Raw genomic sequence first — 225,323 nt, 5'->3', positions numbered from 1 at the left:
CGTGACTGTCGCACGCCTGCCGGCGCGTCATGCGCATGCCCATAAAGGCGACTTCGGCCATGTGCTGGTCGTCGGTGGCGACTTGGGCACCGGCGGCGCCGTGCTGCTCAGTGCCGAGGCTGCGCTGCGCTGCGGTGCCGGACTGGTCAGCGTGGCGACGCGCCCGGAGCATGTCATGGCCGGGCTGGCGCGCATGCCAGAAACCATGTGCCTGGGGGTCGAGTCGGCCAATCAGTTGGTTGCAGTGCTGGAGCGTGCCTCGGTGCTGGTGGTGGGGCCCGGGCTGGGTCAGGCTGCCTGGGGCCGTAGCCTGCTGTCAGCGGTGGCCAACGCCGAGCGGCCGCAGGTGTGGGATGCCGACGCCCTGAACCTGCTGGCTCGCACGCCACTGGCGCTACCCAGTGGCAGCATCCTCACCCCGCACCCGGGGGAGGCGGCGCGGCTGCTGGGCATATCCACCGAGGCTGTGCAGGCCGATCGCCCCGGGGCGGCGCGCAAGTTGGCACGCCGCTATGCCAGTGTCTGCGTGCTCAAGGGGGCCGGCACCCTGGTGGCAGACCCCGCCGGCCAGCTGGCGCTGTGCAATCGAGGGCATCCGGCAATGGCCGGCGCAGGGCTGGGCGACGTGCTGACCGGCGTGCTGGCGGCGTTGCTGGCCCAGGGGCTGGATGCCTGGAGCGCGGCTGGCCTGGGGGTATGGCTGCACGCCTGTGCAGGAGAGCGCCTGGGCGTCAAAGGTAGAGGCCTGGCAGCCAGTGATCTGGCGCCGGTCATTCGTGAATTGTTGGAGGAGCATTCTGCGTGTCTGGCTTAACCCTGTTTCTGGCCGATGAAGCGGCCACGGTCGATTTCGGCGCAAAAATGGCCGAGGTGACCGGCGGTCGTGGCGTTATTTTCCTGGAAGGCGACCTGGGGGCGGGCAAGACCACGCTCTCGCGTGGCCTGATCCGTGGGCTGGGCCATACTGGTGCAGTGAAAAGTCCGACTTTCACCGTGGTAGAACCCTACGAAATCGGTGAAGTACGCGCCTTCCATTTCGACCTGTATCGCCTGGTCGACCCGGAAGAGCTGGAGTTCATGGGCATTCGTGACTATTTCGAGGGCGATCCGCTGTGCCTGTTCGAATGGCCACAAAAGGGTGCGGGCGTTTTGCCAAAGCCCGACCTGACCATTACCATAAGCCCTCAAGCGGGCGGCCGCTCGCTTGACCTTACGCCGCAGGGGGCTCGCGGCGAGGCCTGGTGCACTGCACTGGCCGAACACTATAAACAGTAAGTGGGGTAGGTATGCGCATACGCGCACTGGTCGCTGTCGTTGGATTGCTGCTGACAGCGGTGACCGTTGACGCTCTGGCCGTCACTCAAGTCAAGAGCGTGCGCCTGTGGCGCGCGCCGGACAACACGCGGTTGGTCTTCGATCTGTCCGGCCCCGTGCAGCATAGCGTCTTCACCCTCAGTGCACCCGATCGCCTGGTGATCGACATCAATGGCGCGACCTTGGCCGCGCCGCTGAACGTGTCGACCGCGAATACGCCGATCAGCAGCGTGCGCTCGGCCCAACGTACGCCCACCGATCTGCGTGTGGTGGTCGACCTGAAGAAGTCGGTCACGCCCAAGAGCTTCACCCTGGCGCCCAATGCCCAGTACGGCAACCGCCTGGTGGTCGACCTGTACGACCAGGAAGCCGACGCCATAGCCGCCACGGCGCCGACCCCGCCGCCAACCCCGGTGCAGACACCGGCAACCACGCCAGCGGTACCGGTGACCCCGGCTCAACCGGCAATCAAACTGCCGCCAGTGCCGAGTGGCAAGCGCGACATCGTGGTTGCCATCGATGCCGGTCATGGCGGTGAAGACCCGGGCGCATCCGGCTCGCGCGGCCAGCACGAGAAAGACATCGTGCTGCAGATCGCCAAGGAGTTGCAGCGCCAGATCAACACCGAGAAGGGTTACCGCGCCGAGCTGACCCGTACCGGTGATTACTTCATCCCGTTGCGCAAACGCACCGAGATTGCCCGCAAGAAGGGTGCCGACCTGTTCATCTCGATCCACGCCGACGCCGCACCGTCGCGCGCCGCCTTTGGCGCCTCGGTGTTCGCCCTGTCCGACCGTGGCGCCACTTCCGAGACCGCGCGCTGGCTGGCCGACACGGAAAACCGTTCCGACCTGATCGGCGGTGCCGGCAACGTCAGCCTCGATGACAAGGACCGCATGCTCGCGGGCGTGCTGCTCGACCTGTCGATGACCGCCACGCTGAGTTCCAGCCTGAACGTCGGGCAAAAAGTGCTGGGCAACATGGGGCGCGTCACCTCGCTGCACAAGCAGCGGGTGGAACAGGCAGGCTTCATGGTACTGAAGTCGCCAGATATCCCGTCGATCCTCGTTGAAACCGGGTTCATCTCGAACAACAACGAGGCGGCCAAGCTGGCCACCGCCAGTCATCAGCAGGCGTTGGCGCGCTCGATTCATACCGGCGTGCGCCAGTACTTCCAGCAGAACCCGCCGCCTGGCACCTACATTGCCTGGCTGCGTGACAGCGGCAAGATTGCCCAGGGGCCGCGTGAGCACACCGTGCGGCCGGGCGAAACCCTGGCGATGCTCGCCGTGCGCTATCAGGTCAGCGTGAGCAGCCTGCGCAGCACCAACAGCCTCAAGACCGATGAGCTGAAGGTCGGCCAGCACCTCGATATCCCCGCTACCACGCTGGCCTCGCAATGAGTGGTGGTTCGCGCATCCAGCTGCTCAGCCCGCGGCTGGCCAACCAGATTGCCGCGGGTGAGGTGGTCGAGCGCCCGGCTTCGGTAGCCAAGGAGCTGTTGGAAAACAGCCTGGACTCCGGTGCCCGGCGCATTGATGTGGAAGTCGAGCAGGGCGGTGTGAAGCTGCTGCGGGTGCGTGACGATGGCAGCGGCATTTCCGCCGACGACCTGCCGCTGGCCCTGGCCCGTCACGCCACCAGCAAGATTCGCGAGCTGGAAGACCTTGAGGGCGTACTGAGCCTGGGCTTCCGGGGTGAGGCGCTGGCGTCGATCAGCTCGGTGGCGCGCCTGACTCTGACTTCGCGTACCGCCAGTGCTGGCGAAGCTTGGCAGGTCGAGACCGAAGGCCGTGACATGACCCCGCGCGTGCAGCCCGCTGCGCATCCGGTCGGCACTTCGGTGGAAGTACGCGACCTGTTCTTCAATACCCCGGCCCGGCGCAAGTTCCTCAAGGCCGAAAAGACCGAATTCGATCACCTGCAGGAAGTCATTCGCCGTCTGGCCCTGGCCCGCTTCGATGTCGGCTTTCACCTGCGCCACAACGGCAAGAGCATCCTCAGCCTGCATGAGGCACATGACGAAACTGCCCGTGCCCGACGGGTTGGCGCCATCTGCGGCCCAGGCTTCATGGAGCAGGCGCTGCCGATCGACGTCGAGCGCAATGGCCTGAGGCTGTGGGGCTGGGTCGGCCTGCCGACGTTCTCGCGCAGCCAGGCCGATTTGCAGTACTTCTTCGTCAACGGCCGTGCGGTGCGCGACAAGCTCGTCGCCCATGCCGTGCGCCAGGCCTATCGCGACGTGCTGTTCAACGGCCGGCACCCGACCTTCGTGCTGTTCCTCGAACTCGAGCCGAATGGCGTCGACGTCAACGTGCACCCGACCAAGCACGAAGTGCGCTTCCGCGAAGGCCGCTCGGTGCATGACTTCCTCTATGGCACGCTACACCGTGCCCTGGCTGACGTGCGCCCGGAGGATCAACTGGCTGCGCCTGCCGCCGTGCCTGAAGTGCTTCGCCCGACCGGGCAGCAGGTCGGTGAGTTCGGCCCTCAGGGTGAAATGCGCCTGGCCTCGCCAGTGCTCGAACAGCCACAGCATTCCATTTCCAATGGCGGCAGTGGCGCCGGTTACCAGTATCAGTACACGCCGCGCCCTTCGCAGCCGTTGCCGGCTGCCGAGTCCCAGGCGGTCTATCGCGAGTTCTACAAGCCACTGAACAGCGAGGGCGCACCAGCCGCTTCGGCACTGCCGGAAAGCCAGGGTGACATCCCGCCGCTGGGTTATGCCCTGGCCCAGCTCAAGGGCATCTACATCCTCGCCGAGAATGCCGTTGGCCTGGTGCTTGTGGACATGCACGCGGCCCACGAGCGCATCATGTACGAGCGCCTCAAGGTAGCCATGGCCAGCGAAGGCCTCAGCGGCCAGCCGCTGCTGGTGCCGGAAACCCTGGCGCTAAGCCAGCGCGAGGCCGATTGTGCCGAAGAGCATGGCCAGTGGTTCCAGCGCCTGGGCTTCGAGCTGCAGCGCCTGGGCCCCGAGACACTGGCGGTCCGCCAGATCCCGGCGCTGCTCAAGCAGGCCGAGGCCAATCGCCTGGTTCAGGATGTGCTCGCCGACCTGATGGAATACGGCACCAGCGACCGCATCCAGGCGCACCTCAACGAACTGCTCGGCACCATGGCCTGCCACGGCGCCGTGCGCGCCAACCGACGGCTGGCCATCCCCGAGATGAACGCCCTGCTGCGCGACATGGAAAACACCGAGCGCAGCGGCCAGTGCAACCACGGCCGTCCGACCTGGACCCAGATGGGCCTGGACGACCTGGACAAACTATTCCTGCGCGGTCGATGACATGAGCGGCAAACCCCCTGCAATTTTCCTCATGGGCCCGACGGCGGCCGGCAAGACCGACCTCGCCATCGAACTGACCAAGGTCCTGCCCTGCGAGCTGATCAGTGTCGACTCGGCGCTGGTCTATCGTGGCCTGGACATTGGTTCGGCCAAGCCTTCCAAAGAGATTCTGGCGGCCTACCCGCACCGGCTCATCGATATCCGCGACCCGGCTGAAAGCTACTCGGCCGCGCAATTTCGTGCCGACGCCCTGGAAGCGATGGCCGATATCACCGCGCGCGGCAAGATTCCGCTGCTGGTCGGCGGCACCATGCTTTATTACAAGGCGCTGATCGAAGGCCTGGCAGACATGCCGGCGGCCGATGCCGCCGTGCGCGCAGAGCTCGAGGCCCAGGCCGAGGCGCTGGGCCTGGCTGAGTTGCACCGGCAACTCGCAGAAGTCGACCCGGAGTCGGCGGCGCGTATTCACCCCAACGACCCACAGCGGCTGATCCGCGCGCTGGAAGTTTACCGGGTGAGCGGCGAGAGCATGACAGCTCATCGCCAGCGTCAATTCGCGGAAAGTAGCGGCGCAGACGCAGGCGCTAGCGGGCATTTGCCCTATACTGTCGCGAGTTTGGCGATTGCGCCTGCGGATCGTCACATTCTGCATAAGCGAATTGCGTTACGATTTTCACAGATGCTGGAACAGGGCTTCGTCGACGAGGTCCGATCGCTGCGAGCCAGAAGTGACTTGCACGCCGGACTGCCGTCTATACGGGCAGTGGGCTATCGACAGGTCTGGGACTACCTCGACGGCAAGCTGACTGAGAATGAGATGCGCGAACGCGGTATCATTGCCACTCGACAGCTGGCCAAGCGGCAGTTCACCTGGTTGCGTGGCTGGCCTGACGTGCATTGGCTTGACAGCCTGGCCTGCGACAATCTGTCCCGCACCTTGAAATACCTTGGGGCCGTCTCCATATTGAGCTGAGTCCCTGCTGATAGCCGTCTATTCTTGCGAAGGGGCGGCCTGACTTATCAATTTTTCTGATTTTCTATTTATTTATCCTTACAGGAGTGCGGCATATGTCAAAAGGGCATTCGCTACAAGACCCTTACTTGAATCAACTGAGAAAGGAAAAGGTCCCGGTATCGATCTATCTGGTCAACGGGATCAAGCTGCAGGGCTCGATCGAATCCTTCGACCAGTTCGTGGTACTGCTGAAGAACACCGTCAGCCAGATGGTCTACAAGCACGCCATTTCGACCGTAGTTCCGGCCCGTCCGGTCCGCCTGCCAAGCCCGACCGACGGCGAGCACGGCGACAGCGAGCCAGGCAACGCCTGATAGGAGCCTGCATTGTTCTTTGAGCGCCACGGTGGTGGTGAGCGGGCGTTGCTCGTTCACTTGGAAGGTCAGAACCCTGAGGCGCGCGAAGACCCGCAGGAGTTTCAGGAACTGGCACTGTCGGCCGGAGCCGACATCGTCTCGTTGGCCACGGTAGCCAGGCATCAGCCTACGGCCAAATACCTGATTGGCAGCGGCAAGGTCGAGGAATTGCGCGACCTGGTCAAAGCCGAACAGGTAGACCTGGTGATTTTCAATCACACCCTCACGCCCAGTCAGGAACGCAACCTCGAGCGCGTCTTCGAGTGTCGCGTGCTTGACCGTACCGGGCTGATTCTCGACATCTTCGCCCAGCGGGCGCGTACCCATGAAGGCAAGCTGCAGGTCGAACTGGCCCAGCTCGACCACATGAGCACGCGGCTGGTGCGCGGTTGGACCCACCTTGAGCGGCAGAAGGGTGGTATCGGCCTGCGTGGCCCGGGTGAAACCCAGCTGGAAACCGACCGCCGTCTGCTGCGGGTACGCATCCGCCAGATCAAGGGGCGCCTGGAGAAGGTGCGCAGCCAGCGCGAGCAGGCCCGTCGTGGCCGCAAGCGCGCGGATATCCCTTCGGTTTCTTTGGTTGGCTACACCAACGCCGGCAAGTCCACACTGTTTAATGCCCTGACCGAATCCGAGGTGTACGCGGCCGATCAGCTGTTCGCCACGCTCGACCCGACCTTGCGCCGGCTCGAACTGGCCGACCTGGGGCCGATCGTGCTGGCGGACACCGTGGGCTTCATTCGCCACCTGCCGCACAAGCTGGTCGAGGCATTTCGGGCTACGCTCGAAGAGTCGAGCAACTCGGACCTGCTGCTGCATGTGATCGACGCCCATGAGCCAGAGCGCATGGAGCAGATCGAGCAAGTGCTGGCCGTGTTGGGAGAGATCGGTGCCGAAGGCTTGCCGATCCTCGAGGTCTATAACAAACTCGACCTGCTCGAAGATGTCGAGCCGCAGATCCAGCGCGATGCCGATGGCAAGCCGCAGCGGGTCTGGGTGTCGGCACGAGATGGACGTGGCCTGGAGCTGGTCGGCCAGGCGATTGCCGAGTTGCTGGGGGATGATCTGTTTGTCGGTACCCTTTGCCTGGAGCAGCGTTTTGCCCGCTTGCGCGCGCAATTCTTTGCCCTGGGTGCCGTGCGAAGTGAAGAGCATGACGAAGAAGGGCGCAGCCTGCTGAGTGTTCGGCTGCCCAGGGTCGAGTTGAATCGCCTGGTCAGTCGTGAAGGCATGGAGCCGCAAGTGTTTGTCGAGCAACACACTTTGCAATAAATGCCCGGTGAGGTCGCCGGGCAGCAGTGGCAGGCATTCTGTAGCATTGGACGGCGCGCCGTGGGCGCGTCTTTGCTTTATCAGATGGAGAGCGCTATGGCTTGGAACGAGCCGGGTGGCAACTCGAACAATCAGGATCCCTGGGGCGGCCGTCGCGGTGGCGGCGGTGGTGGCGACAAGAAGGGTCCGCCGGATCTGGACGAGGCCTTCCGCAAGCTGCAGGACAGCCTGAACGGCATGTTCGGCAGTGGCAAGAAACGTGGCGGCGGTGACCGCAATGTCGGCAAGGGTGGCGGCTATGGTCTGCTGGGCATTGGCCTGGCGGTGCTTGCTGCAATCTGGCTGTACAGCGCCGTGTACGTGGTCGACGAACAGGAGCAGGCCGTGGTGCTGCGCTTCGGCAAGTACTATGAGACGGTCGGTCCCGGCCTGAACATCTACTTCCCGCCAATCGATCGCAAGTACATGGAAAACGTCACGCGCGAGCGTGCCTACACCAAGCAGGGGCAGATGCTCACCGAAGACGAGAACATCGTCGAGGTGCCGCTGACCGTCCAGTACAAGATCAGCAACCTGCAGGACTTCGTGCTTAACGTCGACCAGCCTGAGGTCAGCCTGCAGCATGCGACCGACAGCGCCCTGCGCCACGTGGTGGGTTCCACCTCGATGGACCAGGTGTTGACCGAGGGCCGTGAGCAGATGGCCGTGGATATCCGCGAGCGCCTGCAGCGCTTCCTCGACAACTACCGCACCGGTATCACCGTCACCCAGGTCAACGTACAGAGCGCGGCAGCCCCGCGTGAAGTGCAGGAAGCCTTCGACGACGTGATTCGCGCCCGCGAAGACGAGCAGCGTGCCCGCAACCAGGCCGAGTCCTACGCCAATGGCGTGGTGCCGGAAGCCCGCGGTCAGGCCCAGCGCATCATCGAGGACGCCAACGGTTACCGCGACGAAGTCATCGCCCGCGCCAAGGGTGAGGCTGATCGCTTCACCAAGCTGGTCGCCGAGTACCGCAAGGCCCCTGACGTGACCCGTCAGCGCCTGTACCTGGAGACCATGCAAGAGGTCTACAGCAATACCAGCAAGGTTCTGGTCACGGCCAAGGACGGGCAGAACAACCTGCTCTACCTGCCGCTGGACAAGATGGTCGAAGGCAGCCGCAACGCGTCCGCGCCAAGCACCAGCGTCAGCCCGTCGGTCAACGATGCGGCCGCGCGTGCCGCGCAGGACTTGCAACAGCAACAGCAGCCACTGCGCACTAGGGAGAGCCGCTGATGAGCAACCGATCGCTGATCGCCCTGATCGCCGCCGTGGTTCTGGCCATTGTGGCCTGGAACAGCTTCTACATCGTGTCCCAGACCGAGCGTGCGGTACTGCTGCGCTTCGGTAAGGTGGTCCAGGCGGATGTCCAGCCGGGCCTGCACGTGAAGATTCCGTACGTGAACCAGGTACGCAAGTTCGACGCACGTCTGATGACCCTCGACGCCCCGACCCAGCGGTTCCTGACCCTGGAGAAGAAGGCGGTGATGGTCGACGCCTATGCCAAGTGGCGCGTCAAGGATGCCGAGCGCTTCTACACCGCCACTTCCGGCATGAAGCAGATCGCCGACGAGCGTCTGTCGCGTCGTCTGGAAAGCGGCCTGCGTGACCAGTTCGGTAAGCGCACCCTGCACGAGGTGGTTTCCGGTGAACGTGACGCGCTGATGGCTGACATCACCGCATCGCTGAACCGCATGGCCAGCAAGGAGCTGGGTATCGAGGTGGTCGACGTGCGCGTCAAGGCCATCGACCTGCCGAAGGAAGTCAACCGCAGCGTGTTCGACCGCATGAGCACCGAGCGTGAGCGTGAAGCCCGCGAGCACCGCGCCAAAGGTAACGAGTTGGCCGAAGGTATTCGCGCCGATGCCGACCGTCAGCGCCGTGTACTGCTGGCTGAAGCCTACCGCGAAGCGGAAGAGACTCGCGGTGACGGCGACGCTCAGTCGGCCGCCATCTACGCCAAGGCCTACACCCAGGACGCCGATTTCTATGCGTTCTACCGTAGCCTTCAGGCGTACCGCGACAGCTTCTCGAGCAAGAGCGACGTGCTGGTGCTGGACGCGAAGAACGAGTTCTTCCGCTTCCTGGACAAGAGCAAGCCGTGATGCTCAGGCCCTGATTTTCATGCAGCGCCGCCCCGCCTGGCAGCTAAAACACCAGGCGGGGTGCATCCTGAATGAAAAGGGGTGTATGATGAGGCAGCCGGGAAATTTCCCGGCTTTTTTGCGTCTGCAAGGTTGATTGGCAAATCGCCAGTTGACGGTTTGGTCAGGTCGCAAGGCAATTCGAGGGTATCGGGTACGGTGGCTGCGCTGGGATCAGTGCTGCCCGCTGCTGTGCGCGATACCGGCTTTACTGACGGCTCGCCAGCTGGCAAGCCGCCCGGACCAGAGGGGAAATGGCGTAATGGCAACGGTAGACCGCTGGCTGCTGCCAGATGGCATCGAGGAAGTACTGCCACCTGAGGCTGCGCGCATCGAGATCGCGCGCCGCCAGGTGTTGGACCTGTTCCAGAGTTGGGGCTACGAGCTGGTCGTCACCCCGCATATCGAGTACCTGGAGTCGCTGCTCACCGGCGCCGGCCAGGACCTGGATCAGCGCACCTTCAAGGTTGTCGACCCGCAGTCGGGCCGCCTGATGGGCTTCCGCGCCGACTTCACCCCGCAGGTGGCGCGCATCGACGCCCACACTCTGCGCCGTGAAGGCCCGAGCCGCCTGTGCTACGCCGGCAGCGTGCTGCACGCCCAGCCGCGTGCCCTGTCCACCTCGCGCAGCCCGATTCAGCTGGGTGCCGAGCTGTACGGCGACGCCAGCCCGACCAGCGATGTCGAAGTCATCAGCCTGATGCTCGCCACGCTGCAGCTGACCGACGTTGCCGATGTGCACATGGATCTTGGTCACGTCGGCATCTACCGCGGCCTGGCCCGTGCCGCCGGCCTGTCGGGCGCGGTCGAGCAGCAGCTGTTCGACGCCCTGCAGCGCAAGTCGGTCGATGAAGTGCAGGCACTGACTGCCGACCTGCCGAAGGACCTGGGCAACATGCTGCGCGCCCTGGTCGAACTGTGCGGCGGCCGTGAAGTGCTGGCCGAGGCCCGCGTGCGCCTGGGCCGTGCCCCGGCCAGCGTTCTGGCGGCGCTCGACGACCTGCTGGCGATCGCTGATCGCCTGGCGTCGCGCTTCCCGGACCTGCCGCTGTACTTCGACCTCGGTGAGCTGCGCGGTTACAACTACCACACCGGCGTGGTGTTCGCCGTGTTCGTCCCGGGCGAAGGTCAATCGATCGCCCAGGGCGGCCGCTATGACGACATCGGCGCCGACTTTGGCCGGGCACGCCCGGCCACCGGTTTCTCCACGGATTTGAAGACCCTGGTCACACTGGGGCGAGCGGAGGTCGTATTGCCAACTGGCGGCATCTGGATGCCGGACAGTGGCGACGCGGCCCTCTGGCAGCAGGTCTGCCAGTTGCGCAACGAGGGCCAGCGTGTGGTCCAGGCTCTGCCTGGCCAGCCGTTGAGTGCTGCTCTCGAGGCGGATTGTGATCGGCAATTGATTCAGCAAGACGGGCGCTGGCAGGTTCTGCCGCTGGCCCAGTGAGTTTCTGCGTCGGCAAAGGCCGGCAACCAAGTTTGCGTGAATGAGGACCAATGTAATGGGTAAGAATGTCGTCGTCCTGGGCACCCAGTGGGGTGATGAGGGCAAAGGCAAGATCGTCGATCTGCTGACCGAACATGCTGCCGCCGTAGTGCGCTACCAAGGTGGCCACAACGCGGGCCACACCCTGGTGATCAACGGTGAGAAAACCGTTCTGCACCTGATTCCCTCGGGCATCCTGCGTGAAGGCGTACAGTGCCTGATCGGCAACGGCGTGGTCGTTGCGCCGGACGCCCTGATGCGTGAAATCACCAAGCTGGAAGAGAAGGGCGTACCGGTGCGCGAACGCCTGCGCATCTCCCCGGCGGCGCCGCTGATCCTGTCGTACCACGTGGCCCTGGACCAGGCCCGTGAAAAAGCCCGTGGCGAAGCCAAGATCGGCACCACCGGCCGTGGCATCGGCCCAGCCTACGAAGACAAGGTTGCACGCCGCGGCCTGCGCGTCGGCGACCTGTTCCACCGCGAGCGTTTCGCTGCCAAGCTGGGTGAGCTGCTGGACTACCACAACTTCCAGCTGGTGAACTACTACAAAGAGCCGGCCATCGACTTCCAGCAGACCCTGGACGAGTGCATGGCCTACGCCGAGCAGCTCAAGCCGATGATGCTCGATGTCACCGCCGAGCTGCACAACCTGCGTCGCGCTGGCAAGGACATCATGTTCGAAGGTGCCCAGGGCTCGCTGCTGGACATCGACCACGGTACCTACCCGTACGTCACCAGCTCCAACACCACCGCTGGCGGCATCTCCACCGGTTCCGGCGTTGGCCCGATGTACCTGGACTACATCCTGGGCATCACCAAGGCCTACACCACTCGCGTTGGTTCCGGTCCGTTCCCGACCGAACTGTTCGACGAGACCGGCGCCACCCTGGCCAAGCGTGGTCACGAATTCGGTTCGACCACTGGCCGTGCCCGTCGTTGCGGCTGGTTCGATGCCGTCATCCTGCGTCGCGCCATCGACGTCAACAGCATCTCGGGCATCTGCCTGACCAAGCTGGACGTGCTGGACGGCCTGGAAACCATCAACATCTGCGTTGGCTACAAGAACGAGAACGGTGCCGTCATCGACGCGCCTTCCGATGCCGACAGCTACATCGGCCTGGAGCCGGTGTACGAAGAGATGCCAGGCTGGAGCGAATCGACCCTGGGCGTGAAAACCCTGGAAGAGCTGCCACAAGCTGCGCGTAACTACATCAAGCGCATCGAAGAGCTGGTAGGCGCGCCGATCGACATCATTTCGACCGGCCCGGACCGCAACGAGACCATCGTCCTGCGTCATCCGTTCGCCTGATCTGCCCTCCAGGCTGATCTGACGCCGCGGTCCTGAAAAAGGACCGCGGCGTTTTCATTTGTGGCGCAGGCCTGGCGCATTGCTAGACCTTGGCGTTTATCCCTGCTGTGTACGGCACAACCCTTGCTGTAAGAAGTTTCTGTAGATGCCATCAAAATAGTGGCGCCAGAAAACACGAGGGTTACACCGTGTCTGCCATCCTTTCACTGTTACGAAGCCGCCTCTTGCGGCCTGTGTTTGTTGCCCTTGGTATCGCCCTTTTGGTGCAGGTGCTGGTTGCCGTTGCGCTGACCCGCAGCACCGTGACGGCCTTGGAGGCCGACTTGGGCGAGCGCCTGGGCAAAGACAGCCGCCAGCTCGCCGGCGAGCTGGAGCAGGCCGGCCAGGACGTGCGCGGGGGGCTCGAGAGCCTTTCCAGCAGCACTCGCCAGCGCCTGAGCGCAGGCCTATCCGCGCGGTTGCAGGACGAACAGCAGCAGCTGCGCGCCACCCTGGAGAAAAACCTCAAGGACTCGGCCAACGACATGGCCGAGCTGCTGGCCTCGGTTGCCCCGCGGGCGATCTGGGATAACGATGTGCCGATGCTCTCCGACTTCGCCCGTCGCGCCCAGCGCAACCCCAACGTGCTGTTTGTGATCTATGACGATGCGCAGGGCCAGCACTTGACCCGCTATTTGAACCGGCAGAACCCGATCAACCAGGCTTTGATCGAGAAGGGCCAGGGCGAGCGAGCGCTGGACAAGGTGCTCGAAGCCGCGCGTCGCGATCCTTCGGTGTATTTCGTCGAAGCTTCGATCAACCCCAATGGTGCCGAGATCGGCAAAGTCCTGATGGGTGTTTCCACCGCCGGCGTCGACCAGGAACTCAAAGCCCTCGACCAGCGCTTCAGTGCCCTGATCGCCAGCGGCGAGCAACTGGTTGGCGATAGCTTGGGTGCTGCGGCCGCCGACAGTGGCAAGGCCCTGCGTGAACGCCTGGAAGCCGCGCAGGCCAGCGCTACCGCGATGCAGGCCAATACTGCGCAGACTGTGCGCGATGCGGCTGCCGAGCTGCGTTGGCGGATTGGCCTGGGCCTGGTGGTGGTTGGCCTGGGTGTGCTGCTGGTGGTGGCCGTGGTGCTAGGCCGTCGCGTGCTCAGCAAACTACGCCTGCTGATCGCTGCGCTCAATGACCTGGCTGCAGGCGAAGGCGACCTGACCAAGCGCGTGACCCTCGACAGCCGCGACGAGATCGGCGACATGGCTTCGGCGGTCAACCGCTTCGTCGACAAGCTGCAGCCCATCGTCCGCGAGGCCGGCGAGGTGGCCCAGCGCACCGGCGTCGAGATCGGCACCATGGCCCAGCGCAATGCCGGTGCCGATGCGGCGGCGGCGTTGCAGCGCGACGAAGTGGCCGCCAGTCTGCGCGACCTGTCGAGCATGGCTGACGAGGCCCAGGCTGAAAGCCATGCCATGCAGGCGGCGTTGCAGCAGGTAGTGGACATTCGCCAGGCAACCGACGAGAACAGCCGTTCCTCGACGCAACTGGCGAGCCTGATCGAGAACCTTGCCGGGCAGGTGGAGACCGGCTCGCAGGTGATCGAACGCCTGGCCAAGCAGAGCGAACAGATCGAAGTGGTGCTGACTGTCATCCATGGCATCGCCGAGCAGACCAACCTGCTGGCCCTCAACGCCGCAATCGAAGCCGCACGCGCTGGCGAAACGGGCCGCGGGTTTGCCGTAGTGGCCGATGAAGTACGCGCCCTGGCGAGCAAGACCCAAAGCTCTACCGGCGACATTCAGGCGCACATCGCCGCCCTGCAGAAAGGTGCCAAGGAGGCAGTGGCGACCATCAGCCAGGCCGGGCTCAAGGCCAGCGAAGGGCTGTTGGTGTTGCGTGACAACGAGCGGCGCCAGCAGTCGGTGCAGGCCGCCGTGGAGCAGGTGCACGCGGCCATCGGCCTGGCGACCCGCGCTGCTGAGCAGCAGGCCAGCGGCGCGCAGGCAGTGCGCGGGCGGGTGGAGAACATTCATGCCCAAGCCGAACGCTCGGCCGAAGTGGTGATGCAGACCACCGCCAGCAGCAAGGTGCTGGATGACTTGGCGGCCCAATTGCGCGCCAGTCTTGGGCAGTTCAGGGCTTGATCCTTGCTTCGTTTCTAAAAAACGGCGCGATCCTATGGGAGCCGCGCTTGCCGGCGATGGGCCGCTAAGCGGCCCCATGATTTCAAGGTTGCTGCATAAATTGCCGGGGCCGCTTCGCGCCCCATCGCCGGCAAGCGCGGCTCCCACAAGGATCGCGCCAGCTTGAACAAATCAAGCAAGAAAGAATCTCCCGCAGCGAGTCATGTTGCTAAGCTGTCAGCGTCACATGACAAAGGGAGTTGCTCATGTCCACCCAGCTGGTCGCCGCCCAGGCCGACCTCGATTTTCTCCATAGTGCCAGCGTACAGCTCACTGCCCCGATGAGCGCCCTGCAAGCCTACTGCGCCATGACCTCGGATGTGCCAGGCTGGCTGGCCAGGGCCTTCCGCATTCGTGACTTCATCTCGCGTCGTTTCAATGTCGCCGATATCCATGGCTTCTCTCCCCGCGATCCAGGGCATGTGCCGGCTGTAGGTGAGTATCTGGACTTCTTCACCGTCGAGGCCATCAGCGATCTGCAACTGGTGCTGACTTCGCGTGATACGCACCTGGCGGTGATGGTCTGTATGGAGGTGGATGGGCTGCGCTTGAAAGTGACCACGTCGGTGCGGTGTTTCAACGCCTTTGGCCGGCTATACATGCTGCCGGTTGGCCAGGTGCATGGCTTCATCGTGCGTCGGATGCTGGCGAATTTGTAGGCAGCGCTGAATGTGAGGGTGAAACATTCATTTACTTGATCAAGCCTGCATCTTCGTCAAAATTGTAGGAAATTTCCCAAATAGGTCCCGCTAGAATGTTTTCTGTTGCAGCGCTAGACACAGGGAGCTAGTGTCGATCGGGCCTGAAGGCACTCGGCAAACTTCGCCGCTTTCTTCAGGAACAACCTCAGGACGGCGATGTCGGGGCATCGTCGTTATCAGCCCAATCTTTACCAAGGAGAGGTAAACATGGCTTTCGATGCTTATATTCAAATCGCGGAAATCACTGGCGAAGCGCTGGACGAGCAGTACGCCAACTGGATCGAAATCATCGGCTACAAGTTCGGTGCAAACCAGAGTACCTCTGCCACCGCAAGCTCAGCGGGCGGCGCATCATCAGGCCGCACCACGCTCACCAACTTTACCTTCACCAAATACCTGGACAGTGCTAGCTGCAAGCTGCTGGAGGCTAGCTGTGCCGGGCAGCACCTGAAGGAGGTGAAGCTCGTGCTGTGTCGTGCTGGTGGCGATAAGCTCAAGTACTACGAAGTCGTCCTCGAGGAAGTGATCATCGCCGACTATGCCCAGAGCGCCAGCGCTGGGGTGCCAGTGGAAGTCGTGCAGCTTAACTACGGGCGCATCAAGACGACCTACACGCGGCAGAAACGCCTTGACGGCAGTGCCGGCGGCAACGTCACGGGTGGTTGGGACCGCATCAACAACAAGAAGTATGCGTGAGGTACGACCATGTCCGAGGCGCGCAGCTTCATTAATCCGCAAGCGCAGTCGTATGAGTCGCTGAAGGCCGATACGCCCATGAACGCGAATCAGCGGGCCAAGTTTGATGTGTTGAATGCGCATGTCGTCAACACTGTTGTTTTCCCTGGGGAGCTGATAATCATGGGTGACCCAAGCACGCCGTCCTGTACTGCTCATGAGGCATTTCTCATGGGTAAGGCGTTAGGTATACACCTCGACATCGAATTGAGCGGCGGTGGCTTTGACGGGTTCCTTCTGGAGAATTTTGAGTTGCTGCAGAGCTTGCTGTCTCGTGCTTCCATCGGCGCTGGTACAGCTAGTGACGCTTGGAGCAAGCATCTTGAAGCTATCAAGAAAACGTTAGAGGAAATAGAACAGCTACACCGGAATTACTTGCATCAAGGCACGTTGAAAGCTCGTAATGAATTCTACTCGAAGCGTACAGCGCTGTTTTTGAAGTTGGAGGCGCAGCTAGATAGTATGGCTGCGTATGGGTCAGGGTTACGCAATCGGGGCAAAATCAAGCATGCGCTGGATATATCTACCAAAAGATTTCTTCACGGTGGTGAGATTAAAGGCTATGCAGCAAAAATATCTGGCGTGGCTAAGGCGGCTAATTGGGTAAAAAAAGGTACATATTTAGGCATGGCACTTGATGTGGCGTCAACCGAACTGTCAATTCGTAACGCGTGCGTGCTTGGGCGGGAGGAGGAGTGTAGAGAGGCCAACTATGTGGAGAGGAGTTCGCTCGTTGGTGGCTTGGGGCTGGGAGGAGTTGGTGGATATGTCGGGGGAGTCTTGGGGCCAATCGCATGTGTTGCTGTAGGTATACCCACCGGTGGAACGGCAACTTTCGCATGTGCGGTATTGGGGGGAGCGGCTGGAGGTATTGCTGGTGGTGGGTTTGGTGAGACTTTGGGAGAAAGAGTGGGGGAGATTTTGTATGAGGCAGTGCGATGAGTAACTTGCACCTCGCAGTGCTTGGTGTGTTTGTAATTATTTCGCCTTTTCTGATGTTTGGTGTGTGGATATTCGTTGCGCATCGATATCTGGATCGTATCGAATCAATCCTGTCAAATAGCCGAATGGTGGCTGTGAACAGAGAAATATATTCTCATGCTGGGCTGCTAGGGAAAGTCATGCGGCTAGGGTCAATTTCCGCAATGCTATCTATGAAATATTTTAGCGTTCGGAAGGGGCTATTGGATAGCAATGATATTGCAAAGGCACCCGCCGACCTGCAGAGGCTGTTAGTGCGTTTGTGGGCTGTACAAATTTTGCTGATTGCACTGATTGTTCTGTTTTTTGTTTGGATAGAGTACTTGCGGTGAGCTCGTGTGTGTCGTTCGAAAGTCCAGGCTGCTCGCCAGCCTGGATTTGGTCTCAAGCCTTGTTCAAATACATCCGCGTAGTCAGCAAATACACCGGCAACCCCGACACCACAATCAACAGCGCCGCATAAGGCGCCGCCGCTGCAAACTCGACGTTGGCGGTATGCGCCCAGACCTCGGTGGCCAGAGTGGTCATGCCCGTCGGGCTGAGCAGCAGGGTAGCGGTCAGCTCCTTCATGGCATCAAGGAACACCAGCGCAAACGCCGCCGCCAGCGCCGGGAAGATGATCGGCAGGGTCACCCGGCAGAACGCCGCAAAACTGCTGGCGCCCAAGGTGCGGGCTGCTTCTTCGAGTGTCGGCGAGGCCTTGTTCAACGCGGTACGCACCGGCGCCTGGGCCAGCGGCAGGAACAGCAGCGCATAGGCCAGCAGCAACAGTGCGGTGGTCTGGTACAGCGCCGGCACGTAGTGCAGCGAGAACACCACCAGCGTCAGCGCGATCACCAGGCCGGGCAGGGCGTGCAACAGGTACGGCAGGCGCTCGGCCCAGATCGCCAGGCGGCCTTTGTAGCGCACCACCAGGAAGCTGACCGGCAGGGCCAGCAGCACGCAGAAACCTGCGCCACCCAGCGACACCGACAGCGAAGTCAGCAATGCTTTACTGATCGCCGCCACCGGGAAGGCCGCCGACGAACCCACGCTCAGCCAGTAACCCAGCATCGCCAGCGGAATGCCGCTGCCGAGAATCGCCAGGCCCAGGCAGAACAGCTGCGCCAACGGCATCCAGCCACGCAGGCGCACCGGCTGGCCGCGACGCGCCACGCCCTGGCCGATACGCACATGGCGAGCCTTGCCGCGCACGCGCAGTTCCAGCCACAGCATCAGCAGGCACAGCGCCAGCAGCACGGCCGAGAGCATCGCCGCGTTGGCGTTGCTGAACTCCAGTTCGAATTGCTGGTAGATCGCCGTGGTGAAGGTCTGCAGGCCGAGGATCGACAGCGCGCCGAACTCGACCAGCATGTGCAGGGCGATCAGCAGTGCGCCGCCCAGCATCGACGGCCACAGCAGCGGCAGGGTGATCTTGCGGAAGACGCCCCAGCGGCTGTAACCCAGGGTGCGTGCCGACTCTTCAAGTGAGGTGTCGAGGTTGCGCAGAGTCGCCGCCACCGGCAGGAACACCAGTGGGTACTTGGACAGTGCCATGACCAGGATCGCCCCGCCGAGGCCTTCGAAGTCCGAGCTCAGTGACACCCAGGTGAAGCTGCTGACGAATGACGGCACCGCGAACGGCAGGCACAGCACCACGCCCCATAGCCGGCGGCCGGGCAGGTTGCTGCGCTCGAGCAGCCAGGCCAGGGCCAGGCCGACCACCATGCATGCCAGCGTCACCCCGGCCATCAGCATCAGGGTGTTCTTCATCAACCCCCAGACGAACGGGCGCCAGAGCAGGTGCAGGGCTTCGCGCCAGCCAGCCTCCCAGGCTTTCATGGCGACGTACAGCAGCGGCAGCAAGCTCATCGCCACCAGGAACAGCACAGGCAGCAGCACCCAGATCGAGGGGCGCTTGCGGCGCGGCACGAAACGTACCTGCGCCGGCTCGGACAGGGCGGCGGTCATCAGAGCAGGCCGACCTCGCGTTCAAGCTCCAGCGCTTCCTCGGCATTGCCCAGGTCGGCTGGCGAGATCTTCGGCGGGCGCAAGTCTTCGAACGGCTTCAGGCCACGGTCGGAGACCATGCCCTTGTGCAGCGGGTATTCGGCGGTGGTCTGGGTGATCACGCGCTGGCCTTCTTCGCTGGCCATCCAGTTGAGCAGGGCCTGGGATTCTTTCGGGTGCTTGCTGGCCTTGACCACGGCGGCGCCGGAGATGGTGACCAGATTGCCGGCATCGCCATCGGCCAGGTAATAGAGCTTGGTGTCGAGCTTGCCGCGCTCACGCTGCAGCGCATACCAGTAGTAGTTGTTCACCAGTACCGCAGCGACTTCACCTTTTTCCACGGCCTTGAGGGCGACCATGTTGTTGGTGTAGGTCTTGCCGAAGGCCTTCAGGCCGGTCAGCCATTCTTCGGTGGCTTCACGCCCGTGCATCTTCAGGATGGCCACGGCCTGTTCCTGGAAGGCGCCGCTGGTCGGTACATAGCCGACGCGCCCTTCCCACTCCGGGTTGGCGAAATCCATGACCGTGGTCGGCAGATCTTTCTCGTCGACCTTCTTCGGGTTGAACACCACGATGCGGGTGCGGGCGGTGATGCCCATCCAGGTACCGTTGGCGCCTACGTACTCCGGGGGCACCATGCTCGCGGTGGCATCGTCGATCTTCGCCAGCAGACCCAGCTCACCCAGGTTGTTCAGCGGTGGAGACTCTTCGGTATAGATGATGTCGGCTGGCGAGCGGTCGCCTTCCTCGATGATCTGGCTGGCCAGCTGGTTGCTGCTGCCCTTGCGGATATTGATGTGGATACCGGTCTTGGCCTCGTAGGCCTTGGCGATGGCTTCGCCGATTTCCTTGTGCTGGCCGTTGTACATGGTCAGCGTGACCGGTTCGTCTGCCAGGGCGGCCGGAGCGCCGATCACCAGGCTCAGAACTGCGGCAGCCAGGGTGCGCATCAGCGGTTGCGGGCGGATCGTCATGCGGGTACTTCCTCGCTTACGGCTACATATTCGGAAACAATGGTAAACGAAATCGTTTCTCAAGTGGCCGGGTGACGAGAAATTCATCGGCAGACAAACGTGTAATGCCGGGGCTGCGAGGGGAGTAGGGAGGGGGATACAAAAAACGCAGGCAAGAAAAAACCCACTAGCAAGCTAGTGGGTTTTTGTATGGTGCCCAGGAGAAGACTCGAACTTCCACGACCTTGCGGTCACTGATACCTGAAACCAGCGCGTCTACCAATTCCGCCACCTGGGCAAAGCTTTACATCATCTGGAGAAGGCGACTATCGTTCGCTTTCACACAGTAGTAACAGATCCTTGGTCATCTGTTACTTGAAAATATTTGGTGCCCAGGAGAAGACTCGAACTTCCACGACCTTGCGGTCACTGATACCTGAAACCAGCGCGTCTACCAATTCCGCCACCTGGGCACACATTCGAGATAAAAGATGCTTTACAGCGCCGCTCATCTCTACTACAACTTCGGGCTTGTCCGTCGTTGTGGTGCGCACTATACGGACGGTCCGGAGGGCTGTAAACCCCCCAAGCGAAAAAAATTTCAAAAAATTCAACTTGTTGATTCCGAAGGCCTATTGCCCCTCTCTATACACAGCAGCGGGGGCTGTCCAAGGCTGACATTTCCGGTTTCAATACGCACATGCCAGAATTCCTATCTATATACCCCAAGGTGAACCCCTTCTGATGGCCGATTGGCAATCCCTCGATCCCGAGGCCGCTCGCGAAGCGGAAAAATACGACAACCCCATTCCCAGCCGTGAGCTGATCCTGCAGCGCCTCGCCGACCGTGGCGAACCGGCCGCGCGCGAGGAGCTGGCGGCAGAGTTCGGTCTCTATGAAGAAGACCAGATCGAAGCCCTGCGTCGCCGCCTGCGGGCCATGGAGCGTGACGGCCAGCTTATCTATACCCGGCGCGGCACTTATGCCCCGGTAGACAAACTGGACCTGATCTGTGGCCGTGTCTCCGGCCACCGTGACGGCTTTGGCTTCCTTATCCCCGATGACGGCAGCGACGACCTGTTCCTCAGCCCGTCGCAGATGCGCCTGGTGTTCGACGGCGACCGCGGCCTGGCCCGCGTCTCGGGCGTCGACCGCCGTGGCCGTCGCGAAGGCGTGCTGGTCGAAGTCATCTCCCGCGCCCATGAAAGCGTGGTCGGCCGCTACTTCGAAGAAGGCGGCATCGGCTACGTGACCCCGGATAACCCGAAGATCCAGCAGGAAGTGCTGGTGACCGCCGGGCGTAACGGTGGTGCCAAGATCGGCCAGTTCGTCGAGATCAAGATCACCCACTGGCCTACCCCGCGCTTCCAGCCGCAGGGCGATGTGGTCGAGGTGATCGGCAACTACATGGCGCCGGGCATGGAAATCGACGTTGCCCTGCGCAGCTACGACATTCCCCATGTCTGGCCCAACGATGTGGTCAAGGAGGCGCGCAAGTTCCGCTCCGAAGTCGAAGAGAAGGACAAAGAGAAGCGCATCGACCTGCGTCACCTGCCGTTCGTCACCATCGACGGCGAGGATGCCCGCGACTTCGATGACGCCGTCTACTGCGAACCGCTGGGCAAGCTGCGCATGTTCTCTGGCGGCTGGCGCCTGTATGTGGCCATCGCCGACGTCTCCAGCTACGTACGCCTGGGCTCGGCCCTGGACAACGAAGCCCAGCAGCGCGGCAACTCGGTGTACTTCCCCGAGCGCGTGGTGCCGATGCTCCCCGAAGAGCTGTCCAACGGCCTGTGCTCGCTGAACCCGCATGTCGATCGCCTGGCCATGGTCTGTGAAATGACCATGAACAAAGCCGGCCAGATGGTCGACTATCAGTTCTACGAAGGCGTTATCCACTCCCACGCCCGCCTGACCTACAACAAGGTCAGCAGCATGCTCGAACATGCCCGTACCCGTGAGGGCAAGGCGCTGCGCGAGGAGTACAAGGAGGTCCTGCCGGACCTGAAGAACCTGTACAACCTGTACAAGGTGCTGCTGGATGCCCGTCACGCCCGGGGTGCCATCGACTTCGAGACCCAGGAAACCCGCATCATCTTCGGTGACGAGCGCAAGATCGCGGAAATCCGCCCGACCGTGCGCAACGATGCCCACAAGCTGATCGAAGAATGCATGCTGGCGGCCAACGTCGCTACCGCTGCGTTCCTGCAGAAGCACGAAGTGCCAGCCCTGTATCGCGTGCACGACGGCCCGCCGCCGGAGCGCCTGGAAAAACTGCGTGCCTTCCTCGGCGAGCTGGGCCTGAGCCTGCACAAGGGCAAGGACCCGTCGCCGAAGGACTACCAGGCCCTGCTGGCGAGCATCGCCGGGCGCCCGGACTTCCACCTGATCCAGACCGTGATGCTGCGCTCGCTGAGCCAGGCGGTGTACAGCACCGACAACAACGGCCACTTCGGCTTGAACTACGAGGCGTACACCCACTTCACCTCGCCGATCCGCCGTTACCCGGACCTGCTGGTGCACCGCGCCATCCGCAGCATCATCCGTTCCAAGGTCGACACCCCGCACGTCAAACGTGCTGGCGCCATGAGCATCCCCAAGGCGCGTATCTACCCGTACGACGTGAACGCCCTCGACCAGCTCGGCGAGCAGTGCTCGATGACCGAGCGCCGCGCCGACGAAGCCACCCGTGACGTAGTCAACTGGCTCAAGTGCGAGTTCATGAAGGATCGCGTGGGCGAAACCTTCCCGGGTGTGATCACCGCGGTCACGGGTTTCGGCCTGTTCGTCGAACTGACCGACATCTATGTGGAAGGCCTGGTGCACGTCAGTGCGCTGCCGGGCGATTACTACCACTTCGACCCGGTGCACCACCGCCTGTCGGGCGAGCGTACCGGACGCAGCTTCCGCCTGGGCGACACCATCGAGGTCAAGGTCATGCGCGTCGACCTCGACGAGCGCAAGATCGACTTCGAAGTCTCCGAGCAGCAGCTCAATGCGCCGATTGGCCGCAAGGGGCGTGGTGCTGCCGCGCCAGCTGCCGAGAAGTCCGAAAAGTCCGAGCCAGCGGTCGAAGCCAAGGCCACGCCTAAGCCGCGCAGCCGCAAGAGCGAGACTGCCGAGGCGTACTTCCCGAAAGACGCCGTGCAGCGCAACGCCGAAGTGCGCAAGAGCCGTGAAATGAAAAAGGCGCTGATGAGCGAGGCGCGCACCAGCGGCCACGCCAGCAGCAAGTCGGACAAGGGCGGCAAACCGTCCGGCAAGCCGACCAAGCACCGTAAAGGCCCGCCGAAATCCGGCGCGCCACGCAAGAGCAAGAACAAGTCATGAGTCAGCTGGAAAAGATCTACGGCGTGCACGCCGTGCAGGCACTGCTGCAGCACCATCCGAAGCGGGTCAAGCAGATCTGGCTGTCGGAAGGGCGCAGCGAGCCGCGCATCCAGGCGCTGCTGGAGCTGGCCGCAGAAAACCGCGTGCCGGTCGGCCAGGCCGAGCGCCGTGAGCTGGATGCCTGGGTCGAAGGCGTGCACCAGGGCGTGGTTGCCGAGGTGAGCCCGAGCCAGGTGTGGGGCGAGTTGATGCTCGAGGAGCTGCTCGAGCGCAGTGAAACCCCACCGCTGATCCTGGTGCTGGATGGCGTGACCGACCCGCACAACCTTGGCGCTTGCCTGCGCACCGCCGATGCGGCCGGCGCCACGGCGGTGATCGTGCCCAAGGACAAGTCGGCCACCCTGACGCCGGTAGTGCGCAAGGTGGCCTGCGGTGCGGCGGAGGTGATTCCGCTGGTCGCCGTGACCAACCTGGCGCGCACGCTGGAGAAACTGCAGCAGCGTGGCCTGTGGGTGGTGGGTACCGCTGGCGAGGCTGAGCAGGAGATCTACCAGCAGGACCTGACCGGCCCGCTGGTGATGATCATGGGCGCGGAAGGCAAGGGCATGCGCCGGCTGACCCGCGAGCATTGCGACTTCCTGGTGAAGTTGCCGATGAGCGGTAGCGTGAGCAGCCTGAACGTGTCGGTGGCGACGGGCGTCTGCCTGTTCGAGGCCGTGCGCCAGCGTCAGGCCAAGCGCTGATGGCATAAACCTGTTCCGGCCTCTTCGTGGGCTTGCCCGCGAAGAGGCCAGTACAGGAATAAAGTGTTTCCGGCTGTTCAAATAATCACCAATCGTCTTGCTTGTACGCCCCGCCTTCTCTACAATTGCGCCCCTTGCCGAGCTGGCAGGCGCCTATGTGCCTCCCCTCCGTGCAAGACATACAGTGTCATTCACTCCTTGTCTGACCAGATACGCTGGCAGACTACTAACCCGTAAGGAGCATTCATGCGTCATTACGAAATCATCTTCCTGGTTCACCCGGACCAGAGCGAGCAAGTCGGCGGCATGGTTGAGCGTTACACCAAGCTGATCGAAGAAGATGGCGGCAAGATCCACCGCCTGGAAGACTGGGGCCGTCGTCAACTGGCCTACGCAATCAACAATGTTCACAAGGCTCACTACGTGATGCTGAACGTTGAGTGCACCGGCAAGGCCCTGGCCGAGCTGGAAGACAACTTCCGCTACAACGATGCCGTTATCCGTAACCTCGTCATCCGTCGCGACGAAGCCGTAACCGGCCAGTCCGAGATGCTGAAGGCTGAAGAAAACCGCAGCGAGCGCCGTGAGCGTCGTGAGCGTCCTGAGCATGCTGAGTCCGCCGACGGCGACGACAGCAATGACAGCGACTCCAGCGATAACGCTGACGAGTAATCCACGGACCTTTAGAGGAGCCTATTAAATGGCACGTTTCTTCCGTCGTCGTAAATTCTGCCGCTTCACTGCTGAAGACGTGAAAGAGATCGACTTCAAAGATCTCAACACCCTGAAAGCTTACGTATCCGAAACCGGCAAGATCGTTCCAAGCCGTATCACCGGTACCAAAGCTCGTTATCAGCGTCAGCTGGCTACCGCTATCAAGCGCGCCCGCTTCCTGGCCCTGCTGCCCTACACCGACAGCCACGGCCGCTGAGACCGGGTCGTCGACAAGCAGTAAGGGATTAGCATGCGAGCGTTAGCAAGTTTCATCATGCGCGGTCGTGTGCAGGCCACCCTGGTGGTGGTCATCAGCGCGGTACTGCCGCTGCTGTTCTGGTTGAGTGCCGCTGCCGGCAGCCTTGTGCTGCTGCGGCGTGGGTTCAAGGATGCTTCAACGGTCATCGCCGGCGGCCTGCTGGCCGGGCTGGCCGTGTGGTTCATGGGCGATCCGATCACCTTCCTGGTGATTGCCGGTGCCCTGGGCCTGGCCGCGCTGTTGCGCGCCGAGCATCCCTGGAGCCGTGTGCTGGTCGCCAGTGCCGTGTTTGCCGTGGTTTTCAGCCTCGTGCTCGACATGGCCCTGGCGCAGACCTTCGATGTGCTGGCCAAGGCGTTTGCCGAAGCCATGCCGAAAATCGAAGGCGAGCCGGTGCTCTCCGGTGAGCTGATCCGCCCTGTGCTGGTCGCTTCCACAGCAGTGACGGTGCAATTGTTCAGCGTGTTGGCCCTGGTGCTGGCGCGTTATTGGCAGGCAGCGTTGTACAACCCTGGAGGCTTCGGTCGCGAGTTTCGCGAACTGAAGTTGCCGAAACAGACCATGGCGGTCTTGGTGGCAGTGATGGTGGTGGCTCCGTTTATCGGGTCGCAGTTCATCATCCTGGCATCGGCGTCGAGCCTGGTACTGGTGCTGGCTGGCATCGCCTTGATGCACGGCCTTGTGGCGCAGGGGCGACTGGCCGGTTTCTGGCTGGTGGGCATGTACGTGACGTTGCCGCTGATCATGCAGCTGATCTACCCGTTGCTGATGGTCCTGGCCATTGTCGACAGCCTGATTGATTTTCGCGGTCGCAAGTCCCCTCCGGGGAAAGACTCCGCGAACGGTGAAGGTTAAAAGTTAAGAGGTTTTACCAAATGGAACTGATCCTGCTGGAAAAAGTCGCTAACCTGGGCAACCTGGGCGACAAAGTTAAAGTTAAGGCTGGTTACGGCCGTAACTTCCTGCTGCCATTCGGCAAGGCCACCGTTGCCAACGCCGCCAACCTGGCTGCGTTCGAAGAGCGTCGCGCCGAGCTGGAAAAAGCAGCTGCTGACCGTAAAGCTTCGGCTGAAAGCCGTGCTGCCCAACTGGCCGAGCTGGAAGTGACCATCACTGCCACCGCTGGCGACGAAGGCAAGCTGTTCGGTTCGATCGGCACCCACGACATCGCTGACGCCCTGACCGCCTCCGGCGTTGAAGTGGCCAAAGCTGAAGTTCGTCTGCCGAACGGCACCATCCGTCAGGTTGGCGAATACGACGTAGCCGTGCACCTGCACAGCGACGTTGAAGCCACCGTACGTGTGGTCGTCGTAGCTGCCTAAGCTGCGCTGACTGGTGGTCCCTCACGGGATAGCCGGTTAACATCGGGCACGGTCCTGTTCATTCAGGCCGTGCCCTTTGTCTTTTTCATCCTCCAGAATTCTTTCGTGGCCATGAACGAGATCACCAACTCCGAACAGCTCGACCTGCAAACCGCTGCCCTGAAGGTGCCGCCGCATTCCATCGAGGCCGAACAGGCCGTGCTCGGTGGCCTGATGCTGGACAACAATGCCTGGGAGCGGGTGCTGGACCAGGTGTCGGATGGCGATTTCTACCGGCATGACCACCGCCTGATCTTCCGTGCCGTGCACAAGTTGGCCGACGCCAACCAGCCATTCGACGTGGTGACCCTGCACGAGCAGCTGGACAAGGAAGGCGTCTCTTCCCAGGTCGGCGGCCTGGCGTACCTGGCCGAATTGGCCAAGAACACCCCGTCGGTGGCCAACATCAAGGCCTACGCCGCGATCATCCGCGAGCGGGCCACGCTGCGCCAGCTGATCAGCATCAGCACCGACATCGCCGACAACGCCTTCAACCCGCAAGGGCGGGGCGCTGCAGAAATCCTCGACGATGCCGAACGGCAGATTTTCCAGATCGCCGAGGCGCGGCCGAAAACCGGCGGCCCGGTGGGCGTCAACGAACTGTTGACCATGGCCATCGACCGCATCGACACGCTGTTCAACTCCGACAGCGACATCACCGGCGTGTCCACCGGCTTCACCGACCTGGACGAGAAGACCAGCGGCCTGCAGGCAGCCGACCTGATCATCGTCGCCGGCCGTCCGTCGATGGGTAAGACCACCTTCGCCATGAACCTGGTGGAGAACGCCGTGCTGCGTAGCGAAAAGGCGGTGCTGGTGTTTTCTCTCGAGATGCCAGGTGAATCGCTGATCATGCGTATGCTTTCGTCGCTTGGGCGCATCGACCAGACCAAGGTGCGTTCCGGTCAGCTGGATGACGACGACTGGCCGCGCCTGACCTCGGCAGTCAACCTGCTCAACGACCGCAAGCTGTTCATCGACGACACCGCCGGCATCAGCCCTTCGGAAATGCGTGCGCGTACCCGTCGTCTGGCCCGTGAGCACGGTGAAATCGGCATGATCATGGTCGACTACCTGCAGCTGATGCAGATTCCAGGGTCGGCCGGTGACAACCGCACCAACGAGATTTCCGAGATCTCCCGATCCCTCAAGGCCCTGGCCAAGGAATTCAACTGCCCGGTAATCGCCCTGTCGCAGCTGAACCGCTCCCTGGAACAGCGGCCGAACAAACGCCCGGTCAACTCCGACTTGCGTGAATCCGGTGCAATCGAGCAGGACGCCGACGTGATCATGTTCGTGTACCGCGACGAGGTGTACCACCCCGAGACCGAGCACAAGGGCGTGGCCGAAATCATCATCGGTAAACAGCGGAACGGCCCTATCGGCTTCGTGCGCCTGGCGTTCATCGGCAAGTACACCCGCTTCGAGAACCTCGCGCCGGGCATGTACAACTTCGACGACGACGAATAAGCCACTGGCCTCACATGAATCCGACAACCACCGTCGGATTTGGTCAAAATTTGTGCTATATTCCGCGCCCGCGATTTCCCTGCACACCAGAACCGGTCACTGACATGCAAGCAGCCAAACCACTCTACGACTATCCCAAGTACTGGGCCGAATGCTTCGGGCCAGCACCGTTCCTGCCGATGAGCAGGGAGGAGATGGATCAGCTCGGCTGGGATTCCTGCGACATCATCATCGTGACCGGGGATGCCTACGTCGACCACGCGTCGTTCGGCATGGCCATCATCGGCCGCCTGCTGGAAGCCCAGGGCTTCCGCGTGGGCATCATTGCGCAGCCAAACTGGCAGTCCAAAGACGACTTCATGAAGCTCGGCGAGCCAAACCTCTTCTTTGGCGTAGCCGCCGGCAACATGGACTCGATGATCAACCGCTATACCGCGGACAAGAAGATCCGTTCCGACGACGCCTATACCCCGGGTGGCCTGGCGGGCAAGCGCCCTGACCGTGCCAGTCTGGTGTACAGCCAGCGCTGCAAGGAAGCCTACAAGCATGTCCCCATCGTATTGGGCGGCATCGAGGCCTCGCTGCGTCGTATCGCGCATTATGACTACTGGCAGGACAAGGTCCGCCATTCGATCCTGATCGACGCCAGCGCCGACATCTTGCTGTACGGCAACGCCGAACGGGCCATCGTTGAAGTGGCCCAGCGCCTGTCGCAGGGTGAGAGCATCGAGCAGATCACCGACGTGCGCGGCACCGCGTTCGTGCGCCGTGACACGCCGCAGGGCTGGTACGAGATCGACTCTACCCGTATCGACCGCCCAGGCCGCGTCGACAAGATCATCAACCCGTACGTGAACACCCAGGACACCCAGGCTTGCGCCATCGAGCAGGCCAAGGGGGACCAGGAAGACCCGAACGAAGCCAAGGTCGTACAAATCCTCGACAGCCCGAGCGTGACCCGGGAAAAGTCGGTGATCCGCCTGCCGTCGTTCGAAAAGGTGCGTAACGATCCGGTGCTCTATGCCCACGCCAACCGCGTGCTGCACCTGGAGACCAACCCCGGTAATGCCCGCGCCCTGGTGCAGAAGCACGGTGAAGTGGATGTGTGGTTCAACCCGCCACCCATTCCCATGACCACCGAGGAAATGGACTACGTGTTCGGCATGCCCTACGCGCGTATTCCGCACCCGGCCTACGGCAAGGAGCGCATCCCGGCCTACGAGATGATCCGTTTCTCGGTGAACATCATGCGTGGCTGCTTCGGTGGCTGCACCTTCTGCTCGATCACCGAGCACGAAGGCCGCATCATCCAGAACCGCTCCCACGAGTCGATCCTGCACGAAATCGAGGAGATGCGTGACAAGGTGCCGGGCTTCACTGGCGTGGTCTCCGACCTTGGCGGCCCGACTGCCAACATGTACCGCATCGCCTGCAAGAGCCACGACATCGAGAAGCACTGCCGCAAGCCGTCGTGCGTGTTCCCGGGCATCTGCGAGAACCTCAACACCGACCACAGTTCGCTGATCGAGCTGTACCGCAAGGCCCGTGCATTGCCGGGCGTGAAGAAGATCCTGATCGCCTCGGGCCTGCGCTACGACCTGGCAGTGGAATCGCCGGAGTACGTCAAGGAGCTGGTCACCCACCACGTTGGCGGCTACCTGAAGATTGCCCCGGAGCACACCGAGCGTGGCCCGCTGGACAAGATGATGAAACCGGGCATCGGTACCTACGACCGCTTCAAGCGCATGTTCGAGAAGTTCTCGAAAGAGGCGGGCAAGGAGCAGTACCTGATCCCGTACTTCATCGCCGCGCACCCGGGCACCACCGACGAAGACATGATGAACCTGGCCCTGTGGCTCAAGGGCAACGGCTTCCGCGCCGACCAGGTGCAGGCTTTCTACCCGTCGCCAATGGCATCGGCCACGGCCATGTACCACTCGGGCAAGAACCCGCTGCGCAAGGTCACGTACAAGAGCGAAGGGGTGGAGATCGTCAAGAGCGAGGAGCAGCGCCGCCTGCACAAGGCGTTCCTGCGCTATCACGATCCGAAGGGCTGGCCGATGCTGCGTGAAGCCCTTCAGCGCATGGGCCGTGCCGATCTGATCGGACCGGGCAAGCACCAGCTGATCCCGCTGCACCAGCCGCAGACCGACACGTACCAGAGCGCGCGCCGCAAGAACTCGACCCCGGCCGGCAGCCACAAGGTGGGCAAGGACCAGAAGATCCTGACCCAGCACACCGGCCTGCCGCCGCGTGGCAGCGATGGCAGCAAGCCGTGGGACAAGCGCGAGAAGGCCAAGGCCGAGGCGTTTGCCCGCAACCAGCAGGCGGCCAAGGAGCGCAAGGAAGCCGCCAAGGGTGGTGGCGGCAAGGGCAAGAAGCCGCGCCAGCCAGTGATCCCGCGCTAACTGCCCCCTTTTGGGACCGCTTTGCGGTCCTTTCGCGACACAAGGCCGCTCCCACATTGATCGGCGTACGCAGTGCTTTGTGGGAGCGGCCTTGTGTCGCGAAAGGGCTGCAAAGCAGCCCCAACATCTCGGATCAGTCTGGCTTCTTGTCGACCCACTTGGGGAGTACTGGCGACTCGAACCGCTCCATCCCGTCCAGCAGCTCATCTGCCTGCTGCGCCAGCAGCAACATGGCCCGATGCTGCGGCCGTACGAAGCCTTCTTCGACGATATGGTCGAGGAACCCGCCGAGCTTTTCATAGAAGCCATTTACATCAAGCAGCCCCAGCGGCTTGGCGTGATAGCCCAATTGCCCCCAGGTCCACACCTCGAACAGCTCCTCCAGCGTACCCAGACCGCCCGGCAGGGCAATGAAGGCATCGCTCAGCTCGGCCATGCGCGCCTTGCGCGCATGCATGCCGTCGACCACTTCCAGACGGCTCAGGCCTTTATGGCCGATCTCGGCATTGATCAGGCTTTGCGGAATGATCCCGATCACTTCGCCACCGGCCGCCATGACCGCATCGGCGACGGTGCCCATCAGGCCGACCGCACCTCCGCCATAAACCAGGGTCAGGCCGCGGCGGGCAATGGCCTGGCCAAGCGCAACGGCCGCTTCACGGTAGGCGGGGTTGGCGCCGATACTGGCGCCACAGAACACACAAACGGAACGTACAGACATCGTGCTTCTCCAGTCATATCGCTGACAGGGTAAAGCGAATAGTCTGACGTCTCCAACGCCGGTTTTACTCCGGACGGGAGAATTCGCAGCTGGCACCCGTGGCCCCGTGGGCGTAGGCGGCGAGCAGGCTGTTCATGAAACTTGCGAGGGACATTGCGGTTGCTCCTAAATGAGAGGTTGTCCCATCGTCTATTAAAAGGGCATGATGTGCCCTTAGATTGGTTGTATACAATCCATTGAACAATTCAACTGGCTGGCCACTTGACACCCCCTTGACCCATATCAGCAGGGGGCAGAACGGTTTCAGGCAGTCTCGCAATTGATAAAACCCTGCCAAGGAGATTCATGATGTTTGCGAAAGCTGTAGCGGTATCCCTGCTGACCCTCGCCAGCGCCTCTGTCTTCGCAGCCGAGTGCTCGGTGACCGTCGACTCGACCGACCAGATGTCCTACACCAGCAAGGAATTCACCGTCGACAAGAGCTGCAAGGAATTCACCGTCAAACTGACCCACTCCGGCAGCCTGCCGAAGAACGTGATGGGCCATAACCTGGTGATCAGCAAGACTGCAGACATGCAGGGCATTGCTACCGAAGGTATGAGCAAAGGCCTGGAGAACGACTACATCAATGCCGCCAACGCCGGGATCATCGCCCACACCAAGATGATCGGCGCGCCGGAAAAAGAAACCGAAGTGAAGTTCGACACTTCCAAGCTGGAAGCCGGTGGTGACTACAGCTTCTTCTGCACCTTCCCGGGCCACATCTCGATGATGAAGGGCAAGGTCGTCGTCAAGTAATGAAAGTTGTGTAGGCCTCTCGGGCCTGTTCGCGGGGCAAGCCCGCTCCTACAGGGGATACTGGTTCCCTTGTAGGAGCGGGCTTGCCCCGCGAAGCTTTTATGGGGCGAACGGCAGTTCGCGCTTGTGCTGGGTCTTGCGGTAGGTGGCGACGATGATGTCGAAGGCAGCCTGATCCACCGGCAGCCCATGCAGGAAGGCATCGATCTGCTTGTAGGTCACGCCGTGCGAAGCCTCGTCCGGCTTGCCCGGCTCCAGGTCTTCCAGGTCCGCCGTCGGTACCTTCTCCACCAGCGATTCCGGCGCACCAAAGCTGCGCGCAATCGCCCGCACCTGGTTCTTCACCAGCCCGCTCAGCGGCGCCAGGTCGCAGGCACCATCACCGAACTTGGTAAAGAAGCCCATCACCGCCTCGGCGGCGTGGTCGGTACCGATCACCAGGCCCGCGCGGGCACCGGCAATGGTGTACTGGGCAACCATGCGGGTGCGTGCCTTGACGTTGCCGACGACGAAGTCCACCAAGGTCGGCGAGCCATTTTTCAGCTCTACCACTTCCGCTGCCAGTGCGCGCACGGCCGGGGCGATGTCGACGGTGTGCACCTCATCGGCCTTGATCACCTCCAGGCAAGCCTGGGCGTCGTGCTCGTCATGCTGCACCTGGTACGGCAGGCGCACGGCGATGAAGGTGTAGGCCTTGTCGCCGGTTTCGGCGCGCAGCTCGTTGACGGCGCGCTGGGCGAGCAGGGCGGCGGTCAGCGAATCGACGCCGCCGCTGATGCCCAGCACCAGGGTCTTGAGCCGGGCATTGGCCAGGCAGTCCTTGATGAACGCCACGCGCCGGGCGACTTCGGCCTCGAGCGCAGCGGCGTCGGCGAACGGCGGCTGTACCTTTAGCGCCTGGGCAATCTCTTGCTGAACCGCTTGCATGGGTTACTCCTTGCTGGGGACTTTGAATACGTGACGCATGTAGGCGACGAAGTTCTCATCGCGGCACTGGGTCTTGGCGGCTTCGTCGGAGATCTTGGCCACCGGCGAGCCGTTGCAGTCGGTCATTTTAAGCACGATGTTCATCGGCGCCACACCGGGGATGTCGCAGGTGAGGTTGGTGCCGATGCCGAAACTGACGTTGATGCGACCGCGCAGGGCACGGAAGATCTCCAGCGAACGGGTCAGGTTGAGGCCATCGGAAAACACCAGGGTCTTGGTCATCGGGTCGATGCCCAGCTTCTGGTAATGGGCGATGGCCTTTTCCGCCCAGGCCACCGGCTCGCCCGAGTCATGGCGCAGGCCGTCGAACAGCTTGGCAAAGTACAAGTCGAAATCGTTGAGGAAGGCATCCATGGTGATGCAGTCGGTCAGGGCGATGCCGAGCAGGCCGCGGTACTCGCGAACCCAGCAGTCCAGCGCGGCGATCTGGCTGTCGATCAGGCGCGGGCCGAGCTGCTGGTGGGCCATGATCCATTCGTGGGCCATGGTGCCCAGTGGCTTGATATCCAGTTTCCATGCCAGGTCGACGTTGCTGGTGCCGACGAAGCGGCCCGGGAAGTCGTCGCGCAGTACACGCACCACGTCTTCCTGCACGCGGCTGGAAAAGCGCCGGCGGGTGCCGAAGTCGGCTACCTGCAGTTCGGCCAGTTCGTCGTCGCTGGCGTGGGCGCGCAGCCAGTCGAACTTGCGATACAGCTGATCACGGGCTTCGGCCAGGCGCATGCGCGGGTGCAGGTGGCGATTGCGCACTTCGCTGATGATGGCCAGCAGCGGCACTTCGAACAGGATCACGTGCAGCCAGGGGCCTTTCAGGCGCAGGAACAGCTGGTCGTTCTCGATGCCGATGCGCACATAGCGCAGGTTGAAGCGGAACAGGCGCAGAAAGCGCAGGAAGTCGGGCTTGAGGAAAGTGATGCGTTCGAGAAAGGCCGGCTGGCCATCATCCAGGGTCAGGTCGGCGAGCAGTTCGAGCTGATGGCGAATCTCGCCAAGGTAGGGGCGCAGGTCCTCGCCATTGCGGCAGCGGAATTCCCATTCGACGTCGGCGTCTGGGTAGTTGTGTAGCACGCCCTGCATCATGGTGAGCTTGTAGAAGTCTGTGTCGAGCAGGTTGTGCACGATGCGCTCGGCGAATGCGCTCTCGCTCATCAAAAGGGGCTCCAGAAGCGGCGAATGGGGGACATTGTGCCAGTCTTTTGAGTCTTGTTGTGTCTAAGCCGGCCTCTTCGCGGGCAAGCCCGCTCCCACAGAGGCCGCGTAATAGCCAAATCAGGTGTTTTTCCGTGCACCAGCTAGCCTTGAAACAGTGCTGCCTGTAGCAGTCGCGCACCAGCGGTGTGCACTTCGGTGACGTCCACTGTTACAGGGCGGTTGCACGTAAACACTTGCCAGGGTTGCAATGATGGCACTCGACGGTTGCTCCTTGTCTGTACGTGTGGTGGCGCCTGCCGCGTGGCAGACGGTTGCACGCTCAATAAAGAAAAGGCCGTCGGTCGCCAGGGGGCGATCTTTGCAGTGTGTTTTCCCGGAAGACAAAACCGATGGCACGGCCCTTGCTCTGAGCACAGGGCTGAGTAGTTGTAGTGCCACACTAAAAAAACTCTAGGAGCACCACCTCATGTCGCAGACGTTTTACAAGAAAGGTTTCCTGGCTCTTGCCGTAGCTACGGCACTGGGTGTTTCTTCGTATGTTCAGGCCGACGTCAAGATCGGCGTCGCGGGCCCCATGACCGGGGCCAACGCAGCGTTTGGCGAGCAGTACATGAAAGGTGCGCAGGCAGCGGCCGACAAGATCAACGCCGCCGGCGGCGTGAATGGCGAGAAGATCGTCCTGGTGAAAGGCGATGACGCCTGCGAGCCGAAGCAGGCCGTGGCCGTGGCCAACCGCCTGGTCGACCAGGACAAGGTGATCGGCGTGGTCGGTCACTTCTGTTCCTCCAACACCATCCCGGCCTCCGAGGTATATGACGAAGCCGGCGTGATCGCCATCACCCCAGGCTCCACCAACCCACAGGTCACCGAGCGCGGCCTTTCTGCCATGTTCCGCATGTGCGGCCGTGACGACCAGCAGGGTATCGTCGCCGGGGACTACATCGTCGACGTGCTCAAGGGCAAGAAGGTCGCGGTGCTGCACGACAAGGACACCTACGGCCAGGGCCTGGCCGATGCGACCAAGGCGCAGTTGGAGAAGCGCGGCGTCAAGCCGGTGCTTTATGAAGGCCTGACCCGAGGCGAGAAAGACTTCAGCGCCGTGGTCACCAAGATCCGCGCTGCCGGTGCCGACGTGGTCTACTTCGGTGGCCTGCACCCGGAGGCCGGCCCGCTTGTGCGCCAGCTGCGTGAGCAGGGCCTGAAGGACGTCAAGTTCATGTCCGATGACGGCATCGTCACCGACGAACTGGTGTCTACCGCAGGCGGTGCGCAGTATGTCGATGGCGTGTACATGACATTCGGCGCCGACCCTCGCCTGCTGCCAGACAGCAAGGCGGTGGTGGAAGAGTTCCGCAAGGCCGGTACCGAGCCTGAAGGCTACACCCTGTACGCCTACGCCTCGCTGCAGGCCCTGGCCGCTGCGTTCAACGGTGCCAAGTCGAACAAGGGCGAAGATGCCGCCAAGTGGCTCAAGGCCAACCCGGTCAAGACCGTCATGGGTGAGAAGAAGTGGGACAGCAAGGGTGACCTGACCGTGTCCGACTACGTGGTCTACCAGTGGGACAAGGACGGCAAGTACCACCAGCTGGAAAAACAAAAATAATAACGGCAGCTGGCCCGGACGCCCGTCCGGGCCATTGCCCCTGCGGTACCTGTCCTTATTCGGAGACGTGCACGGTTCTGCGCTGCCAGGCCCGCTTTATCCGTGGCTTGTGGTCGTCAGCACTGGTGCAGTCTCGCTCAGGTGAGATTGCGTTATGGATGGTATTTTCCTGCAGCAACTGGTCAATGGCCTGACCCTTGGGTCGGTCTATGGCCTGATCGCCATCGGCTACACAATGGTCTATGGCATCATCGGCATGATCAACTTCGCGCACGGCGAGGTGTACATGATCTCCGCGTACCTCGCGGCGATCAGCCTGGCATTGCTGGCTTATTTCGGTATCGAGTCGTTCCCCCTGTTGATGCTGGGCACGCTGTTGTTCACCATCGTCGTCACGGGCGTGTATGGCTTCACCATCGAACGCATCGCCTACAAACCCCTGCGTAACTCCACCCGCCTGGCACCGCTGATCAGTGCCATCGGCATCTCGCTGATCCTGCAGAACTATGCACAGATCAGCCAGGGCGCCCGCCAGCAAGGCGTGCCGACCCTGCTCGAAGGCGCCATGCGCATCGAAGTCGGCACCGGCTTCGTGCAACTGACATACACCAAGATCTTTATCCTGGTGGCGGCATTCCTCGGCATGGGTCTGCTCACCTATGTGATCAAGTACACCAAGCTCGGCCGCATGTGCCGCGCTACCCAGCAAGACCGCAAGATGGCCTCGATCCTTGGCATCAACACCGACCGGGTGATTTCCTACGTGTTCGTCATTGGTGCGGTGATGGCCGCTCTGGCCGGCGTGCTGATCACCCTCAACTACGGCACCTTCGACTTCTACGCCGGCTTCATCATCGGTATCAAGGCGTTCACCGCCGCGGTACTGGGTGGCATCGGTTCGCTGCCAGGCGCCATGCTCGGCGGGATCATCCTGGGGATTTCCGAGTCGTTGTTCTCTGGCCTGATCAACTCCGACTACAAGGACGTGTTCAGCTTCTCGCTGCTGGTGATGATCCTTATCTTCCGCCCACAAGGCCTGCTGGGTCGCCCGCTCGTGGCTAAGGTGTGAACATGTCGATTGCCAAGATTGCCTCTGCCTCTGAAACCAAAGGTTTCGATATCAAGCGCAGCCTGCTCGAGACCATCGTCGCCGGCCTGCTGGCGCTCATCGTGTTCGGCCCGATCGTCGGTGTGGTACTCGACGGCTACACCTTCAACGCCGAACCACGCCGGGTGGCGTGGCTGGTCGGCGGGGTGATGCTCGGGCGCTTCCTGCTCAGCCTGTACGTGCAGACCGCCGCCGGGCGGCGCATGCTCGAAGGCTTCGACAGCGGCGGGTCGGGTGTGCACGTCAACGCGCCGGACTACAAGTCGCGGTTGCGCTACATCATCCCGGCGCTGGTGGTGATCGCCATCATCTTCCCGGTATTCGCCAACAAGTACCTGCTGACCGTGGTCATCCTCGGCCTGATCTACGTTCTGCTGGGCCTGGGCCTGAATATCGTGGTCGGCCTCGCCGGCTTGCTCGACCTGGGCTATGTGGCGTTCTACGCCATCGGCGCCTATGGCCTGGCGCTGGGCTACCAGTACCTCGGCCTGGGCTTCTGGAGTGTGTTGCCGCTGGCGGCCATCGCCGCAGCGTTGGCGGGGTGCATCCTCGGCTTCCCGGTCTTGCGAATGCACGGTGACTACCTGGCGATCGTGACCTTGGGCTTCGGTGAGATCATCCGCCTGGTGCTGAACAACTGGCTGTCGTTCACTGGCGGCCCGAACGGCATGCCGGCGCCGTCGCCGACCTTCTTCGGCCTGGAATTCGGCCGCCGGGCCAAGGACGGCGGGGTGCCGATCCATGAGTTCCTCGGCATCGACTACAACGCCAACCTCAAGTTCGTGTTCATCTACGCCGTGCTGTTCATCGTCGTGCTGGCGGTGCTGTACATCAAGCACCGGCTGACCCGCATGCCGGTCGGCCGCGCCTGGGAAGCCCTGCGCGAAGACGAGATCGCCTGCCGCTCGATGGGCCTGAACCACGTACTGGTCAAGCTCTCGGCCTTCACCCTCGGTGCTTCCACCGCAGGCCTGGCGGGGGTGTTCTTTGCCACCTACCAGGGCTTCGTCAACCCATCCTCGTTCACCTTCTTCGAGTCGGCGCTGATCCTCGCCATCGTCGTGCTCGGTGGCATGGGCTCGACCGTTGGCGTGGTGATCGCGGCGTTCGTGCTGACCGTGGCACCAGAGCTGCTGCGCAGCTTCTCGGAATACCGCGTGCTGCTGTTCGGTGTGCTGATGGTGCTGATGATGATCTGGCGACCGCGTGGGCTGATCCGCATCAGCCGTACCGGTGTGACCCCGCGTAAAGGAGTGGCGCCATGAGCGACGAAATCATTCTCTCGGTCGACAACCTGATGATGCAGTTTGGCGGCATCAAGGCGCTCAGCGACGTCAGCCTGAAGGTCAAGCGCAATCAGATCTTCGCCCTGATCGGCCCCAACGGCGCCGGCAAGACTACCGTGTTCAACTGCCTGACCGGTTTCTACAAGGCCAGTGGCGGGCGCATCGAGCTGAACGTGCGCGGCAGCCACACCAATGTCATCCAGCTGCTTGGCGAGCGCTTCCAGGCGGCGGATTTCGTGTCGCCTGCGCGCTTTGCCAACCGTCTGTACTACAAGATGTTCGGCGGTACCCACCTGGTCAACCGCGCAGGTCTGGCGCGGACTTTCCAGAACATCCGCCTGTTCAAGGAAATGTCGGTGGTGGAAAACCTGCTGGTGGCCCAGCACATGTGGGTCAACCGCAACTTGCTGGCCGGGGTGCTCAACACCAAGGCCTACCGCAAGGCCGAGAGCGACGCCCTGGACCACGCGTTCTACTGGCTGGAAGTGGTCGACCTGGTCGATTGCGCCAACCGCCTGGCGGGTGAACTGTCCTACGGCCAGCAGCGGCGCCTGGAAATCGCCCGGGCCATGTGCACGCGGCCGAAGATCATCTGCCTGGACGAGCCGGCTGCCGGCCTCAATCCGCAGGAGACCGAGGCCCTGAGCCGCATGATCCGCGTGCTGCGTGACGAGCACGACATCACCGTGGTGCTGATCGAACACGACATGGGCATGGTCATGAGCATTTCCGACCATATCGTCGTGCTCGACCACGGCAACGTGATCGCCGAAGGCGCGCCGCAGGAAATCCGCCACAACCCGACGGTGATCGCCGCCTACCTGGGTGCCGACGAAGAGGAACTGGTATGACTGCACCCATTCTCGAACTGAAGGAACTGGACGTGTTCTACGGGCCGATCCAGGCGCTGAAAAAGGTGTCGATGCACATCAACGAAGGTGAAACGGTGAGCCTTATCGGTGCCAACGGCGCTGGCAAGTCAACGCTGCTGATGTCGATCTTCGGCCAGCCGCGAGCGGCGTCTGGGCATATCGTCTACCGGGGCACCGACATCACCCGCAAGTCGTCGCACTACATCGCCTCCAACGGCATCGCCCAGTCGCCGGAAGGCCGCCGGGTGTTCCCCGACATGACCGTCGAGGAAAACCTGATGATGGGGACCATCCCCATCGGCGACAAATACGCCACTGAAGACATGCAGCGCATGTTCGAGCTGTTCCCGCGCCTGAAGGAGCGGCGTAACCAGCGGGCCATGACCATGTCCGGTGGCGAGCAGCAGATGCTGGCCATTGCCCGGGCGCTGATGAGCCGGCCGAAACTGTTGCTGCTTGACGAGCCATCGCTGGGGCTGGCGCCGATCGTGGTCAAGCAGATCTTCGCGACCCTGCGCGAACTGGCCAAGAGCGGGATGACCATCTTCCTGGTGGAGCAGAACGCCAACCATGCGCTGAAGTTGTCGGACCGGGCTTATGTGATGGTCAACGGGCAGATCCGCATGAGCGGGACGGGGCAGGAGCTGCTGGTCAATGAAGAGGTGCGCAACGCCTACCTTGGCGGGCATTGAGTTGCATTCGGGGGTTGCCAGGCAGCCCCCGGTTCAAATGTGGACAACTTGGCGCATATCTTTCTCGACCCACTCGACAATCCCCTCGCAAGCCCTTGTTTCTACGGGTTGAATCTTTTCCACGATTAATGTGGAACCGCCTGTGGAAAACATGGTGGCATCTCGCTCTATCCCTTTGTCTGCAAGGCCTGCAAGGCTCTGCTCATAAAATGATCAGATGCTCTTTGTGCATGATTTCACGCGCATTTTTTGCACAGGCCAAGCCCCGCGAAAAGTGCTTCAATGCCTGTGGATAAGTCTGTGGGAAAGCCTTGGACAGACCGCTGCAGGCGGCATGCTTGAAAGCGTTGCGCCATCACCGAAAAGATATCCACTGACCACGACAGGCTGAAAGGGTTCCGCGCCGTGGACAAGTTGCCCCCAATCCGTGGGGAAAGCCTTGTGGATAACATGCGCATAGCTGGCGGCGAGCCCTCTGCTACAAGGGTTTGGCGCATATGAACAAAAAATGAACAGCGGCCTGGGCGGCTTGCTGTCAACGCCCGGCGCGGGCATGCTGCAAAGCTGTCGATGACAACCTACCGTGAGGAACAGAGCATGACATCCACCGTATTCATCACCGGCGCAACTTCCGGTTTTGGCGAGGCCACCGCCCGCCGCTTCGCCGAAGCCGGCTGGAAGCTGGTACTCACCGGCCGTCGCAAGGATCGCCTGGATGCCCTGTGTGCCGAACTGTCAGCCAAGACCGAAGTGCACGGCCTGGCCGTCGACGTGCGTGATCGCAAGGCCATGGAGCAGGCCATCGCCAGCCTGCCGGCCGGTTTCGACAAACTGCGCGGCCTGGTCAACAATGCCGGCCTGGCGCTGGGTGTGGACGCGGCGCAGAACTGCAGCCTGGACGACTGGGAAACCATGGTCGACACCAACATCAAGGGCCTGATGTACACCACCCATCTGCTGTTGCCACGCCTGATCGCCTATGGTCGCGGCGCTTCGATCCTCAATGTCGGTTCCGTGGCGGGGAACTACCCATACCCGGGCAGTAACGTGTATGGCGGCACCAAGGCCTTCGTCGGCCAGTTCTCGCTGAGCCTGCGCTGCGACCTGCGCGGCACTGGCGTGCGGGTGAGCAACATCGAGCCGGGCCTGTGCGAGAGTGAGTTCTCGCTGGTGCGCAACAGCGGTGACCAGGCCAAGTACGATGCCACCTACGCGGGCGCGGAGCCTATCCAGCCGCAGGACATCGCCGAAACTATCTTCTGGATCCTCAATCAGCCGGCGCACATCAACATCAACAGCCTCGAGCTGATGCCGGTGCGCCAGGACTTTGCGGGGCTGTCGATCGACCGTTCCACCAGGGACTGATCTGATGGCCTCTTCGCGGGCTCGCCCGCGAAGAGGTCAGCTCAGGCGCTGCAAACGTTCCAGGCAGGTCGCCAGGTGATAAGGCGTAGTCGAAGGCATGTCATGCCGGCTCACCGCCCCTTCACCATCCCGGCACTCATACCAGCCACCGGCATGCAGGAACTGCTGCTCCATCGCTCTCAACTGGACCAGCAGCTTCGCTTCATTCCCCGAGCGCAACACCAGTGCCCGCAGGTATTCCGCCTGTGCCCAGATCCGCTGGGTCGCATCGAGCACGTTGCCTTCCACATCGAGCATGGCCAGCACTGCCGCATTATTGACCCCGCACAGCTCGGCATAGCCGAAGGCCCGCTCGATGGAGGCATGCAGCGCGGTCCCGCGCAGCAGCGGCGAGGTTTCCAGCAGGTAGAACCATTCGAACTGATGCCCCGGCTCGAACCAGTTATCCACAGTGCCTCGTGGCTTCTCCAGCATCAGCCCGTGCTGCGGCTCGATGAAGTGTTCCTGCAGGGCTGTGCACAACTGCAGCAGCGACTGCTGCACGTGCTCGTCCTCGCGGACCGCCAGCACTTGCAGGAAGGCCTCGGCCAAGTGCATCTGCGGGTTCTGCAGCGGGCCGCTGCCAAGGTCGGCCCAGTCTTCGCCAAGGCTGGCTTCATACAGACCGTCATCCCGGGCGAACTGCTCGTCGACTACTTCCAGTGCAGCATTGAGGGTGGCTTCCACCAGGTTTTCGCCAACCTTGCCCCAGTAGTGCGCGCACGCGAACACGATGAAGGCGTGGGTGTACAGGTCCTTGCGCCGGTCCAGCGGCTTGCCCTCGGCGTCGATGCTGTAGAACCAGCCGCCATGCTCGGCATCGTGGAAGTGCTTCTGCAACGAACGGAACAGCGCCGCCGCCCGCTCGGCTGCGCCCGGTTGCTCGATGCGGCTGCTGAACAGGTAAAGCTGGCGAGCACAGGCCATGGCCCGGTAGCGCTGCACCGGCAACGGGCGGTGCTGGGCGTCCAGGGCCTCGTAGGGCAAGGCCATGTCGGCGTTCCAGCCCGGCCCTTGCCACAGTGGCACGATGCGTTCGGCGAAGTGCTGATTGAAGCGGGCCAGTTCGGGCAGGGTGGGGTGGGGGTTGGGCATATTGGCGCTCGTCGCTTTCGGGCAGGGCGCCATGGTAGCAGAACTAGGGTTGTGGGTTGCCCAGGCCTTGCCAGTGGCGCGCGCCGACGAAGATGAAGCGCAGTTGCTGGGTGATCTTTTCCTGGGCGCTCAACACCTGTGGATAACCCGGCTCCGGGCTGTCGATCAGTTCCGGCAGGGTGGCGAACACGGTCTTCACCACCAGGTCGGCCATCACCGCCAGCGCGGCGTTGTCCAGGTGCTGCCAACGCTTCATCCGCGCAAGGTCGGTGGCCAGGTCGTCGCTGATGTCCTGGCGCAGGCGGGCGATGGCCTGGCGCACGGCTTGCGAACCGCCGTACTGCTCGCGGGCGAGGAACAGGAACTGAGCGCGGTGGGCGGCGACCACGTCGAGGAAGATGCGCACCGAAGCATCAGTGATGCCGCCGAGTTCGAATTCGTTGTGACGCACCAAGCGGATGGTCTGGCGGAACGTGGCGTCGACTTCAGCCACCAGCGCAAGGCCCAAGGCGTCCATGTCGGAAAAATGCCGATAGAAGCCGGTCGGCACGATGCCTGCCGCCTTTGCCACTTCGCGCAGGCTCACGCTGCCAAAGCCACGGCCGCTCTCCATGAGCTGGCAGGCGGCATCCAGCAGGGCCTGGCGGGTCTGTAGCTTCTGTTCGGCGCGCGGCAGCATGGGGGGGCTTCTGTGACGTTGAGGCTGGGCACTCTAGATAAAAAAACGAAGCCCGGTCAATGGACCGGGCTGGGAGGGGAGCAAGCCGTGTGACAGAGGTTGTTCTTTTCGGCCATGGCGATCAGCTCACGTGGCTGATTGCAACCAGGCGATCCGAACCACCTTCAGCTACGCGGCCACTGCGTTCGATCAGGCGGTCCGAGCCACCCTCGGCAACGCGGCCCGAGCGTTCAATCAAGCGATCCGAGCCACCTTCGGCAACACGGCCCGAGCGTTCGATCAAGCGGTCCGAGCCACCTTCGGCAACGCGGCCAGAGCGTTCGATCAGGCGGTCCGAACCACCTTCGGCAACACGGCCAGAGCGTTCGATCAGGCGGTCCGAACCACCTTCGGCAACACGGCCAGAGCGTTCGATCAGGCGGTCCGAACCACCTTCGGCAACACGGCCAGAGCGTTCGATCAGGCGGTCCGAACCACCTTCGGCAACACGGCCAGAACGTTCGATCAGACGATCCGAACCACCTTCGGCAACAGTTTTCAGCGTTTGGGCCATTTCAGCAGTGCTGGAGCGAGCTTCGGCGGTCAGGTGCTGGTCGGCAGCTGGCAGGGCGAAGGCGTTGGCAGCAAGGATCGACAGGGTCAGGGTCAGCAGGGTGCGTTTCATGATTCGGTGCTCCTCTCGGGGGCTGGAAAGTGGGTACGAAGCCAATGCTACGCCCGGTGACGCCAGAGAGAAGTTCATACGGGTAATGGTAACAATCGACGGTATTGATAGCGTCGCAGGAAGGCTCTATTCCAGCTGTTTTGGCATGGTGTGCGGCTTTTTGCCAGTAATGCTTGTCGGTAACACCAGTGTCGCTGCAAGGCCGATAGCCAGGCAGGAAACCTGAAAAAACTCGCTATCATGGCCGTCTCCGATAAAACCCAGCGGGTTTTCATCAGTCCGAGATATTGAATGCCATCGTTACGCCTGCTTTGTGCCATGGCGTCAGGAGAACCACGCAATGACGCGTCCCGCCAGAATCCTCGTCTGGACCTTAACCACCCTGCTGACCCTGCTGGCGATCCTGGTGGTGATCATCGCCACTTTCGACTGGAACCGCGTCAAGCCGCTGCTCAACGAGAAGGTTTCCGAGGCGTTGCACCGGCCGTTCGCGATCAATGGCAACCTCGCCGTGCACTGGCGCACCGAGCCGGAAGAAGGCGGTTGGCGCGCGTGGGTGCCGTGGCCGCATTTCATTGCCGAAAACCTGACCTTGGGCAACCCTGACTGGCTCAAGGAACCGCAGATGGTCGGCCTGGAGCGCGTGGAGTTCCGCCTGGCGCCGCTGCCGTTGCTGTTCCAGCAGATCAGCATCCCGCGCATCGACCTGACCAAACCCACCGCCAGCCTCACGCGCCTGGCCGATGGCCGCGCCAACTGGAACTTCGACTTCGGGCCCAAGGACGAGAACGAGGAACCCTCCAAGTGGCAGCTGGACATCGGTGCCATCGGCTTCGACCAAGGCAATGTCAGCTTCGATGACCAGACTTTGAAAACCAGCATGAAACTGCAGATCGACCCGCTAGGCAAACCGATCCCCTTCAGTGAAATTGTTGGCAAGGCCGGCGCCGAAAAGGTTGGAGGCGCCCAGGATTATGCGTTCGGGCTCAAGGCCCAGGGCCGCTACAAGGGCCAGCCGGTGTCCGGTACCGGCAAGATCGGCGGCCTGCTGGCGCTGCAGGACGCCAACCAGCCGTTCCCGTTGCAGGCAGACGTGCGCATTGCCGATACCCATGTGGTCCTCGCCGGTACCCTGACCGACCCACGTAACCTCGGCGCGCTGGACCTGCGCCTGCGCCTGTCCGGTGCCAGCCTGGGCAACCTCTACCCGCTGACCGGCGTGACGCTGCCTGACACCCCGGCCTATTCCACCGATGGCCGGCTCCGCGCCAACCTGCATGCAGCAGAAGGCGCGACCTTCAATTACCAAGGCTTCAACGGCAAGATCGGCGACAGCGACATCCATGGCGACCTGGCCTTCGTCGCCAGCCAGCCACGGCCCAAGCTCTCCGGCAACCTGGTATCCAACCAACTGCTGTTCAAGGACCTGGCCCCGCTGATCGGCGCCGACTCCAATGCCGAGCAGAAAGCCCGCGGCGGCGCGAGCAAGCAGCCGGCCAACAAGGTGCTGCCGGTGGAAGAGTTCCGCACCGAGCGCTGGCGGGCGATGGACGCCGACGTCACTTTTGCCGGCAAGCGCATCGTCCACAGCGAAAAGCTGCCCTTCAACGACCTTTCTGCCCACGTGATCCTCGACGATGGCTTGTTGCGCCTGGAACCGCTGCGATTTGGCGTGGCCGGTGGCAGCCTGGCCTCAAATATCCGCCTGGACGGCCGCAACATACCGCTGCAGGGACGCGCCCAGCTGACGGCGCGTGGCTTCAAGCTCAAGCAGCTGTTCCCACCTTTGCACCGATGCAGACCAGCTTCGGCGAGCTCAACGGCGATGCCGACATCAGTGGCCGTGGCAACTCGGTGGCGGCGTTGCTGGGCACGGCCAATGGCAACCTGCGCATGCTGATCAATGATGGCGCCATCAGCCGCAGCCTGATGGAGATTGCCGGGCTCAATGTCGGTAACTACGTGGTTGGCAAGCTGTTCGGCGATGAAGATGTGAAGATCAACTGTGCGGCAGCGGACATCGGTATCAAAGACGGGCTGGCGACCACGCGCTTGTTCATCTTCGATACCGAGAACGCGATTATTTACATCAACGGCACGGCCAACTTTGCCAGTGAGCAACTGGACTTGAAAGTCACCCCTGAGTCCAAGGGGCTGAGGTTGTTCTCGCTGCGCTCGCCGCTGTATGTGCGCGGGCCGTTTGCCAAGCCGAGTGCCGGGGTGCAGGCGGTGCCGCTGGCGTTGCGCGGGGCGGGAATGGTTGCGTTGGGCGTGGTAGCCGGGCCGGCTGCCGGGTTGCTGGCGCTGGTGGCGCCCAGCAGCGGTGATGAGCCCAACCAGTGCACGCCGTTGCTGCAGCAGATGAAAGCCGGCAAGGCGCCGGCTGCGGTGAAAAAGTAGAAGTAGCCGGGGCCGCGTAGCGGCCCCCGCAATTACAGCCCCTGAAGCAGATCGGACATGTCGTCCGCGTGCTCTTCTTCCTGGGCCAGGATGTCCTCGAAGATCCGTCGCGTAGTCGGGTCTTTATCGCCGATGTACTGAATGATCTCGCGATAGCTGTCGATCGCAATCCGCTCCGCCACCAGGTCCTCCAGCACCATCTCCTTCAGCGAGCTACCCGCCACATACTGCGCATGGGAATTCTTGGTGAGGTTGTCCGGATTGAAGTCCGGCTCCCCGCCCAACTGCACGATACGCTCGGCCAGCTTGTCGGCATGCTCGGCTTCCTGGTTCGCATGTTCGAGGAACTCGCTGGCCGCCACACTGGCCTTGATGCCGCTGGCCATGAAGTAATGGCGCTTGTAGCGCAACACGCAGACCAGCTCGGTGGCCAGCGACTCGTTGAGCAGCCGCAGGATTTCCTTGCGGTCGGCGTGGTAACCCTCGGTCACCGCGCCTTGCTCGACGTGCTGGCGGGCACGCTCGCGCAGGGTTTGCACATCGGTCAGTTCAACGTTGCTCATGATTGTCTCCAAACAGATCAGGACGGTGGGTCAAAGGTGGACGGGAGGCTCAGGCGCCGTGGGCGGCTTTGCTGTCCTCTTCTCGTTGCTTGCAGGTCTTGAAGCCCTTGGCATCGACATGGCCGGTGGCGTCGAAGCGCACGTAGTACGGCTGCTGGTGGCCGTCACGGTTGAGGATGTAGTCGTTGCAGGTGCCCCCGTGCGGCAGGTCGATCACGTTCGACGGGCTGCCGCCGATGGCGATGACCTTCTGCATGGTCATGCCGTTCTCCACCTGCTTGACCAGCGGCTCGTCGCGGTAGGTGACGTGGTCCACCGGGTTTTCCGGGTGGCTGCTGCAGGCGGCCAAGGCGGCGCTAGCCAAAAGGACTGCCAGGGTCTGCTTGTACATGGTCCCGCTCCTTGCAAAGGGTCTGTTCTGCGTTGGAACCACACGTCGCGTCGGGAGTTCGATTGCGATAGTCATCGAAGCGACGCTAGTGTTGGCCGATCGTCCACGGAAAGGGGTTAAAGCCATGCAGCAGGAGTTGGCCACGCGATACCCGTTGGTGCTGGTGCCCGGCATGCTCGGCTTTGTCCGGGTGCTGCTCTATCCGTACTGGTTCGGCATCGTGCCGGCGTTGCGCAAGGGCGGCGCCCAGGTGTTCCCGGTGCAGGTCTCGCCGCTGCATTCCAACGAGGTGCGCGGTGAGCAGTTGCTGGCGATTATCGAAGACATCTGCCAGCGCACCGGCGCGGCAAAGGTCAACCTCATCGGCCACAGCCAGGGGGCGCTGAACGCACGTTATGCGGCAGCCAAACGTCCGGATCGGGTGGCCTCGGTCACTTCGGTGGCGGGGCCCAATCATGGCTCGGAGCTGGCCGATCATCTTGAGCGCACGGCGCCGGGTGATTCACCCCAGGGGCGCATGCTCAAGGCCATCCTGCATGGCCTGGCGGTGTTGCTGGTATGGCTGGAAACCGGCTGGCGGCGCGACCCGCTGCCGGTCGACGTGCATGCTTCGCACCAGGCACTGACCAGCGCCGGGGTGGCCCTGTTCAACCAGGCTTATCCACAAGGGCTGCCAGATACCTGGGGCGGGGAGGGGGCGTATGAGGTGAACGGCGTGCACTACTACTCCTGGTCCGGCACCTTGCAGCCGGGGTTGACCGACCAGGGGCGCAACCGCTTCGACGGCAGCAACCGCTTCTGCCGGCTGTTCGCGCGCAGTTTCGTCAGGGAAAAGGGCCATTGCGATGGCATGGTCGGGCGTTTCAGCTCGCACCTGGGGCAGGTGATCGGCGATGACTACCCGCTCGATCACCTGGACATCGTCAACCAGTCGCTGGGCGCCGTGGGCAAAGGGGCCGAGCCGCTGCGACTGTTCACCGAACATGCGGCACGGCTCAAGGCCGCCGGCCTCTAGCGGCGTACCGGCGTGGTCCAGCGCTCGGCCAGAATGACGCCGACCAAGGTCAGCAAACCACCGATCAGGTGATAGCTGGCCAGTCGTTCGTCGAGGACTACTGCGGCGATCAGCGCGGTCACCAACGGCAGCAGGTTGAAAAACAACGTGGTACGGCTTGGCCCCAGGCGATGCACGGCCTGCATCCACACCAGCGGCGCGATCATCGAGGCGAGCACGCAGGCATACAGCACCAGGCCGATGTTGTGGCCATTCAGGCCGGTCTTGTCCGAAAGCAGGAACAGCGGCAGCAACACCAGAATGGCTACCAGCACTTGCAGGTACAGCAGCTGCAACGGTGGCAGGCGCAATTGCCATTTCTTCAGCAGGAAGCTGTACAGCGCGTAGGCCAGGGTTGCTACCAGCATCAGCAGGTCGCCGCTGTTCAGGCCTTGTTCCAGCAAGATGCCGGGCTGGCCGGCGGAGACCACTTCGAGCACACCGACGAACGACACCACCGCACCTGCGAGGGCCCCGTAGCTCAGGCGCTGGCCCAGCCAGGCGATGGACAGGGCCAGTGACATCAGTGGCATCAGCGAGAGGATGATGCCCATGTTGGTGGCGCTGGTGATGCCAGCGGCGAAATATGCCAGGCTCTGGTACACGGCCATGCCCAGCACGCCGAGGATGGCCACCTTGCCCAGGTGCGGGCGAATGGCCGCACGGTTGCGCCACACGGCGGGCAACAGGAACGGCGTGAACAGCGCGCCGGCCAGCAGCCAGCGATAGAAGCCGATTTCGGCAGGGTAGATGGCGCCGGCCGACATCTTGGTGACCACGGTATTACCGGCCCAGATGAGGATGGCGAAAAGGGGGAACGCGTAATTCATGCAGCAACAGACTCTTTCGTTTGGCAGTGACGCCTTGGCTGGACATTATGAAGGCCCATGGTCGGGTTAAATGTAAAAAATATTGTCTACACTCAGGCGCAGGTCCGTGCATCGGGCGCGGAGCCAAGGAGACCACTCCATGAAGATGTTGCACGTGCCACTGCTGGCGCTGGCTGTGCTGTTCAGCGCGCAAGGATTCGCCGCCAACACGGCACAACAGGAAAAGATGAAAACCTGTAACGCCGACGCCACGACCAAGGCCCTCAAGGGCGATGAACGCAAGGCGTTCATGAGTACTTGCCTGAAAAAGGACGTGCCGCAGTCTCAGCAGGACAAGATGAAGACCTGCAACGCCGACGCCACCACCAAGGCGCTCAAGGGAGACGAGCGCAAGGCGTACATGAGTGACTGCCTGAAGAAGAAGTGACCTGCGCCTATGCCTGTGCCCCGAAGGCTGGCAGACTGCGGGCATTCCCGCCGTCTGCCGTCGAGGCTGTATGACTTTCACCCCCCGCCAGATCACCCTGGCCAGCCTGATCATCGTCATGGCCGGGCTGCTGCTGGCTTTGCCCCTGAAATTGCTGCCCAGCCTGCTGGCCGGGCTGCTGGTGTTCGAGCTGGTGAACATGCTCACCCCGCGCTTGCAGCCGCTGATCGCCGGGCAGCGTGCGCGCTGGTTGGCGGTGGCGCTGCTGGGTGTGCTGGTGGTGAGCGTGCTGACCCTGCTGATAGCCGGTGCCTTCAGCTTCCTGCTGCACGAAGCCGAGAACCCCGGTGCCTCGCTGGACAAGTTCATGACCTTGGTCGAGCGTGCTCGCAGCCAGCTGCCGCCGTTCATCGAAGCCTACCTGCCGGCCAGCGCGGCGGAGTTCAAGGTGGCCATCGGTGACTGGATCAAGAGCCACCTGAGCGACCTGCAGCTGGTGGGCAAGGGCATGGCGCACATGTTCGTGACCCTGCTGATCGGCATGATCCTCGGTGCCATCATCGCCCTGCAGCGCATCCCCGACGTTTCCCGGCGCAAACCCCTGGCTGCGGCCCTGTTCGAGCGGCTGAACCTGCTGGTGCAGGCGTTTCGCAACATCGTCTTCGCGCAGATCAAGATCTCGATGCTCAACACCGCGTTCACCGGCATTTTCCTCGCCGTGGTGATGCCGTTGTTCGGCGTGCACCTGCCGTTGACCAAGACGCTGATCGTGCTGACCTTCCTGCTCGGGCTGCTGCCGGTGATCGGCAACCTGATGTCCAACACCCTGATCACCATCGTCGGCATGTCGCTGTCGATCTGGGTGGCGGCGGCGGCGCTGGGTTACCTGATCGTGATCCACAAGGTCGAGTACTTCCTCAACGCCAAGATCGTCGGTGGGCAGATCAGTGCCAAGGCCTGGGAGCTGTTGCTGGCGATGCTGGTGTTCGAGGCGGCGTTCGGCTTGCCGGGGGTGGTGGCGGGGCCGGTCTATTACGCCTACCTGAAGAGTGAGCTGCGGCGGGCGGAGCTGGTCTGATCTCCTGTGCCGGCCCTTTCGCGGGGCAAGCCCGCTCCTACAGGATTACCTATTGCTCAGAGGCAATGGTGATCTTGTAGGAGCGGGCTTGTCCCGCGAATAGGCCGGTGCAGGTAATAAAGGGTTGTCAGGCCGCGCCGTAGCGCTTGCGCGCCTCGATAGCCAGGCCGCTACCGATGCTGCCAAAGATGTTGCCTTCCACATGTCGCGCATTCGGCAGCATCGCCGACACGCTGTTGCGCAGTGCCGGAATCCCGCTCGAACCACCGGTGAAGAACACCGTATCGACCTGGCCAGCGCTCACGCCAGCCTTGGTCAGCAACTCGGTGACACTGCCGCGCACCCGCTCCAGCAGCCCTTCGATGGCCTCCTCGAACAGCACCCGGGTCAGGTCCACACCCAGCTCGCGCTCTACCCGGCTGAGGTCGACGCGGCGGCTGACCTGCTCGGTCAGCTCGATCTTGCTGGCTTCCACTTCCATCGCCAGCCAGTGCCCGGCGCGTTCTTCGATCAGCTTGAACAGGCGATCGATGCCCAGCGTGTCTTCGATGTCGTAGCGCATGCTGCCCAGCGCCAGCTGCGACTTCTGCGAGTACAGGGCATTGATGGTGTGCCAGGTCGCCAGGTTCAGATGGTAGCTGGTCGGCATCAGCGCGCCGCTCTTCATCCGGCTGCCGTAGCCGAACAGTGGCATCACGCCCTGCAGGCTCAGCTGCTTGTCGAAGTCGGTACCGCCGATGTGCACGCCACCGGTGGCGAGGATGTCGCTCTGGCGCTCGGCCACCAGGTGGCGCTCGGGCGACAGGCGGATCAGGGTAAAGTCCGACGTACCACCGCCGATATCGACGATGAGCACCAGCTCTTCACGGCTGATGCCCGACTCGTAGTCGAACGCCGCGGCAATCGGCTCGTACTGGAACGACACGTCCTTGAAGCCGATCTTGCGCGCTACCTCGGCCAGGGTGTCCTCGGCCTCCTGGTCGGCGGCAGGGTCTTCGTCGACGAAGAATACCGGGCGGCCCAGCACCACCTGGTCGAATTCACGACCGGCGGCAGCCTCGGCACGCTTTTTCAGCTCGCCGATGAACATGCCCAGCAGGTCCTTGAACGGTAGGGCGCTGCCCAGCACGCTGGTGTCGTGCTTGATCAGCTTGGAGCCCAGCAGGCTCTTCAGCGAGCGCATCAGGCGGCCTTCGTAGCCTTCCAGGTATTCGTGCAGCGCCAGGCGGCCATATACCGGGCGACGCTCTTCGATGTTGAAGAACACCACCGACGGTAGGGTGATCTTGCCGTCTTCCAGGGCGATCAACGATTCGACGCCCGGGCGGTGCCAGCCGACCGTGGAGTTGGAGGTGCCAAAGTCGATGCCCAGGGCGCGGGCCGGCGATACGTCAGACATGGGAAAAAGCTTCCGGAGGCAAAACGGCCGCGCAGTTTATGCCAGTTGGCTACAGAATCAAGACCGATCGTCTGCCTTGAGGCAACCCCAAGCGAACCTTGAAAGGCTATGCTTGACCCCTATCTTCAGATGCAACACGAAAATTCACATTGGTGATCCAAAGATGGACTTCAAAGACTATTACAAGATACTCGGCGTAGAGCCCACGGCGGACGAGAAGGCGATCAAGGCCGCGTACCGCAAGCTGGCGCGCAAGTATCATCCTGACGTCAGCAAGGAGCGCGACGCCGAGGACAAGTTCAAGGAGGCCAATGAGGCCTACGAGGTGCTCGGTGACGCGCAGAAACGCGCCGAGTTCGACGAAATCCGCAAGTACGGCGGCCAGCATGGCCGGCCGTTCCAGGCACCACCAGGCTGGCAGAGCCGTGGCGGCGCGGGTGGCGCTGGCGGTGGCTTCGAGGGCGGCGACTTCTCCGACTTCTTCAGCTCGATCTTCGGTGCCCGTGGCGGTAACCCGTTCGGTGGTGGCGGCCGGCAACAACAACGCAGTGCCGGCAGGCGAGGGCAGGACGTGGAACTGGAACTGGCGATCTTCCTGGAAGAAACCCTGAGCAAGGAATCCAAGCAGATCAGCTTCCAGGTGCCGCAGACCAACGCGGCCGGCCAGCGCACCGGGTTCACCACCAAGACCCTGAACGTGAAGATCCCTGCCGGGGTCACCGATGGCGAGCGCATCCGCCTCAAGGGCCAGGGCGCCCCAGGCGTTGGCGGTGGTGCCAACGGCGACCTGTTCCTGACCGTGCGCATGGCACCGCACCCGCTGTTCGATGTCGAAGGTCATGACCTGATCATCACCGTGCCGCTGGCGCCGTGGGAGGCTGCCCTGGGCACCAAGGTGGCGGTGCCGACCCTGACCGGCAAGATCAACTTGACCATCCGCCCCGACAGCCAGAGCGGCCAGCGCCTGCGCGTGCCGGGCATGGGCCTGGCGAACAAGAACGGCGAGCGCGGCAACCTCTACGCGCAGCTGAAAGTGGTGATGCCGCCGGCCTCTGACGCTGCTACCCGTGAACTGTGGACCCAGCTTTCCGAGAAAGCGGCGTTCGACCCGAGGACACAATGGAGTAAGTGATCATGAGCAGCACCCTGATCGTTCAACTGGACATGCGTACCCTGTGTCAGGAAGCCGATATCACGGCTGACTACGTGATCGAAATCGTCGAGCACGGCATTGTCGAACCTTCGGGGCGAACGCCGGAGGACTGGTTGTTCGACGATCAGGCGCCGCTTTTGGCCAAGCGCGCGGCGAAACTGCATCAAGAGCTGGAACTGGAGTGGGAAGGGGTAGCGTTGGCGCTGGAGCTGCTGCAGGAAGTGCAGCAGTTGCGCAGCGAGAACAGCATGTTGCGCCAGCGGTTGGGCAGGTTTACCCAGATGTAAGCCGCCCTGATTGGCCCGATGTGGGAGCGACACAAGGCCGCTCCCACAAGAGATCGCATTTCAGGTTGGTTCAGCACCCGGGTTCAGCACAAGCTGCATGAAGGTCAAATCCAGCCAGCGGCCAAACTTCACCCCCACCTGCGGCATCTGCCCGGTTACCACGAAGCCCAGCCGCTCATGCAGGCGCACCGATGCAGCATTGCCGCTCTCGATGGCCGCGACCATCACATGCTTGCCGCACCCCCGCGCCCGCTCGATCAGCGCTGCCATCAGCACTGGCCCCAGGCCCTTGCCACGCTGGTCGCCACGCACATACACCGAGTGTTCCACGGTCAGGCGAAAACCTTCGAACGGCCGCCAGTCGCCAAACGATGCATAACCCAGCACACCGGTCTCATCCACAGCCACCAGGATCGGATAGCCCTGCTGCGCCCGTGCTTCGAACCAGGCCTGGCGGTTGGCCAGCTCCACCGGGGTTTCGTTCCAGATCGCGGTGGTATTGCGCACGGCGTCGTTGTAGATGTCGAGGATGCCCGGCACATCGGTGGGCAGGGCGTCGCGGATTTCGTAACTCATGACAGCGTCTCGCAGGGTCGTTGATGGCAGATTAAATGGTTACCAGCCCGCGCACACCTTCGGCTTGCATGTTTGCACCGCGGCCACGCTGGATGATCTCGCCACGGGCCATGACCAGATAGTGGTCGGCCAACGCCTCGGCGAAGTCGTAGAACTGTTCCACCAACAGGATCGCCATGTCGCCACGCTCGGCCAGGCGCCGGATCACCGTACCGATCTCCTTGATCACCGAGGGCTGGATGCCTTCGGTCGGCTCGTCGAGGATCAGCAAGCGCGGGCGGCTGGCCAAGGCGCGGCCGATGGCCAGCTGTTGCTGCTGGCCGCCGGACAGGTCGCCGCCACGGCGTTGTTTCATCTGTTCCAGCACCGGGAACAGTTCGTAGATGAACGCGGGCACTTCACGTGCCTCGCGGGCAGGGAAGCGCGACAGGCCCATCAGCAGGTTTTCCTCGACAGTCAGGCGCGGGAAGATTTCACGGCCCTGGGGCACGTAGGCGATCCCGGCGTGGACCCGCTGCTGGGGCTTGAGTGTGGTGATCGGTTTGCCTTCCCACTCGATATTGCCCTCGCGGGCAGGCACCAGGCCCATCAGGCAGCGCAGCAGGGTGGTCTTGCCCACCCCGTTGCGGCCCAACAGGCAGGTGACTTCGCCGACCTTGGCTTCGAAGGACAGGCCCCGGAGGATGTGGCTGCCGCCGTAGTACTGGTGCAGGGTGTCGATTTTCAGCATGTGTTGTCCTTGGTATTGATCAGCGACCCAGGTAAACCTCGACCACCCGTTCATCCGCCTGCACCTGTTCCAGCGAACCTTCCGCCAGCACGCTGCCCTGGTGCAGCACGGTCACATGGTCGGCGATGCTGCCGACGAAGCCCATGTCATGTTCCACCACCATCAGCGAGTGCTTGCCGGCCAGGCCCTTGAACAGCTCGGCGGTGAACTCGGTCTCGGCATCGGTCATGCCCGCCACCGGCTCGTCGAGCAACAACAGCTGTGGCTCCTGCACCAGCAGCATGCCGATCTCGAGGAACTGCTTCTGCCCGTGCGACAGCAGGCCGGCCTGGCGCTGGGCCAGGGGCAGCAGGCGCAAGGTGGTCAGTACTTCCTCGATGCGCTGGCGCTGTTCGCCGCTCAGGCGTGCCGCCAGGCTGGCCCACACTGATTTGTCGGTCTTCAACGCCAGCTCCAGGTTCTCGAACACGGACAGTGCCTCGAACACCGTCGGCTTCTGGAACTTGCGGCCGATGCCGGCCTGGGCGATCTGGTACTCGCTCATGCGGGTCAGGTCGAGGGTGTCACCGAAGAAGGCGCTGCCCGTATCGGGGCGGGTCTTGCCGGTGATCACGTCCATCATCGTGGTCTTGCCGGCGCCGTTGGGGCCGATGATGCAGCGCAGTTCGCCGACGCCGATGTACAGGTTCAGTGCGTTGAGCGCCTTGAAGCCGTCGAAGCTGACGCTGATGCCCTCAAGGCTCAGCACCGTGCCGTGGCGGGTGTCGAGGCCGGCCTTGCGGCTGTGGCCCAGGCCGATTGCCTCGCGGCCGCTGCCGAGGGTATCGAACACGGGTTCCAGCATGAATTCCGGGTGGACCGGGGGCACGCCTCTCATGGCTGGCTCCTTTTTTTCAACAGGCCGACCACGCCCTTGGGCAGGTACAGGGTCACGAGGATGAACAGCGCACCGAGGAAGAACAGCCAGAACTCCGGGAAGGCCACGGTGAACCAGCTCTTCATGCCATTGACCAGGCCGGCACCGAGCAGCGGGCCGATCAGCGTGCCACGCCCGCCGAGGGCCACCCACACGGCGGCTTCGATGGAGTTGGTCGGCGACATTTCGCTGGGGTTGATGATGCCCACCTGCGGCACGTACAGCGCACCGGCCAGGCCGCACAGCACGGCGCTGAGCACCCATACCAGCAGCTTGAAGCCGCGTGGGTCGTAGCCGCAGAACATCAGGCGGTTCTCGGCGTCGCGCACGGCGGTGAGCAGGCGGCCGAACTTGCTCTGGGTCAGGCGCCAGCACAGGTACAGGCTGGCCAGCAGCAGGCCGACAGTCAGCAGGAACAGCACCGCGCGGGTGCCCTGCGCGGCGATGTCGAAGCCGAGGATGGTGCGGAAGCTGGTGAAGCCGTTGTTGCCGCCGAAGCCCGTTTCGTTACGGAAGAACAGCAACATGCCGGCGAAGGTCAGCGCCTGGGTCATGATCGAGAAGTACACGCCCTTGATCCGCGAGCGGAAGGCGAACCAGCCGAACACCAGCGCCAGCAGCCCGGGCGCCAGCACCACCAGGCACAGGGCCCAGGCGAAGTGCTGGGTGCCGGCCCAGTACCACGGCAGTTCGCTCCACGACAGGAAAGTCATGAACCCGGGCAGGCCGTCGCCGGCCGCCTGGCGCATCAGGTACATGCCCATGGCGTAGCCGCCGAGGGCGAAGAACAGGCCGTGACCCAGCGACAGCAACCCGGCATAGCCCCAGACCAGGTCCAGGGCCAGGGCGACGATGGCGTAGCAGAGGATCTTGCCGACCAGGGTGAGGGTGTAGGCCGAGACCTGCAGGGCGTGATCCGCCGGTAGCAGCGACAGCAGCGGCAGGGCCACCAGCAGCAGGACGACGACCGCGCCGATGGCCAGCGACAGCCGTGGCCCGGCCTTTTGCGTAGCGGTGACAAGCAGTGGCTGGTTCATCAGTCGATTACCCGTCCCTTGAGGGCGAACAGGCCTTGCGGGCGCTTCTGGATGAACAGAATGATCAACGCAAGGATGAGGATTTTGCCGAGCACCGCACCGATCTGCGGCTCCAGCAGCTTGTTGGCGATACCAAGGCCGAACGCTGCCCACAGGCTGCCGGCCAGTTGCCCGACGCCGCCGAGCACCACCACCAGGAACGAGTCGATGATGTAGCTCTGGCCCAGGTCCGGGCCGACGTTGCCGACCTGGCTCAGGGCCACGCCGCCCAGGCCGGCGATGCCGGAGCCGAGGCCGAAGGCGAGCATGTCGACGCGCCCGGTGGAGACGCCGCAGCAGGCCGCCATGTTGCGGTTCTGGGTGACAGCGCGCACGTTCAGGCCCAGGCGTGTGCGGTTGAGCAGCAGCCAGGTGAGCAGGACCACGGCGAGCGCGAAGCCGATGATCACCAGGCGGTTGTACGGCAGCACCAGGTTGGGCAGCAGCTGGATGCCGCCAGAAAGCCAGGCCGGGTTGCTGACTTCGACGTTCTGCGCGCCGAACAGCAGGCGGATGGCCTGGATCAGGATCAGGCTGATGCCCCAGGTGGCCAGCAGGGTTTCCAGCGGGCGCCCGTAGAGGTGGCGGATCACCGTGCGTTCCAGGGCCATGCCGACCCCGGCACTGACCGCGAACGCCACCGGCAGGGCGATCAGCGGGTAGAACTCGATGGCACCGGGGGCGTAGCGTTGCAGCAGCACCTGGACCATGTAGGTGCTGTAGGCGCCGAGCATGAGCATCTCGCCATGGGCCATGTTGATCACCCCGAGCAGGCCGAAGGTGATCGCCAGGCCCAGCGCGGCCAGCAGCAGGATCGAGCCCAGTGACAGGCCGCTGAAGGCCTGGCCAAGCAGTTCGCCGACCAGTAGCTTGCGCTTGACCTGGGCCAGGCTGGTTTCGGCGGCGGTGCGCACGCCTGGGTCGCTTTCCGCGCCAGGTTGCAGCAGCGCTTCGAGGCGGGTGCGAGCCAGCGGGTCGCCGGTTTCGCCGAGCAGGCGTACCGCAGCCAGGCGCACGGCCGGCTCGCTGGCGCCCAGTTGCAGGTTGGCCAGGGCCAGGCCGAGGGCGGCGTGCACGGCGGCATCTGGCTCGCTGGCGAAGCGCCGGTCGAGGAAGGCCATCTGTGCCGGCTGCGCGCTCTTTTGCAGTTGTTGGGCGGCGGCCAGGCGGGTGGCGTTGTCGTCGCTGAGCAGCTGGTGGCTGGCCAGCGCGTTGTCGATCAGGCCGCGCAGGCGGTTGTTCAGGCGTACCTTGCGCGTGTCATCGGCGGCGATGCGGCCCTGGCGCAGGTTGTCCAGCAGCGGCACGCGCGCGGCATCGGGTTGTGCCGCCCAGCTTTCGAGCAGTCGGGCCTGCTCGGCGGGCTTGGCGGTGAGGAAGAATTCGCCCTCGCTGGCTTGGGTTGCCAGAGGGATTAGCAGGAGCAGTGTGAGCAGGAATCTGAGCATGCGGGCAATCCTGGAAATCGGCGGTGGATTCATCGCGGATAAATCCGCTCCTACAAGGTCGGCGCAGAACCTGTAGGAGCGGATTTATCCGCGATAGGGCTGCAAAGCAGCCCCAATGCACTCATTTACCTTTCACCGCGTAATCAGGGCGCTTGTCGTTACCCGGAATGAACGGGCTCCAAGGCTGCGCGCGCAATGGCTGCTCAGTCTCCCACACCACGCTGAACTGCCCGTCATCCTGAATCTCGCCGATCATCACCGGCTTGTGCAGGTGGTGGTTGGTCTTGTCCATGGTCAGGGTGAAGCCCGACGGTGCCTTGAAGGTCTGCCCGGCCAGCGCCTCACGGACCTTGTCGACGTCGGTGGACTTGGCCTTCTCGGCGGCCTGGGCCCACATGTGGATGCCCACGTAGGTGGCCTCCATCGGGTCGTTGGTCACCGCTTTGTCGGCCCCCGGCAGGCCCTTGGCCTTGGCATAGGCCTTCCAGTCGGCGACGAACTTCTGGTTGACCGGGTTATCCACCGACTCGAAGTAATTCCACGCCGCCAGGTGGCCCACCAGCGGCTTGGTGTCGATGCCGCGCAGCTCTTCTTCGCCCACCGAGAAGGCCACCACCGGTACGTCGGTGGCCTTCAGGCCCTGGTTGGCCAGTTCCTTGTAGAACGGCACATTGGAGTCGCCGTTGACGGTGGAGATGACCGCGGTCTTGCCGCCAGCGGAGAACTTCTTGATGTTGGCGACGATGGTCTGGTAATCGGCGTGGCCGAACGGGGTGTACACCTCTTCGATGTCTTTGTCGGCCACGCCCTTGCTGTGCAAGAAGGCGCGCAGGATCTTGTTGGTGGTGCGCGGGTAGACGTAATCGGTGCCCAGCAGGAAGAAGCGCTTGGCGCTGCCGCCATCTTCGCTCATCAGGTATTCCACGGCCGGGATGGCTTGCTGGTTGGGCGCAGCACCGGTGTAGAACACGTTCGGCGACATCTCTTCACCTTCGTACTGCACCGGGTAGAACAGCAGGCCGTTGAGTTCCTCGAACACCGGCAGCACGGATTTGCGTGATACCGAGGTCCAGCAGCCGAACACCACCGCGACCTTGTCCTGGGTCAGAAGCTGACGGCTCTTCTCGGCAAACAGCGGCCAGTTGGAGGCTGGGTCGACCACCACCGGTTCAAGCAGCTTGCCGTTCACACCGCCCTTGGCGTTGATCTCGTCGATGGTCATCAGCGCCATGTCCTTGAGCGAGGTCTCGGAAATCGCCATGGTCCCGGACAGCGAATGCAGGATGCCGACCTTGATGGTCTCGGCGGCCTGGATACTCCAGCTCAGGCCCATCGCCGCAAGCGATGCACTGAGGGTAAAGGCCTTGATCAGACTGCGACGCTTCATGTGCTCTCTCCGCTGAGATTTTTTATGGTGTTGGCCAAGCGGGGAGGAGCGTTGCAAGGGGTGTGCCTAGTGGCGAAAGCACCGGGGTAGAGGGGTTATGCGAGGTATTAGGGCGTTTCTCAGGTCCAGGTTGGTGCCTGGGAGATTTGTGTGCACAGGATTGGGGCTGCAAAGCAGCCCCAGCAGAATCAGCCGTTACGCACAGCCGAGCGCGGATGACGACGGCTACGCACGAACTGGTAGGTCACCGCCAGCAGCAGGAACCAGATCGGGGTGACTACCAGCGCCGAGCGGGTGTCCGCCTCAAGGCTCAGCAGCACCAGAATGAAGGCAAAGAACGCCAGGCACACGTAGCACATGAAGCGCCCGCCAGGCATCTTGTAGGTCGACGCCTGGTGCAGCGCATCGCGGTGCTTGCGGTACTTCAGGTACGACAGCAGGATCAGCGTCCAGACGAACATGAACAGCACCGCCGACACCGTGGTCACCAGGGTGAACGCCTCAACCACGTTCGGTACCAGATAGATCAGCACCGCACCCAGCAGCAGGCAGGCGCAGGAGAAGAACAGGCCGTTGGCCGGCACCGAGCGGCTCGACAGTTTCTCGAACGCCTTCGGTGCATCGCCTTCCTGGGACAGGCCGTAAAGCATGCGGCTGGTGGAGAACACGCCGCTGTTGGCCGACGAGGCCGCCGAAGTCAGCACCACGAAGTTGATGATGCTCGCCGCCGCCGGCAGGCCGGCCAGCACGAACAGTTCTACGAACGGGCTCTTGCCTGGTATCACGTCGCGCCATGGGGTCACCGCCATGATCGCGATCAGTGCCAGCACGTAGAATACGATGATCCGTACCGGGATCGAGTTGATCGCCCGCGGCAGGGTGCGCTCGGGGTTCTTCGCTTCAGCCGCCGTGGTGCCCACCAGCTCGATACCGACGAACGCGAACACGGCGATCTGGAAACCGGCGAAAAAGCCCATCACGCCGTTGGGGAACATGCCGCCGTCGTTCCACAGGTTGGCCAGTTGCGCGGTGCGACCGCTCGGCGAAGTGAAGCCGGTGAGGACCATGTACAGGCCGGTGGCGACCAGGCCGAGAATGGCGACGATCTTGATCAGGGCGAACCAGAACTCCAGCTCGCCGAACATCTTCACTGTCACCAGGTTCAGCGACAGCAGCACCGCCACGCAGGTCAGCGCTGGTATCCACTGCGGCAGGTCGGGGAACCAGAACTGCGTGTAGGCAGCAATGGCGACCACGTCGGCGATGCCGGTGACCACCCAGCAGAACCAATAGGTCCAGCCGGTGAAGTAGCCGGCCCAGGGGCCGAGCAGGTCGGCGGAGAAGTCGATGAAGGACTTGTAGTTGAGGTTCGACAGCAGCAGTTCGCCCATGGCGCGCATGACGAAGAACAGCATGAAGCCGATGATCATGTAGACGAAGATGATCGACGGCCCCGCCAGGCTGATGGTCTTGCCCGAGCCCATGAACAGGCCGGTGCCGATGGCCCCGCCGATGGCGATCAGCTGGATGTGGCGGTTGGTCAGGTTGCGCTGCAGATGTTGTTCATCTGGCGTGTTGGGAGAAGTTTGCGTCATCAAGCTGCATTCCCTTGGAAGGTCGGTCTTCTTGTCGGAGGTAGCCGGTTAGGCTAACACGCTCGTGCCAGATCGGGGCGCGACAGATCGACTCGACTTTTGGGTAGCAGCCGGGGGCGCAAAGCGCCCCCCGGCGATCTCAAGCGTTGGCCAGCACCCGGCGGCGTCTTACCACCAGGCTATCCACCACCCACATCACCACCATCGACACTCCCACCAGCGGGAACATCACGCCCAGCACCAGCATCACCCCCACAGCCGTCTTCCAGCGCGGCAGGTCATGGCGCAGCGGCGGCACGCCCAGGCCACCCTCGGGCCGGCGCTTCCACCACATCACCAGACCGCTTACCGAACCCAGCAGGATCATCAGGCACACCAGCAGGATGATGATCTGGTTCAGCGGTCCGAACATCTTGCCCTCGTGCAGCATCACGCCCAGCTCGGTAGCGCGGGCCACCGGGCTGTAGTCCTGCCAGCGCACATCGGCCAGCACCTTGCCGGTGTACTGGTCGACATGCAGGGTTGCGTCGTTGCGCGGGTCGTCGGCGAACACGGCGATGGTGTAAACACCTTCGGCAGTGGTCGGCGCGGTGATGCTGTAGCCCGGCTCGACCTGGCGCGCCGTGGCGATGTCTTCAACCTGCTGCAGGCTCACCTGAGGCGCAGCCGGTGCACTGTCCATCATGTGATGCCCAGCATGTTCGGCATGCGCGCCGGATTGCGGCATCGGTGTGTTCTCCATCGCCCACGGCACGGTCTGACGGTGCGCGCTGTTCAGTTCGCGAGCTTCCTGGTCCGACTTGGGCACGTCATTCCACATGGCCGCCGGGAACCGGTTCCACAGATCGGCGTACTGCTTGCCCCACATACCGGTCCAGGTCATGCCGCTGACCAGCATCAGCAACAGCAGGGCGGAACCCCAGAACCCGGTCACCGCGTGAAGGTCGCGCCAGAACAACCGCCCTTTCGCCGCGAACCGTGGCCACAGCACGCCGGCACCGTTACGCCCGCGTGGCCACCAGAGGTACAGCCCGGACACCACCAGCACGATGCCCCAGCCGGCGGCCAACTCAACCAGGCGGTCACCGACCGTACCGACCATCAGCTCGCCGTGCAGGGCGCGGGCGATGGCCTGCAGGTTCTGCTTGCCGTCCTGCTCTCCAAGGATCTTGCCGCTGTACGGGTCGACGAACACGTTCAGCTCGCGGCCACCGTCATGCACCACGAACTGCGCGCTGCGCTCGGCATTGATCGGCGGCAGGTACTGGCCGACATGGCCTTTCGGGTAGGCCTGGCGCACTTCGGCCAGCAGCGTGTCGGCGCCCTGTCGATGATGGCCGGCTTCGACCACCATCAGATCACGGTACAGCAGCGGGTCGAGCTGCGGCTTGAACAGGTAGATGATCCCGGTGATCGCCAGCAGGATCATGAACGGGGCCACGAACAGCCCCGCATAGAAGTGCCAACGCCAGGCCAGGTTATAGAAGTTGATGCGTGTTCCTCTCATGGGAACCTCCTGTTTGACCAGCTGATGGGCGCGCCCGAAGCCGCGCCCGTTGTTGTTGTCAGAAGCTGAAATCGACCTTGGTCCAGAAGGTCCTGCCTGGCTCGTTCACCGGCTGTGGGTCATTGGCCGGGTAGCCGAACCCGGCATTCCCGGCCAGGTTCAGGTGCTCGGCGTAGGCCTTGTCGAACAGGTTGTCGACCCCTGCGCTGAGCTTGAGGTTGTGGTTCACCTTGTAGGCGCCGTTGAGCGAGAACACGCCGAAACCGGCGCTCTTGTCGTAGTCCTTGCCGACCACGTTGCCCTGGTTCTCGGCGATGCGGTTCTGCGCCGCCACCAGGCGCCACAGGGCACCGGCGCTCCAGCTGTCGCGGCTGTAGGTCAGGCCCAGGCGGCTTTCCAGCGGCGGCATCTGTGGCAGTGCCTTGCCGTCGCTGCTGTTCTTGCCCCAGGCGGAGGCCAGGGTGGCATCGGCCTTCCAGCGCTCGGTGAGCTTGTAGGCCGCGCCCAGTTCGCCGCCCATGATGCGGGCATCGATGTTCTGTGCCTGGGAGGTGCTCATGCCCATCATCCCGGTGCGGTAGTCGAACAGAATGTAGTCACGGATCTGCCCGACATAGCCCGAGGCCCAGGCCTCCAGGCGCTCGTCGCGGTACTGGATGCCGAAGTCGAGTTGGGTGGTCTTCTCCGGCTTGATGCCGTCGAACGCGTTGGCCGCGCCGGGTGGCGCCAGCTTGGGCGAGAACAGCTCCCAGTAGTCCGGGAAGCGCTCGGCGTGGCCGAGGCCGATGTAGGTGGTGGCGGGGACTGCCGCCAGGTCATGCTCGTAACGCACGAAGCCACTGGGCAGCGTGTCGGCGCGGGTGTCGCCCTGAGTGGCGCTGCCCTGGCGGAAGTCCCGGGCCGAGGCACGGTCCAGGCGGGCACCGGTGATCAGCCGGTCTTCGCCGGTGGCGTACCAGGTGAGCTCGCCGAAAGCACCATAGTTGTGGAAGTCTGCGTCCTTGGTCCAAGGCTGGCCCTTGTGCGCATCGACGCCCATGCCGCCGCGCTGGCGGTGTTCGTTGGTCTGCGCGTCGATGCCGCCAATCAGTTGCACGTCGGCCCAGCGCCAGGTGGCCTTGAGGCGAGCGCCCAGCGTGCGGCGGTCGACGTTGCTGACCATGGGCATGCCCATCATGCCGGAGCCTGATGGTGTGCGCAGGCTGTAGTTGTCCATCACGTGGTCGGCGTAGTTGTAATAGACCTGCGCCTCGACCTTGTCGAGCACCTCGCCGAGGTTGGACTTTTCAAAGCGCAGGCCCAGGCTCTCGCGCTTGAACTGCGAGCCGTCCATGCCACGGCCGGCGTAGCGCGCCTCGCCGTCACCCTTGCCGGCGGTGAGTTCTAGCAGTGTGTCCTGGTCGGGCGTCCAGCCCAGGGCCACGTCGCCGTTCCATTTCTCCCAGCGCGAAGGCACTGTGTCGCCGTTGCCATCCTCGTAATCGTCCGAGTGCGACTGGTTGCCGACGAAGCGGGCATAGCCCTGGCTGTTGCCGGCCGCAGCATCGAGCACCTTGTCGAAGCGGCCGTTGGAGCCGGCCAGCAGGCTGGCGTTGACCCGGCTGCCGAGGGTGCCGAACTTTTCCGGCTCACGTTCGAAGAGGATGGTACCCGCCGAGCCGCCTGGCCCCCAGATCACGCTTTGCGGGCCTTTGATCACGGTCAGGCGGTCGTAGGTTTCCGGTGCGATGTAGGAGGTCGGGGCATCCATGCGGTTGGGGCAGGCGCCGAGCATCACGCCGCCGTTGGTGAGAATGTTCAGGCGCGAGCCGAACATGCCGCGCAGCACTGGGTCGCCATTGGTGCCGCCGGCGCGGATGGCGGAAAAGCCAGGGATGGTCTTCAGGTAGTCGGCCCCATCGCTGGCGGGCACGGGTTGGCGCGGGTCCTTGGGGTTGGTGACCACGGTCAGTGGCGAACTCGGCGCAAGCGCGGTGATCACCGTTGGGCTCAGCTCGGCCTCAGGGCCTTCATGGCCAGGTTCGGCAGCCAGGGCCATGGGCGCGAGCAGCGAGCCGCACAGCGCGGCGAATGTCCCTCGCAGGGAAGAAGCTAAAACAGGGGGGCAGCCGGACATAGGGATTCCAGTCGATCAGTCATGAGTGTGCGCGAAGCCTCCTGGCTCCGTGCGATAACAGTGGTGTCAGACGCTGATCGAAAGGGGCGGCGCGCGGCTGCGCGCACCGGGGAACACGGCCTGCCGGGCGTGGCCCTGGCGCGTAGGTGCCGGGATGAGGGTGGGGGGAGCTGTGCTGGCGACGCTGAGTGGGCTGAGGGTTTGCGGCAAGGCCGGGCAATTGAACAGCAGGCTGCAGTAGCCGCACTTTTCCCACATCACATGCAGCTGGCCATCGTTGCCGTGGCCGTGATGGGCATCACTGCCATGGGCCTGATGGGTCTCGCTGCCCACTGGCATGGACATCGACGCGTCCATGGGCATGCTCATGCCGGCGTGGTGGTCCATCGGCATCGACTGGGAAACCAGCGGGCCGATGAAGATCATCCACATGGCGAACAGGCTCAGCCAGCCGCCACCGACGCGCCTGCGTTCAGGGCGGGTGGTGCGGCTGAGGCTGTTGCGCGGCAGGCTCATGTTGGCGAGCGCCTGTCAGCGGGCGTCAGTGCGCGTGTTCGTGAGCCTGGTCCGATGGCGCCTGCTTCTGTACGGCCACGTCGACCTTGATGTCGCCGGCCTTCTCGAAGTGCAGGGTCATCGGGAAGCGCTTGCCGTCGGTGAGGAGGCTGCGGTCCTTGGGCTGCATCAACATCACGTGGTAGGCGTTGGGTGCGAAGGTCAGGTCCTTGCCCGCGGGCACCACCACGCTCTGCACCTGCTGCATTTTCATGGCGCCACTGGCGCTCATGGTGTGCTCATGCAACTGCGCGTCATCGCTGATCGGGCTGTCGACGCTGAGCAGGCGGTCATCGGCCTTGCCGTTGTTGTGCACGACGAAATAGGCGGCGACGTTAGGGGCGTTGGGCGGTAGTTGCAGCGACCACGGGTGAGCGATGTGCAGGTCGCCCACGGTGTATTCATGGGCATTGGCGTAGGCGCCGGGCAGCAGCAGGGCAGCCAGTACAAGAGCTTGCTTGAGCATGGTGAGTCTCCGATCTGTTCAGGTTCAGGCAGACAGCGTGATGAACTCAGGCCAGCGGAGAGGCACGGGGATTGAGCGCGGGCCATAGCTGGCGCGGCGTGGGTTGGTAGTCGATTAACGGTGGAGCATCCCCGGCCAGCAGCGTGGGCGGGTTGTGCAGTTGCGGCGGATAACCCGGCAGGGCCAGCAGCGGTGCAGCTCCCGAGCAGCACCAGCAGTGCTGCATGTTGGAGTGCTGGTCGCTTTGGGTGCCGAGGTCGATCTTGGCCAGGGCCTGGACATCGGCCTTGGCCTTGCCGGCCAGGCTGGAACAGAAAGCCCCCCACAGCAGCTGCTCAGCCGGGCCTTTGGGCGCGGCAGAAGACAGCGGCATGGCCAGCAGGTTGAACAGCACTGCTAGGCAGGCTATCCAGGCAATGTGCCGACGTGGGGGCATGGAGAGATCCGGTCAGGAATCGTGGGCGGTATTGTAAGGCGGAGTATAGGTAAAAATGGTGGGGTGCGGTGAAGTGACGCAGGTGCCAGGCATTGGGGCTGCACAGCAGCCCCCGGCAGGCTCAGGCCTTGTTGCGACCCATCAGCCCACGCACGGTCTCCTGCAGGTCTGCTGGCAGCACCACAACCTTGGCATTGTTGCTGCTGGCCAGGTTCTCCATGGCGCCCACATAACGCTCACCCAGCAGGTACATGGCTGGCACGGTCTCGTTACCCACGGCCTCCTTGACCAGCGAGATTGCCCGCGCCGAGGCCTCGGCCAGGTTGATCTGTGCTTCGGCATCCAGCTTGGCCGACTGCAGGCGCGCTTCGGCTTCGAGGATCGCCGCCTGTTTGGCGCCTTCGGCGCGGGTCACGTCGGCCTTGCGCTCACGCTCGGCGGCCGCCTGGCGTTCCATGGCCAGCTGCATGTTCTCCGACGGCTTGATGTCCTGGATCTCGACCGAGCGCACGGTCACGCCCCAGTCTTCGGTCTGCTCGGACATCGCCTCACGCAGGCGCGCCTTGATCTGTTCGCGGCTCGACAGCGCCTCGTCCAGGTCCATTGCACCGACGATGGCGCGCAGCGAGGTCATGGTCAGGCTGGTGACGGCGAACGAGAAGTTCTGCACGCCATAGGAGGCCTTCTGTGGGTCGACCACCTTGGCGAAGCACAAGGCGTTGGCCACGATCACCGCGTTGTCCTTGGTGATGATTTCCTGCTCCTGCACGTCGAGGATGATGTCCTTGGTCGGCAGGCGATAGGCGACCACGTCCATGTACGGGATGACGATGTTCAGGCCCGGTTTGAGGGTGTTGTGGTAGCGGCCCAGACGCTCGACGATCCATTCCTCGCCCTGGGGCACGATGCGCACCCCCTTGAACACGGTGATCAGGACGAACAGGGCGAGGGCGCCGACGACGATGAGACTGGTCATGATCAAACTTCCTTTTAAATGCCAATTCAGGCCCGGACGACCCGGGCGGTATTGCCTTCGATGGCGACGAGCCGCACACGCTCGCCTGCCGGGATGTCGCCGTCGGCGATGCAGGTCCATTCCTCGTTGCCGAGCAGTGGCTTCTGGAAGCGCACGCGGCCTTTCTGGAATGGCGAGACGCTGCTGGTCAGCAGCCCGACTTCACCGATCACGCTGTCGGCGGTCCAGCGCACGTCTGGCTGCTTGCGCTTGAACAGCTTGAACCAGAGGAACGTGGTCACCGAGGAGAACAGCACCCACAGCAGCACCTGCATGTCCAGTTGCAGGGCGGGGGCGGCCAGGGCGATGAGCGAGACCAGCACGGCACCAATGCCGAACCAGATGATGAAGAACGTGGGCAGGACCAGTTCGAGCAGGATCAGGCCGATACCGAAGACCAGCCAGATCCACCATTGCATTTCCATATGAGCGACGCCTTCCGGAGGGGAGGCCAAAGTTTAAGGCAGTGGAGCGGCACTAGGCCACTTCACGGACGGCCGGAAAAGTCTGAAAGTGCTGTAGTCAACTGAGCTGAAGATGTGAACTCCCGATCCACCACAGGTAACACAGGGCGTTTTAGTATCAGCACCGGCACCCCGCGTTCCCGTGCCACGTCGAGCTTTGGTTCGGTCGCCACGCTGCCGCTGTTCTTGCTCACCAGCACATCGATGCGGCGCCGCTCGAACAATACCCGCTCGTCTTCGATCTGAAACGGCCCACGTGCGCCGATTACTTCACATCGCTCGTTGCCCGTGCAGGCTTCCAGCGCCCGCAAGGTCCAGAACTGCTCCGGCGGAATCTCCTCAAGATGTTGCAGTGGCTCGCGACCGAGGGTGAACAGCGGCCGCCTGAACGGCTTGAGCGCTTCGATCAGGCCATCCCAGTCTTCCACTTCGCGCCAGTCGTCCCCCGGCTGCCCTTGCCAGGCCGGGCGACGCAAAGCCCAGCAGGGGATACCGGCAACCTTTGCGGCGCTGGCAGCGTTGCGGCTGATCTGTGCGGCATAGGGGTGGGTGGCATCGATCAGCAGGGTGATGCCGGCCTCACGCAGATAAGCGGCCAGGCCTTCCGCGCCACCATAGCCACCGACCCGTATCTGGCACGTAAGGTCCTGCGGCACGCGGCCGATGCCGGCCAGGCTGTAGACGTGCTCAGGGCCGAGCTGGCGGGCGATGGCCAAGGCTTCGGTGACGCCGCCGAGCAGCAGGATACGGTGGCTCATTGCACACCTGCCTTGCCGACGATGCCGCCCTGGCGGTCGATGGCAAACACTTCGACCTGCACCTGGGCTGGCACCACGCTACGGGCGAAGGCCAGGGCATGGGCGCACACCGCGTCGCCCAGGGCGACGCCGGCGGCATGTGCCAGGGCCAGGGCCTGCTGGCTGGTGTTGGCGGCAATGATGGCCGCTTGCAGCTCGGCGTCGGCGCCGATGTCCGCTGCCCAGCCAGCCAACTGTGGCAGGTCGATGCTCGAGTGACGGCTGTGCAGGTCCATGTGCCCGGCAGCCAGCTTGCTGATCTTGCCGAAGCCGCCGCACAGGGTCAGGCGTGGCACCGGCACCTTGCGCACGTGCTTGAGTACTGCGCCGACGAAGTCGCCCATTTCGATCAAGGCGATCTCGGGCAGGTTGTAGACCCGGCGCATGGTGTCCTCACTGGCGTTGCCAGTGCACGCAGCGATGTGGGTGTAGCCATTGGTGTGGGCAACGTCGATGCCCTGGTGGATCGAGGCGATGTACGCCGAGCAGGAGAAGGGCCGGACGATGCCGCTGGTGCCGAGGATCGACAGCCCGCCGAGGATGCCCAGGCGCGGGTTCATGGTCTTCAGCGCCAGCGCCTCACCGCCTTGCACATTGACCGTGACCTCGAAGCCGCCCGGATAGCCGCAATCGTCGGCCAGCTGCAGCAAGTGCTCGCTGATCATCCGCCGTGGCACCGGATTGATCGCCGGCTCACCCACTGCCAGCACCAGGCCGGGGCGGGTGACGGTACCGACGCCAGAGCCTGCGACGAAGCGTATGCCAGGTTGCACCTGCAGGCGGATCTGGCTGTAGAGCAGAGCGCCGTGGGTGACGTCAGGATCGTCGCCGGCATCCTTGAGCGTGCCCGCTTCGGCGCGTTCGCCGACCAGGCGGCAGAATTCCAGGCGCATCTGCACTACCTTGCCCTTGGGCAGGGTGATGTTCACCGCGTCATCGCACTGTCCGGTCAGCAGCAACTTGGCGGCGGCAAGGCTGGTGGCGGTGGCGCAGCTGCCGGTGGTCAGGCCGCTGCGCAGGGGCGCGGGTTGCTCGCGGGTTTCTTCACGCATCGAGGGGTTTCACCACGTCAAGCAAGGTGATCGGCAACGCCTGGCGCCAGGTGTCGAAGGCGCCCAGCGGCTGAGCCTGGGCGACGTGGATGCGGGTCAGTTCGCCACCGTGCTGTTCACGGAAGTGCGCCAGGGCCAGTTCGCTTTGCAGGGTCACTGCATTGGCCACCAGCCGCCCACCGGGGCGCAAGCGTTCCCAGCACAGTGGCAACACGCCTTCGCGGGTGACACCGCCACCAATGAAAATGGCGTCCGGGCGTTCCAGTTCGGCCAGGGCGTCGGGTGCCTTGCCGCGAACCAGCTGAAGGCCCGGCACGCCGAGGGCATCGCGGTTGTAGTCGATGAAACCCTGCCGACCTTCGTCGGCTTCGATGGCCAGGGTGCGGCAGGCCGGGTGAGCGCGCATCCATTCGATACCGATCGAACCGCAACCGGCGCCGACATCCCACAGCAACTCGCCGGGTTGCGGCGCCAGGCGCGCCAGGGTAATGGCGCGCACGTCGCGCTTGGTCAGCTGGCCGTCATGGCGGAAGACGCTGTCTGGCAGCCCGGGTACACGCGACAGAGGCATGGCATCCGGGCTGATCAGGCACTCGATGGCGACCAGGTTGAGGGCGGCGACTTCGCGGTACGGCCAGTCATCAGCTGTGCCACAGAGGTGCTGCTCGGCCGCACCACCGAGGTGCTCCAGCACATGCAGGCGGCTGGGCCCGAAGCCGCGTTCGCGCAGCAGTGCGGCGATGGCTGCAGGGCTATCGCCGTCGTTGCTCAGCACTAGCAGGCGCTGGCCGCCGTACAGGTGGGCATTGAGCGCCGCCAAGGGGCGTGCGACCACCGATACCACCTGCACGTCCTGCAGTGGCCAGCCCAGGCGGGCGGCGGCCAGGGCACAGGAGGAGGGCATCGACAGCACCTGCATTTCTTCGGCCGCCACCTGCCGCGCCAGGCTGGCGCCGACGCCAAAGAACATCGGGTCGCCGCTGGCCAGTACGCAGGTCGGCTCACCGCGCAGTGCCAACACCGGGGCGAGGGAAAACGGGGACGGCCAGTCTTGCCGCTCGGCACCGATGCAGCGCGGCAGCAAGGCCAGCTGGCGCGGGCTGCCGATGATCCGCGAGGCGCCCAGCAAGGCGCGTCGGGCCTGCTTGCCCAGGCCGCTGAAGCCGTCTTCGCCGATGCCTACTACTGTCAGCCAGGGTGCCATGCATACCTCTTTCAGATCCTTGGGGTGCGCAGCGCCCCCAAAATTTCAGCTCAAACGCTGTTGACGCTCGACCACCGGCTTTTCATGCCGCCGGACAAAGCAGGCATAATACCGCGCCTTCTACACTCAAGCGCATTTTCAGCGATTGCCGGACGCCCCTTTGACGCCAGCCAACACGCCCGTAGCATCACCCCGTCCCTCGGCCTGTCCGGGGTTGTGGCGCATCGTCAGCGCCCGTGAAGGTGGCATCTGCCGCATCAAGCTGCCCGGCGGCCTGCTGCTGGCCGACCAGGCCGAGGCAGTGGCGGTGGCGGCCGAGCGTTTCGCGGGTGGGGTGATCGAAGCGACCAACCGCGGCAATCTGCAGATCCGCGGTATCGGCAGCGATCATGCCGGGCTGGTCGAAGGCCTGCTGGCCGCCGGCCTCGGCCCGCGTGACGCGGCCAGCGATGACGTGCGCAACCTGATGCTCAGTCCGCTGGCTGGCCATGATCCGTCGATGATGCTGGATGTACGCCCCCTGGCCGGGCAGATCCTCGACCTGCTGCAAGGTACGTCGCGCTTCCATCAGTTGTCGGCCAAGTTCGCCGTGCAACTCGATGGGGGTGAAGGCGTGGCCATGCTCGATCATCCTCACGACCTGTGGCTCTCGGCAATGCGCCTGGGGCAGCGCGACTGGCTGGCATTTGGCTTGGCAAGCTGCCCGGCCGATGGCCCGGTACTTGGCGCGGTGCCGCTGGAGCAGGGGCTGGCGCTGGTGCGCGCGGTGATCGATCGCTTCCTTGATCTGGCCAGCCCGGAGCAGTCGCGCATGCGCCAGCTTCTGCAAGGTTGCCAGGTCGATGTCTTCATCGAAGGGCTCGGCTTGCAGGTCCGCCGCGATGCGGCGGTGCTCGACTGGCAGCGCGAAGGCGCGCAAAACCCATGGCTGGGTGCCGTGGCACAAAAGCAGGGCATGGCGTTGGGGGTCGCTCCGCCGCTGGGTCGCCTGTCACCGGCCATGTTGCGTGGCGCTGCCCGGGTTGCCCGCCAATGGGGGGATGGCAGCCTGCGCCTGACTCCGTGGCAAAGCCTGATGCTGACCAACATCGCCGCAGCCGACCTGGAACAAGCCCGCGTCGAGCTGTCAGCAATGGGCCTGCTCTGCCAAGCCGATGAGCCCTTGGCGCGCGTGGTTGCCTGCACCGGCAGCAGTGGCTGCGCCAAGGCCCAGGCCGAAACCAAGGCCGATGCCGTCGAGCTGGCGGCGCTGCTGGGCAGTGGCGTGCCCGGCAGCGTGCATTTGTCTGGCTGCCCCCGTTCCTGTGCCGTGGCCCATGTCGCCCCGGCCACCTTGCTGGCCCGTTCACCGGGCCGCTATGACCTCTATTTGCGTGACGCGCACCTGCCGGGCCTGGGGGCCCTGCGCGCCACCGACCTTACCTTGAATGAAGCAGGCGCCATGCTCGCCCTGCCGACGGAGCACCTTGATGATTGACTACATCCGCGATGGTCAGGAGATCTATCGCAATTCCTTCCGGATCATCCGTGAGGAAGCCCGGCTCGAGCGGGTCCCCGCCGACCTGGAAAAGCTCGCCGTGCGCGTGATCCATGCCTGCGGCATGGTTGATGCCATCGACGGCCTGCAGTTCTCCGAAGGTGCCGGCCGCGCCGGTCGCGAAGCCCTGGCCAATGGCGCGCCGATTCTCTGCGACGCGCACATGGTTGCCGAAGGCATCACCCGTGCCCGCTTGCCCGCCAACAACCCGGTGATCTGCACCCTGCGCGACCCGAGCGTGCCAGGCCTGGCCAAGGAGGCCGGCAACACCCGTTCCGCCGTGGCCCTGGAGCTGTGGCGCCCGCATCTGGAAGGCAGCGTGGTGGTGATCGGCAATGCCCCGACTGCGCTGTTCTACCTGCTGGAGATGATCGATGCGGGTGCGCCAAAGCCCGCCCTGATCCTTGGCTTCCCGGTCGGCTTCGTCGGCGCCGCCGAGTCCAAGGCGATGCTCGCTGCAGACAGCCGCGGCGTGCCGTTCGTGATCATGCAGGGCCGCCTGGGCGGTAGCGCGATGGCTGCTGCCGCGGTCAACGCCCTGGCCACGGAGGTGGAGTGATGGCGCGCGGACGACTGCTGGGCCTGGGCGTAGGCCCCGGCGACCCTGAACTGATCACCGTCAAGGCGCTGCGCCTGCTGCGCGAGGCGCCAGTGGTGGCGTATTTCGTGGCCAAGGGCAAGCGCGGCAACGCCTTCGGCATTATCGAGGCGCACCTGCAAGCCGAGCAGACCTTGCTGCCGCTGGTATACCCGGTGACCACCGAGGTACTGCCCGCGCCGCTGTCCTACGAGCAGGTGATCAGTGATTTCTACGATGAAGCTGCCGTACAGATAGCCGAGCACCTGGATGCCGGTCGCGATGTGGCCGTGATCTGCGAAGGTGATCCGTTCTTCTACGGCTCCTACATGTACCTGCATGACCGCCTGGCCCAGCAGCATGAGGCCGAAGTGGTCCCGGGCGTGTGTTCGATGCTCGGTGGTGCCTCGGTACTGGGCGCGCCGCTGGTGTATCGCAACCAGAGCCTGTCGATACTGTCGGGCGTGCTGCCCGCCGAAGAGCTCAAGCGCCGGCTGGCAGACGCCGATGCGGCGGTGATCATGAAGCTGGGCCGCAACTTCCCCAAGGTGCGCCAGGTGCTGGGTGAACTGGGCCTGGACGGGCGCGCGTTGTATGTCGAGCGGGCGACCATGGCCAACCAGAAGATCGTGCCGCTGGATGAAGTGGACCCACAGTCCTCACCGTACTTCTCGCTGATCATCGTGCCGGGGGAAAAATGGCAGGGCTGAACACGCAACAGGCGCCGGCCATCGTCATTCTTGGCGGCGGCAGCCTGGCTACGGCGCAGCGCATCCAGCAACGTTATCCACGGGCGACCATTCATGGTTTGCGTGGTCGGGTCGAGGGTGCCGATCAGTATTACGACGGTTTCGGCGATACCTTGCGTGCGCTGTACCAGCAGGCCGTCCCGATCATCGCGCTGTGCGCCGCCGGCATCGTCATCCGCAGCCTGGCCAGCCTGCTCGACGAGAAAGGTGCTGAACCGCCAGTGTTAGCCGTGGCCGAGGACGGTAGTGCGGTGGTGCCGTTGCTGGGTGGCCTGAGCGGGGTCAATGTCATGGCCCGTGAACTCGGCGAGGTGCTGGGTGTGGCGGCTGCAATCACCACCAGTGGCGAACTACGCTTCGGCACCTGCCTGCTCAACCCGCCCGAGGGCTATGCCCTGGCAGATCTTGAGCAGGGCAAGCGCTTTGTCTCCGACCTGCTGGCCGGCGAAAGCGTGCGTGTCGAGGGCGACGCACCCTGGCTTGCGCAGGCGCAATTGCCTGCCAGTGACACGGCCCGGCGCACCATCCATGTTGGCTGTGACGCGCGCGTGGTCAGCCGTGATGAGCTGCTGATCCACCCACGCTCCGTGGTGGTGGCGCTCGCTGCAGGCGGGCCTGGCCTGGCCGATAAGGTGCGTGGCGCCTTGCGTGAGGCCGGCATTGCAGAGCCCTCGCTGGCTTGCTTGCTGGTCGCCGAGCAGGCGATGGCCGAGCCTTCCTTGCACGAGGCCGCAGCAGAACTGGGTGTCGTGCTGCGCTTCGCGGCCATGAACGGCACGTTGGCCAGCATGGCGGCCGAGGCCATGCCCGAGGCTCGCCTGATCGAACAGTCGGGCCTGGTCATTGCATCGGCCCCACTGCCGGTCGACACGGCGCGCCTGGGTCGCAAGCGGGGTCGCCTGGCGGTGATCGGCCTGGGCCCTGGTGCGGCCGAGCTGATGGTGCCGGCGGTAAAAGCCGAGCTGGCGCGTGCCGAGGACATCCTCGGCTACGAAACCTATGTGCGCATGGCCGGGCCGTTCCGTGACGATCAGGTGCAGCACTGCACCGACAACCGAGAAGAGATGCAGCGCGCCCGCCATGCCTTCGAGCTGGCGGCCCAGGGGCGTTCGGTGGTGGTGGTGTCCTCGGGCGACCCAGGTGTATTCGCCATGGCGGCGGCGGTGCTCGAAGCCCTGCATGAGTCCAGCGACGCTGCCTGGCACCGTGTCGACCTTGAGATCCTGCCAGGGGTATCGGCTTCGCTGGCAACCGCTGCGCAAGCTGGCGCGCCATTGGGGCACGACTTCTGCGTGATGTCGCTGTCGGACAACCTCAAGCCTTGGTCGATCATCGAAAAACGCCTGGACCTCGCGGCCCAGGCGGATCTGGTGCTGGCCTTCTACAACCCGATCTCCAAATCCAGGCCGCATCAGCTCGGTTTGGCGCTGGAGGTGGTGCGCAGGCATCGCGAGGGGCAGACGCCCGTAGTGTTGGGCCGTGATATCGGCAGGCCGGGGCAGACCCTGAGGGTGGTGACGCTGGCTGAGCTGACGCCCGAGATGGTCGACATGCGCACAATGGTGCTGGTGGGTTCGTCGACCACCTGCACCTTTGCCCGTGTTGAGGGAGGGCAGTGGGTCTACACCCCGCGCTGGTACCCGGTCGCGCCCTGAACCCGAGGGCTAACCGACCAGGTAGCCCTTGATCCCGGTAAAGATGATCTGCGCCGCCAGGGCGCAGACGAACAGCCCCATCAAGCGGCTGACGATCTGCAGGCCCTGGTCACCGAGCAGCTTTTCGATGCCGTGCGACAGGTACAGCACCACACCTACGGTGAAACTGGCCAGGGCGATGCTGACGATGGCCAGCAGCTTGTCGTCCCAGTGCGGTTGGCCCACGCCCATTACCAGCAAGGCACCGATGGTACCGGGGCCGACAGTGAGCGGGATGGTCAGCGGCACGATGGTCACGTCCTGCTGCACGTTGTCGGCCTGCACGGCCGGTTTGCCCTGGGCCATGCTTAACGCCGAAATGAACAGCACGCTGCCGGCACCGATGCGGAAGGCGTCGGCGGTGATGCCGAAAATCCCGAAAATCACCCGGCCGAACAGGTACAGCAGCACGCTGGCCACCAGCGCGGCAAAGGCGACTTTCCAGGCCAGCTGTTTGCGCTCTTTGCTGGAATGGCCACGGGTTAGGCTGATGAAGCACGACAGCACGAAGAACGGGCTATAGAGCACCAGCATCTTCAGGTAGACACTGAACAACTCGTGGAGCATGGGATGATCCTTGAGTGAGAAGCGTGGTGTGTAGGAGCGCGTTCGGCGTGGTCAAGAAGTATGCGCTGGGTCAGCCTTGGCTTCGCGCTGATTGGCCCAGTACTGGATCAACTCGCGCAACTGCGACAGCTCCACTGGCTTGGCCATGTGCCCGTCCATGCCGGCTAGACGCGCGCGCTCCTTGTGCTCTGCCAGTATATGCGCGGTCAGCGCCACCACCGGGGTGCGCTGGCGCTGGTGGGTGGTTTCCCAAGCGCGCAGCTGCTGGGTCGCGGAGAAACCGTCCAGCACCGGCATTTCGCAGTCCATCAGCACCAGGTCGTAACGCTGTGCCTTCATCGCCTGCAAGGCCTCCTCGCCGTTGCTGGCGGTATCGGGCTCCAGGTTGAGCTTGCCGAGCATGCCGCGGATGACCTTGGTCGAGATGCTGTTGTCTTCGGCCACCAGCACACGGAAGTCGCTCGGCAGCTCAAGGGTGCCTTGCGCGCCGGGTAGCGGAGCCGGCACAGCCTGCTCGCGCCCGCGCTGGGCCAGTTCTTCGGCCAAGGTGGTCTTCAGCGTATAGCCGGCAACCGGCTTGGCGAGGATGCGCTTGACCCCGGCATTGCGCGCGATGACCTTGCTGGGCGCGTTGCTGATACCGGTGAGCATCACCACCAGGATGTCGTGGTTCAGGCTCGGGTCTTCCTTGATCTTGGCCGCCAGCTGCATGCCGGTCATGCCGGGCATGTTCTGGTCCAGCAACACGGCGTCGAAGTAGTCGCGCAGGTGCGCCTTGGTTCGCAGCAGGGCCAGCGCCTCCTTGCCGGATGGCACCGCGCTGACATTCATGCCCCAGGCGCTGCACTGTTGCACCAGCACCTTGCGGCAGGTGTCGTTGTCGTCCACCACCAGGACCCGGGCGTCGCGCAATGGGCCGTCCAGGTCTGCCGGCGGCTGCTCCAGGCGTGACGGGTCGAGCGGCAAGGTCAGCCACAGGGTGTTGCCCATACTGGTGCTGCTCTTGATGCCGAACTCGCCTTGCATCAGGCCGATCAGCTGCTTGGCGATGATCAGCCCGAGGTGGCCGCCAAGCTTGTTGCTGGAGAGGAAGTGGTGGCTGTGCAGTTCGGCCTGCAGCAACGCTTCACGCTCGGCAGCAGGCAGTGGCTCGCCACTGTCCTGCACGGCAATGCGCAGGCGGGGGATTTCGCCGCGCTGGTCCAGCGCCACCACCAGCAGGATCTCGCCCTGGGAAGTGTTCTTCAGGGCATTTTCCAGCAGGCTCGACAGCGCCTGGCGCAGGCGTGTCGGGTCACCACTGATGACCCGCGGCACCTGCGGCTGGGTGAAGCTGATCAGCTCGATGTTCTGCTGCTCGGCCTTGGCGCGGAAAATGTTCAGGCAGTCTTCGATCAGGGCGTTCAGGTCGAACTGCACGTCATCCAGTTCGATCTGCCGCGACTCCAGCTTGGAAATATCGAGAATCTCGTTGATCAGCGTCAGCAGCTCGTTGCCGGCGCTATGGATGGTCTGTACATAGTCGCGTTGCTTGACCGACAGCGGCGTGCCAAGCAGCAGCTCGGTCATGCCCAGCACACCGTTCATGGGGGTGCGGATTTCGTGGCTGATCTTGGCCAGGAATTCCGCCTTGGCATTGATCTCGGCATCGCTGGCTGCCAGTGCACGGCTGGCACTGAAGCGCTCTTCGCTGATGCGCCGCAGGCGCTCACTGACGGCCAGGTTGAGCAGAAGACCGCTGGCCACCGTCATGCCCAGGAGGATGCACAGCAGCCAGGGTGTCGAAGTGCGGGTCAGGCCGAGCAGGGCCGGCAGCAGCACCAGGCCGCCAAGGTTGAACACCAGCATGGCGATGCTGAACAGCCGTGCGGGGGCATAGCCCTTGTACCAGTGGTAACTGCTGGCCAGCAGCATGGTCACACTACCGATGGCCAGCAGGGCATAGGTCATCAGGTTGAGCGGCAAGGTGTCGACGAACAGCAGAATCAGGCCGCTGACTGCAGCGACCAGCATTTCGCCCTGCAGCAGGCGGTTAAGCCGCGGTGAGTTGCGGGGGGCGAAGAAATGTTGGGTGAAATACAGCCCTGACAGCCCGGCCAGCACCAGGGTCAGGTAGGCGGCGGGGGTTTGCGCGCTGTGCCACAGGTGCCACCACGGGCCGCTGAGGTTGAGCAGGATCAGGCCGCTGAGCATCATCAGCCCATGGTACAGGGCGAGATACAGCGTGGTGCTTGAACGGGTATAGAGGAAGCGGATCAGGTTGTGCAGGATGAGCATCACCAGACCGCCGAACAGCATGCCGAACAGTAACGGTTGGCTATGGTCGGAGGCGGCTACCGCTGCAGGCTCCAGGCTTATCGCCGGGCGCAGTTGGTGTTCCGAGACCAGGCGAAGGTAGATGTCCAGCGAGTGCTGGCTGTTGGGCAAGGGTAATACGTGGTCGCTGCCGCGCAGGGTCGGGCTGCCATCGCCGTTGCCGGCCTGGCGGCCATGGTGCAGCTGGCGCAGCAGCCTGCCGCCATCGAGGGCGTACAGATCGAGGCGGGACAGGTCGGGGGCGAAGATGCGCAGCAGTTGCTCCTGGTCGCCCGGTTCCAGGCGATAGTGCAACCACAGGGCCTGTTCGGCCGGTGCTGCATCGAGCTCGCCAAGGGTGATCGGGCTGAACTGGCTGCGATAGCGATCGGAGCGCACGTCACTTAGTTGCAGGTTGGCCTGTTCATCGAGCAGAACGGACCAGCCTCCGCCCTGTTCGGCCGAAGCCGGCAACAGGCAGAACAAGGTCAGCAAGCTGACGATCAGAGCTGTGGCAATCCGAAGCCGACGCACTACGAGATCCCTTCCTAGCCGATGTGCCAGATACTAACTATGCGCGGCGCGCCAAGTCGAAGGCAAGGCCCCTCGGGGCCCTGTCGACGAGCCGGATACCGCAGGCGCAAGGTGCTGTGGCGCGCTGCGGCAACCCGGTACAACTTACTGCTGGTGCTCACCGCGCTCGCGGGCGATGGCCCGGTAGCCGATGTCGGTACGGTAGAAGCTGCCGTTCCAGCTCACTTCCTTGGCCAGGCGGTAGGCCTGCTGCTGGGCATCGGCAACGCTGGCACCCATGGCGGTGGCGCAGAGCACGCGGCCGCCGTTGGTGACAACCTGGCCGTCCTTCAGCGAAGTACCGGCATGGAACACCTTGCCTTCGATCTTGGCAGCAGCATCCAGGCCGTTGATCACGTCGCCCTTGGCGTAGTCGCCCGGGTAACCGCCGGCAGCCAGCACCACGCCCAGGCTCGGGCGCGGGTCCCACTGTGCTTCGACCTTGTCCAGGGCTTTGGCGAAGGCAGCTTCGACCAGCAGCACCAGGCTCGACTCCAGGCGCAGCATGACGGGTTGGGTCTCAGGGTCGCCGAAGCGGCAGTTGAACTCGATGACCTTGGGGTTGCCCGCCTTGTCGATCATCAGACCGGCATACAGGAAGCCAGTGTAGACGTTGCCTTCCTCGGCCATGCCACGCACGGTCGGCCAGATCACCTGGTCCATCACGCGCTGGTGCACGTCCGGGGTAACCACCGGGGCAGGGGAGTAGGCGCCCATGCCGCCGGTGTTCGGGCCGGTGTCCTGGTCGCCGACGCGCTTGTGGTCCTGGCTGGTGGCCATCGGCAGCACGTTGTGGCCGTCGACCATGACGATGAAGCTGGCTTCCTCGCCGTCGAGGAACTCTTCGATCACCACACGCGAACCCGCTTCGCCAAAGGCGTTGCCGGCCAGCATGTCACGCACGGCGGCTTCGGCTTCTTCCAGGGTCATGGCGACGATCACGCCCTTGCCCGCGGCCAGGCCGTCGGCCTTGATCACGATCGGTGCGCCTTTTTCCTGCAGGTAGGCCAGGGCCGGCTCGATCTCGGTGAAGTTCTGGTAGTCGGCGGTCGGGATCTTGTGGCGCGCCAGGAAGTCCTTGGTGAAGGCCTTGGAGCCTTCCAGCTGGGCCGCGCCCTTGGTCGGGCCAAAGCAGTCCAGGCCACGGCTGCGGAACAGGTCGACCACGCCGATCACCAGCGGCGCTTCCGGGCCGACGATGGTCAGGTCGACGTTCTTCTCGGCGAAGTCGGCCAGTTGCTCCAGCGCGCACACGTCGATGGCGACGTTCTCGCATTTTGGCTCGATGGCGGTGCCGGCGTTGCCCGGGGCAACGAAGACTTTCTCGACGCGTGGGTCCTGGGCGACTTTCCAGGCCAGGGCGTGCTCACGGCCGCCGCTGCCGATGATCAAAACTTTCATGTCAAAACCTCGAAATCTGTCGAACGAGAGGCCTGGCCTCTCGCTGTACGAGGTCGCAATGAAGCAGGTAGATGCAAGGCGGGGCCGGTTCCGATGAGCGGAGTTGCCTTCTGGCAATGAGCATCAGCGGAACCGGCCCCAACGCAGCAGATGCCTGCTTCAGTGCGGCCGATTGCCGTATATCAGTGGCGGAAGTGGCGCATGCCGGTGAACACCATGGCGATGCCGGCTTCGTCGGCAGCAGCGATGACTTCAGCATCACGCATCGAACCACCCGGCTGGATCACGGCGCTGATACCCACTTTAGCCGCATTGTCGATGCCGTCACGGAACGGGAAGAACGCGTCCGATGCCATGACCGCACCCTGCACCTGCAGGCCGGCATGCTCGGCCTTGATGGCGGCAATGCGCGCGGAGTTGACGCGGCTCATCTGGCCGGCGCCGACACCGATGGTCTGGCGCTGCTTGGCGTAGACGATGGCGTTGGACTTGACGAACTTGGCCACTTTCCAGGCGAAGACCAGGTCGTGGACCTCTTGCTCGGTCGGTGCACGCTTGGTGACGATCTTCAGGTCATCGGCGGTGATCATGCCGATATCGCGGCTCTGTACCAGCAGGCCACCGTTGACGCGCTTGAAGTCCCAACCGGCAGCGCGCTCGGCTGGCCACTCGCCGCATTCCAGCAGACGCACGTTCTGCTTGGCCGCCACCACGTCGCGGGCAGCCTGGGAAATTTTCGGCGCGATGATCACTTCGACGAACTGACGGTCGACGATGGCCTGGGCGGTTTCGCCGTCCAGCTCGCGGTTGAAGGCGATGATGCCGCCAAACGCCGACTCGGTGTCGGTGGCGTAGGCCAGGTCGTAGGCCTTGCGGATGCCGCCTTCGTCTTCAGGTACAACAGCCACGCCGCATGGGTTGGCGTGCTTGACGATGACGCAGGCCGGCTTGACGAAGCTCTTCACGCACTCCAGCGCGGCGTCGGTGTCGGCCACGTTGTTGAACGACAGTTCCTTGCCCTGCAGCTGCACGGCAGTGGAAATGCTGGCTTCGCCTTTCTTGGCTTCAACGTAGAACGCAGCGCTCTGGTGCGGGTTCTCGCCGTAGCGCATTTCCTGGGCCTTGACGAACTGGCTGTTGAAGGTGCGCGGGAACTCGCTGCGCGCTTCGGTGCTCAGGGTCTCTTTGGCCTGGTCGATGGTGCCCATGTAGTTGGCGATCATGCCGTCGTAGGCGGCAGTGTGCTCGAACGCCTTGAGCATCAGGTCGAAGCGCTGGGCGTAGGTCAGGCCGCCGGCCTTGAGGCCTTCCAGCACGCCGGCGTAGTCGCTGGCGTTGACCACGATGGCGACATCCTTGTGGTTCTTGGCCGCCGAACGGACCATGGTCGGGCCGCCGATATCGATGTTCTCGATGGCGGTCGGCAGGTCACAGCCAGGCTTGGAAATGGTGGCTTCGAACGGGTACAGGTTGACTGCAACCAGGTCGATCGGCTTGATGCCGTGCTCGTTCATGATGGCGTCGTCAGTGCCGCGGCGGCCGAGGATGCCACCGTGGATCTTCGGGTGCAGGGTCTTGACCCGGCCATCCATCATTTCGGCGAAGCCAGTGTAGTCGGCCACTTCCACCGCGTTGACACCGTTGTCCTTGAGCAGCTTGTAGGTGCCGCCGGTGGACAGGATCTCGACACCGAGCTGTTGCAGCTCACGGGCGAATTCGAGGATACCGGTCTTGTCGGAGACGCTGATCAGGGCGCGGCGGACTGGCAGGCGGGTAGTCTGGTCGGTCATTTCGGGTTCCAATAACGCGGTGGAGTCAGCAAAAAAGGCGTCTCTTCGCAGAGGCCGCCTTTTCTGATTGGGATTCTGGCTTACAACAAGTCGTACTGCTTGAGCTTCTTGCGCAGGGTGCCACGGTTGAGCCCGAGCATCTCGCTGGCCTTGGTCTGGTTGCCCTTCACGTAGTTCATCACGCTTTCGAGCAGGGGCGCCTCGACTTCGGAGAGCACCAGGTTGTACACGTCGGTGACGGTCGCGCCTTCCAGGTGTGCGAAGTAGTTGTGCAGCGCCTTCTCGACGCTGTCGCGAAGGGTCTGACCCTCTTCGCTTGGCGTGTTGAGGTGCTGTTTGAGGTTGGCGTTGTCGCTCACGGGCGTTGTTCCACTCACTAATGTCTCGGTCATCATCGTCATGCGGCCACCCCTTGTCCGTCCTCTGTCTCAAGGCTCTGTCGACTTTCGCTGAAATACGCGCGAACGTTGGCGCACTGCGCTTGTGTGTCTTCCAAAGCGTTGAACCGGGAGCGAAACTCCTTGCCGCCGGGTCGTGTTGCCAGGTACCAGCCCACGTGCTTGCGGGCGATACGTACGCCCATCACATCGCCATAGAAGGCATGCAGCGCGGCCAGGTGTTCCAGCAGGATGCGTTCCACTTCGTCCAACTGCGGGGCCGGCAAATGCTGGCCAGTCCCCAAAAAATGTTCGATCTCGCGAAAGATCCATGGCCGCCCCTGGGCAGCCCGGCCAATCAGCAAGCCGTCGACCCCGGTGGCATCCAGCACCGCCCAGGCCTTTTCTGGCGAAGTGATATCGCCATTGGCGAAAACCGGGATCGACACCGCCTGCTTGATGGCAGCGATGGTGTCGTATTCGGCTTCGCCGGTGTACAGGTCGGCGCGTGTGCGGCCATGCACCGCCAGCGCCTGGATACCGGCCTGTTCGGCGATTTTCGCCACGTTCAGGCCGTTCTTGTTCGCCCGGTCCCATCCGGTGCGGATTTTCAGCGTCACCGGTACGTCCACCGCGCCGACCACGGCGTGGAGGATTTCGGCGACCAGAGCTTCATCTCTCAATAAAGCAGAGCCTGCAGCTTTGTTGCAGACTTTTTTTGCCGGGCAGCCCATGTTGATATCGATGATCTGGGCGCCTGCTTCGACGTTGGCCCGGGCCGCCGCCGCCATCATCTGCGCATCTCCACCGGCGATCTGTACCGAGCGTGGCTCGGGATCACCTTCATGGATGCGGCGCAGGCTGGACTTGCGGCTGTTCCACAGGCTCATGTCGCTGCTGACCATCTCCGACACCACCATGCCGGCGCCCAGGCGCTTGCAAAGTGTACGGAAAGGCTGGTCCGTGACCCCGGCCATGGGCGCGAGGATCAGGTTGTTGCGTAGTGTGTATGGGCCGATGCGTACCGCCGACATAGGTGTTCCCTGTTGTGGGGCCGAATCATTGGAGTCGAAAAAGGGTTGGCATGATACCCGCTCTCGGTGACCGGATAAAGATGGATTTGGATAAATTCTGAACAGCTGCGGCCTTATGCCCAAGGGTTCGCGACAGTGGGCTGGCGCCGATAAACCGGCAACCAGCCTGGGGTCGTCACTCCGGGGAACGGAAGCTGAGGCTGTAGTTCACGGCCTTGGGGCCCGGGTCGAGAATATCCAGCGCGATGTGGATCGGCGTCTGGCTGGGCATTTCGCCGCGCCCGGCCAATTCACCCGACAGGTACTCGCTGGGCTTGAACCGACGGCTGGCGATCAGCTGGCCGTTGAGGTCGGCGAAACGCAGCTCCAGCAGCGGGAACGGCTGGGCGAACGGTGCGCGGTTGTAGATGATCGCATCGACGATCAGCGCGCCCTTGAAGTCCGGGTGGCTGCGTACCACAAGGTTGCTGCTCTTGATCCGGCCGATATCGACGCGGGTCGGCACCTGGCAGCCGAGCATCGGGCACAGTTGCTGGAAGATCGGCCGGTACTGGTCCTGGCGGGCCAACTCGTCGAAGTGGAACCACACGTACTGGAATGCCAGCAGGCCAGCGGCCAGCAGGGTCAGCAAACTCCATAGCAGGCGCTTGCCCCAGTTGGGTCGGGGTTTCTCCCAACCCAGCTGCAGCGGGTCGTCGACCACGTCGACCAGCGGCTCCTTGCGTGACGGGCGCTCAGGCCTGGCGGTGAAGCCAGGCTCCAGGCGTTCGCCGGGCAGCGGCTCGAGCGGGTCGTCTTCGCGGGCTGACAAATGGAGGTCGGTGTCGTCGTCGTCACGGGCGCTCAGGCCTTTTTCGTGAATGACGTCGTCATCGTGCTCGTCGAACCGTTGCGCGGGCTCTGGCTCGTCAGCGCGTTGTGCCGGCGGTTCGTCGTCGAGGTCCAGGTCCAGGTTGCCACCGAGGGTCGGCTCGGTGCGGTCACCCGGCTCCGGCTCCAGGGGCTGCTCGTCCAGCAGCACCGGCGCCGGGTCATGGGCCGCGAGCGGTTCATGACGGTCGTTGGTCGCGGTGCCGAACAGTTCATCATCGTGCTCATCGGTAGTCGGCTCGTCGCGACGGGCCTGCAGGGCACCGGCCTTGGTATCCGGGCCGGGCTCGACAGGTTCGCCACGGCGTTCGAGGCGGGCGAGTTCCTGGTCCAGGTCGAGTTCATCCAGGGCCTGGGCGGTGATGGCCCAGTCCTCTTTCTCGACCGGCGGCAGCTCGCTGGCGACCGGTTCAGGCGCGGCGACCGGTTCGACCACCGCGGGTGGTGGCGCTTCGGGGGCAACGCCGGCCTTGGCACGGTTCTGCTCCAGCAACTGCTTGGCCGCATTGAACACCTGCAGGCAGTGACCGCAGCGCACGACGCCGCGAGCCACGCTCAACTGGTGATGGGTGACGCGAAAGCTGGTCTGGCAATGCGGGCACTGGGTGACGAAACTGTCGGTCATGCGGCGATCCGGGAGCTGTGCAGAGAACTATTCTAGGCCCGCTTAGCGGCGCCGACCACTGATGCGCACCCAGCCGTCGCGTACGACGATCGGGTCCAGATCGAAGTCGGCAGCGTAGGCGGCAGCCACTTCCTCACCCTGTTCGGCGAGGATGCCCGACAGGGCCAGCAGCCCACCTGGGCGGACCAGGCCGGACAGCTGCGGTGCCAGCGACACCAGCGGGCCGGCGAGAATGTTGGCGACCAGGACGTCGGCCTGCATGGCCGGCATATGCTCGGGCAGGTACAGCGCCAGCTTTTCGTCGGCGATGCCGTTGCGCTGGGCATTGTCACGGGAGGCTTCGATGGCCTGCACGTCGATGTCGGTACCGACGGCCTCACGCGCGCCCAGCAGCAGGGCGGCGATGGCAAGGATGCCCGAGCCGCAGCCGAAGTCCAGCACCTGGGTGCCTTCCAGCTGCTGGCCGTCGAGCCATTCCAGGCACAGTGCGGTGGTCGGGTGGGTGCCGGTGCCGAACGCCAGGCCCGGGTCGAGCAGCAGGTTGACCGCGTCCTGTTCCGGGGCCTCGTGCCAGCTTGGCACGATCCACAGGCGCTGGCCAAAGCGCATCGGCTGGAAACCGTCCATCCAGCTACGTTCCCAGTCCTGGTCCTCGATCACTTCGGCATGGTGCTCGGGCAGCTCGGCGCCGGTCAGCAGTTGCAGGTGGGCGAATACCGCCTCAGGCTCGGCGTCGGCTTCGAACAGGGCCAGCAAGTGGGTATGCGACCACAGCGGGGTGGTGTTGAGGTCGGGTTCGAAGATCGGCTGGTCTTCGGCGTCCATGAACGTGACCGATACGGCGCCGACTTCGAGCAGGGCGTCTTCGTAGGTTTCGGCTTGTTCCGGGCTGATGGCCAGGCGTACTTGCAGCCAAGGCATGGCGGGCACCTTTGGTAAATCGACAGGGGCAGCCCGAGGCTGCGAGAAGCCTGGCAGTTTACGCGAGTGCGGGGGGTTTGTAGAGCAGGGTCAGTAGACCGCGTCGCCTTCTTCGCGGGGCAAGCCCGCTCCCACAGGTGGTTCACAGGCATCAAGGGCTGTGGAGATCCTGTGGGAGCGGGCTTGCCCCGCGAATAGGCCGTAATAGGCAGTAGAGAGTGGTCAGTGCTTGCGCAGGAATTCCAGCAGCCGCTGGTTCACCTGCTCCGCCGCCTCCATCTGAACCATGTGCCCGACCCCTGGCACCACCAGCACCTCGGCCTCGACCCCATCGGCATGCGCCGCCGGAATGATCGCGTCCTCGGCCCCCCAGATCACCAGCGCCGGATGCTGCCCCAGCACCCCACGCAGGTCATGCCGCTGGCGGTCACCGTCAGCCAGCGCCGACCCCAGCTGGCGCAAGGCGTCATCCACGCCTTCCAGGCGCTTGAACTTGAGCATGTCTTCGAGCATCTGCCGGGTCACCAGCCCTGGGTCGGCAAACAGCTGCACCAGATGCGGCTTCAGCGCATTGCGGTTGGCGGCGGCGACGAAACCTTGCAGGTACTGGCCATTGATCGTCTCACCCAGCCCGGCACTGGCCACCAGGCTCAGGCTAGCTACCCGTTGCGGCGCCAGGCGCGCCACATTCAGACTGACCGCGCCACCCATGGAGTGCCCGGCCAGGTGGGCCTTGGCGATATCCAGATGATCGAGCAAGGCCAGCACGGTTTCGCTCAGCTCATCCAGATCACCTTTTGCCAGGGCCTTGGCCGATTCACCATGCCCCGGCAGGTCCAGGGCGATGACTCGACGCTCGGCCGCCAATGCCGGGTGGTTGAACAGCCAGTTGTTGAGGTCGCCGCCAAAACCATGCACCAGCACCAGCGGCGTGCCACCTTCACCCAGTTCGAACCAGCGCAGCAGGCGCCCGGCCACTTCGGCCTTTTGCGGTGCTGGCCCCTGGGCCTGGTCGGCACCCCCTTCAGCGACGAACTCGGCCTGGAAGCGTTGCACCACGGCATCGATTTCCGATTCCTCGGCTTCCCCTTCCACCACCACGGCCAGCAGTGCACCTACCGGCAAAGTTTCGTCGGGCCGGGCCACCTGGCGGCGCAGCACGCCGCTGAACGGCGCCTCGACGCTGCTGCTGATCTTGTCGGTCTCGACATCCAGCACCTCGTCGCCCTTGCTGATTTCATCCCCCTCCTGCTTGAGCCAGGCGTCGACCCGGCCTTCGGTCATCGACAGGCCCCACTTGGGCATGGTCAGGGTATGGATCTGGCTCATGCGGCATTCCTCGCAGCTTCGATCACCTTGCGCACGGCTGCTTCGACCTTCGCCGCGTCAGGGATGTACAGGTCTTCCAGGGCATCGGAGAACGGCACTGGAGTGTGCGGCGCGGTGACCATCTCGATCGGGCCCTTGAGCGCGGCAAAGGCCTTTTGCACGACCAGTGCGCTGATATCGGTGGCCATCGAGCAGCGCGGGTTGGCTTCGTCGATCACCACCAGGCGGCCGGTCTTCTCCACGCTTTCGAGAATGCTGTCCTCGTCCAGCGGGCTGGTGGTGCGCAGGTCCAGCACTTCGCAGTCGATGCCCTGGCGGGCGAGGTTGTTGGCCGCTTCCATGGCCACATGGACCATGCGCCCGTAGGTCACCAGGGTCACGTCGTCGCCGTCGCGCAGGAAGTTGGCCTCGCCAAATGGCACGGTGTACACCTCTTCCGGCACTTCGCCCTGCATGCTGTAGAGCAGCTTGTGTTCGCAGAAGATCACCGGGTCGTTGTCGCGGATTGCCTGGATCAGCAGGCCCTTGGCGTCATACGGCGAAGACGGGCAGACCACCTTCAGGCCGGGGATGTGAGTCCAAAGCGAGGTAAGCATCTGCGAGTGCTGGGCCGCAGCGCGCAGGCCGGCACCGTACATGGTGCGCATCACCAGCGGGGTGACCGCCTTGCCGCCGAACATGTAGCGGAACTTGGCGGCCTGATTGAGGATCTGGTCCAGGCAGCAGCCGGCAAAGTCGACGAACATCAGCTCGCACACCGGGCGCAGGCCTTGAGTGGCGGCACCGACGGCGGCACCGACGTAGCCGATTTCCGACAGCGGCGCATCGAGCACACGCCCCGGGAACTGGTGGTACAGGCCTTTGGTGACGCCGAGCACGCCACCCCAGGCGTCATCCTCGCCCGGGGCACCCGCACCACCGGCAACGTCTTCGCCAATGATGAACACGCTGGTGTCGCGGCGCATTTCCTGGGCCAAGGCCTCGTTGATGGCCTGCTGATAGCTGATTTTTCTAGCCATGGTGGTTCTCCTGTTGTTCTTGTTGTCCGGGCTCAGGGGTAGCTGACGTAGACGTCGGTGAGCAGGTCGGCTGGCTGCGGCTTGGGGTCGGCTTTGGCGCGGCGCACGGCGTCTACGATCAGGTCGTCGACACGGGCGTCGATGGCGTCCAGTTGCGCCGCCTGTAGCAGGCCGGCACGGGTGGTCTTGTTGCGAAACTGCAGCAGGCAGTCGCGGGATTCGCGCAGGTTTTTCACTTCATCGGGGGCACGGTAGGTCTGTGCGTCGCCTTCGAAGTGCCCGTAGTAGCGGCTCAGCTTGACCTCGATCAGCGACGGGCCTTGCCCGGAACGGGCGCGCTCGATGGCGGCGCCAGCGGCCTCGTGCACGGCAAAGAACCGAAGCCGTCGATGGTCACCCCCGGCATGCCGAAACCGGCGGCGCGGTCGGCGATGTGGTCGCAGGCCACCGACCAGGTCGAGGCGGTGGCTTCGGCATAGCCGTTGTTCTCGGCGACGAAGATGCACGGCAGGTTCATGATCGAGGCCAGGTTCATCGCCTCGAACACCGCGCCCTCGTTGGAAGCGCCGTCGCCGAAGAAGGCCACGGCCACGTTGTCATTGCCCTTGATCTTGGCCGCCAGGGCGGCACCGGCCACCAGTGGCGCGCCGGCACCGACAATGCCGTTGGCACCGAGCATGCCTTTCTCCAGGTCGGCGATGTGCATGGAACCGCCCTTGCCGCCGCACACGCCGGTCTTCTTGCCGTAGATCTCGGCCATCATGCCGTACACGTCGACGCCCTTGGCGATGCAGTGGCCATGGCCGCGGTGGGTCGAGGCGATGCAGTCACTGTCGCGCAAGTGCGCCATGACCCCGGCGGCGGAGGCCTCTTCGCCGGCATACAGGTGGACGAAACCGGGTATCTCGCCGGTGGCGAATTCCACGTGCAGGCGTTCTTCGAAGGCGCGGATGGTGCGCATCACTTCATAGGCATGCAGCAATTGCTCTGAACTGAGGTGAGTGGACATCTTGTTGTTCTCCAGGGTTGTCTCAACACGGGGTTGCAGGGTGCAGCCGATGGCCGTGCGGGACGGCCAGCAGGTGATGACGGGCGGCATGTGCCAGCACGGCCTCGACGTCGACGGTCAACGGGCCCTGCAGGTCGAGGGTGATGGTCGGGGTGTCGTGTTCGGCGAACTCGATCTCGCGTTCGCCATCCAGGGCCAGGGTGCCGGCGGTGAGGCTCAGGCGATGGGCCACGCCCGGGCTGAGCGTGCCGCTGGCGGTGATGCCGCAGCCTTGCAGCAGGCCGGGGGCCAGTGGGGCGAGCAGGGCCTGTTCGGCACCAGGGTTGAGCCTTACCCAGGCGCCGTGGGGTTCATGGCGGGCCACCGGCTGCCACAGCCCGCAGAGCGCGGACAGGCCGATGGCGTGGGGCTCGGCGAAGCAGGCGAAGATTTCGCTGAGGTCTTCGCTGCGGCTCAGCGCACGGGCGCCGATGAAGCGTTGCGGCGACACCGCCACTTCGACCAGCGCCCACTCGCACAGCTGTTGCTGCGGTACCTTCACCAGCAGCCGCTTGTTGCGGCGCAGGCCGATGCTGGCCGGTACCCGGCCGCCAGCGAGCAAGCCGCCAGCGAGGCCTGCGCTGGTGGCTTCGCGCAGCTCCGGGAAGGCGTTGTTGGTGCCGGTGGACAGGGTGAGCAGGGGCGTGTCCCCAGCCTCGGCCGCCACGGCCTTGTGCGTGCCATCGCCGCCCAGCACGGCGATCATCGCCACGCCTCGCTCGACCATCTGCCGGGTGGCCAGCCGGGTGTCGCTGACAGTCTGGGTCAATGGCAGGTCGAGCAGTGCCAGGCGCGGCCAGTGCTGGTCCTGTGCCACGGGGCCGAGGCTGGCCTTGAGCACGGCGGCGGCAATCCCGGTCATGTCGGTGGGCAGCAGCACCTCGGCAACGCCCGTGGCGCCAAAAGCGCCGAGCAGGCGCTGGATGACCGAGGCCTTGTCGGTGCTGGAGTAGAGCCCGGCGTTGCTGGTCAGGCGACGCAGGTCGCGGCCGGAGGCAGGGTTGGCAATGATCCCGATGGTCGGGGCGGGCTGCGGCATGGCACACCTCGTGTTCTTGTTTGCCTAGGCTTGAGCAAGGCGGGTGCCAGCTTTCTTCGCGTGCCCTGAAAGCGCCGTTGCAGAGCGGTTGAATGGCTATCGGGCAAGGCTGCAGTGGCCGTTGCCTGAGACGCTGCGTGCCAGCATCGTCGGGCGTTTACCGGGAGGCTGAGACGCTGCGTCTCAAGCCCACCGGTAATCACACAGCGCTTGTCGGGACATGCCGGCAGGCGCTTAATGGCCGCACAACGACAAGAACAAACAGGAACCGGAGGCCCCATGCTTGCCGCGAACTCCCGAGCCCATGTCGATTGCGTCAGCCGGGTGCTGAAGAACGCCGACCGCTTGCCCCAGGCGCCGGTGCCGCCGCTGATCCTCGACTCATGGCGCCGTTCCATGGAGCTGTATCGTCTTGACCCCGGGTCCCAGCAGGGGCCGCGTATCCTTTCTCAAACCCTGCTCAATGAATGCCGCGAGCGCGCCGAACTGTTCCTGCGCATCGCCAGCGATGCCGTGGCGCGCCTGCATGCGCGGGTGCGCGGCGCCGACTATTGCGTGCTGCTGACCGATGCCCTGGGGCGCACCATCGATTACCGGGTCGAATCGGCCATCCGCAACGATTGCCGCAAGGCCGGCCTGTACCTGGGCACCTGCTGGTCCGAGGGCGAAGAGGGTACCTGTGGCGTGGCGGCGGTGCTGACCAGCAAGGCGCCGGTCACGGTGCACAAGCGCGATCACTTTCGCGCCGCCTTCATCGGCCTGACCTGCACGGCGGCTCCGGTATTCGACCCGCAGGGCGAACTGCTCGGCGTGGTGGATGTGTCGGCCCTGCAATCACCGGACGACCGCCGCAGCCAGCACCTGATCCTGCAACTGGTGGAGCAGACCGCGCGGGAAATCGAGAACGCCTTTTTCATGCACAGCGCCCAGGGCCACTGGGTGATGCGCGCCCATGGCACGCCAGGTTATGTGGAAAGCCAGCCTGACTACTTGCTGGCCTGGGATGCCGAAGGCCGCCTGCAGGCGATCAACAGCCTGGCCCGCGAGCGCCTGCTGGCGCGGCACGGGCGTTTGCCTGAACACATCGGTGAACTATTCGACATGGCCCAGCTACGCCGCGCCAACGATGCCTCGGCCCAGCGCCTGCCGGGTTGGGGCGGGTTGTACGGGCGGGTCAGCGCGCCCCAGCGGCGGGGCCGGGCGCAACCCTTGCAGCAAGGGCAGGATGCGCGCATCGAACAGCACTTGCGATTGGCCATAAGGGTCAAGGATTGCAACCTGGCCGTGCTGGTGCAGGGCGAGACCGGTGCCGGCAAGGAAGTTTTCGCGCGCCAGTTGCACCAACAGAGCCAGCGCCGTGAAGGGCCGTTCGTCACGCTGAATTGTGCAGCCATCCCCGAGAGCCTGATCGAGAGCGAGCTGTTCGGTTATGTCGCCGGGGCGTTTACCGGTGCGTCGAGCAAAGGCATGCAGGGGCTGTTGCAGCAGGCTGATGGCGGCACCTTGTTCCTCGACGAAATCGGCGACATGCCGCTGCACCTGCAGACCCGCCTGCTGCGGGTGCTGGCCGAAGGCGAAGTGGCGCCGCTGGGCGCTGCGCGGCGGGAACGGGTGGATATCCAGGTGATCTGTGCCACCCACCGCGACCTGGCGGCGATGGTGAGTGAAGGGCGTTTCCGTGAGGACCTGTATTTCCGTCTGGCCAATGCCCGCTTCGAGTTGCCACCGCTGCGTGAGCGGGAGGACCGATTGGGCCTGATTCATCAGTTGCTGGCTGAGGAGGCTGAGGCTTGCGGGGTTGAGGTAGTGCTGACAGATGATGCGTTGCAAGCGCTGCTGGTGTACCGCTGGCCGGGGAATTTGCGCCAGCTGCGACAGGTGCTGCGTTATGCCTGTGCGGTCAGTGACGGCGGACTGCTGTGCCTTGAGAACCTGCCGCAAGAGGTGCGGGTTGATGCCGTGCCTGCGGCGGATGTCGGCGTGTCGAGCCCGGCTCGGCAGTTGCTGCTCGATGCCCTGATCCGCCATCGCTGGAAGCCGGCGGAAGCGGCGCGGGCGTTGGGGATATCGCGAGCGACCTTGTATCGGCGGGTGCATGAGCACCGGATCGAGATGCCGCGGATGAAAGGGTAGGGCCCTGGCAGGCAATAAAAAACCCCGGCACTGGGCCGGGGTCTTGATGCATCACGCTAACGCGATCACTCCTGGTTGGCCAGTTTGTGCTCGAGGTAGTGGATGTTTACGCCGCCTTTGCAGAAACCTTCATCACGCACCAGGTCGCGGTGCAGCGGGATGTTGGTCTTGATGCCGTCGACGACGATTTCGTCCAGGGCATTGCGCATGCGCGCCATGGCTTCGTCGCGGTCCTTGCCGTAGGTGATCAGCTTGCCGATCAGCGAGTCGTAGTTCGGCGGAACCGAGTAGCCGCTGTACAGGTGCGAATCGACGCGTACGCCATTGCCGCCCGGGGCGTGGAAGTGCTTGACCTTGCCTGGGCTCGGAATGAACTTCTTCGGGTCTTCGGCGTTGATCCGGCACTCCAGCGAGTGGCCACGGATGACCACGTCTTCCTGGCGGAACGACAGCTTGTTGCCAGCGGCGATGCTCAGCATCTCCTTGACGATGTCGATACCGGTGACCATTTCCGACACCGGGTGCTCAACCTGCACGCGGGTGTTCATCTCGATGAAGTAGAAACGGCCGTTCTCGTACAGGAACTCGAAGGTACCGGCACCGCGGTAGCCGATCTCGATGCACGCATCGACGCAACGCTTGAAGACTTCCTGGCGGGCCTTCTCGTCGATGCCCGGGGCCGGGGCTTCTTCCAGCACCTTCTGGTGACGGCGCTGCAGCGAGCAGTCACGGTCGCCCAGGTGGATGGCGTTGCCCTGGCCGTCGGACAGCACCTGAACTTCCACGTGACGTGGGTTGGTCAGGAACTTTTCCAGGTAGACCATCGGGTTGCCGAAGGCAGCACCGGCTTCGGTACGGGTGAGCTTGGCCGAGGAAATCAGGTCCTCTTCCTTGTGCACCACGCGCATGCCGCGACCACCACCGCCACCGGCGGCCTTGATGATCACCGGGTAGCCGACGTCACGAGCGATCGCCAGGGCGACCTCTTCGTCTTCCGGCAGCGGGCCATCGGAGCCTGGTACGGTTGGCACGCCCGACTTGATCATCGCGTCCTTGGCCGAAACCTTGTCGCCCATCAGGCGAATGGTGTCGGCTTTCGGGCCGATGAAGGCGAAACCGGACTTTTCCACCTGCTCGGCGAAATCGGCATTTTCCGCAAGGAAGCCGTAACCCGGGTGGATCGCGGTGGCGCCGGTAACTTCGGCGGCAGCGATGATCGCCGGGATGTGCAGGTAGGAATCCTTGGACGATGCAGGGCCGATGCAGACCGACTCGTCTGCCAGGCCCAGGTGCATCAGTTCACGGTCGGCAGTGGAGTGCACGGCGACGGTCTTGATGCCCAGCTCTTTGCAGGCACGCAGGATCCGCAGGGCAATTTCCCCACGGTTGGCGATCAGGACTTTTTCGAGCTTCCCAGACATCGTTGGCTCTCCGCGATTCAAACGATGGTGAACAGCGGCTGGTCGAACTCAACCGGCTGGCCGTCTTCCACCAGGATGGCGTCGATGACACCGCCAACATCGGCTTCGATGTGGTTCATCATCTTCATGGCTTCGACGATGCACAGGGTGTCGCCTTTCTTCACGCTCTGGCCAACTTCAGCGAAGTTCGGCGAGGTCGGCGAAGGCTTGCGGTAGAAGGTACCGACCATTGGCGAACGGATCACGGTGCCTTTCAGGGCTGGTGCAGCAGCAGCTTCGGCGGCTGGCGCAGCGGCAGCGGCAACCGGAGCAGCGACAGGCGCGGCAGCCATTGGCGCAGGTGCGTAGAACTGCTGGGCGGCCGGGGTCTTGCTGTGGCGGCTGATACGGACCGACTCTTCGCCTTCCTTGATCTCCAGCTCGTCGATGCCAGACTCTTCCAGCAGCTCGATCAGTTTCTTGACTTTACGGATATCCATTAATCATCAACTCCCAAAGGTTCGGTCAGGGGGCGAAATTTAAAAACGTATCTGAACGTTTCTCTCTAACCCCGGCCCACTGAGGCCAGGGTTTTCGTTATCAGGGCTGTGCGTTGGCAGCCAGTTGTTCCAGTGCAGATTCCAGGGCCAGGCGATAACCGCTGGCGCCCAGGCCGCAGATCACTCCTACGGCAACATCGGAAAAGTAGGAGTGGTGACGGAACGGTTCGCGTTTGTGCACGTTGGACAGGTGCACTTCGATGAATGGGATGCTCACCGCGAGCAATGCGTCACGTAATGCGACGCTTGTGTGGGTGAAAGCAGCCGGATTGATCAGGATGAAGTCCACACCCTCGTTGCGTGCGGCATGAATACGATCGATGAGTTCGTACTCGGCATTGCTCTGCAGGTACTGCAGATGGTGGCCAGCGGCGCGGGCGCGCTGCTCCAGGTCCTGGTTGATCTGGGCCAGGGTCACGGCGCCGTAGTGGCCCGGTTCGCGAGTCCCGAGCAGGTTCAGGTTGGGGCCGTGAAGCACCAGTAGGGTTGCCATCTGCGGATTCCTTGGATTTGTAGGGCAATTCGACACAGCGCGGCGAGTGTGCCGCAAAGCGACGGCAAGTGTCCAGTTCCCGGCAATAGCCAGCACGTTGCCCGAGGTTCGCGCGAAGTATGTGACCAAATAATTAAATCTGGTCACTCATTGGGAGAAAATTCCCGGCACGCGGGAAGTTATAGACCGAGTTTGCCGCGCACGCGCGTCAGAATCTGCGCAAATTCCCCGGCGTTTATCTCGCCAATCACCCGATCGCTGGTCATTTCGCTGCCGTTCGCCGCAAAGAACAACAGCGCAGGCGGCCCGAACAGCTGGTAGCGGTCGAGCAGCGTACGTTGTTCGGCGCTGCTCTCGGTGATGTCGAAGCGCAGCAGCTTGAAGGCGCTCAACTGCCCTTGAACCTGCGGCGCATTGAGCACTTCGCGTTCGATTACCTTGCAGCTGATGCACCATTCTGCGTACCAGTCCAGCAGCACCGGTTGGCCGGCGGCCTTGGCTTCGGCCAGGGCGGCGTCCAGTGCGGCCGGGGTGGTGACGGTTTGCCAGGCATCGGACTTGGCCACTGCACCGCTGACGGTGGCAGCGGCGGGGGGCGGCAGTGGGCGCAGCGGGTCACCTTGGCCACTGAGTGCGCCGTACCAGCAGGCCAGCGCATACACCAGCAGCGCCAGGCCCAGCAGTTGTGCCAGGCGTTGGCGTGGCGATTTGACCACGAACTCCAGGGCGCCGAGGAACAGCGCCACGCCAGCCGCCAGGAAGCCGACCAGCAGCAAGGTCGCCGGCCCTGGCAGCACACGGCTGAGCAGGCCGATGGCCAGGCCCAGCAGCAATACGCCGATGGCGTTTTTCACGGTGTTCAGCCAAGGGCCGCTCTTCGGCAACCAGGCGGCGCCACCCGTGGCAATCAGCAGCAAGGGTGCGCCCATGCCCAGGCCCAGGGCGAACAGTTTGAGCGCACCGCCCACGGCATCGCCACTGGCGCTGATGTACAGCAAGGCGCCCGCCAGTGGCGCCGACACACAGGGCGAGACCAACAGGCTGGAGAGCACGCCGAGCACTGCCGCACCGAGCAGCGAGCCGCTCCGGGTGTGGTTGGCGACATTGTTCAGGCGGTTGCTCAGGGCTTGCGGCAACTTGAGCTCGAACAGGCCGAACATGGCCAGGGCGAACACCACGAAGAACAGCGCAAAAGGCACCAGTACCCAGGCCGACTGCAGGCGTGCCTGCAGGTTCAGGCCGGCGCCGAACAGGCCCATCAGTGCGCCGAGCACGGCGAAGCTGGCCGCCATCGGCAGCACGTAGGCCAGCGACAGGGCCAGACCGCGCAGGCCACCGACCTGGCCACGCAGGACCACGCCGGAGAGGATCGGCAGCATCGGCAGCACGCAAGGGGTGAAGGTCAGGCCTACCCCGGCGAGGAAGAACAGCAGCAGTGACTTCCAGCTCCAGCCCTGTTCGCTGCCGGCAGGCACGGCGGCGCCTGCAGCGGGCGCTTCGCCATCAATGCTCAGGCGTTCGGTTTCCGGCGGGTAGCAGAGGCCCTTGTCGGCGCAGCCCTGGTAACCCACCAGCAAGGTGAAGGCGCGAGCGTCGGTGCGTGGGATCTCGATGTCGAGCACGCCGTGGTATACCTCGACGTCGCCGAAGAACTCGTCGTGCTTGGCTTCGCCCTTGGGGATGTTCGGCGGGCCCAGGGCGATGTCGGCCGGTTCCGTGCGGAAGTGGAAACGGTGGCGGTACAGATAGTAGCCGTCGGTAGCGACGAAGCGCAGCTTGAGGGTCTGCGCGTCGGCCTGCACCAGGCTGAGCTTGAAGGCTTCGTGCACCGGCAGGAAGTCGGCATTGTTGGACAGCGAAGCGGCGCCGAGGGTGGCGCTGGGGCGGTTGTCGAGCAGGCCCGAGGCGAAAGCAGGGCTGGCCAGCAGCAGGAACAGCAGGAAAAACAGGCGGCGCATGGCGGACTCGCGTGGTGGAACGTGCCCGCATGATAGCGAAGTTGGCGGTGGTTGAAAGTGACGGCGACACATGGCTCGAGTTATGTATTGCCTGTGCCGGCCTCTTCGCGGCTAAAGCCGCTCCCACAGGGACCGCACAGTTTCAAAACCTGTGATATCCCTGTGGGAGCGGCTTTAGCCGCGAAGAGGCCGGCACAGTAGGGCTCAGACCCTGAAGGCCCGCACTGCCTTGCTCAGCTCCCCGCCCAGGCTCAGCAGCTGTTCGCCTTGCTCGCGCCCTTCGCCAATGCGCTGCAGGTTGTCTTCACCCAACTCATGAATCCGCTCACTGTGATCGCGAATCTCACTCACCGCGCCACTCTGCTGCGCCGTGACATCGGCAATGCGCACCGCCGTATCGGCAATCGTGCGGATCGCGCTGACAATCTCGTCCAGCGCGCCATCGGCGGCCTGGGCCTGGTTGGCGGTGGCTTCGGCATGTTCGAGCTGGGTGCGCATCCCGGCCACCGACTCCCGCGCCGCCTGCTGCAGGCGGTCGATCAGCGCCTGGATTTCGCCGGTAGCCCCGGTGGTGCGCTGCGCCAGTGAGCGCACCTCGTCGGCCACCACCGCGAAGCCACGGCCCATCTCACCGGCACGGGCGGCCTCGATGGCAGCATTCAATGCCAGCAGGTTGGTCTGTTCGGCGATGGAGCGAATCACTGTCAGTACCCCGCCAATGGTGGCTGACTCCTCGGCCAGCTGTTCGATCATGCGCGCGTTGCCCTGCACCTCGTCGACCAGCGCCCGAAGGCCTGACAGGCTCTGGCCAATCACCGTCTGGCCCTGTTCCACCGCACGGCCGGCATCGCGGCTGGCATCGGCGGCAGAGCTGGCGTCGCCGGCCACTTGCTGGATGGTGGCTTCCAGCTCGCCGAGCGCATCGCGAATCTGCCCGGTGTCGCCGGCCTGGCGCTCGGCGCCGTCGTGCAGGGCGGCGCTCATGCCGGCCAAGGCGTGGCTGCTGCCGGCGACCTGTTCGGCGTTGTGGCGAATGGTGCCCACCAGCTCCACGAGGTACTGGCGCAGGCGGTTGAGCGATTCCTGGATGTCGTGCAGTTCGCGGTTGGTCTTGCCCAGCGCGATAGGCGCGGCAAAGTCGCCTTCGGCCCAGCGCGACAGGGCCGGGGCCAGGCTGGTCAGGGTACGGGCCAGGCGCCGCTGCAAGGTGTCGATGAGCAGGGCGATCAGCAGGATCAGGCCGATCATCAGCCCCTGGATGATGCGCACTTCGCCGGCAATCTTCGCGTGCTGACCGCGCACTTCCGGCTCCAGGCCGGCGATGGCCTGTTGCACGGCTTCCAGGCGCTGATTGGTGCTGGCGGCCAGGGCGGTGCGGCGGTCGATCTGCTCGCGGGTACGTTGCAGTTCGGCGGGATAGCGGTTGAGCAGGCTTTGTAGCTCGCGCTTGAGGCCGACCGCCACGTCTTCCTGGTGTTCGCTGGCCTGGGACTCCAGGCCCATCATGGCGGCGAAGTCATCGGCATTGGATTCGGCGGCCCGGGTTACGCCCAACAGCGGCAGGCCGTCGATGACCTGGGCCTGGGTGCGGATCAGCTGCAGTTCGCGCTCGACCTCGTCGGCCAGTTCGGCGCGGCCGCTGCTGACCAGTTTGTCCCGGGCCAGCGACAGCCGGCCAAGGTGCACGGTGGCGTCGAGCAATGGCAGCAGGTAGCGGTTGACTTCGCTGCTGCCGCTGTCGTGGGCATAGGCGGTCAACTGTTCGAAGTTGGCCCCCAGCTCGCGTTCGGCCTGCAGCAGCAGGGCTTGCGGGTCGCCGGCCAGCTTGCCGGCGGCGAGCAGTTCGTTGGCGGTGAAGGCCTGCAGGGTGTCCAGGCTTGGGCGCAGCTTGCCGGCGAGTTCTGGCGGCCAGTCGGTCAGCGAGGCTTCGAGCTGCTTGTTGGCGTCGACGGCAGCGGCATGGCGCAGGGCATCACCACTGCCCAGGTAGGCCTGGATGTTGCGCGCCGTCTGGTTCTGGAACTGCTGCGACAGGCTCAGGTAGCGCTCCATCAACTGATAGGGCCGCTCCAGGGCGCGTTGCGACCACCACAGGGTCGCACCTAGGGCGATACACACGGTCACCAGCAACAGGGTGTTGAAATTGGTCAGCCACTTCAGGCGCATAGCCGCGAACTTCCTGCGGGGGAGTCGAGAGATAAGCGCCTGAATTTATGGCGAATTTGTTACCAGGTGATGACGATAGTGGCGTTGAGCTATTGCGCTCGGCCGTTACGGCTCTACCCTGACCACGCAGTTACGCCCAGCATGCTTGGCCCGGTACAACGCCTCGTCCGCCGTACTGGCCATGCTCAGCGCATCCAGCTCATCGTCCAGCTGCACCACCCCGGCACTGAAGGTGCATTGCAGGTCCTCCGGCTGCGCCGGGTACAGAATCTCGGCAAAGCGCCGGCGAATCTCGTCCAGTACCTTGTGCGCGGCTTTCAGCGGGGTGTTGGGCATGACGATGGCAAATTCCTCGCCACCATAGCGGCCAATGAAGTCGGTCTTGCGCAGGCGCTGCTTGAGGAACAGCGCCAGGCTCTTGATCACCCGGTCGCCCATGGGGTGGCCATGGCGGTCGTTGATCTTCTTGAAGTGATCGATGTCGAGCATGGCGAAGCTCAGCGGCTGCTGCTCGCGGCGGGCACGGTAGCTGCAATCTTCGAGCAGTTGCAGGATGTGGGTGTGGTTGTACAGCCCGGTCAGGCTGTCGCGGACCATGCGGGCCTTGAGGTGGCGGGCGCGGGCGGCGCGGTTGCGCACCGTGGTGATCAGGTGGCGCGAACGGATCGGCTTGGTCAGAAAGTCGTCGCCGCCTTCACTCATGGCATCGAGCTGCTTGTCCAGGTCGTCCTCGGCGGACAGGTAGATGATCGGCACGCTGACGTAACGGTCATTGTGACGGATCAACTTGGCCAGCTCGGGGCCCGAGCACATCGGCATGTACAGGTCGAGGATGATCAGGTCGGGCTGGAAGTCGGCCAGCTCCGCCATGGCGCGGATCGGGTCGTTCAGGCTGCGGGTCAGCATCCCGGCACTGGCCAGTACCCGTTCGGTATGCAAGGCCTGGGCGCGCGAATCGTCGATGATCAGCACGCGCAGGGGTTCTTGCTGTGCGTGGCTGGTCATGGCTTCGAGTTTTTCCAGCAGGCTGGAGGCTTCCAGCGTACCGGTCAGAAACGCCTGGCCCCCAGCTCGCACCGCAGCGAGGCGTGTCGGCGTGTCGGCTTCGTGCAGGCTGAAGAACAGCAGCGGTATGGGTTGCGCCTGGCCCCGCTGCGCCAGCGCCGCCAACGGCAGGCCGGCACCGGGGCCGGCGAAGTCGACATCCATGACGATGGCGGCCGGAGGCTGCTCGGCCAGCGATGCCAGAAACGCGCTGGCGCACGGCTGCGGCTGCGCGCTCAGGCCGAAGAACTCCAGCTGCTGGGCGAGGCGCTCGGCGCGCTCATGGTCGTGCAGCAGCAGGTAGACCGGTTTGCGCGCAGGTGGCAGCTCCAGCTGGTCGGGCTGGTCGCCGTGGCGCAGGCGCGTACGCGACAGGCGCTGCAACAGCTGTTCGAGCTCCTGCGAAAGGCGCTCCTGGCTCGGCTCTGCGGCTTGGGTCATGTCCTGGCTACTTGTTAGTGGGCTATGCAGGTTCGATGATGGCTGTATGCTAGCACCACTTTTTCCACCCGTATGTGCGCCGCATCAACAAAGGCTTGCGAACGAATATTCAGTTACTGACTCATTGGTCGCTTATGCGTACGGCGGTGTCTGCTTTATAGTGCTGCGACGCGGGCTTGCCGTGGCACCCTGGCGCTGGCCTGTGGTCCAAGCCCTTGAACCGTCGTGACTGATTAAGGACAACGCCATGCTGGACTGGAAAAACCGCGAGGCCAAAGCCGAGCCCCGTGAACGTGTGGACGGCCGCGGCGCAGCAGCCCGTAGCTACCTTGGCGGCCTTTGGAGCCGTGCCCTGGGGACCCTGATCGGGTTGTACCTGCTGGTCTGCATCGGCCTGGGCTGGTACTGGAGCCAGGAGCCGGACCTGTTCCCGGTGCAGCAGAACGCCCAGGCCGCCGCCGAGCGCAGCGGCCAGCAGATGGTAATCGGTTATACGACCATCGAAACGCTCAAGACCGTCGCCGGTACCTTGCTGAACAAGCCGGGCGGTTACATTTCCAACGACCGCTTCCCTCCTGGCCTGTGGATGGACAACATGCCGAGCTGGGAATATGGCGTGCTGGTGCAGGTGCGTGACTTGTCCCGGGCCCTGCGCAAGGACTTCGCCCGTTCGCAGTCGCAATCCACCGAGGATGCCGACCTGGCCAAGGCCGAACCGCGCTTCAACTTCGACAACAAGAGCTGGATCCTGCCATCGAGCGAGTCGGAGTTCGAAGAGGGCATCAAGTCGCTGAGCCGCTACCAGGCGCGCCTGGCCGCTGGCGACAAGGGCGCGATCTTCTATACCCGCGCCGACAACCTGAACAACTGGCTGGGTGACGTGGCCACCCGCCTGGGTTCGCTGTCGCAGCGCCTGTCGGCCAGCGTTGGCCGGGTCAAGCTCAACAGCACCCTTAAGACCGAGTCGGTGGTCGCCGGCCAGGCGCCGCAGGTTGATGAAGAGCTGGTGGAAACGCCATGGCTGCAGATCGACAACGTGTTCTACGAAGCCCGTGGCCAGGCCTGGGCGCTGTCGCACCTGCTGCGCGCCATCGAGGTCGACTTCGCCGACGTGCTGGCGAAGAAGAACGCCACCGTCAGCGTGCGCCAGATCATTCGTGAGCTGGAAGCCTCGCAGGAACCGTTGTGGAGCCCGATGGTGCTCAACGGCAGCGGCTTCGGCATGTGGGCCAACCACTCGCTGGTCATGGCCAACTACATTTCCCGGGCCAACGCCGCAGTCATCGACCTGCGTCAGCTGCTGTCGCAGGGTTGAGCATGGCCATCAGCGCCAGCGAGGCCGCCCATCGGGCGGCTTCAGACCGTGAACTGGTCGCCTGGGTGGACGACGCCGACCAGGTGCTCGGCGCGCTGCCCAGGGCCGAGCTGCGCGAGCGCGGCTTGATCGGCCGCTGCACGTTCATCCTGTTGTTCAACAGTGCCGGTGAGCTGTGCGTGCACCGGCGGGCTCTGAGCAAGGCGCTGTACCCGGGGTATTGGGACGTGGCGGCCGGTGGCATGGTGACGGCAGGGGAAGCATATGACGACTCGGCTGCCCGCGAGCTGGCCGAGGAACTGGGTATTGAAGGCGTCAAGCTGCGTTTCCATGAGCGGTTCTATTTCGATATGCCGGACAACCACCTGTGGTGCGCGGTGTATTCGGCGGTGTCGGATGCGCCACTGCGGTTGCAGCCGGAAGAGGTGATCGAGGCGAAATTCATCAGCCTTGAGCAGGCCGAGCAGGAAAGCCTGAAAAAGCCGTATTGCCCTGACTCGCTGGCCGCGTTGCAGCGCTACAAGGCCAGCGTGAATTAGAACTGGGGCTGCAGAGCAGCCCCAAGGTCGCAAATCATTCGCAAAATGGCGCATTCCAGTACTTAGCAACAGCCTGATTTATCGTTACACTGCGCGCCCTTTTCGGGCTGCCGCAGGATCTTGCGGCAGTAGCGCCGCCCCTGCCAGAGTGGGGCTTCGCGGTCGGTCCCTGCAGCAGAGCCCGACCAGTTTTTGTCCTCAGCACAGAGGAACAAAAGTGGCCAAGAAAGCTTCTTCCTTCGCCGCCCTTGGCGGTCTCGTTTACTCCACCGATTCAGGTCGGCACTGCCCCGACTGTGGCCAGCCGGTGGACGCCTGCACCTGCAAGCAGCAAGTCATCCCCGAAGGTGACGGCATCGCCCGTGTGCGTCGTGAAAGCAAAGGCCGTGGTGGCAAGACCGTGACCACCGTCACCGGCGTGCCGCTGCCGCTCGACCAGCTCAAGGAGCTGGCTACCACCCTCAAGCGCCGTTGCGGTACCGGTGGTGCTTTGAAGGATGGGGTCATCGAGATTCAGGGTGACCACGTCGAGCTGCTGATCGCCGAGCTGATCAAACAGGGCTTCAAGGCGAAAAAGTCCGGCGGCTGATGCGCCCCCGCGATTTTTTGCCCAACGCTTTCTAAACTCGTTCCCGTGACCAGGGTCTATCCCAGGGCACGGACGAATCGTCATTTTCGGCTTTTACACTGCGCCCGCCTCCTTGCGGGGCAGTGTCTTCGACTTACTATAGGGGACTTGAATGTCCGTACGACGCACACGCAAAGACGATGGTAGCCAATGGACCGTGGCCGACAGCCGCAGTGTTTATGGCATCCGCCATTGGGGCGCTGGTTATTTCGCCATCAATGAAGCCGGGCGCGTCGAAGTGCGCCCCAACGGCCCCGGCAGCGCGCCGATCGACTTGTTCGAGCAGGTCGACGAGCTGCGTCAGAGCGGCCTGTCGCTGCCGCTGCTGGTGCGCTTCCCCGACATCCTGCAGGACCGCGTACGCCAGCTGACGGGCGCGTTCGACGCCAACATCGCGCGCCTGGAATACCAGAGCCAGTACACCGCGCTGTACCCGATCAAGGTCAACCAGCAGGAAGCGGTGGTGGAAAACATCATCGCCACGCAAAACGTATCGATCGGCCTGGAAGCCGGTTCCAAGCCCGAGCTGCTGGCCGTGCTGGCGCTGGCGCCGAAAGGCGGCACCATCGTCTGCAACGGCTACAAGGACCGCGAGTTCATCCGCCTGGCGCTGATGGGCCAGAAGCTCGGCCACAACGTGTTCATCGTCATCGAGAAAGAGTCGGAAGTGGCCTTGGTGATCGACGAGGCTGCCGATCTCAAGGTCAAGCCACAGGTCGGCCTGCGCGTGCGCCTGTCGTCGCTGGCTTCGAGCAAGTGGGCCGACACCGGGGGTGAAAAGTCCAAGTTCGGTTTGTCCGCCGCCCAGCTGATCTCTGTGGTACAGCGCTTCCGCGATGCTGGCCTGGACCAGGGCATCCGCCTGCTGCACTTCCACATGGGTTCGCAGATCGCCAACCTGGCCGACTACCAGCACGGCTTCAAGGAAGCCATCCGCTACTACGGTGAACTGCGTGCGCTGGGCCTACCGGTCGACCATATCGACGTCGGCGGTGGCCTGGGCGTGGACTACGACGGTACCCACTCGCGTAACGCCAGCTCGATCAACTACGACATGGACGACTACGCCGGCGTGGTGGTGGGCATGCTCAAGGAGTTCTGCGACGCGCAGGGCCTGCCGCACCCGCACATCTTCTCCGAGAGCGGCCGTTCGCTGACCGCGCACCACGCGATGCTGGTGATCCAGGTAACCGACGTCGAGAAGCACAACGACGACGTGCCGACCATCGAGAACAAGGAAGCCCTGCCGGAAACCGTGCAATGGCTGGTCGACCTGCTGGGCCCGACCGACATCGAGATGGTCACCGAAACCTACTGGCGCGCCACCCACTACATGGGCGACGTGGCGGCGCAGTACGCCGATGGCAAGATCAGCCTGGCCGAGAAGGCCCTGGCCGAGCAGTGCTACTTCGCCGTGTGCCGTCGCCTGCACAACTCGCTGAAAGCCCGCCAGCGCTCGCACCGCCAGGTGCTGGACGAGCTCAACGACAAGCTGGCCGACAAGTACATCTGCAACTTCTCGGTGTTCCAGAGCCTGCCGGACACCTGGGCCATCGGTCAGGTGTTGCCGATCATCCCGCTGCACCGCCTGGACGAAGAGCCGATGCGTCGTGCAGTGCTGCAGGACCTGACCTGTGACTCCGACGGCAAGATCAACCAGTACGTCGACGAGCAGAGCATCGAGACCAGCATGCCGGTGCATGCGGTCAACGAAGGCGAGGACTACCTGCTGGGCGTGTTCCTGGTCGGCGCCTACCAGGAAATCCTTGGCGACATGCACAACCTGTTCGGTGACACCGACTCGGTGAACATCTACCAGAATGCCGATGGCAGCGTGTACCACGCCGGTATCGAGACCCACGACACCATCGAAGACATGCTGCGTTACGTGCACCTGTCGCCGGAGGAGTTGATGACGCACTACCGCGACAAGGTAGCCAGCGCCAAGATCAGCGCACGCGAGCGGACCCAGTTCCTCGATGCGTTGCGCCTGGGCCTGACCCGCTCGTCCTACCTCTCGTCGTGATCGCCTAGGCCGCTCCTGCAAACGCTGTACGGCTTTTTTGTGGGAGCAACTGTCTTGCTCATTTTTGTGAGGATGCAGCGATCCCTGTGGGAGCGGCCTTGCCGGGGCGCCGGACCGGTCGGAAGGGCCGTAAAGCGGCCCCGGCGTCATTGAATCCAGCGCCCATTTTCCTGCAATCGCCAACCTACCCACCCCAGCGTCACTGCCCGCAACGCCATGAACCCGAGAAAGGCCAACCACAACCCATGGTTGCCAAACCCGCTCATGACCACCCCAAAGGGCAGCGCTATCAGCACCGACAGCAGCATCGCATTGCGCATCTCCCGCGCCCGGGTTGCGCCGATGAACAGCCCGTCGAGCAAGTAGCTCCACACCGCAATCAATGGCAGCAGCGCCAGGTACGGCAGGTACGGATAGGCCGCCGCCCGCACGCTATCGATATCGGTCTGCAGGTCGATGAACAGGTGCCCGCACAGCAGGAACAAGCCAGCAAACCCCAGGCTGGTGATCAGCGACCAACCGCAGGCCACCACCAGCGAGCGACGCAAGGTATCTCGATCCCGCGCACCGATGGCATGCCCGCACAGCGCCTCCACAGCATGCGCCAGGCCATCGAGCGCATAGGCGGTGAGCAGCAGCCCGTTGAGCAGCAGGGCATTGGCCGCCACCGTGGCTTCGCCCAGCCGCGCGCCCTGCACGGTGATCAGCAGGAACACCAGTTGCAGCGCCAGGCTGCGCAGGAAGATGTCGCGGTTTACCGCCAGCAGTGGCCGCCAGGCCTGCCAGCGTTTGAGTGCAGCCCAGACGATCTGCCCGGGGTGGGCGCGCAGGGCCGGGCGGGTCAGGGCCAGGCCGAGCAGCGCGGCGCTCCATTCGGCGATCACCGAGGCCCGTGCCGAACCCAGCACGCCCCAGTTCAGGCCCAGCACGAACCACAGGTTGAGGGCGATGTTCAGCAGGTTGGTGGTCAGCAGAATCGCCAACGGCGCGCGTGCGTTCTGTGTACCGAGGAACCAGCCGACCAGCGCATAGCTGGCCAGCGCCGCTGGCAGGCCGAGCAGCCGGGTATGGAAGAAGTCTTCGGTGGATTGCTGCAACGCCTCGCTCGGTTGCATGGCCTGTAGCGCCAACTGGCTGAAGGGCAGGGCAAGCAGGCCAATGAGCAGGGCGAAGGCCACGGCCAGCAGCAGGCCTTGCACCAGCACCTGGCGCAGGGCGGCGCCGTCGGCCCGCCCGGCGGCCTGGGCGGCGAAGCCGGTGGAGCCCATGCGCAGGAAGCCCATCAGGCCGACCATGAAGGTGAACAGCGTGGCGCCCACGGCCACGGCGCCGAGCTGGTGGGCGTGGGGCAAGTGGCCGATCACGGTACTGTCGACCAGCGCCACCAGCGGTACCGATATGTTGGAAAGGATCATCGGCGCGGCCAGTGCCCAGACCTTGCGGTGGGTGGGGCGGTGCTGCCAGTCGGTGGTCAGTTGCGACATTTGGGTTCCTAATCAGGTAGGGTCGCATTGTAACGACCTGACAACCAATCCGCGCGAACGGGGTCTCACTTGCCGCATCGGTGAAAGTCCCACTTCCACCGTTGCGCTATAGTTGCTGCCCTCACGTACACGCTGCCAAAGAGTTCCCACTCCATGTTCAACAAAGGATTGTTGCTGGCCTGCGCGCTGGCCTTGCTCAGTGCCTGTGACTCCTCGACGCCGGGCAAGCCCGCTTCCGCCGAAAAAACGGCTGCGAGTGCTGCGGTCGAGGCCCCGGTGCTCAAGCGCGAGGACCCTGCAGTCCTCGCCAAGCGCTACGAAGGGCGCGAGCTCAGTGTGCTGGATGTCTCGGAAGTGCAGCTCGATGGCGCCAGTACCCTGTCGATCAGCTTCTCGGCACCGCTGGACGCCAACCAGGACTTTGCCGCCAAGGTGCACCTGGTCGATACGGTCAAAGGCAAGATCGACGGTGCCTGGGAACTCTCCGACAATCAGATGGAATTGCGCCTGCGCCATCTGGAGCCGCAGCGCAAGCTGGTGCTGACCGTCGACAAGGGCCTGCTGGCGGTCAACGGCAAGCAGCTCGACAGCGAATCGGTGAGCCGCCTGGAAACCCGCGACATGCAAGCCACCGTTGGCTTTGCCAGCCGTGGTTCATTGCTGCCCACCCGCCTGGCCGAAGGCCTGCCGGTGATCGCGCTGAACGTGCCCAAGGTCGATGTCGAGTTCTTCCGGGTCAAACCGGAGATGCTTTCGACCTTCCTGGCCAACTGGGGCCGCAACAGCAGCCTGTACTACTACCAGTCCAAGGAAACCCTGGACATGGCCGAGCTGGTCTACAGCGGCCGTTTCGACCTGAACCCGGCGCGCAACACCCGCGAAACCGTGCTGCTGCCGATTGCCGGGATCAAGCCACTGCAGGAGCCGGGCGTGTACCTGGCCGTGATGCGTGCCTCGGGCACCTATGATTATTCGCAGCCGGCGACGCTGTTCACCCTCAGCGACATCGGCGTGTCCGCCCACCGCTACCGTGACCGCCTGGACGTGTTCGCCCAGGCCCTGGAAGGCGGCAAGGCGCTCAAGGACGTCACCCTCGAACTGCATGACGAGAAGGGCAAGCTGCTGGCCCAGGCCAAGACCGACGGCGCCGGCCATGCCCAGATGCCGATCACGGCCAAGGCCGACACCCTGATCGCCACCCAGGGCGTGCACACCACCTTGCTGCGCCTGAACACCGCAGCCCTGGACCTGGCCGAGTTCGACATCACCGGCCCCCAGGCCAACCCCCTGCAGTTCTTCATCTTCGGGCCGCGGGACCTCTATCGCCCAGGTGAAACGGTGCTGCTCAACGGCTTGCTGCGCGACCAGGATGGCAAGCCGGTCAAGGCTCAACCGGTCAGCGTGGAGGTGCGTCGCCCGGATGAGCAGGTCAGCCGCAAGTTCGTCTGGGAGGCCGACGCCAATGGCCTGTACCAATACCAGCTGCAACTGGCTACGGAGGCCCCAACCGGCCGCTGGCAATTGCTGCTAGACCTCGGTGGTGGGCGAAAGCAGGTATACGAGTTCCTGGTCGAAGACTTCCTTCCCGAGCGCCTGGCACTTGAGCTCAAGGGCAGCGAGACACCGCTGTCGCCCGAGGAAGATGCGCGCATCCAGGTCAATGGCCGCTACCTCTACGGTGCGCCGGCTGCCGGCAACCGCTTGAGCGGCCAAGCCTATGTGCGCCCACTGCGCGAAGCCGTGCCGGCACTGCCGGGCTACCAGTTCGGCTCGGTTACCGAAACCGAACTGGCCCAGGATCTGGAGCTGGACGAAGTGACCCTCGACCAGGCTGGCAAGGCCGTGGTCGATATCGAGAGCCACTGGGCCGAAGCACGCTCGCCGCTGCAGTTGACCGTGCAGGCCAGCCTGCAGGAGTCTGGTGGCCGGCCGATCACCCGTCGCCTGGAGCAGCCAATCTGGCCTGCCGAGCGCCTGCCTGGCTTGCGCGGCCTGTTCGACGGTGAGGAAACCGACAGCGATGGCCCGGTGGAATTCGAGTTCCTCGTGGCCGACCGCGAAGGCAACAAGCTCGCCGCCAATGACCTGAAGGTGCGCCTGATCCGCGAGCGTCGCGACTACTACTGGAACTACTCGCAGAGCGATGGCTGGAGCTACAACTACAACGAGAAATTCCTCACCCAGAGCGAGGAGACCATCAGCGTCAAGGCCGGCTCCACCGCCAAGCTGAACTTCCAGGTGGAGTGGGGCCCATACCGCGTCGAGGTGGAAGACCCTGAGACCGGGCTGGTTTCCAGCGAGCGCTTCTGGGCCGGTTACCGCGCCCAGGACAACGCCGAAGGCGGCGCGGTGCGGCCGGACCAGGTGAAGCTGGCACTGGACAAGCCGGCCTATGCCGATGGCGCCACCGCCAAGGTCACCGTGACCCCGCCTGCGGCCGGCAGCGGCTACCTGATGATCGAGTCCAGCGATGGCCCGCTGTGGTGGCAGGAAATCGAGGTGCCTGCCGAGGGCAAGACCTTCGATGTGCAACTGGACAAACAGTGGGCGCGCCATGACCTGTACATCAGTGCGCTGGTGATCCGCCCGGGTGAGCGCAAGGCCAATGCCACGCCCAAGCGCGCCGTCGGCGTGCTGCACCTGCCGCTGGCGCGTGCCGAGCGCAAGCTCGCGGTCAGCCTGCAGGCGCCGGAGAAGATGCGGCCCAAGCAGCCGCTGACGGTGAAGATCAAGGCCGCCAATGCTGACGGCGGCGTGCCGAAGCAGGTGCATGTGCTGCTGTCCGCGGTCGATGTCGGCATCCTCAACATCACCGACTTCAAGACCCCCGACCCGTTCACCAGCCTGTTCGGCCGCAAGGCCTACGGCGCCGATCAGCTGGACATCTACGGCCAGCTGATCGAAGCCGGCCAGGGCCGCTTGGCCAGCCTGGCCTTCGGCGGTGACGCGGCGTTGGCCAAGGGCGGCAAGCGGCCCAACACCACGGTCACCATCGTTGCCCAGCAAAGCCTGCCGGTGACCCTGAACGACCAGGGGGAAGGCGAGGCGACCGTCGATATTCCCGACTTCAATGGCGAGTTGCGGCTGATGGCCCAAGCCTGGACCGACGAGCACTTCGGCATGGCCGAAGGCAAGACGGTGGTGGCCGCGCCGCTGATTGCCGAACTGTCGGCGCCGCGCTTCCTGGCCGGCGGTGACCGCACCAGCCTGGCGCTGGACCTGGCCAACCTGTCGGGGCGTGCGCAGCAGTTGAGCGTCGAGATCCGCACTGAAGGCCAGCTGAGCCTGACGGCCAGCGCGCAGCAGACTATCGCCCTGGCAGAAGGCCAGCGCAGCACGCTGCTGATCCCGGTGCAGGCCTTGGGTGGCCTGGGGCAGGGCAAGGTGCAGGTGCGGGTCAATGGCCTGCAACTGCCGGGCGAGCCGGCGAACACCTTCGAACGCGAATGGACCCTGGGCGTGCGCCCGGCCTACCCGGCGGTGCTCAAGCATTACCGCGTCGCCCTCAAGGACCAGCCATGGACCTTGCCGGAAAGCGACCTGGCCGCCTTCGAACCGGCTGGCCTGGAGGCCAGCCTGGCGCTGTCGAGCCGCCCGCCGCTGAACCTGGCCGAGCAGATCCGCGCCCTGGAAGCCTACCCTTACGGCTGCCTGGAGCAGACCACCAGTGGCCTGTATCCGTCATTGTACGCCGATGCCGAGAGCCTCAAGCGCCTGGGCATCAAGGGTGAGCCGGCCGAGGTGCGCAAACGCAAGATCGAGATGGGCATCGAGCACCTGCTGGGCATGCAGCGCTACAACGGCAGTTTCGGCCTGTGGAGCTCGGACAGCGAAGAGGAATACTGGCTGACTGCCTATGTCACCGACTTCCTCCTGCGTGCCCGCGACCAAGGCTACGGCGTGCCGGCCGAGGCCTTGAAGAAGGCCAACGAGCGCCTGCTGCGCTACTTGCAGGAGCGCAACCTGATCGAAGTCGACTACAGCGAAAACGCCGAGCACACCCGCTTCGCCGTGCAAGCCTACGCCGCGCTGGTGCTGTCGCGCAGCCAGCAGGCACCGCTGGGCGCGTTGCGCAGCCTGTTCGAGCGCCGTGCCGATGCCCGCTCCGGCCTGCCGCTGGTGCAATTGGCCGTCGCGCTGGACGCCATGGGCGACAAGCCGCGCGCCGAGCAAGCGCTGCAGGCGGGCCTGGGAATCAGCCGCAGCAAGGGCTGGATGGCCGACTATGGCAGCAGCCTGCGCGACCAGGCACTGATCCTGGCGCTGCTGCAGGAGAGCAAACTGGCCAGCAACCAGGTCGACCAGCGTCTGTTTGCCCTGTCGGACGAGCTGGCAGCCAACCGCTGGCTGTCGACCCAGGAGCGCAATGCCTTGTATCTGGCCGGCCGTGGCCTGCTTGGCAAGCCGGAGGCACCGTGGCAGGCACGCCTGGACAGTGCCGGCGAAGTGCGTGAGTTCAACAACGTCGAAGCGGGCATGAAGCTCGAAGGGCCATTGCTGGCCTCGCCGCTGAGCGTGCAGAACGAAGGCAGCGAAACGCTGTATCAGCAACTGACCCTGTCGGGCTATCCACGCCAGGCACCTGTCGCGGGTGGCAACGGCATGGAGATCCGCCGTGAGTACCTGGGCATGAACGGCCAGGCGCTGGACCTGCATAACCTGCGCAGCGGCGACCTGGTGCTGGTGCATCTGGCGCTCAAGGCCAGCGATCGCGTGCCGGATGCCCTGGTGGTCGATTTGTTGCCAGCAGGCCTGGAACTGGAGAACCAGAACCTGGCCCAGAGCGCTGCAAGCCTGGACAACGCCAGCAGCGCAGTGAAGCAGTGGCGCGAGTCGATGCAGAACGCCAGCGTGGTACACCAGGAGTACCGTGATGACCGCTACGTGGCGGCCCTCAAGCTCGATGGCTATGGCACCACGCACCTGTTGTACCTGGCGCGTGCGGTGACACCGGGCACCTACCGGGTGCCGCCGCCGCAGGTGGAGTCGATGTACCGGCCGAACCTGCAGGCGGTGGGGGATGGGCAAGGAGAGATGACGGTAAAGGCGCGCTGATGCGCAAGCTACAAGCTGCAAGTGAAGCGGATTGGCTTTCTTGCAGCTTGTAGCTCAAGGCTTGCAGCTGTTCCTCAGTGAATGACCCAGCTCATAACCCACAACCCCAACACCAGCCAGATGATCCCGAGGATGATCGAGGCACGCATGAAGGCGCGGATTGCCGAGTAAAGCAGCATCAGGCCGATGATCAGGGCGAGTATGCTGAGCAGCGAGGTGTCCATGCCCAGCGTGCGTGCCAGGCCATCGATGAAATTGCCCCCGGCGTTGGCCAGCAGGTTGAACAGGCCGCTCATGATGTCGACGATGAAGCGGATCAACGAACCCAGTGCCTGGCCAAGCCACTCGAAAAAACCTTCTACATGCATAGTTGCTTCCTGATGAACGAATCGGCACGGTTGCCGCTCCCAAGCCTTAGGCCATTACCTGGCCAGGCCGGTTCCCGATGCCAAGCTTAGCGCGGCCACGTACCCGAGCGGCAAGGGTTGTGCGTGCAGCCGTGATCAGCCTGTCGATGCTGCTCGGGCTGTTGTGGCTGGCCGACCGCATCTGGCCGCTGCCAATGCCGGGCAATGACCTGGCACGGGTGGTGCTGGCCGAAGACGGCACACCGTTGTGGCGCTTTGCCGATGCCAATGGCGTGTGGCGCTACCCGGTCAGCCCGGAAGAGGTTTCGCCGCTGTACCTGCAGGCCCTGCTGACCTATGAGGACCGCTGGTTCTACCGCCACCCGGGGGTCAACCCGCTAGCCTTGGCGCGGGCAGCCTGGCTCAACCTGCGGGGTGGGCGGGTGGTGTCGGGCGGCAGCACCTTGTCGATGCAGGTTGCGCGCCTGCTCGACCCGCATGATCGCACCCTGGCCGGCAAGCTGCGGCAGCTGTGGCGCACCGCGCAGCTGGAGTGGCACCTGTCAAAGCGCGAGATCCTGCAGATCTACCTGAACCGTGCCCCGTTCGGTGGTACCTTGCAGGGGGTGGCTGCTGCCAGCTGGGCTTATCTGGGCAAGTCACCACAACATCTCACGCCCGCCGAGGCAGCACTGCTGGCGGTGCTGCCGCAGGCACCGAGCCGCTTGCGCCCGGACCGTCACCCGGCCCGTGCCCAACGAGCCCGCGACAAGGTGCTGCAGCGCCTGGACGAGTATCAGGTGTGGCCAGCCCGACAGATCAAGGAGGCTGCCGAGGAGCCTTTGTTGCTGGCCCCGCGTCAGGAACCCGCGCTGGCGCCCCTGCTGGCGCGGCGACTGAATACCCCTGACAGCCCGACGTTGATTCGCACCACCCTCGACGCCTCGCTGCAGCGGCGCCTGGAGGACCTGCTGCTGGGTTGGCGCGCACGCCTGCCGGAGCGCACCTCGGCGGCGATCCTGGTGGTCGAGGCGCAGACCATGGCGGTACGCGCTTACCTGGGCTCGATCGACTTGAACGACGAGCGCCGTTTTGGCCATGTCGACATGGTCCGCTCGTTGCGCTCGCCAGGCTCGACGCTCAAGCCGTTTCTTTACGGCCTGGCCATGGATGACGGCCTGATCCACTCCGAATCGCTGCTGCAGGATGTACCGCGTCGCTACGGCGACTATCGTCCCGGTAATTTTTCAATGGGCTTCAGCGGCCCGGTGTCGGCCAGCTCGGCATTGGCGCTGTCGCTCAACCTGCCGGCAGTGCAATTGCTCGAAGCCTATGGGCCCAAGCGCTTCGCCGCGCAGTTGCGCATGGCCGGCGTGCCGCTGGCGCTGCCGCCACTGGCCGAGCCCAACCTGGCATTGATTCTGGGCGGCGCTGGTAGCCGCCTGGAGGACCTGGTCGGCGGCTATGCAGCACTGGCCCGGGGCGGTAACAGCGCTCAGGTTCGCCTGCAACCGCAGGCCCCGTTGCTGGAGCGGCGACTGATGTCGCCGGGCGCGGCCTGGATCATCCGGCGCATTCTCAGTGGCCAGGCGCGGCCCGACCGCGACCCGCATGCCGAACTGGTACAGCGCCCGCAACTGGCCTGGAAGACCGGTACCAGCTATGGCTTTCGCGATGCCTGGTCGATCGGCGTAGGGCCGCGCTACCTGATCGGGGTGTGGATCGGTCGCCCCGATGGCACGCCGGTGCCCGGGCAATTCGGCCTGGCTTCAGCGGCACCCTTGATGCTGCAAGTGCATGACTTGCTGAGCAACCGCGACAGCCAGCGCGGTATCCGGGTACCGGTGGAGCGCGTGCCGGAAAGTGTTGGCGTGGCGGCCATCTGTTGGCCGCTGGGCCAGCCCATGAACCGACAGGACCCGAACTGCCGACGCCAGCGTTTTGCCTGGACCCTCGATGGCACGACGCCCCCCACATTGCAGGCCGCCGACCAGCCCCTTGGCCTGGGGCTGCGCGAGAGCATCTGGGTCAATTCTCAAGGCCTGCGCGTGGACGGCAGTTGTCCAGGCGCCAAGGCGCTCGACATCGCCTTGTGGCCGGCACCGCTGGAGCCTTGGTTGCCACGCGTCGAGCGGCGTGCGGCGCGGCTGCCGGCGGTGGACCCAAGCTGCCCGCCACAGGTCCCGGCCAGCGCGCCGCCGCTGTCGATCGTGGGAGTGCGCCCCGACGACAACCTGCGGCGCCCGGCCACCAGTAGCGAACCCTTGCAGTTGCGCGTTTCTGCCCTCGGCGGTGGCGGGCGGCGCTGGTGGTTCCTCAACGGCCAGCCGCTGGGCGAAAGCGTAGGGCAGGACAGCGTGCTGGTGCGTTTCGACCAGGTTGGGCAGTTCGAACTCAGTGCCCTGGACGAAAGCGGAGAAACAGCGCGGGTGGCGTTCCAGGTCAACGAGTAGGGGTTCGACGTTTACCGGGGCAACACCTACGCTTGCAAGTGACGGGTGAGGCCGGCGACGCCCCGGTACCCAAGGGATTGTGGAGCGTCCGATGCGTCTTCTGCTGATGCCCCTGCTGCTGTCGCCCTGGGCCAGTCTGGTGATTGCCGAGCCCTTGCCAGTGTTTCTCGACGGCCATGAATACGAGCGCCGCCTGCCCAGCGCGAACCTGCCGGTCGAGGCCTACCGCCCACTTGCCCCGAGCCTGCATCTGGCGCCGCCCAGCTCGGTGTCCGACACGTCGCCCCTGGCGACTCGTTTCGTGCTGCACAAGGTGCGCTTCGAAGGCGGTACGGTCTACCCGTTGAGCGAGTTGCGCGAGCATTACCAGCCCTTGATTGGCCGCGAAGTGAGCGTTGGCGAGCTGCAGCAGTTCACCGAACGCCTGACCCGGCGCTACCAGCGCGACGGTTACCTGCTGTCGCTGGCCTACCTGCCTGACCAGGATTTTGCCGAGGGCCGTGTGCATGTGGTGTTGGTCGAGGGGTATGTCCACGACGTGCGGCGTGATGGGGATATCGGGCCCGCTGGTGCATACCTTGACCAGCTGCTGGAGCGTTTGCGGGCGGAGCGCCCGTTGACCCAGGCGACGCTCGACCGCTTCATCGGCCTGGCCCAGCGCATCCCCGGGGTGACGTTGCAGGCTGACTTGACTCAGGCCGAGCACGGCGACGGCGCCGCGCAGCTTACCGTGCATGCCTTGCGCAAGCCCTTCGATGCGTCAGTGGCGTTCAGCGATGGCAGCCGCGATGGCCCGCAAGGGTTGTTCAAGGTAGCCAGCAATGCCCAGACCCGTTTTGCCGAGCAGTTGACGGCCAGCGTGCTGCTGCCACCGGGTGATGACCACAGCCATTACCAGCGCCTCGATTACAGCCAGCACCTGGATGCACAGGGCAGTCAGCTGCTGCTTTCGGCCGCTCGCTACCGCAGCGAGCCGCGTACACCTGTGCCGCTGGAGCATGGTTCGCAGTTTTTCCAGCAAATTGAAAGCGAGCGTTATGCAATCGGGCTTCGCCAGCCGGTGATCGTCACGGCGGATGAATGGCTGGCGGTGACCGGGCATGTCTACTCGGTCAGTGAGCATGACAAAGATCTCACCGGTGGCCTGGGGCGCAACGACACCTATGTGCGTGCGCTGTCGTTCGAGGGCGATTGGCGCAAGGTCGAGGCCGGGCGCCTACGCATGGTCAGCGCCGGGGTGTATCAGGGGCTCGATTACCTGGGCGCACGCAGCGATGCGGATTACGACATGGACTTCCTGCGCTTTCGTGTGGCGGGGTTGCAGAGCGACAGGTTGTTTCAGCGCTGGCGTGGCGTGCTGTCAGGCGCCTTGTACTGGACCGATGACCGGCTGCCAGACAGCGAGCGTGCCGTGTTTGGCGGGCAGAACTTCGGCCATGGCTACCCCCAGGACCAGGCGGCGGGGGACAAGGGCTGGGGCGTGGCCTACGAGCTCAACTACAGCATCCAGCCTGGCGCTGGCTGGGTACGACTGGTGCAGCCGTATGCGCTGCTGGATGCTGCACAGGCCTGGTACAACGGCGGGCCATTCGAAGATGCCAGGATGCGTTCGGCGGCATTGGGTGTGCGGCTTGGGGATGGGCGGTACGGCAATGTGGCACTTGAGGTGGCCAAGCCATTGGCGGATGTGGCGCTGGATAGCATGGGCCGCGAAACTCGCTTGGTAATCAACTTCAGTTTTCGGTTGTAGACCCGTTCTTGCGAGTGCGGCGCAGGTTTTGGGAAAAGTCCTACGAACTACAGCGGTTGGCGTCTGATTGTCTCTGGAACGGCTACCACCCTAATCTTTTGGGCAAAGGTGAAAGAGCTCTTTGCGTGATGCATATGCTTGAGTTTTCGTTTATTTCGATTAGCATCGAGGGTGACCCGCATGACACATGAGAGCGTAATCATGAGCATCTCTTCAAAAACCGACTTTCCAGAAGCCCGCGAGATCGCTGCGGCAGTGCAGGGGCAGAGAGACCTTGCGGCTTATCTGTGCACGCAGGCAGACATGCAGCGGATCCAGATCTATGACGCCTCCAGCCAGGCGCATACGGTCGAACTGCCAACCAGTGCATTGCGTCTGCTGGTCGATATCCTGGGTGAGCTGGCGCAGGGCAATTCGGTACGTGTAGTGCCTGTGCATGCGGAGCTGACTACCCAGGAAGCCGCTGACATCATCAATGTTTCCCGACCACACCTGGTCAAGTTGCTGGAGGAGGGGGCTCTGCCCTTTCACAAGGCAGGGCGACATCGCCGGGTTCTGTTTTCCGACCTGATGGACTACAAGCAACGGCGTGATGCGGCCAGCCACAAGGCGCTGGATGAACTCGCAGCGTTCTCGGAGGAGCTGGGGCAGGGCTACTGATGCGTGAAGCCGCATTCACTGCCGTCTGTGATGCTTGCGTGCTGTACCCGGCTCCGCTGCGCGACCTGTTGCTCAGGCTTGGTGGAAAGGGCCTGTACCGGGCTCGGTGGACACGCGAAATTGATGAAGAGTGGAAACGCAACCTACTCACCAATCGAAAAGACCTGACGCGTTATCAATTGGATCAACTCTCCGGACTGATGGAGGCCGCGGTTCCAGACGCTTTGGTATCGGGCTATGAATGCTTTGGAGAATCGCTGGAGCTGCCGGATCCTGATGATGTCCATGTACTTGCAGCCGCAATCGCGTGCAATGCGCAAGTTATCGTCACATTCAACCTGAGGGACTTCCCTCGATCAGTACTTGAGGCGTTCTCCGTAACAGCACTGCATCCGGACGAATTCATCATGGAGCTTTGGAGTCTGGATCAGGCTGGCGTCCTAGAGGCTGCAGCGGATATGCGACGTAGCTTGAAACGTTCGCGGTTCACTGCTGACGAGTTCATCGAATGCATCCTCAGGCAGGGCCTACCCATGACGGCAAATGCCCTGCGTGACTACTCATTGATGATCTGAGTGGCCAATGTGCGATCCCTAATGGGTTGTGAACCTCTGATGCACGGGTGAAGAACTCGGCGTCAACGCCAACGCCAACTGTGTGCGGTTGTGCATGTGGGTCAACCGCAGCACCTGCGACACATACAGCTTCACGGTGTTCTCGGTGATCCCCAGTTCACAGGCAATCTGGTAGTTGGTCTTGCCCTTGCTCACCAGCCGGGCGACCTCCAGTTGCCGCGGAGACAGCTTCTCGAACGCTGCAGGCAGTTCACCTTCAACAGCTTCTTCGACGATGTCGGTGGCGCGGCGGTGGACGCCCTGCCCGCGGGCCTTCTCCAGGTCCTGATAGAGTTCATCGATGGAGCCGGCCAGGTCCTGCAGACGCTGATTGAGGTTGCCCAGGTCCTGAAGGTTGGCCTTGCGCTCCAGCAGCATTTGTTCCTGGCGGCGCACGCCCTCGAGCAGCTCGTCGAGGTCCATGGGCTTCTGGTAGTAGTCGGCGAAACCTTCGCGAAGGGCGCGGATCACGTCTTGCTTGTCGGCACGCCCGGTGAGCATGATGGCCTGGAACATGCGCTGGCGGCCGGCAATGTCCTTCAGCGCCCGAACCAGCTCGATGCCATCGCGTTCGGGCATGTGCAAGTCGCACAGCACCAGTCCAATGGCTTCATCTGCGACGAAACGTTCGATGGCTTCGTCGGTGGAGTGGGCCGCGACGCAGTGGTGGCCCTGGATTTCGAGGTATTCACACAATTGTTCGACGATCAGCGGCTGGTCATCTACGACCAGAACCTTCACGTCACTGAATGACTTGTTCACGATCAACTCCCTGTTCGTAAGCGGCCCTGCTCCCGGGCCAGACGCTCTGGCAGGCTTAAAAGTAGACGCTCCTCGCAGTTCTGTACAAGGTTTGTACAAGTGATCGGACAACAGGGATGGCTATTGGATCCATACAGCCGTGAGAAGAAAGCCTGCCAATACGTAAGGCACGAAGGCTTGCTTGTCGCCCATTTCTTCCGTCAGGGTGGCCAGGCGCTTCTTCACTTTGGGGTTTAGCAGCGTCCACAGACGCCTGCGGGTCAGCAGCCACAGCACCACGCTGACGCCCGCACCGATGAAGGTGCCGAGCACGTATTGCGGGCTGGTCGCCAGGGCCAGTGCGCCCATCAGCTTGACGTCGTCGGCGCCGAAGCGGCCCAGCATGTAGCCTGGCAGGGTCAGCAGCATGACGATGGCCAGGGCCCAGCCAGCGTCGCTGGCGTCGGCGCCGATCCAGGTGTGACCCGTGGCAAACAGCCAGACCAGGGCGCCAGCGGCGAAACCCAGGGTGAGCATGTTGGCGATCTGGCGCTCGCGAATATCTTGCTCAGTGCACAAGGCAAGCCACATCAGGAGAACAATGCTTTGCATCGGCAGGCCGCCTTTCCCATTCGTTGAACACTGCTACCCGATCAGTCAGGTTTCCTAAACAGGGTAGACGCGATCTGACGAACGGCCATGGCAGGGTGGCAAAAAGGTCGTTGTGGGAGCCGCGCTTGCCGGCGATGGGCCGCAGAGCGGCCCCCTGCGATTGTTTTATTTCACCCGGCCAGGCGGGTAGTTGCCGAGCACCTGGGCAACGGTCTTCTGGATTGCGCTGTTACGCTCGTCGGGGCTAGGCGGGTAGTTGTTCATGATCTGTTCGGCACTGCCACGCCAGACCAGCTTGCCATCATGGCCATCGAACATGTCGACCTGGATGGTTGCCACCTTGTAGTCAACGCTGCGGGTCTCGTTGTACATCGGCCCGCCCCAGTAACCGTTCCAGTATCCACCCCAGCCGCCGCCGTAGTTGGTGGTGATCTGTTGCTGGCGTTGTTCGACGATCAGGTAGGCGCGAACTGTCACGTCAGGCCTGGAATTGCCCTGGACGGGACGCAGGCCGCGCTGGTCGAGCTGGTCGGCGACTGCCGCGCGAATGCGTTGCTCGGTCAGATCGCTCTTGATGCGTGGATCATCCGGGCGGTATTGCAGGCCCGGTTCCTGCCATGCCCAGCTGCGATAGGCGGCAAAATCGCGGCTGGCGTCGAAATCCTGCTGAACGTTGTTGCTCGAACAGGCCGCGAGCAGCAGCGCGAATGACAGTAGAACGAGGCGGCGCAACATGATGATTCTCCGTTAGGCATTAACTGGGAGGATAGCCGCTGAGCGCCTTGTGAACCGATTCGCGCAGGGCGGTCTCGCGATCGCGCGGCGAGCTTTTGTCGCTGCCGCTTTCAGCGCTGGCGCTCCACACCGGCTGGCCGTTGCGGGCATCGAACAGGTCGATGCGCACCACCATCACCTCCACTTCGTAGGTGCGTACGATCGGCACGCTGCCGTAAGCGCCGTAACCGTTGCGGTAGCCGCCGAAGCCGACACCGCCGTAGGGGTACGGGCCGTAATAGGGGTCGTAAGTGTCATAGTCACGCACCTGGCGCAGGCGCCGCTCCAGGCGCATGTCGGCGCTCACCAGCAGGTCGCCGGTGGTGCCCCGTGCAGGGCGCAGGCCATGCTGGTCGAGGGCGCCGCTGACGGCGTCGGCAATCTGTGCCGGGTCGGCGTCGGCATTGCCGCTTGGCAACTGGCCGTTGCGCCAGCTCCAGCTGCGGTAGTGCCCGTAGTCGCGCGGCGCCGCCGGGTAGGCACTGGCGTCGAAAGTGTTTGCCGCTTGTGGAGGGGCTGGCGGCAGCGGGCGGCTGCTGGCCACATAGGGGTTGCTGGCCTGGCAGGCGGCCAGGGTGAGCGGCAGCAAGGCCAGGCACAACAGACGGTACGGCATGTATCCCTCCCGGAGGGGCGCAGTCAGCGGGGGCGGCACATCCAGTGCAGGTAGCGGCCGAGCCCGGCGAAGCTTGGGTGACGGCGGTGGGCCAGTTCCATTTCCAGCAGGTCGAGCAGCTCGGCCTTGTCCTGGAACTCCTTGGGCATGTAGTCGTGGAAGACGCGCACGCCACTTTCGCTTTCGACTTGCCACATCGCTTCAAGTTGCGCCTTGAGCTCCCGGGGATCAAGCGGTTTTTGCGGGGTCAGGCTCTGCTTTTCGCCTTCCAGGCGGTTGCTGCGCAGCTTACGGAAATGGCCCTTGAGCAAGTTGCGGTAGACCAGTGCGTCGCGGTTGTAGAACGCCAGCGAAAGCCAGCCACCCGGGGCAGCCAGCTGGTGCAGTACCGGCAGGATGCTATGCGGTTCGGCCAGCCATTCCAGCACGGCGTGGCATAGCACCAGGTCATAGGGCTCAGTGAGCTGGCCAAGCAGTTCTTGCCAGGGCGCCTGGATGAAGGTTGCCGATTGGCCCGCTTCTGCGAAGCGCGCCCGGGCGCCCTCGAGCATCGGTGCGGCGGGTTCGGCCAGCGTTACCTCGTGCCCGCGCTGGGCCAGCCACAAGGCCATGTGGCCCAGGCCGGCGCCGATGTCGAGCACCCGCAGCGGTCGATCGGGCAGGGCATCGGCCAGGTCGGCCTGGAGCACGGCCAGGCGGATCGCGCCCTTGGCGCCGCCGTAGATTTTCTCGGCAAAACGTGTGGCCAGTTCATCGAAGTGACGGTCGTTCATCGCGCGAAACGCCTCTCGCTGTCGGCCAGCTTGGCTCGCACCACCTGCTCCATGTCCAGGCCCAGCTCGCTGCACAGCAGCAACAGATAAAGGACCACGTCACCGACTTCCTGGCCGGCGTGGGCCAGCTGATCGGCGGGCAACTGGCGCGATTGGTCTTCGCTCAGCCACTGGAAGATTTCCACCAGCTCGGCCATCTCGACGCTGGCGGCCATGGCCAGGTTCTTCGGGCTGTGGAAGCCGCGCCAATCATTGTTGTCGCGGATCTGGTGCAGGCGTTCGGTGAGTTCTTGCAGGTTCATCGGGGTCTGGCTCTCCTAATGCTGCATAGCTTCTGCGCAGGCCCGATGCAAAGCAAGTGCAATGAGGGCGCTAGAGTACTGCCCAGCGCCCGACCATGTGCAGCAACCCAGCATGCCCGTCCAGCCGTAGCTCACCCGCCGGCCCTGCTTCGCTGGCACTCAGGACAACCTCCGATGGCAAACGCACCGGCTTGTGGAAGTCCACCGTGAAGCGATAGCCACTGTTTGGCATGTGCGTACGCAAGGCCGCCAACGCCATGGCGTTGCTCCACATGCCGTGGGCGATGGCCGTGGGGAAGCCGAACAGGCGTGCGCTGATGGCGCTCAGGTGAATCGGATTGTAGTCGCCGCAGACCTTGGCGTAGCGCCGGCCGATATCACCGTCGGCGTACCAGCGGGTAACCTCCGGCAGGGGGCCTGGCTCGGTCTCCTCGCCGTCGTCCGACGGAGCCTCCAGCTTCAGGCCTCGCACCAGCATGCGACTGGTTTCACGCCAGAGCAGGCCAAGGCCATCCTCGGCTTCGGTGACCAGGTCGAAGGTGCCGCCCTTGGCATGCGCCTGCAGATTGTCGGCGTACACCGCAAAGCGCAGCCCGTCGATGCCACCCAGCGGGCGGAGCACGTCGATGCGGTTGTGCAGGTGCACCAGCCCGAGCAACGGGAAGGGGAAGTCGTGGGCGGTCAGCAATTGCAACTGTAGGGTGAAGGCCATCACGTGTGGGTAGGTGCCGGGCAAGCGGCCATCGTCAGTGAAGTGGCAGAGCCGGCGGTAGGCGGCGAGGTTGCCGGGCTCCACGCGGAAGAAACAGCGCAGACCGGCGGCGGGCAGGCTGGCGCCGCTGATCTTGCGTTTGCTGGCGGCGCGCAGGTACAGGCTGGCGCGTGAGTCCGGGCTGTGCAGGTCTTGCCATTGGCGGCTCATGGTCAGGCCCCCATCAAGGCCTGGCCGCAGACGCGCAGCACCTGGCCGTTGACCGCCCCGGAGCCCGGCTGGCTGAGCCAGGCGATGGCCTCGGCGACATCCTGCGGGCGCCCGCCCTGGCCCAGCGAGCTCAGGCGCCGCCCGGCCTCGCGCAGGCCGATGGGCATGGCGGCGGTCATGTGCGTTTCGATGAAGCCGGGCGCCACGGCATTGATGCTGCCGCCGCGCTCGGCGAGCTTCGCTGCCCAGGCTTCGGCGAAACCGATCAGGCCAGCCTTGCTGGCGGCATAGTTGGCCTGGCCGCGGTTGCCGGCAATGCCGCTGACCGACGCCAGCAGGGTAATGCGTGCGTCGTCGCCCAACGCGCCGCCTTCGTACAGGGCTTGGGTCAGCACCTGCGGGGCCTTGAGGTTGACGGCCAGTACCGCATCCCAGTATTCCGGGGTCATGTTGGCCAAGGTCTTGTCGCGGGTGATGCCGGCGTTGTGCACGACGATGTCGATGCCGTCGGGCAGGGCTTCGAGCAGCTTCGCGGCGGCATCGCCGGCGCAGATGTCCAGGCCAAGGGCCTTACCTCCGAGGCGAGCAGCAAGGGCATCGAGTTCCTGCTGGGCCTGGGGCACGTCGAGCAGCATCACCTCGGCACCATCGCGCGCCAGGGTCTCGGCGATGGCGGCGCCGATGCCGCGTGCGGCGCCGGTGACCAGGGCGCGACGGCCACCGAGCGGGCGCGTCCAGTCTTCGACCTGGGTGGCACAGGCCCGCAGGCGCAGGACCTGGCCGGAAACAAAGGCACTCTTGGGTGACAGGAAGAAGCGCAAGGCGCCTTCGAGCTGAGTGTCTGCGCCCGCTGCCACATACAACAACTGCGCGGTGGCGCCGTTGCGCAGCTCTTTGGCCAGCGAACGGCTGAAACCCTCCAGGGCGCGCTGGGCGACGCTGGCCTGCGGGTCGTCGAGACACTCCGGGGCACGCCCAAGGATCACCACGTGGGCACAGGGTGCGAGGCTGCGCAGCAAGGGCTGGAAGAATTCGCGCAACTGCTTCAGCTGGTCGCTGTCGGACAGATGGCTGGCGTCGAACACCACGGCCTTGAGCTTGGGCCCCAGGCCCGCGACCCAGGCGGGCGCCTGCAGGCCGTCGCCATTGAAGCTGAACAGCGCTTCGGTCAGGCGCGGGCCGATGGCCTCGACCTGGTTTGCCAGTGGCCCGCCACCCACCACCAGCGCACCCTCCACCGGCCGCAGGCGGCCCGCCTGCCAGCGCTCCAGCGGCGCCGGGCGCGGCAGGCCAAGGGCATCGACGAGGCGGCGCCCGAGGTTGGAGTTGGCAAAACCGAGATAGCGATCGCTCATGTGCGGGTCTCCCTGAAGGCAAGCTTGCAAGTGTGGACCAACTTTGTGGCAAGGTCGTTCGAATGCGGCAAAAACACCTAGGCTGTACGGATCAAATTGTTTCAGGAGGAACAAGCGCATGGGTTCAACTCGCCGGGTCGCGATCCTGGGCGGCAACCGTATTCCCTTCGCCCGCTCCAACGGCGCCTACGCTTCCGCCAGCAACCAGGCGATGCTGACCGCAGCCCTGGAAGGCTTGATCGAGCGTTATCGCCTGCACGGGCTGCGCTTGGGCGAAGTGGTGGCAGGGGCGGTGCTCAAGCACTCACGGGACATGAGCCTGACACGCGAATGCGTGCTCGGCTCGCGCCTGTCGCCGCAGACGCCGGCCTACGACATTCAGCAGGCCTGCGGCACAGGCCTGGAAGCGGCGCTGCTGGTGGCCAACAAGATTGCCCTCGGGCAGATCGACTGTGGCATCGCCGGTGGCGTGGACACCACGTCCGACGCCCCCATCGGCGTCAACGAGGGGCTACGACGCATCCTCTTGCAGGCCAATCGCGGCAAGACATTGGCTGAGCGACTCAAACCGTTCCTGCAGTTGCGCCCAAGCCACCTGAAACCCGAACTGCCGCGCAATGGCGAGCCCCGCACCGGGCTGTCGATGGGCGAGCATTGTGAACGCATGGCGCAAACCTGGGCGATTGGCCGCGCCGAGCAGGACGCGCTGGCGCTGCACAGCCACCAACAGCTGGCGGCCTCGTACAACGAGGGCTGGCAGAATGACCTGCTGACGCCCTTCCTGGGCCTCACCCGTGACAACAACCTGCGCACGGACCTGACCTTGGAGCAACTGGCCGGGCTCAAGCCGTCATTCGACCGCAGCGGCCTGGGCACGCTGACGCCGGGCAACTCCACGCCGCTCACCGATGGCGCCTCCATGGTGCTGCTTGGCAGCGAGCAATGGGCACAGCAGCAGGGGCTGCCGGTGCTGGCCTACCTGGTCGATGGCGAAACCGCCGCCGTGGATTTCGTCACCGGGCGCGAAGGGCTGCTGATGGCGCCAGTGTATGCAGTGCCACGCCTGTTGGCGCGCAATGGCCTGACCTTGCAGGACTTCGATTACTACGAAATCCACGAAGCCTTTGCCGCGCAGGTATTGTGCACCCTGAAAGCCTGGGAGGATGCCGAGTATTGCCGTGAACGGCTGGGGCTGGATGCACCGCTTGGGGCCATCGACCGCAGCAAGCTCAACATTAAGGGCAGTTCGCTGGCAGCCGGCCATCCCTTCGCGGCTACCGGCGGGCGGATCTTGGCCAATTTGGCGAAGTTGCTGGCCAAGGCCGGAAAAGGGCGTGGCCTGATATCCATCTGCGCAGCCGGTGGGCAAGGGGTCACGGTGATCGTCGAGCGCTGAACGAAGGGCGGTACCGATCTCTGTTAGGCTTGTCTGCTCAGAACTACAAGAATTAACTATGCAGACGATCGGACATCCCCGTGCCATTCCTGCCCTGGACCAGCTGCCCAGGCCTTTGTACGCCCGCGCCGAAAGTCTCGGCGCCGGCTCCTGGACGACGCGCCATAGCCACGACTGGGTGCAGTTTTCCTACGCCATCAGTGGTGTATTGGGGGTGTATACCGACGATGGCAGCTACTTCGCCCCGCCGCAGTGGGGCGTGTGGATACCGGCCGGTGCCGAACATGAAGTGGTGACGTCCGGGCAGGCCGAAATGCGCAGCCTGTATATCCGCCGTGATGCCTGCCCGTGGGCGCCGGCGCAATGCCGGGTACTGGAGGTGACAGCACTGGCACGGGAGCTGATCAAGCAGTTCTGCCTGTTCCCGGCTGAATACGCCGAGGGTGACAGTGTCGAAGGTCGTCTGGTGGCTGTTCTGCTCGATCAGTTGCGCACCTTGCCCGAGGTCGGGTTCTCCCTGCCGCTACCGCGGCATCCGGGGCTGTTGGCGTTGTGCAATGGGCTGATAGCCGCGCCGGATCAGGTGCAGACGTTGCAGCAGTGGGCGGTGCAGCTGGGGTGCTCGGAAAAGACCTTGATGCGGCTGTTCCAGCGCCAGACCGGGTTGAGTTTTCGTAACTGGCGCCAGCGGATGCGGCTGCTGTCGTCGCTGGCATTGCTGGAGGCGGGGGAAAGTGTGACCGAGGCGGCGTTGGGTTGTGGCTATGATTCAACTTCGGCTTATATTGCGGCCTTCAAGCAGTTGTTCGGGGCGACTCCGGGTGAACTGAAACTATGATGTTGCCTGTAGCGGCCTCTTCGCGGGGCAAGCCCGCTCCTACAGGGATGGTGTCAATCCTGTAGGAGCGGGCTTGCCCCGCGAAGAGGCCGCTACAGGAGGACTCAGGTGCGGAAGCGACGCACCAGCGAGTCCAGTTCATTGGACAGCCCGGCCAGGCTCTCGGAGTCCTGACGCGCCGCCTGGGCCAGTTCCGCCACCAACTGCGCATCGCCATGAATCTGGCTGATATGGCGGTTGATGTCTTCGGCCACCTGGTGCTGTTCTTCCGCCGCCGTGGCGATCTGCGTGTTCATGTCGCGAATGATGTCCACCGACTCGCGAATCTGCCCGAAACTGTCACGGGCCAGACCAATGCGGCTGACCGACTGCTGCGACACCTCCAGGCTGGCATGCATCTGCTCGGCCACTTCGGCGGTGCGGCTGGCCAGGTTACCCAGCAGGCCATCGATTTCGGCCGTGGAGTCGGCCGTGCGCTTGGCCAGTGCCCGTACCTCGTCGGCCACCACGGCAAAGCCACGGCCCTGCTCCCCGGCCCGGGCTGCTTCGATCGCTGCGTTGAGTGCCAGCAGGTTGGTCTGCTCGGCAATCGAGCGAATGGTGCCGAGGATCGACTGGATGGCGTTGCTGTCGCGCTCCAGTTGCTGGATCGACTGGGCCGACTGCTCGATCTCCTGGCTCAGGCGGTCGACGCTGCTGACTGCTGCGTCGATCTGCTGCTGGCCTTCGCGGGCCTGCTGCTGGCCGCTGTCGGCCGATTGCGCGGCCTGGCTGCAGGAACGGGCCACTTCGTTGGCGGTGGCGACCATTTCGTGGAATGCGGTGGAGACCATGTCCACGGCTTCACGCTGGCGCCCGGCAGCCTCGGCCATGTCGCTGGAGACCCGGGTGGAGCTGCTGGAGGTGCTGAGGATCTTGCTGGCAGCCGAGCCGATGTGCTGGATCAGGCTGCGGATGGCACCCAGGAACTGGTTGAACCAGTTGGCCAGTTGCGCGGTTTCGTCGCGCCCGCGCACGTCCAGGTTGCGGGTCAGGTCGCCTTCGCCCTGGGCAATGTCTTCCAGGCCGCTGGTGACGCTGTTGATCGGGCGCACGATGAGTTTGGCAAAGGCGGTGCCGACCACGGCGAACAGGGCCGCCAGCACCAGTGCGACCGCACCGATCAGCCAGGTCAGGCGGGTGGTGGTCTGCATCACTTCGCCTTGCTGGATCAGGCCGATGAAGGTCCAGCCCAGTTTCTCGTCGGGGTAGACGTTGGCCATGTAGCGCTCGCCGTTGATCTCGACTTCGACCAGGCCCTTGCCGGCCTTGGCCAGTTCGGCATAACCCTCACCGAAGCTGCCCAGCTGCTTGAAGTTGTGGCTGGCGTCGCGTGGGTCGACCATCACGTTGCCGTTGCTTTCCACCAGCATCAGGTAGCCGCTTTCGCCCAGCTTGATCTGCTTGACGATCTCGGTCAGGCCCTTGAGCGACACGTCGATGTTGACCACGCCACCGGGGTTGCCGAGCTGGTTGGCCACGGCGCGCACGGTGCTGATCAGCACGGCATCGTCGGCAGCCCAGTAATAGGCACCGGTGCGCACGGTCTTGCCGGGGTTGGCCATGGCCAGCTGGTACCACGGGCGTGGGCGCGGGTCGTAGTTGACGAACTTTTGCCCGGCCGGCCAGCCAACGTAGCCGCCATCACTCACGCCGTAGGAAACGTAGGCATAGCCTGGGTGGGATTCTGCCAGACGGGTGAAGAATTCCAGCAGTTGCTTGTCTTGATCGCCCAGCTCGTAGGATGGGGTGGCGCTCATGAACTTGTTCAGGTTGTTACCGGTGGCCGCCACCATCGGTTGCGACGCCAGGTAGGCGACGTTCTGGTCGATGCCCTGGAAGAAGATGTTCATCGCGTTGCTGACCTGGCGGATTTCCCGGCTGCTGCTGTCGAGGAAGCCGTCGCGGGCTTCACCGCGCAGGTTGATCACCACCAAGGTGGCCACGAGGACGATGGGCAAGCCCGCGATGATCGCGAACGCCCAGGTCAGTTTCTGTTTGATGTTCATCGACGCTCCCGGAATTTATTTTTTGCACGCGAGGCAGGTAGCAACTACATCGGCAGCGTCCGGGGATTAATTAGCGAAAGTGCCCGTATTTATTGGGTGAAGTCGCATTTGGCGACTATTCGGTCGGCTTTGGGCTAATATGGCATACCAAAATGCTGTGGCGTGCTGATGACAGCACGCCACACGCCCTCAATGGCAGCACCCTGCTCCATTGGCCAGGTCTTTCAGGATCGGGCAATCCGGGCGGTCATCCCCTTGGCAGTGGGCAACCAGGTCACCCAGGGTGTCACGCAGGCTCACCAGTTCCTCGATACGCCGGTTCAGCTCATCGATATGCTGCATGGCCAGGGCCTTGACGTCGGCGCTGGCACGTCCGCGGTCCTGCCACAGGGTCAGCAGCTTGCCTACTTCTTCCAGGGAAAACCCGAGGTCACGGGAGCGTTTGATGAAGGCCAGGCTGTGCAAGTCCTCGGCCTGGTACAAGCGATAGCCGCTGTCGCTGCGGGTGGCCGGCTTGAGCAGGCCGATGGATTCGTAATAGCGGATCATCTTGGTACTGAGCCCGCTGCGGCGGGCGGCCTGGCCAATGTTCATCGGGCCTCCTGCGAGGTGCTGGTGGGTTTCCAGGTCTTCAGCCACAAGGCATTGCTGACCACGCTGACGCTGGACAGCGCCATGGCGGCGCCGGCCAGTACCGGGTTGAGATAGCCCAGTGCGGCCAGGGGAATGCCGATCAGGTTATAGATGAAGGCCCAGAACAGGTTCTGACGGATTTTTGCGTAGGTCTTGCGGCTGATTTCCAGCGCGGCAGGCACCAGCCGTGGGTCACCGCGCATCAAGGTGATACCGGCAGCCTGCATGGCCACGTCGGTGCCACCGCCCATGGCGATACCAATATCGGCAGCGGCCAGGGCCGGGGCATCATTGATGCCGTCGCCGACCATCGCCACCACGCCATCCTTTTTCAGGGCTGTCACGGTGGCGGCCTTGTCGGCTGGCAGCACTTCGGCGTGCACGTCGTCGATGCCGAGGGCATCGGCCACCACCTTGGCACTGCCGCGGTTGTCGCCGGTCAGCAGGTGGCTGCTGATGTGGCGGGCGTGCAAGGCGGCAATGGCCTGCTCGGCGCCCGGCTTGAGGCTGTCGCCGAAGGCGAACAGGCCGAGCACGCGAGGCGTTGCACCCTGTTCGATCAGCCACGACAGGGTGCGGCCTTCGGCTTCCCAGGCTTGAGCCTTGGCGGCCAGTTCGCCGGGTTGCAGATTGCTTTCGTCGAGCAGGCGCCGGTTGCCCAGCGCCAGTTCGCGGCCTTCCACATGCCCGGCAATACCGCGACCGGTGAGCGACTGGCTGTCAGTGACGGCGGGTACTTCCAGGCCCTGCTCGGCGCAGGCATCCAGCACCGCCTTGGCCAACGGATGTTCGCTGCCGCGCTGCAGGGCACCGGCGAGGCGATGCAAGGCTGCGTTGTCACCGACCATCGCCTGGCTGTGAACGACGCGCGGGCTGCCTGAAGTGAGGGTGCCGGTCTTGTCGAACACCACGCGATTGACCGCATGGGCACGTTCCAGGGCTTCGGCGTCCTTGATCAGGATGCCATGGCGGGCGGCGACGCCGGTGCCGGCCATGATCGCTGCGGGTGTGGCCAGGCCCAGGGCGCAGGGGCAGGCGATCACCAGTACGGCGACCGCATTGATCAGCGCGGTCTCCAGCGGTGCACCGGCCAGCCACCAGCCAATCAAGGTGAGCAGTGCCAGCACCAGCACGGCGGGCACGAACACTTGGCTGACCCGGTCGACCAGCTTCTGGATCGGCGCCTTGGCGGCTTGGGCGTCTTCGACCAGGCGGATGATCCGGGCCAGTACGGTTTCCGTGCCCAGCGCCTGGGTCCGCACCAGCAGCCGTCCTTCACCGTTGATGGCACCACCGGTGACGCTGTCGCCGGGCTGTTTGGGTACCGGCAGGCTCTCGCCGCTGATCAGCGCTTCATCGGCATGGCTGCTGCCTTCCTCCACCGCGCCGTCAACCGGGAAGCGTTCGCCGGGCTTGACCATTACCAGGTCGCCGAGGCGCAGCTGGGCAATCGCCACGTCCTCTTCGCGGCCGTCGATGACGCGTACGGCACGCTCCGGGCGCAGGGCTTCGAGGGCGCGGATGGCGCTGGCAGTCTGGCGCTTGGCCCGGCTTTCGAGGTATTTGCCCAGCAGTACCAGGGCGATGACCACCGCCGAAGCCTCAAAGTAAAGGTGAGGGGCCATTCCGGTCGGGGCCGTGGCCCATTGGTACAGGCTCAGGCCATAACCCGCGCTGGTGCCCAGGGCGACCAGCAGGTCCATGTTGCCGGCCCCGGCCCGCACGGCTTTGCAGGCGGCTTTGTAGAAGCGTGCGCCGAGAATGAACTGCACCGGGGTGGCCAGTGCGAACTGCGCCCAGGCGGGCAGCATCCAGTGAAGGCCGAAGGGCTGCACCAACATCGGTAGCACCAATGGCAGGGCCAGCAGCAGCGCGGCAGCGACAGCCAGACGTTCGTTGCGCAGGCGTCGTTGGGCGTCCTGCTGATCATCCTCGGCCGCTTGCGGCAGGCTGGCGCTGTAACCGGCCTTTTCGACAGCGGCAATCAGTTGCTGGTCATCAAGCGCCCGCAGAACTTCAAGGTGGGCACGTTCGCTGGCCAGGTTGACGCTGACCTGCTCAACCCCCGGCAGTTTGCCGAGGGCGCGCTCGACGCGGCCGACGCAGCTGGCGCAGGTCATGCCGCCGATCTGCAGTTCCAGGGTTCGGGTCGGCACGCCATAGCCGGCGCCGCGCACGGCTTCGACCAGGGCTGGCAGGCTGTCGGCCGGGGCCTGGACCCTGGCCTGTTCGGTGGCGAGGTTGACGCTGACCTGATCAGCGCCGCTGACTTTACGCAGGGCGCGCTCGACACGGCCAGCGCAGCTGGCGCAGGTCATGCCGGAGATCGGCAGGTCGAACGTAGTAGATGCGGGCATGACGCTCCTCCTTGGCAGGGCTTCAGCATCAACCTTGCCACGCAGGGAAGGTCAATAGCCCAGGCCGGCTCGCTTCAATTCAAGGCCATTGTGGCCCATGGCGATCCGGTACTTGGTGATCTGGCCCGCTTGCAGGTTGAGCCGCGTGCTGCGTTGATCCTCGATACCGGGAGCACAGCCAGGCATCTGCCCGGGCAGCAGGCGCAGGCGGACGTCGACCGGGCCTGCCGGTAGGTTGAAGGACGTGGACTGTTCCTGGAAGACGCGGCCGGAGAGCTGATCGTTGAGGTACACGCCGATTTCGCAGCTGGTGGCCACTTCCAGGCGTTCCCGGGAAATGATCAGCACGCTGTAGTCCGAGTTGCCCTCGGCGCTTGCCGGTGGCACTGCGGCCAGCGCGGCCAACAGCCCGACAACACCCACTGCTGTCCTGAACATGAAGAATCTCCTGCTTGCACAAATCGTCAAAGGCGCAGCTTGGCCGAGGTCCGCGCGGATTTCCAGCCCGGCCGTTTCATGCAGAACTTGACCTTGCCCCGATGGCAAGCTTGAAACTGCGCAAAACCCTGAAGGAGGCAGTACCCATGCAAGTGTTCAATGTTCAAGGCATGACCTGTGGCCATTGCGTGAAAGCAGTGACTCGCGCGGTACAGGAGCAGGATGCGCAGGCCACGGTGGAAGTCGATCTGCCTGGCAAGAAAGTGCGTGTGCAAAGCTCGCTGGCTGCTGAGCAGGTGTTGGCGGCTATTCGTGAGGAAGGCTACCAGGCTGAAGTGGCCTGAGCCGAAGGGCCGCAATGCGGCCCTGTTTTGTTGCAAATGTTTTCATGCTGAGGGTGGCCACTGCAGGTAGACTTAGCGGCTTGCTTAGCCTGCTATGGATTCCTGATGAACCTGCGAATGGTGCTGATTCTGGGCGCACTGAGTGCGTTCGGGCCCTTGGCGATCGATTTCTACCTGCCCGCCTTCCCGGCGATGGCGCAGGCGTTCGCCACCGATGAAAAACATGTACAGGCCACCCTGGCGGCCTATTTCCTCGGCCTGTCGATCGGCCAGCTGGCCTACGGGCCGGTGGCTGACCGCTTTGGCCGACGCAAGCCGTTGCTGTTCGGTGTGGCGCTGTTCACCCTGGCCTCCTTGGCCTGTGCCTACGCCCCTAACCTCGACACCTTGATCGTGGCGCGATTTGTCCAGGCACTGGGTGGTTGCGCTGGCATGGTGCTGTCGCGGGCCATTGTCAGTGACAAATGCGACCCGGTGGCATCGGCCAAGGTGTTCTCGCAGTTGATGCTGGTCATGGGCCTGGCGCCGATTCTGGCGCCGATGCTGGGTGGGGTCCTGGTGAACGTGGCTGGCTGGCAGTCGATCTTCCTGGCGCTGAGCCTGTTCAGTGCGGCCAGCCTGCTGGCGGTAAGCCTGGGCCTGCCGGAGAGCCTGCCGGCGCATATGCCGCGCCAGCCGTTGTCAGGTGCATTGCGCCAGTACCTGCGGTTGTTGGCTGATCGCGTGTTCATTGGCCACGCCTTGACCGGAGGCATCGCCATTGCCGGGATGTTTGCCTACATCGCCGGTTCGCCTTTCGTATTCATCAAGCTCTATGGCGTCCCTGCGGAACACTATGGCTGGCTGTTTGGTACCAACGCCGCCGGCTTCATTCTGGTAGCCCAGGTCAACGCGCGCCTATTGGCCAAGCGCGGCCCGGCATTTCTGCTGGTGCGGGCAGTCTGGCTCTACCTGGCGGCGGGCCTGGTACTGCTGGGCGTGGCAGCTCTGCGCCCGGCACAGTTGTGGCCATTGCTGGTGCCGCTGTTCGTCTGCATTGCCAGTCTGGGTTGCATCATCCCCAACGCTTCGGCTTGCGCCATGAGCGGCCAGGGCGCGCGGGCAGGCAGCGCGTCTGCACTGATGGGCTGCCTGCAGTTCAGCGTCGCGGCCGGCGCGGCGTCGCTGGTCGGCGTGCTGCATGACGGTAGTGCCGTACCCATGACCTTGGTGATCAGCCTGTGCGGGGCGCTGGTGGTCAGTGTCGCGCTGTTGACCCGGCGTTTGCAGGCCACGCGTCCGGCATGAGCGGGTGAGGTGCCTGCAGGCGGGTTTCCAGGGTGGCGACGAAGGCACGTGCTTCTGCCTCGCTGCGGAAACTCACCACGTGCTGGTCGAGCCTCACCTGCCACGGGCAGTTGGGGTTGCGGTTCGACGCACTGACGACAATCTTCATCGCGGCATACCTCCGAAAGGGTGGGAGAGCGGATGTAGTGTAGCGCTGCTACCCCCCCGCGCCATGAGTTGCATCAGTGCCCTGACTGGCGGTCAGGGCATAGTTCCCAATGGCTTGTCCGACGTTTCCGCGGTTAATGCCTGGAGGGTTGTAGAAGCTTCGCTCTGATTTGAGCTATTTGAGGAAGCTCGCTGTCAGCAGAGTCGCTGCTTGCTCTGGGCCATTTTTCCTCATGCCTTGTATTTTCCTCTCTGCGTCACTTGTGGTGACTTCTCATGCGGCGATGACTCGTTTGAGGGGGGCCATACCCATCGCTGGATCAGCCTGTCGAGCCGTGTGCGGGGCTGCCGGAAGGGACGCGACTGCGGCTTATACTGGCGCCTGAGCAGTTTGCCAGGGGGCGATCAGCGTAGCCAAAGCTGGCCTCTGGAAACCAGAAGTGATCAAGCGGGGAGATACAGGGACATGAATGCAGTCAGCAGTATCAGTCAGATTGCCGGCCTGATGGCCGACCCCAAGCGCAGCGCGATGTTGTGGGCGTTGATCGATGGCACACCGCGGCCGACCGATGAGCTGGCGATGATGGCCGGGCTGACTTCGTCTTCGGCCTGTGCCCACCTGTCGTTGCTGTCTTCGGCCGGTCTGCTCAGGCTTGAGGCGCGCGGGCGCAAACGCTATTTCAGGCTCGCGACACCCCAGGTGGGTGTAGCCGTCGAGGCCTTGGCCAGCGTGCAGTTGGCGTCAGAAAAGAGGCCGCGTTCAGAAGCGCTGCAATTGCCGATGTCGATGCGCAGGGCACGCCGCTGTGGTGAACACCTTGGGGGCGAGTTGGCGGGTGAGCTGTATCACCGGCTGGTGGTGGCGGGTTGGCTGGAGGGCAGCGAGCGGGAGCTGATGGTCAGCGAGGAGGGGCGCACGCAGCTGGCTGTCATCGGCGTCTACATCGATGCGCTGGCAGCGCGGCGGCAGCGTGGCTGTGTGATCTGCCATTGCAATGAGTGGAGCGACCAAGGGCCGCACTTGGGCGGCAGCCTTGGTCAGGCATTGCTCAAACTGTTTCTGCAGTCTGGCTGGATACGCGAGCCTGAAGGCACGCGGGTGCTGCAGATTTCCGCCGAGGGTGTGCAGCAGATCAACCGCATCGCGCGCGTGACGGCTCTGCAGGTCGGCTGACGGCCTTAGACCAGGCGGGCATCCAGGCTGTTCTGTGCGAGGCGGCGGGCCTGGTCCTCGGTCATGCCCAGGTGGGTGTGCAAGGCGTGGAAGTTCTCGGTGACGTAGCCGCCGAAGTAGGCTGGGTCATCCGAGTTCACCGTCACCTTCACACCACGCTCGAGCATGTCGAGGATGTTGTGCTGGCTCATGTGGTCGAACACGCAAAGCTTGGTGTTCGACAATGGGCAGACGGTGAGCGGGATCTGCTCGTCGATGATGCGTTGCATCAGGCGTTCGTCTTCGATGGCGCGCACGCCGTGGTCGATGCGCTTGATCTTCAGCAGGTCGAGGGCTTCCCAGATGTATTCGGGTGGGCCTTCCTCACCGGCGTGGGCCACGGCCACGAAACCTTCGCTGCGGGCACGATCGAACACACGCTGGAACTTGCTTGGCGGGTGACCCATTTCCGAGCTGTCCAGGCCGACGGCGATGAACGCGTCGCGGAAGGGCAGGGCTTGGTCGAGGGTCTTTTGCGCTTCCTCTTCGCTGAGGTGGCGCAGGAAGCTCAGGATCAGGCCGCTGCTGATACCCAGTTGCTCACGACCGTCCTTCAGCGCATGGTTGATGCCATTGAGCACGACTTCGAACGGGATGCCGCGGTCGGTGTGGGTCTGTGGGTCGAAGAACGGTTCGGTGTGGATGACATTCTGCGCCTTGCAGCGTTGCAGGTAGGCCCAGGTCAGGTCGTAGAAGTCCTGCTCGGTGCGCAGCACGTCCGCGCCCTGGTAATACAGGTCGAGGAACTCCTGCAGGTTGTTGAAGGCGTAGGCGCTGCGCAGGGTTTCCACGTCGTTCCACGGCAGGGCAATCTTGTTGCGCTCGGCCAGGGCGAACAACAGCTCGGGCTCCAGCGAACCTTCAAGGTGCAGGTGCAACTCGGCCTTGGGTAGGGCATTCAGCCAGTCATACATAGGGGGATGTCTCGAATCAGGTACGGTTGCCGCCATTCTACAGGGCCTGGCCGGGCATTGCGCCCGGCCGGTCGGTATTCACCTCACCACGTTAGCGACTCGCCTTTGTAGTTTATGAAGCGCAGGCCGCCTTGGCCGCTTTGCGCCTTGATCTGTTCGAGCATGCCGCGGGTGCTGGTGAGCACATCGATTTCGGCGTTTTCGCCGCCCATGTCGGTCTTCACCCAGCCCGGGTGCATGGCCAGCACGCACAGGTCGGGGCGCTGCAGTTCGACTACGAAACTGTTGATCATCGAATTGAGCGCGGCCTTGCTGGCCTTGTACAGGCATATCTCGCCACCGTCGGGGATGGTCACGCTGCCGAGGATCGAACTCATGAACGCCAGCACGCCGCTGCCTTCCCGCACTTGGCCGGCCAGGCGGCGGGCGACGCGGATCGGGGCCACGGCATTGGTCATGAACAGGTCGCCGATGGCTTGGGGCTGCACGGTTTCCAGGTCTTGCGGCAGTGGGCCCATGACCCCGGCGTTGACGAAGACCAGGTCGAACACTTCACCTTGCAGGCGTTGCTTGAGGCTGTCGAGCTGGGCGGTGTCGTTCATTTCCAGCTGCTCGATGCGCACGCCGGGTACATCGGCAAGGGCGCCTGGCTGTTGTGGGTTGCGTACGGTGGCTGTGATGTTCCAGCCGTCTTCTTGCAGGCGTTGTACCAAGCCCAGGCCAAGGCCGCGGGAGGCACCGATGATGAGGGCGGTTCTTGAGGTAGCCATGTGAGCGCTCCTTGTTCGGTTGATTTGAAAGGCTCTGAGCATAATGCAGGCCGCTCGCGTCTGCTCTTTCTGAATATGAACAAAAAATGACCAGTGGCTTGGGGCCTTGGCTGAGCGGGGGTTTGGCCTGTTGGCTAACGGGTTATCCACAGCATGGTCCACAGTAAATGTGAGCAAGCGCAACGCCAGGCGTTGTGTAATACGCCTGACACACTGGGGATAAGTCACCAAGGTTCAGTCGCTTAGGGCTGTCATCAAACAGTGAACAAAATATGATCAATGCTCTGAGGGCCTTGCTGTTCATGGGCTGTAACGGTGTGCCCCAAGCTTATCCACAGGCCAGCCCACAGCTGTTGTGGGCAAACTTCAGTGTGCTTCGAGGATAATCCGGCCGCGGCTGAGGTCTGCCAGTTGCTGTTGCAATGCGGGCAGGTGAGCTTCGCCCACGGCAATCTGCAGGTCGACGCCATTGGCGGTGAATTGTTCGTCCAGCACCAGGCCATCCACGTCGGCCAGGCGCAGTTTCACCAGGGCCAGTTCGCTGAAGGTGCAACTGCAGGTGAACTCGCTGCGCTGGATCAGCAGGCGCTTGGGGGCTTGCTGCAGGCACTTGTTGGCGCCGCCACCGTAGGCACGGGCCAGCCCGCCGGTGCCCAGCTGGATGCCGCCGTACCAGCGAATCACCAGCACCACCACCTGGTCGCAGTCCTGTGCTTCGATGGCCGCAAGGATCGGCCGCCCGGCGGTACCGCCCGGCTCGCCATCGTCACTGCTGCGGTATTGCCCGCCAATCTTCCACGCCCAGCAATTGTGCGTGGCGGCCAGGTCGCTGTGGCGTTCGATGAAGCTCATCGCTTCGGCGGCGCTGTTGATCGGGCCGGCGAGGGTGATGAAGCGGCTCTTGCGGATTTCCTCGCGAAATTCGCAGAGGTCGAGCAGGGTAGAAGGCATAGATGAACGTCAGGCAACCGGCTTGATGCCGCACCCCTTGAGAATGATGTGGATAAGGTTGTTGCTGGCATCTTCCATGTCTTGCTTGGTCAGGCGGCTGCGGCCAGTAACCTGGCAGATCTGAGTAGCGAAGTCGGCATAGTGCTGAGTGCTGCCCCAGAGCAGGAAGATCAGGTGCACTGGGTCGACCGCGTCCATCTTGCCGGCTTCCATCCAGGCCTGGAATACGGCGGCACGGCCGCGGAACCATTCACGGTAGTCGGCGCTGAAGTACTCGGTCAGGCAGGTACCACCGCTGATCACTTCCATTGCGAAGATGCGTGAAGCCTGAGGGTTGCGCCGGGAAAACTCCATCTTGGTGCGGATGTAGTGGCTCAGCGCTTCGCCCGGGTCGTCCTCGACGCTCAGGGCGTTGAAGGTGCTGTCCCACAGCTCGATGATGTTGCTCAGCACGGCGATGTACAAGCCGAGCTTGTTGGTGAAGTAGTAATGCAGGTTGGCCTTGGGCAAGCCGGCTTTCAGCGCGATGGTGTTCATGCTGGTGCCCTTGAACCCATGGCGGGCGAATTCGTCTTCGGCGGCCTGAATGATGGCCTGTTCGTTCTTCTGGCGGATGCGGCCGGCGGGCTTGCCCGAGGCGGCGAGGCGATGCGCAGGGACTTCTAGGGTCATGGACGATTCCGGACAGGTCTGTGGCAACGAATGTCGGACAAGATTACCTGCCTGTGCTGGCGTGACAAGCCTTAGCGTCAGAAGCTGGCATCAACGTGTCGCAGCCAGGCTTTCCAGGAAGCTTTCCAGCACCAGGTTCGGTCGCCGCCCCTTGCGCGTGACCCAGCTCAGGCTCAGGTCATAGAAGCGCTGCGCAGGCTTGAGTGCACGCAGGCGGCCTTGCTGGACCCAGAAGGTGGCGTAGTGGTCAGGCAGGTAGCCGATATAGCGGCCGGTGAGGATCAGGAACGCCATGCCTTCGCGGTCCGAGGCGCTGGCGGTGCAGTTGAGCGCCTGGTAGTGCGCCTGGATTTCCGCAGGCAGGCGGAAGGTTGGCGCGATGGCTTCCTGGCTGTTGAGGCGGTCATCGTCGATCTGCTGGTTGTCGGCATAGAACAATGGGTGGCCAACCGCGCAGTAGAGCTGAGACCGTTCGCTGTACAGTGGTTGGTATTCCAGGCCGGACAGCGGGCTGGTCTGCGGTACCACGCCGACGTGCAGGCTGCCGTCCAGTACCCCCTGCTCAACCTGGCTGGGGGCGATCATGCGGATCTGGATGCGCACATCAGGGCCGCGGTCCTTGAGCTCGGCCAGCGCATGGGTGATGCGCATGTGCGGCAGGGTGACCAGGTTGTCGGTCAGGCCGATGTTGAGCTCGCCGCGCAAGTGCTGGTGCAGACCGTTGACCTCGGTACGGAAGGTTTCCAGCGCACTTAGCAACTGCAGTGCCGAGTGATAGACCTCGCGGCCTTCCTCGGTCAGCGAGAAACCGGCACGGCCGCGCTGGCACAGGCGCAAGCCCAGGCGTTGTTCGAGGTCGTTCATCTGCTGGCTGATGGCCGAGCGGCCGATCCCCAGTACGTTTTCCGCAGCCGAGAAGCCGCCGCATTCAACCACGCTTCGATAGATTTTCAGCAGGCGGATGTCGAAATCGCTGACTTGTGCGAGAGGGTCGGGGCGTCGGCTCATAAGTTTAGTCTTGCGCTACCTGAAGATTAGAAATGTAGGCTTTTTCAGACTTTATCCGCGTGCGAATTTAGCTGCAACAACATCCATCGTTGCCTAATCGTCTTCCGAGGAACCGCCGATGAACATGCCCGAAACCGCAACCGCCGGTATCGCCAGCCAGCTTAAGCTGGACGCCCACTGGATGCCCTACACCGCCAATCGTAACTTCCAGCGCGACCCGCGCCTGATCGTGGCCGCCGAAGGCAACTACCTGGTCGATGACAAGGGGCGCAAGATCTTCGACGCCCTCTCTGGCCTGTGGACCTGTGGCGCCGGGCATACCCGCAAGGAAATCACCGAAGCGGTCGCGCGCCAGGTCGGTACCCTCGATTACTCCCCCGCGTTCCAGTTCGGCCACCCGCTGTCGTTCCAGCTGGCCGAGAAGATCGCCGAGCTGACCCCGGGCGACCTGAATCACGTCTTCTATACCAACTCTGGTTCCGAGTGCTGCGACACCGCGCTGAAAATGGTGCGTGCCTACTGGCGCCTGAAAGGCCAGGCCACCAAGACCAAGATCATTGGCCGTGCCCGTGGTTACCACGGGGTGAACATTGCCGGGACCAGCCTGGGCGGCGTCAACGGCAACCGCAAGATGTTCGGCCAGCTGCTGGACGTCGATCACCTGCCTCACACTGTGCTACCGGTGAACGCCTTCTCCAAGGGCATGCCGGAAGAGGGCGGTATCGCCTTGGCAGATGAAATGCTCAAGCTGATCGAACTGCACGATGCTTCGAACATCGCAGCGGTGATCGTCGAGCCGCTGGCCGGCTCCGCCGGTGTGCTGCCGCCGCCGAAGGGTTACCTGAAGCGCCTGCGTGAAATCTGCACCCAGCACAACATCCTGCTGATCTTCGACGAAGTGATCACCGGCTTCGGCCGCATGGGCGCCATGACGGGCTCCGAGGCCTTTGGCGTCACCCCTGACCTGATGTGCATCGCCAAGCAGGTCACCAACGGTGCTATCCCGATGGGCGCGGTCATCGCCACCAGCGAGATCTACCAGACCTTCATGAACCAGCCGACCCCGGAATACGCGGTGGAATTCCCCCACGGCTACACCTATTCCGCGCACCCTGTCGCCTGTGCTGCCGGTATCGCCGCGCTCGACCTGCTGCAGAAGGAAAGCCTGGTGCAGTCGGCCGCCGAACTGGCGCCGCACTTCGAGAAGCTGCTGCATGGCGTGAAGGGTACCAAGAACATTGTCGACATCCGTAACTACGGCCTGGCTGGCGCGATCCAGATCGCTGCCCGCGACGGGGATGCGATCGTGCGTCCTTACGAGGCGGCCATGAAACTGTGGCAAGCCGGCTTCTATGTGCGCTTCGGTGGCGACACCCTGCAGTTCGGTCCAACCTTCAATACCCAGCCGCAGGAACTGGACCGCCTGTTCGATGCGGTCGGCGAAGCCCTGAACAAGATCGACTGATCTTTCCGCTTTTGACGTAGGGCGCGTGAACCCATCACGCGCCTGCCTCAACCTTCTTTATCTGGAGTTTTGCATGAGCATTGTTCAGCACCTGATCCACGGCGAACTGGTTACCAAAGGTGAGCGCACCGCCGATGTCTTCAACCCTTCCACGGGCCAGGCGGTACGCAAGGTCGAACTGGCCAGCCGCGCAACCGTGCAGGAAGCCATCGATTCGGCCAAGGCTGCCTTCCCGGCCTGGCGCAACACCCCGCCAGCCAAACGCGCCCAGGTGATGTTCCGTTTCAAGCAACTGCTGGAGCAGAACGAAGCGCGCATCTCGCAGATGATCAGCGAAGAGCACGGCAAGACCCTGGAAGACGCTGCTGGTGAGCTGAAGCGTGGCATCGAGAACGTCGAGTTCGCCTGCGCGGCGCCGGAAGTGCTGAAAGGCGAGTACAGCCGCAACGTTGGCCCGAACATCGACGCCTGGTCCGACTTCCAGCCGCTGGGTGTGGTCGCCGGCATCACCCCGTTCAACTTCCCGGCCATGGTGCCGCTGTGGATGTACCCGCTGGCCATCGCCTGCGGTAACGCCTTCATCCTCAAACCCTCCGAGCGCGACCCGAGCTCGACCCTGTTCATCGCCCAGCTGCTGCTGGAGGCTGGCCTGCCGAAGGGCATCCTCAACGTGGTGCATGGTGACAAGGAAGCGGTCGATGCACTGATCGAAGCGCCGGAAGTGAAGGCACTGAGCTTCGTCGGTTCGACTCCGATTGCCGAATACATCTATGCCGAAGGCACCAAGCGCGGCAAGCGCGTGCAGGCCTTGGGTGGTGCGAAGAACCACGCGGTGCTGATGCCCGATGCCGATCTGGACAACGCGGTCAGCGCGCTGATGGGGGCCGCCTACGGTTCGTGCGGCGAGCGTTGCATGGCTATCTCGGTGGCGGTGTGCGTGGGCGACCAGGTTGCCGATGCGCTGATCGCCAAGCTGGAACCTCAGATCAAGGCGCTGAAGATTGGTGCAGGCACTTCCTGTGGCCTGGACATGGGCCCGCTGGTGACTGCTGCAGCCCGTGACAAGGTTGTCGGTTACATCGACGATGGCGTTGCAGCTGGCGCCAAGCTGGTGGTGGATGGCCGAGGCTTCCGCGTGGCAGGTAATGAAGATGGCTATTTCGTTGGCGGCACGCTGTTCGACAACGTGACACCGGAGATGCGCATCTATAAGGAAGAGATCTTCGGCCCGGTGCTGTGCGTGGTGCGCGTGAATAGCCTGGAGCAGGCCATGCAACTGATCAACGATCACGAGTACGGCAACGGTACCTGCATCTTCACCCGTGACGGTGAAGCGGCGCGCCTGTTCTGCGACGAGATCGAAGTGGGCATGGTCGGGGTCAACGTACCGCTGCCGGTGCCGGTTGCCTACCACAGCTTCGGTGGCTGGAAGCGCTCGCTGTTCGGTGACCTGCATGCCTATGGCCCGGACGGTGTGCGCTTCTATACCCGTCGCAAGGCAATCACCCAGCGTTGGCCGCAGCGCGCCAGCCATGAGGCGTCGCAGTTTGCCTTCCCTAGCTTGTAAGGGATGAAATGAAGCGGGGAGGCCGGAAGGCCTCCCCGCTTTGTTTTCAGCGATATTAAAGTTTCTTGAAATAAAAGGTTGACGCGCTTTTGAATCCCCTTATAATGCGCCCCACTTCCAGCGACATCGGAACGACAAACTCCTTGAGATTCAATGAGTTAGGTAGTTAAGGTGAGGTTGGAGGCGCTTCGATCGAAAGGTCGATAGCGGTTGAGATGAAGGTTGACAGCGGTTTTAAACGCTGTATTATTCGCCTCCCGCTAGTGAGTGATCGCAGCGAGTCAAGTGTTTGAAGCTAAACGAGTTTCTCGCAAAAAACTTCAAAATAAACGCTTGACAGCAAATGAGGAAAGCGTAGAATGCGCGCCTCGGTTGAGACGAAAAGCTCTTAACCAAACGCTCTTTAACAAATCGAATCAAGCAATTCGTGTGGGTGCTTGTGAGTATGGACTGATAGTCACAAAGATTATCAGCATCACAAGTGGCATGCGAGAAATCACATAGTCATTTGAGATTGCTGAGCCAAGTTTAGGGTTTCTTAAAAACCCAAGCAGTATTGAACTGAAGAGTTTGATCATGGCTCAGATTGAACGCTGGCGGCAGGCCTAACACATGCAAGTCGAGCGGATGACGGGAGCTTGCTCCTTGATTCAGCGGCGGACGGGTGAGTAATGCCTAGGAATCTGCCTGGTAGTGGGGGACAACGTTTCGAAAGGAACGCTAATACCGCATACGTCCTACGGGAGAAAGCAGGGGACCTTCGGGCCTTGCGCTATCAGATGAGCCTAGGTCGGATTAGCTAGTTGGTGGGGTAATGGCTCACCAAGGCGACGATCCGTAACTGGTCTGAGAGGATGATCAGTCACACTGGAACTGAGACACGGTCCAGACTCCTACGGGAGGCAGCAGTGGGGAATATTGGACAATGGGCGAAAGCCTGATCCAGCCATGCCGCGTGTGTGAAGAAGGTCTTCGGATTGTAAAGCACTTTAAGTTGGGAGGAAGGGCAGTAAGTTAATACCTTGCTGTTTTGACGTTACCGACAGAATAAGCACCGGCTAACTCTGTGCCAGCAGCCGCGGTAATACAGAGGGTGCAAGCGTTAATCGGAATTACTGGGCGTAAAGCGCGCGTAGGTGGTTTGTTAAGTTGGATGTGAAAGCCCCGGGCTCAACCTGGGAACTGCATCCAAAACTGGCAAGCTAGAGTACGGTAGAGGGTGGTGGAATTTCCTGTGTAGCGGTGAAATGCGTAGATATAGGAAGGAACACCAGTGGCGAAGGCGACCACCTGGACTGATACTGACACTGAGGTGCGAAAGCGTGGGGAGCAAACAGGATTAGATACCCTGGTAGTCCACGCCGTAAACGATGTCAACTAGCCGTTGGAATCCTTGAGATTTTAGTGGCGCAGCTAACGCATTAAGTTGACCGCCTGGGGAGTACGGCCGCAAGGTTAAAACTCAAATGAATTGACGGGGGCCCGCACAAGCGGTGGAGCATGTGGTTTAATTCGAAGCAACGCGAAGAACCTTACCAGGCCTTGACATGCAGAGAACTTTCCAGAGATGGATTGGTGCCTTCGGGAACTCTGACACAGGTGCTGCATGGCTGTCGTCAGCTCGTGTCGTGAGATGTTGGGTTAAGTCCCGTAACGAGCGCAACCCTTGTCCTTAGTTACCAGCACGTAATGGTGGGCACTCTAAGGAGACTGCCGGTGACAAACCGGAGGAAGGTGGGGATGACGTCAAGTCATCATGGCCCTTACGGCCTGGGCTACACACGTGCTACAATGGTCGGTACAGAGGGTTGCCAAGCCGCGAGGTGGAGCTAATCTCACAAAACCGATCGTAGTCCGGATCGCAGTCTGCAACTCGACTGCGTGAAGTCGGAATCGCTAGTAATCGCGAATCAGAATGTCGCGGTGAATACGTTCCCGGGCCTTGTACACACCGCCCGTCACACCATGGGAGTGGGTTGCACCAGAAGTAGCTAGTCTAACCTTCGGGAGGACGGTTACCACGGTGTGATTCATGACTGGGGTGAAGTCGTAACAAGGTAGCCGTAGGGGAACCTGCGGCTGGATCACCTCCTTAATCGACGACATCAGCCTACTGATGAGCTCCCACACGAATTGCTTGATTCATTGTAAAAGACGATGCTGTAACGCGACCCTGTTATAGGTCTGTAGCTCAGTTGGTTAGAGCGCACCCCTGATAAGGGTGAGGTCGGCAGTTCAAATCTGCCCAGACCTACCATTACTTGGTTCAGCCGTATACGGGGCCATAGCTCAGCTGGGAGAGCGCCTGCCTTGCACGCAGGAGGTCAGCGGTTCGATCCCGCTTGGCTCCACCACTTTCGCAGTAAGCAGTAACTTGTCAGAACTTAGAAATGAACATTCAGTTTGAATGTTGATTTCTGACTTTTGTCAGATCGTTCTTTAAAAATTCGGATATGTGATAGATATAGACTGAACACCAGTTTCACTGCTGGTGGATCAGGCTAAGGTAAAATTTGTGAGTTCTGCTCTTAATTGAGCGAAATGCGAATTTTCGGCGAATGTCGTCTTCACAGTATAACCAGATTGCTTGGGGTTATATGGTCAAGTGAAGAAGCGCATACGGTGGATGCCTTGGCAGTCAGAGGCGATGAAAGACGTGGTAGCCTGCGATAAGCTTTGGGGAGTCGGCAAACAGACTGTGATCCAGAGATCTCTGAATGGGGGAACCCACTCAGCATAAGCTGAGTATCTTGTACTGAATACATAGGTGCAAGAGGCGAACCAGGGGAACTGAAACATCTAAGTACCCTGAGGAAAAGAAATCAACCGAGATTCCCTTAGTAGTGGCGAGCGAACGGGGACCAGCCCTTAAGTTGATTTGAGATTAGTGGAACGCTCTGGAAAGTGCGGCCATAGTGGGTGATAGCCCCGTACACGAAAATCTCTTGTCAATGAAATCGAGTAGGACGGAGCACGAGAAACTTTGTCTGAACATGGGGGGACCATCCTCCAAGGCTAAATACTACTGACTGACCGATAGTGAACCAGTACCGTGAGGGAAAGGCGAAAAGAACCCCGGAGAGGGGAGTGAAATAGAACCTGAAACCGTATGCGTACAAGCAGTGGGAGCCTACTTTGTTAGGTGACTGCGTACCTTTTGTATAATGGGTCAGCGACTTATATTCAGTGGCGAGCTTAACCGAATAGGGGAGGCGTAGCGAAAGCGAGTCTTAATAGGGCGTTTAGTCGCTGGGTATAGACCCGAAACCGGGCGATCTATCCATGGGCAGGTTGAAGGTTAGGTAACACTGACTGGAGGACCGAACCGACTACCGTTGAAAAGTTAGCGGATGACCTGTGGATCGGAGTGAAAGGCTAATCAAGCTCGGAGATAGCTGGTTCTCCTCGAAAGCTATTTAGGTAGCGCCTCATGTATCACTGTAGGGGGTAGAGCACTGTTTCGGCTAGGGGGTCATCCCGACTTACCAAACCGATGCAAACTCCGAATACCTACAAGTGCCGAGCATGGGAGACACACGGCGGGTGCTAACGTCCGTCGTGAAAAGGGAAACAACCCAGACCGTCAGCTAAGGTCCCAAAGTCATGGTTAAGTGGGAAACGATGTGGGAAGGCTTAGACAGCTAGGAGGTTGGCTTAGAAGCAGCCATCCTTTAAAGAAAGCGTAATAGCTCACTAGTCGAGTCGGCCTGCGCGGAAGATGTAACGGGGCTCAAACCATGCACCGAAGCTACGGGTGTCATCTTTGATGACGCGGTAGAGGAGCGTTCTGTAAGCCTGTGAAGGTGAGTTGAGAAGCTTGCTGGAGGTATCAGAAGTGCGAATGCTGACATGAGTAACGACAATGCGAGTGAAAAACTCGCACGCCGAAAGACCAAGGTTTCCTGCGCAACGTTAATCGACGCAGGGTTAGTCGGTCCCTAAGGCGAGGCTGAAAAGCGTAGTCGATGGAAAACAGGTTAATATTCCTGTACTTCCAGTTATTGCGATGGAGGGACGGAGAAGGCTAGGCCAGCTTGGCGTTGGTTGTCCAAGTTTAAGGTGGTAGGCTGAAATCTTAGGCAAATCCGGGATTTCAAGGCCGAGAGCTGATGACGAGTTGCCATTAGGCGACGAAGTGGTTGATGCCATGCTTCCAAGAAAAGCTCCTAAGCTTCAGATAACTGGGAACCGTACCCCAAACCGACACAGGTGGTTAGGTAGAGAATACCAAGGCGCTTGAGAGAACTCGGGTGAAGGAACTAGGCAAAATGGCACCGTAACTTCGGGAGAAGGTGCGCCGGCGAGGGTGAAGGACTTGCTCCGTAAGCCCATGCCGGTCGAAGATACCAGGCCGCTGCGACTGTTTATTAAAAACACAGCACTCTGCAAACACGAAAGTGGACGTATAGGGTGTGACGCCTGCCCGGTGCCGGAAGGTTAATTGATGGGGTTAGCGCAAGCGAAGCTCTTGATCGAAGCCCCGGTAAACGGCGGCCGTAACTATAACGGTCCTAAGGTAGCGAAATTCCTTGTCGGGTAAGTTCCGACCTGCACGAATGGCGTAACGATGGCGGCGCTGTCTCCACCCGAGACTCAGTGAAATTGAAATCGCTGTGAAGATGCAGTGTATCCGCGGCTAGACGGAAAGACCCCGTGAACCTTTACTATAGCTTTGCACTGGACTTTGAATTTGCTTGTGTAGGATAGGTGGGAGGCTTTGAAGTGGGGACGCCAGTTCTCATGGAGCCATCCTTGAAATACCACCCTGGCAACTTTGAGGTTCTAACTCAGGTCCGTTATCCGGATCGAGGACAGTGTATGGTGGGTAGTTTGACTGGGGCGGTCTCCTCCCAAAGAGTAACGGAGGAGTACGAAGGTGCGCTCAGACCGGTCGGAAATCGGTCGTAGAGTATAAAGGCAAAAGCGCGCTTGACTGCGAGACAAACACGTCGAGCAGGTACGAAAGTAGGTCTTAGTGATCCGGTGGTTCTGTATGGAAGGGCCATCGCTCAACGGATAAAAGGTACTCCGGGGATAACAGGCTGATACCGCCCAAGAGTTCATATCGACGGCGGTGTTTGGCACCTCGATGTCGGCTCATCACATCCTGGGGCTGAAGCCGGTCCCAAGGGTATGGCTGTTCGCCATTTAAAGTGGTACGCGAGCTGGGTTTAGAACGTCGTGAGACAGTTCGGTCCCTATCTGCCGTGGACGTTTGAGATTTGAGAGGGGCTGCTCCTAGTACGAGAGGACCGGAGTGGACGAACCTCTGGTGTTCCGGTTGTCACGCCAGTGGCATTGCCGGGTAGCTATGTTCGGAAGAGATAACCGCTGAAAGCATCTAAGCGGGAAACTTGCCTCAAGATGAGATCTCACTGGGATCTTGAATCCCCTAAAGGGCCGTCGAAGACTACGACGTTGATAGGTTGGGTGTGTAAGCGCTGTGAGGCGTTGAGCTAACCAATACTAATTGCCCGTGAGGCTTGACCATATAACACCCAAGCAATTTGCTCATGCAGATTGCGGTGGTGAAGACGAAAGAACCGAAGATTCGCGTTTCACAAGAGCAGCACAAATTCACATATCCGAATTCGCTGGGCTGTCCATCTGGACATTCTGGCTACAGAATTTCTTGACGACCATAGAGCATTGGAACCACCTGATCCCATCCCGAACTCAGTAGTGAAACGATGCATCGCCGATGGTAGTGTGGGGTTTCCCCATGTGAGAGTAGGTCATCGTCAAGATTCATTTCGCAAAACCCCTATCTGCGCATGCAGGTAGGGGTTTTGTCTTTCTACATCCATGCCTGGCATTAGTCATCTCCCACATTTCAAGCTGGGAACACTAGAATAGAGCCGACGTAGCTATTCAGAATATCGAGATGCCCGATCCCGTCGAAACCAAAGCCCTAGAGCAGTTGCCGTTGGACGAACTGGTCGCCTGCCACGAGTGCGACCTGCTGATGCGCAAGCCGCTGCTGCAGCATGACGAAAAAGCCCAATGCCCACGCTGTGGCTACGAGCTATACGCTCACCGGCACAATGTGGTCAACCGCAGCCTGGCCTTGGTGCTGACGGCCTTGCTGCTGTTCGTACCGGCCAACTTCCTGCCCATCATGCAGTTGCACCTGCTCGGCCAGACGTCGGACGATACCGTCTGGAGTGGTGTGCTGGGCCTGTACAACTCAGAGATGCGCGGCGTTGCCGTGGTGGTGTTCCTTTGCAGCATGGCCATTCCGTTGCTCAAGCTGCTGTGCCAGTTGGTCGTTTTACTGAGCATCCGCCTGAATGTGGGGCGTGATTACGGGCTGGTGTTCTACCGCTTTTATCACCACCTGCGTGACTGGGGCATGCTCGAGGTTTACTTCATGGGCGTGCTGGTGGCGATCGTCAAACTCGTGGACCTGGCCGAACTGACCATTGGCCTGGGCCTGTTCTGTTTCATCAGCCTGTTGCTGGTCCAGGTCTGGCTCGAAGTGGTGATGTCGCCACACCAGATCTGGAGTGCGTTGTCGGGGGAGGATCTCCATGCGGGCGATTGATGCAGGCATCCTGGTCTGCAATGAATGTCATGAACTGAACCGTCAGGATGGCGAGAGCGACTCGCAGACCTGTACGCGCTGTGGCGCCATCGTGCACGCGCGGCGGCCCAACAGCATCATCCGTACTTGGGCATTGCTGATCACCGCCTCGATCCTGTACATCCCGGCCAACCTGTTGCCGATCATGACGATCAGCACCTTGGGGCAGGGTAGCGGTGACACCATCATGTCCGGCGTCATCACCTTGCTCAAGCACGGCATGGTGCCAATCGCCGCCGTGGTGTTCATTGCCAGCATCCTGGTGCCTACCTTCAAGCTGGTGGGCATCGGCCTGTTGCTGTATTCGGTCCAGCGCCGCCAGCCGCTGTCGGCAAGGCAACGGATACTGATGTACCGTTTCATCGAGTTCATAGGACGCTGGTCCATGCTGGATATCTTCGTCATTGCCATTCTGGTGGCGGTGGTGAATTTCGGTCGTATCGCCAGTGTCGAAGCCAACCTGGGCGCTGTCGCCTTCGCAACTGTGGTGATCCTCACGATGCTTGCTGCTTTAACTTTCGATCCCCGACTGATCTGGGATAACACGGAGTCGGATGACGACCATGAGTGACATGCCAACGGCTAAAACCCGCCCTGCCTCGAACTGGTCGGCCATCTGGATCCTGCCGCTGATCGCGCTGATGATCGGTGGCTGGCTGGCTTGGCAGGCCTACCGAGATGCCGGCGTGGAGATCGAAGTGCGTTTCGAGACCGGCGAAGGCATCGTCGCCAACAAGACCGAGGTGATCTTCAAAGGCATGTCGGTGGGCAAGGTCACCAAGCTGGTGCTGGACGCCGAAGGTGAGAGCCAGGGGGTGATCGCCACCATCGAGATGAACAAGGCTGCCGAGCCGCATCTGACCAAAGGCACGCGTTTCTGGCTGGTCAAGCCAAGTGTCAGCCTGGCGGGTATTTCGGGCCTGGAGACACTGGTATCCGGCAACTATATCGCTGTCAGCCCGGGTGAGGGCGAACGGACCAAGCGCTTTACCGCACTGAAGGTCGCGCCACCGCTGTCGGACAGCGAACCTGGCTTGCACCTGACGCTCAAGGCCGAGCGCCTGGGTTCGCTCAATCGGGACAGCCCGGTGTTCTACAAGCAGATCCAGGTTGGCCGGGTGAAGAGCTATCGCCTGTCCGATGACCAGAGCACTGTCGAGGTCAAAGTGTTCATCGAGCCTGCGTACGCCAGCCTGGTGCGCAAACACACGCGTTTCTGGAATGCCAGCGGCATCAGCATCGACGCTGATCTGTCGGGTGTAAAGGTGCGCAGCGAGTCGCTGTCGAGCATCGTGGCGGGTGGTATCGCCTTCGCCACGCCGGAGTATCGCAAGGACAGCCCACCGACCGACCCGAGCCTGCCGTTCCGCTTGTATGAAGACTTCGATGCGGCCCAGGCGGGTATCCGTGTCAAAGTGAAGTTGAGCGACTACGAAGGTTTGCAGGCCGGTCGTACGCCAGTCATGTACAAGGGTATTCAGGTCGGCTCGTTGAAAACCCTGAAGATGGAAGACAACCTGGCCAGCGCCACGGCCGAGCTGACGCTGGACCCGCTCACTGAAGACTATCTGGTCGATGGCACGCAGTTCTGGGTGGTCAAGCCGTCGATTTCCCTGGCAGGTATCACTGGCCTGGAGGCGTTGGTCAAAGGTAACTACATTGCGATTCGCCCAGGTGAGAAGGGCGCCAAGCCACAGCGTGAGTTCGAGGCCCGGCCCAAGGCCCCGCCGCTGGACCTGAAGGCACCAGGTCTGCACATGGTGCTGTTCGCCGATACCCTGGGTTCTCTGGAGATCGGCAGCCCGGTGATGTATCGCCAGGTGAAGGTGGGTAGCGTGCAGAGCTACCAGTTTGCCCGCAACAGCAAGCGGATCTTGATCGGTGTACACATCGAGAAGGAATACGAAAATCTGGTCAACGGCTCCTCGCGCTTCTGGAACGTCAGCGGTATTACCCTGACCGGTGGCCTGTCGGGTATCAAGATCAAGAGTGAGTCGCTGCAGACCCTGATGGCCGGCGGTATCGCCTTCGATACGCCTACGCCCAATGTTGCGCTCAAGCGCCGTATCCCACGTTTCCGCCTGCTGGAGAGTCAAGAGGCGGTGAACCGCACCGGTACCCTGGTCACCATTCGGGTAGACCGTGCCGACGGCCTCAAGCCAGGTACGCCAATCCGCTTCCGTGGCCTGGATGTGGGTAGCGTCGAGAGCGTGGACCTGACAAAAGACTTGCAGGCGGTACTGCTGCGAGCACGTATCACCGAAGCGGCTGATCGCATTGCCCGTGCAGGCACGCAATTCTGGGTGGTCAAGCCGGCGCTTGGGCTGGTGCGCACCGAGAACCTCGATACCTTGATTGGCGGGCAGTACATCGAAGTGCAGCCGGCGGCGAAGGACAAGGGGGCGCAGCGTGATTTCATTGCGCTGGGCGAAGCGCCTGAAATCGTCGGAGAGGAAGTGGGCCTGCCGTTGACCCTGAGTGCGCCGCGGCGTGGCTCGATCAAGCCGGGAGTGCCGGTTACCTATCGCGAGGTGGCGGTAGGCAAGGTGACCGGTTTCGAGCTTGGCCAGACTGCGGATCGCGTGTTGATCCACATTCTGATCGAACCGCGTTATGCCGCCCTGGTGCGCGGTGGCAGCCGGTTCTGGAATAGCAGTGGCTTTGGCTTCGACTGGGGGCTGTTCAAGGGCGCTACAGTGCGTACCGAGTCGCTGCAGACGCTCATCGATGGCGGTATTGCATTCGCCACGCCTGAAGGCGAACAGATGGGCAACCCCGCCCGGCCGCAACAGACCTTCGCCTTGTTCGACAAGCCCGAAGATGCCTGGCTGCAGTGGGCACCGAAGATCCAGATCGCCAGGTGATAGTGAGCAGGGCCGCCACCCGCGGCCCTGTTCTTGTCTTGTGGGAATCGCACAAATTGCAGGCATAAAAAAACCGACCCTAGGGTCGGTTTTTTCGACAAGCGTCGCTTAGGCAGCTGCAGCTTCTTTCAGCGCCTTGATGTGGCCATTCAGACGGCCTTTGTGGCGAGCAGCTTTGTTCTTGTGGATGATACCTTTGTCGGCCATACGGTCGATTACAGGTACAGCCAGAACGTAAGCGGCTTGCGCTTTTTCGGCGTCTTTTGCGTCGATGGCTTTAACTACATTCTTGATGTAGGTGCGGACCATGGAACGCAGGCTGGCGTTGTGGCTGCGACGCTTCTCAGCCTGTTTTGCACGTTTCTTGGCGGAAGGTGTGTTGGCCACCGTCGAGCTCCTCGAAAGACTTTAGGTAAATAGCAAACAAAATAGGCCGCGAATCATGCCGATGAGTCGACCGGATGTCAAGGCCACCTGCAGGGTTCCGCCGAGTGGTGCAGCAACAGGCAGGAAATATTCCTTTCTGCCGTGCTACCTGTAAACTCGGGAATTTTTGGCTCCCCTGCGAAGGCGCGGGAGTATCGCACATTCGGACGCTGTCTGGCAGCGCCCTCTGTCTCTGGCGTGAATCTTTTCGATGAATCTGCTCAAATCCTTGGCTGCAGTCAGCTCCATCACCATGATTTCGCGGGTGCTGGGCTTCGTGCGCGACACTATCCTGGCCCGTGTTTTCGGGGCCGGTATCGCCACCGACGCCTTCTTCATCGCCTTCAAGCTGCCCAACCTGCTGCGGCGGATCTTTGCCGAAGGGGCATTCTCCCAGGCGTTCGTGCCGATTCTGGCCGAGTACAAGACCCAGCAAGGCGAGGAGGCGACACGGACCTTCATCGCCTACGTCAGCGGCCTGCTGACCTTGGTGCTGGCCCTGATCACGGCGGTCGGCATCCTCGCCGCGCCGTGGGTGGTCTGGGCCACTGCCCCGGGCTTTGTCGACAGCGCCGAGAAGTACGCGCTGACCACGGACCTGCTGCGGGTGACGTTCCCTTATATATTGCTGATCTCGCTGTCTTCCCTGGCCGGTGCGATTCTCAACACCTGGAACCGCTTTTCGGTCCCGGCGTTCACCCCGACCCTGCTCAACGTGGCGATGATCATCTTCGCCCTGCTGCTGACGCCGTACTTCAACCCGCCGATCATGGCCCTGGCCTGGGGTGTGCTGGCCGGTGGCCTGGCACAGTTGCTGTACCAGCTGCCAGCGCTGAAGAAGATCGGCATGCTCGTGCTGCCGCGCCTCAATCTGCGCGATGCTGGCGTATGGCGGGTGCTCAAGCAGATGCTGCCGGCGATCCTCGGGGTGTCGGTGAGCCAGATCTCGCTGATCATCAACACCATCTTTGCCTCGTTCCTGGTCGCCGGCTCGGTGTCGTGGATGTACTACGCCGACCGCCTCATGGAGCTGCCTTCGGGGGTGCTGGGTGTTGCCCTGGGCACCATTCTGCTGCCGACCCTGGCCAAGACCTACGCCAACAAGGACCGCGAGGAGTATTCGCGGATCATGGACTGGGGCCTGCGCCTGTGCTTCCTGCTGGTGCTGCCGTGCACCCTGGCCCTGGCGATCCTCGCCGAGCCGCTGACCGTGGCACTGTTCCAATATGGCAAGTTCAGCGCCTTCGACGCCGCGATGACCCAGCGCGCGCTGATCGCCTATTCGGTCGGCCTGCTGGCGATCATCCTGGTCAAGGTACTGGCACCGGGCTTCTATGCGCAGCAAAATATCCGTACGCCGGTGAAGATCGCGATCTTCACCCTGGTCTGCACCCAGCTGTTCAACCTGGCGCTGATCGGCCCGCTGCAGCACGCCGGCCTGGCCCTGGCGATCAGCCTGGGCGCCTGCCTGAACGCGGGGCTGCTGTTCTGGAAACTGCGCAGCCAGCAATTGTTCCAGCCGCAACCGGGCTGGACGATGTACCTGCTCAAGCTGGTACTGGCAGTTACCCTGATGGCAGCGGTGCTGCTGGTGGGCATGCACTACCTGCCAGCCTGGGAACAGGGCAACATGCTTGAACGGTTCCTGCGCCTCGGTGCGTTGATCGCGGCGGGTGTAGTGACCTATTTCGGTTGCCTGTACCTGTGTGGTTTCCGGCCCCGGCATTTCGCCCGCAAGGCCCTGCTTTGAAGTAGAAGGCGGGTCAGGCGTCGGTTTTTCGCATTCCACGCCACCCCTTGGCGCTGCTGCCTGTCACCAGCGCCCGGGTGTGGTTATAATCGGCCACTTTATGAGCAAGAAGCGCGTTATGCAGCTGGTTCGAGGTCTTCACAACCTGCGCCCCGAGCACCGGGGCTGTGTCGCCACCATTGGCAACTTCGACGGGGTTCACCGCGGCCACCAGGCAATCCTGGCGCGCCTGCGCGAGCGCGGCCAGGCGTTGGGCCTGCCGACCTGCGTGGTGATCTTCGAACCGCAGCCGCGCGAGTACTTCGCCCCGGACACCGCACCCGCCCGCCTGGCGCGCCTGCGCGACAAGGTCGAACTGCTGGCCGCCGAAGGTATCGACCGGGTGCTGTGCCTGGCGTTCAATCAGCGCCTGAGCAAACTCAGCGCCGATGCGTTCGTCAAGGCGATCCTGGTCGATGGCCTGGGCGTGCGCCACCTCGAAGTAGGCGACGACTTCCGCTTCGGCTGCGACCGTGCCGGCGACTTCGCCTTCCTGGTCGCTGCCGGCGAGCAGTACGGGTTTACCGTCGAAGCCGCCAACACGGTGATCCAGGACGGCCTGCGGGTCAGCAGCACCGAGGTGCGCAAGGCGCTGTCCGAAGGCAACTTCGAGCTGGCCGAGCACCTGCTGGGCCGCCCATACCGTATTACCGGCCGTGTGCTGCATGGCCAGAAGCTGGCTCGCCAGCTGGGCACGCCAACCGCCAACATCCAGCTCAAACGCCGCCGTGTGCCGTTGTCCGGGGTCTACCTGGCCAGCATCGAGATCGACGGCAAGGCCTGGCCGGGTGTCGGCAACATAGGGGTGCGCCCCACCGTGGCCGGCGACGGCCGCCCGCACCTCGAGATTCATCTACTGGATTATGCCGGCGATCTGTATGGCCGGCGCCTGACGGTGGAATTCCACCACAAGCTGCGTGAAGAGCAGCGATTCGCCTCCCTGGAGGCGCTGAAGTCGGCGATCGATGCGGATATCGCCGCCGCACGTGCACATTGGCACGCTCAACCGCTAACGAAGAGCCTGAAATGACCGACTACAAAGCCACGCTAAACCTTCCGGACACCGCCTTCCCCATGAAGGCCGGCCTGCCTCAGCGCGAACCGCAGATCCTGCAGCGCTGGGACAGCATTGGCCTGTACCAGAAGCTGCGCGAAATTGGCAAGGATCGTCCGAAGTTCGTCCTGCACGACGGCCCGCCCTATGCCAACGGCAAGATTCACATCGGTCATGCGCTGAACAAGATTCTCAAGGACATGATCGTCCGTTCCAAGACCCTGTCCGGCTTCGACGCGCCGTACGTGCCGGGCTGGGACTGCCATGGTCTGCCGATCGAGCACAAGGTCGAGGTCACCCACGGCAAGCACCTGACCGCCGACCGCACCCGCGAGCTGTGCCGCGAGTACGCCGCCGAGCAGATCGAAGGGCAGAAGACCGAGTTCATCCGCCTGGGCGTGCTGGGTGATTGGGACAACCCGTACAAGACCATGAACTTCGCCAACGAGGCCGGTGAAATCCGCGCCCTGGCCGAGATGGTCAAGCAAGGCTTCGTGTTCAAGGGCCTCAAGCCTGTGAACTGGTGCTTCGATTGCGGTTCGGCCCTGGCTGAAGCCGAAGTCGAATACGCCGACAAGAAATCCCAGACCATCGACGTGGCCTTCCCGGTCGCCGACGAGGCCAAGCTGGCTGCCGCCTTCGGCCTGGCCTCGCTGGCCAAGCCAGCCGCCATCGTGATCTGGACCACCACCCCGTGGACCATCCCGGCCAACCAGGCGCTGAACATCCACCCGGAGTTCAAGTACGCCCTGGTCGATACTGGCGAGCGTCTGCTGGTGCTGGCCGAAGAGCTGGTCGAGTCGTGCCTCAAGCGCTACAACCTGGAAGGTTCGGTGATTGCTACCGCCCCGGGCTCGGCCCTGGAACTGGTCAACTTCCGCCACCCGTTCTACGACCGCCTGTCGCCAATCTACCTGGCCGACTACGTCGAACTGGGCGCCGGTACCGGCGTGGTGCACTCGGCGCCTGCCTACGGTGAAGACGACTTCGTCACCTGCAAGCGCTATGGCATGGTCAACGACGACATCCTCACCCCGGTGCAGAGCAACGGCGTGTACGTCGAGTCGCTGCCATTCTTCGGCGGCCAGTTCATCTGGAAGGCCAACCCGGCCATCGTCGACAAGCTGAGCGAAGTCGGCGCGCTGATGCACACCGAAACCATCAGCCACAGCTACATGCACTGCTGGCGCCACAAGACCCCGCTGATCTACCGCGCCACCGCGCAGTGGTTCGTTGGCATGGACAAGCAGCCGAGCACCGGCGAGCCGCTGCGCGAGCGTGCGCTGAAAGCCATCGAAGACACCAAGTTCGTCCCGGCCTGGGGCCAGGCGCGCCTGCACTCGATGATCGCCAACCGCCCGGACTGGTGCATCTCGCGTCAGCGCAACTGGGGCGTACCGATCCCGTTCTTCCTGCACAAGCAGACCGGCGAGCTGCACCCGCGCACCGTCGAGCTGATGGAAGCCGTGGCCAAGCGCGTCGAGCAAGAGGGCATCGAAGCCTGGTTCAAGCTGGACGCTGTTGAACTGCTGGGTGACGAAGCCGGCCAGTACGACAAGATCGCTGATACCCTGGATGTGTGGTTCGACTCCGGTACCACCCACTGGCACGTGCTGCGTGGCTCCCACGACATCGGCCACGCCACCGGCCCGCGCGCCGACCTGTACCTGGAAGGTTCCGACCAGCACCGCGGCTGGTTCCACTCGTCCTTGCTGACCGGTTGCGCCATCGACGGCCACGCGCCGTACCGCGAGCTGCTGACCCACGGCTTCACCGTGGACGAAAGCGGCCGCAAGATGTCCAAGTCGCTGGGCAACACCATCGAGCCGGAGAAGGTCAACAACACCCTGGGTGCCGATATCCTGCGCCTGTGGGTTTCCGCGACCGACTACTCGGGCGAGATGGCTGTTTCCGAGCAGATCCTGCAGCGTAGCGCCGATGCCTACCGCCGTATCCGCAACACCGCGCGCTTCTTGCTCTCCAACCTGTCCGGCTTCGACCCGGCCCGCGACCTGCTGGCCCCGGAAGACATGCTGGCCCTGGACCGCTGGGCAGTGGACCGTACGCTGCTGCTGCAGCGCGAGCTGGAAGAGCACTACGGCGAATACCGCTTCTGGAACGTCTACTCGAAGATCCACAACTTCTGCGTGCAGGAGCTGGGTGGCTTCTACCTCGACATCATCAAGGACCGCCAGTACACCACCGGCGCCAACAGTGTCGCTCGCCGTTCCTGCCAGACCGCGCTGTATCACATCAGCGAGGCGCTGGTGCGCTGGATCGCGCCGATCCTGGCATTCACCGCCGACGAAATCTGGCAGTACCTGCCAGGCGAGCGCAACGAATCGGTGATGCTCAATGGCTGGTACCAGGGCCTGACCGAGCTGCCGGAAGGCACCGAGCTGGACCGCGCCTACTGGGACCGCGTGATGGCCGTGAAGGCCGCGGTCAACAAGGAGCTGGAAAACCAGCGTACCGCCAAGGTCATCGGCGGCAACCTGCAGGCCGAAGTCACCCTGTTCGCCGAGGAAGGCCTGAGCGCCGACCTGAGCAAGCTGGGCGATGAGCTGCGCTTCGTGCTGATCACCTCGGTCGCCAGCGTGGTGCCCTTCGCCCAGGCGCCGGCCGAAGCCGTGGCCACCGAAGTCGAAGGCCTCAAGCTGCAGGTGGTCAAGTCTGGTCACGTCAAGTGCGGCCGTTGCTGGCACTTCCGCGCCGACGTCGGCAGCCACCCGGAGCACCCGGAAATCTGCGGCCGTTGTGTCGACAACCTGACCGGTTCCGGTGAGGTGCGCCACTATGCCTAACCCTGCGGCGGGGCGCTTCGGGCGCCTTGCATGGCTGTGGCTGAGCTTGCTGGTCCTGGTCCTCGACCAGGCCACCAAGCTGTACTTCAACAACGCGCTGACCATGTACCAGCAGATCGTGGTCATTCCCGACTACTTTAGCTGGACCTTGGCCTACAACACCGGCGCGGCGTTCAGCTTCCTTGCCGAGGGCGGGGGCTGGCAGCGCTGGCTGTTCGCCCTGATCGCCGTGGTGGTCAGTGCGGTGCTGGTGGTCTGGCTCAAGCGCCTGGGGCGCGGCGAGACCTGGCTGGCGGTGGCGCTGGCATTGGTACTGGGCGGTGCGATCGGCAACCTGTACGACCGCATCGTGCTCGGCCATGTGGTCGACTTCATCCTGGTGCACTGGCAGAACCGTCATTACTTCCCGGCCTTCAACCTGGCCGACAGCGCCATCACCGTTGGTGCGGTGATGCTGGCGCTGGATATGTTCAAGAGCAAGAAGTCCGAGGATCCGGTCCATGACTGACACCCGTATCGGCCAGAACACCGAAGTCACCCTGCACTTCGCGCTGCACCTGGAAAACGGCGACACCGTCGACAGCACCTTCGACAAGGCCCCGGCCACTTTCAAGGTCGGCGATGGCAACCTGCTGCCGGGCTTTGAAAGCGCGCTGTTCGGCTTCAAGGCCGGTGACAAGCGCACTGTGGTGGTAGCGCCGGAGAACGCTTTCGGCCAGCCCAATCCGCAAAACGTGCAAGTCATGCCGCGGTCCAACTTCGAAGGCATGGAGCTGTCCGAAGGGCTGCTGATCATCTTCAACGACGCCGCCAACACCGAACTGCCGGGTGTGGTCAAAGCGTTCGACGACGACCAGGTGACCATCGACTTCAACCACCCACTGGCTGGCAAGACCCTGACCTTCGAGGTGGAGATCCTCGAGGTGAAGGCCCTGTAAGCCTGGAGCCGAGCATGCAAATCAAACTCGCCAACCCGCGCGGCTTCTGCGCGGGGGTCGACCGGGCGATCGAGATCGTCAACCGTGCGCTGGAAGTCTTCGGCCCGCCGATCTATGTGCGTCACGAAGTGGTGCACAACAAGTTCGTGGTGGAAGACCTGCGCAACCGTGGCGCCATCTTCGTCGAAGAACTGGACCAGGTGCCGGACGATGTCATCGTCATCTTCAGTGCCCACGGTGTCTCCCAGGCCGTGCGCCAGGAAGCCGCCGGCCGTGGCCTGAAGGTGTTCGACGCGACCTGCCCGTTGGTCACCAAGGTGCACATCGAAGTGGCCAAGTACAGCCGCGATGGTCGTGAGTGCATTCTCATCGGTCACGAAGGGCACCCGGAAGTCGAAGGCACCATGGGGCAATATGACGCCAGCAACGGCGGTGCCATCTACCTGGTCGAAGACGAGGAGGATGTTGCCCAGCTGCAGGTGAACGACCCCGACCACCTGGCCTTCGTCACCCAGACCACACTGTCGATGGACGATACCAGCCGGGTCATCGATGCCCTGCGCGCACGCTTCCCGAACATCGGCGGCCCGCGCAAGGACGACATCTGCTACGCCACGCAAAACCGCCAGGACGCCGTCAAGCAGCTGGCCGAGGAGTGTGATGTGTTGCTGGTGGTTGGCAGCCCTAACAGCTCCAACTCCAACCGCCTGCGCGAGCTGGCCGAGCGCATGGGCACCCCGGCCTATCTGATCGATGGCGCTGAGGACATGCAGCGTGCCTGGTTTGAAAAGGCGCAACGGGTGGGCATCACTGCCGGTGCTTCGGCCCCCGAAGTGCTGGTGCAGGGTGTGATCGAACAGCTCAAGGCCTGGGGCGCTACCGGTGCCGAAGAGCTGGATGGGCGGCCGGAGAACATCACGTTCTCCATGCCTAAAGAGCTGCGGGTTCGCTCGCTGATCTGAGTCGGCGGCCTGCGCACAGTGAGTCTGCTTCCTTGACTGTGCGCAGGTCGACCCTGCCAGCGCTTGATATCACCACCTGATACTTGTTGCTCGCAGGGGAATTCTCACAAACCTCCAGCGTCGCGCCGAGCTGGCCCACTGGCATTCCCAGAGCACCGAATTTCACCTTTCCCTTGGTATTATCGACGATCCTCATCGAACGCGTTAGCCGGTGTTCGCGCAGCACTTGCTGATTGTGCTCCAGCTGCACAAGCCAGCCCTTGCCCCAATCATTTTCCAGAGGCCGCACCAATACAGGCTGGCTTTGCAGCATGGCGTGGCTGCGCGCACTGCGCAGTGCCTGCGCCAGATCCCGGGCTGCTGCCGCTCTGTGTAGGTCATCGCTCAACCTTGCGTAGGCCGGCATGCCGAGCTGCGTCAGCAAGGCGGCCATGGCCAGGGCGAACATCATTTGAATCAGTGTTACACCACGTTGCCTCGTAAATTCTGGAGCCTTATTAACTGTTATCTCTCAATAAATTCATATTGATCAATACGTTAATGAAGCTAACATTTTTCGCATTTCGATATGAGGCGCGACGGGCGGTACAGTTCCGAATGGGGCCAGTCTCTCCGAGCGCTGGCCGGAGGTTGAGGTATTTCGGGCGGCGAGATAGCCGGGAGTGAGGTGCGCGATCGAACATCTCGCCGGGCCTCACTGAGCCAATAAAGCTCCTGTCCGACTCTGGATTGCTTAACCGCAGCCTTCAGGGTCCTTGGTTTCCCAGGCATCTCTGAGCTACATAATGAGGCTTGATGTGCTTAAGAAGCCAAGGCAATTCAAGCACATCCCCTCCTCATCAGTCAGCGCTACTGTCCAGGACAGTGGTTGCTTGACTCATCGCGAGTTTAGAGTGCCCCAAGGCGCTTCAGTGAGATTGATCTCTTCACGCACCTTCTGTAACAGAGACTCTGGCGTGACACCCTCCTTTTCGGCGTAAGTGCATACCAACAGAGTGATTGGATGGATGTTTACCATAGGAGCAAGGGCGTCGATTTTCTCAATCGTTGGAGAATACAGGCCGCGTTCAAGTGAGCTGATGTAGGTCCGGCCGCTCACTTCGGACAAGTCATCTTGACTGAGGTCGTGTTTGGTCCGGAACCAGCGAAACACTTTTCCGAACGCTTTTTTCAGTTCCATTTGCACAATCCGCAAAAGGAACGATGAAGCCGTTTTGAACAGTATATCGCTACACAGTATACTGTTCATTTTGAGGCATTGTTATGTTCGTATCCGACAGCTGGGCGGAAGTCAAAGGCCTGGCTGCACTTCTTGAGCCGGGCCAGCGTGGCTGGCACCTCATGCTAAAGCCTCAGATGTCACCATGGTTTCACGCTACCTTGGTCAGGCATGTTGAAGGTTTCGAAACCCGTACGGTGGTGTTCATCGACTCTCTGTCAGCTCTCATTCCTTGGGTAGAAATGGGCGTTGAGGGAATGATGTTGGAATCCCTTCAGCTTGTTTCCCCTGCGTGGCTGAGTGGGAGTGAGGCCTGGGCGATGGATTTGCTTGTCGAAGTGGCGCAGAGCTTGCCGGAAGGGGCTGTCAGGTTCACTCTCCAAGATGGAAGGGTCTTTTACTATCCTGATCCCACCCCCAGAAGTCAGCACGATTACACGAGGGTGGTTTATCTTGCCGGCTCCTAACGAGCGATGAGCTCCTGCGTCCGCTGGAAGGCGGCGACCGCCATATTCTGTGAGCTCGCTTTGAGGAAGCTCACAGAATGGATGAGGCAACGCCTACTGCACACTCTGAGAATGTAATCGTTGCCTGTGCTCGGCTGGAGGCCATAACCAGCTTTCGAAGCCTTTACACCATGATCGCGAGCCGTTGTTCGACTGGCGTGTAGATATCCACGTCCGTTTCTGGCGTCTTGATGGAGATGATTAGGCTATATCGAGCGGGGAGATTGTACCGTTGGAGGTTAGGGCGGGTTCTCCACCACCCCATTCCAGGAAACACCGCAAGCATGCCGCGGCTTGCCAGGTCTGCTGCGGTACCTTTCCAAATATCTTGATGGAGGGAGCCTTTATGCCTGTACAGCCCTCCCAAGATCCAATCAGGATCCTTCGGAGCGGTCCCCTCGTTAACCTGTTCAGCCGCCGCGTTTACGCGCCCAACAAATTCGTCTGGTCCTTCCAGTGGACGCTTAACATCGAAGCGGAGACGGTGGGACGGATAGTGGTACTTAGATGTGGATCCGCGTGCCGAAGGATTGGGCTCCACGAAATAGGATAGGGTCACCTTCATCTCCACCTCAGTACCCTGCAGGGCTTCAAGCTCATCCTTTGGCCAAGGGATGTTGTGCAGGTTCATGTCTCGTGTATCGATCTTGCCTTTCCCTTTCTTGTAAGGGTAGACCTGGTCCTCAACGACCAGCGTGAGTGAGTTACTCGCGCTCCAAAGCGCACGCTCAAGGCTGGGTTCTCCCCAGCCAGCATGCCTAATGAGATTTACGTAATCCGCCTTAACAGGGCGAACTGGGAGGTAGGCTTGCCGCATAGCTTCCGACCATTCAGCTGAATGCACAATCAGCGCTCGGACCGTTTCTGGTCGAAGGTTCGGATACTGAACAAGGATCTGTGCAGCCATACGGGAGCATAGGGCTGAAGCTGCGCTTGTTGCGTTGAAGGTACAGAATCGTCTTGGTTCAAATTCGTTCTTGGCGGTGAGCAGGTTGAGGCTCGCCATTCCCGCGGCGCCATACCGATCCTTTGCAGCATTGCCCCCCTCAAACACGACGTCCGGCTTCAATGGCCAGGCGCTTTCCCATGTAGCAGAGGTCGTTGTGAAGGGGCTGAGCCCGCCCTCCAGCGCGATCGGCTCATAGGCGGTTGGTCGCGTGTCGGTTTTGCGAGTACAGGCCCCCACTGTCAGCGCGTTCCAGGCCTGACCCGGATCGTGGATCAGGTTGGTGCTCAAGCTTGATGGATACAGCATCCATGCGTTGTTATCTCGAATGTTCCCTGCAGACTGGATAAATAACCGCGGGAACTCACCTTCGTTATCTGCATCGGCAGCTAGGCTGTCCAGCTTAGAGGACCAGGAGGAAGGACGTCCGCGGTCTCGGTAGTCTTCAGCGCTAACAGCGGAGTTGAAAATTCTGGAGCGGTCGGCATGACTGATTTCTGGTCGTGCGACACCTTCGGCAAAGAGCGAAGCATGAAGCAGGGCGCTCCCCTCATTCGCTCCATGACTCGGTAGAAGCTTCACTGACTCAAGGCGGTGATCAATGCTCATACGATCTAGCGAGGACAAGCAATCAGTGAGATCGCCGTAGGCGGCAAGAGCAGCCATGCCGGTGCCATGATTCTCCTCATCGTGCTTCCCCCATTCCGGGTCGACGGTATGGGTATCCTCATCTTCAATAAGCGGGCTGAGCAAAGGGTGAGCGCGGTTCACTCCGGAATCCAGCAGACAAATCCTTGGCACGTGACGGTTCACCGGTGGGTAATCGGTCCTGGCGACCAATTCATCAAGCCACTCGATCTGTTCTTCACCGGCCAAGTCATCGAAACTGTCGGCGGTTTCTTTTGCGCGTCGGAGCTCTGCGACACAGTTGAGCCCCACTACGGATTGCGATAATTGAAGCTGCGAGCCTCTCATCAACACCACGGATCGTTCGGGAAAATCAGCCCGTGCTTCGCTGACTTCGCATCCGCTGAGTTCGACTATTTTCTTGAAATCATTGATGACTGCCAGTCGTGCTCCGCGGACCGGAAGCCAGACTTCCCACCAGAACTCTTCGGATTTGTCTTCTGGTAGCAGAGCAGGGTCATCGGTCCACAAGGCCGCAAGTTCGGCACTGCGTATCGATTCGATCGTATTGACGAGATTACGGTGATCTCGTGAATTGCCGTTCTTGTCCTTCTTTTCCGCCAGATACTCCGTGACGATCTTCTCGAAGTGATCGAGTTTGCCATCAGGCACAAAAACGTTAGCAATGGTCTGGTCCCCCTCCTGGCGAACACTGAGGAGCTCAATTTTTTTGCGCTCATCGCCAAGGCTCTGAAATGCCATCTCCACATCGGGTTGACCGACAAACTGGATCTGCAGGCCTAAGCCGCTTTCCACATCTACAAACTCTTGAAAGTTCTTAGCTGCTTCAGCAGCAGGCCTCAGAGCTTGAAGCTGGTGTTGGAGGGCTGCACCATGCTGTTGAGTGGGCAAATTGGGGATCTGAGGTTTCGTACCGCCCTTTGGCGGATGCGCGGTGAAGCCTCGTGGCTCAGAGTTTTTTGGCAGTATTAAGTGTGCACGCTTTTGGTTTCGTTTTTCCGGCATGGCTCGCTGCTACGTTGTTTTGCCAATTTCTGGCTGAGCAGCTGGCGATCCATCAATGCCTTGCTCAGCGTCTGTCCTTTGACGCGTTCTTCATCGTGCATAATGGCATCTTTAATCGCGTCATCTACCGCCCGCCGGATCTCGGCATAGCTCAATCCTTTAGCCTTTTCACCAATAGATTTGGATGAAAAAGGCTTAGGAGCGAAATGACCAAGCCGCGAGCGAATAAGGTTCGATGCTTGCTCAGCGGTTGGTAGATGGTATTCGATGACATCATCGAAACGACGAAACAATGCGTAGTCAAGGATTTCGGGGTGATTGGTCGCAGCAATGATTAAGCTGTTTGACTGATCCTCTTCGATCATCATCAAAAAGCTATTCAGTACCCTGCGGATCTCGCCAACATCATTTGGCATTCCGCGCTGGGAACCAATTGCGTCGAACTCATCAAAAAAATAGACACCGCGCACTTCAGCGATGGCATCAAAAACCTGGCGTAGTTTCGCCGCGGTCTCACCCATAAACTTGGTAATAAGCGTGTCCAAGCGGACGAGAAAAAGCGGCACACCTAGCTCACCAGCGAGAGCTGAGGCCGTCATAGATTTACCTGTGCCAGGAGGCCCGACCAGAAGCACCTTTCTACGAGGTGACAGCCCGTGCTCGCGAAGGCGCGAGAACATACGTTGCTCTTTCAACACGCGTTGCAACTGATCAGACGCAGTATCGTCGAGTACCATTTCAACGAAGCGGTCTTTCGGGTAGGTGACACTCAGCAACCCTGCCATCTCGCCGCGGGGCTTGGCGAGGGGCGTTGGGCTATTCCGACGTCCTTCTAGACTGACGCTACTCTTCGCAGCATCGATCATGTCGCGCAGGTCGGTCGCGAGCTTGCCATGGCCTGATTTTGCTTCACGCGCAGCAACCTGCATCGCTACGGAATAGAACTGACTATCATCCCGTTCGATGTGAGATTTCACGAGCGCTTTGAGCTGTTCGGCGCTGGCCATTTCTGTTACCCGATCTCTGCAAAAAATGCCCAATCCGTGGCTTTTGCGACGACGCGGTGCTCAGGATAGGAGGGAATCACTGACTCTGCATCCTGCTCGACAAAGCAGGAATACGTTATGCCACCATGGTAGCAGTTAGAGGTGCGAGAGACGACTCTATTCCTATGAGCGGCGTCGTGCGTCCTGAGCTTGGCTCAGTCGCAGAGGAGCTTCTCTACAGATCAGCTTATAGAGCTTTCGCACCGTATAGGTCTCCAATCTGGGATGGACTATGCTGAGCTGCAGCTCTCAACCCGACCCTGGAGGCCACGTATGGAAGACCCAACGCTCCTAGCCCGTTTTCGAGATGAAGTGCTGCTTTCTGGGCAGGAGGCCTCTCTACCCCGCAATCTTTCTGATTTCTGGCTTGAGGAGATACAGAACCAGCTTGAGAGGTATTTCGAGAGCTTGGAGCGGTCCCCTGATGAGGAGGATGAGGGTGTCGACATGGCCCTCCCGCTTGCCGCAATCGTCCACATTCTGTTTGCAAAAAATGGGGGGGAGGAGATTTCTGAAACCCTTGAAAAGCTCTATGAGTATTTTCAAGACTATCGGCTCGAACTGGCCCTGGAGGAGATCTCTCGGAAAACCGACGTGATCTCAGAACCAGCAACCCTTGAAAGCATTTTCACTAACCGAGAGGTATTGGTCGAGAGAAGCAAGCTCCTACAATAGCTCCTCCCCTCGATAAGGTCGCGATCCTATTAGTGGGCTCTTCGACTGACGCTGCCCAAGGCCTTGAGCTGATATTCGTTCACAGCCTGGAACTGTGATTCTGCGATCTGGCGCAAGCGCTCGGCATCTCCAGCGGAACAGCCAGAGGCCAATGCCTCGTGATACCGCTTCATCGCTTCCACAGCCTCAGTGTACATGGGGTGGTCCGGATGCAGGACTGGCGTTTTCTGCGTCATTTTATGTGAGAGCGCCTTAGTAAATGGTCGATGGAAGGGCACCAGCTGTAAGAAACAGCGAAAGCCGTAGGCTTCCCTTCGAATCATGGTGGCCAGTGCGCTACGGTCGACAGATCGGGATTCTATATAGCCTTTGGGTTAATTGCTGCTGGTGTAGCGGGATTGGCCTGGCGGTTGCTCACCTGATCTGTATCCGGCTCCCACTGGCCTGTTAAAGGGTTTCGTATCAAGCGCTGCTCTGAGGCATCATCTAGGCCTACCGCTCGAAAAATACTGAGTATTAGCCCCATAGAGTAGTAATAGAGCCGCTGGTGCCGGCTTGTGTCTGAAGCCACAAACACTCCGTCGATCCCCAAATTTTCATTAGTCGCAAATTCGAATACGTACGAGTGGATCACTTGGTTCGCTACGAACGTGAGATCTCGGATCTCTGTGCATCTTTTAGTAGTGTCGTAAGCTTCCAGTATGTCATGCCGATTTAGGTAATCTACCGTCTTGCCGACTACGATCGGGTGGTATGGCAGCTGAAATTTCAATTTCTTGGTTTGTTCAGAGATTTTGTAGGCGTCGGTTAGCTTACGCACCGCATAAAAGCTCACAAAGATCTCTCGCTCTGCCTTCGCAAAAATGCGCCCTTCAGAACCTTCCTTTACACGCGTAACCTCAAGCCAACGAGCTGTACGAAGAAGGGGTTTCTTCCAATCTTCAGATTCGTAAATCATCAAGGGTCTCCTTGACTGGGGAGTGAGTAACACGCCAATCTATAACTGTCAAACTAACACAATAGCATCACTCCAGTGAGAACAGGACGCAATAGGCCAATGATCCAGGCTCTAAATCGCTACATCGCAAAAAAAATCAACGCTGTGATAATGATGGCTCCGCTCAAGCGGGAGATGATACGTCTCGCCATATGCTTTTCCATAGCGGCTCTTCTGAATGTCGTCCTATTCTTTGGCGTGGAAGCCGACGGCGCCATCAAACCATGGGCTGAAATCCCATTGAGGCTGCTCGCCTCAACAACATTGTTTGTCTTCATGGTGAAAATATTTTTGCCGATATTCGGGTGGACCATCTTGAAGGCTGTGCTATTGAGCGCCAATAATGCCTTTGGCGGAATTCTTAGTTTTCTGGGAAACCAATTCACAGGTGCTTTGTACTGCTCTGCTCTTGTTCTAGCTTCTCTTGCGCTTAAGCAATACACAATCGATGGCACTATGGACCCTCAACTGGCCATTCTTATACCAACTGTTTTCCTAGCGGGCTTCTTGTATTTTTATTTTTTTCAATGCGCCATTCAGAAAACTATAGCGCCTGCTCTCCGCACTCCACCCCTCCCTCGCTCTGGCAGTCTGTCGTGACTAACTCGTTTGAAGGGCGCGCTTGAATAGCCAAAGCGTCTTAGTAGCGTAACTATGTATTTTTTGTGGTGCTGATGACATGGCGTCAAAATTTTGCCGGTCGTAGTGGTTGTTTGTCTGAAATGGTCAGAATAAGAAATCCTACGAAAATCTGAAAAAATGAAAAACAACAGTGGCATCAATCCGAGATTGCGTGATAGAAATTGTCTTGTGCCGCCATTGTGGGCATGCAAATACATAGAGCAATACCTCAAGGAAATAGATATGGCTCAGTACAAATACGGGAATTACCTGCACAAGAGTGATCACGCGGAGTACGACAACAAGTATTCGCCTGGCACCGAGGCGCCGAACCCAGGTATCTACCGCTGCGTCACTTGCGGGGATGAGATTGGTATTGCCAAAGGTCATGTGCTTCCACCACAAAACCATCACCAGCACGCGCCTGGCGCGGGCAAGATTGAGTGGCAACTGGTTGTTTTTGCACAGCAGCGAAAGTAACGGCTAACACGTTCAGTAGAGCCCCATCGCTTGGGCTCTGCTGAACATTCAAGTAAACGTATTTTGGCCGGTCTAAATACTAGGAAGATGGAGATTGCATGCGTGTCTGGTTACGCATGTATTCCGAAATTAGGTTGCCGAAATTTATTTCAGCTTCTTCAACAAGGATGTTGACGTGGCAGTAGAGTTCTTCAGGGTCACGCAGGTAATAGAAAAATCCTCGAACGGACGATGCCGCAAACCCCAGCTTTGGCAGCCGTACTGGGGAGGTTGGCGACATCTCCGATACACGGAATGTGAGCTAAGCCATGGTCGCTGTTAAAGACGATGTCAGCTGAGTGTTCATCAGTTCTGGCATGCGCATGTCCTTCCGATACCTGTTGATAATCTATGCTATACCTCATGTCCAGCACACCTCATTCGTTTAGTGAGGAACCAGGGCCAAAGGTCGAAAACAGTCAGATTGAAGTAAACAAGCCTTACGTACTGCGTGATCAGCAGCTCTGACTCCATGACTAAGCAGCTTGTCGATTAACGCTTCTCTAGCACATAGCCTACGCCTCGGAGCGTATGGATAAGCTTGGTCTCGAAAGGGTCATCAATCTTGGCTCTGAGCCTTCGAATCGACACTTCTACAACGTTTGTATCGCAGTCGAAGTTCATGTCCCAGACCTGGGATATTATCTGTGTGCGGCTCAGTACCACGCCGGTATTGCGCATTAGGTAGTGCAGTAGTGCGAACTCTTTTGTCGTTAGATCAATGCGCTGGCCATCTCTGAAGGCCCTGTGACGGCTCTGGTCGAGCTCTAGGTCAGCTACACGAATGATCTCTACGGATGCAGGGTGATCAGACCTGCGCATCAAGGCCCGAACCCGTGCCAGCAGTTCTGGGAACTCAAATGGTTTGATCAGGTAGTCATCTGCACCGTTCTCCAGACCCCGGACCTTGTCCGCCAGCCGGCTTCTGGCCGTGAGCATCATGATGCGCGAAGGGCAATTTTTACGTCGCAACAGTTCAAGTACCTGCCACCCATCCATCTCTGGCAGATTGATATCAAGGATGATCAACTCGTACTCGTGCTGCTTGGCCAAGAATAATCCATCTGATCCGGTATGGACGCAATCAACGACAAAACCGCACTCTGTAAGGCCTTGGCGCACATACTCCGCAGTTTTTACTTCATCCTCAATTACCAGAATTCGCATGGGATTTTGTCTCGATATCACTGAGCAATTAACCGCGCACGCGTGCCGGCATTATTGAAAGGAATGGTAAATCAAAATGAGTGGGTTGGGGCCTAAATGACGGATTTGTAATTTCTAGGTAATATGATTGATAGTCTGGAGGTATATTGTGTCGCGGTTTGGGTTTGACAGATGCGAACCCACTCTCCAATAGGTGATTTGACCTTATGAAGTATTGGGTTATTTTCTTCTTTGTGTTGGCTTCGTTCCGTTCAGATGACGGTGAAGTTGCTCACACTGAGGAGAATGGACATTGGTGTAGCCATGAACTTCATCGAGATGCAATGCATGTGCTCGAACGACTGCTTAAAATCTAGGTAAAAAAAAGGCGCCCATAGGGCGCCAAATATCCACCTTTTACCAAAGGAGCACTTAAGCCACTCAAGGTGAATGCGTAATGCACATTTTTCTGGAGGGATCAGCTTATAAATAAACTGATCCGCTCAGAGAATTACAGAATCGAAAGCGGGTACTCAATGATCACGCGAGTTTCATCCAGATCCGATTCGAACGCAGTGGCACGGGTGGTAGCCTGGCGCAACCGGAAGGACAGGTCTTTCGCCGGGCCGGTTTGCACGACATATTTGACCTCTACGTCACGCTCCCAACGTTTCTGATTGGTGAGCGGATCACCGTTGGCGTCGGTGCGCATGTAGAACTGGTTGGCGTTCGAGTAGTCTGCACCCGAGCCTCTAGCGTAGCGGGTCATGAACGTCAGACCAGGAATGCCGTAGCTGGTGAAGTTCAGGTCATAACGCAGCATCCAGGAGCGCTCTTTCGGCGAGTTGAAGTCGCTGTACTGGATGGAGTTGTCGACGAAGATCGAGTCCGATTGACGCAGGTAGTCGAAATCGTCGTCGCCGTTGTTGCGCTGGTGCGAAAGGGCAAGGGTATGGGCACCGTAACGGACACCGACCTTGGCACTCCAGATGTTGTTGTCGAACTCACCCAGACGTCGCTTACCTTCATCCACGGCTTTGTAGTAGTTGAAGCCGCCGATCAGCGCCAGATCGTCGTTCAGTGGATAGGTGAAGCTGGTGCCGGCGTAGTATTGATTCCAGACATCTTTCAACTGGCTGCCGTAGACGCTCACGGTCCAGTTGTCGTTGATCGAGTAATCACCACCACCGTAACCGATCCAAGGCGAGTTAACTGGGCCGCCATAGAAGGTCACGAAGTTGTCATTCAGGTTGCTAGAGACCGGTTGGCTCATTGCATGCAGTCGACCACCCTGCAGGGTGAGGCCTTGGATGCTGGTGTTCTCAACCGTCACGCCGCGGAAACTTTCAGGCAACAAACGCGAGTCGCCCGATGCAACGACCGGGGTCGATGGGAAGACATCACCCACTTTCACGACGGTGTCGAACAAGCGGACTTTGGCCGCTCCGCCGACTTTGGTGTATTCATCACGCGCTTCACCCTTGTTATCAACGGGCAGCACGTCAAAGGAACTGCGGCCGCCGTTGCGACCGTCGCCGGTGTCGAGCTTGAGACCGATCATGGCAAAGGCATCAACACCGAAGCCGACGGTACCCTGGGTGAAACCAGAGTTAAACTTGGTGATGATCGCGTGCGCCCAGGCTTCGGAGTAGCCATTGGTGTTGCCCTTGCCACTGTTGTAAGTGGGGGCCGAGCTGTCGCGGTTATCACGATTGAAATAGAAGTTGCGGTTGAGCACTGTAAGGCTGCTACCTTCGATGAAACCTTCCGGTTTATCTTCAGCTTGAGCAGTAACTGCATAGCTTCCAGACAGTGCCGAAACTGCCGCCAAATACAGTGGTACTTTGATTTTCATCCGATGCTCCTTTGATTTACGGCAGTTTTTATTATGTTTACCGGCGCGGGTGTCGTTATAAGTTCTGACCCGGCGGCGCGCCTAGCGTAGCGCCGAGCTCATATTTGCAGGCGGAAGATAACGGGAGGGTGATAGAACAATTACAATTTCGTCATCTGATCGTTATTTTGGTCATTGACGCCGCATGCTAGCCATCTTTCGCGTTCGCAACCAAATTCGATGGATCGACTGTTTCTTCAGCGTTTTCGGGCATTACAAGCTTTTCTTACGAAATTGTAATTTTCTAGCCACCCCTCTGATAGCTAGCGCTCTTTAGAGTGCCATCACCTAATCCAGTGGGGCTTGGCAGCTATTTTGGCGTTCTGGCCAAGCTTTAACGAAGTTTGTGCACGAGGACCAAGAAAGTGCTCCGGTATAACCGCAATGTCTTATCCAAGACCTACGTCTCACCGTGGAAAATCGCCGCTCTCTGTGCGGTGATTTCCGGGCTGCTGGCACCCTCTGCATTTGCCCAAAGCATCAGCTTGCCCCAAGCGCTGTCGACGGCAATGGATGCCAACCCAGACCTCGCGGCGGCACGTCAGGAAATCGGCATCGCGGACGGTGCACGCAAGCAAGCCGGTCTGATCCCCAACCCCGAAATCTCTTATGAGATGGAGGACACGCGGCGTAACACCAGCACAACGACCGTTACGCTGAGTCAGACCTTGGAGCTTGGTGGTAAGCGGGGAGCCCGCGTAGATGTCGCCACATACGGCCAGAGTGTTGCACAGCTGGAGCTGGACCGACGCGTGAATGGTCTGCGTGCAGACGTAGTGCAGTCGTTTTACGCCGCATTGCGAGCCCAAACCGGTCTCGACTTGGCTAAACAATCCCTTGAACTTACTGAGCGCGGCCTTCGCATTGTCGATGGTCGTGTTCGCGCAGGTAAATCTTCACCTGTGGAGGCTACCCGCGCCCAGGTTCAACTGGCTGAAGCCCGGTTGCAGGTCCGTCGCGCCGAAACGGAAAAAGCGACCGCCTACCAGCAACTCGCCCAGGTCACGGGGAGTTCTGTGACCGTATTCGATCGCCTTGAATCACCAACCCTGTCTCCTGGCTTGCCGCCGCGCACTGACGAGTTGCTGGCAAAGCTCGATCAGACTCCGGAAATGCGCCAGGCAGTGGTACAGATTGATAAGAGCGATGCCTCGCTTGGCGCAGAAAAAGCTCAGCGCATTCCAAACCTCACGGTAAGCGTGGGTAGCCAATACGACCGCTCGGTGCGCGAGCGAGTCAATGTCGTTGGTCTGTCCATGCCTTTGCCGCTGTTTGATCGTAACCAAGGCAACATTCTTTCCGCTTCTCGACGTGCCGATCAGGCCCGCGACCTGCGTAACGCTGTCGAGTTGAGACTGCGCACCGAAACCCAAACCGCGTTGAACCAGTGGTCCACCGCCATGCAAGAAGTCGAATCCTACGACAAGACCATTCTGCCCTCAGCCCAGCAGGCCGTGGACACCGCAACCCGCGGATTCGAAATGGGGAAATTCGGCTTTATCGAAGTGCTGGACGCCCAACGCACCTTGATCGTTGCCCGTGGCCAGTACCTCGACTCGCTGGCAGCAGCGACCAATGCGCGTGCGCAAGTGGAAAGGGTTTATGGCGAAGTCGGTTCGACTGCCGGCGCACGTTGAACGGGCCATACATTTTCTTCGGCACTCGGCGTTAAGCAAGCCGGTGTCTACGATCAGCAGGAGTAGCAATGGATAACAAACGTAAGATCGCCCTCGCGGTAGCCGCTGTGGCAGCCCTTGGATTTGGCAGCCTCGCCTGGAACAACAGTTCCGAACAACAAGCTGCAACGAACACCGAACACGGTACTGACGATGGTCATGGCCATGAAAAGAAGGCCGGATCAGCCAGTAAAGAGGAGGGCGATGCGGGTCATGGTGAAGAAGGTCATGGCGAAGAGGGCCACAGTGAAGAGGGCGGTGAGGAAGAGGGCAAGCTGACCCTCAGCGCTGAACAGATCAAAGCGGCGGGCGTCTCTCTGGAGTCAGCAGCGCCTCGTGACCTGGGAACTGTAGTCAGCTTCCCGGGCGAGATTCGTTTCGACGAAGACCGCACTGCACACGTAGTTCCTCGTGTCCCTGGCGTTGTCGAAACTGTGCAGGCCAACCTTGGCGAGACCGTCAAGAAGGGCCAAGTCCTGGCGGTGATTGCCAGCCAACAGATCTCTGACTTACGCAGCGAGCAACAGGCTGCACAGCGTCGTGTCGAACTGGCGCGAGTGACCTTCGATCGAGAGAAGCAGTTGTGGCAGGACAAGATCTCTGCTGAACAGGACTACCTCCAGGCACGCCAGGCGCTGCAGGAAGCCGAGATTTCTCTGGCCAACGCCAAGCAGAAGGTCGGCGCGATTGGTGCCTCCGTAAACTCCGTCGGCGGTAATCGCTACGAGCTTCGGGCACCCTTCGACGCCGTGGTGGTGGAGAAGCACCTGACCGTCGGTGAGGTCGTCAGTGAGGCGACTAACGCCTTCATCCTGTCCGACCTCAATCAGGTCTGGGCCACTTTCGCCGTACCGCCTACTGACTTGGGCAAGGTCACGACCGGTCGCGCCGTGAAGGTTTCTTCGCCTGACATGAACGTCGAGGTCGAGGGCAAGGTGGGTTATGTGGGCAGCCTGTTGGGCGAGCAGAATCGTGCAGCAACCGTCCGTGTCACCCTGACCAATCCCAACGGGGCTTGGCGCCCTGGCCTTTTCGTCAACATCGCGGTGACTTCCCAGACTGATCGCGTGGCGGTGGCCGTCCCTGAACATGCCGTGCAGACCGTTGAGGACAAACCGTCGGTCTTCGTCCGCACCGCTGACGGCTTCGACACCCGCCCAGTGAAACTGGGCCGCCGTGACAATGGGTACGTGGAAATTACCGACGGCGTCGAAGCGGGCGCCCAAGTGGCTACCAATGGCAGCTTCACACTCAAGTCTGAGCTCGGCAAAGCATCTGCCGAGCACAGCCACTGATGCGAACTGACAGGATGATTTCTCATGTTTGAACGTATCATCAGATTTGCCATTGAGCAGCGCATCGTTGTAATGATCGCTGTCCTGATCATGGCCGGCATCGGCATCTACAGCTACCAAAAGCTGCCTATCGATGCAGTACCCGACATCACCAACGTCCAGGTGCAGATCAACGCTGCCGCGCCTGGTTATTCACCATTGGAAACCGAGCAGCGGATCACATTTCCAGTTGAAACGGCCATGGCCGGTCTCCCGGGCCTTCAGCAGACCCGTTCCCTGTCTCGCTCTGGCCTGTCTCAGGTCACCGTGATCTTCAAGGATGGCACCGACATTTTCTTTGCCCGCCAGCTCATTAACGAGCGGCTGCAGGTTGCAAAGGAACAGCTGCCAGAGGGCGTAGAAGCTGTCATGGGGCCGGTATCCACCGGGCTCGGGGAAATCTTCCTGTGGACCGTCGAAGCCGAAGACGGCGCGGTCAAAGAAGACGGTACGCCCTACTCGCCCACCGACTTGCGGGTGATTCAGGACTGGATCATCAAGCCTCAGCTGCGCAACGTACCCGGTGTGGCAGAGATCAACACCATCGGTGGCTTTGCCAAGCAGTTCCTCGTAGCGCCGGATCCGAAGCGCCTGGCTACCTACAAACTAACCCTGAATGATTTGGTCGCAGCGCTGGAAAGCAACAACGCCAACGTCGGCGCCGGTTACATCGAGCGTAATGGCGAGCAGCTGCTCATCCGTGCACCTGGCCAAGTCGGCAATATCGAAGACATCGCCAACATCGTAATCACCAGTGTGGATGGTGCACCGATTCGCATCAGCAACGTTGCCGACGTCAGCATCGGTAAAGAGCTCCGTACGGGTGCTGCCACCGAGAATGGTCGAGAGGTCGTGCTCGGTACCGTGTTCATGCTGATCGGTGAGAACAGCCGGACTGTGTCGCAAGCTGTCGCCGCAAAGCTCGCGGACATCAACCGCACTCTGCCAAAGGGCGTGGTTGCCGTCACCGTTTACGACCGTACCAACCTGGTTGAAAAAGCCATTGCGACGGTGAAGAAGAACCTGGTGGAAGGCGCGATCCTGGTTATCGCCATCCTCTTCCTGTTCCTCGGCAACATCCGTGCTGCGCTGATCACTGCGATGGTCATCCCACTCTCCATGCTGTTCACCTTCACTGGCATGTTCAACAACAAGGTCAGTGCCAACCTGATGAGTCTGGGGGCACTCGACTTCGGCATCATCGTCGACGGTGCCGTGGTTATTGTGGAGAACGCGATCCGTCGATTGGCCCATGCGCAGCACAAGCATGGCCGCATGCTTACCAAAACCGAACGCTTCCATGAAGTCTTTGCTGCTGCTCGTGAAGCGCGCAGGCCGCTGATCTTCGGTCAGCTGATCATCATGGTGGTGTACCTGCCGATCTTCGCCCTCACCGGCGTTGAGGGCAAAATGTTTCACCCCATGGCCTTCACTGTCGTGATGGCGCTACTGGGCGCTATGATCCTCTCCGTCACCTTCGTGCCTGCGGCGATTGCCATGTTCGTCACTGGCAAAGTCAAAGAGGAGGAGGGTGTGGTCATGCGCACTGCGCGGCTGCGTTATGAACCGATACTGCAATGGGTGCTTGGACACCGCAATATTGCTTTCTCGGCCGCAGTTGCCCTGGTCGTGCTCAGCGGTGTACTTGCCAGTCGCATGGGCAGTGAGTTCATCCCGAGCTTGAGCGAAGGTGACTTCGCTCTTCAAGCACTGCGTGTACCAGGTACCAGCCTTAGTCAGTCGGTGGACATGCAGCAGCGCTTGGAAAAAGCGGTGGTCGAGCAGGTCCCGGAAGTCGAGCGGATGTTCGCCCGTACCGGTACTGCTGAAATCGCCTCTGACCCAATGCCGCCGAATATTTCCGACGCGTACGTCATGCTCAAGCCGAAGGACCAATGGGCCGACCCGAGCAAGTCGCGAGACGCGCTCATTGCCGATGTACAGAAGGCAGCTGCCAGTGTGCCTGGAAGCAACTACGAGCTGTCCCAGCCCATCCAGCTTCGTTTCAATGAACTGATCTCCGGGGTTCGCAGCGACGTTGCCGTCAAGGTTTACGGTGATGACATGGACGTGCTCAACAGCACGGCCAACAAAATCGCTGCAGCACTCAAAGCGGTACCAGGCTCCTCTGAGGTAAAGGTCGAGCAGACCACTGGCCTGCCGGTGCTGACCATCAATATCGACCGGGAGAAAGCAGCACGCTACGGCCTGAATATTGCGGACGTGCAAAACTCGATCGCGATTGCTGTAGGGGGGCGCACGGCCGGAACCTTGTACGAAGGTGATCGTCGATTCGACATGGTAGTTCGCCTGCCTGAGGCCGTACGTACCGACGTAGCGGGTATGTCTAGCCTGTTGATCCCTGTTCCTGCCAATGAGGCTCAGGGCACCAACCAAATCGGCTTCATTCCGCTGTCGCAGGTCGCTAATTTGGACTTGCAGTTGGGCCCGAACCAAATCAGCCGAGAGAATGGCAAACGCTTGATCATCGTTAGCGCCAACGTTCGGGGGCGCGACCTTGGGTCATTCGTTGATGAGGCGGCAACCACACTGGCAACCAAGGTCGAAATCCCTGCGGGTTATTGGACCAGCTGGGGCGGCCAGTTCGAACAGCTGCAGTCGGCAGCCAAGCGCTTGCAGATTGTTGTACCGGTCGCCTTGCTGCTGGTCATGACCTTGCTGTTCCTGATGTTCAACAACCTGAAGGACGGCATGCTGGTCTTCACCGGTATTCCATTCGCACTGACCGGTGGCGTCGTGGCGTTGTGGCTGCGGGATATCCCGCTGTCGATCTCGGCAGGGGTCGGCTTCATTGCACTGTCTGGTGTCGCGGTATTGAACGGCCTGGTGATGATTGCCTTCATCCGCGGGTTGCGAGAGGAAGGGCGAACGCTCAGGCAGGCCGTTGACGAAGGCGCTCTGACCCGGCTGCGACCTGTGCTGATGACAGCGCTGGTGGCTTCCCTGGGCTTCATCCCGATGGCCTTGGCCACCGGTACCGGTGCCGAGGTTCAACGACCGCTAGCGACGGTGGTGATTGGCGGGATTCTGTCCTCAACCGCGCTGACCTTACTGGTACTGCCTGCTCTGTATCACTGGGCACACCGAAAAGATGAAGATGGCGATGAAGCCGAAGTGGTTAGCTGATAGCCACTGATAGAGAAGCCCACAACCCGTGTTGTGGGCTTTTTTATTTTTATATGAAGCTGATGCACTCACCTTTCAAAATTGTAAGTTTCTCGTCATGCCGGTGATGCCTGTGCGTTGCTAAAGTTACGCCCGAGAAGATTTGAATTTGAGAGGTTTCTATGAAAAAGCTAATTGTTGCTGCTGCACTCGTTATGTTCTCGATGGCTTCGCAGGCTAATACTTTCTCCGAAAGCAAGCAGCTGGAATACATCAAGGAGCATCAAACTGCTGTAGCGAAGTATGCTGAGAGAAATGGCAAGCCGATGCCGGAGGTCCAGGACTACAAGTACGGCATGAAGATCGATGTTGCGAAGTTCGTGCGTCAGTCCCAAGACCCTCGCACCTGCCAGGTTTACCCGCGATTGATGACCTTCGAGGACTCTCAGGGTACGCTCAAGACGGTTCGCTACTCGATGTACTCGCAATGCATCAACAACAAGTAGTAATTGCTGTGATTAGAACAATTAGAGACTTCATAAATGCCAGGCAGTGCCTGGCATTTTTTATTGAGCCCGAAGAAGGCCATTTAGGCCATATGCCTTAATGACTGCCCCTGGGTTAGCCGTGAATTAAATCTCAGCTACACAACAGCAATGGCTTCCAACTGCAGAGGGCAGTTTTAAGCCTAGACCCCAGAAGGGACGAGTTATGAAAAGTTTGCTTGAACGCCCAGATGACCAAGCAGGGCATGAAGGGCATAGCCATGAGCACGACGGCATCTTTGGCATGAACACCGAGCTGGTTTTCGCGCTGATCTGTGGTGCCCTGCTCGGAGCCGGAGCGCTCGCAGGAAAACTGGGGCTGATCGACAGGCTGCCGCTGGTTTTGTACGTGTCTGCCTACGTGTTCGGTGGATGGTTCACCACCAAGGAGGCGATCAGCAATATCCGCCAGAAGCGCTTCGAAATCGACACGTTGATGCTACTCGCCGCTGTGGGAGCCGCGAGCATTGGTGCCTGGGCGGAGGGCGCACTGCTGTTGTTCCTTTTCAGCCTGGGGCACTCCCTGGAAAGCTACGCGATGGGCAGGGCCAAGAAAGCCATCGAGGCTCTCTCCAAGCTCGCTCCTGCTACCGCAATTGTGCGGAGCACGAACGGCACGAAGGAGTTGCCTGTGGAACTCCTCGTGCCCGGCGACGTTGTCATCGTGCGCCCCAATGACCGCCTTCCGGCCGATGGCTTTGTGGTCGTAGGCTCCTCAAGTATTAACCAGGCTCCCGTGACCGGCGAAAGCGTCCCGGTGGACAAGCAGCCAGTCGCTGATGTCGCTCTCGCCCGTAGCAAGCCGGATGCCGTAGAGGCTGTATCGAAAGTCTTCGCCGGCACCATCAATGGCGAATCGCTGATTGAGGTTGAAGTAACGCGTCGCTCCACGGAAAGCACCTTGGCGCGGGTTATCAAAATGGTCAGTGAAGCCGAGGTCAGGAAGTCGCCGACTCAACGCTTCACAGACCGTTTCCAACGTGTGTTCGTCCCCTTGGTCCTGCTACTTGTAGCAGGGCTGATGTTTGCCGGCATATTCATCGATGAGCCATTTCGCGATTCGTTCTACCGGGCAATGGCCGTACTGGTCGCCGCAAGCCCATGCGCGCTTGCGATCGCAACACCCAGCGCCATTCTTTCCGGCATCGCCAGGGCTGCCAGAGGCGGGGTATTGATCAAGGGCGGAGCACCGCTCGAAGAGCTCGGTTCCTTGACTGCCATGGCCTTCGACAAGACTGGTACGCTGACCGAAGGACGTCCCCGCATCACCGATGTGATACCGCTGGCCGGTACTCAGGTTCAAGATCTGCTGGCCGTCGCCATCGCCGTGGAATCGATGAGCGACCACCCTCTCGCTGCAGCTATTGTACGCGACGGCGAGGAGATGATTGGCAGCAAGGGCAGATTCCAAGCAATGAATCTGAAGAGCCTGGTTGGCCGCGGCGTACGCGCTGAGCTGGATGGTCAGTTCGTCTGGATCGGCAAAGTCGAGATGTTCGCTACCGACGGTGTTCCTGCACTCACCAAGACCGCCCTGGACGCAGCTGAACGCCTGCGCCAGTCGGGCCGCACAACCATGGTGGTGCGCCGTGCTGACAAGGATCTAGGGGTTATCGGCTTGTTGGATACTCCCCGAGAAGGAGCGAAAGAGGCGCTCCATAAACTCAGGGAAATGGGCATCGGTCGCATGATCATGATTTCTGGGGACCACAACCGTGTCGCCGATGCGGTGGCCAAGCAAGTCGGCCTGGACGAGGCGTGGGGAGATCTGATGCCGGACGATAAGGTTCAGGCGATCAAGAACCTGCGCCTCAGCTCCAAAGTTGCGATGGTGGGGGACGGCGTAAATGATGCGCCTGCCATGGCCCATTCGAGCGTAGGCATCGCAATGGGAGCTGCAGGTTCTGATGTCGCCTTGGAAACAGCTGACATCGCGCTTATGGCAGACGACATCCGGCAGCTTCCCTTTGCGGTCGGCTTAAGCCGCCACACCCGCTCGATCATCCGTCAGAACCTGTTCGTCAGCCTCGGTATTGTGGCCATCCTGGTGCCCTCGACCATCATGGGTTTGAGCATCGGCGCTGCCGTTGCCATTCATGAGGGCTCCACGCTTCTGGTCGTGTTCAACGCCCTGCGCTTGTTGGCTTATCGCAAAGACGCCTGATCATTTCCTGAAGCGCACAAAAAAGCCGGGAGTGCACTGAGCACTCCCGGCTTTTTTTGCATCACCAGATGGGGGGAATCAGAACACGTATTGTAGGCGAGTGATAAAGGCGTTGCCTTTGTCGTCGCCGACCGTGTTTTCGTTGTTGTCGGTGCGCACGTTGATGTAGTTGGCACTGACTTTCACCGCCTCGTTGACGTACCAGTTCACGCCGACCGTGTGGCTCTTGGCCTTGCGTTCATCGGATTGATCCGCGGTAGCAACCAAATTGCCATCCTCGACCTTGATGTCGTCGAAGCGGTAGAAGACTTCCCATGCGCCCAGATCTTTGTTCTGTGGCTTGATGGTGTCGAATTTCGCACCGTCGAGCTTGTAGATGCGCGGCTCGCCGGTCAGCGTGTACGCCATCTGTGCGTAGTAACCCGAAGCCTTCATGTCATTGGCGGACTGGTCAGCCTTCAGCTTGCGGCGAAGGTACTCAGCTTGAACAGAGAATGGACCCGTGGCCCAGGCACCCTCAACGCCCCAGACCGAGTCGTTGTCCCACAAGCCTTCTTGGGCTGCGGCGCCACCGAACAGCATGCGGTTGCCATTGGTGCCCGCATCGCCGCCGCCGTTGGTGTCTACACCGCGAACACCCAGACGCGAGCGTATGCGGGTGTCGACAGCGCCGTCCTTGAGGTCGCGGTAGGCGTACTGAGCTCCGACGTGAAGGACATTGCCGTCAGAATGCAGCGGTGCGAAAACACCCCGCACGTTGTAGCGCTTGGTGCTGTCGCCATCGGAGTTGTTATTGGTCTCGCTGAAAACGCTACCGGACAGGTAGGCCATGTCCGCGATGGTGCTGGTCGCCTGCACACCCATGCCGGCGTTGTCATTGATCCAGTCAGCCAGGTCGTAGGATAGGTTGCGCTCCATGGCGGTTGTCCACTTGGAACTGGTCGCCTTTTCAAGACCGAAATCGGTGTAGAAGCGGCCGAAACGCAGTTGCACAGGGGAGAAGCCGGTGTAGGTCAGGCTGGCCTCATCGAAGTAGCCATCGGCATCGTTGCCGGTGTTGCGAGACAGGTCGTAGTTGATCTGGTATTTCCAGTCGCGGTACAGGGTGCCGCCGAACTCGATGTATGCGCGACGGAAGTAGGCTGCGTCAGCGGTATCACCGTTCTTGGTGAAAACGCCATCGAACCGGCCATAGTCGGCTTGAACTCGGCCGCCCAATTTGAAGCTGAATTCCTTGTCGGTGGTAGAAAGTTCAAGACCGCCCTTGGTTTTGAGAACTAGGTCAGCTCCGTCAGTAGTAACTGTGCCGGAGAATGCTTGCGAGGAAAATGTGCCTACTATTGCGGCGGCCAACAGCTTTTCCCGCATGTTCGAAGAACGGATCATTGCATGCCTCTCGTGTGTTAAGTGCTTAGCGGCCGACGGATTGTTTCGCCCTACGTCGGCCTAAATAGATCTTGCAGATGGGAGCAGGTCACATTCGTCACCCGCAGTAACAAGATGCCTTTGTTCTAAGCACTCTGGCTAGTTCGCAAGCAAAAATGACAGTTGAGTTTCTATAGTGTTAATGAAAGGGTTTGTAACCTAACAAAACTGTCAGCGAACAAGCCAATCCTTCTTATCAAAGAAGCTCTTTTTGATCAGCCTTCGAATTTCTAAAACCTGCGGATGGCGTACAAGCTTCGATTTGATAACAAGATAGACATCTTTCTCTTCCAGATCATCCAAGAAGCCTGGTACGGGTAGGATGTTCCTTTCCATTTTCCGACTATAGTCTGGTAATACACCGATGCACGCACCGCCAACCACTAGACCGCGGGATAAGTTATAGCTCTTAACCCTAGTGGTACCGCCCTGATGATCAGCCATGATCGACTCCCACTTTCGTGAGCCGGCCAGAATCTCGTCATCCCAAGGAACGACGAGCATGAAGTTGTGCAGATCCAGACTGTGCACAGGAAGCGTGACGCTTCTTGAGTAGCGGCTGGAAATGAACAATGCGTGCCCAATCCGGCCAAGCTGCTCAAACCTGTAGCCGGGTTGGCCACCCAAGGCGTCTTCGTCATCGGGGCTCATGAAAAAGATACCCACATCGACCTCCCCCTCAGAGAGCATTTGGAGTGTGCACTCGGAGTGGATTTCCAGCTGCATTTCGGCATGGTCCCGTACATAGGCAACCAGATCGCGGTTGACGATGTCACTTAGCACTGGCTCGGTGATCGCCAGGGTAAGCTTGGGGATTTCCTTCTCGCCGTCCTTGCCAAGTCCATCGGGACCGAAGAGCTGGCATAGGTATTGGCTGACCCTTTCGCCGGTTCGGGTCAGGGCAAGCTTGTTGTGCTTATAGACAAAGACGGGAGCGCCAACGTGCTCCTCCAGCTTCTCCAGGCGTTTTCGCAGCCCTACCACAGGAACATTGAGCCCGCGGGCCGCCTGTTTGAAACTCGCACATCGCGCTGTTGCGAAAAACTCTAGCGCTAATTGTTCATCAATTGGCAAATCATCCAATATGTCAGGACTGTAAGGAACAGTGCCGCTTGTATGTGTTTCATTTTGTGTAACCATTAGACCCCCCTTGATCCGGGGAATTTATCTCAATGCCGGCCGACATTTCCTCATCTTGTCAATATTGTAATGTGAAAGTAATTCATTCGTTATTGACCGTGCTTTCTTGCGAAAGCGTAATTTTCAAGCAATCCTGTTGATATTATTGCGTGCTAGTCTAGCGCGCCATTTTTTATCGCTGGCTTTATATAAAAACCATCAATTGCGCATTTACATTTGGTTCACCTTTTTTTCACCTTTGCCTCCATAGGCTTCGGGCATGAAAAATAAATCCCCATCACTTATTGTCTTGCTGATTCGTTATCTGGGAGTCGGGCTCATCGCTACGGGAATACACTATGCGGTGTTCCTAATGCTGATCGCGACAGCGTTTGCTACTCCATTGTTAGCCAGTATTTTTGGCGGCATAGCAGGCGCTACCGCAAGCTTTCTGGGTAATAGAACGCTCTGTTTCGTGGCTGATGGCCCACGCAAATTTCAACCTGTGAGGTTTGCACTGGTCGCGCTTGCAACGAACTTCGGTAATGGCGTGGGTATGTGGTTCCTCATCAAGTCGAATCTGTCACCGCTTATCTCCCAAGTCCTAGTGACAGTAACGCTTACTGGGCTTGGATTTATTGCACACCGTTTCTGGACATTCAATCATGCAGACATTACATCGTTTTCCCGAGCGCCCTGATCCTTCGTTAACCATCGTAGTTCCCTGCTTCCAGGAAGAGGAGACCATTCCCGAGTTCCACCAGCGCATCACCCGTGTTGTAAGACGCCTACCCGTCTCCTGCGAGATCCTCTACATCGATGATGGCAGCAACGATCGCACCGCGAGCCTGCTGCGTGAGTACCAGGATGGCTCTACCGTTCGCTGCCTGTTCTTGAGCCGCAACTTCGGCAAAGAGGCTGCACTGAGCGCCGGGATAGACCACGCCCGCGGTAGTGCATTGATCTTCATTGACGTCGACCTACAGGACCCGCCTGAGCTTATCCCTGCCATGGTGGATTTCTGGCAGCGCGGTTACGACGTGGTGAACATGCAGCGCAACCTGAGAATCGGTGATTCGTGGTTCAAACGCATGAGTGCCCGGGCCTACTACTGGGTTATGCAGCGCCTGGTCGAGAAGGTGGAGGTGCCCGCCGATGTCAGCGACTTCCGCCTCATCGGACCCGCTCCGCTGGCAGCTCTGCGCGCGTTGGATGAACGCTCCAGGATTCTCAAGGGCATGATCGGCTGGGTTGGCTATCGCACGGTCGAGCTGCCGTATAACCGCACGGTTCGCCATGCGGGGAGCACCAAGTGGAATGCAGCCGGCCTGTTCGATCTGGCCATCGAGAGCATCGTCAGCTTTTCTCGTAAGCCGCTGCGCATATTCAGCCTGATCAGTTTCGGTCTCTTCGTCTCTAGCATTTGCTACATGCTTGCGTCGCTCGTGGCCGGCAGCTTCGACGTCCATCACCTGCTCCTGGGTATGGCTTCCTTCATGTGCGTCGGGGTCGCCATGGTGGGGGAGTACCTGGGCGTGACACTCGCGGAAGTGAAGCGCCGACCTCTCTACTTTCTGAAGAGCAGCAGCAAGGCAGATCCCGTTCCCCTTCACCCTTCGGTTTCTTCGATCGAGGGTAAGCAATGCTGAACCTGAAAAATGCGCGAACGCTGTGGTGGATCCTGGGTTCGATTTTGCTCTTGCGTCTGTTGGGGTTGGGAATCTACCCACTCATGGACACATCGGAGGCTCGCTACGCCGAAATGGCACGCAAGATGGTCGAGCTGAATGACTGGATCACGCCCATGTTCGATTACGGAGTGCCGTTCTGGGGCAAGCCACCGCTGTCGTTCTGGACCCAGGCTGCAAGCATGACGGTATTCGGCGTGAACGAGTTTGCGGCCCGATTCCCGGCCTGGCTGCTGCACTTGGCCAGCTGTATCATCATCATCAAGTTCGGCACGCAGCAGATCTCGCGTAACGCGGGCATCTGGGCGGCCATCATCTTTTCCAGCACAACGCTTGGCCTGGTATCCAGCGGTGTTGTGCTGACTGACCCTGTTCTGTCGTTTTCGATTCTGCTGGCCAGCTATGGATTCTGGCGTTGGATGAAGTGCGCCGGAAAAGCGGATGCCTACTTGATGTTCGCCGGCCTTGGCTTGGGCCTGCTTGCAAAAGGACCACTGACACTGGTGCTCATGGGCACGCCGGCATTCGTCTGGATCGTTCTTTACAAGGAATGGGAGCGGGTGCTGAGGCTTCCCTGGATCAGCGGCCTGGTCCTTATGCTCGGGATATCCGTTCCTTGGTATGTGGCGGCCGAAATGAAAACGCCAGGGTTCATGGAATACTTCTTCGTGGGTGAGCACTGGAGCCGCTATGTCGTCAGCAACTGGGCAGGGGACCTCTATGGGAGTGCTCATGCCAAGCCGTATGGCACCATCTGGCTTCAACTCGGTTTGGCGCTACTGCCGTGGGCCTTCTTCCTCCCGCTACTGATTCGCAAGCGTAAATCAATGCAGCGATTCGAGGCCTACCTCTGGCTCTGGGCGCTGGCGACACCGGTGTTTTTCACCTTCGCCGGCAACATCTTGTGGACCTACTTGCTCCCGGCGCTGCCAGCTTGGGCGTTGCTCCTGTCCGGCCGGATCAGTGAGGTTGGCCCAAGGATCACCTGGGCCGCCGCCGCGAGCGCTTTGGTACTGCCAATCGTCGGCGCCGGCATCATCTATGCCGGGGTGCTGGAGCAGAGGCCTCAGAACCAGCGAGATGTGGTTCAGGCCTGGCTGAAAATGCAGTCAGCTCAATCGGCCCCTCTGATCTACCCTGGCCGACGCTCCTATTCGTCGGAGTTCTACAGCAGCGGGAAGTCCGAAAACATCCAGGACCCAGCAAAGTGGCCTCGTGACAGCTCTTTCTACCTGTCCCGTCGCTTACGCGACAGCAATGCTGAGCTGCCTGCCAACCTGGGTTGTGCCGTGATTACTGAAGCGAACGCCAGTCAGCTGATGCTGTGCCGTTGGAAAGACACCAAGCAGGGTGCCGAAGGTCTGGTCGGAGAAAGTAATGCGGAAACGCCTCGTACAAACGAAGGTTAAATGCCAGACACAAAAAAGCCAGGTTTTACCCTGGCTTTTTTGTCGATTGCTTTCGTCATTTGAAGTCCTATTTAACCGCCGTTTAGTTATCGGCTTGTTCCTTACCATCCTTGCTTTCTTTCTTTTGCTCTTGAGCGACTTGTTGTTTGTTCTGGTCCGAAGAATCGTCGCTCCATAAGCGAGCCTGTTCATTTCGGAAGTTTTCCTGGAACTGTTTCGCTCGCTCGTAACCACCTTCAGCGTAAGCGGTACCCACGAGACCAAGCAGCAGGCTGCCAATAGCGATAGGTTTGACAAATTTCATTGTGTGCCTCGGTTCTTACTAGGCCTGCCTGACTGACGGCCTTTGTTGGTTTGTAGTTTAGGAACGCGAAGCTAACGACAAGGTGAGTCAATAATTACAATTCCGTAATTTATGCGGCTGGCCGGATGCGCCCAATCTGCAAATCTGGAAGGATCATGTCTATCTCGCTTGTGTCGAGGCTGACTTCAAACTGTTCCGTAAATTACATTTTTGATATCTAACAAAATAAACCGTGCGCCGTCACCGGCCGCTCTAGGAGATAGCCATGAATGTTATAGAGCCTTGGTCAGTTGCTATCGGTGACTTCCGCCGAAGCACTGAAAAACTCACTGTTCAGCTCGATGAGCTGGCCTCCCAGACCAGGGCCTGCAACGCTGTTCTGGAAAAGTCGAACGAGCTGGTGGAGGAGGTTGACCTTGTCAGTCGGCAGATTCAGGAAGAGGTACGAAAGGCTGAGAAAGCCTGGTCCAATGCCGAAGAGGTCGCCATACGCGCTGCGGCAGAGGCATATTCCGCTGCCGCTCGTGGAGTCGAGACCGCCATCCAACCGCTGATTTCGGAGCTTACTGCCGCGACAAAATTAGCGGATGCCTCGATCCTGGAGCTAAAGCGGGCACCGGTGCTGGCCAAACGTTATGTCATGGTGGTGGCGACAGCATTCTTCATCCTGGCACTGATCTGTGTGTACTCGACCATGCAGTTCATTGAGGCCGCCGGCAGTGTGAGCGCTCAGGAAAAAGTGAATGCCCAATACTTCTCCCACCTGTGGAGAAACGCCAACCCAGAAGAGCAAAAGATCATAAAGTCGGTAATTCTGCGGTCACCTATGGACCCTGTGGTGCTTAGGCACTGAGGCATTGCATAGACAAAAGGCCCGTCGACTGACGGGCCTTTTCAAGTGGGCGCGCTTCAAGCAGCGGTCTTTGCCGACTGCTTTAGCTGGGCTTCGGGAAAGTGAAGGTGGAACCAGGTGAAATTTTCCTCGGTCACTTCCACGCTCGCCGAGCCTTGATGCAGGCTCATGATCGACTGCACGATGGCAAGGCCAAGACCGGTCCCCCCTTCGCTTCGTGCTCGGCTCTTATCTACGCGGTAGAACCGTTCAAACAAATGCGCATGGTGTTCCTTGGCGATCCCGCGGCCCGGGTTGCCGACGCTCAAGGTCGTGCCGCTACCACCGCGTTGCACTTTCACGTAGACCGTGCGACCGCGAGGGCAGTAGCGAATCGCATTTGACACCAGGTTCGAGACGGCTCGTTGAATCATCAGGCGGTTACCGCGCACCACGTCATCACTGCCAGAGATCTGCAGCTGGATCTCGCCATCCTCTGCCGAAATGCTGAAGAGATCACACACCCGCTGAACTTCATCGACCAGGGACACAGGTTCGAACTCCACCATGGATGCCGGATGACTGACCTGAGCGAGGAACAGCATGTCGGAAACCATGCGGCTCATGCGGTCCAGCTCTTCTGTGCACGACTCCAGCACTTCCCTGTACTCGGGAAGCGATCGCTCTCTGGTCAGTGCAACTTGGGCTTTACCCATCAGGTTGGATAGCGGCGCTCGCAGTTCGTGAGCAAGATCGTCAGAAAACTGCGAGAGCTGCTGAACCCCGTCATCCAGGCGAGCCAGCATGATGTTGATACCGTCGGCGAGCTCTTTGAGTTCTGCTGGCATTCCATTAGTCGGCAGACGATGGTCAAGACTCTCGGTGGAGATCTTCGAGGCGACTTTCAGGAACTTGGTCAGAGGCAGCAGACCTCTGCGTACGGTCCACCAGCCGATTGCGAGGATCAGCGCGATGATGAGCGGGGAAATCATCAGGGCCCAGGTGAGCAATGCATCAAGCAGCGCTTCATTGGACGACTGGTCCATAGTCATGTACACGCTGACTTCGGTTCCGTCGCCCAAATTCATGGTGCGAGAAGCTGTCAGCAAGGGGCGGTCCTGGGTGTCGCGCCACTCATGTTCCTTCGGCTGTGCGGATGGTTGAAACTTGTGCACCTCCACGTTGACCTGCTTCGAGCCAATCGAGAGCAGGGGCGTTTCACTCTGCGCCGACTCGAAAATGCTGACGTACAGGTTATTGTGGCCCATCACCAGATCCACAAGCTGATGTGCGTCTGCGTTGACTCCTGAGATGTCGGAAATCATGGACAGGTTGTGAGCCATGCCCGCCATCTTCACTTCCAGGTCACTGCGGGCATTTCGCTCTAGCGCCTGACCCACCATCAGATACCCGAAGGTGGCGAACAGAAGCAGCAACGCTGCGCTCATCAACCCCACCTTTAATCCCAGCTTTGCAGCCAGGCTGAATGGCCTCATGCGCGTTCCTCAAAAACGTACCCTACGCCACGAAGCGTGTGAATGAGCTTGGTTTCAAACGGGTCATCGATCTTCGAGCGAAGGCGCCGGATAGCGACATCGATGACGTTGGTATCGCAGTCAAAATTCATGTCCCAGACCAACGAAATGATCTGGGAACGAGTCAACGCTTCGCCCGTCCTGCTCATAAGCAGGTGCAGGAGCGAAAATTCCTTGGTGGTAAGGTCGATGCGTGTGCCAGCGCGGAAAACCCGATGGCGCACTGAGTCGAGTTCCAAGTCGGCAATTTTCAGCGAACTCTTCTCGACTAATTCATCACCACGCCGCTGCAGCGAACGGATTCGAGCGAGCAGCTCCGGGAATTCGAAGGGTTTGACAAGGTAATCGTCGGCTCCGCCATCCAAGCCTTTGAGCTTGTCGTTGATGCGACCACGAGCGGTCAGCATGATGATGCGGACCCGGCTGGTTTTCCTGATGGTTTCCAAAAGGTCCCAACCGTCGATGCCAGGAAGGTTTACGTCCAGCAGAACCAACGAATAGACGTTAGTATTGAACAAGTGCAGGGCGTCAACACCATTGTGCACGATATCTACGACATACCCGCTTTCGGATAGGCCCTGCTGAAGATATTCGGCAGTTTTAATTTCGTCTTCCACAACTAGAACGCGCATAACTTATCTCAAGGTGTGAGGAAGGAATTGGCCTAATCCGCCAAGACTGTGGTTGCAGGCAGTTTGAAGGTTCGGCTGAGTGCATGACATCTGGTAGTCGCTACCTCTGTCCATACGCCGGGGTCACCTGAGGACGCTTGAATCTTAACGCGAAGACGCTGGCCGCGGCGAAATCCTACAAATTTGTAATGTAGCCGCAAGATTGCTGACAGTCATGACGGCTTTCCCTACTGAGCTTAGCGGACTCTGTGGCTTGCAGCGGTTTTCAGTCCTCAGGACTGACAGGCGGATTCGGCCGAGAGGGGTGGCGTTTCTGCCAAGCTGCTCAGCATTTATGGCGTTCAATCCTACAAGCTCAAGCTACGAGTGGTAGCAAGCCACCGATCGTTCGCCCCTTTGATAACGGGCTTAAACCGGCCAGCATGCATGGCTTTTCATCTTAATTGGGCAAGAGTAATTACTTTACAATCTATTACATGTCCAAATTGTAATTTCACAATCATCTTGTCGTTAGCCGCTTTTGCTAGTTTAAGAACAGCACACAGGCAGCGCTGCTTTGGGCCAGTCTCATCTGAAGCAGCATGGCGGGAGTAACGATACCCTGCTCACGCCAATGCATTCACCTTGGAACCATACGCTCCTTTGGTAAGGTGAATTTTAGCGCCCCGCCATGGGCGCTTTTTTATTAATGGACTTCTCATGAAAACAACTATATCGGCTATTGCTGCGTTCATGCTTTTCTCTGCACTGTCGACAAATGTCCAAAGTAGCGTTCAGATCAACGACGATCTTGAGCAGTCTGCCAGGAAGGCTACAGAACGCTATGCACAGAGCGTGAAGAAACCCATGCCCGAGCTTGAAGATTACGCATACGGTATGGATTTGGACGTTGGCAAGTTGGTGTACGTCTCGCCTAGCGTGCGGTACTGCGGGAATGTGAGAAGCATGATGACTTACGAGGATTCCAAGGGCGAACTGCACATGGTTCGCTACCTCGTGAAAGGTGAGTGCATCAACAGCCGGTAAGCGGTGACCGAGTGCTTTCCTCTACACCCGACTCAAACCAACTCGATGCCCAATCGCCTTAGAAGTAGGGCAAAGCCTCCGAAGCTCGCCATGGTGATGAGGATGCTGGAGATAAGTGTTGGCCAGAATCCCAACTTGGGCAGCAGTGCCGGAAACGCGATAAACATCGGCAGCGTTGGAATCACATACCAGAACGTGTACCAGGCATGATTGGAAATCTTCTCCATGCTCTGGTTCTCCAAGTAGAGCCAGATGAGCGTCAAGACGGTGACCAATGGCAGGGCGGCAACCAAGCCGCCCAGCTTGTCACTGCGCTTTGCCAGCTCAGACACGAGAATCACTATCGCGGCAGTGACCAGGTACTTCGTAATGATCCAAGCCATCGCTGAACCTACTTGAGCTAGTGGAGTGGATCTGCCGGGATCATTCGCCAGGCACTCACGACGTGCTTCTGCTGTCGCATATCCATCCTTACCTTTCCTCGACAACACCCCCCCGACGTTGGCGGCGGTGTGTTGATCAGGTGTCTACCGGCCGATCAATGCGACGGCGACGGAACGTTCCCGTGGAAAGCTGCGCGCTCGATCTGAATGGTGCAGTGATGGATTTCGAACGCGTCGCTGACTGCATCCACGACGGCCGCTAGCACAGTATCTCCATCTGCTGCGTCTCGGACGACCACGTGCGACGTCATCACGTTGCTTCCGCTGCTGACGGCCCAAACGTGCAAGTCATGGACATCCGTGACGCCGTCGACCTTGAGGATCGTGGCCTCGATTGCCGCCACGTTGAGCCCCCGGGGTACACCTTCCATAAGAATCCCCAGGCTCTCTCGAAGCAATTGCCAAGTCCGCGGCAATACCCAAAGGCCGATCGCTACGGCGACAACCGTGTCGACCCAGGTCCAGCCGGTAAAGCGGATAATGAGGGCGGCGATGATCACGCCCAACGATCCGAGCATGTCGCTCCAGACTTCGAGGTAGGCGCCTTTGACGTTGAGGCTCTCGTTGCTGGCAGATGCCAGCAGTCGCATTGAAATCAGGTTGATGATCAGGCCGGCAATTGCGATCCACATCATCGCCCCGGTGGCGATCTCCGCCGGCATGAAGAAGCGCTGGTAGGCCTCGTACAAGATGTACATCGCCACCAGGAAGAGCAGCACGGCGTTGAACGTGGAGGCTAGGATCTCCAACCGCGCATAGCCAAAGGTTCTTTTCTGATCCGCCGGCCGCTTTGCGATCTGAAGCGCAATCAACGAAATTGCCAAAGCGGCAGTGTCGGTGAACATGTGAGACGCATCCGACAGCAACGCCAGGCTGCCGGTAATCCATGCGCCGATCACTTCAGCGATCATGAAGCTACCGGTCAGGACCAATGCCATGACTAGTTTCTTCTGATGCCCCTCACGAACCGCGGCACTGCCATGATCATGATTCGATCCCACGTATTTCTCCTTGCACAGGGTAGTGGTCGCGTTGGATTTCCAGTGTGGTCAGGCGCTAAGGGGTTGCCTGGCCGCACTGGCTGCAGAATTTTGCTCCTGCTGTCAGGGACGAGCCGCAGGCCGTGCAACCACTCGATAGTGGTGTTCCGCAGTTTAGACAAAAGCGTGCGGAGGGGGCGTTTGCGGTCCGGCAGTGCCTGCAAGTCTGCAGATCTTTGATTGGGGCTTGAGCTATTGCGCGCCCACCCTCAATCACCTGGTCATTACCGTCGCAGTTTTGCTGCTGCTCATAGCGACCATGCCGGCCATGTCGATCACTCCCGTGCCCGCTACCGTGATGCTTGCCACCGCCGTGATTTCCACGGCCGTGGTGGCCGCCCAGTAAATTTTTGAGAAAACTCATGGTGTTCGTCCCTCATCGATAGGTGACATCAGCACGAGCAAAAGGTGAAAGAAGTGTTTTGCTCGTTAGAATGACTTTTAAGTTAAAGTAAAAGTTCAAAATTAGCGTACGACAAAACAAAGCTGGTTTGTTTATGAAATTTAATTTAATTCGCCAGATGGCATTGACTACTCAAAGAGTCGGACCTGTCCGATTTTTTATCATAGCCTGAGCATTTACAATCGAAAAAGTCATTATCGCGATTCTGTCAGCATTGTAATCGCGAAGTCATCATGACGTTATCGTGTGGCGGAAATAATGCGCCTAGCGAGAGCTAATTTCTCATTTAATCCTATGCCTCACACATCCTAAGCGTCCTCAGGCTAAGGGGATCAAGGTCTCTGGCGCTCTGTACGCCCTGATTCGCTCAGTGTCTGTCGATGGCTTGCCGTTTAGCTCCCGACTATTCATAACCAGCGCCATGGATGAGCAGCTCCCTAGAGTTTGATAATGACACCTTCTAAATCCATTGTTCACATCCTGTTAAGTAAATGGATCCATGCTATTCGCAAAGTTATACAGGAAGGCATCAGCACCAATTTACTCATCGCGCTAGTAACTTTTTGGTTGTTGTTGTTCGCGAACGCTGAGCTTTGGCGTGTGCTCTGGCGCCTGGCATTCAACACTGATGAAGTTAACTGGTTGCTCGCCGCCAGCCTGCCAGTCGTAGTGTTCGTTTGGGTGTTCACCGTACTTAGCTTGCTGTCATGGTCAAGACTCGCAAAACCTCTGCTGTGCCTGGTGCTGATCAGCGCGTCGTTCGCCAGCTACTTCATGAGTGCTTACGGCATCGTCATTGATTACACGATGTTCACCAACGTCGTGGAGACCGACGTCGGTGAGGTGTCCGAGCTACTGAACTGGAAACTTGGCCTCTGGGTGGCAATGGTAGGGGTATTGCCCGTCTACCTGATCTGTCTGGTGCCCCTGCGACGCAAGCCCTGGACCAAAGCGTTGGGTAGCAGACTCATCGTCCTGTCGCTCGCACTGGTAACCCTTGCTGGTATCGTGCTGAGCCAGTACCAGTCTTATGCCTCCCTCCTACGCAACAATCGGGAGATCCGGCTCATTCTGGTTCCCACCAATTTGTTTGCTGCCGGTCATGGTTACCTGAAACGCAAGCTGGCCACACCGAAAGCGCTGACCTCCATTGGTACCGACGCCGTGGTGACCAGGCAGGGAGCGGCTCGCAAACCCAAGCTGCTGGTACTGGCAGTGGGGGAAACCGCACGTTCCGCCAACTTCTCCCTTAATGGCTACTCCCGCGATACGAATCCAGAGCTGGAAAAGCGCAATGTCATCAGCTTCTCGAATGTGAGCTCGTGCGGCACTGCCACTGCGGTTTCCCTGCCATGCATGTTCTTGGACGTCGGGAGGGATGAGTACAAGGACGGCTTGGCCAAGAGCCGAGAAGGGCTGCTCGATGTGCTTCAGCGGGCAGGCATCAGTGTCATGTGGACTGATAACAATTCGGGCTGCAAAGGGGTCTGTGATCGGGTGCCAAACCACAAGGCTACCCAACACGCAGATGCTCAACTGTGTACCAGCGACGAGTGCAAGGACGGGGTGCTGCTTTCGGAGATGGAGGACTTCATCAAGCGTCAGGAAGGCGATGCAGTCCTGGTGCTCCACTACAAAGGTAGTCACGGCCCGGCCTACTACAAGCGCTACCCCCCGCAGTTCAAGAAATTCGGGCCGGTCTGCGAGACCAATGAGCTCGACAAATGTAAGCAGCAGGAGGTGATCAATGCCTACGACAATTCGATCCTCTACACCGACTACGTGACGGCCGGGCTGATCGACATCCTGGCTGCGAATACCAAATTCGACACTGCGCTCATGTACGTCTCAGATCACGGAGAGTCACTGGGAGAGGGTGGCCTGTATCTGCATGGGCTGCCCTATGCGATGGCCCCGGACGAGCAAACCAAGGTGCCAATGGTGCTCTGGATGTCTGACTCTATCGCGAAGAGCGAACGGCTCAATATGGGCTGCCTGAAAGCTCAAGCAGGTTCGCCATTGAGTCATGACAACCTGTTCCACACCGTACTCGGGATGATGAACGTCCAGACATCCTCTTATCGCTCAGCACTGGATTTCACTGCCCCTTGCAGGCCTTTGATCGGAACCACTTACTCAGATCTCTAAAGCCGACGGGGTTGCCAGCGGTTCAGCGCCGCCCTGCTTTGACAGATGTAAGAAGCTGGACTAACTACATAGCAGCACTCAACAACCCAAGCGGAAAAGGAAATTTTGCATGAGCATCAAGCCAGGCCCGAAACGAACCAACGAAGATGGCACTCCGGATAAAAGGCAGCGAGTCACGCCTGAGAAGCAAAAGGAACACCCGGACCTGAAACCCCACAAGCATAAAAAGGGAGAGTAGGACAGTAAAGCAGCTCTCCGGAGCTGCTGTTTCATTTGCTGAACGTAGTGAGCCATGAGTGAAAAAACGTGAGGTCAGGAGTGATCCATGAACCACCCTCATCGCTGAGCCTCGTGATTCTGATGGCTCAGCTCAGCGAAACTGGTCCGGTCAAAAGAAGGCAGCAGGGACTATGGAGCTAGGTCCTGTGCCCGAAAAGCTCTTAAAGAAATCCGCAAAAACTAACCCCGCTGGTGCGCGGTGCAGGTTTGAGACCTGCCCGAAGCGTGGGGGCTATTCCTGAGACCACGTCGTTCACACCTGCAACAATCAACAGTCAGTAGAATACAATGCGGTCAGTCGGCCAACCAGGACTCGACTACCTCTGCGCCATACTCAGTTTTCCAAGCCTTGAGCGTGCGTTGATTACCACCCTTGGTCTCAACAATCTCTCCGCTGTGCGGATTTCTATAGACCTTGAGCTCGCGTGGTTTCCGAGAGATTTTAGGAGCCATATCAGTGGACGTTGCCGCCTGTGGATCGAGAATCAGCACCACTTGACGCAGACCGTAGCCGTACTCGTCGAGCAAGCTGCGGAGCTTCGTTTCAAATTCCATTTCCTTTTTCAGGCCGGAGTCATTTTTCAAAGCCTCCAATTCGGCTAGTTGAGCTGCGAGTTGTTGTTCGAGCAGCCGAAATTCAGCGAGACGGGACATAACTTTCTCCAAGAGATTGAGTTTTCATTTTAGCATTTGAGAAAGAAAGGGTGCTAAGGGGCGAGGGTTCGCTCGCTTGCGTGAGCAACGACAGCTTGTCGCAGTCGGCGTTAAGGTAAGACGGTCATCGTGGTGCTGCATGACATCAACCAGGCTTGGCGGTATGCAGATCATATAGCGGTAATGCGCAGCGGAGTACTGGTTGCTGACGTTGGTCCGGAGAAGGTCATGACCGTCGACCTGGTCAAAGCAGTCGTCGAGGTACAGGTTCAAACTCTCAATGAGCCCGTTCCTAGCGCACCAATGTGCATTGTGGAAGGCAGTTCGAGGCGGTGAACGGAGGGCGATCAGCGTTTCTGAGTCTTCTGCCGCTGGCTGACTCGCATGCATCCGTTCAGTACTGATCGTGAGGGAAGACTGAGCCGAAAGACCCGCTAGGAAGGCTTTGTAAACCACTTTTTTGACGTGTAAACCACTGTGGTTTACATGTCAAAAAAGTGGTTTACACGTTCATTTTGTAAGGTCTTTTGGGCTGCTCCAAGAAGGCTGCCGCGAGGTTACATATTGGCGAGTGTAGAACGTGACCTCACATAGAGTCAGTCCTCAATGACCTCGACAGTCTTAATAGCGTGGCGCTCGATGGGTTGTAATTCAATATGAAAAACCCGGGTTTATTACAGCTGTATCCTCTGCTAGTAATCAGGCCGTTGTGGGAAGGCTTAACTATCTTGTTTTTTCGTTAAGCCCGATCACGTTGCGGTCACATGTGATCGCTTTAAGCAATGCTAGCTCACCTAATAGAACTTCATTTATCGAAGCTAAAGCTGAGATTTTATATTTCAGCTCTTCAATTTCCTTGCGATATAGTGCGGATTTTTTTCGCTCTGCCACTAAATAGTTTTGCTTTATATCTCGCGCTGCACGGCTCGACTGCCCTTGTATGCCACGAATCGTCTCGGCAATAACCGGATAATGGTTATGGATTAAGGCCGCAGAGACTCCTGCCTCTCTGGCGACAGCCGCAATTGAAATTTGTTTCTCGCCTGAGCGAGAGCGACCTTTTTGAATTCTAAGTAATGCTAGTCGCAGATCTTGTTCCCGATCCCCTGCTGGCTTGTATTTGGCTGCTTTACTTCGAGTTTTCATTGCCTTTCCACCTTAGAAACTCCCGCGCCCAGTTGTGTTAGTATTTCACGGCAACGAGTCAAGTCGCGATCTACCCTTTTACGCCCTGCCTCGCCTATGTCAACGCTGTTTCGCAGTTCATCTAAGTCACTGAGCAGGCGTTCATAAATTTTGGCATGTTTCAGACTTATTACAGAGTTTTCGCAGCCCCCGCAGCGAGTCCGTTCCATGTTATTGCCAATACAGTTGCCTTTGTCCGCTGTGCACCACGCGTGACCATTGCTGCGAATGGCTGTACTTTCTGCAATGGATTTTAGCATCGCAGTTCGATCTTTGAAGATAAGCAGGTTTTTGGGATCCCTTTGCCAATGCTTGATTGCCTGGCCGTATCCTCCAGCTAGCGGGGTGTCGTCTAACCAAGTGTTGACAACATCAATTTTGATTGTCCCAAGTTCGCTTTGAATTTCGTCATATAAATCGATATCGAGATGGGCGCCCCATGTTTCATCCATCGCATACTTCATGGTCATGTCAAGTGACCAATGAGCAAAATGCTCTTTCAGGTATCTCAGGTCACCAAATTTGCTGTGGGCTACATAATTCGCAAATTTTCTGCGGAATTGGTGGCTAGTAACTTTCCACGTTAACCCACAAGAAGTGGCGAATTCCTTAATGCGACGGTCCCACGCATTATTTGTCATGGTGCGGGTGCTGTTTTTAACGGCTTTCGAGCTAAATAAAAATATAGCATTCTGATGCTTTTTTGCCTCGACAATTTCGGGGTCTTGCGGATTGGCACGGCGGCGCTGTTGCAATTCTTTGGCGATTTTCGCTTGGTAGGGAGCGGCCCATCGCTCCATGAGGCGTAAAGCCCGCACGCCGCTTTCAGGAATCATCCAATAATGTATGCCGGCATCAGTTTTTTCAGAGCGTGAGCGCATCCAGTGGTAGGTAATCCCGGTATCATCTTCAGTGCGATGGTGTGCACCCGTATGTAAGTTCGAAAGCTCGTGATTGCGGCAGCCTGAAACACAAGCTAAGACGATATAGCAAGAGGTGCGTAGGTCAGTGAGTGCGGCTTGTAGTGATCTTAAGCCTTCCGACCACCCCAGATTTTTTAACTCCTGGGCTTTTTTGTTCGCGATACTCTGTCGCTTAAGACGCGTTGGCTGTGCATCAATGGCGTACATAGCATCACGCAAATCCAGTAAATACTGCCCATTCTCCATTTTCTGATATGCGCTTCCGAACAGCACACAGAACACATCGTCAGGCATTAAAGGAGTTTTGGCGTTATACAACACTGCACCCGTCAGGCCAGCCATTGTTTTGGCCGAAGTTTCAGCCCATGGAAGTTGTTGCATGGCGTCGTCGGTATATTGACTCAACTCATGAATCGCTTCAACTGCGCTGTATCTCGATTGCAAGCCCCTGGGGGAAAGAGGTTGACCAATCCGATTTATAGTGCATCGATAATCTTTGCAAGCAGCTACATATGTCGCGCAGACCATAGGGGTTACTTCGCTAAATTTATCGATTTTCATTGAGAGGAGATGGTTCAAGAAAGGAATGCAATTATGAAAGGTCGCAAATATCACCGAGCCTTTAGGTCTGCCGCCCCCGTTTCGCCCTCGCATTATGTAGCGATAAATTATAGCCTTCATTACTGGTTTAAATTTCTGCGGCAGTTTAGAGAAGTCAATGCGTCTCTTATTGATGTTGGTGTTGGTTGGTAGGCCGCTGAGCAACCAAACATCATCAGCGTATTTGCTGAGGGTGACCCAATGACCTTCAACGTGTACTGCGCGAATGATGAGTTTTTCGCGGTCAGTGGTTGAAAGACCCCGTATGTCGTCGGGTTGAGTGGAGGGGAAATCTAATGCCTGATTTGAGTCGGTCATGCAAAGACCTCCAGGTTCTCGATCATTTCAGCTGCCCAAAATGGATGAGGTTTGTTTCGGGCACGCGCTCGCGCGTCTTCCACATCTCTATCCTTAAAAATTCCGCGTCGTAATCCCTCTGCTACAATATAATTGTCAATTAGACGAGGAATATGTGCATAGAGCTTTGCCCAGTGGCCTTTATCCATGCTGGCCCTTTCGCTCAAGATTCTGAAATAGAAACTAAATAGTTTATACAAGTCCTCGGAGGTTACTGCGTAGTGCCTGCAGCGAACACAGTTTGTAAAGTTCATACATGTTGCACCTTCCCCGCTCTTGAATGCTACGTTCTCTTGGGGAAGGTTAGAGCAGCGTCCTGTAGGGGTGTTTTTATAGGTTGAGCCAATACTTTTTGTGAGTAGCTCGCTTACCAATATTTCACCCATGAACTGCCAATTTTGACGACTAGTCTCGCTTGGCGCTAAATAATGGTCGTCAGTCACTCGTAATGTGTCACCCAAGGCTGCGGCAGTTACGGCCATGTCGCCGTCTGTAATTTCAAAGATCCGGTTCGCGAAACTTTTCCTTAGGCGGGATATGTTTAATCGAAGCGGGGAGCCAGAGATATCAGTCAAGTTGTAATCGCGAACCAAGTGGTTAGCGGCATCAGAAAGGAGCGATGAACTCAAGGCTGTGATGCCGAGGTGGGAGTGATAAATCCATACGCGCTCCTTTATATCGATTGGGGCATTTTTATTCACTTCTTCCGTGAGGCTAATGATGCGACGTATGAGACGTTCTACACTGCCTTGCATAGTCCAAGTTGACTCAAGGAGGCGCTCGGTAAGCTGATCGGTGCGAAGGGCCACCTTACTACTGTTATAACCACGCCTCTTCCATAAAACTAAGAATGCAGTATTTTTTTTGGGGTGAGCGCGTAGGCAATTTCGTTCCATTTCCAGTAGCGGCGTTGTATTTCGTCCGGTATACAGAGCCACGGTCAATAGTGCATAAGCCATGAGATCGCCAGTAAGCGTAGGTTTCTCGTCCCAGATTGGCTTGATCGCTTGTTTTAACGCTTGAACAACGGCTTGCCGCTCTCGCTTGGTTAACGCAGTTTCGCCTTTGAGCTTTCTCTTAAGATTCGGGAATGGGTTCCTCGGGAAGGTTGCGGAATCGCCGGATTGAATCAAATTGAACAGACCTCGTCGACCGATGGCAACCAGTACGGGTTTTGCGTTCTGGTAGATGGTCCTTTGGGTTGAGATCCCGACACCTAAGCCCGTGAGATGAGAAAGAAATCCATCAATAATATCGCGATGCAGGTCTGCGAGGGTCAGATCACGTTCTAAGGCCGCCGAGCGCAGCATACAATATTCTAGAAAGTGCCTTAGTCCTGAAGTGCAATTTCCCGATATTGTACCTTTCGTTAAATTCCCATCCTGACCTGCAAGATATCTCTCGATTTGTCGTTGGCACGCGTAAGTTATGGGGTCGATTCCGACGTTATACCATCGAGAGAATTCGAAGCTTCTAGTGTTCGCTGTATTTCTTTCAAATGTTATTTTCGTTTTTTGCGGGGGAATAATGTTTGGAGGGATTATTGCATTCCCTGTGGCGTCGTGGCTATGTCCTGTCGCTGGGATTTCAAGGCTGGTTTTGCAGAAGACTTTACGCTTTCCCATCAAGAGCCTCCGCCATCGAGTTCAACTCATCGTCATATGCTAGGACTGCTTCATCGGCCAGTTCGTTTACTAGGTGCAGGTACACCATCGTCGTTTGAATTGAGCTGTGCCCAAGCTGTCTTTGAACAAAAACTAAAGGGTCTAAGCCGCTGGTTGGGTTACATTGCAGACTTGATAAGGTGTGGGTGGCGTAGGTATGCCGAAGCATGTGAGTATGAACGTTCAACTGCACTCGTTTTCCTAGTTCTCTAATCACGCGATTAAAGCTCTTTCCGCCATTGCCGTAGGGCTCTCCCATACGATTCAGGAATAACTGTCTATGGGGAGATTTGCTTAGCGATGCGCGTTCGCCTCGTACGTTTTCCACATAGTAGTAAAGTTCTCTCATGAGGTGGCGACTGACATACAATATTCGAGGAATACTACGTTTAGTGGTCATTCCGCTTCCGTCATGCGGATCTAGGTAGACGCGAAGGTTTCGCTCTGCTCGCCCAATCTCGTCAGGATTTCGCACATAAGAGAGCGGGAATGTAGTGATTTCCTCTCGACGCAAGCCTGTATGTAATGCGAGCCGAATCATCATGCGGTGATGCGGGTTATCGGCTGCATCGATAATTAGTTGCACCTCGCTCAGGCTTAAAAATTTTGGTAGTGACTTGGTTTTACGTGGCATGGCATCACTAACAGAGACTTTTCCTCCGCTTTTGTCGAGATGTTCCAGAAGTCCTGTTTTTCGTCTTGAGGTTCGTTCTTCGTAATTAAATGGTAGGTTTTTTACCCATTTTTCTTTAAAGGCGAACTCATAAAATTTGCAAATATATAAGAGGCGCTGGCGAATGGTATTTGACGATAGCTTGCAGTGATTTAGGCAGTAATCTCGGTATGCGTAAGTTAGACTTTTGGCTTCGCCACGATCGACGTCACGCCAATCTAGTTCATGGGCTTGGAGAAAACTAAAAAAATCGTAGATGGCGCGTCCCGTACTTGACCAAGATCGCTTAGACCCAATCGCACCTCGAAATAAATAATTCCGAAGGAACTGATTGGCAGGAACGCAACTATTCATTGTGTCCCACAGGAGGATTGGAAAACCTGGACACGGCAGGCCAGCGACAACAAAATCCTTTGTGGACCAAATGAGTTCCATTCTCATTCTCCCTCGTTGGATTCGGGATCTCGCTAGTAAGCGCAAGGCTCACCCTAATGATATGGAAATGTATTACAAGATTTAACTCTTGCAAGGGGTCAGAACACCGTGCATTCCTCCCTGGAAGTGCTTGGCTATAGCTTCACGGTTGGTGGGCATGAGGTCCAGACGACCAAGTTCAAGGTAGTTGCGGGAAAAGTCGCAGGAGGTGCAAGGATGCACAAGAAACAGCGGGGCATGACGCTTCTGGAAGTGTTGTTGGCAGTAGTCGTGGTGGCAGTGGGTATCTTGGCCTCGGCCGCCTTACAGTTTAAGGCATTGCAAGCCACCGACAGTGCGCGGCGGGAAGGGCAGTCAGCGTTGGCGGAGCACAGCGAACACGAGCAGAACCGGCCATGAAGCGCATGCAAGTTGGCTTCGGGTTGCTGGAGGTGATGCTGGCACTGGCGATCGGGCTTGTGGTGTTGGTGGCTGCCAGTCAGCTTTTTGTTTCCGCCCATCAAACATGGCGGCTTCAGGGTGCGGCGTTGCGCCTGCAGGATGACGCACGCTTGGCCTTGCTGCGCATGGCCCAAGATATCCGAATGGCTGGCATGTTTGGTTGCCTGCGGCTAAAACCCGGTGACTTCATAGACCCGCTTGCTCGGCAGGCATTCTCGCAGCCATTGGTGATTGGGGCGTCCAGCCTGGAATTGGTGGTCGCTGAGTCTTCGGGGTACACAGGAAAGCCGGACTGGACATTGTTGACGGACTGCCGTGAAGAAGCCGTCGTCTTCCAAGGTCCTCCTTCGCAAACGGGTACGGTCATGACCGTGCGAATCACCCGTCATCGTTACGAGCTGCGCGGTTCAATCCTCTATTTCACACGGGGCAAAAACTCACAAGCGCAGCCGCTCGCCAGCCATGTGAGTGAGATGCAGGTGACGCAGGTTGATGCGCCCGAGGGGGGACGGGTGGACCTGCAACTGACGTTGTTTGAACCGACACTGCAACTTGAGCAGCGCCATGAACTGAGCGTGGCACTGCGCAATCCGGTATCCATTCCATGAAGCATCAGCGCGGTATCGTACTGCTGCTGGCGCTGGTGTTCAGCATGCTGCTGGCCTTGCTTGCAGCTTCAGCCCTACGTGATGCACTGGTCGAAACGCGCATGACCGGCGCCATGAGTGATGGACTGCTGGCATTCGAACAAGCGGAGATCGTGCTGCAGGCCGGTGCCAAAGAACTGCAGCGTTCCCCTCCCGAGAAGTGCAACGACTGCCTACCACCATCACGTCCACACGACCTGCAAGGCCAGTGGCAGAAGATCAAGGACGGCTACTTTCACCTGCAGAACCTGGGTGAAACCGATCGAGCTGCACATATGCCCGAGGGTGAACGGGTCACCCTGTACCGCGTAACAGCCGTCAGCCAACAACTGGCAGCCCGCCAGGTCCTGGAGGCCGTCTATGCCATCCCAACCGCTCAACCACAAGCTCCCCAGCGCATCCTCTGGCGACAAAGACTGAGGCAGGACTGACATGCAGCAAGGTATGACCCTGATCGAGATGTTGATTGTCGTGGCCGTGACCGGCATTCTGGCAGCCATTGCCTACCCCAGTTACAGCGACCAGCTCAGGCGAGCCGCACGCAGCGAAGTGGTTGGCCTGCTGCATGACGCTGCCCTGCGCCTGGAGCGCCATCGCGTGCGCACCGGCCAGTACGCCGAGGGCGACCCACAGCTGCCCACCGGCAACCGCCACTACCGCCTGCAGGCCCAACGCGACAGCGACACCTTCACGCTGATCGCCCGCCGTCTGCCCCAAGGCCTGATGGCCGATGACCGCTGTGGCGATTTCCAGCTCGACCAGGCCGGTGTGCAGCGCAATCCGGGCGCCATGCAAAGCAGCGAGCGCTGCTGGGGAAGCTGAAGGTTGAATGATGCCCAGGCATCGCGGATTTACTTCAGGTGTTGGATCGACAGATGAGCAAGCAAGTAGTGGTGGTCGGCGGCGGGGTGATCGGCCTGCTGACCGCGTTCAACCTGGCGGCGAAGGTAGGCCAGGTGGTGGTGTGTGATCAGGGCGAAGTTGGCCGCGAGTCTTCCTGGGCTGGTGGCGGCATCGTTTCGCCGCTGTACCCCTGGCGCTACAGCCCGGCGGTGACCGCACTGGCGCATTGGTCGCAGGATTTTTATCCACAGCTGGGCGAACGCCTGTTCGCCAGCACTGGCCTCGATCCGGAGGTACACACCACTGGCCTGTACTGGCTCGATCTGGATGACGAAGCCGAGGCGCTGGCCTGGGCCGAGCGTGAGCGCAGGCCGCTCAGCGCTGTGGATATCTCCGCCGCCTACGATGCGGTGCCGGTGCTTGGCCCGGGTTTCAAGCACGCGATCTTCATGGCCGGTGTGGCCAACGTGCGTAACCCTCGCTTGGTGAAGTCGCTCAAGGCTGCGTTGCTGGCACTGCCCAACGTGACCTTGCGTGAGCACTGCCAGGTCAGTGGCTTCGTTCATCAGAACGGGCGCGTGACTGGCGTACAGACGGCTGACGGTGTGCTCTCGGCAGATGAAGTGGTGCTCAGCGCTGGCGCCTGGAGCGGCGACCTGCTGCGCACCCTGGGGCTCGAATTGCCGGTCGAGCCGGTGAAGGGTCAGATGATCCTGTTCAAGTGCGCTGAGGACTTCCTGCCGAGCATGGTGCTGGCCAAGGGTCGGTACGCGATCCCGCGTCGTGACGGGCACATCCTGGTGGGTAGTACGCTGGAGCATGCCGGTTACGACAAGACCCCGACAGAGGACGCGCTGGCCAGCCTCAAGGCTTCGGCCATCGAACTGCTGCCGGAGCTCAAGGATGCCACGGTGGTTGGGCACTGGGCCGGACTGCGGCCTGGCTCGCCGGAAGGCATTCCTTACATCGGGCCGGTGCCGGGGCATGAAGGTCTGTGGCTGAACTGCGGGCATTACCGCAACGGATTGGTGCTGGCGCCGGCTTCGTGTCAGCTGTTCAGCGACCTGCTGACCGGGGCCGACCCGATCATTGATCCGGCGCCGTATGCGCCAGCGGGCCGTTTGGGCTGAGGGCCTCTTCGCGGGTAAACCCGCTCCTACAGGGATCTCACAGATCTGTGTGGGAGCGGGTTTACCCGCGAAAGGGCCTGAACAGGGATAGCCTCAGCCTTACCGCCCAGGCCCTTGCTGCAAATGTGCCTGGCTGCAATACCAGTCATTCCCCTGCTGCAGCGCCCGGTCGTCGGGCAGGTGCACGCCGCAGTGGGCGCAGCGCACCATCTTCAGTGGCGCGTCGAGCTTCGGCTCGGAGTGCGACTGCTGGCTGACTTTGAACTTGCGCCACAGCCAGAACGCGGCGGCGATCAGGGCGATCCAGAAAAGTAGGCGAACCATGGTGTCCAGCTTGTTGGTTGTAGAAGCCGACAGTCTAGGACGCGGCCATAAAAAAAGGGAGGTCTCAGACCTCCCTTTCTCATAGTGCTTGGATCAGTCAAACAGACCAAAGGTCATGTAGCTGAACCACGAGCGGTCTTTTTCAGCTTCCTTCGGGCCTGCCGGGACGATCGGGTCACCGTTCTCGTCCTTCGGCAGCAGCTCTTGCGGCATCTCGTCGCGCGCATCCTGGAACTGCTTGACCACGTCCTGGTTGGCGCGGGTTTCACCCGGCGGCAGTGGAGTTTCGGTCTCGATCAGGCCCAGGGTGGCCTTGGACAGCCAGCCGCGGCCGTCAGACTCGGTCTGCTTGGGCTGGAACTGGCCATCGACCAGGCTAGGGTGGTCCGGGTAGTTGAGCTTGAGGGTTTCCAGGCTGGTGGCCGCCAGCTCGTCCAGGTGCATCTTCTGGTACGACTCGACCATCACCGCCAGGCCGTCGCCGACCGATGGGGTTTCCTGGAAGTTCTCGACCACGTAGCGACCACGGTTGGCTGCAGCCACGTAGGCCTGGCGGCTCAGGTAGTAGTCGGCCACGTGAATTTCGTAGGAAGCCAGCAGGTTGCGCAGGTAGATCATGCGCTGCTTGGCGTCCGGCGAGTAGCGGCTGTTGGGGAAGCGGCTGGTGAGCTGGGCGAACTCGTTGTACGAGTCGCGGGCGGCACCCGGGTCACGCTTGGTCATGTCCAGCGGCAGGAAACGCGCCAGCAGGCCACGGTCCTGGTCGAACGAGGTCAGGCCCTTGAGGTAGTAGGCGTAGTCGACGTTCGGGTGCTGCGGGTGCAGGCGAATGAAGCGCTCGGCAGCCGATTTGGCAGCCTCAGGCTCGGAGTTCTTGTAGTTGGCGTAGATCAGCTCGAGCTGCGCCTGGTCGGCGTAGCGGCCGAACGGGTAGCGCGACTCCAGGGCCTTGAGCTTGTTCACGGCGCTGGTATAGCTGGAGTTGTCCAGGTCAGCCTGAGCCTGCTGATACAGCTCGGCCTCACTGAGGTTCTCGTCAATGACTTCCTTATTGGAGGAACAGGCCGCGGTGAGCCCGAGGATGGCGATCAGCAGCAGGTGTTTCACTTGCATGGCGGCTTGCGTCCCTTTGACGGCCGCTGTCTTGGGCGGTGCCGTCCTGTTATGATGAGCGCCCCGGCCAACCCCGGGACAAAAGAAGCCGTATTTAACCACAAGCTCGCAGCCGAAACCAAAGGCTGTGCGCCCGCCGAATCGAGCATGTCCGAGATCATTCAACTTAGCGCAGAGGTCCCGTCCGAACTGGGCGGTCAACGCCTCGACCAGGTCGCCGCCCAATTGTTCGCCGAGTATTCGCGTTCGCGGCTTACTTCGTGGATCAAAGAGGGCCGCCTGACGGTCGATGGCGCGGTCGTGCGCCCTCGGGACCCCGTCCATGGTGGTTCGCAGCTTATCCTGGAGGCCGAGCAAGAGGCCCAGGGTGAGTGGGTCGCAGAAGATATCGAACTGGATATCGTCTACGAAGACGACCACATCATGGTGATCAACAAGCCTGCGGGGCTGGTTGTGCACCCGGCCGCCGGGCATGCCAGCGGTACGCTGCTCAATGCGCTGCTGCACCACGTGCCAGACATCATCAACGTGCCGCGCGCCGGTATCGTTCACCGCCTGGACAAGGACACCACCGGTCTGATGGTGGTGGCCAAGACCCTGCAGGCGCAGACCAAGCTGGTCGAGCAGTTGCAGAGCCGCACAGTCAGCCGCATCTACGAATGCATCGTGGTTGGGGTGGTGATCGCCGGCGGCAAGATCGACGCTCCGATCGGTCGTCACGGTGGGCTGCGCCAGCGCATGGCGGTGACTGACGGCGGTAAGCCCGCAGTCAGCCACTACCGGGTGCTCAAGCGCTTCCGTTCGCACACCCATGTGCGGGTCAAGCTGGAAACCGGTCGTACTCACCAGATCCGCGTGCACATGGCGCATGTCGGTTATCCGCTGGTCGGCGACCAGACGTACGGTGTGCGTTTCCGTATTCCGCCGGCAGCCAGCCCAACCATGGTCGAGGCGGTCAAGAACTTCCCGCGCCAGGCGCTGCATGCGCGGTTCCTGGCGTTGGTCCACCCGATCACCGGTGAGAAGATGAAGTGGGAGTCGCCTCTGCCGGACGACTTCGTCTGGTTGCTGTCGCTGCTCAACCAGGACCGCGAGAGCTTTATCGGATGAACGGTCTGACGCAGTCGCTGCTGATCCCCGACTGGCCAGCCCCGGCCTCGGTTTGCGCCTGCGTCACTACCCGTGAGGGTGGCGTCAGCCTGCCGCCCTACGAATCCTTCAATCTCGGTGACCACGTCGGCGATGACCCGGTCGCGGTCACCGAGAACCGCCGTCGCCTCAGCGACGAATTCACCATCCAGCCAGCCTGGCTCAAGCAGGTGCATGGCCTGGTGGTGGCGGATGCCGACCCGGCCGTGGTGGCCGAGGCCGATGCCAGCTGGACCGACCAGCCGGGCATTGCCTGCACCGTGATGACTGCCGATTGCCTGCCGGCGCTGTTCTGCGACCGCGCCGGTACTCGCGTTGCGGCAGCCCATGCGGGCTGGCGCGGGCTGGCGGGCGGCGTGCTCGAGGCCACCCTCGATCGCCTGGCGTTGGCGCCTGAAGAGGTGCTGGTGTGGCTCGGGCCGGCCATCGGCCCCAAGGCCTTCGAAGTGGGGCAGGAAGTGCGCGATGCCTTTACTGCCGTGCATCCTGAAGCGGCCAGGGCTTTCGTCGACGGCGAACGGCCGGGCAAGTTGATGGCGGATATCTACGAGCTGGCGCGCATTCGCCTGGCGGCGCGTGGGGTGACGGCTGTTTATGGCGGTGGTTACTGCACGGTCAGTGATGCCCGCTTCTTCTCCTATCGTCGTACCCCTCAAGGTGGGCGCTTCGCCTCGCTGGTCTGGTTGGCCCCGCGCTAATCCAGAAAGCTGACCCCGGTCAACCCCGCTACGCTTGAATCTTCCAGAATCAGCCTTATCTATAAGGTCATCTCAGGCAGGTTTCTTCATAAACAGGCGCTGTCCATCGCTCCGACCTGCCCTTTAAAGGAAGGTACACCATGCGAATAGACCGTTTGACCAGCAAGCTCCAGCTTGCAATATCCGATGCCCAATCCCTGGCCGTTGGCATGGACCACCCAGCCATCGAGCCCGTGCACCTGTTGCAGGCACTGCTCGAACAGCAGGGCGGTTCGATCAAGCCGCTGCTGATGCAGGTTGGCTTCGACATCAACAACCTGCGCCAGGCGTTGGTGAAAGAACTCGACCAGTTGCCGAAAATCCAGAACCCCACTGGCGACGTGAACATGTCACAGGACCTGGCGCGCCTGCTCAACCAGGCTGATCGCCTGGCCCAGCAGAAGGGCGACCAGTTCATTTCCAGCGAACTGGTGGTGCTCGCCGCCATGGACGAGAACAGCAAGCTCGGCAAGCTGTTGCTCAGTCAGGGCGTGACCAAGAAGGCCCTGGAAAACGCCATCAACAACCTGCGCGGCGGTGCGGCGGTGAATGACGCCAACGCCGAAGAATCGCGTCAGGCGCTGGACAAGTACACCGTCGACCTGACCAAGCGCGCCGAAGAAGGCAAGCTCGACCCGGTGATCGGCCGTGACGACGAAATCCGCCGCACCGTGCAGGTGCTGCAGCGTCGCACCAAGAACAATCCGGTGCTGATCGGTGAGCCTGGCGTGGGTAAAACCGCCATCGCCGAAGGCTTGGCCCAGCGCATCATCAACGGCGAAGTGCCTGACGGCCTGAAAGGCAAGCGCCTGCTGGCGCTGGACATGGGCGCGCTGATCGCCGGTGCCAAGTACCGCGGCGAGTTCGAAGAGCGCCTCAAAGGCCTGCTTAACGAGCTGTCCAAACAGGAAGGCCAGATCATCCTGTTCATCGACGAACTGCACACCATGGTCGGCGCCGGCAAAGGCGAGGGCGCCATGGACGCTGGCAACATGCTCAAGCCGGCCCTGGCCCGTGGCGAGCTGCACTGCGTTGGCGCCACCACGCTCAACGAATACCGCCAGTTCATCGAGAAGGACGCGGCGCTGGAGCGGCGCTTCCAGAAAGTGCTGGTGGAAGAGCCGAGCGAGGAAGACACCATCGCCATCCTGCGTGGCCTGAAAGAGCGCTATGAAGTGCACCACAAGGTGGCCATCACCGACGGTGCGATCATTGCCGCAGCCAAGCTCAGCCACCGCTACATCACCGACCGCCAGCTGCCGGACAAGGCCATCGACCTGATTGACGAAGCGGCCAGCCGCATCCGCATGGAGATCGACTCCAAGCCGGAAGTGCTCGACCGCCTCGACCGTCGCCTGATCCAGCTGAAGGTGGAATCCCAGGCGCTGAAGAAGGAAGAAGACGAAGCGGCGAAGAAGCGCCTCGAGAAGCTCACCGAGGAAATCGAGCGGCTGGAGCGCGAGTATTCCGACCTGGAAGAAATCTGGGCGTCGGAAAAAGCCGAAGTGCAGGGCTCGGCACAGATCCAGCAAAAGATCGAGCAGGCCCGACAGGAGCTGGAAAGCGCCCGTCGCAAAGGTGACCTGAGCCGCATGGCCGAGCTGCAGTACGGGGTGATCCCGGACCTGGAACGCAGCCTGCAGATGGTCGACCAGCACGGCAAGACCGAGAACCAGTTGCTGCGCAACAAGGTCACCGAGGAGGAGATCGCCGAAGTGGTGTCCAAGTGGACCGGCATCCCGGTGGCGAAGATGCTCGAAGGCGAGCGCGAGAAGCTGCTGAAGATGGAAGAACTGCTGCACCAGCGGGTGATCGGCCAGGGCGAGGCGGTGACCGCAGTTGCCAACGCCGTGCGCCGTTCGCGTGCCGGGCTGTCCGACCCGAACCGGCCAAGTGGTTCGTTCCTGTTCCTTGGCCCGACCGGCGTGGGCAAGACCGAGCTGTGCAAGGCGCTGGCCGAGTTCCTGTTCGACACCGAAGAGGCCATGGTGCGCATCGACATGTCCGAGTTCATGGAGAAACACTCCGTGGCTCGCCTGATCGGTGCCCCGCCAGGCTACGTCGGTTATGAAGAGGGCGGTTACCTGACCGAGGCCGTGCGCCGCAAGCCGTACTCGGTGGTGCTGCTGGATGAGGTGGAGAAGGCTCACCCGGATGTGTTCAACGTGCTGCTGCAGGTGCTGGAAGATGGCCGCCTGACTGACAGTCATGGCCGCACCGTGGACTTCCGCAACACGGTGATCGTGATGACCTCCAACCTGGGCTCGGCGCAGATACAGGAGCTGGTGGGGGATCGCGAGGCGCAGCGTGCGGCGGTGATGGACGCAGTGGGTTCGCACTTCCGTCCGGAATTTATCAACCGGATCGACGAAGTGGTGGTGTTCGAGCCGCTGGGCCGCGAGCAGATCGCCGGTATCACCGAGATCCAGCTTGGCCGCCTGCGCAGCCGCCTGCTCGAACGCGAACTGTCGCTGAGCCTGAGCCCAGAGGCCTTGGACAAGTTGATCGCCGTGGGTTACGACCCGGTGTACGGTGCACGGCCGCTGAAGCGGGCGATTCAGCGCTGGATCGAAAACCCGCTGGCGCAGCTGATCCTGGCTGGCAAGTTCATCCCAGGGACGGCGATTACTGCCAAGGTGGAAGGCGACGAAATCGTCTTTGCCTGATTGCAGTTGTGAACAGCCCCGCTTCGGCGGGGCTTTTTTGCGTCTTCCTGTGGCCTCTTCGCGGGGCGAGCCAGCAAATCCGGGGCTTTCCGGGCATGTGGGATAACTTGCTGAAATTTTTGAAATTTCTGCTTGCATCAAAAAACGAGTGCCCCTAATATACGCCGCGTTGTCAGGCACTAAGCGAATCACCAGCAACATGGGTGACCGCAAAACAACTTACAAATCAGTAAGTTGAATGAAAAAAAGTGGTTGACAAGCAAAACGAAGAATGTAGAATAGCCGGCCTCAGCAGCGACAAAGCGAAAGCAGAGAAGCTAAAGAGTCCGAAGCGAACACAGCCTTCGGAGTAGCAGTGAAGTAAGTTGTACCGAAGTTCAGTTCCGCGATAGCTCAGTCGGTAGAGCAAATGACTGTTAATCATTGGGTCCCTGGTTCGAGTCCAGGTCGCGGAGCCAATCTCGGGGTGTAGCGCAGTCCGGTAGCGCGCCTGCTTTGGGAGCAGGATGTCAGGAGTTCGAATCCCCTCACCCCGACCATTTTCCGGGTCGTTAGCTCAGTTGGTAGAGCAGTTGGCTTTTAACCAATTGGTCGTAGGTTCGAATCCTACACGACCCACCATGTAAAAAGGGGCATCTCGATCGAGGTGCCCTTTTTTTTAAGCAAGACCTCGGGGTGTAGCGCAGTCCGGTAGCGCGCCTGCTTTGGGAGCAGGATGTCAGGAGTTCGAATCCCCTCACCCCGACCATTTTTGGGTCGTTAGCTCAGTTGGTAGAGCAGTTGGCTTTTAACCAATTGGTCGTAGGTTCGAATCCTACACGACCCACCATGAACAAAGGGCATCTCGCATGAGATGCCCTTTTTCTTTGGCCTCGGAAAAGCAGGCAAAAAGAAGGGCCGCCCAGGCGACCCTTCATCTTCGATCAGTGCAGCTTCAATCGCGGCTCAGTGCCCCGACCAATCTTGCTACCCAGCATCATCAACGCCGTACGGAAGAACCCATACAGCGCCATCTGGTGCATGCGGTACAGCGACACGTAGAACATCCGCGCCAGCCAGCCCTCCAGCTTCACGCTGCCCATCAGGTTACCCATCAGGTTGCCCACCGCCGAGAAGCGCGACAGCGACACCAGCGAGCCGTAGTCCTTGTATTCGTAAGTCGGCAGTGCCTTGTTCTCCAGTCGCGCCTTCAGGCTCTGCGCCAGCATCGAAGCCTGCTGGTGCGCGGCCTGGGCCCGTGGTGGCACGTTGCGGTCGCTACCCGGTTGCGGGCAGGCGGCGCAGTCACCGAAGGCGAAGATGTTGTCGTCGCGGGTGGTCTGCAGGGTAGGGCGCACCACCAGCTGGTTGATGCGGTTGGTTTCCAGGCCGTCGATATCCTTGAGGAAGCCCGGTGCACGGATACCCGCCGCCCACACCTTGAGGCTGGCCTGGATCACTTCACCGTCTTTGGTCTTCAGGCCATCTTCGGTCACTTCACTGACGGCCGCGTTGGTCATCACCTTCACCCCGAGTTTTTCCAGGGTCTTGTGCACCGGCACGCTGATACGCTCCGGCAGCGCAGGCAGCACGCGCGGGCCAGCCTCGATGATGGTGATGTGCATGTCCTTGGGCTGGATGCGGTCCAGGCCATAGGCTGCCAGTTCGTGGGCGGCGTGGTGCAGCTCTGCCGCCAGTTCCACACCGGTGGCACCGGCGCCGACGATGGCCACGCTGATCTGCTCGCTGGCCACGTCACCGGCGTGGGCACGCAGGTAGTGGTTCAGCAGCTGCTGGTGGAACCGCTCGGCCTGCTTGCGGGTATCGAGGAACAGGCAGTGCTGCGCAGCACCCAGGGTGCCGAAGTCGTTGGTGTTCGAACCCACGGCGATGACCAGGGTGTCGTAGCCCAGGGTGCGCGCAGGCAGCAACTCGCGGCCCTCTTCATCGAGGGTGGCGGCCAGTTGGATCTGCTTGCCTTCACGGTCCAGGCCGCTCATGCGCCCCAGCTGGAAGTTGAAGTGGTTCCACTTGGCCTGGGCCACGTAGTTCAGTTCGTCTTCCGAGGAGTTCAGCGAGCCGGCGGCCACTTCGTGCAGCAGGGGTTTCCAGATGTGCGTGAGGTTGGCGTCGACCAGGGTGATCTCGGCCTGCTTGCGCTTGCCCAGGCTTTTACCCAGGCGGGTCGCCAGTTCCAGGCCGCCGGCGCCGCCGCCGACAATCACGATGCGATGAGTCATGGGGATATCTCATAAGGTTTACGGAATTCGTGGCCCCAGGGGCCGGCCGCAAACTGCACGAGGGGAGGGCGAGCGCAAGGCAGCTCATAGCACCAGTCCACTCAGCAGACGGCTGATGAGACCCAACCCGATGGTCACGGCCAATACCAGCACAAGGAGCAGCCAGGGCCGGAAAGGCCGGCGCTCGACTTGGTGCTGGGGGGCTCGCAGATACTCATCGACACGACGCTGATCTTCCGGGTTCAGGCGACTGGTCATGGTGGGCCTCGTCAGGTAGACGTTTGTGACTGCCCGAACGCCACAGCGTTCAGGCAAGCGCTTCAAACAAATGATAATGCTTTCTATCCCTGGCGCCGAGTTTACGCCATCGCAATGACTCTCGGCAGTGGATCAAAGACTGATGCCCACGTCGAAGACGATACTGCGCCCCAGGTTGCCGCGCAGAAAGTCCGGCGCATCGGGGTGGGCGAACAGCACCCGGGCGAATGTCGGCCCGACCAGCGACAGCGAGCGCCAGCCCTGGCGCAGGTATTCGGTGGGCGGCGGGAAGTGGGTGTTTAGGTCGAGCACTTCGCGCTTGAGGCTGGCGAAAGCGATGATGTCCAGCTCGCTCAGGTCCAGCCCGCGCTCGCGGTAGTTGTGCGCCTTTTTGCGCAGGGTCGGCGCCAGGCGCCCAAGCAGCTCGGCGGCGGCGATGCGCCGGGGGCGGGCTTCGCGGCGCACCAGTTGGGCCAGGGAAAAGGCACTGCGCCGGCGCTGCAGCTCTTCTCGCCACTCGTCGTTGAGGCGGCGGCCTTCGTCGAGCACGAAAAACACCTCGAATGCCGCATCACGGAACAGCACGTCTGGTGGTTCCTGGCCGGCTGGGGTGAAGTCCTCGCTGCGATAGGGGATGTTCAACCCTTGCAACAGGCGCTGGCACACCCATCGCTCCCGCTCCCACTTGCGGGCGTTGGAGAGAAAGGCATTGGCTTGTTCGGCCTGGATGGTAAGCAGGCGCAGGTAGTCTGAGTCATCCATGGGAACAAGCTTAGCCGCTAATCGATGACGGTAAGATGCTGTTTGGGCGTGGGAATCAGGCCAATGTCGACCACTGCTGCAGCAGCCCGACCAGATGCACCACGCCGAACCCCAGGCAGATCAGCGAACTGATCACGATGAAGCGCTTGCTGCGGCCAGTGCCAGCCAGTAATAGCGGGCCCAACAGGCCGCGTGCGAGGTACACCAGGGTGATCAGGCAGATGACCGGCAGCAGCAGGGGCAAGCGCCCGAGCAGGCCGGCGGCCGACAGCGCATAGGCTGACCATACCAGCAGTACCCCGGCGATGGCTGCGGTGATGAGCGCTGGGTAGCGGTGGCCTTTTTCAGCCGCCACCGCCAGGCGTTCGCCCGCACCGAACAGGCGATACCAGCGCGGGCCGACGACGATGATGGCCAGGTGCAGCAGGCCGGCGACCGCGCTGAGCGCAGCCCCAAGCAATAGAGGTTGGTTGAGTCCTTCAGCCATGGTGGATGCCTCCTGCATCAAAAGTGCACCCAGCCTACCGCAGCCGGGCGTCGGCGAGAATCGGTGTAGACTCAGGTTTATCCACAGGCCAGACAGGGGTATTGCTCGGGTGATCAGCGCGCAGGTGTTATCCACAACCAGCCTTGCCCTGGGTTGGCTCGGTTATGTGCCCTTGCTGATCTGGGCCGCCAGCCGCACACGATGGGTGGAGCTGGTGACCGACCGGCGCCGCCAGCACCTGCTGTTCGGCACGGTGTTCTGCCTGTTTGCCCTGTGGCTGGTCAGGCGCGATTTCGATACGGGTGTGTCGTATCACTTCATCGGCATGACGGCGGTGACCTTGCTGCTGGACTGGCCGCTGGCCGTTCTGGGCGGGGTCCTCGCCCAGCTCGGTTTGCTGGCGCTGGGCCGACAGGACCTCGCAGCGCTTGGGGTCAACGGATTACTGCTGGTGGGGTTGCCGGTGCTGATTACCGAGGTGTGCGCGATCCTGGTCGAGCGGGCGCAGCCGCGAAACCTGTTCGTCTATATCTTCTGTTCGGGGTTCTTTCCCGCTGCGCTGACAGTGCTGATTTGCGTGCCGGTGGCGCTGGGAGTGCTATGGCTGGATGGTCGCTTTGCGATGCCGGAGTGGCTCAGCGACTTTATCGGCTACCTGTGGTTGATGATGTTCCCGGAGGCGTTCATCAACGGCATGGTGATCAGTGCGCTGGTGGTGTTTTGCCCGGAGTGGCTGGAGACGTTCAACCGAACACGGTATCTGCAGGCGCCTTGGAAGGATGACGAGCGCTGAGAACTGTATTGGCTGCACCGGCCCCTTCGCGGGACAAGCCCGCTCCTACAGGCGATCGCGTTCCCTTGTAGGAGTCCACCCGCCGCTAGTCGCCGCGCTGTCGCGCAGCAAACTGGTATGCGCATGGCCTGCATTGAGCGCTGAGGCATGAAATGGACAAAGCAAAAGGCGGCTGCCCGTAGGGCAGCCGCCTTTTGCTTTGTTAGGATCTAAGGGCGCGGGACAGAGGCCGTAACCCGCATTGGTGTCATCAGCACCCGCGTAGGAGAGTGGCCCGCACGGCATCGGCGTGGAGTCCATGTAGGCACCACCGTCAGGTGATGACCACGTATGAGAGAGTGAACCTTTCGCCGCCGTGTGCCCCGCGCGCCCATTATCCTGCTAGGAATACTCATGGCGCGCAAGCAGGCCAAGCAACGTTTTCAACTTGTTCATCCACATTGTGCTGGCATTGACATCGGTAGCCGCGAGCATTGGGTTGCAGCCAGTAAGGATCATGAGCCCATCGTGCGCAGCTTCGCCACGTTCACGCACGACCTCAACCAGTTGGCCGACTGGCTTTCTGAAATGGGAGTCGAGGTCGTTGCTATGGAGGCAACCGGGGTCTACTGGATTCCCTTGTTTGAACTCCTTGATGCCCGTGGCTTCAATGTTTACCTGGTTAACTCGCGGTCCACCCGGCAGATTTCCGGGCGCAAATCGGATGTGCTCGACTGTCAGTGGATTTGGCAGTTGATGAGCCATGGATTGCTCCGAGGAGCATTCCGCCCATCTGAATCGATTTGCACCTTGCGTGCGCTGGTTCGCCAACGGGCCAATAAAGTCCGCGATCAGGCGCAAGCATTGAATCGTATTCAGAAAGCGCTCACCCAGATGAACATCCAGCTTGCCAATGTCATCAGTGACATCTCTGGGGTCACGGGAATGAGGATTCTGCGAGCGATCATTGACGGCGAACGCGATCCACAGATACTGGCAGGGATGATTGATCGTCGCATCAAGGCAACTCCAGAAACTGTTGCTCGCAGTCTGCACGGCAACTGGCGCTTGGAACATCTCCATGCACTAGCGCAGGAGGTGGAGGCTTACGACTTTCTGGAACAGCAAATCGCTGATAACGATGAGGCGATTAGCGGTGTTCTAGCACTACTGCCTGTGCGACAAGAGAAGCCACAGCCATCGCGCAAAGTGCTGCGCAGCCCACACCGATCTGCTGCTGCTCAGACCGCATTGCATCAAGCCGTCTGGAAAGTGATGGGCGTTGATTTGACCGCCATTCCCACGATCGGCGTGGATACCGCGTTGGTCATTGCGAGTGAGATCGGCCCAGATCTCAGCCGCTTTCCTAGTTCACAGCACTTCTGTTCCTGGCTGGGTTTGGCACCGCCCACTCGCATCTCCGGCGGCCGACAGCTATCGGGATCAGGCCCTAAAGTAATCAATCGTGCTGCGCAGGCACTGAAGCAGGCCGCGTCCAACGCCAGAAACGACAAGAGCTTTATCGGTGCCAGTCATCGCGCCCGTCTTTCGCGAATGGACACGAGCTGTGCGATCAAGGCCACAGCGCATCAGGTTGCACGGTTGATATATGCGATGGTAACCAGAGGCCAAGCCTACGCAGAGAAAGGCATTGAAGAATTTGAAGAGCGAAGCAAGGGCAGGCAGCTCCGGGCCTTGCTGCGCAAGGCCCGGAAACTGGGTCTGGAACTGGTAGAGGCCGCTTGATTTTAATGCTTATAAAAACAATGAGTTATTTTATGTTTGATGAGAGCGGGCTTGCCCCGCGAAGAGGCTAGTACAGGCCATTGAAAGTCAGCTCAGTGCCGCGGCTCCAGCTCCCCGGAAAACAGCTCATCCTCGGCCTCCGGCGCCACCGGAATCTTGTGCTCCTCGGCCGCCCAGGCGCCCAGGTCAATCAGCTTGCAACGATCGGAACAGAATGGCCGGAACGCGTTCTTCTCGTTCCATTCCACAGGTGCGCCACAGGTCGGGCAATCGACGGTCAATGGCTGGCTCATGGCTGGCCTCCTCGTAAAGTCAGGTAAAAGTGGTGCAGGCGGTCAATCTGCTCGTACAGTGCGGCCAAATTGCCGTCATTGACCACCACATCGTCGGCATGGCCCAGGCGCTCCTCACGGGCCAGCTGGGCCTTGAGAATGGCCTGCACCTGCTCAGGGCTGGTGTTGTCACGTGCCAGGGTACGCGCCACCTGCAGCTCCTGCGGCACATCGATCACCAGCACGCGCTGGACCTTCTGATGCTGGCCCGACTCGATCAGCAGCGGTGACACGTACACCGCATAGGGTGATTCAGCCTTGGCCAGGTAGCTGAAGATCTCCTGCCCGATCAACGGGTGCAGCAGTTGCTCCAGCCATTTGCGCTGCGCCGGGTCGGCGAAGATCAGCTGGCGCAAGGCCGCACGATCAAGTTGGCCATCGTCCAGCAGCACACCAGGGCCGAAGCGCTCGACGATGCTCGCCAATGCCGGGCGGCCGGGCTCGACCACCCAGCGTGCCGCCTGGTCGGCGTCGACCAGGTGCACGCCAAGTTCGACGAAGCGCTCGGCGGCGGCGCTCTTGCCGCTGCCGATGCCGCCGGTCAGCCCGAGAATCCAGGGGGTGAAGGCCTTGGTGGTCATCACATTCCAAACAGATGCAGGTAGAAGGCGTATATTTCATCACTCCAGAGCACAGCAATCCACCCCGCAATGGCCAGATAAGGGCCAAAGGGTATGGCTGCGCCGACGGATTGCCTTCGCACGCGCAGCAGGCACAGGCCCGCCAACACGCCGATCACCGATGACAGCAGCAACGTCACCGGCAACACCTGCCAGCCGCCCCAGGCACCGATCAGCGCCAGCAACTTGAAGTCGCCATAGCCCATGCCCTCCTTGCCGGTGATCAGCTTGAACACCCAGTACACCGACCACAGGCTCAGGTACCCGGCCACCGCGCCCCACAGTGCATCGGACAACGGCACCACAGTGTCGAATGCGTTGACGATCAAGCCCAGCCACAGCGTCGGCAGCACGATGACATCCGGCAGAATCTGCTGGTCATGGTCGATCAGGCTCAGCGCCAGCAGGCTCCAGGTCAGCAGCAGCAGGGCCAGCGCTTCGATGCCCGCACCGGAATGCCAGGCCACCACCATCGAAAACAGCGCACAGGCCAGCTCGACCAGTGGATAACGCGCACTGATCGGCTGCTTGCACGCCGAGCAGCGCCCGCGCAATGCCAGGTAACTCAGTACGGGAATGTTCTCCCAGGCGCGGATCGCGTGGTTGCAATGCGGGCAGTGGGAGGCGGGCAGCGAGAGGTTGAAGCGCTCGTGCTCGGTAGCCGGCAGGCCCAGCACCTCTTGCGCCTCGCGCTGCCACTCGCGCTCGAGCATGATCGGCAGGCGATGCACCACTACGTTGAGGAAACTGCCCACCAACAGGCCGAGCACAGCCGCCAGGGTAATGAAGTACGCCGGCTGCTCGGCCAGCAAAGTCCATGAAGTCATGTTCAGATCAAGCTACCCAACTGGAAGATCGGCAGGTACATCGCCACCACCAGGCCACCGACCAGCAAGCCCAGGATCAGTACGATGGCCGGCTCCAGCAGGCTGGTCAACTGGTCCAGCGTCTGGCTGACCTGTTCCTCGTAATGGCTGGCGGATTTCTCCAGCATCTGGTCCAGCGTGCCGCTGGATTCACCGATGGCGGTGAGTTGTACCAACAATGGCGGAAACAGCGGTTCAATCGCCATCGCCTGATTCAGCGTCTGCCCGTTGGCCATTCCCTGGCGCAAGCGCTGCACCGCCTGCTCGTGCAGGTCATCGCCGCAAGCTTTGGCCACGGTGACCAGCGCATCCAATAACGGCACACCGGCAGCATAGGACGTGGCCAAGGTACGGGCGAAACGCGCCAGGGCCGCCTGACTCAACAGCTTGCCAAACACAGGTAGACGCAGGGCCTGTGCAGTTATCCACAGGCGTGCTGGCGCATGCTTCTGATACAGCCGAGTCACGGCAAATCCCAGGGCAAGTCCGGTTATCAACAGCAGCGGCGCATAACGCCCCAGCCCTGTGGACAAGTTGATCACCCACTGCGTGAAGGCCGGCAACGCTGCATCGAAACCGGCAAACAGGCTCTCGAAACGCGGAATCACCTCCAGCAACAACACCGCCGAAACGCCCAACCCAGTCAGCAACAGCAGCAACGGATAGAGCATCGCCTTGCGCACGCGTTTACGCAGCACCTGGCGCTGCTCCAGCATCCCCGCCAGTTGTTCCAGCTGCCGGTCGAGCGTGCCGGATTGCTCGCCCACGCGAATTAGGTTGCAGTACAACCCATCGAACCACGCCGGATGCCGCTGCAGCGCATCCGCCAGCCCCAGGCCCGAGGCCACATCCCGTTTCAATTTATCCAGCAAGGTAGCCTGCGCTGCACTGCAACCACTGCGCCCCATCACCTCGAAGGCCTGCAACAACGGCACCCCGGCCTTGAGCAAGGTCGCCAGCTGCCGGCTAAAGCCAGTAGGGTCGGTCTTTTCCCGAGCCCTTGGCAAACGCCATTCAAAACCGCCAGCCGCCCGCAGGCTGACCACGCGAATGCCCTGGCGCTGCAAGCCGGCCCGCGCATAGGCCGGGCTGCGCCCGCTGACCTGGCCGCTGACCGCGGCGCCGCTGGCATCGGTGCCGTGCCAAGTGTAGAGGTGAATGGATGGGGTCATGCAAAGGTCCTTTTCTGCTCGTGCGACAAGCCTGGAAACAGCTTGTCGCATCCATGAGCGGGCGTGCGTCCGTGATGCTCACTAGAGTAGTTCACCGAAGATGACGCCCTGGCGGGCAGGGGTGACAAAAGGTGTCTGTTCAGGCCTACTGCGCCGCTGCCAGCTGGGGGCGAACCTGACCTCCACGAGTACACGTATCAAAAGGAAATCGTTCATGAAAGGGCAACGCGGTATCACCCTGATCGAACTGATGATCGTCGTCGCGATCATTGGCATTCTGGCGACCATCGCCATCCCGATGTACACCAACCACCAGTCCCGCACCAAGGCTGCGGCCGGGTTGTTGGAAATCAGCGCGCTGAAGACGGCGATGGAGCTGCGGTTGAATGAAGGCAAGGATGTGGGGAGTGTGGCTGAGTTGGGTGGCCAGCCGGCTACGGCGAACTGTGCGATCACGGTCAGCAGCAAGGCGGCGGACGGGACTGGCACGATCGCGTGCACCCTGGCTGATGCGCCGGCCAATGTGGTTGGCAAGAGCCTGACCCTGACCCGCTCGCCTACCGGCTGGAGCTGCACTACCAACATCGAGGAAGACCTCGCGCCGAAGGGCTGCAAAGCGTCCTGAGGGGCGGGGAATAAGGCCGGGGAAACAGGGGTTTACGCGGCGGGTGCGGCAGTGGTACGTTGCGCTACACGCCGGTGTAGCTCAGTCGGTAGAGCAGCGCACTCGTAACGCGAAGGTCGCAGGTTCGATTCCTGTCTCCGGCACCAGACATCCTTGTTCGCGGTGTATCTCCAAGATCCGTGAAGGCCAATGAAACCGCCGCTTGGGCGGTTTTCTTTTGCCTGTGATTTTTCGTCCCCTCTCGGCCCCGAGGCTTGCACCCAACACGGGTCAAATTCCACTTATCGACGTGCCTTTTTCCACTTAGGGTTGCGCGGCTTTCGAGATAATGCTTTTCTTCGTAAAGGCTTGGGTCTAATGAATACGGGCTAAAAAGCAAAAAAATTCGAGATAATCTCATCGCCGCTTAGAGATAATTCAGAGATGCCGCAATTTTCTCACCACGATCTCCAGTTGCTGAACCCCTCCTTCGACTCACCCTTGGTCGACGTGTTGAGCGAGCTTGAGTTCCTGCGCAGGTTACGGCTAGAGGGCGACACACCTGCACCGGTTTTCTTCCAGCTCAAGGACATCTTCCATACATTGGAGAGCTTGGGATCTGCGCGAATCGAGGGTAACCACACCACCCTGGCGGACTACATCGACAGCAAGGTCGAAGGCACAGCCGAAAGCACCGATCAGTTGCTGGAGGTCGCCAACATCGAGAAGGCGATGGAGTACATCGAGCAGGTGATGCAGCCCGGCGTGGATCTGACGGAGCACATGATCCGCGAGCTGCACGCCATGACGGTGGTCGATCTGCGTCGCGAAGGAGACCGCACACCCGGTGCCTACCGTGAAGGGCCGGTGCGTATTTCCCAGTCGGATCACCTCCCGCCTGAGGGGCTGCTGGTGCCGCAGTACATGCAGGAATTGGTCAGCTTCATCAACCGCGACGATTCGCCGAAATATGCATTGATGAAGGTCGCCCTGGCGCACCATCGCTTCGGCTGGATTCACCCATTCGGTAATGGCAACGGGCGAGTGGTAAGGCTGCTCACCTACGCGCTGCTGATGAAGTACGGCTTCAACGTGAACGTGGGCGGGAGGGTGCTGAACCCGACCGCAGTGTTCTGCAACGACCGGGAAAAGTATTATTCCATGTTGGGGATGGCTGATACCGGCACTGCGGCGGGGTTGGAAGCATGGTGCATTTACGTGCTTGAGGGCATTCGTGATGAGCTGGAGAAAGTGGATAGGCTCACCCAGTATGGCTACCTCACAAAATCGGTTTTGTCCCCAGCTGTGAGTTATGCGCGCAGCCGGGAATGGATCACTTCAGTCGAAGAGCAGATTCTGGCCTGTGCGATAAACATGAAAGTTGTGAAGTCTGCTGACATTGCGCAGGCAGTCCCGAAGCTCACCGCGGCCCAACGTACCTACCAGATCAAGAATCTGGTGGACCAGGGGATGCTGCTACCGGTCAGCCCGGGGTCCAGACAGTACACGATCGGGTTCTCGAACAATTATTTGATACGGGGAGTCATCAGGGCGTTGAGAGGCCAAGGTTTCATTCCGGAGCCACTCGATAGGCCGTGAGAAGCACCTTCGGTACCCCAGTCGCCCCCTGAAACAAACATCCATGGGCGACCGCGAGAGGGGCGCCTCCCCTTTCGCTGAATGTTTTGCAGACCCCCCTGTCCTGCGCACCATCATCTTGAATGCATACAACCTCAAAAGCTTCTATGAGCTGAGAGCGGTCCATGCATGTGCACGCTATGAGTAGATCACCCTACACTGCGTACCTAACAACGGTGGTGAATGTTGTCAGATGGATCGAAGCCTTGATCGTTTAGCAGATACTACGCTTAAAACGCACTTCCCTATCCTGGGTTCTATGCGGTAGTTCATGGGCTGTCACTAAAGTCGTGGGAGATCATAATTACTTTTTCAGTTCGAGAGCTGATTTCAACTCTTCAAGAACTATGTTCTCGGTTAGCTCAGCAATTTTTCTTATGATCTCCATGTTCTTGAAATTTTCTTCGAAGCACATTGGTGTTATTGCTTGTCCTTCATGAGCAATGCTGTGCCTGGCATCCAGGATCTTGCTAAGAGTGTTCGTTGCCTCATCCCTTGTAAGCTCTGGTGATTGCCAATGTTCTGAAACCTTGTTTATGCCGAGGGTTTCTTTGAAAAGTGTGTCGACATTTTTTGTGTTTGGAGTGTTGAATCTGTTAAGTGATTCATTTAGTTTGTTTTTGGCAATCGTTTTCAATATTTGACTACCTTCGGATTTCTCGATTTTTCTAAATCCGTATTTTGCAAGATCCTCAATAAATACTTGCCAAAATGCGACTAACTGGATTATGTAGGATTGATTTAGAAAGTGTATTTTTAGATGTAGCTTTGTTGCGTCGCAATTGGCTAGGTCTTTCTGTATGTGCTGAATGAATCTTATTTTTTTGAGGTTCTTATTGAAGGTGTGAAATGGCTTGTATTCAAGGTCTAGAATAATTGACATCGGTGGCTCTGGCGAGGAGTGAATTTATTTGAGTGTTCGTTGGGTCGCTATGCGTCCGTTAACAAACGGAGAGTCTCAGCGTCACAAGCTTAGTCGGGTCTAAACTAACAGGAAAGTGAATTATCTCCGGAAGGTTAAATGAACCGTCCTGATTCAGATCAGCCTCGTCCTGCGTTTACGAAGTGCCTGCTGGGGTTGGAATCTTTCCTACAACGCGCGTTGCCACCCCACAAGACGCCTACGGTTGCGAAAGCAGGAACATAAGGATAAATTCCCCCAGTCGCCGAAGCATCGGCGATGCGACCTTGGCCGGTCGGAATCGAAAGGCGCAGCAGCGCCCAGTCTTCATCGCAGGCGCTTTTTTGTGCCCGCGATGTCGCGTTATGGCGGTGGTGCGCGGGACACCTTCGGGTGTGCCGGGCTCCTTTCGTCCCGGTCGGCCAACCCGCGTACTGCTGCCACCTAAACTTGCTTGGCCGCGAGCGGTGGCAGTTCCACAACGAAAGGAACTCATGCATGACCACCAGAAATCCGTTCAGGATCCTCGCATCCGTTCTCCGCCGCCGCCCTGCGCCGGCTCCCAAACCTCACCGCTTCTACCCGATCTGCGATCTGGCTCGTCCCACCTCCAACCCGCAGGTGGTGCCCCATGACTGACCAGGAACGCTTATCCACCATTCAAAGCTACGCCTGGACCCTCGAACTGCTCGGCGAAGCCCTGGTCCAGCACGATGAAGTGCTGGAGTGCGAACACAACCCTCACCTGAGCTTCCGCAACACTGCAGGCATCCACCAGGCGATCCGGATCATCAGCCGGCTGGCCAGTGAGCAATGCGGGAAGATGATCGACCCCAGCGACTTGAGCGACCTGGTCGATTGAATGGGAACAGAGCTGTCGCCAGCCTATAGCTGGCACAGCTGCTACTGTCAGAAGCCTCAACAACGAAAGATGAGGTTCAAGATGGTTTCTCACAAGGATGTCATCGCCAAAAACCGTGATGCCTGGAATGCATCAGCCGATCACCATCGGCGAAGCGCGGCCTGGAGCCAGCTAATCGATGCCGTGGCTCACAAAGACTTTTCGTGCCTGGATTCCACCCTGACTGACCAGTTGAAACAGGTAGGCATAACGGGAAAGGCCGTTATCCAGCTGGGCTGCAACAATGGCCGTGAAGTGCTTTCACTGTTTGCTCTTGGCGCATTGGAAGTGGTCGGCGTCGATCAGTCTCGCGAATTTCTCAAGCAAGCGCACGAGCTAGCCGAGATTTCCCCTTACTCGCCAGACTTCATCGAAGCCGACATCCACGAGCTCCCGGCAAACCTCAACGAGCGCTTTGATGTCGCCCTGATCACCATCGGTGTCCTGAACTGGATGCCCAACCTCGCCCTGTTCTTCAGCCACGTTGCCAGAACGCTGAAACCGGGCGGCACCCTGGTGATCTACGAAACGCACCCCTTCCTGGAAATGCTCGACCCCGAAGCCAGCGACCCGTGGCGCATCAGCACTTCCTATTTCCTGAACGAACCGCTGGTCGAAACGGGCGCCATCGTTTACGAAGGCAAGGCCGAGCCCAACGAGCTGCAGTCATACTGGCATCTCCACCCGCTAAGCGATGTGCTCATGAGCGTTACTGGCGCAGGCTTGACCCTTCGTGCATGCGACGAATACCCGCATTCCAATCGAGAGGAGGTCTACGACGTCTACGAGCAGGGCGCAGCACAAATACCGATGTGCTACACCCTGGTCGCAGAAAAGCGATGAGCAAACTGATGAACTGGGCCGGTCTTCCGGCTCAGCCCACCGTAATCCCCGCATTCAGCATCAACACCACGATCAAGCCGACCACCGCCACGATGGACTGCACCACCGAAATGGTCTTGGTCGCTTCACCCATGGTCATGCCAAAGGACTCCTTCACCATCCAGAAGCCCGCGTGGTTGGCATAGTTGAAGAACAGCGAACCACAGCCAATCGACAGGGCCAGCAACGGCAGGTTCAGGCTCGGGTCCGCGCCTGCAAGCGGCGCCAGCAAGCCGGCAGCGCCGACGATACCGACCGTGGCGGAGCCGGTAGACACCGACAGCAGCATCGCGATCAGCCACCCCAGGATCAACGGCGGGAAGGCCGATTGCTGAGTCAGGTGCACGATGGCATCGCCGACCTTGGCGCTGGTCAGCATCTCCTGGAAGGCTCCGCCCCCGGCGATGATCATGATGATCGAGGCGATCGGCTTGAGGCTTTTGCCCAGCGCATCGCGCAGCTGTTCGGCGTTGCCGCCGCGCGCGAGTACCAGGCTTGCGCCGGCGAACAGTACGCCCAGCAGCATGGCGATCAACGGGTTGCCCAGGAAGCTGGCCAGTTCCAGCAGCGCATTGCCCTTGGGTAGCAGCATTTCGGCGACGGCATGCACCAGCATCAGGATTGCCGGCAGCAACGCGGCCAGCATGCCGACCGCTACGCCGGGGCGGGGTTGATCGTCGGCTTTCTCGGCCAGGGTGAACTGGTCCAGCAATGCCTGGTCGGGCCGCGTGCTCATGCGCTGCGAAATGAACAGGCCATACAGTGGGCCGCCCAGAATCATGGCCGGGATCGCGGCAAGGAAGCCATAGAGCATGGTGGGCCCGACCGAGGTCTTGAGCACGGCGATGGCGGTCAAGGGGCCAGGGTGCGGTGGGACCATGCCGTGCATGGCGGCCAGCGCGGCGATCACCGGCACACCGACATACACATACGCCGAGCCCTTGAAGCGGGCCTTGCTCTCCAACTTTCGCGCCACGCTGAAGATCAGCGGCAGCATGATCACCAGGCCCACTTCGAAGAACATCGGGATGCCAATGACAAAGGCAACCAGCATCATCGCCCAAGGGATCATCCGGTCCGAGGTGCGCTTGAGGATCACATCCGCGACCTGTTCAGTGACGCCAGCGTCCGCCAGGATCTTGCCGAGCATCGCGCCCAGCGCGATCACCACCCCGACCGCACCCAGCGTCTTGCCAGCGCCCGTTAGCAGGTGGGAGACGATGTTGCCGGGCTCCATGCGGGTGGCAAAGCCCACGCCAATGGACACCACCAGCAAGGCCAGCAGCGGGTGCATCTTGAGGCGGGACACGATCAGCGCTACCAGCACCAGGACACTGACCAGTGCGGTCAGCAACAGCTGTATATCTAAGGGAGTCATTCAGGGAATCTCGGGCGGTTCTGCGGGCAGTAGCGAACAGTCATCTGTTACGGGCAAATAGCCGATTGGCTGCGCAAGCTTCGAAGTTCGGAGGAATGGGGCAGGGGCTGGCGCACGGAGATATGGCGCCGGGAAAGCGGGTAAGGCAGGAGAGTGCGGTCATGGAGCGATTCACCTTGTTATTTGGTCATCTATATGAATCTATTTCAAAGTATTTCCGGTACGGCGGGATGCTGTCAAGAGCGAGTGGTCGTGGCAAAGCCTTGCCCACGCCACCACCGCTCCCGATCAGGTATGCGATGATCACCCCCGGTGTGGCAGGAGGCGGGAGATGGCAGACCACGTTGATTACAAACGCAACAGCGAAATCCCTGGGCTGGTGCTGAGCGAGGCGCGCTTCTCGAGTTTCCGTTTCGGGCGTCACTACCATCTGGATTTCCATGTTGGCCTGATCACCGAGGGCGTACAGCGCCAGGTGCTCAATGGCCAGACGACGTTGCTATCGTCGGGCACCATCCAGTTGATGCCACCTGGCGAAATCCACGATGGCATCAGCGCCGGCGACGACGCTTACACGCTCAAGACCTTCCGGGTGTCCGCCGACCTGTTGCGCAGCGTGACCCAGGAGCTGACCGGCCGTGATCAGTTTTCCGCCCTGGGTGGCGCATTGCTGCAGGATGCAAGTCTCGCCATTCAACTTTCCCGGCTGCACGGCTCGCTCGCCGAGGGGCTGCCTACAGACCCGCTGTTCGTCGATTCTCAATGGCTCATGCTGCTCGGGCGGCTGTTCGCCCAAGCGCGGATGGTCAAGCCGCAGTTCGTCAAAGGCACGCTTTCAGTCGTGCAGTGGCATCGTGTGCGGGATTACTGCAACGAACACCTCGCCGACAAGATAACGCTCGAAGAACTGGCAGCGTTGTGCGGCCTGGAGCGTTTTCACTTCCTTAAGCTGTTCAAGCAAACGGTCGGCATGACGCCACATGCCTGGTTGGTGCGATTGCGCCTGGAGCGCGCCTGTGTGCTGCTGAGCCATACCCCGTGGGAATTGACCAGGGTTGCGCAAGAGGTGGGCTTCTACGATCAGAGTCACTTCAACCGGGCCTTCAAGCAAGCCTTTGGTGTTGCCCCGTCTCGTTACTGATCCCTGAATGATCGGGCGCCTGCGGAACCCGTCAATTTTTTACAAGTGCGCGAAATCCTCTCTCTTTACCCTTGAGTCTTGATCGGGCACTGCCCTGGAAAGAAGCGAGGATTTTGATCCATGACGCAACGGCTTTACTACACCAGCGATGAGTTGACCTTGAGCACGCACGTGGTGCGCTGCACGCCGAGGGAGGATGGACGCTACCGGGTCGACCTGGCCCAGACCCTCTTTCACCCCCAGGGTGGTGGGCAGTTGGCGGATGAGGGAACCATCGCGGGTATCCGGGTAGAGGAAGTGCTCAATGTCGAGGGAGAGGTGGCGCATATCGTCGGGCAACCTGTGCCCTTGGGCAGCGTCGAGATTGCCATCTCGCCCGAGGTGCGCGCGCTGCATGCTCGCCTTCATTCGGCCGGTCACCTGATTTCCGGTATCGGGCAGAACTTGGGCTGGCTCCCCAGCAAAGGCCATCACTGGCCGGGGGAGTGCAGGGTGGTTTTCGAGCGTCAGGCCGACTGCGCGCCGCTGACTGCCGAAGGCATCGAGGCGGCGGTGAACGCGCTGATAAAGCGCGACGCGCCCCGTCAGCTGATCGACCAGGACGGTGTCCGATCGGTGTGTTTCGGCACCCTGCCGATGCACGGCTGCGGCGGTACGCAC

The 225,323-nt window shown here is 61.1% G+C and carries 198 protein-coding genes, 10 tRNA genes, 3 rRNA genes and 5 pseudogenes (2 of these 216 only partly in view); 112 read left to right on the top strand and 104 right to left on the bottom strand.

Annotated features, from left to right (window positions below; all coding sequences use genetic code 11):
- The 17 genes and pseudogenes from C2H86_RS09350 to C2H86_RS09275 all read left to right on the top strand — a co-directional run.
- A protein-coding gene (locus C2H86_RS09350) for an NAD(P)H-hydrate dehydratase (protein ID WP_159412327.1) crosses the window boundary here: on the top strand, positions 1-814 show its 3' portion. Its footprint begins 47 nt before the window's first position; only the last 814 of its 861 coding nucleotides appear in the window; the start codon falls outside the window, past its left edge; its stop codon occupies positions 812-814.
- Between the two features lie 47 nt (positions 815-861).
- Entirely contained in the window at positions 862-1,275 is a 414-nt protein-coding gene (gene tsaE / locus C2H86_RS09345) for a tRNA (adenosine(37)-N6)-threonylcarbamoyltransferase complex ATPase subunit type 1 TsaE (RefSeq protein WP_430738584.1), read from the top strand.
- Positions 1,276-1,286: 11 nt separating this feature from the next.
- The gene (locus tag C2H86_RS09340) at positions 1,287-2,717 is read left to right on the top strand and encodes an N-acetylmuramoyl-L-alanine amidase (protein WP_159412325.1); all 1,431 of its coding nucleotides are present in this window, start codon (positions 1,287-1,289) and stop codon (positions 2,715-2,717) included.
- Complete coding sequence (gene mutL / locus C2H86_RS09335) at positions 2,714-4,606, top strand: DNA mismatch repair endonuclease MutL (protein WP_159412324.1); 1,893 nt, start codon at positions 2,714-2,716, stop codon at positions 4,604-4,606. The genes C2H86_RS09340 and mutL overlap by 4 nt, the downstream gene beginning before the upstream one ends.
- 1 nt (position 4,607) lies before the next feature.
- On the top strand, positions 4,608-5,579 hold the full coding sequence (gene miaA, locus C2H86_RS09330) for a tRNA (adenosine(37)-N6)-dimethylallyltransferase MiaA (RefSeq protein WP_159412323.1): 972 nt from the start codon (positions 4,608-4,610) through the stop codon (positions 5,577-5,579).
- A 95-nt stretch (positions 5,580-5,674) separates the two neighbouring features.
- Positions 5,675-5,935, top strand: a complete 261-nt coding sequence (gene hfq, locus C2H86_RS09325) for an RNA chaperone Hfq (RefSeq protein WP_060510654.1) — start codon at positions 5,675-5,677, stop codon at positions 5,933-5,935.
- A 12-nt stretch (positions 5,936-5,947) separates the two neighbouring features.
- Positions 5,948-7,249 carry a ribosome rescue GTPase HflX gene (gene hflX / locus C2H86_RS09320; protein ID WP_060510652.1) on the top strand — a complete coding sequence of 434 codons (1,302 nt, stop codon included), beginning with the start codon at positions 5,948-5,950 and terminating at the stop codon, positions 7,247-7,249.
- Between the two features lie 96 nt (positions 7,250-7,345).
- The gene (hflK, locus tag C2H86_RS09315) at positions 7,346-8,524 is read left to right on the top strand and encodes an FtsH protease activity modulator HflK (protein WP_152958517.1); all 1,179 of its coding nucleotides are present in this window, start codon (positions 7,346-7,348) and stop codon (positions 8,522-8,524) included.
- Entirely contained in the window at positions 8,524-9,393 is an 870-nt protein-coding gene (hflC, locus tag C2H86_RS09310; protein WP_103445892.1) for a protease modulator HflC, read from the top strand. Before hflK ends, hflC begins: the two co-directional genes overlap by 1 nt.
- A gap of 301 nt (positions 9,394-9,694) precedes the next feature.
- On the top strand, positions 9,695-10,882 hold the full coding sequence (locus tag C2H86_RS09305; protein WP_110633498.1) for an ATP phosphoribosyltransferase regulatory subunit: 1,188 nt from the start codon (positions 9,695-9,697) through the stop codon (positions 10,880-10,882).
- 55 nt (positions 10,883-10,937) lie between these two features.
- Positions 10,938-12,230, top strand: coding sequence for an adenylosuccinate synthase (locus tag C2H86_RS09300; RefSeq protein WP_028688256.1), 1,293 nt, complete (start codon positions 10,938-10,940; stop codon positions 12,228-12,230).
- 524 nt (positions 12,231-12,754) lie between these two features.
- Positions 12,755-13,447, top strand: a pseudogene (locus C2H86_RS28655) (methyl-accepting chemotaxis protein); the annotation flags it as partial.
- 21 nt (positions 13,448-13,468) lie between these two features.
- Positions 13,469-14,353, top strand: coding sequence for a methyl-accepting chemotaxis protein (locus tag C2H86_RS28650; protein ID WP_371263275.1), 885 nt, complete (start codon positions 13,469-13,471; stop codon positions 14,351-14,353).
- Between the two features lie 245 nt (positions 14,354-14,598).
- Positions 14,599-15,051, top strand: a complete 453-nt coding sequence (locus C2H86_RS09290; protein WP_159412321.1) for a DUF2867 domain-containing protein — start codon at positions 14,599-14,601, stop codon at positions 15,049-15,051.
- Between the two features lie 249 nt (positions 15,052-15,300).
- Positions 15,301-15,789, top strand: coding sequence for an Hcp family type VI secretion system effector (locus tag C2H86_RS09285; RefSeq protein WP_159412320.1), 489 nt, complete (start codon positions 15,301-15,303; stop codon positions 15,787-15,789).
- A gap of 9 nt (positions 15,790-15,798) precedes the next feature.
- Positions 15,799-16,770 carry a hypothetical protein gene (locus C2H86_RS09280; RefSeq protein WP_159412319.1) on the top strand — a complete coding sequence of 324 codons (972 nt, stop codon included), beginning with the start codon at positions 15,799-15,801 and terminating at the stop codon, positions 16,768-16,770.
- Positions 16,767-17,141 (top strand): hypothetical protein, encoded by a 375-nt coding sequence (locus C2H86_RS09275; protein ID WP_159412318.1) that lies wholly within the window; start codon positions 16,767-16,769, stop codon positions 17,139-17,141. The genes C2H86_RS09280 and C2H86_RS09275 overlap by 4 nt, the downstream gene beginning before the upstream one ends.
- Before the next feature lie 52 nt (positions 17,142-17,193).
- On the opposite strand, the gene C2H86_RS09270 is transcribed toward C2H86_RS09275, so the two are convergent.
- The 4 genes from C2H86_RS09270 to C2H86_RS09255 all read right to left on the bottom strand — a co-directional run bounded on the left by C2H86_RS09270 (position 17,194) and on the right by C2H86_RS09255 (position 20,224).
- Complete coding sequence (locus tag C2H86_RS09270) at positions 17,194-18,759, bottom strand: ABC transporter permease (RefSeq protein WP_110633513.1); 1,566 nt, start codon at positions 18,757-18,759, stop codon at positions 17,194-17,196.
- Positions 18,759-19,772 (bottom strand): extracellular solute-binding protein, encoded by a 1,014-nt coding sequence (locus C2H86_RS09265; protein ID WP_159412317.1) that lies wholly within the window; start codon positions 19,770-19,772, stop codon positions 18,759-18,761. Before C2H86_RS09265 ends, C2H86_RS09270 begins: the two co-directional genes overlap by 1 nt.
- 190 nt (positions 19,773-19,962) lie before the next feature.
- Positions 19,963-20,049, bottom strand: a tRNA-Leu gene (locus C2H86_RS09260).
- An 88-nt stretch (positions 20,050-20,137) separates the two neighbouring features.
- Positions 20,138-20,224, bottom strand: a tRNA-Leu gene (locus C2H86_RS09255).
- A gap of 271 nt (positions 20,225-20,495) precedes the next feature.
- Here C2H86_RS09255 and rnr point away from each other — a divergent pair.
- The 8 genes from rnr to C2H86_RS09215 all read left to right on the top strand — a co-directional run bounded on the left by rnr (position 20,496) and on the right by C2H86_RS09215 (position 30,036).
- Positions 20,496-23,081 (top strand): ribonuclease R, encoded by a 2,586-nt coding sequence (gene rnr / locus C2H86_RS09250; protein WP_159412316.1) that lies wholly within the window; start codon positions 20,496-20,498, stop codon positions 23,079-23,081.
- Positions 23,078-23,824, top strand: coding sequence for a 23S rRNA (guanosine(2251)-2'-O)-methyltransferase RlmB (rlmB, locus tag C2H86_RS09245; RefSeq protein WP_027920757.1), 747 nt, complete (start codon positions 23,078-23,080; stop codon positions 23,822-23,824). The genes rnr and rlmB overlap by 4 nt, the downstream gene beginning before the upstream one ends.
- Before the next feature lie 246 nt (positions 23,825-24,070).
- The gene (gene rpsF, locus C2H86_RS09240) at positions 24,071-24,496 is read left to right on the top strand and encodes a 30S ribosomal protein S6 (protein ID WP_013974420.1); all 426 of its coding nucleotides are present in this window, start codon (positions 24,071-24,073) and stop codon (positions 24,494-24,496) included.
- A 28-nt stretch (positions 24,497-24,524) separates the two neighbouring features.
- Entirely contained in the window at positions 24,525-24,755 is a 231-nt protein-coding gene (rpsR, locus tag C2H86_RS09235) for a 30S ribosomal protein S18 (RefSeq protein ID WP_003249563.1), read from the top strand.
- Positions 24,756-24,788: 33 nt separating this feature from the next.
- Positions 24,789-25,652, top strand: coding sequence for a hypothetical protein (locus C2H86_RS09230; RefSeq protein ID WP_060485666.1), 864 nt, complete (start codon positions 24,789-24,791; stop codon positions 25,650-25,652).
- A 20-nt stretch (positions 25,653-25,672) separates the two neighbouring features.
- On the top strand, positions 25,673-26,119 hold the full coding sequence (gene rplI / locus C2H86_RS09225; RefSeq protein WP_008101037.1) for a 50S ribosomal protein L9: 447 nt from the start codon (positions 25,673-25,675) through the stop codon (positions 26,117-26,119).
- Positions 26,120-26,230: 111 nt separating this feature from the next.
- The gene (dnaB, locus tag C2H86_RS09220) at positions 26,231-27,628 is read left to right on the top strand and encodes a replicative DNA helicase (protein WP_103446235.1); all 1,398 of its coding nucleotides are present in this window, start codon (positions 26,231-26,233) and stop codon (positions 27,626-27,628) included.
- Between the two features lie 104 nt (positions 27,629-27,732).
- Complete coding sequence (locus tag C2H86_RS09215) at positions 27,733-30,036, top strand: YgiQ family radical SAM protein (RefSeq protein WP_159412315.1); 2,304 nt, start codon at positions 27,733-27,735, stop codon at positions 30,034-30,036.
- Between the two features lie 133 nt (positions 30,037-30,169).
- Here the strand turns inward: C2H86_RS09215 and C2H86_RS09210 are convergent, their stop codons facing one another.
- Positions 30,170-30,757, bottom strand: coding sequence for a TIGR00730 family Rossman fold protein (locus tag C2H86_RS09210; RefSeq protein WP_159412314.1), 588 nt, complete (start codon positions 30,755-30,757; stop codon positions 30,170-30,172).
- A gap of 348 nt (positions 30,758-31,105) precedes the next feature.
- Here C2H86_RS09210 and azu point away from each other — a divergent pair, with 348 nt between their 5' ends.
- A complete protein-coding gene (gene azu, locus C2H86_RS09205) occupies positions 31,106-31,555 on the top strand; it encodes an azurin (RefSeq protein ID WP_159413074.1) in 450 nt (149 codons plus the stop codon).
- Between the two features lie 99 nt (positions 31,556-31,654).
- On the opposite strand, the gene nadE is transcribed toward azu, so the two are convergent.
- Both nadE and pncB read right to left on the bottom strand, forming a co-directional pair.
- On the bottom strand, positions 31,655-32,482 hold the full coding sequence (gene nadE, locus C2H86_RS09200; RefSeq protein WP_159412313.1) for an ammonia-dependent NAD(+) synthetase: 828 nt from the start codon (positions 32,480-32,482) through the stop codon (positions 31,655-31,657).
- A gap of 3 nt (positions 32,483-32,485) precedes the next feature.
- A complete protein-coding gene (gene pncB, locus C2H86_RS09195; protein WP_159412312.1) occupies positions 32,486-33,691 on the bottom strand; it encodes a nicotinate phosphoribosyltransferase in 1,206 nt (401 codons plus the stop codon).
- 469 nt (positions 33,692-34,160) lie between these two features.
- On the opposite strand from pncB, the gene C2H86_RS09190 reads away from it, so the two are divergent.
- The 6 genes from C2H86_RS09190 (at position 34,161) to C2H86_RS09165 (ending at position 40,620) form a co-directional block, all read left to right on the top strand.
- A complete protein-coding gene (locus tag C2H86_RS09190; RefSeq protein ID WP_085676782.1) occupies positions 34,161-35,297 on the top strand; it encodes a branched-chain amino acid ABC transporter substrate-binding protein in 1,137 nt (378 codons plus the stop codon).
- A 154-nt stretch (positions 35,298-35,451) separates the two neighbouring features.
- Positions 35,452-36,366: an ABC transporter permease subunit gene (locus tag C2H86_RS09185; RefSeq protein ID WP_060477936.1), complete on the top strand. Its 915-nt coding sequence runs from the start codon at positions 35,452-35,454 to the stop codon at positions 36,364-36,366.
- Positions 36,367-36,368: 2 nt separating this feature from the next.
- Positions 36,369-37,670: a high-affinity branched-chain amino acid ABC transporter permease LivM gene (gene livM / locus C2H86_RS09180; RefSeq protein ID WP_152956978.1), complete on the top strand. Its 1,302-nt coding sequence runs from the start codon at positions 36,369-36,371 to the stop codon at positions 37,668-37,670.
- Entirely contained in the window at positions 37,667-38,542 is an 876-nt protein-coding gene (locus C2H86_RS09175) for an ATP-binding cassette domain-containing protein (RefSeq protein WP_085676784.1), read from the top strand. The genes livM and C2H86_RS09175 overlap by 4 nt, the downstream gene beginning before the upstream one ends.
- The gene (locus tag C2H86_RS09170; RefSeq protein WP_159412311.1) at positions 38,539-39,255 is read left to right on the top strand and encodes an ABC transporter ATP-binding protein; all 717 of its coding nucleotides are present in this window, start codon (positions 38,539-38,541) and stop codon (positions 39,253-39,255) included. Before C2H86_RS09175 ends, C2H86_RS09170 begins: the two co-directional genes overlap by 4 nt.
- A gap of 597 nt (positions 39,256-39,852) precedes the next feature.
- Positions 39,853-40,620, top strand: coding sequence for an SDR family oxidoreductase (locus C2H86_RS09165; protein WP_159412310.1), 768 nt, complete (start codon positions 39,853-39,855; stop codon positions 40,618-40,620).
- 36 nt (positions 40,621-40,656) lie between these two features.
- Here the strand turns inward: C2H86_RS09165 and C2H86_RS09160 are convergent, their stop codons facing one another.
- The 3 genes from C2H86_RS09160 to C2H86_RS09150 all read right to left on the bottom strand — a co-directional run bounded on the left by C2H86_RS09160 (position 40,657) and on the right by C2H86_RS09150 (position 43,097).
- Positions 40,657-41,754 carry an AGE family epimerase/isomerase gene (locus tag C2H86_RS09160; RefSeq protein ID WP_159412309.1) on the bottom strand — a complete coding sequence of 366 codons (1,098 nt, stop codon included), beginning with the start codon at positions 41,752-41,754 and terminating at the stop codon, positions 40,657-40,659.
- Between the two features lie 43 nt (positions 41,755-41,797).
- The gene (locus C2H86_RS09155) at positions 41,798-42,433 is read right to left on the bottom strand and encodes a TetR family transcriptional regulator (RefSeq protein WP_152956971.1); all 636 of its coding nucleotides are present in this window, start codon (positions 42,431-42,433) and stop codon (positions 41,798-41,800) included.
- Positions 42,434-42,554: 121 nt separating this feature from the next.
- The gene (locus tag C2H86_RS09150) at positions 42,555-43,097 is read right to left on the bottom strand and encodes a phage infection protein (protein ID WP_163985952.1); all 543 of its coding nucleotides are present in this window, start codon (positions 43,095-43,097) and stop codon (positions 42,555-42,557) included.
- A 340-nt stretch (positions 43,098-43,437) separates the two neighbouring features.
- Here C2H86_RS09150 and C2H86_RS09145 point away from each other — a divergent pair.
- Positions 43,438-45,497 (top strand): annotated as a pseudogene (locus tag C2H86_RS09145) (AsmA family protein).
- A gap of 32 nt (positions 45,498-45,529) precedes the next feature.
- Here C2H86_RS09145 and C2H86_RS09140 read toward each other — a convergent pair.
- Both C2H86_RS09140 and osmE read right to left on the bottom strand, forming a co-directional pair.
- The gene (locus C2H86_RS09140) at positions 45,530-46,060 is read right to left on the bottom strand and encodes a ferritin-like domain-containing protein (protein ID WP_159412307.1); all 531 of its coding nucleotides are present in this window, start codon (positions 46,058-46,060) and stop codon (positions 45,530-45,532) included.
- A gap of 49 nt (positions 46,061-46,109) precedes the next feature.
- Positions 46,110-46,451 carry an osmotically-inducible lipoprotein OsmE gene (gene osmE, locus C2H86_RS09135; RefSeq protein WP_027920776.1) on the bottom strand — a complete coding sequence of 114 codons (342 nt, stop codon included), beginning with the start codon at positions 46,449-46,451 and terminating at the stop codon, positions 46,110-46,112.
- A 124-nt stretch (positions 46,452-46,575) separates the two neighbouring features.
- Here osmE and C2H86_RS09130 point away from each other — a divergent pair, with 124 nt between their 5' ends.
- On the top strand, positions 46,576-47,466 hold the full coding sequence (locus tag C2H86_RS09130; protein ID WP_159412306.1) for an esterase/lipase family protein: 891 nt from the start codon (positions 46,576-46,578) through the stop codon (positions 47,464-47,466).
- On the opposite strand, the gene C2H86_RS09125 is transcribed toward C2H86_RS09130, so the two are convergent.
- A complete protein-coding gene (locus C2H86_RS09125; RefSeq protein ID WP_159412305.1) occupies positions 47,463-48,335 on the bottom strand; it encodes a DMT family transporter in 873 nt (290 codons plus the stop codon). The genes C2H86_RS09130 and C2H86_RS09125 overlap by 4 nt on opposite strands.
- A gap of 139 nt (positions 48,336-48,474) precedes the next feature.
- Between C2H86_RS09125 and C2H86_RS09120 the strand changes: the two genes are divergently transcribed.
- A complete protein-coding gene (locus C2H86_RS09120) occupies positions 48,475-48,762 on the top strand; it encodes a PsiF family protein (protein WP_110633580.1) in 288 nt (95 codons plus the stop codon).
- Positions 48,763-48,832: 70 nt separating this feature from the next.
- Positions 48,833-49,840 carry an AI-2E family transporter gene (locus C2H86_RS09115; RefSeq protein ID WP_159412304.1) on the top strand — a complete coding sequence of 336 codons (1,008 nt, stop codon included), beginning with the start codon at positions 48,833-48,835 and terminating at the stop codon, positions 49,838-49,840.
- Positions 49,841-49,967: 127 nt separating this feature from the next.
- On the opposite strand, the gene C2H86_RS09110 is transcribed toward C2H86_RS09115, so the two are convergent.
- The gene (locus C2H86_RS09110) at positions 49,968-51,239 is read right to left on the bottom strand and encodes an Hsp70 family protein (RefSeq protein ID WP_159412303.1); all 1,272 of its coding nucleotides are present in this window, start codon (positions 51,237-51,239) and stop codon (positions 49,968-49,970) included.
- A gap of 163 nt (positions 51,240-51,402) precedes the next feature.
- Here C2H86_RS09110 and cbpA point away from each other — a divergent pair, with 163 nt between their 5' ends.
- Both cbpA and C2H86_RS09100 read left to right on the top strand, forming a co-directional pair.
- Entirely contained in the window at positions 51,403-52,371 is a 969-nt protein-coding gene (gene cbpA / locus C2H86_RS09105) for a curved DNA-binding protein (protein ID WP_152956962.1), read from the top strand.
- A 2-nt stretch (positions 52,372-52,373) separates the two neighbouring features.
- Entirely contained in the window at positions 52,374-52,679 is a 306-nt protein-coding gene (locus C2H86_RS09100; RefSeq protein ID WP_027920784.1) for a chaperone modulator CbpM, read from the top strand.
- A 60-nt stretch (positions 52,680-52,739) separates the two neighbouring features.
- Here C2H86_RS09100 and C2H86_RS09095 read toward each other — a convergent pair whose 3' ends face one another.
- The 17 genes from C2H86_RS09095 to cbiE all read right to left on the bottom strand — a co-directional run bounded on the left by C2H86_RS09095 (position 52,740) and on the right by cbiE (position 70,019).
- A complete protein-coding gene (locus tag C2H86_RS09095; protein WP_159412302.1) occupies positions 52,740-53,255 on the bottom strand; it encodes a GNAT family N-acetyltransferase in 516 nt (171 codons plus the stop codon).
- A 31-nt stretch (positions 53,256-53,286) separates the two neighbouring features.
- Positions 53,287-53,985 (bottom strand): urea ABC transporter ATP-binding subunit UrtE, encoded by a 699-nt coding sequence (gene urtE, locus C2H86_RS09090; protein ID WP_159412301.1) that lies wholly within the window; start codon positions 53,983-53,985, stop codon positions 53,287-53,289.
- Between the two features lie 19 nt (positions 53,986-54,004).
- Positions 54,005-54,862 carry an urea ABC transporter ATP-binding protein UrtD gene (urtD, locus tag C2H86_RS09085; protein ID WP_205524601.1) on the bottom strand — a complete coding sequence of 286 codons (858 nt, stop codon included), beginning with the start codon at positions 54,860-54,862 and terminating at the stop codon, positions 54,005-54,007.
- Positions 54,859-55,938: an urea ABC transporter permease subunit UrtC gene (gene urtC / locus C2H86_RS09080; RefSeq protein WP_159412300.1), complete on the bottom strand. Its 1,080-nt coding sequence runs from the start codon at positions 55,936-55,938 to the stop codon at positions 54,859-54,861. The genes urtD and urtC overlap by 4 nt, the downstream gene beginning before the upstream one ends.
- Positions 55,938-57,458: an urea ABC transporter permease subunit UrtB gene (gene urtB, locus C2H86_RS09075; protein ID WP_430738575.1), complete on the bottom strand. Its 1,521-nt coding sequence runs from the start codon at positions 57,456-57,458 to the stop codon at positions 55,938-55,940. The genes urtC and urtB overlap by 1 nt, the downstream gene beginning before the upstream one ends.
- 88 nt (positions 57,459-57,546) lie before the next feature.
- Positions 57,547-58,812, bottom strand: coding sequence for an urea ABC transporter substrate-binding protein (gene urtA, locus C2H86_RS09070; RefSeq protein ID WP_159412298.1), 1,266 nt, complete (start codon positions 58,810-58,812; stop codon positions 57,547-57,549).
- Positions 58,813-59,000: 188 nt separating this feature from the next.
- Entirely contained in the window at positions 59,001-60,407 is a 1,407-nt protein-coding gene (gene cycA, locus C2H86_RS09065) for a D-serine/D-alanine/glycine transporter (protein WP_159412297.1), read from the bottom strand.
- Between the two features lie 139 nt (positions 60,408-60,546).
- The gene (locus C2H86_RS09060; RefSeq protein ID WP_159412296.1) at positions 60,547-61,914 is read right to left on the bottom strand and encodes a PepSY-associated TM helix domain-containing protein; all 1,368 of its coding nucleotides are present in this window, start codon (positions 61,912-61,914) and stop codon (positions 60,547-60,549) included.
- A 58-nt stretch (positions 61,915-61,972) separates the two neighbouring features.
- Complete coding sequence (locus tag C2H86_RS09055) at positions 61,973-64,030, bottom strand: TonB-dependent copper receptor (protein ID WP_159412295.1); 2,058 nt, start codon at positions 64,028-64,030, stop codon at positions 61,973-61,975.
- 66 nt (positions 64,031-64,096) lie between these two features.
- A complete protein-coding gene (locus tag C2H86_RS09050) occupies positions 64,097-64,546 on the bottom strand; it encodes a DUF2946 domain-containing protein (protein ID WP_159412294.1) in 450 nt (149 codons plus the stop codon).
- A 25-nt stretch (positions 64,547-64,571) separates the two neighbouring features.
- Positions 64,572-65,051 carry a copper chaperone PCu(A)C gene (locus tag C2H86_RS09045; RefSeq protein WP_159412293.1) on the bottom strand — a complete coding sequence of 160 codons (480 nt, stop codon included), beginning with the start codon at positions 65,049-65,051 and terminating at the stop codon, positions 64,572-64,574.
- 46 nt (positions 65,052-65,097) lie between these two features.
- Positions 65,098-65,487 (bottom strand): DUF2946 domain-containing protein, encoded by a 390-nt coding sequence (locus C2H86_RS09040; RefSeq protein WP_159412292.1) that lies wholly within the window; start codon positions 65,485-65,487, stop codon positions 65,098-65,100.
- A gap of 121 nt (positions 65,488-65,608) precedes the next feature.
- On the bottom strand, positions 65,609-66,463 hold the full coding sequence (locus C2H86_RS09035) for an SPFH domain-containing protein (RefSeq protein ID WP_110633628.1): 855 nt from the start codon (positions 66,461-66,463) through the stop codon (positions 65,609-65,611).
- A gap of 26 nt (positions 66,464-66,489) precedes the next feature.
- Complete coding sequence (locus C2H86_RS09030) at positions 66,490-66,927, bottom strand: NfeD family protein (protein WP_159412291.1); 438 nt, start codon at positions 66,925-66,927, stop codon at positions 66,490-66,492.
- A gap of 62 nt (positions 66,928-66,989) precedes the next feature.
- The gene (locus C2H86_RS09025) at positions 66,990-67,724 is read right to left on the bottom strand and encodes a cobalt-precorrin-6A reductase (RefSeq protein ID WP_159412290.1); all 735 of its coding nucleotides are present in this window, start codon (positions 67,722-67,724) and stop codon (positions 66,990-66,992) included.
- Positions 67,721-68,815: a cobalt-precorrin-5B (C(1))-methyltransferase gene (locus C2H86_RS09020; RefSeq protein ID WP_159412289.1), complete on the bottom strand. Its 1,095-nt coding sequence runs from the start codon at positions 68,813-68,815 to the stop codon at positions 67,721-67,723. The genes C2H86_RS09025 and C2H86_RS09020 overlap by 4 nt, the downstream gene beginning before the upstream one ends.
- Complete coding sequence (gene cbiE, locus C2H86_RS09015) at positions 68,808-70,019, bottom strand: precorrin-6y C5,15-methyltransferase (decarboxylating) subunit CbiE (protein WP_159412288.1); 1,212 nt, start codon at positions 70,017-70,019, stop codon at positions 68,808-68,810. The genes C2H86_RS09020 and cbiE overlap by 8 nt, the downstream gene beginning before the upstream one ends.
- Positions 70,020-70,164: 145 nt before the next feature.
- Between cbiE and cobG the strand changes: the two genes are divergently transcribed.
- From cobG to cobJ, 4 genes are read left to right on the top strand one after another with little or no spacing between them, the layout of a single operon-like run.
- Complete coding sequence (cobG, locus tag C2H86_RS09010) at positions 70,165-71,496, top strand: precorrin-3B synthase (protein ID WP_159412287.1); 1,332 nt, start codon at positions 70,165-70,167, stop codon at positions 71,494-71,496.
- Positions 71,489-72,115, top strand: coding sequence for a precorrin-8X methylmutase (locus C2H86_RS09005; protein WP_159412286.1), 627 nt, complete (start codon positions 71,489-71,491; stop codon positions 72,113-72,115). Before cobG ends, C2H86_RS09005 begins: the two co-directional genes overlap by 8 nt.
- Positions 72,115-72,843 (top strand): precorrin-2 C(20)-methyltransferase, encoded by a 729-nt coding sequence (locus tag C2H86_RS09000; RefSeq protein ID WP_159412285.1) that lies wholly within the window; start codon positions 72,115-72,117, stop codon positions 72,841-72,843. Before C2H86_RS09005 ends, C2H86_RS09000 begins: the two co-directional genes overlap by 1 nt.
- On the top strand, positions 72,831-74,537 hold the full coding sequence (gene cobJ / locus C2H86_RS08995; RefSeq protein WP_159412284.1) for a precorrin-3B C(17)-methyltransferase: 1,707 nt from the start codon (positions 72,831-72,833) through the stop codon (positions 74,535-74,537). The genes C2H86_RS09000 and cobJ overlap by 13 nt, the downstream gene beginning before the upstream one ends.
- A gap of 9 nt (positions 74,538-74,546) precedes the next feature.
- Here the strand turns inward: cobJ and C2H86_RS08990 are convergent, their stop codons facing one another.
- The 12 genes and pseudogenes from C2H86_RS08990 to C2H86_RS08935 all read right to left on the bottom strand — a co-directional run bounded on the left by C2H86_RS08990 (position 74,547) and on the right by C2H86_RS08935 (position 89,464).
- A complete protein-coding gene (locus C2H86_RS08990) occupies positions 74,547-75,143 on the bottom strand; it encodes a MarC family protein (protein ID WP_159412283.1) in 597 nt (198 codons plus the stop codon).
- Positions 75,144-75,194: 51 nt separating this feature from the next.
- Positions 75,195-77,972 carry a hybrid sensor histidine kinase/response regulator gene (locus C2H86_RS08985; protein WP_159412282.1) on the bottom strand — a complete coding sequence of 926 codons (2,778 nt, stop codon included), beginning with the start codon at positions 77,970-77,972 and terminating at the stop codon, positions 75,195-75,197.
- 144 nt (positions 77,973-78,116) lie between these two features.
- Entirely contained in the window at positions 78,117-79,412 is a 1,296-nt protein-coding gene (gene purD, locus C2H86_RS08980) for a phosphoribosylamine--glycine ligase (RefSeq protein WP_159412281.1), read from the bottom strand.
- 182 nt (positions 79,413-79,594) lie between these two features.
- Positions 79,595-81,202 (bottom strand): bifunctional phosphoribosylaminoimidazolecarboxamide formyltransferase/IMP cyclohydrolase, encoded by a 1,608-nt coding sequence (gene purH, locus C2H86_RS08975; RefSeq protein ID WP_159412280.1) that lies wholly within the window; start codon positions 81,200-81,202, stop codon positions 79,595-79,597.
- Positions 81,203-81,282: 80 nt separating this feature from the next.
- Positions 81,283-81,603 (bottom strand): DNA-binding transcriptional regulator Fis, encoded by a 321-nt coding sequence (fis, locus tag C2H86_RS08970; protein WP_008093076.1) that lies wholly within the window; start codon positions 81,601-81,603, stop codon positions 81,283-81,285.
- A complete protein-coding gene (dusB, locus tag C2H86_RS08965) occupies positions 81,600-82,613 on the bottom strand; it encodes a tRNA dihydrouridine synthase DusB (protein WP_159412279.1) in 1,014 nt (337 codons plus the stop codon). The genes fis and dusB overlap by 4 nt, the downstream gene beginning before the upstream one ends.
- Positions 82,614-82,788: 175 nt before the next feature.
- Positions 82,789-84,108: a DUF3426 domain-containing protein gene (locus C2H86_RS08960; RefSeq protein ID WP_159412278.1), complete on the bottom strand. Its 1,320-nt coding sequence runs from the start codon at positions 84,106-84,108 to the stop codon at positions 82,789-82,791.
- Between the two features lie 42 nt (positions 84,109-84,150).
- On the bottom strand, positions 84,151-85,029 hold the full coding sequence (gene prmA / locus C2H86_RS08955; protein WP_159412277.1) for a 50S ribosomal protein L11 methyltransferase: 879 nt from the start codon (positions 85,027-85,029) through the stop codon (positions 84,151-84,153).
- Positions 85,030-85,251: 222 nt separating this feature from the next.
- Positions 85,252-86,358 carry an acetoin dehydrogenase dihydrolipoyllysine-residue acetyltransferase subunit gene (locus tag C2H86_RS08950; RefSeq protein WP_159412276.1) on the bottom strand — a complete coding sequence of 369 codons (1,107 nt, stop codon included), beginning with the start codon at positions 86,356-86,358 and terminating at the stop codon, positions 85,252-85,254.
- Positions 86,355-87,377: an alpha-ketoacid dehydrogenase subunit beta gene (locus C2H86_RS08945; RefSeq protein WP_159412275.1), complete on the bottom strand. Its 1,023-nt coding sequence runs from the start codon at positions 87,375-87,377 to the stop codon at positions 86,355-86,357. Before C2H86_RS08945 ends, C2H86_RS08950 begins: the two co-directional genes overlap by 4 nt.
- Before the next feature lie 32 nt (positions 87,378-87,409).
- Positions 87,410-88,386: pseudogene (locus C2H86_RS08940) on the bottom strand (thiamine pyrophosphate-dependent dehydrogenase E1 component subunit alpha).
- A gap of 22 nt (positions 88,387-88,408) precedes the next feature.
- Entirely contained in the window at positions 88,409-89,464 is a 1,056-nt protein-coding gene (locus tag C2H86_RS08935) for an NAD(+)/NADH kinase (protein WP_159412274.1), read from the bottom strand.
- Between the two features lie 279 nt (positions 89,465-89,743).
- On the opposite strand from C2H86_RS08935, the gene C2H86_RS08930 reads away from it, so the two are divergent.
- On the top strand, positions 89,744-91,597 hold the full coding sequence (locus tag C2H86_RS08930) for a sigma-54-dependent Fis family transcriptional regulator (protein ID WP_159412273.1): 1,854 nt from the start codon (positions 89,744-89,746) through the stop codon (positions 91,595-91,597).
- A 65-nt stretch (positions 91,598-91,662) separates the two neighbouring features.
- Here the strand turns inward: C2H86_RS08930 and accC are convergent, their stop codons facing one another.
- The 6 genes from accC to C2H86_RS08900 all read right to left on the bottom strand — a co-directional run bounded on the left by accC (position 91,663) and on the right by C2H86_RS08900 (position 99,659).
- Entirely contained in the window at positions 91,663-93,018 is a 1,356-nt protein-coding gene (accC, locus tag C2H86_RS08925; protein ID WP_003255333.1) for an acetyl-CoA carboxylase biotin carboxylase subunit, read from the bottom strand.
- Between the two features lie 17 nt (positions 93,019-93,035).
- On the bottom strand, positions 93,036-93,497 hold the full coding sequence (accB, locus tag C2H86_RS08920) for an acetyl-CoA carboxylase biotin carboxyl carrier protein (protein WP_159412272.1): 462 nt from the start codon (positions 93,495-93,497) through the stop codon (positions 93,036-93,038).
- Positions 93,498-93,597: 100 nt separating this feature from the next.
- A complete protein-coding gene (aroQ, locus tag C2H86_RS08915; RefSeq protein WP_008093086.1) occupies positions 93,598-94,050 on the bottom strand; it encodes a type II 3-dehydroquinate dehydratase in 453 nt (150 codons plus the stop codon).
- 179 nt (positions 94,051-94,229) lie between these two features.
- A complete protein-coding gene (locus tag C2H86_RS08910; protein WP_159412271.1) occupies positions 94,230-96,008 on the bottom strand; it encodes a protein-disulfide reductase DsbD in 1,779 nt (592 codons plus the stop codon).
- Positions 96,009-96,212: 204 nt separating this feature from the next.
- Positions 96,213-98,060: a methyl-accepting chemotaxis protein gene (locus C2H86_RS08905; protein ID WP_430738583.1), complete on the bottom strand. Its 1,848-nt coding sequence runs from the start codon at positions 98,058-98,060 to the stop codon at positions 96,213-96,215.
- A gap of 219 nt (positions 98,061-98,279) precedes the next feature.
- On the bottom strand, positions 98,280-99,659 hold the full coding sequence (locus C2H86_RS08900) for a diguanylate cyclase (protein ID WP_159412269.1): 1,380 nt from the start codon (positions 99,657-99,659) through the stop codon (positions 98,280-98,282).
- 247 nt (positions 99,660-99,906) lie between these two features.
- Here C2H86_RS08900 and C2H86_RS08895 point away from each other — a divergent pair, with 247 nt between their 5' ends.
- The 4 genes from C2H86_RS08895 (at position 99,907) to speA (ending at position 104,167) form a co-directional block, all read left to right on the top strand.
- Positions 99,907-100,974 (top strand): DUF2333 family protein, encoded by a 1,068-nt coding sequence (locus C2H86_RS08895; RefSeq protein ID WP_159412268.1) that lies wholly within the window; start codon positions 99,907-99,909, stop codon positions 100,972-100,974.
- Positions 100,975-100,976: 2 nt separating this feature from the next.
- A complete protein-coding gene (locus C2H86_RS08890) occupies positions 100,977-101,513 on the top strand; it encodes an NUDIX hydrolase (RefSeq protein ID WP_159412267.1) in 537 nt (178 codons plus the stop codon).
- 217 nt (positions 101,514-101,730) lie between these two features.
- Complete coding sequence (locus tag C2H86_RS08885; RefSeq protein ID WP_110633704.1) at positions 101,731-102,102, top strand: translation initiation factor Sui1; 372 nt, start codon at positions 101,731-101,733, stop codon at positions 102,100-102,102.
- A gap of 151 nt (positions 102,103-102,253) precedes the next feature.
- Positions 102,254-104,167, top strand: a complete 1,914-nt coding sequence (speA, locus tag C2H86_RS08880; protein ID WP_103445819.1) for an arginine decarboxylase — start codon at positions 102,254-102,256, stop codon at positions 104,165-104,167.
- Positions 104,168-104,313: 146 nt separating this feature from the next.
- Here the strand turns inward: speA and C2H86_RS08875 are convergent, their stop codons facing one another.
- Positions 104,314-105,651 (bottom strand): MATE family efflux transporter, encoded by a 1,338-nt coding sequence (locus tag C2H86_RS08875; protein WP_159412266.1) that lies wholly within the window; start codon positions 105,649-105,651, stop codon positions 104,314-104,316.
- 153 nt (positions 105,652-105,804) lie between these two features.
- On the opposite strand from C2H86_RS08875, the gene C2H86_RS08870 reads away from it, so the two are divergent.
- Complete coding sequence (locus tag C2H86_RS08870; protein WP_159412265.1) at positions 105,805-110,706, top strand: alpha-2-macroglobulin family protein; 4,902 nt, start codon at positions 105,805-105,807, stop codon at positions 110,704-110,706.
- Between the two features lie 74 nt (positions 110,707-110,780).
- Here the strand turns inward: C2H86_RS08870 and C2H86_RS08865 are convergent, their stop codons facing one another.
- The gene (locus C2H86_RS08865) at positions 110,781-111,074 is read right to left on the bottom strand and encodes a hypothetical protein (protein WP_103445815.1); all 294 of its coding nucleotides are present in this window, start codon (positions 111,072-111,074) and stop codon (positions 110,781-110,783) included.
- 77 nt (positions 111,075-111,151) lie between these two features.
- Here C2H86_RS08865 and pbpC point away from each other — a divergent pair, with 77 nt between their 5' ends.
- From pbpC to C2H86_RS08845, 4 genes are all read left to right on the top strand, one after another.
- Positions 111,152-113,506, top strand: coding sequence for a peptidoglycan glycosyltransferase PbpC (gene pbpC / locus C2H86_RS08860; RefSeq protein ID WP_159412264.1), 2,355 nt, complete (start codon positions 111,152-111,154; stop codon positions 113,504-113,506).
- Between the two features lie 91 nt (positions 113,507-113,597).
- The gene (locus C2H86_RS08855; protein WP_159412263.1) at positions 113,598-115,256 is read left to right on the top strand and encodes a ShlB/FhaC/HecB family hemolysin secretion/activation protein; all 1,659 of its coding nucleotides are present in this window, start codon (positions 113,598-113,600) and stop codon (positions 115,254-115,256) included.
- A 201-nt stretch (positions 115,257-115,457) separates the two neighbouring features.
- Positions 115,458-115,916 (top strand): helix-turn-helix domain-containing protein, encoded by a 459-nt coding sequence (locus C2H86_RS08850; RefSeq protein WP_159412262.1) that lies wholly within the window; start codon positions 115,458-115,460, stop codon positions 115,914-115,916.
- The gene (locus tag C2H86_RS08845; RefSeq protein ID WP_159412261.1) at positions 115,916-116,491 is read left to right on the top strand and encodes a PIN domain-containing protein; all 576 of its coding nucleotides are present in this window, start codon (positions 115,916-115,918) and stop codon (positions 116,489-116,491) included. Before C2H86_RS08850 ends, C2H86_RS08845 begins: the two co-directional genes overlap by 1 nt.
- A gap of 18 nt (positions 116,492-116,509) precedes the next feature.
- On the opposite strand, the gene C2H86_RS08840 is transcribed toward C2H86_RS08845, so the two are convergent.
- The 8 genes from C2H86_RS08840 to C2H86_RS08805 form a co-directional block, all read right to left on the bottom strand.
- Positions 116,510-117,298, bottom strand: a complete 789-nt coding sequence (locus C2H86_RS08840) for a response regulator transcription factor (protein ID WP_430738574.1) — start codon at positions 117,296-117,298, stop codon at positions 116,510-116,512.
- 114 nt (positions 117,299-117,412) lie between these two features.
- Positions 117,413-117,883, bottom strand: coding sequence for an A24 family peptidase (locus C2H86_RS08835; RefSeq protein ID WP_103445812.1), 471 nt, complete (start codon positions 117,881-117,883; stop codon positions 117,413-117,415).
- A gap of 165 nt (positions 117,884-118,048) precedes the next feature.
- Positions 118,049-118,618, bottom strand: a complete 570-nt coding sequence (locus C2H86_RS08830; protein ID WP_159412259.1) for a DUF4136 domain-containing protein — start codon at positions 118,616-118,618, stop codon at positions 118,049-118,051.
- Between the two features lie 19 nt (positions 118,619-118,637).
- Entirely contained in the window at positions 118,638-119,273 is a 636-nt protein-coding gene (locus C2H86_RS08825; RefSeq protein ID WP_159412258.1) for a DUF4136 domain-containing protein, read from the bottom strand.
- Between the two features lie 23 nt (positions 119,274-119,296).
- Entirely contained in the window at positions 119,297-120,046 is a 750-nt protein-coding gene (locus tag C2H86_RS08820; RefSeq protein ID WP_159412257.1) for a methyltransferase domain-containing protein, read from the bottom strand.
- Positions 120,043-120,348 carry a MazG-like family protein gene (locus tag C2H86_RS08815; protein ID WP_027920833.1) on the bottom strand — a complete coding sequence of 102 codons (306 nt, stop codon included), beginning with the start codon at positions 120,346-120,348 and terminating at the stop codon, positions 120,043-120,045. The genes C2H86_RS08820 and C2H86_RS08815 overlap by 4 nt, the downstream gene beginning before the upstream one ends.
- 70 nt (positions 120,349-120,418) lie before the next feature.
- Positions 120,419-121,270 (bottom strand): MaoC family dehydratase, encoded by an 852-nt coding sequence (locus C2H86_RS08810; RefSeq protein WP_159412256.1) that lies wholly within the window; start codon positions 121,268-121,270, stop codon positions 120,419-120,421.
- Positions 121,271-121,272: 2 nt separating this feature from the next.
- On the bottom strand, positions 121,273-122,625 hold the full coding sequence (locus tag C2H86_RS08805) for a 3-oxoacyl-ACP reductase (protein WP_159412255.1): 1,353 nt from the start codon (positions 122,623-122,625) through the stop codon (positions 121,273-121,275).
- Positions 122,626-122,743: 118 nt separating this feature from the next.
- Here C2H86_RS08805 and C2H86_RS08800 point away from each other — a divergent pair, with 118 nt between their 5' ends.
- Positions 122,744-124,021, top strand: coding sequence for an acetyl-CoA C-acetyltransferase (locus C2H86_RS08800; protein ID WP_159412254.1), 1,278 nt, complete (start codon positions 122,744-122,746; stop codon positions 124,019-124,021).
- A 58-nt stretch (positions 124,022-124,079) separates the two neighbouring features.
- On the top strand, positions 124,080-124,859 hold the full coding sequence (locus C2H86_RS08795) for an AraC family transcriptional regulator (RefSeq protein WP_159412253.1): 780 nt from the start codon (positions 124,080-124,082) through the stop codon (positions 124,857-124,859).
- A 104-nt stretch (positions 124,860-124,963) separates the two neighbouring features.
- Here C2H86_RS08795 and C2H86_RS28645 read toward each other — a convergent pair whose 3' ends face one another.
- The 5 genes and pseudogenes from C2H86_RS28645 to C2H86_RS08775 all read right to left on the bottom strand — a co-directional run bounded on the left by C2H86_RS28645 (position 124,964) and on the right by C2H86_RS08775 (position 130,335).
- Positions 124,964-125,668, bottom strand: coding sequence for a methyl-accepting chemotaxis protein (locus tag C2H86_RS28645; RefSeq protein ID WP_430738582.1), 705 nt, complete (start codon positions 125,666-125,668; stop codon positions 124,964-124,966).
- A gap of 201 nt (positions 125,669-125,869) precedes the next feature.
- Positions 125,870-126,751: pseudogene (locus tag C2H86_RS28640) on the bottom strand (cache domain-containing protein); the annotation flags it as partial.
- Between the two features lie 345 nt (positions 126,752-127,096).
- Complete coding sequence (gene cueR, locus C2H86_RS08785) at positions 127,097-127,501, bottom strand: Cu(I)-responsive transcriptional regulator (RefSeq protein WP_110633749.1); 405 nt, start codon at positions 127,499-127,501, stop codon at positions 127,097-127,099.
- Positions 127,498-129,897 (bottom strand): heavy metal translocating P-type ATPase, encoded by a 2,400-nt coding sequence (locus C2H86_RS08780; RefSeq protein WP_159412251.1) that lies wholly within the window; start codon positions 129,895-129,897, stop codon positions 127,498-127,500. Before C2H86_RS08780 ends, cueR begins: the two co-directional genes overlap by 4 nt.
- Positions 129,898-129,948: 51 nt before the next feature.
- Positions 129,949-130,335 (bottom strand): hypothetical protein, encoded by a 387-nt coding sequence (locus C2H86_RS08775; RefSeq protein WP_159412250.1) that lies wholly within the window; start codon positions 130,333-130,335, stop codon positions 129,949-129,951.
- 146 nt (positions 130,336-130,481) lie between these two features.
- Here C2H86_RS08775 and C2H86_RS08770 point away from each other — a divergent pair, with 146 nt between their 5' ends.
- Complete coding sequence (locus C2H86_RS08770) at positions 130,482-130,679, top strand: heavy-metal-associated domain-containing protein (RefSeq protein ID WP_159412249.1); 198 nt, start codon at positions 130,482-130,484, stop codon at positions 130,677-130,679.
- Positions 130,680-130,784: 105 nt separating this feature from the next.
- Complete coding sequence (locus tag C2H86_RS08765; protein ID WP_159412248.1) at positions 130,785-131,966, top strand: multidrug effflux MFS transporter; 1,182 nt, start codon at positions 130,785-130,787, stop codon at positions 131,964-131,966.
- Here C2H86_RS08765 and C2H86_RS28335 read toward each other — a convergent pair.
- Positions 131,917-132,114 carry a hypothetical protein gene (locus C2H86_RS28335; protein ID WP_240349693.1) on the bottom strand — a complete coding sequence of 66 codons (198 nt, stop codon included), beginning with the start codon at positions 132,112-132,114 and terminating at the stop codon, positions 131,917-131,919. The two genes, C2H86_RS08765 and C2H86_RS28335, sit on opposite strands and share 50 nt — an antisense overlap.
- A 465-nt stretch (positions 132,115-132,579) precedes the next feature.
- On the opposite strand from C2H86_RS28335, the gene C2H86_RS08760 reads away from it, so the two are divergent.
- A complete protein-coding gene (locus C2H86_RS08760) occupies positions 132,580-133,287 on the top strand; it encodes an ArsR/SmtB family transcription factor (RefSeq protein ID WP_159412247.1) in 708 nt (235 codons plus the stop codon).
- Positions 133,288-133,292: 5 nt separating this feature from the next.
- Here the strand turns inward: C2H86_RS08760 and C2H86_RS08755 are convergent, their stop codons facing one another.
- The 5 genes from C2H86_RS08755 to C2H86_RS08735 form a co-directional block, all read right to left on the bottom strand.
- Positions 133,293-134,240, bottom strand: coding sequence for an adenosine deaminase (locus C2H86_RS08755; RefSeq protein WP_159412246.1), 948 nt, complete (start codon positions 134,238-134,240; stop codon positions 133,293-133,295).
- 83 nt (positions 134,241-134,323) lie between these two features.
- Entirely contained in the window at positions 134,324-135,010 is a 687-nt protein-coding gene (locus C2H86_RS08750; RefSeq protein ID WP_159412245.1) for an SDR family oxidoreductase, read from the bottom strand.
- Between the two features lie 366 nt (positions 135,011-135,376).
- A complete protein-coding gene (locus C2H86_RS08745; protein WP_159412244.1) occupies positions 135,377-135,961 on the bottom strand; it encodes an IMPACT family protein in 585 nt (194 codons plus the stop codon).
- Positions 135,962-135,970: 9 nt separating this feature from the next.
- Positions 135,971-136,633, bottom strand: a complete 663-nt coding sequence (locus tag C2H86_RS08740; protein WP_159412243.1) for a TetR/AcrR family transcriptional regulator — start codon at positions 136,631-136,633, stop codon at positions 135,971-135,973.
- A gap of 90 nt (positions 136,634-136,723) precedes the next feature.
- Positions 136,724-137,641 carry a LysR family transcriptional regulator gene (locus C2H86_RS08735; protein WP_054886800.1) on the bottom strand — a complete coding sequence of 306 codons (918 nt, stop codon included), beginning with the start codon at positions 137,639-137,641 and terminating at the stop codon, positions 136,724-136,726.
- A 118-nt stretch (positions 137,642-137,759) separates the two neighbouring features.
- On the opposite strand from C2H86_RS08735, the gene C2H86_RS08730 reads away from it, so the two are divergent.
- The 10 genes from C2H86_RS08730 to C2H86_RS08685 all read left to right on the top strand — a co-directional run bounded on the left by C2H86_RS08730 (position 137,760) and on the right by C2H86_RS08685 (position 150,120).
- Complete coding sequence (locus C2H86_RS08730; protein WP_159412242.1) at positions 137,760-139,106, top strand: aspartate aminotransferase family protein; 1,347 nt, start codon at positions 137,760-137,762, stop codon at positions 139,104-139,106.
- A 73-nt stretch (positions 139,107-139,179) separates the two neighbouring features.
- A complete protein-coding gene (locus C2H86_RS08725) occupies positions 139,180-140,673 on the top strand; it encodes a CoA-acylating methylmalonate-semialdehyde dehydrogenase (protein WP_079229826.1) in 1,494 nt (497 codons plus the stop codon).
- 558 nt (positions 140,674-141,231) lie between these two features.
- Positions 141,232-142,768 (top strand): 16S ribosomal RNA (locus tag C2H86_RS08720).
- Between the two features lie 85 nt (positions 142,769-142,853).
- Positions 142,854-142,930, top strand: a tRNA-Ile gene (locus C2H86_RS08715).
- 21 nt (positions 142,931-142,951) lie between these two features.
- A tRNA-Ala gene (locus C2H86_RS08710) sits at positions 142,952-143,027 on the top strand.
- Positions 143,028-143,272: 245 nt separating this feature from the next.
- Positions 143,273-146,164, top strand: a 23S ribosomal RNA gene (locus C2H86_RS08705).
- 140 nt (positions 146,165-146,304) lie between these two features.
- Positions 146,305-146,420: ribosomal RNA gene (rrf, locus tag C2H86_RS08700) — 5S ribosomal RNA — on the top strand.
- The 16S, 23S and 5S rRNA genes sit together here with 2 tRNA genes alongside, the layout of an rRNA operon.
- 137 nt (positions 146,421-146,557) lie before the next feature.
- Positions 146,558-147,217, top strand: coding sequence for a paraquat-inducible protein A (locus C2H86_RS08695; RefSeq protein WP_159412241.1), 660 nt, complete (start codon positions 146,558-146,560; stop codon positions 147,215-147,217).
- Entirely contained in the window at positions 147,204-147,827 is a 624-nt protein-coding gene (locus C2H86_RS08690) for a paraquat-inducible protein A (protein WP_159412240.1), read from the top strand. The genes C2H86_RS08695 and C2H86_RS08690 overlap by 14 nt, the downstream gene beginning before the upstream one ends.
- Positions 147,820-150,120, top strand: coding sequence for a PqiB family protein (locus tag C2H86_RS08685; protein ID WP_159412239.1), 2,301 nt, complete (start codon positions 147,820-147,822; stop codon positions 150,118-150,120). The genes C2H86_RS08690 and C2H86_RS08685 overlap by 8 nt, the downstream gene beginning before the upstream one ends.
- Before the next feature lie 108 nt (positions 150,121-150,228).
- On the opposite strand, the gene rpsT is transcribed toward C2H86_RS08685, so the two are convergent.
- On the bottom strand, positions 150,229-150,507 hold the full coding sequence (rpsT, locus tag C2H86_RS08680) for a 30S ribosomal protein S20 (RefSeq protein WP_003247625.1): 279 nt from the start codon (positions 150,505-150,507) through the stop codon (positions 150,229-150,231).
- Between the two features lie 250 nt (positions 150,508-150,757).
- On the opposite strand from rpsT, the gene murJ reads away from it, so the two are divergent.
- The 6 genes from murJ to ispH all read left to right on the top strand — a co-directional run bounded on the left by murJ (position 150,758) and on the right by ispH (position 158,093).
- A complete protein-coding gene (gene murJ, locus C2H86_RS08675) occupies positions 150,758-152,296 on the top strand; it encodes a murein biosynthesis integral membrane protein MurJ (protein ID WP_159412238.1) in 1,539 nt (512 codons plus the stop codon).
- A gap of 118 nt (positions 152,297-152,414) precedes the next feature.
- Positions 152,415-153,365, top strand: a complete 951-nt coding sequence (gene ribF, locus C2H86_RS08670; protein WP_103445786.1) for a bifunctional riboflavin kinase/FAD synthetase — start codon at positions 152,415-152,417, stop codon at positions 153,363-153,365.
- Entirely contained in the window at positions 153,362-156,193 is a 2,832-nt protein-coding gene (gene ileS, locus C2H86_RS08665) for an isoleucine--tRNA ligase (protein WP_159412237.1), read from the top strand. Before ribF ends, ileS begins: the two co-directional genes overlap by 4 nt.
- Complete coding sequence (gene lspA, locus C2H86_RS08660; RefSeq protein ID WP_159412236.1) at positions 156,186-156,701, top strand: signal peptidase II; 516 nt, start codon at positions 156,186-156,188, stop codon at positions 156,699-156,701. Before ileS ends, lspA begins: the two co-directional genes overlap by 8 nt.
- Positions 156,694-157,131 carry an FKBP-type peptidyl-prolyl cis-trans isomerase gene (fkpB, locus tag C2H86_RS08655; RefSeq protein WP_012270371.1) on the top strand — a complete coding sequence of 146 codons (438 nt, stop codon included), beginning with the start codon at positions 156,694-156,696 and terminating at the stop codon, positions 157,129-157,131. Before lspA ends, fkpB begins: the two co-directional genes overlap by 8 nt.
- A 14-nt stretch (positions 157,132-157,145) precedes the next feature.
- The gene (ispH, locus tag C2H86_RS08650; protein ID WP_159412235.1) at positions 157,146-158,093 is read left to right on the top strand and encodes a 4-hydroxy-3-methylbut-2-enyl diphosphate reductase; all 948 of its coding nucleotides are present in this window, start codon (positions 157,146-157,148) and stop codon (positions 158,091-158,093) included.
- Here the strand turns inward: ispH and C2H86_RS08645 are convergent.
- Together C2H86_RS08645 and C2H86_RS08640 are read right to left on the bottom strand one after the other, a co-directional pair.
- Positions 158,062-158,544 (bottom strand): GspH/FimT family pseudopilin, encoded by a 483-nt coding sequence (locus tag C2H86_RS08645; protein WP_159412234.1) that lies wholly within the window; start codon positions 158,542-158,544, stop codon positions 158,062-158,064. The two genes, ispH and C2H86_RS08645, sit on opposite strands and share 32 nt — an antisense overlap.
- Before the next feature lie 426 nt (positions 158,545-158,970).
- Positions 158,971-159,273 (bottom strand): helix-turn-helix domain-containing protein, encoded by a 303-nt coding sequence (locus C2H86_RS08640; protein WP_159412233.1) that lies wholly within the window; start codon positions 159,271-159,273, stop codon positions 158,971-158,973.
- 83 nt (positions 159,274-159,356) lie between these two features.
- Between C2H86_RS08640 and C2H86_RS08635 the strand changes: the two genes are divergently transcribed.
- A complete protein-coding gene (locus tag C2H86_RS08635) occupies positions 159,357-159,779 on the top strand; it encodes a hypothetical protein (protein ID WP_159412232.1) in 423 nt (140 codons plus the stop codon).
- Between the two features lie 163 nt (positions 159,780-159,942).
- Here C2H86_RS08635 and C2H86_RS08630 read toward each other — a convergent pair whose 3' ends face one another.
- Both C2H86_RS08630 and C2H86_RS08625 read right to left on the bottom strand, forming a co-directional pair.
- Positions 159,943-162,417, bottom strand: a complete 2,475-nt coding sequence (locus C2H86_RS08630; RefSeq protein WP_159412231.1) for a S8 family peptidase — start codon at positions 162,415-162,417, stop codon at positions 159,943-159,945.
- Entirely contained in the window at positions 162,381-163,424 is a 1,044-nt protein-coding gene (locus tag C2H86_RS08625; protein WP_159412230.1) for an AAA family ATPase, read from the bottom strand. The genes C2H86_RS08630 and C2H86_RS08625 overlap by 37 nt, the downstream gene beginning before the upstream one ends.
- 312 nt (positions 163,425-163,736) lie before the next feature.
- On the opposite strand from C2H86_RS08625, the gene C2H86_RS08620 reads away from it, so the two are divergent.
- On the top strand, positions 163,737-164,138 hold the full coding sequence (locus C2H86_RS08620) for a hypothetical protein (RefSeq protein WP_182330079.1): 402 nt from the start codon (positions 163,737-163,739) through the stop codon (positions 164,136-164,138).
- Between the two features lie 29 nt (positions 164,139-164,167).
- Here C2H86_RS08620 and C2H86_RS28330 read toward each other — a convergent pair whose 3' ends face one another.
- Both C2H86_RS28330 and C2H86_RS08610 read right to left on the bottom strand, forming a co-directional pair.
- Positions 164,168-164,374 (bottom strand): hypothetical protein, encoded by a 207-nt coding sequence (locus tag C2H86_RS28330; protein WP_159412228.1) that lies wholly within the window; start codon positions 164,372-164,374, stop codon positions 164,168-164,170.
- A 122-nt stretch (positions 164,375-164,496) separates the two neighbouring features.
- Positions 164,497-165,096 carry a hypothetical protein gene (locus C2H86_RS08610; RefSeq protein WP_205524600.1) on the bottom strand — a complete coding sequence of 200 codons (600 nt, stop codon included), beginning with the start codon at positions 165,094-165,096 and terminating at the stop codon, positions 164,497-164,499.
- A 99-nt stretch (positions 165,097-165,195) separates the two neighbouring features.
- On the opposite strand from C2H86_RS08610, the gene C2H86_RS08605 reads away from it, so the two are divergent.
- On the top strand, positions 165,196-165,735 hold the full coding sequence (locus C2H86_RS08605) for a hypothetical protein (protein ID WP_159412227.1): 540 nt from the start codon (positions 165,196-165,198) through the stop codon (positions 165,733-165,735).
- A 264-nt stretch (positions 165,736-165,999) separates the two neighbouring features.
- Complete coding sequence (locus tag C2H86_RS08600) at positions 166,000-166,236, top strand: hypothetical protein (protein WP_159412226.1); 237 nt, start codon at positions 166,000-166,002, stop codon at positions 166,234-166,236.
- A 531-nt stretch (positions 166,237-166,767) separates the two neighbouring features.
- Here C2H86_RS08600 and C2H86_RS08595 read toward each other — a convergent pair.
- Both C2H86_RS08595 and C2H86_RS08590 read right to left on the bottom strand, forming a co-directional pair.
- Positions 166,768-167,442 (bottom strand): heavy metal response regulator transcription factor, encoded by a 675-nt coding sequence (locus C2H86_RS08595; protein WP_159412225.1) that lies wholly within the window; start codon positions 167,440-167,442, stop codon positions 166,768-166,770.
- 490 nt (positions 167,443-167,932) lie between these two features.
- On the bottom strand, positions 167,933-169,276 hold the full coding sequence (locus C2H86_RS08590) for an OprD family porin (RefSeq protein WP_159412224.1): 1,344 nt from the start codon (positions 169,274-169,276) through the stop codon (positions 167,933-167,935).
- A gap of 404 nt (positions 169,277-169,680) precedes the next feature.
- On the opposite strand from C2H86_RS08590, the gene C2H86_RS08585 reads away from it, so the two are divergent.
- The 5 genes from C2H86_RS08585 to C2H86_RS08565 all read left to right on the top strand — a co-directional run bounded on the left by C2H86_RS08585 (position 169,681) and on the right by C2H86_RS08565 (position 178,160).
- Complete coding sequence (locus C2H86_RS08585) at positions 169,681-170,952, top strand: TolC family protein (RefSeq protein ID WP_159412223.1); 1,272 nt, start codon at positions 169,681-169,683, stop codon at positions 170,950-170,952.
- Between the two features lie 68 nt (positions 170,953-171,020).
- Positions 171,021-172,286, top strand: a complete 1,266-nt coding sequence (locus C2H86_RS08580; protein ID WP_159412222.1) for an efflux RND transporter periplasmic adaptor subunit — start codon at positions 171,021-171,023, stop codon at positions 172,284-172,286.
- 24 nt (positions 172,287-172,310) lie between these two features.
- Positions 172,311-175,472 (top strand): CusA/CzcA family heavy metal efflux RND transporter, encoded by a 3,162-nt coding sequence (locus tag C2H86_RS08575; protein WP_159412221.1) that lies wholly within the window; start codon positions 172,311-172,313, stop codon positions 175,470-175,472.
- Positions 175,473-175,633: 161 nt separating this feature from the next.
- A complete protein-coding gene (locus C2H86_RS08570) occupies positions 175,634-175,957 on the top strand; it encodes a DUF2790 domain-containing protein (protein WP_159412220.1) in 324 nt (107 codons plus the stop codon).
- Between the two features lie 205 nt (positions 175,958-176,162).
- The gene (locus C2H86_RS08565; protein ID WP_159412219.1) at positions 176,163-178,160 is read left to right on the top strand and encodes a heavy metal translocating P-type ATPase; all 1,998 of its coding nucleotides are present in this window, start codon (positions 176,163-176,165) and stop codon (positions 178,158-178,160) included.
- Positions 178,161-178,238: 78 nt separating this feature from the next.
- Here the strand turns inward: C2H86_RS08565 and C2H86_RS08560 are convergent, their stop codons facing one another.
- A complete protein-coding gene (locus tag C2H86_RS08560) occupies positions 178,239-179,546 on the bottom strand; it encodes an OprO/OprP family phosphate-selective porin (protein ID WP_159412218.1) in 1,308 nt (435 codons plus the stop codon).
- Positions 179,547-179,756: 210 nt separating this feature from the next.
- Complete coding sequence (locus tag C2H86_RS08555) at positions 179,757-180,725, bottom strand: LysR family transcriptional regulator (protein WP_159412217.1); 969 nt, start codon at positions 180,723-180,725, stop codon at positions 179,757-179,759.
- Positions 180,726-180,984: 259 nt separating this feature from the next.
- On the opposite strand from C2H86_RS08555, the gene C2H86_RS08550 reads away from it, so the two are divergent.
- The 3 genes from C2H86_RS08550 to C2H86_RS08540 are packed head-to-tail and all read left to right on the top strand — an operon-like array spanning position 180,985 to position 183,801.
- The gene (locus C2H86_RS08550) at positions 180,985-181,404 is read left to right on the top strand and encodes a GtrA family protein (RefSeq protein ID WP_159412216.1); all 420 of its coding nucleotides are present in this window, start codon (positions 180,985-180,987) and stop codon (positions 181,402-181,404) included.
- The gene (locus C2H86_RS08545; protein WP_159412215.1) at positions 181,370-182,353 is read left to right on the top strand and encodes a glycosyltransferase family 2 protein; all 984 of its coding nucleotides are present in this window, start codon (positions 181,370-181,372) and stop codon (positions 182,351-182,353) included. The genes C2H86_RS08550 and C2H86_RS08545 overlap by 35 nt, the downstream gene beginning before the upstream one ends.
- Positions 182,347-183,801 carry an ArnT family glycosyltransferase gene (locus tag C2H86_RS08540; protein ID WP_159412214.1) on the top strand — a complete coding sequence of 485 codons (1,455 nt, stop codon included), beginning with the start codon at positions 182,347-182,349 and terminating at the stop codon, positions 183,799-183,801. Before C2H86_RS08545 ends, C2H86_RS08540 begins: the two co-directional genes overlap by 7 nt.
- Before the next feature lie 82 nt (positions 183,802-183,883).
- On the opposite strand, the gene C2H86_RS08535 is transcribed toward C2H86_RS08540, so the two are convergent.
- On the bottom strand, positions 183,884-184,105 hold the full coding sequence (locus C2H86_RS08535) for a hypothetical protein (RefSeq protein WP_159412213.1): 222 nt from the start codon (positions 184,103-184,105) through the stop codon (positions 183,884-183,886).
- 265 nt (positions 184,106-184,370) lie between these two features.
- On the opposite strand from C2H86_RS08535, the gene C2H86_RS08530 reads away from it, so the two are divergent.
- Positions 184,371-184,958 carry a hypothetical protein gene (locus tag C2H86_RS08530; protein WP_159412212.1) on the top strand — a complete coding sequence of 196 codons (588 nt, stop codon included), beginning with the start codon at positions 184,371-184,373 and terminating at the stop codon, positions 184,956-184,958.
- Positions 184,959-185,014: 56 nt separating this feature from the next.
- Here the strand turns inward: C2H86_RS08530 and C2H86_RS08525 are convergent, their stop codons facing one another.
- Complete coding sequence (locus C2H86_RS08525) at positions 185,015-186,433, bottom strand: heavy metal sensor histidine kinase (RefSeq protein WP_013974872.1); 1,419 nt, start codon at positions 186,431-186,433, stop codon at positions 185,015-185,017.
- A complete protein-coding gene (locus C2H86_RS08520) occupies positions 186,430-187,104 on the bottom strand; it encodes a heavy metal response regulator transcription factor (RefSeq protein ID WP_094010859.1) in 675 nt (224 codons plus the stop codon). The genes C2H86_RS08525 and C2H86_RS08520 overlap by 4 nt, the downstream gene beginning before the upstream one ends.
- A 699-nt stretch (positions 187,105-187,803) precedes the next feature.
- Between C2H86_RS08520 and C2H86_RS08515 the strand changes: the two genes are divergently transcribed.
- A complete protein-coding gene (locus tag C2H86_RS08515; RefSeq protein WP_159412211.1) occupies positions 187,804-188,130 on the top strand; it encodes a DUF2790 domain-containing protein in 327 nt (108 codons plus the stop codon).
- A 32-nt stretch (positions 188,131-188,162) separates the two neighbouring features.
- On the opposite strand, the gene C2H86_RS08510 is transcribed toward C2H86_RS08515, so the two are convergent.
- The 3 genes from C2H86_RS08510 to C2H86_RS28325 all read right to left on the bottom strand — a co-directional run bounded on the left by C2H86_RS08510 (position 188,163) and on the right by C2H86_RS28325 (position 189,830).
- Positions 188,163-188,513, bottom strand: coding sequence for a DUF3147 family protein (locus tag C2H86_RS08510; protein WP_159412210.1), 351 nt, complete (start codon positions 188,511-188,513; stop codon positions 188,163-188,165).
- Between the two features lie 155 nt (positions 188,514-188,668).
- Entirely contained in the window at positions 188,669-189,574 is a 906-nt protein-coding gene (locus C2H86_RS08505) for a cation diffusion facilitator family transporter (RefSeq protein ID WP_159412209.1), read from the bottom strand.
- Between the two features lie 55 nt (positions 189,575-189,629).
- Positions 189,630-189,830, bottom strand: a complete 201-nt coding sequence (locus C2H86_RS28325; protein ID WP_240349711.1) for a zinc ribbon domain-containing protein — start codon at positions 189,828-189,830, stop codon at positions 189,630-189,632.
- Here C2H86_RS28325 and C2H86_RS28320 point away from each other — a divergent pair.
- A complete protein-coding gene (locus tag C2H86_RS28320; protein ID WP_240349746.1) occupies positions 189,768-189,959 on the top strand; it encodes a hypothetical protein in 192 nt (63 codons plus the stop codon). The two genes, C2H86_RS28325 and C2H86_RS28320, sit on opposite strands and share 63 nt — an antisense overlap.
- Positions 189,960-190,466: 507 nt before the next feature.
- Positions 190,467-192,164 carry a phosphoethanolamine transferase gene (locus tag C2H86_RS08495; protein WP_159412207.1) on the top strand — a complete coding sequence of 566 codons (1,698 nt, stop codon included), beginning with the start codon at positions 190,467-190,469 and terminating at the stop codon, positions 192,162-192,164.
- Positions 192,165-192,737: 573 nt separating this feature from the next.
- On the opposite strand, the gene C2H86_RS08490 is transcribed toward C2H86_RS08495, so the two are convergent.
- Positions 192,738-193,097 (bottom strand): histone-like nucleoid-structuring protein, MvaT/MvaU family, encoded by a 360-nt coding sequence (locus tag C2H86_RS08490; protein ID WP_159412206.1) that lies wholly within the window; start codon positions 193,095-193,097, stop codon positions 192,738-192,740.
- 114 nt (positions 193,098-193,211) lie between these two features.
- Here C2H86_RS08490 and C2H86_RS28595 point away from each other — a divergent pair.
- A pseudogene (locus C2H86_RS28595) lies at positions 193,212-193,433 on the top strand (ferric citrate ABC transporter ATP-binding protein FecE); the annotation flags it as partial.
- Positions 193,434-193,820: 387 nt separating this feature from the next.
- Here the strand turns inward: C2H86_RS28595 and C2H86_RS08485 are convergent.
- The 4 genes from C2H86_RS08485 to C2H86_RS08470 form a co-directional block, all read right to left on the bottom strand.
- Positions 193,821-194,243: a TetR family transcriptional regulator gene (locus tag C2H86_RS08485; RefSeq protein WP_159412205.1), complete on the bottom strand. Its 423-nt coding sequence runs from the start codon at positions 194,241-194,243 to the stop codon at positions 193,821-193,823.
- Positions 194,240-196,123 carry a tyrosine-type recombinase/integrase gene (locus C2H86_RS08480; RefSeq protein WP_159412204.1) on the bottom strand — a complete coding sequence of 628 codons (1,884 nt, stop codon included), beginning with the start codon at positions 196,121-196,123 and terminating at the stop codon, positions 194,240-194,242. The genes C2H86_RS08485 and C2H86_RS08480 overlap by 4 nt, the downstream gene beginning before the upstream one ends.
- A complete protein-coding gene (locus C2H86_RS08475; RefSeq protein WP_346266756.1) occupies positions 196,120-197,472 on the bottom strand; it encodes a hypothetical protein in 1,353 nt (450 codons plus the stop codon). Before C2H86_RS08475 ends, C2H86_RS08480 begins: the two co-directional genes overlap by 4 nt.
- A gap of 301 nt (positions 197,473-197,773) precedes the next feature.
- Positions 197,774-198,934, bottom strand: a complete 1,161-nt coding sequence (locus C2H86_RS08470; RefSeq protein ID WP_159412202.1) for a tyrosine-type recombinase/integrase — start codon at positions 198,932-198,934, stop codon at positions 197,774-197,776.
- A 216-nt stretch (positions 198,935-199,150) separates the two neighbouring features.
- Between C2H86_RS08470 and C2H86_RS08465 the strand changes: the two genes are divergently transcribed.
- The 5 genes from C2H86_RS08465 to thiO are packed head-to-tail and all read left to right on the top strand — an operon-like array spanning position 199,151 to position 201,995.
- Complete coding sequence (locus C2H86_RS08465; RefSeq protein ID WP_159412201.1) at positions 199,151-199,333, top strand: prepilin-type N-terminal cleavage/methylation domain-containing protein; 183 nt, start codon at positions 199,151-199,153, stop codon at positions 199,331-199,333.
- Complete coding sequence (locus C2H86_RS08460) at positions 199,330-199,983, top strand: PilW family protein (protein ID WP_159412200.1); 654 nt, start codon at positions 199,330-199,332, stop codon at positions 199,981-199,983. Before C2H86_RS08465 ends, C2H86_RS08460 begins: the two co-directional genes overlap by 4 nt.
- Positions 199,980-200,453, top strand: a complete 474-nt coding sequence (locus C2H86_RS08455; RefSeq protein ID WP_159412199.1) for a hypothetical protein — start codon at positions 199,980-199,982, stop codon at positions 200,451-200,453. The genes C2H86_RS08460 and C2H86_RS08455 overlap by 4 nt, the downstream gene beginning before the upstream one ends.
- A 1-nt stretch (position 200,454) precedes the next feature.
- A complete protein-coding gene (locus C2H86_RS08450; protein WP_159412198.1) occupies positions 200,455-200,844 on the top strand; it encodes a type IV pilin protein in 390 nt (129 codons plus the stop codon).
- Between the two features lie 53 nt (positions 200,845-200,897).
- Complete coding sequence (gene thiO / locus C2H86_RS08445; RefSeq protein WP_159412197.1) at positions 200,898-201,995, top strand: glycine oxidase ThiO; 1,098 nt, start codon at positions 200,898-200,900, stop codon at positions 201,993-201,995.
- 99 nt (positions 201,996-202,094) lie between these two features.
- On the opposite strand, the gene C2H86_RS08440 is transcribed toward thiO, so the two are convergent.
- Both C2H86_RS08440 and C2H86_RS08435 read right to left on the bottom strand, forming a co-directional pair.
- Positions 202,095-202,319 carry a PP0621 family protein gene (locus tag C2H86_RS08440; protein WP_159412196.1) on the bottom strand — a complete coding sequence of 75 codons (225 nt, stop codon included), beginning with the start codon at positions 202,317-202,319 and terminating at the stop codon, positions 202,095-202,097.
- Positions 202,320-202,412: 93 nt separating this feature from the next.
- Positions 202,413-203,432, bottom strand: coding sequence for an outer membrane protein assembly factor BamD (locus C2H86_RS08435; RefSeq protein WP_060512985.1), 1,020 nt, complete (start codon positions 203,430-203,432; stop codon positions 202,413-202,415).
- A gap of 147 nt (positions 203,433-203,579) precedes the next feature.
- Here C2H86_RS08435 and rluD point away from each other — a divergent pair, with 147 nt between their 5' ends.
- The 8 genes from rluD to C2H86_RS08395 all read left to right on the top strand — a co-directional run bounded on the left by rluD (position 203,580) and on the right by C2H86_RS08395 (position 208,813).
- Positions 203,580-204,542, top strand: a complete 963-nt coding sequence (gene rluD / locus C2H86_RS08430; RefSeq protein WP_159412195.1) for a 23S rRNA pseudouridine(1911/1915/1917) synthase RluD — start codon at positions 203,580-203,582, stop codon at positions 204,540-204,542.
- Entirely contained in the window at positions 204,539-205,279 is a 741-nt protein-coding gene (gene pgeF / locus C2H86_RS08425; RefSeq protein ID WP_159412194.1) for a peptidoglycan editing factor PgeF, read from the top strand. The genes rluD and pgeF overlap by 4 nt, the downstream gene beginning before the upstream one ends.
- 140 nt (positions 205,280-205,419) lie before the next feature.
- Positions 205,420-207,984 (top strand): ATP-dependent chaperone ClpB, encoded by a 2,565-nt coding sequence (gene clpB / locus C2H86_RS08420; protein WP_159412193.1) that lies wholly within the window; start codon positions 205,420-205,422, stop codon positions 207,982-207,984.
- Positions 207,985-208,366: 382 nt separating this feature from the next.
- A tRNA-Asn gene (locus C2H86_RS08415) sits at positions 208,367-208,442 on the top strand.
- 4 nt (positions 208,443-208,446) lie between these two features.
- Positions 208,447-208,523: transfer RNA gene (locus C2H86_RS08410), tRNA-Pro, on the top strand.
- 6 nt (positions 208,524-208,529) lie between these two features.
- Positions 208,530-208,605: transfer RNA gene (locus C2H86_RS08405), tRNA-Lys, on the top strand.
- A gap of 50 nt (positions 208,606-208,655) precedes the next feature.
- Positions 208,656-208,732, top strand: a tRNA-Pro gene (locus C2H86_RS08400).
- A 5-nt stretch (positions 208,733-208,737) separates the two neighbouring features.
- Positions 208,738-208,813: transfer RNA gene (locus C2H86_RS08395), tRNA-Lys, on the top strand.
- Between the two features lie 94 nt (positions 208,814-208,907).
- Here C2H86_RS08395 and C2H86_RS08390 read toward each other — a convergent pair.
- The 4 genes from C2H86_RS08390 to C2H86_RS08375 all read right to left on the bottom strand — a co-directional run bounded on the left by C2H86_RS08390 (position 208,908) and on the right by C2H86_RS08375 (position 211,710).
- Positions 208,908-210,203, bottom strand: coding sequence for an NAD(P)/FAD-dependent oxidoreductase (locus tag C2H86_RS08390; protein ID WP_110639969.1), 1,296 nt, complete (start codon positions 210,201-210,203; stop codon positions 208,908-208,910).
- A gap of 84 nt (positions 210,204-210,287) precedes the next feature.
- A complete protein-coding gene (locus C2H86_RS08385; protein ID WP_008091951.1) occupies positions 210,288-210,461 on the bottom strand; it encodes a DUF3094 domain-containing protein in 174 nt (57 codons plus the stop codon).
- Between the two features lie 132 nt (positions 210,462-210,593).
- Positions 210,594-211,223 (bottom strand): DUF1780 domain-containing protein, encoded by a 630-nt coding sequence (locus tag C2H86_RS08380; RefSeq protein ID WP_027918232.1) that lies wholly within the window; start codon positions 211,221-211,223, stop codon positions 210,594-210,596.
- A 55-nt stretch (positions 211,224-211,278) separates the two neighbouring features.
- Positions 211,279-211,710: a hypothetical protein gene (locus C2H86_RS08375; RefSeq protein ID WP_159412192.1), complete on the bottom strand. Its 432-nt coding sequence runs from the start codon at positions 211,708-211,710 to the stop codon at positions 211,279-211,281.
- A gap of 109 nt (positions 211,711-211,819) precedes the next feature.
- Here C2H86_RS08375 and C2H86_RS08370 point away from each other — a divergent pair, with 109 nt between their 5' ends.
- Positions 211,820-212,503 (top strand): energy-coupling factor ABC transporter permease, encoded by a 684-nt coding sequence (locus tag C2H86_RS08370; RefSeq protein ID WP_159412191.1) that lies wholly within the window; start codon positions 211,820-211,822, stop codon positions 212,501-212,503.
- A gap of 393 nt (positions 212,504-212,896) precedes the next feature.
- Entirely contained in the window at positions 212,897-214,228 is a 1,332-nt protein-coding gene (locus tag C2H86_RS08365; RefSeq protein ID WP_163985947.1) for an IS110 family transposase, read from the top strand.
- A gap of 92 nt (positions 214,229-214,320) precedes the next feature.
- Here C2H86_RS08365 and yacG read toward each other — a convergent pair whose 3' ends face one another.
- Genes yacG through C2H86_RS08345 form a run of 4 tightly spaced genes read right to left on the bottom strand, consistent with a single transcriptional unit; the run spans position 214,321 to position 217,218 of the window.
- Positions 214,321-214,521: a DNA gyrase inhibitor YacG gene (yacG, locus tag C2H86_RS08360; RefSeq protein ID WP_159412189.1), complete on the bottom strand. Its 201-nt coding sequence runs from the start codon at positions 214,519-214,521 to the stop codon at positions 214,321-214,323.
- The gene (coaE, locus tag C2H86_RS08355) at positions 214,518-215,141 is read right to left on the bottom strand and encodes a dephospho-CoA kinase (protein WP_159412188.1); all 624 of its coding nucleotides are present in this window, start codon (positions 215,139-215,141) and stop codon (positions 214,518-214,520) included. The genes yacG and coaE overlap by 4 nt, the downstream gene beginning before the upstream one ends.
- Positions 215,141-216,007: a prepilin peptidase gene (locus tag C2H86_RS08350; RefSeq protein WP_159412187.1), complete on the bottom strand. Its 867-nt coding sequence runs from the start codon at positions 216,005-216,007 to the stop codon at positions 215,141-215,143. Before C2H86_RS08350 ends, coaE begins: the two co-directional genes overlap by 1 nt.
- Positions 216,008-216,009: 2 nt before the next feature.
- Positions 216,010-217,218: a type II secretion system F family protein gene (locus C2H86_RS08345; protein WP_159412186.1), complete on the bottom strand. Its 1,209-nt coding sequence runs from the start codon at positions 217,216-217,218 to the stop codon at positions 216,010-216,012.
- A 214-nt stretch (positions 217,219-217,432) separates the two neighbouring features.
- Here C2H86_RS08345 and C2H86_RS08340 point away from each other — a divergent pair, with 214 nt between their 5' ends.
- The 3 genes from C2H86_RS08340 (at position 217,433) to C2H86_RS08330 (ending at position 219,421) form a co-directional block, all read left to right on the top strand.
- The gene (locus C2H86_RS08340) at positions 217,433-217,843 is read left to right on the top strand and encodes a pilin (protein ID WP_159412185.1); all 411 of its coding nucleotides are present in this window, start codon (positions 217,433-217,435) and stop codon (positions 217,841-217,843) included.
- Between the two features lie 70 nt (positions 217,844-217,913).
- Positions 217,914-217,989 (top strand) — tRNA-Thr (locus C2H86_RS08335).
- Positions 217,990-218,266: 277 nt separating this feature from the next.
- Complete coding sequence (locus C2H86_RS08330; RefSeq protein ID WP_159412184.1) at positions 218,267-219,421, top strand: Fic family protein; 1,155 nt, start codon at positions 218,267-218,269, stop codon at positions 219,419-219,421.
- 343 nt (positions 219,422-219,764) lie between these two features.
- On the opposite strand, the gene C2H86_RS08325 is transcribed toward C2H86_RS08330, so the two are convergent.
- Positions 219,765-220,343, bottom strand: a complete 579-nt coding sequence (locus C2H86_RS08325) for a HEPN domain-containing protein (RefSeq protein ID WP_159412183.1) — start codon at positions 220,341-220,343, stop codon at positions 219,765-219,767.
- Positions 220,344-220,992: 649 nt separating this feature from the next.
- Between C2H86_RS08325 and C2H86_RS08320 the strand changes: the two genes are divergently transcribed.
- Entirely contained in the window at positions 220,993-221,223 is a 231-nt protein-coding gene (locus C2H86_RS08320; protein WP_110639746.1) for a hypothetical protein, read from the top strand.
- Positions 221,224-221,304: 81 nt separating this feature from the next.
- Positions 221,305-222,105, top strand: a complete 801-nt coding sequence (locus C2H86_RS08315) for a class I SAM-dependent methyltransferase (protein ID WP_240349692.1) — start codon at positions 221,305-221,307, stop codon at positions 222,103-222,105.
- A 31-nt stretch (positions 222,106-222,136) separates the two neighbouring features.
- Here C2H86_RS08315 and C2H86_RS08310 read toward each other — a convergent pair whose 3' ends face one another.
- Positions 222,137-223,522: a GntP family permease gene (locus C2H86_RS08310; RefSeq protein WP_159412181.1), complete on the bottom strand. Its 1,386-nt coding sequence runs from the start codon at positions 223,520-223,522 to the stop codon at positions 222,137-222,139.
- Positions 223,523-223,853: 331 nt separating this feature from the next.
- Between C2H86_RS08310 and C2H86_RS08305 the strand changes: the two genes are divergently transcribed.
- Both C2H86_RS08305 and C2H86_RS08300 read left to right on the top strand, forming a co-directional pair.
- Complete coding sequence (locus C2H86_RS08305; protein WP_159412180.1) at positions 223,854-224,663, top strand: AraC family transcriptional regulator; 810 nt, start codon at positions 223,854-223,856, stop codon at positions 224,661-224,663.
- Positions 224,664-224,783: 120 nt separating this feature from the next.
- Positions 224,784-225,323, top strand: partial view of an alanyl-tRNA editing protein gene (locus tag C2H86_RS08300; protein WP_159412179.1) — the 5' portion only. It continues 93 nt past the right edge of the window; the window shows 540 of its 633 coding nt (coding positions 1-540); it begins with the start codon at positions 224,784-224,786; its stop codon lies off the right edge, out of view.

This window comes from Pseudomonas putida (genome assembly GCF_009883635.2).
GTDB classification, from domain to species: domain Bacteria; phylum Pseudomonadota; class Gammaproteobacteria; order Pseudomonadales; family Pseudomonadaceae; genus Aquipseudomonas; species Aquipseudomonas putida_W.
The sequence above is the reverse complement of the archived record's forward strand: the minus strand, read 5'-3'. Positions and strand labels throughout refer to the sequence as shown.

Excerpts from the sequence above, each read along its gene's own strand:
- urtC (WP_159412300.1), bottom strand. The coding sequence starts at position 55,938 with ATGAACCAGCCACTGCTTGTCACCGCTACGCAAAAGGCCGGGCCACGG.
- C2H86_RS08365 (WP_163985947.1), top strand. The coding sequence starts at position 212,897 with ATGGCGCGCAAGCAGGCCAAGCAACGTTTTCAACTTGTTCATCCACAT.
- C2H86_RS08750 (WP_159412245.1), bottom strand. The coding sequence starts at position 135,010 with ATGGCTACCTCAAGAACCGCCCTCATCATCGGTGCCTCCCGCGGCCTT.
- C2H86_RS08620 (WP_182330079.1), top strand. The coding sequence starts at position 163,737 with ATGGAAGACCCAACGCTCCTAGCCCGTTTTCGAGATGAAGTGCTGCTT.
- C2H86_RS08590 (WP_159412224.1), bottom strand. The coding sequence starts at position 169,276 with ATGAAAATCAAAGTACCACTGTATTTGGCGGCAGTTTCGGCACTGTCT.
- purD (WP_159412281.1), bottom strand. The coding sequence starts at position 79,412 with ATGAAAGTTTTGATCATCGGCAGCGGCGGCCGTGAGCACGCCCTGGCC.
- accC (WP_003255333.1), bottom strand. The coding sequence starts at position 93,018 with ATGTCTGGGAAGCTCGAAAAAGTCCTGATCGCCAACCGTGGGGAAATT.
- pncB (WP_159412312.1), bottom strand. The coding sequence starts at position 33,691 with ATGAGCGAGAGCGCATTCGCCGAGCGCATCGTGCACAACCTGCTCGAC.
- C2H86_RS08640 (WP_159412233.1), bottom strand. The coding sequence starts at position 159,273 with ATGGAACTGAAAAAAGCGTTCGGAAAAGTGTTTCGCTGGTTCCGGACC.
- C2H86_RS08495 (WP_159412207.1), top strand. The coding sequence starts at position 190,467 with ATGACACCTTCTAAATCCATTGTTCACATCCTGTTAAGTAAATGGATC.
- C2H86_RS09215 (WP_159412315.1), top strand. The coding sequence starts at position 27,733 with ATGCAAGCAGCCAAACCACTCTACGACTATCCCAAGTACTGGGCCGAA.
- C2H86_RS09270 (WP_110633513.1), bottom strand. The coding sequence starts at position 18,759 with ATGACCGCCGCCCTGTCCGAGCCGGCGCAGGTACGTTTCGTGCCGCGC.
- C2H86_RS08450 (WP_159412198.1), top strand. The coding sequence starts at position 200,455 with ATGCAGCAAGGTATGACCCTGATCGAGATGTTGATTGTCGTGGCCGTG.
- C2H86_RS08600 (WP_159412226.1), top strand. The coding sequence starts at position 166,000 with ATGGCTCAGTACAAATACGGGAATTACCTGCACAAGAGTGATCACGCG.
- C2H86_RS08910 (WP_159412271.1), bottom strand. The coding sequence starts at position 96,008 with ATGCGCCGCCTGTTTTTCCTGCTGTTCCTGCTGCTGGCCAGCCCTGCT.
- thiO (WP_159412197.1), top strand. The coding sequence starts at position 200,898 with ATGAGCAAGCAAGTAGTGGTGGTCGGCGGCGGGGTGATCGGCCTGCTG.
- C2H86_RS08645 (WP_159412234.1), bottom strand. The coding sequence starts at position 158,544 with ATGATGTTCGCCCTGGCCATGGCCGCCTTGCTGACGCAGCTCGGCATG.
- fis (WP_008093076.1), bottom strand. The coding sequence starts at position 81,603 with ATGACGATGATGACCGAGACATTAGTGAGTGGAACAACGCCCGTGAGC.
- C2H86_RS08865 (WP_103445815.1), bottom strand. The coding sequence starts at position 111,074 with ATGCATGTAGAAGGTTTTTTCGAGTGGCTTGGCCAGGCACTGGGTTCG.
- C2H86_RS28330 (WP_159412228.1), bottom strand. The coding sequence starts at position 164,374 with ATGACGCAGAAAACGCCAGTCCTGCATCCGGACCACCCCATGTACACT.
- speA (WP_103445819.1), top strand. The coding sequence starts at position 102,254 with ATGTCCGTACGACGCACACGCAAAGACGATGGTAGCCAATGGACCGTG.
- C2H86_RS08515 (WP_159412211.1), top strand. The coding sequence starts at position 187,804 with ATGAAAACAACTATATCGGCTATTGCTGCGTTCATGCTTTTCTCTGCA.
- C2H86_RS08310 (WP_159412181.1), bottom strand. The coding sequence starts at position 223,522 with ATGACTCCCTTAGATATACAGCTGTTGCTGACCGCACTGGTCAGTGTC.
- ispH (WP_159412235.1), top strand. The coding sequence starts at position 157,146 with ATGCAAATCAAACTCGCCAACCCGCGCGGCTTCTGCGCGGGGGTCGAC.
- C2H86_RS08580 (WP_159412222.1), top strand. The coding sequence starts at position 171,021 with ATGGATAACAAACGTAAGATCGCCCTCGCGGTAGCCGCTGTGGCAGCC.
- C2H86_RS08960 (WP_159412278.1), bottom strand. The coding sequence starts at position 84,108 with ATGACCGACAGTTTCGTCACCCAGTGCCCGCATTGCCAGACCAGCTTT.
- C2H86_RS08730 (WP_159412242.1), top strand. The coding sequence starts at position 137,760 with ATGAACATGCCCGAAACCGCAACCGCCGGTATCGCCAGCCAGCTTAAG.
- C2H86_RS08890 (WP_159412267.1), top strand. The coding sequence starts at position 100,977 with ATGGCCATCAGCGCCAGCGAGGCCGCCCATCGGGCGGCTTCAGACCGT.
- urtD (WP_205524601.1), bottom strand. The coding sequence starts at position 54,862 with ATGAGAGGCGTGCCCCCGGTCCACCCGGAATTCATGCTGGAACCCGTG.
- C2H86_RS08695 (WP_159412241.1), top strand. The coding sequence starts at position 146,558 with ATGCCCGATCCCGTCGAAACCAAAGCCCTAGAGCAGTTGCCGTTGGAC.
- C2H86_RS09050 (WP_159412294.1), bottom strand. The coding sequence starts at position 64,546 with ATGAGCCTGCCGCGCAACAGCCTCAGCCGCACCACCCGCCCTGAACGC.
- C2H86_RS08810 (WP_159412256.1), bottom strand. The coding sequence starts at position 121,270 with ATGAGCCGCCAATGGCAAGACCTGCACAGCCCGGACTCACGCGCCAGC.
- cueR (WP_110633749.1), bottom strand. The coding sequence starts at position 127,501 with ATGAACATTGGCCAGGCCGCCCGCCGCAGCGGGCTCAGTACCAAGATG.
- yacG (WP_159412189.1), bottom strand. The coding sequence starts at position 214,521 with ATGAGCCAGCCATTGACCGTCGATTGCCCGACCTGTGGCGCACCTGTG.
- C2H86_RS09100 (WP_027920784.1), top strand. The coding sequence starts at position 52,374 with ATGAGCAGCACCCTGATCGTTCAACTGGACATGCGTACCCTGTGTCAG.
- C2H86_RS08485 (WP_159412205.1), bottom strand. The coding sequence starts at position 194,243 with ATGAAAACTCGAAGTAAAGCAGCCAAATACAAGCCAGCAGGGGATCGG.
- C2H86_RS08455 (WP_159412199.1), top strand. The coding sequence starts at position 199,980 with ATGAAGCATCAGCGCGGTATCGTACTGCTGCTGGCGCTGGTGTTCAGC.
- C2H86_RS08950 (WP_159412276.1), bottom strand. The coding sequence starts at position 86,358 with ATGAGCCAGATCCATACCCTGACCATGCCCAAGTGGGGCCTGTCGATG.
- hfq (WP_060510654.1), top strand. The coding sequence starts at position 5,675 with ATGTCAAAAGGGCATTCGCTACAAGACCCTTACTTGAATCAACTGAGA.
- C2H86_RS08340 (WP_159412185.1), top strand. The coding sequence starts at position 217,433 with ATGAAAGGGCAACGCGGTATCACCCTGATCGAACTGATGATCGTCGTC.
- C2H86_RS08475 (WP_346266756.1), bottom strand. The coding sequence starts at position 197,472 with ATGCTGCGCTCGGCGGCCTTAGAACGTGATCTGACCCTCGCAGACCTG.
- C2H86_RS08375 (WP_159412192.1), bottom strand. The coding sequence starts at position 211,710 with ATGGCTGAAGGACTCAACCAACCTCTATTGCTTGGGGCTGCGCTCAGC.
- C2H86_RS09230 (WP_060485666.1), top strand. The coding sequence starts at position 24,789 with ATGCGAGCGTTAGCAAGTTTCATCATGCGCGGTCGTGTGCAGGCCACC.
- C2H86_RS09055 (WP_159412295.1), bottom strand. The coding sequence starts at position 64,030 with ATGTCCGGCTGCCCCCCTGTTTTAGCTTCTTCCCTGCGAGGGACATTC.
- C2H86_RS09130 (WP_159412306.1), top strand. The coding sequence starts at position 46,576 with ATGCAGCAGGAGTTGGCCACGCGATACCCGTTGGTGCTGGTGCCCGGC.
- nadE (WP_159412313.1), bottom strand. The coding sequence starts at position 32,482 with ATGCAAGCGGTTCAGCAAGAGATTGCCCAGGCGCTAAAGGTACAGCCG.
- coaE (WP_159412188.1), bottom strand. The coding sequence starts at position 215,141 with ATGACCACCAAGGCCTTCACCCCCTGGATTCTCGGGCTGACCGGCGGC.
- C2H86_RS08795 (WP_159412253.1), top strand. The coding sequence starts at position 124,080 with ATGCAGACGATCGGACATCCCCGTGCCATTCCTGCCCTGGACCAGCTG.
- C2H86_RS08560 (WP_159412218.1), bottom strand. The coding sequence starts at position 179,546 with ATGATCCGTTCTTCGAACATGCGGGAAAAGCTGTTGGCCGCCGCAATA.
- C2H86_RS08905 (WP_430738583.1), bottom strand. The coding sequence starts at position 98,060 with ATGGAGCGCTACCTGAGCCTGTCGCAGCAGTTCCAGAACCAGACGGCG.
- cbiE (WP_159412288.1), bottom strand. The coding sequence starts at position 70,019 with ATGGCACCCTGGCTGACAGTAGTAGGCATCGGCGAAGACGGCTTCAGC.
- C2H86_RS08870 (WP_159412265.1), top strand. The coding sequence starts at position 105,805 with ATGTTCAACAAAGGATTGTTGCTGGCCTGCGCGCTGGCCTTGCTCAGT.
- C2H86_RS08835 (WP_103445812.1), bottom strand. The coding sequence starts at position 117,883 with ATGCAAAGCATTGTTCTCCTGATGTGGCTTGCCTTGTGCACTGAGCAA.
- C2H86_RS08745 (WP_159412244.1), bottom strand. The coding sequence starts at position 135,961 with ATGCCTTCTACCCTGCTCGACCTCTGCGAATTTCGCGAGGAAATCCGC.
- C2H86_RS09025 (WP_159412290.1), bottom strand. The coding sequence starts at position 67,724 with ATGAGCCACCGTATCCTGCTGCTCGGCGGCGTCACCGAAGCCTTGGCC.
- urtB (WP_430738575.1), bottom strand. The coding sequence starts at position 57,458 with ATGAATCCACCGCCGATTTCCAGGATTGCCCGCATGCTCAGATTCCTG.
- C2H86_RS08820 (WP_159412257.1), bottom strand. The coding sequence starts at position 120,046 with ATGAACGACCGTCACTTCGATGAACTGGCCACACGTTTTGCCGAGAAA.
- rpsF (WP_013974420.1), top strand. The coding sequence starts at position 24,071 with ATGCGTCATTACGAAATCATCTTCCTGGTTCACCCGGACCAGAGCGAG.
- urtA (WP_159412298.1), bottom strand. The coding sequence starts at position 58,812 with ATGAAGCGTCGCAGTCTGATCAAGGCCTTTACCCTCAGTGCATCGCTT.
- rnr (WP_159412316.1), top strand. The coding sequence starts at position 20,496 with ATGGCCGATTGGCAATCCCTCGATCCCGAGGCCGCTCGCGAAGCGGAA.
- C2H86_RS08535 (WP_159412213.1), bottom strand. The coding sequence starts at position 184,105 with ATGAAATTTGTCAAACCTATCGCTATTGGCAGCCTGCTGCTTGGTCTC.
- C2H86_RS08800 (WP_159412254.1), top strand. The coding sequence starts at position 122,744 with ATGGGTTCAACTCGCCGGGTCGCGATCCTGGGCGGCAACCGTATTCCC.
- C2H86_RS08735 (WP_054886800.1), bottom strand. The coding sequence starts at position 137,641 with ATGAGCCGACGCCCCGACCCTCTCGCACAAGTCAGCGATTTCGACATC.
- purH (WP_159412280.1), bottom strand. The coding sequence starts at position 81,202 with ATGACCGACCAGACTACCCGCCTGCCAGTCCGCCGCGCCCTGATCAGC.
- C2H86_RS08755 (WP_159412246.1), bottom strand. The coding sequence starts at position 134,240 with ATGTATGACTGGCTGAATGCCCTACCCAAGGCCGAGTTGCACCTGCAC.
- rpsR (WP_003249563.1), top strand. The coding sequence starts at position 24,525 with ATGGCACGTTTCTTCCGTCGTCGTAAATTCTGCCGCTTCACTGCTGAA.
- C2H86_RS09150 (WP_163985952.1), bottom strand. The coding sequence starts at position 43,097 with ATGAAACGCACCCTGCTGACCCTGACCCTGTCGATCCTTGCTGCCAAC.
- C2H86_RS08990 (WP_159412283.1), bottom strand. The coding sequence starts at position 75,143 with ATGCTCCACGAGTTGTTCAGTGTCTACCTGAAGATGCTGGTGCTCTAT.
- C2H86_RS09155 (WP_152956971.1), bottom strand. The coding sequence starts at position 42,433 with ATGCTGCCGCGCGCCGAACAGAAGCTACAGACCCGCCAGGCCCTGCTG.
- fkpB (WP_012270371.1), top strand. The coding sequence starts at position 156,694 with ATGACTGACACCCGTATCGGCCAGAACACCGAAGTCACCCTGCACTTC.
- C2H86_RS08575 (WP_159412221.1), top strand. The coding sequence starts at position 172,311 with ATGTTTGAACGTATCATCAGATTTGCCATTGAGCAGCGCATCGTTGTA.
- C2H86_RS08345 (WP_159412186.1), bottom strand. The coding sequence starts at position 217,218 with ATGACCCCATCCATTCACCTCTACACTTGGCACGGCACCGATGCCAGC.
- C2H86_RS08480 (WP_159412204.1), bottom strand. The coding sequence starts at position 196,123 with ATGACCGACTCAAATCAGGCATTAGATTTCCCCTCCACTCAACCCGAC.
- C2H86_RS08305 (WP_159412180.1), top strand. The coding sequence starts at position 223,854 with ATGGCAGACCACGTTGATTACAAACGCAACAGCGAAATCCCTGGGCTG.
- C2H86_RS09005 (WP_159412286.1), top strand. The coding sequence starts at position 71,489 with ATGATTGACTACATCCGCGATGGTCAGGAGATCTATCGCAATTCCTTC.
- rlmB (WP_027920757.1), top strand. The coding sequence starts at position 23,078 with ATGAGTCAGCTGGAAAAGATCTACGGCGTGCACGCCGTGCAGGCACTG.
- C2H86_RS08895 (WP_159412268.1), top strand. The coding sequence starts at position 99,907 with ATGCTGGACTGGAAAAACCGCGAGGCCAAAGCCGAGCCCCGTGAACGT.
- C2H86_RS09040 (WP_159412292.1), bottom strand. The coding sequence starts at position 65,487 with ATGCCCCCACGTCGGCACATTGCCTGGATAGCCTGCCTAGCAGTGCTG.
- tsaE (WP_430738584.1), top strand. The coding sequence starts at position 862 with ATGGCCGAGGTGACCGGCGGTCGTGGCGTTATTTTCCTGGAAGGCGAC.
- C2H86_RS09020 (WP_159412289.1), bottom strand. The coding sequence starts at position 68,815 with ATGCGTGAAGAAACCCGCGAGCAACCCGCGCCCCTGCGCAGCGGCCTG.
- C2H86_RS08390 (WP_110639969.1), bottom strand. The coding sequence starts at position 210,203 with ATGACTCATCGCATCGTGATTGTCGGCGGCGGCGCCGGCGGCCTGGAA.
- C2H86_RS09060 (WP_159412296.1), bottom strand. The coding sequence starts at position 61,914 with ATGAGAGGAACACGCATCAACTTCTATAACCTGGCCTGGCGTTGGCAC.
- C2H86_RS08930 (WP_159412273.1), top strand. The coding sequence starts at position 89,744 with ATGCTTGCCGCGAACTCCCGAGCCCATGTCGATTGCGTCAGCCGGGTG.
- C2H86_RS08545 (WP_159412215.1), top strand. The coding sequence starts at position 181,370 with ATGCAGACATTACATCGTTTTCCCGAGCGCCCTGATCCTTCGTTAACC.
- C2H86_RS09265 (WP_159412317.1), bottom strand. The coding sequence starts at position 19,772 with ATGACGATCCGCCCGCAACCGCTGATGCGCACCCTGGCTGCCGCAGTT.
- C2H86_RS08520 (WP_094010859.1), bottom strand. The coding sequence starts at position 187,104 with ATGCGCGTTCTAGTTGTGGAAGACGAAATTAAAACTGCCGAATATCTT.
- C2H86_RS09125 (WP_159412305.1), bottom strand. The coding sequence starts at position 48,335 with ATGAATTACGCGTTCCCCCTTTTCGCCATCCTCATCTGGGCCGGTAAT.
- C2H86_RS28650 (WP_371263275.1), top strand. The coding sequence starts at position 13,469 with ATGGCTTCGGCGGTCAACCGCTTCGTCGACAAGCTGCAGCCCATCGTC.
- accB (WP_159412272.1), bottom strand. The coding sequence starts at position 93,497 with ATGGATATCCGTAAAGTCAAGAAACTGATCGAGCTGCTGGAAGAGTCT.
- C2H86_RS08850 (WP_159412262.1), top strand. The coding sequence starts at position 115,458 with ATGAGCATCTCTTCAAAAACCGACTTTCCAGAAGCCCGCGAGATCGCT.
- C2H86_RS09280 (WP_159412319.1), top strand. The coding sequence starts at position 15,799 with ATGTCCGAGGCGCGCAGCTTCATTAATCCGCAAGCGCAGTCGTATGAG.
- C2H86_RS08630 (WP_159412231.1), bottom strand. The coding sequence starts at position 162,417 with ATGCCGGAAAAACGAAACCAAAAGCGTGCACACTTAATACTGCCAAAA.
- C2H86_RS08490 (WP_159412206.1), bottom strand. The coding sequence starts at position 193,097 with ATGTCCCGTCTCGCTGAATTTCGGCTGCTCGAACAACAACTCGCAGCT.
- C2H86_RS08775 (WP_159412250.1), bottom strand. The coding sequence starts at position 130,335 with ATGTTCAGGACAGCAGTGGGTGTTGTCGGGCTGTTGGCCGCGCTGGCC.
- dusB (WP_159412279.1), bottom strand. The coding sequence starts at position 82,613 with ATGTCGGCGGTACGCATCGGCCCATACACACTACGCAACAACCTGATC.
- C2H86_RS08875 (WP_159412266.1), bottom strand. The coding sequence starts at position 105,651 with ATGTCGCAACTGACCACCGACTGGCAGCACCGCCCCACCCACCGCAAG.
- C2H86_RS09095 (WP_159412302.1), bottom strand. The coding sequence starts at position 53,255 with ATGAGTTACGAAATCCGCGACGCCCTGCCCACCGATGTGCCGGGCATC.
- C2H86_RS08510 (WP_159412210.1), bottom strand. The coding sequence starts at position 188,513 with ATGGCTTGGATCATTACGAAGTACCTGGTCACTGCCGCGATAGTGATT.
- C2H86_RS09185 (WP_060477936.1), top strand. The coding sequence starts at position 35,452 with ATGGATGGTATTTTCCTGCAGCAACTGGTCAATGGCCTGACCCTTGGG.
- C2H86_RS08315 (WP_240349692.1), top strand. The coding sequence starts at position 221,305 with ATGGTTTCTCACAAGGATGTCATCGCCAAAAACCGTGATGCCTGGAAT.
- C2H86_RS09000 (WP_159412285.1), top strand. The coding sequence starts at position 72,115 with ATGGCGCGCGGACGACTGCTGGGCCTGGGCGTAGGCCCCGGCGACCCT.
- C2H86_RS08325 (WP_159412183.1), bottom strand. The coding sequence starts at position 220,343 with ATGTCAATTATTCTAGACCTTGAATACAAGCCATTTCACACCTTCAAT.
- C2H86_RS08845 (WP_159412261.1), top strand. The coding sequence starts at position 115,916 with ATGCGTGAAGCCGCATTCACTGCCGTCTGTGATGCTTGCGTGCTGTAC.
- C2H86_RS08815 (WP_027920833.1), bottom strand. The coding sequence starts at position 120,348 with ATGAACCTGCAAGAACTCACCGAACGCCTGCACCAGATCCGCGACAAC.
- C2H86_RS28335 (WP_240349693.1), bottom strand. The coding sequence starts at position 132,114 with ATGAAGATTGTCGTCAGTGCGTCGAACCGCAACCCCAACTGCCCGTGG.
- urtE (WP_159412301.1), bottom strand. The coding sequence starts at position 53,985 with ATGCTGAAAATCGACACCCTGCACCAGTACTACGGCGGCAGCCACATC.
- C2H86_RS08385 (WP_008091951.1), bottom strand. The coding sequence starts at position 210,461 with ATGACCAGTCGCCTGAACCCGGAAGATCAGCGTCGTGTCGATGAGTAT.
- C2H86_RS08330 (WP_159412184.1), top strand. The coding sequence starts at position 218,267 with ATGCCGCAATTTTCTCACCACGATCTCCAGTTGCTGAACCCCTCCTTC.
- cbpA (WP_152956962.1), top strand. The coding sequence starts at position 51,403 with ATGGACTTCAAAGACTATTACAAGATACTCGGCGTAGAGCCCACGGCG.
- C2H86_RS08740 (WP_159412243.1), bottom strand. The coding sequence starts at position 136,633 with ATGACCCTAGAAGTCCCTGCGCATCGCCTCGCCGCCTCGGGCAAGCCC.
- C2H86_RS09210 (WP_159412314.1), bottom strand. The coding sequence starts at position 30,757 with ATGTCTGTACGTTCCGTTTGTGTGTTCTGTGGCGCCAGTATCGGCGCC.
- C2H86_RS09030 (WP_159412291.1), bottom strand. The coding sequence starts at position 66,927 with ATGGAAATGCAATGGTGGATCTGGCTGGTCTTCGGTATCGGCCTGATC.
- C2H86_RS08555 (WP_159412217.1), bottom strand. The coding sequence starts at position 180,725 with ATGGTTACACAAAATGAAACACATACAAGCGGCACTGTTCCTTACAGT.
- C2H86_RS09115 (WP_159412304.1), top strand. The coding sequence starts at position 48,833 with ATGACTTTCACCCCCCGCCAGATCACCCTGGCCAGCCTGATCATCGTC.
- C2H86_RS09160 (WP_159412309.1), bottom strand. The coding sequence starts at position 41,754 with ATGCCCAACCCCCACCCCACCCTGCCCGAACTGGCCCGCTTCAATCAG.
- C2H86_RS08530 (WP_159412212.1), top strand. The coding sequence starts at position 184,371 with ATGAATGTTATAGAGCCTTGGTCAGTTGCTATCGGTGACTTCCGCCGA.
- cycA (WP_159412297.1), bottom strand. The coding sequence starts at position 60,407 with ATGACGCAAACTTCTCCCAACACGCCAGATGAACAACATCTGCAGCGC.
- C2H86_RS08540 (WP_159412214.1), top strand. The coding sequence starts at position 182,347 with ATGCTGAACCTGAAAAATGCGCGAACGCTGTGGTGGATCCTGGGTTCG.
- C2H86_RS08610 (WP_205524600.1), bottom strand. The coding sequence starts at position 165,096 with ATGATTTACGAATCTGAAGATTGGAAGAAACCCCTTCTTCGTACAGCT.
- prmA (WP_159412277.1), bottom strand. The coding sequence starts at position 85,029 with ATGCCTTGGCTGCAAGTACGCCTGGCCATCAGCCCGGAACAAGCCGAA.
- C2H86_RS08685 (WP_159412239.1), top strand. The coding sequence starts at position 147,820 with ATGAGTGACATGCCAACGGCTAAAACCCGCCCTGCCTCGAACTGGTCG.
- rluD (WP_159412195.1), top strand. The coding sequence starts at position 203,580 with ATGTCCGAGATCATTCAACTTAGCGCAGAGGTCCCGTCCGAACTGGGC.
- C2H86_RS08825 (WP_159412258.1), bottom strand. The coding sequence starts at position 119,273 with ATGCCGTACCGTCTGTTGTGCCTGGCCTTGCTGCCGCTCACCCTGGCC.
- C2H86_RS08350 (WP_159412187.1), bottom strand. The coding sequence starts at position 216,007 with ATGACTTCATGGACTTTGCTGGCCGAGCAGCCGGCGTACTTCATTACC.
- murJ (WP_159412238.1), top strand. The coding sequence starts at position 150,758 with ATGAATCTGCTCAAATCCTTGGCTGCAGTCAGCTCCATCACCATGATT.
- C2H86_RS08380 (WP_027918232.1), bottom strand. The coding sequence starts at position 211,223 with ATGGATGACTCAGACTACCTGCGCCTGCTTACCATCCAGGCCGAACAA.
- C2H86_RS09170 (WP_159412311.1), top strand. The coding sequence starts at position 38,539 with ATGACTGCACCCATTCTCGAACTGAAGGAACTGGACGTGTTCTACGGG.
- rplI (WP_008101037.1), top strand. The coding sequence starts at position 25,673 with ATGGAACTGATCCTGCTGGAAAAAGTCGCTAACCTGGGCAACCTGGGC.
- C2H86_RS09045 (WP_159412293.1), bottom strand. The coding sequence starts at position 65,051 with ATGCTCAAGCAAGCTCTTGTACTGGCTGCCCTGCTGCTGCCCGGCGCC.
- C2H86_RS08635 (WP_159412232.1), top strand. The coding sequence starts at position 159,357 with ATGTTCGTATCCGACAGCTGGGCGGAAGTCAAAGGCCTGGCTGCACTT.
- C2H86_RS09340 (WP_159412325.1), top strand. The coding sequence starts at position 1,287 with ATGCGCATACGCGCACTGGTCGCTGTCGTTGGATTGCTGCTGACAGCG.
- C2H86_RS08595 (WP_159412225.1), bottom strand. The coding sequence starts at position 167,442 with ATGCGAATTCTGGTAATTGAGGATGAAGTAAAAACTGCGGAGTATGTG.
- ribF (WP_103445786.1), top strand. The coding sequence starts at position 152,415 with ATGCAGCTGGTTCGAGGTCTTCACAACCTGCGCCCCGAGCACCGGGGC.
- C2H86_RS09290 (WP_159412321.1), top strand. The coding sequence starts at position 14,599 with ATGTCCACCCAGCTGGTCGCCGCCCAGGCCGACCTCGATTTTCTCCAT.
- C2H86_RS08830 (WP_159412259.1), bottom strand. The coding sequence starts at position 118,618 with ATGTTGCGCCGCCTCGTTCTACTGTCATTCGCGCTGCTGCTCGCGGCC.
- C2H86_RS08525 (WP_013974872.1), bottom strand. The coding sequence starts at position 186,433 with ATGAGGCCATTCAGCCTGGCTGCAAAGCTGGGATTAAAGGTGGGGTTG.
- hflK (WP_152958517.1), top strand. The coding sequence starts at position 7,346 with ATGGCTTGGAACGAGCCGGGTGGCAACTCGAACAATCAGGATCCCTGG.
- C2H86_RS09120 (WP_110633580.1), top strand. The coding sequence starts at position 48,475 with ATGAAGATGTTGCACGTGCCACTGCTGGCGCTGGCTGTGCTGTTCAGC.
- C2H86_RS08770 (WP_159412249.1), top strand. The coding sequence starts at position 130,482 with ATGCAAGTGTTCAATGTTCAAGGCATGACCTGTGGCCATTGCGTGAAA.
- C2H86_RS28645 (WP_430738582.1), bottom strand. The coding sequence starts at position 125,668 with ATGGTCGCCACCGCCAACGAAGTGGCCCGTTCCTGCAGCCAGGCCGCG.
- hflC (WP_103445892.1), top strand. The coding sequence starts at position 8,524 with ATGAGCAACCGATCGCTGATCGCCCTGATCGCCGCCGTGGTTCTGGCC.
- lspA (WP_159412236.1), top strand. The coding sequence starts at position 156,186 with ATGCCTAACCCTGCGGCGGGGCGCTTCGGGCGCCTTGCATGGCTGTGG.
- C2H86_RS09035 (WP_110633628.1), bottom strand. The coding sequence starts at position 66,463 with ATGACCAGTCTCATCGTCGTCGGCGCCCTCGCCCTGTTCGTCCTGATC.
- pbpC (WP_159412264.1), top strand. The coding sequence starts at position 111,152 with ATGCCAAGCTTAGCGCGGCCACGTACCCGAGCGGCAAGGGTTGTGCGT.
- C2H86_RS08470 (WP_159412202.1), bottom strand. The coding sequence starts at position 198,934 with ATGGAACTCATTTGGTCCACAAAGGATTTTGTTGTCGCTGGCCTGCCG.
- C2H86_RS08435 (WP_060512985.1), bottom strand. The coding sequence starts at position 203,432 with ATGCAAGTGAAACACCTGCTGCTGATCGCCATCCTCGGGCTCACCGCG.
- C2H86_RS09285 (WP_159412320.1), top strand. The coding sequence starts at position 15,301 with ATGGCTTTCGATGCTTATATTCAAATCGCGGAAATCACTGGCGAAGCG.
- C2H86_RS08690 (WP_159412240.1), top strand. The coding sequence starts at position 147,204 with ATGCGGGCGATTGATGCAGGCATCCTGGTCTGCAATGAATGTCATGAA.
- C2H86_RS08605 (WP_159412227.1), top strand. The coding sequence starts at position 165,196 with ATGATCCAGGCTCTAAATCGCTACATCGCAAAAAAAATCAACGCTGTG.
- livM (WP_152956978.1), top strand. The coding sequence starts at position 36,369 with ATGTCGATTGCCAAGATTGCCTCTGCCTCTGAAACCAAAGGTTTCGAT.
- C2H86_RS09140 (WP_159412307.1), bottom strand. The coding sequence starts at position 46,060 with ATGAGCAACGTTGAACTGACCGATGTGCAAACCCTGCGCGAGCGTGCC.
- C2H86_RS08805 (WP_159412255.1), bottom strand. The coding sequence starts at position 122,625 with ATGAGCGATCGCTATCTCGGTTTTGCCAACTCCAACCTCGGGCGCCGC.
- dnaB (WP_103446235.1), top strand. The coding sequence starts at position 26,231 with ATGAACGAGATCACCAACTCCGAACAGCTCGACCTGCAAACCGCTGCC.
- C2H86_RS09110 (WP_159412303.1), bottom strand. The coding sequence starts at position 51,239 with ATGTCTGACGTATCGCCGGCCCGCGCCCTGGGCATCGACTTTGGCACC.
- C2H86_RS08550 (WP_159412216.1), top strand. The coding sequence starts at position 180,985 with ATGAAAAATAAATCCCCATCACTTATTGTCTTGCTGATTCGTTATCTG.
- osmE (WP_027920776.1), bottom strand. The coding sequence starts at position 46,451 with ATGTACAAGCAGACCCTGGCAGTCCTTTTGGCTAGCGCCGCCTTGGCC.
- ileS (WP_159412237.1), top strand. The coding sequence starts at position 153,362 with ATGACCGACTACAAAGCCACGCTAAACCTTCCGGACACCGCCTTCCCC.
- pgeF (WP_159412194.1), top strand. The coding sequence starts at position 204,539 with ATGAACGGTCTGACGCAGTCGCTGCTGATCCCCGACTGGCCAGCCCCG.
- C2H86_RS08625 (WP_159412230.1), bottom strand. The coding sequence starts at position 163,424 with ATGGCCAGCGCCGAACAGCTCAAAGCGCTCGTGAAATCTCACATCGAA.
- C2H86_RS08440 (WP_159412196.1), bottom strand. The coding sequence starts at position 202,319 with ATGGTTCGCCTACTTTTCTGGATCGCCCTGATCGCCGCCGCGTTCTGG.
- C2H86_RS08855 (WP_159412263.1), top strand. The coding sequence starts at position 113,598 with ATGCGTCTTCTGCTGATGCCCCTGCTGCTGTCGCCCTGGGCCAGTCTG.
- C2H86_RS09305 (WP_110633498.1), top strand. The coding sequence starts at position 9,695 with ATGGCAACGGTAGACCGCTGGCTGCTGCCAGATGGCATCGAGGAAGTA.
- C2H86_RS08460 (WP_159412200.1), top strand. The coding sequence starts at position 199,330 with ATGAAGCGCATGCAAGTTGGCTTCGGGTTGCTGGAGGTGATGCTGGCA.
- C2H86_RS09165 (WP_159412310.1), top strand. The coding sequence starts at position 39,853 with ATGACATCCACCGTATTCATCACCGGCGCAACTTCCGGTTTTGGCGAG.
- C2H86_RS08760 (WP_159412247.1), top strand. The coding sequence starts at position 132,580 with ATGAATGCAGTCAGCAGTATCAGTCAGATTGCCGGCCTGATGGCCGAC.
- C2H86_RS08320 (WP_110639746.1), top strand. The coding sequence starts at position 220,993 with ATGACTGACCAGGAACGCTTATCCACCATTCAAAGCTACGCCTGGACC.
- C2H86_RS08765 (WP_159412248.1), top strand. The coding sequence starts at position 130,785 with ATGAACCTGCGAATGGTGCTGATTCTGGGCGCACTGAGTGCGTTCGGG.
- C2H86_RS08935 (WP_159412274.1), bottom strand. The coding sequence starts at position 89,464 with ATGCCGCAGCCCGCCCCGACCATCGGGATCATTGCCAACCCTGCCTCC.
- C2H86_RS08900 (WP_159412269.1), bottom strand. The coding sequence starts at position 99,659 with ATGACCCAAGCCGCAGAGCCGAGCCAGGAGCGCCTTTCGCAGGAGCTC.
- C2H86_RS08725 (WP_079229826.1), top strand. The coding sequence starts at position 139,180 with ATGAGCATTGTTCAGCACCTGATCCACGGCGAACTGGTTACCAAAGGT.
- miaA (WP_159412323.1), top strand. The coding sequence starts at position 4,608 with ATGAGCGGCAAACCCCCTGCAATTTTCCTCATGGGCCCGACGGCGGCC.
- C2H86_RS08465 (WP_159412201.1), top strand. The coding sequence starts at position 199,151 with ATGCACAAGAAACAGCGGGGCATGACGCTTCTGGAAGTGTTGTTGGCA.
- azu (WP_159413074.1), top strand. The coding sequence starts at position 31,106 with ATGTTTGCGAAAGCTGTAGCGGTATCCCTGCTGACCCTCGCCAGCGCC.
- cobJ (WP_159412284.1), top strand. The coding sequence starts at position 72,831 with ATGGCAGGGCTGAACACGCAACAGGCGCCGGCCATCGTCATTCTTGGC.
- mutL (WP_159412324.1), top strand. The coding sequence starts at position 2,714 with ATGAGTGGTGGTTCGCGCATCCAGCTGCTCAGCCCGCGGCTGGCCAAC.
- aroQ (WP_008093086.1), bottom strand. The coding sequence starts at position 94,050 with ATGGCAACCCTACTGGTGCTTCACGGCCCCAACCTGAACCTGCTCGGG.
- C2H86_RS08570 (WP_159412220.1), top strand. The coding sequence starts at position 175,634 with ATGAAAAAGCTAATTGTTGCTGCTGCACTCGTTATGTTCTCGATGGCT.
- C2H86_RS09175 (WP_085676784.1), top strand. The coding sequence starts at position 37,667 with ATGAGCGACGAAATCATTCTCTCGGTCGACAACCTGATGATGCAGTTT.
- clpB (WP_159412193.1), top strand. The coding sequence starts at position 205,420 with ATGCGAATAGACCGTTTGACCAGCAAGCTCCAGCTTGCAATATCCGAT.
- C2H86_RS08565 (WP_159412219.1), top strand. The coding sequence starts at position 176,163 with ATGAAAAGTTTGCTTGAACGCCCAGATGACCAAGCAGGGCATGAAGGG.
- C2H86_RS09300 (WP_028688256.1), top strand. The coding sequence starts at position 10,938 with ATGGGTAAGAATGTCGTCGTCCTGGGCACCCAGTGGGGTGATGAGGGC.
- C2H86_RS08780 (WP_159412251.1), bottom strand. The coding sequence starts at position 129,897 with ATGCCCGCATCTACTACGTTCGACCTGCCGATCTCCGGCATGACCTGC.
- C2H86_RS09275 (WP_159412318.1), top strand. The coding sequence starts at position 16,767 with ATGAGTAACTTGCACCTCGCAGTGCTTGGTGTGTTTGTAATTATTTCG.
- C2H86_RS08945 (WP_159412275.1), bottom strand. The coding sequence starts at position 87,377 with ATGGCTAGAAAAATCAGCTATCAGCAGGCCATCAACGAGGCCTTGGCC.
- C2H86_RS09190 (WP_085676782.1), top strand. The coding sequence starts at position 34,161 with ATGTCGCAGACGTTTTACAAGAAAGGTTTCCTGGCTCTTGCCGTAGCT.